Raw genomic sequence first — 228,786 nt, forward strand, 5'->3', positions numbered from 1 at the left:
CGGCGCCGCCGGCGAACAGCAGCGACGCCGCGCCGGCCGCGGCCGCGCGCAGCCACGGCCTGCGGGAACTCTTCGGTGGCGAGCTTTTCGGTACTCGTGTCATGCGGTTCGGCAACCTTTCGGGGGTGGTGGGGCGACTGAAAGGCGAGCCGGGCACCGAGGCCGTCCGTAGTGGGAGCCAAGCGGCCTCGGTGCTCCGGTCAGGAGCGGGCTCGACGGGCTTGGCCGGCTTGACCGGCCTGGCGGGCTTGGAGGGCTCGGAGGGTTTGGAGGGCTCGGAGGTGATCGCGCAGGCCCGCGCCGTACGCCGTGGGCGTGCCGTCGTACGAGCTGATGAGGGAGGGGCCGCTGGAGCAGTTCCAGGTGTTCCACGTCCAGCCGAGGTACGACGCGCCGTGCTGGTCGAGCCAGGCCATCAGCGTGTCGACGTAGGAGTGGCCGCAGGTGTTCTCGCCGATCTCACCCGCGACCAGCGGAACCTGGGCGGCGACAGGGGCGAGTTGCTGGTCCCAGCAGGCTGCGTCCTTGCAGTAGTTGAAGTTGTAGGAGTGCCAGGCCGCCGCCAGGTTTCCGGTGGGATCGGACGGCTTGTTGGCGAGCCACTGGCCAAGGTCGTTGGAGTAGCTCGTGCCGGGGACCATGACGACGTTGGCAGCGCCGGTGCTGCGTACGGCGTCCAGCAGGTCCTGCATACCGGCAGCCTCGTAGGTCAGGCCCGGGCAGGCGTCACCGCCGTCCCGCCAGCACTTCCAGGACTGGTTGTAGTCCATGACCTGGAGGTTGTTGGGATACGGCTCGTTGAAGACGTCGAAGACGACGGCCGTGTCGTTCTTGTAGGCGGTCGCGACCTGTTTCCAGAACTCGGGTGAGTAGCGCGCGTCGGGCATCGGCTTCTGGCACTCGGCGTTGGCCGTCGCGCAGTGGGTGTCGTAGCCGGTCCAGAGCCCGTTGCTCCAGTGCAGTTCGAGGATGGGCGTGATGCCGTTCTCCAGCAGCAGGCCGACGTAGCCCTTGACCGCGTTCTGGTACGCCGCGCCCCGATAGGCGGCGTTGACGTTGGGCAGCCCGAGCCAGCAGTCGGAGTTGAGCGGCACCCGCACGGCGTTGACGTGCCAGCTCTTGATGGCGGTCACGGAGGCGGCGTCCATCGGGCCGTCCCAGAAGCCGTTGTTCTGGACGCAGGCGAACTCGCCGCCCGAGCGGTTGACGCCACGGAGGACGACGGTCTTGCCGTTCGCGTCCACGAACTTGTTGCCGGAGACCTTGAGCTTGGGCGCGGGGCCGGTGGGCGGATCGGTCGGCGGATCGGTCGGGGGCGTGCCGCCGCAGGTGGTGCCGTTGACGCTGAACGTGGCCGGGTCGGCGTTGGCGCCGCTGTAGGTGAAGTTGGCACCGACCTCGATCTTCGCTCCGGCGGCCACCGTCGCGTTCCAGCCCTCGTTGGCGACGGTGACGGTCGCGCCGGACTGGGACCACCGGCCATTCCAGCCCTGGGAGAGCTTCTGGTTCCCGGCGTAGGAGTACGTCAGGGTCCATCCGTTCAGCGCCGCAGTGCCCTGGTTGGTGATGCCGATGGCGGCGGTGAAGCCCGAGCCCCAGTCGTTCTTGGTGTAGTCCACCTCGCAGGACACCGCGGCATGGGCCGCGACCGAACCGAGCGAGCCGACCCCGGTGACGAGCGATCCCGCCAGGCAGAGGGCCCCGGTCAGCGAGGCGGCCGCGGCGGTGCGGGCTGGGAACGATCTCATGGAGTCCTTCACCTTCGGTCGCGCTTCTTGGTGGGAGCGGTGGTGGGGTCGGTGGCGGGGAGGGAACCGAGGATCTGGGCCGCGGCGGGCTCCTGGACGTGCGGGCGCGCCCCGAAGTCCGACAGCTCCACGGTTCCGGTGATCTTCTTGGCGTCGCCGGCGGGCGTGAGGCGGACGCGGTTCGGGCGGCCGGCGTCGTCGGTCCACAGGTCGAAGCCCGTCGTGGCGGGGAACGTCCGCACGAACGCGCGCAACGCCGGGTCGGGAATCTCGCGCAGCGCGGCGGCCCGGTCGACCGTGCCGCGCACGTGCCAGGTCGCGCCGGCCTCGGCGGTCACCGACGGCCGTTCGGCGGTGCGCAGCAGCATGGCGACCCGGTGGACGTCGGGGAACTCGGTGAACGTGCGCGTGCCGCGAGTGGCCCGGAGCCATGTCCGGCCGGTCCGCCGGCGCACCTTCGGCGGCACCGAGACGTACTCGGTGCCGCTGATCGACAGGACGGTGGCATGCGCGTCCTTGAGCACGCCGTCCATCCGCCCGGCCTGGCTTCGCGCGTCCCAGACACCGGCCATGTCCAGCTTGTACGCCGGTCGCCCCTTCTCGGCGGGGACGGCGATCCGCATGGTCAGGCGGAACGACGCGGCGCCTTCGAGATTGCCGGTGCCCGCGGCGAGCAGGGTGGGCGCGTCGTGCGGGAAGCTCGTCGTGGCGGCCCGCCGCTGCGGATCGTCCGCGCCGCCGCAGCCGGACACCAGCAGCGGAACGGCCACGACCGCCGCCAGAGCCCTGAGCGCCAACGGCACTGGAGGTCGCCGCGGTCTTGACGGTTTCCGCCGTCTTGACAGTCCCGGCGGCACCGGCGGTCTCGGCAAGGCCTGCATCGAACCTCCTGATCCGTCGGGATCCATCGTGCTTGGGAGCGCTCCCACTCCTGATTGCGACGTGACCGTAGAACGGCTCGGCGCCCAGCGGAAAGGGTCGTTCCACGGCTTTTCACGAGACTTGTAAACGGCTCTTGACAGTCTCGGCTCGTCACCGGATTCTTGGGAGCGCTCCCACTACTCCCCTCCTCCGGCCGATCCCGACGGCCGGAGCACCCCGAAGGGAGTGCCAGTGTGACGATCCTCGAACCGTCCACCGACCCGGCCATCGCGATCCGCGGCAGCCAGCCGATGCACGAGAGCCGGCCGCTCCGCGACCGCAGGCCCCCCACGCTCGCGCACGTGGCCGAGCTCGCCGGTGTCTCGCCGGCGACCGCGTCCCGCGTCCTCACCGGCTCGGCCCGCGTCAGCCACCAGGCCCGCCTCCAGGTCGAGAGGGCGGTGGAACGGCTCGGCTACGTGCGGCGCCGCCAGCCCGCGCTCAGCCCGCTCCCGTCGGGGGCGATCGCGGCGGTGCTCTGCGAGGACAGCGCCCGGGTGTTCGCCGACCCGTTCTTCTCGCGCCTGCTGTGGGGCGTCCGGCGGGAGCTCGACGGCCGGGCCCCGCTGGCCGTCCTCATGGTGGGCAAGCCCGACGAGTGGCGGGTCACCACGGACTACCTCCGCGGCGGGCATGTGGCGGGCGTCCTGCTGATCGGCTCGCACCGCGACCATCCCGCCGCGCTGGTGCACGCGACCGCCGGGGCCCCGGTGGTGCTGGCCGGACGGCCGCTGAGCGACCCGGCACTCCCCTACGTCGACGTCGACAACTGCGGCGGCGCGCGCGCCGCCGTCCGGCACCTGCTCGCGACCGGCCGGTCCCGCATCGCCACCATCGCGGGCCCGGCCGACATGGGCGCGGGCGCCGACCGGCTGGCCGGGTACCGGCGGGCCGTCCGGGAGGCCGGGCTGGACGTGACCGGAATGATCTGGCACGGCGACTTCGGCCCGCTCTCCGGCGAGCACGCGATGGACCGCCTGCTCGACCGGCGGCCCGACCTGGACGCGGTGCTGGCCGCGTCCGACCTGATGGCCTCCGGGGCCCTCCGCGCGCTGCGCCGCGCCGGCCGCCGGGTCCCCGACGACGTCGCCGTCGTGGGCTTCGACGACGCCCCGATCGCCCAGCGCACCCACCCCCGCCTGACAACGGTGCGGCAACCGGTCGAGGAACTGGGCGCCCGGCTCGTCCGCGAACTGCGCGCGCACATCGCGGGACGGACCGCCGCCGACCGGGGCGTCGTCCTGAAGACCAAATTGATCATCCGAGACTCGGCCTGACCCACCCGCGCCCCGCGCACGCGTCCCCATCAGCCGATCGGCCCACCCGATCGGCCTGCTGACCCTGCCCGCACACCACTTCACGCCCTGGCCCATGGGCTTTGGGCATTGATGAAAGGAAGAATCTGGTGAGAAGACGGCATCGATGGCGCGCGTTCACGGCGGTGAGCGTGTTGCTGACCTTGCTCTGCGGCGGCCTGGTGGCCGCCGGCACCACGGCCGCGCAGGCGGCGGTGGCGTGCAAGGTCGTCTACAAGAAGAACGCGTGGAACACCGGCTTCACCACGAGCCTCGACATCACCAACCAGGGTGACGCGGTCGACGGCTGGAAGCTGTCCTACGCCTACTCGGGCAACCAGACCCTGGTGAGCGGCTGGAGCGGCAAGTGGTCGCAGACCGGCCAGCAGGTCACGGTCGAGAACGAGAGCTGGAACAAGACGCTCGCCTCCGGCGCCACCGTGAACGTGGGCGCGCAGTTCACCTACAGCGGGACCAACGACGATCCGGCGGCCTTCACGTTCAACGGCGTCCGCTGCAACCAGTCGTCGTCGCAGCCGACCGTCGCGCTGACCAGCCCGGCCGCCGGGGCCACCTACTCGGTGGGCGGCACGGTGCCGCTCGCCGCGACGGCCGCCGCCGGGTCGGGGGCGACGGTCGGCAAGGTGGAGTTCTACGACCAGAGCGGTCTGCTCGGCGCCGACACCACCGCTCCGTACACCCTGTCCTGGGCGCCTGCGGCGGCCGGGAACTACTCGCTCTACGCCAAGGTCACCGACAGCACGGGCGCGACCGCCGAGTCGGCGCCCGTCGGCATCACGGTGACGCAGGGCGCGAGCATCGTCGCGAGCCCGACCGCGCTGAGCCTCGCGTCGGGCGCCAAGGCGACCTACGGGATCAAGCTGTCCGAGGCGCCCGCGGGAAGTGTGACCGTGACGACGGCCCGTACGGCTGGAGTCACCAGTTTGTCGGTCACTGGCGGGGCGACGCTGACCTTCACGCCGCAGAACTGGTCCGCCGCGCAGAACGTGGAGATCACCGCGGCCGCGACCGGCAGCGGCGAGGCCACCTTCACCTCGACGGCCACCGGGTACGCGGCGGCCAAGGTGACCGTCCGGCAGATCGACGCGGCGGGCGGCGTCTACGACCAGCGTTTCCTCGACCAGTACAACAAGATCAAGGCCCCGGCGAGCGGCTACTTCAGCCCGGAGGGCATCCCGTACCACTCGGTCGAGACGTTCATGGTGGAGGCGCCCGACCATGGGCACGAGACGACCTCCGAGGCCTACAGCTATCTGATCTGGCTGGAAGCGATGTACGGCAGGGTCAGCAAGGACTGGGGTCCGTTCAACGCCTCCTGGGCGCTGATGGAGAAGTACATGATCCCCACTCACGCGGATCAGCCCACGAACGCCTCGTACCAGGCGAGCAAGCCCGCGACGTACGCGGCCGAGCACCCCGAGGTGAGCTCCTACCCCTCCCCCATCGACGGCACCGTCCCGGCGGGCCAGGACCCCATCGCGGGTGAGCTGAAGTCCGCGTACGGAACCGACGACATCTACGGCATGCACTGGCTGCAGGACGTCGACAACGTCTACGGGTATGGCAACACGCCTGGTGGCGGATGCGAGAACGGGCCGAGCGCCGACGGTCCCTCGTACATCAACACCTACCAGCGCGGTCCGCAGGAGTCGGTCTTCGAGACGATCCCGCAGCCGACGTGCGACGCGTTCAAGTACGGCGGGACGAACGGCTATCTGGACCTGTTCATCAAGGACTCCAGCTACGCCAAGCAGTGGAAGTTCACGAACGCGCCGGACGCCGACGCGCGCGCCGTCCAGGCCGCGTACTGGGCGAACGTCTGGGCCAAGGAGCAGGGCAAGGCGGGCGACGTCTCCGCCGTAGCCGCCAAGGCCGGGAAGATGGGCGACTACCTGCGGTACTCGTTCTTCGACAAGTACTTCAAGAAGATCGGCAACTGCTACCCCGCGACGTCCTGCCCCGGCGGGACGGGCAAGAACAGCGCGCACTACCTGCTGTCCTGGTACTACGCGTGGGGCGGGTCGCTGAGCACGAGCGGCGGCTGGTCGTGGCGCATCGGCGACGGCGCCTCGCACTTCGGCTACCAGAACCCGATGGCCGCGTACGCGCTGGTCAACGATGCCGCGCTCGCCCCCAAGGGCGCGAGCGCCAAGGCCGACTGGCAGGCCAGCCTGACCCGCCAGCTGCAGCTCTACAAGTGGCTGCAGTCGGCCGAGGGCGCCATCGCGGGCGGCGTGACCAACAGCTGGGACGGCAGCTACGCCGCGCCGCCCTCCGGCCTGACGAAGTTCTTCGGCATGGCGTACGACTGGCAGCCCGTCTACCACGACCCGCCCAGCAACCAGTGGTTCGGGTTCCAGGTGTGGTCGATGCAGCGGGTCGCCGAGTACTACCAGGTCACGGGCGACGCGAACGCCAAGACGATCCTCGACAAGTGGGTCGCCTGGGTGCTTCCGCAGGTCACCGCCGACCCGTCCACCGGCGCCTACCGGGTGCCCGCCACGCTGCGGTGGAGCGGGCAGCCGGACGCCGACTGGTCCGGTACGTCCGGCATGCCGCCCGCCAACGCGGGGCTGCACGTGACCATCGCCGACTACACGGACGACGTGGGCACCACGGCCGCCTTGGCCCGCACGCTCACTTCGTACGCGGCCAAGGCGAACCACGCCCAGGCCAAGCAGACCGCCAAGAACCTCCTCGACGCGCTCTGGAAGCACCAGGACACCAAGGGCGTCTCGGTCTCTGAGACGAAGGCCGACTACAGCCGGGTGAAGGACCCGGTCTACGTCCCCGCCGGCTGGACCGGCACGATGCCGAACGGCGACCCGATCAACTCCAGCTCGACGTTCATGTCGATCCGGTCGTTCCTGAAGAGCGACCCCGACTACGCCCGCGTCTGGGCGTACGCGAACGGCACCAGCTCCACGCCGCCCGCGTTCAACTACCACCGCTTCTGGGCGCAGGCAGACATAGCCCTGGCCATGGCCGACTACGGCCGTCTCTTCAACGAGTAACTCCGACGCGGCGGTGGCGAGGCCCAGATCGTGGTTCGTCCATGGTCTGGGTCTCGCCGCCGTTGGGTTGGGTTAGGGGCGGTCGGACAGGACCAGGGTGCCGTTCGCCGTGGCCTGGGAGAGTTCGCGGGAGACCGCCAGCGCCGCTGTGCGCACGGCCGGGGCCAGGCGGCCGAGATCTAGGCGGCACGCGTGGCCGGTGATGGAGATGGCCGCCAGGACGCGGCGGCGGTGGTCGAAGATGGGCGCGGCGACCGCCGAGACGCCGGTCTCCGACTCCTCCTGGTTGATGCCGTAGCCGCGTTCGAGCGTGCGCTCCAGCTCCCGGCGCAGCAGGCCGGGCATCGTGATGGTGTGCGGGGTGTGCCGGGGCAGCCCGGCCGACAGCACCTGCCGCAGGTTCTCCGGGGGGCCGAGGGCCAGGAAGACCTTGCCGGTCGCGGTGCAGTACGCCGGCAGACGTCCGCCCACGCGCGACACGATCGGCATCGAACGGCGGCCGCTGACCTTCTCCAGGAAAAGGGTGTCCACGCCGTCGAGGACGGCGAGGTGCACGTTCTCGTGCGTCGCCTCGTACAGGTCCTCCAGGTATGGGAGCGCCGCCTCGCGCAGGCCGCGCGGGCGCGGGACGCGTTGTCCCAGGATGAACAGCCGCATTCCCAGCCGGTAGCCGCCGGACGTGCGTTCCAGCCCGCCCCAGCGCACCAGTTCGGCGAGCAGACGGTGGGCCGTCGGCTTGGGCAGTCCGGTGCGCCGCGCCAGCTCGGCCAAGGTCAGCTCGGTGTCGGCGGCGCCGAACGCGTCCAGCAGCAGCAAGCCGCGCGCGAGCACCGACTTGGGCGGCTCCGTCACCGGAGCGGCCTCGCCGTCGGCGGACCGGCCGATCTCCTGGCGCATTTCCTGATCGTCCTCCGGAACGTGTTCTTGTCGCAAGGGTCCTCACCTCCCGGGGTGTGCCGTGATCGGGACTTCGGCCAGCAACGGGCCGGGAAGCCGTGGGGCCGCGGCGACGAGCTCGGCGAGCCCGGCGGCCGAGCCGACGCGGCGCCCCTCGACGCCGAAGAGCCGGGCGGCGGCGAGCCAGTCGAGCGCCGGCGGGCAGAGGTCGAGCCCCGCGTACGGGGGGCTGATATGCCCGCGTTCGTCGAGGGTGTCCTTGAGGGTGCGGTACTCGCCGTTGTTCATGACCAGGAAGAGCACCGGGAGCCCGTACCGCGCCGCCGTCCACAGGCCCTGCAGGCCGAACGTCGCGGAGCCGTCGCCGAGCACCGCGATCACCGGCCGCGACGGGACGGCCAGCCGGGTGCCGATGGCCGCGCCGATCCCCCAGCCGAGCCCGCCGCCGACCGTGTGCACGTACGATCCGGGCCGGTCGAGCCGCTGCGTCCCGCGCAGCAGGACCCCGACGGTGATCGCCTCCTCGATGAGGACGGCGCCGGGCGGCAGCGCGGCGGCGATCGCGTGGGCCGCCGCGAGCGGGGCGAGCGGGGCCGGGCCGTAGGCGGCGCGGGCCCGCCGGTCGAGTTCGGTGCGGCGGTCGGCGCTCTCGGCGGTCACGGCGCGAAGGCGCTCCTTGGCGGCGGGGACCTCATCGGGGAGCCGTTCGGCCAAGGCGCGGAGCGTGCCGCGCAGGTCCCCGGCGAGGCCGGCGTGGGCGGGGAAGTTGCGGCCGATCTCCGCCGGGTCGGCGTCGGCCTGCACGACGGTCAGGCCGTCCGGAATCGGGGATCCGGGGGTGTAGTGGTGCGGGGTGAAGGCACGGCAGCCGGTCAGCAGCAGGGTGTCGTACGCCTGGAGGGCCTCGCGGACGAGGGTGTTGCGGGGCGGCAGGGCACCCGCGTACAGGGCATGCCCGCAGGGGAACGACAGCGCGTCGAACATCGGCTGGTGGTAGACGGCCGCGCCCAGCCGTTCGGCGATCGCAACGAGATCGTCCATCGCTCCGGCCCGTCCGACGCCGTCTCCCGCGATGATGACGGGCCGGTGCGCGCGTTCCAGCAGCGCGGCGGCGCGCTCGATCTCGTCGGCGGGCGCTGAGCCTGGGACGGCGGCGGGGGTACGGGCGGGCACCGGCACGTCCTCGTCGCCCTCCAGCACGTCCATGGGCAGCGAGAGCAGCACCGGCCCGGCGGGCGGACGGACGGCGAGCGCGAACGCCCGGCGCAGCAGCACGGGCAGGTCGTACGCCTGGTGCACCTCGATCGCGTACTTCACGGCGGGCGACGCGAGAGCCGTCAGGTCCCCGGAGAGCATCGGGTCCTGGATCAGATGGCGCCGATCCTGCTGGCCCGCGACGGCCACCAGCGGCGTCCGCGACCGCGCGGCGTTCAGCAGGCCGATCAGCCCGTTGGCCACGCCCGCCGCCGCGTGCAGGCTCACGAACGCGGGGCGGCCGGTGGCCCGCGCGTACCCGTCGGCCATCGCCACGGCCGGCCCCTCGTGCAGCCCGAGCACGTACTCCAGCCCGGGCGCGGAGGCGAGGGCCTCCAGCAGCGGCAGTTCGGTGGTGCCGGGATTGCCGAAGACCCGCGTCACCCCCTCGTCGCGAAGGATCTCGAGCAGCGCGGCGGACGGGTTCATGCGGCGAACTCCTTCGCGTTCATGAGAGGAGCCGCTTCGCGCTCACGCGGCCGGCTCCTTGCGTCGGGGGGCGGGTCGTTCGCGCATCACGTCCTCCGGGGGTCAGTGCCGGGCCGAGCCACCGTCGACGTTGATGGTCTGGCCGGTGAGGAAGCCGCTGCCCTCGTCGCAGACGTACAGCAGCGTCGAGACCAGGTCGGCCGGGGTCTCGGTGACCGGGATCGCCTGCAGGGCCCGGACGCGGGCGAACCCTCCGTCCGCGCCCGTGCTGCCCGCCGCGGTCGCGGTCCGGGTGAGGCCCGGCGCGATCGCGTTGACGGTGATCCCGTCGACGCCCACCTCGCTGGCGAGCGCGCGCGTGAGACCCACCAGCCCGGCCTTCGACGCGGTGTAGGCCACCAGCTCTGGCGGTCCGAGGAACACCACGGCCGACACGATGTTGACGATGCGGCCCCAGCCCGCGGCGCGCAGGTGCGGCAGCGCCGCGCGGGTCACCAGGAACGGCCCCTCCAGGTTGAGCCGCATGATCCGGCGCCAGTCCTCCGGCGTGGTGTCCTCGAACGGGATCGGCGGATAGACGCCGGCGTTGTTGACCACGATGTGCAGGCCGCCGAAACGGGCGGCGGCCTTGCCGATCGCGGCGTTGACGGCGTCCGGGTCGGTGACGTCGGCCGTGAGGGGCACGAAGCGGTCCGTTCCCGCGCGCCGCGCCGTCTCGTCCTGATCGGCGACGTCCAGCCCCGCCACCGCGTACCCGTGCGCGACCAGCGCCAGGGCGAACTCCTGGCCGAGCCCCCGGGCGGCCCCGGTGACGACCGCGACCCGATCGATCCGCTCGCTCATGGGTCGGAGCCTGCGTGGCGCCGGAACACCCGGCAAGGACCGTGTTCCGTTCAGTGAAACGGCCCGCTTGTCCGGGTCCTGACCGCCATGGATGCTCACGGCACCCGAGCCCGCCGGACACGCCGCCGGGGCACGGGCTCGTCAGGACGCGAAGGAGCCGATCACCGACATGTCCGCGACACCCTGGACGCGAGCAGCCTGGACGCGGCCCGCCTGGCTGCGCGCCGTCCTCCGGGACGAGACCGGCGTCGTCGCGGTGCTGGTCGTGCTGGTGCTCGGCGTCGGCCTGGCCCATCCGGAGTTCCTGCGCACCGGCAACCTGCTGTCCACCGCGCAGAACACGGTCTATGTCGGGCTGATGGCCTGTGGCATGGTGTTCCCGCTGGCGATGCGGGAGGTCGACCTGTCGGTCGGCGGCCTGTACGCGATGAGCGTGGTGACCGGCGCGGTGCTCATCACGCACGGGGCCGGGCCGTGGCTGGCGGTGGCGGTGGTCCTGGCGCTGTCACTGACGCTCGGTGCGGTGAACGGCCTCGTCACGACCCTGATGCGGCTGCCGTCGTTCATCGTGACGCTGGCCACGGCGATGCTCTTCCGCGGCATCGGGCTGGCCCTCGCGGAGGGCAAGCAGATCGGCGGGATGCCGATGGACCACGCCCTGTTCCGGGTCGGCGGCGGGAACCTCGCCGGAGTGCCGACGGCCGTCTGGGTCTTCGCCGCCGCCGTCGCCGTGCTGACCGTGCTGCTGACCCGCAGCCGGTTCGGCTCGCAGGTGCGGGCCATCGGTTCCAACCCCGAGGCCGCCGAGTTCACCGGCCTGCCGATGACCCGCACCCGGGTCAAGGCGCTCGCGCTGTCCGGGCTGATGGCGGGCGTCGCCGCGGTGCTGGCGCTGGCGTTCTTCGGCGCGGGCGACCCGACGATCGGCCAGGGGTACGAGCTGACCGCGATCGCCGCCTGCATCATCGGCGGCACCCCGCGGGCGGGCGGGCGCGGCTCGGTCGCCGGCGCCGCGGTCGGCTGCCTGATCTTCAACGTGGTGGCCGCCGCGCTGGTGTTCTTCCAGATCCCGATCAACTGGACCACGTTCGCCACCGGCGCGGTGATCCTCGTCGCGGTGGCCGTGGACGCCGCCGTCCGCGGGCTGCCCTCTCCCGTCCGCGGCCGTCCGGGCTGATCCCCCTGTTCCCTGGAGGTTCCGATGCGTCCTCGTCCCCGTTCGCGTCCCTGTCTTCGTCGTCGTCCTCGCCGAGCGGGGCTTCTCGCCGTCGTCCTGGTGGTCGCCACCGCGGCGGGTTGCGGCGACTCCGGCTCAGGCTCGGAGAAGAAGCAGCTCAAGATGGCCATCGCCGTGGCCAACAACAGCCTCAACTTCGCGCGCTCGATGTATCTCGGCGCCACGTCCGCCGCGCAGCACGCCGGCGACGTCGACTTCAAGGTGGCCGGGCCTCCCAACACCGACGGCCCCGCCGAGGTCCAGCTCTTTCAGAACCTCACCGTCACGCACCCCGACGGGATCGTGCTGGAAAACCTCGCGCCGCCGCTGTTCACCCGTCCCGCCGCGCAAGCAAAGGCCAAGGGCATCCCAGTAGTGGCGCTAGACACCGCACCCACCAATGGCAGCGGGATGGAGTTCTACGTCGGCAACGACAACTATGCGCTCGGCGCGCTGCTCGCCCAGGAAACGGTGAAGAAGCTCGGTAAGGACGCCAAGGGTGAGGTAATCGTCGGCGTACCCAACCCTGGCACGCCCGTTCTGGACAGCCGCGCCAAAGGCGTCAAGGAGACCCTCAGCAAACTCGCCCCTGGCATCACCGTGCTCGGCCCGTACCAGACGTACAGCGACCCTGCCCAGAACTACAACGCCTGGCTCGCCCAGGTGCACGCCCACCCCAAGGCCCTGGCGTTCCTCGGCGTGGGCGACGCCGACAGCTACGACCTCGCCAAGATCAAGGAGCAGGAGAAGGGCACCTACCTCACCGCCGCCTTCGACGTGGACCCCAAATCCCTGGAGGCCATCAAGCGCGGCACCAACTTCATCGGCATCGACCCCGAGCACTTCCTCAAGGGCTACATCGCCACGGCCGTCCTCGTGGAGCGCGTGCGCGCGGGCAAGGATCTGCCCCAGGGCTGGTTCCCGATGCCCGGCTTCGTGGTGACCAAGGAGAACGTCAGCCAGATCATCCAGCGCGAGACCTCGCCGGACGCCTCGTACACCTGGTACAAGCCGCAGATCGACAGGCTCCTCGCGGGCATGGACGGCATGCTGAAGCCGCTCGGCCAGGCCCGCTGACATGCTCACCGCCACCGGCTTGACCAAGCACTTCGGCGGCGTGGTGGCCCTCGACGACGCCGGCATCGAACTCGTCTCCGGCCAGGTGCACGGCCTGGTCGGCGAGAACGGCGCGGGCAAGTCCACCCTCGTCAAGATCCTCTGCGGCGTCCTGCGCCCCGACGCGGGCACCATCACCATCGAAAATCACCCCGTCCGCCTGACCGACGCCCGGCGAGCGGCCGCGCACGGCGTGGCGGTCGTCTCCCAAGAATTGATGACCTTCGGCGACCTGATCGTGCTGGAGAACCTCTTCCCGCACAACCGCATGGCCGGCAAACGTGAACTGGCCCGCCGCGCGGCGCCCGTCCTAGCCGAACTGGGCCTCTCAGCCCCGCCCCACGCCCGCGTCGGCACGCTGCCCCTAGCCGACCGCCAACTCCTGGAGATCTGCCGGGCCCTACTGCAAGAGCCCCGCATCCTCGTCCTGGACGAGCCAACCTCAACCCTTCCCCGCGAAGCAGTGGCCAGGCTGGAACAAACCATCCGTGGCCTCGCCAAACGCGGCCTGGCGGTCCTCTACATCTCGCACTACCTGGAGGACGTCATGCGCATTGCCCAACGCGTGACGGTCCTACGCAACGGCCGCACGGTGCTCACCGGCAGAGAAACCACCAAAGTAAGCCTGGGATCCCTGGTCGAAGCCATGCTCGGCGAAGCCATACCCCCCACCACTCCCACCCGCCGACCAACATCCAACGGCCCCGCCCTCCACCTGACCGACGTCACCACCCCCCACCTCCACAAGGTCTCCCTCACCGCAACCGCAGGCGAAATAGTCGGCCTAGCAGGCCTACAGGGCGCAGGCCACCTGGCGGTCTTCGACGTGATCTGCGGCCGCAAGCACCCGACCTCAGGCCAAGTCACACTCCCCTCAGGAACGACCCCCCGCTCGTTCCGCCAGGCAGTGGCCGCAGGCGTCGCCTACATCTCCGGCGACCGCAAGGCACGCGGCCTCATGCTCGACCGCCCCGTCTGGGAGAACCTGACCGCCGTCCGAAGCCTGGGCCTAGGCCGTGACGGCGCCCTCCCCCCACGCCGCCCCCGCCAAGCCCGCGCGCAAACCCAGGCCACCAAGCTCCGCATCTCAAGCGACCTGACGCTCCCCGCAAGCGCCCTGTCAGGCGGCAACCAGCAGAAAACCGTCCTGGGCAAATGGCTCGACGCCGCTCCAACCCTGGCGCTCCTGGACGACCCCACCCGAGGCGTAGACGTCCGCGCCCGCCTGGAGGTCCACGACCTGATCCGCGACCTGGCCGAGTCAGGCCGCCCCGTCCTGATCGCCTCCAGCGACCTGACCGAACTCACCGAACTCTGCCACCGCGTCCTCATCTTCCAGCACGGCCAGATAACCGCAGAGCTCACCGACGCAACCGAGCAAGACCTGAGCCTGGCCATGAACGCCGGCTTCGCCCGCCCCACCAACACCAAACGAAATGCCCCCCGCCAGAGATAACCCCCAGCGTCGTGCGCCTCACTCGCAGAGTGACTCGTACGGGTCGCCGTCTTCGTTGAGGACCGCGTACTCGGGGCCGGCGCCTCTTGCTGTGGCCAGCAGTAGTGGGAGGGCGTCGCCTGGGGTGAGGTTGAGGGCGTCGAGAAGGCGGGTGCGGTGGAGGGAAAGGTCCGGTTCTTCGTCGAGGTACTCCTGTTCGAGGGCCGGGATCGAGGCGCGGATCTTCTCCAGATCGTCGGGACCCAGGCAGTCCCGCCAGAAGGGCAGCTGGATGATGATCGCCAGCGCGGCGGCCAGGGAGGGGGCCAGGAGGGCTGCTCCGCCTTCGGAATCGGCGTAGAGGACGGGGCGCTCGTCGCCGTCGCCGCAGAGGTAGTACGTGCCGCCCGCGCCGTCTCGGGCGATCGGGTCCAGGCGGCCGCCCCCGGCGAGGTGGAGGGGTTCGATGGGAGTGTGCGACGGGTCCGTCACGTCGAAGTCGAAGACCGCCGCGAGCATGTCGGCGATCCATGGGGTTTCTTCGATGGTTTTGATGGGGGTGGTCATCGCGCGAGCGTAGCGGGCGCCCGGAGGTGGCCGGACGCCCGCTTTGGGTTAGTGGAGGGGTTTGGGTTTTCTGTTCAGGCCGCCGCAGCCTATTTCGCTTGCTGTGGCTGGGCCTGGGGTTTCTAGGCGTAGGTAGCGGGCTGTTGTGGGGCGGAAGCGGGATTGTTTGAGGGTGTGGTCGGCGGGCCAGGTGCCTTGGGCTATGGGGCGGAATGTTTTGTTGTTGGTGCTGGCGGAGATTCGGTAGGACGTGATGTTGCCCGTTGTTATGAAGTCTTCCAGGACGAAGTCCTTGGCGGTGTCCTGGCGCGGGAGGTAGGTCAGGACGTCTATGCCTGTGAAGACTCGACCTAGGTCGATGGTGATTTGGCCCTTTTCAGATGTCCAGAGGGTCTGGTCAGCCTGGCCGTTCCAGCCGAAGTCGCTGTGGCCGTCGATGGCGTTCGCGGCGTTGCCGGTGGTGGCGGTTGCCGAGACGGGGGTCAGGGGGTGGCTCACTACGTCGGGTTGGGGTGGGAGGGGTGGGCGCCTGGCGGGGTGCCACTGGCGGCCTACCTCTTGGAGGGTCTCGACGACTGTGTCGTCCAGGAGGCCTTGCGGGTTGGGCGGGCAGTTGAGGATGAACGTGCAGTAGCGGGGTTCGAGTCTGGCGAGGTGGTCGACGATCTGGGTTGTAGTTAGCAGGTTGGTGGGGGTTGAGGGGTGCCAGAACCAGCCTGCGGGGGCGATCGTCTGGCCTTGGGACGCGGCGTAGGTATTGTCCGGCGGGCAGAAGACGCCGCCCTTGGTCTCTTCTATGAAGAGCAGGTCCGAGTGCCAGGGGACCGAGAGGCCGTTCAGGTCCAGGACCAGGCAGTTGGGCTGGAGGCGCGCGATGTGCTCGCGGATCTCGTGCCAGGGCAGGGTTTGGTGATTGAACGCCCAGTGCCAGGCCCAGCCGTCCAGGAAGAGCAGGGGGATCGGGCCGTAGTTGGTGAGCAGTTCGGTGAGCTGGGCCTTGACGAAGTCGATGGCCTTGCGGGTTATGGGTGGCCTGTCGTCGAAGCCCTTGGGACCGACGCCATTGGTGCGGTCCCAGATCGAGAAGTAGAGGCAGGGCGTGAGGCCTCGGCCCCGGAAGGCGTCGACGTATTCACGTACGATGTCGCGCTTGGAGTTGTAGGTGGTGTGGGCCGTCGGCCATAGGCAGAAGCCGTCGTGGTGTTTCGCCGTTAGCACGCCGAATTTCATGCCTGCGGATTTGGCTGTGTCTGCCCACTGGCCGCAGTCTAGTGCGGTCGGGTTGAACGAGTTCGGGTCCTGGTCGGGCTCCACCCATTCGGCGTCGTGGTAGGTGCCCATGTTGAAGTGCAGGAACATCCCGAAGCGCCAGTCGACGAAGCGCTTCTGGAGGCGGTAGCGGTTGCCCATGTGGCGGGATGCCGAGGCGGGGGTTGCCGTCAGGAGGGGTAGGGCCGCCGTTGCTCCTAGGAAGGTTCTGCGCGGAAGGCTCATCGTGCACCGCCTCGGTGATTGGCGACGGGGACGAGGGCGGGCTTTCCTATGGCGGCCTTTTCTTCGGCGATCACGGCAAGGGCCAGGGTGTTGCGGCCTTGTTCGCGGAGGATTCCGGCAGGCAGCGCGAAATCTCGTTGAGGGCCGGTGGAGAGGTACTGGCCCATGTTCCAGCCGTTCAGGAAGAGGAGGACGCGGTACTTTCCGCTGCCTTGCGGGAAGCGCAGGGTGAGGGGGACGTCTTGGCCCTTGGGCAGGTTCAGGTCGAACGTTGTGCGGTACCAGGTCGAGCCGGGGTTGGTGGTGGGTTGGGCTTGGCTCCAGGAACGGTCGGAGTAGCTGGGGAGGGTCCAGCCTCGGCGCTCGCCTATGAGACCGCCGTTGTTGAGGGGGCCACGGATCGGGTCCGTTGCCTGGGTTCCTTGGATTTTCCAGGTGATGGGTGTGTCTCCGACTGAGGCGCCTACCAGGCCGCGCGGTTGTTTCTGGCGCACGTCCTCGGCGGTCCAGTCGTCGTTGTGGCCCATGTTGCCGACCAGGACGGCGAGGGTCGCGGGCTCTCCGGTTTTGAGCGAACCGGATGGGATCGTGAAGTGGCCCGGTCCGGGGTCGGGGTTGGGCGGGGTGGACGCGTCGCCCGCGTCGGCCTGGACGCCTCCGGCGGCCGAGCCCAGGTACCGGCCGTTGAGCCAGACCTGGTAGATGCCCTTCCGGCCGGTGATGGCGTTGAGGTCGACGGTCTTCTCCTGGCCGGTGGACGTGAAGCGCCCGCGATACCAGACGTGGCCGTGGTGGTAGCCGTAGTCGTCGGCGTACAGGACGGGCAGCGTCTTCGGCTTGATCGGGCTCACCGTGGTCGTTTTGTCCGCCACGGTCCAGCGGGAGTCGTCGAAGGTGGGCTTCGCCTCGGGTGCTCCCTCAGCACTCCGCCAGCGGGTCAAGGCGGGCAGACGAACGGGCTTGGGGCTCGTGGTGCGGGCCAGGAGTGAGCCGCTTGAGGTGCGGCGAGCGGAGATTCGCTTGCCGTTGAGGGCAAGGCCCCTGGCTGAGGTGAATACCTCTACGTCGCCCGCCTTGGCCACATCGGCGCGTAGATGGACGGTCTCCTGCCCCTTAGCCGAGCGCACGAGGGACGTGCCGCGGACCAGGACGTCGTCGGCTCGCCAGAACTTCGCCGCTTCGGCGTCGGTACCAAGGAGCAGCAAGAGCGGGCGGCGGCCGCCGTCACTGATGAGCACGCGCGCCAGGCCTTGGTGGGCGTAGTCGAGCGTGAGGTTGCCGTTGGCATAGGACGAACGGACGGCGCCCGAGAGCACCTTCACCTTGGGCTGGGAGGCGTAGCGAAGGACGGTGTTGCCTTGCGTTCCTTCCTTGCCGTAGAGCACGGCTACGTCGCGTCCACCCGAAACCGTGTGGGTGAGCAGTTCGGACGTGCTCACCGCCAGCCGCTGGCCGCCCATGTCGTAGCCCGCGAGGAGCAGTTTCGCGTCGCGCCCCTTGACCCGGACCGGCACGGTGTACGAGCCGTCGGGCGCCGTCCACGTGAGGGTGGCGGACTCGTCGGCGTCGGTGGTGCGGTCGGCATGGCGGACGAGCACCACCTGCGTGCCGGTGTCGGGGTTGGTGCGAGCCTCGGTGTGCACGGCGGCGTTGCTGGACGCGGGGGCGGACGAGGGATCCGTCTTCGTCAGCGGCGCCACGGTGGTGAGGAAGAGCCCCTGCCGCTTGAACTCGTCGTACTTGGTCGTGAGCTGCCGGTTCTCAGTGATGGCGGCGCCGTAGTCATAGGAGGTGTAGACGTCGTTGGGCTGTGGCAGCCAGCCCCACGACGTGCCTCCGTACGCCATGTAGTAGCCGAACATGGTGGCGCCGCTGGTGACGAGGTTGGACTTGTAATAGACCTTCATGTAGTCCGGGCCGGTCAACTCGCGACACTTCTCATAGCCCGCGTCGTTCAGGTCGATGGCGCCCGCCTGATATTCGGCGGCGTAGACAGGTGCCTCTCTGCTCCTGCGTTCGGTGACGCCCGTCCCCCAGGTGCCCCATGTACGCGGGTCAGGGCAGTTGAACGCCTGCGGGTAGTCGTCCACGCCGAGGATGTCGACGGCACCCTGACCCGTGGACCAGTCGGTGGTCCACTCGGCGGCATCACAACATTGGTTGTGCGTGATGGGAACGTCGATCCCGGCCGCGCGCGCTCTGGCGGAGATGTCGGCCATGTAGGCGCGGTCGGTATTCACCGCGTATTCGTTCTCGGCGTTGTAGGCGATGACCGAGCCGCCGTGGCTCACCTGGTGCCGGGCGAGGATCGGGTTGATGTGGTCGAGCCACTCCCGGTAGGCCGCGGTGTAGCCGGGGTCGCTGGAGCGGGCGCGTCCCGGCACGTTCTTCAGCCAGGCGGGCAGGCCGCCGCCCGTCGTCTCGGCGTTGATGTACGGGCCGGGACGGGCGACGACGTAGAGGCCGAGCTCCTCGGTCATCCGCAGCAGCCGGTCGACGTCGCGGACGCCGGTGAAGTCGTACACGCCCTGCTTGGGCGAGTGGTAGCCCCAGTGGAAGTAGAGCGAGACCCCGTTGAAGCCCGCGGCCTTGACCTTCTCCAGGGTGTCGCGCCACAACCGCTGGCTGGGCAGCCGGAAGTAGTGGAACTCCCCTGACCACAGCAGCACCCGCTTGCCGTTGACCATCAGCGAGTGCTCGTCGTAGGTCACCTTGGACCCATAAGTGACCTTGGGCCCGGCCTCGGACTTCTCCGCCACCGCCGGAGAACCCGGCGCCCCGAACGTGGCGGCCACCATGAGCGTCGCGAACAGGAGCGCGAGCGCCCTGCGAAGACCCCTTCCGCGGAGGCCCCTTCTCGAGAGACCCCTTCCCCGGAGGTCCCCTGTTCGAATGCTGTCCTTTCCGGTACTGCCTCTTCCAAGGGTTGGTCGCATCGTTGGCGTCCTTCCGCAGATCGGATGGCGGTGATGGCGGAGACGATCGCGTCGCCGAGCCGGACGGGCGGACCAGGCTGGCGAACCGGACTGGAGGAACACCGGCGCCCCGCCTCCGCCGCTCGGCGGAGGCGAAGACGGGGCACCGGACCGTTATCTGGTGAAGTGGTCCCTTAGCTGGTGAAGGAGAAGGAGCTCAGCCGCACGTCACCGCCGAAGACGAGGTAGACGTCCTGGCGACCGGAGATCCGCGAGATCTGGCCCGTGATGTCCTGGTAGGTGTACTTGTTGCCGGTGGACGGCACGGTCAGCGTGCCGGCCAGCCGGCCGCGCGGCCCGCCCGCGCGGACCTGGATCGTCGTGGTGCCCGCGCTCGCCTTGGCCACCCGCGCCTTGATCCCGGACGGGCCGGAACGCAGGTCGGCGTCGGCGAACGAGATCCACGCGCCCTCCTTGCCGCCGACCGCCGTGCCGTTCACCTTCGACTCGTCGACGAGCTTCACGCCCGAGTAGTCGTCGAAGTTCGCCGCGGGGGTGGGCTTGCTCAGGTCGCGGGCCGGGACGCGCTCCCCGGTCACCTTGATCGAGGCACGCTGCCGGATGTCGCCCGCCGAGGCGCCGACCAGCAGGTCATAGGTGGACGACTCGACGATCTGCTTGCCGCGCGTCACGTCCCAGTGCGCGAGATCCGCCTTGGCGAACCGCAACCGCACGGTCGTGGTCTGGCCGGGGTTGAGCCGCACCTTCTGGAACGCGCGCAGCTGCTTGAGCGGCTGCTTGACGCGCGAGCTCCGCTGGTGCGTGTAGAGCTGGACGACGTCGGCGCCGGCGACCTTGCCGGTGTTGGTGACCGGAACGCTGACCGTCACCCCCGAGCCCGAGCCCGAGACCTGCGGGCGTCCGTACTTGAACGTGCTGTACGACAGGCCGTGCCCGAACGGGTAGAGCGGCTTGCCGCGGTAGTAGAGGTACGTCCGGTTCGACTTGATGATGTCGTAGTCGAAGATGCTCGGAAGCTCGCTGTCGGACCGGTACCACGTCTGCGTCAGGTGACCGGACGGGTCGACGTCGCCGAACAGCACGTCGGCCAGGGCGTTGCCGGTCTCGGCTCCGGCGTGCGACGTCCACACGATCGCCGGGACGTTCTTCTGCTCCCAGGTGATCGCGGTCGGGTAGCTGTTCTCCAGGACCAGGGTGGTCTTAGGGTTGGCCTTGAGGGCGGCCTTGATCAGCGCGCGCTGCCCGGCCGGCAGGTTCGTGGAGGGCCGGTCGTAGTTCTCGCGGCCGTTCACCGACGGGTTGCTGCCCGCCAGGAAGACGACCTGGTCGGCGTCCTTGGCCGCCTTGGCCACGGCGTCGGCGCCGTTGACGAGGGTCTCCTGGGCGAAGACCGCGGCGTCGTCCTTGGTGCCGAGCTTCAGTTTGCCGTCCTCGCCGATGCCGACGTAGTTGCCGGAGCTGAACCACGTCTCGTGGGTCTCGTAGCCCGCGTACCGCAGCTTGACGTTGCCGTCGGCCTGCTTCTCCAGCGCGAACTGCTGCTGGACGAACCACGCGTTCGGCTCGACCTGGTCGTTGACGAAGTTCGACCAGTTGTAGCCGACGTACTTGCCGTTGGCCGCGTTCCGCAGCGTGACGATGCCGTCGCCCCAGTCGGTGACGTCGAACTGCGAGGTCGCCGCGGGCGCGGCGTCGCTGACGGCCAGCGTGGCACCGGAAGCGCCCGAGCCGCCGGTGACGTACTTGCCGGTCTTGACGTCCTTGAGGGCGATCCGGTCGTCGCCGCGCACGCCGGTGACCGTGGCGCCGGCGCCGAGCTTGGCCCTGATGCCGTCCACCGGCGTGACCTTGTACGGCATCTGGCCGGAGTACCAGTCGGTGTAGACGACGTCGGCGAGCGGCCCGACGACGGCGACCTTCTTGGCGGTCGCCTTGGGCAGGGGCAGTGCCTTGCCGGAGTTCTTCAGCAGCACCATCGCGTCGGCGGCGGTGCGGCGGTTGAGCCGCTTGCTCGCGTCGGTGTTGAGCACCGAAGTGTTGATCTTCCCGTACGGGCCGCCGTCCGGGTCGAACTCGCCGAGCCGCACCCGGATCGACAGGGCGTGCCGGACGGCCGCGTCGATGTCGGAGACCTTCACCAGCCCCTTGGCCAGCGCGTCCTTGATCGCCGTGACGGTGATCGAGGCGTCCCGGTTGTTGGCGGTGAAGCTGTCGTTGCCCGCCTTGAGGATCGCCGCGTCGCCCTGGGTGAAGTCGGGGTAGTAGTTGGTGTTCCAGCGCGGGTCGGTGCCGGAACCGGCCAGGCTGTCGGGCAGCCCGGCGTCGGTCACGTTGAAGAGGTCCCTCTTCGTCCACGACCGCAGGGGCCCGCCGACGGCGAGGTCGGGGTTGACCGCGTTGGGCCGCCCGTTGACGAGGTTGTACGCCGACATCACGCCGGTCGCGCCGTCGGCGGCGATGATCGGCTTGAACGCCTGGCGGTCGTACTCGTTGAGCACGCGCTCGCGCAGCTGCACGTCCGTGGTCGAACGGAGGGTCTCGTTGTTGTTGGCGAGGTAGTGCTTGAGCGTGGGCGCGGTGAGCAGGTACTTGGGGTCGTCTCCCTGGGCGCCCTTGCCGTACGCGTTGGCGATCGCGGCGGTGAGCGTGGTGTCCTCGGAGTATCCCTCCTCGTTGCGGCCCCAGCGAGGGTCGCGCAGCAGGTTGGTCACCGGCGCCCACAGGTTGAGGCCCCAGTACATCCGCTCGTCGTTGGTGGAGTGGTAGCCGCGCGCCTCCACGCCGGTGGTCTTGCCGACCTGCCTGATCAGGGCGGGGTCCCAGGTGCTGGCGAGCCCGACGGCCTGCGGGAACACCGTGCCCTTGTCGGCGTCGATCTTCTGGTCGCCCCAGCTGGTCCAGGCGACGCCGTGCACCGCCTCGGTGCCGGTCTTGAACGCCTTGATGTCCAGCCGCGGGATGGCCGGCTGGTACTGGTGGAGCAGCGAGATCTTCTCGTCGAGCGTCAGCCGCCCGAGCAGGTCGGCGACCCGCGCGTCGAGCGAGAGCGCCGGGTTGCGGAAGGGAGGTGTCTCCCGCGCGGTGGCGGGGGTGGCCAGGCCGACCGAGGCCGCCAGGGCCACCGACAGGATGGGGATCAGCGGCCGCCGGAACCGGCCGGGTGAACGGGTGGATGCCACAACGATTCTCCTCTGAGCGTCGAAGCTGTGCACTGACGGAATGGCCCCCGCCCCCGAGGTGTTCGGTGTTCCGTATTCACCGATATTGCGTATTCAGTTGTTCCGGGCACTTCGAGTAGCGCCGCCCGCGCTAAATCGAAGCGCTTCGATCAGATACCGGACAAGACCCGTGGCGAATGTCTCCTCGTCAGTTCACGGACGCGGTGCCGGTGCCGGTTCGCGCCACGCCCTCGCTACCGGCGGACGCGGTACCGGTTCGCGCGGTGCTGGCCCGTGGCGTGAGCCGGGGCGGCAGGAGCGTGGCCGGCGGCACCTCCGCGCCGTCGAGCTTGGCCATGAGCAGCTCCACCGACCGCCGCCCCACCTCCTCGGCCGGGATGGCGACCGAGGTCAGCGGCAGTTCGGCGTGCTCGGCCAGATCGTCGGGGCAGATCGCGACCACCGACAGATCGGCGGGCACGCGCCGTCCCGCGTCCTGGAACGCCTTGACGAGCGGCGCCACGATCGGCTCGTTGTGGATCACCACCGCGGTCAGCTCCGGCTGCTCGGCGAGCAGCCGGTCGACCAGGGTGCGGGCCGCCTCGCCGGTGGCCTCGCACGGGTGCACGGTCGCCGCGACGCCGTGCCGGCCGGCCGCCGCGAGGAACCCGTCCGCGGTGCGCTGGGCGTAGCCGGTCTCCCGCTCGTACACCTCCGGCGGCGAGCCGATCAGGCCGACGGCGCGGTGGCCGAGTCCGGCCAGATGCTCCAGGCAGGCCTCGCCGGCCGCCCGGAAGTCGAGGTCGATGCAGGTCAGCCCCTCGGTCTCGGACGGGAAGCCGATGAGCACGGAGGGCCGGTCGAGCGAGCGCAGCATGGGCAGGCGCTCGTCGTGCAACTGCACGTCCATCACTATCACCGCGTCGACCAGGGCGCTGTCGGCCACCCGGCGCACGCCCTCCTCGCCCTCCTCCTGGGTGAGGAGCAGCACGTCGTGGTCGTGCCGCCGCGCGGTGGTGACGACCGAGACCGCGAACTGCATGACGACGGGCACGTGGATGCCCGTCCGCAGCGGGATCACCAGCGCGAGCACGTTGGACCGGCTGCTGGCCAGCGCGCGGGCCCCCGCGTGCGGCCGGTAGCCGAGCTCGCGGATGCTCGCGCGCACCCGGCGGACGGTCTCCGCGGAAATCGAGCGCTTGCCGCTCAGCACATAGGAGACCGTGCTCGGCGACACTCCCGCATGGCGCGCCACGTCAGTGATCTTGACCACGGACCGTCCCTATTTGAAGCGTTTCGATTACGTGAATGATAAGTGCGTGACATCCCGGGCACAATGCCGGTCGGCCAGAATATCCGGGCTATCTCGCGGGTAATTCCGGCCGCTCGGAACGCCCTGTCGAACGCCCTGCCGCACCTCCCCCGGCACGCCCGGCGAGCATGGGCTCACCGAGCACGATAGCGAGCGCGATCCCGGTCAGCACGGCACCCGCCAGAGCCGTGGTCCGGACGCCCGCGTCCGGCAGCAGGAGACCGCCGAGCAGCGCCCCGCCGCCGATGCCGAGGTTGAATCCGGCCGAGGTGCCCGCCGAGGCGACGTCGGTGCCGCCCGGCGCCGTCTCCAGCACGCGCGCCTGCATGGCGGTGGCCAGCGCGGGCAGCGCGAGCCCGAGCAGCACGAGGGCCGCGGCCGCGGCGAACAGGATCGTGCCCGCCGCGTACAGCACCGCCAGCGCCGCCGTCAGCATCGCGGCGGCGACGGCCAGCATCAGCCGCGGGCCGCGGTCGACCAGGGCTCCGGCGAACGCCAGCCCGATGATGTCCGCCACCCCGTTCACCAGCAGGAAGACGCTGATCGAGCGTTCCGATACCCCGCTGACATCGGTGAGAAAGGCGGTGATGTACGTGTAGCACGTGAAGGTGCCGGCGACCATGAGCACCGTGGACGCGACCACGAGCAGGTAGCGGCGGCGGTCCGGGCTGGTGGCGGTGTCGGCGTGGCTCTCCCCCGGCGGTACGGCCGGCAGCAGCGCGGCCGTCGCGGCCAGCGCGAGCATGCCGAGCACGCTGAGCGCGGCGAACGACCATCGCCAGCCCGCCTGCTGCCCCAGCCAGGTGCCCGCCGGGACGCCGAGCACGATCGCGAGCGAACCTCCGGTGAAGACGAACGCCCCCGCCCGTCCCCGGATCTCGGGGGCCAGCAGCCCGGCCGCCACCACCACGGCCACCGGCCAGAACACCGCGTGCGCGAGCGCCGTCGTGATGCGGGCGGCGAGCAGGACCCAGTAGGAGTTCGCGACGACCGTCACCCCGGTCGCCACGACGAACACCGCGAGCACGACCAGCAGGAGCCGGCGCCGGTCCACCCTGCCCACCACGAGGGTGAGCGGCACCGACACGACCGCGACCATCAGCCCGTAACCGGTCACCAGCATGCCCACGGCCGTCCGCGAGGTGTCCAGGTCATCGGCCACGAGTGGCAACAGGCCGATCGGAAGACTCTCGGTGGAGCCGTAGCAGAACGCCGCCACGGCCAGAGCACCCACGGCCGCAGCCCCAGAGAGACCCCGCCCGCCAGACATCTGGCCCGCAGGCTCCTGACCCGCGCGCTCCCGGCCCACGCGCTCGTGACCCGCGGGCTTGTGGTCTACCGGGTCCCGGGTCATCGGCTTTCGGCTTCCTCGCCGTCTGCCGCGATCAGGGCGCGGTACCAGTGCGCGCTGTCCTTCCAGGTGCGCGTTCCGGTCTCGTAGTCGATGTGGATGATGCCGAAACGCCTGGAGTAGCCGTAGGACCATTCGAAGTTGTCCATCAGCGACCAGGCGAAGTAGCCCCGCAGGTCCACTCCGGCATCGAGTGCGCGCTTGGCCGCCGCGACGTGGTCACGCAGGTAGGCGACGCGGCGGTCGTCTCTGACGCGGCCGTCGTCCACCTTGTCGTCGAACGCCGCGCCGTTCTCGGTGATCATCAGAGGGAGCCCGGGGTTCTCGCGGTGCAACCGGAGCAACATCTCGTCCAGGCCGGTCGCGTCGACGACCCAGCCCATCGCGGTGTGCTCTCCTTCTTGCGGCAGGAACGCGACGTCCTCGCAGCCGACGAACGGGGTGGCCTCGCTGACGGCGTGCCCGTCGGCGCCGGGCTCGGCGGCGGCGGGTCCCAGCGAGACCAGGGTCGGCTGGTAGTAGTTCACGCCGAGGACGTCGATCGGGGCGGCGCAGATCTCGTCGTCCCCGTCCCGGACGAACGACCAGTCCGTGATCGGCGCGGTGTCGGCCAGCAGGTCGGCGGGGTAGCCGGTGCCGAGCATCGGGCCGAGGAAGATCCGGTTGGCCACCGCGTCCACGCGCCGCACGGCCTCCGCCTCGCCGCGCAGGTGGTGCAGGTTGAGCGTGACCGAGTGCCGGGCGTCCGGCCGCACGACGCCGCGCAGCGCGCGCACCGCCAGGCCGTGCGCGAGGTTGAGGTGGTGGGCGGCGGCGAGCGCGGCGGCCGCGTCGGTACGGCCCGGCGCGTGCACTCCGGACGCGTAGCCGAGGAACGCCGAGCACCACGGCTCGTTCAGCGTCGTCCACAGCTGGACGCGGTCGCCGAACTCGCGGCCCATCCGCTCGGCGTATTCGGCGAAGCGCGACGCGGTGTCGCGCTCCGGCCAGCCGCCCGCGTCCTCCAGGTCCTGCGGCAGGTCCCAGTGGTAGAGCGTGGCGACGGGCGCGATGCCGCGCTCCAGCAGCCCGTCGATGAGCCGCGAGTAGAAGTCGGCGCCCTTGCGGTTGAGCGGCCCGTTCGTGCCGTCCGGCAGTACGCGCGACCACGAGATCGAGAAGCGGTACGCGTCGAGGCCGAGCTCTGCCATGGCATCGAGGTCCTCGCGCCATCGGCCGTAGTGGTCGGCCGCCACGTCGCCGGTGTCGCCGTTCAGGATCCGGCCCGGCGTGCGGCTGAACGTGTCCCAGATCGACGGCGCGCGTCCGTCCTGGTCGGCGGCGCCCTCGATCTGGTACGCGGCGGTGGCCGCGCCCCAGACAAAGCCGTCCGGGAAGCCCATCAGCCCTCCTCGGTCAGAGTGATCTCGACGGTTCCGCCGGTCGCCCGGACCAGCGTGCCCTGCTCGTGCGTCTCGGCCGTCCCCCCGGATACACCGGAGACGGACGGGACGCCGGCCAGCAGAACGTTCCAATCGGCCGTACCGGTCGCCGTGATCCGGACCGCCGCGCCGTTCCGGGAGGTGGTGAACGACGCGGCGGTAGTCCCGTCCGGCGCGGGGATCGCGGTGGTCACGGCGGCGCCGTCGGCCGGCTCGTACACCCGCAGCGTCACGCCCTCGGCGTGGTCGTAGTCGGGCCGGTCCGCGACGGCGCCCTCGGGGATCACCGCGCCGGGCCGGACCAGCAGCGGCACGCTCTCGAAGCCGTGCCGTTCCCGCAGCCACCGGCCGCCGCGCACGCGCTCGCCGGTGAGGTAATGCGTCCAGATTCCCTCGGGCACGTAGTACCGCACTTCGCCGCCCGCATCGAAGACGGGAGCCACGAGCAGGTCGTCGCCGAGCATGTACTGGCGTTCGAGATGGGTGCACGCCGGGTCGTCCGGGAAGTCGAGCACCATCGCGCGCATCATCGGCGTCCCGTCCTCGTACGCCTGCCGCGCGGCGCCGAGCAGGTAGGGCATCAGCCGCATCTTGAGCCGGGTGAACGTGCGCAGGACGTCCACCGACTCCTCGTCGAACGCCCAGGGCACCCGGTAGGAGTGGCTGCCGTGCAGGCGGCTGTGGGACGAGAGCAGGCCGAACGCGATCCACCGCTTGAAGAGCGCCGGGTCTGGCGTGCCTTCGAAGCCGCCGATGTCATGGCTCCAGTACCCGAAGCCCGACAGCCCCAGAGACAGCCCGCCGCGCAGGCTCTCCCCCATCGCCTCGAACGTCGACTCGCAGTCGCCGCCCCAGTGCACCGGGAAACGCTGGGATCCGACCGTGGCCGAGCGGGCGAAGACCACGGCCTCGCCCTCGCCGCGCCGCTTGCGCAGCAGTTCGAAGACCGCCTGGTTGAAGAGATAGGTGTAGTAGTTGTGCGCGCGTTCCGGGTCGGAGCCGTCGTAGTAGACGACGTCGGTCGGGATGCGTTCGCCGAAGTCCGTCTTGAAACTGTCGACGCCCATGTCGAGGAGCGCGTCCAGCTTGGCCACGTACCATTCGCGCGCCTCGGGATTGGTGAAGTCGACGACCGCGCATCCCGGCTGCCATTTGTCCCACTGCCACACGTCGCCGTTCGGCCGCTTCAGCAGGTAGCCGCGCGCCTTTCCTTCGGCGAAGAGCGGCGACCGCTGCCCGATGTAAGGGTTGATCCACAGGCAGATGCGCAGGCCGCGGTCCTTGAGACGGCGCAACATCCCCGGCGGATCGGGGAACACCCTCGGGTCCCACTCGAAGTCGCACCAGTTGTATTCGCGCATCCAGAAGCAGTCGAAATGGAAGACGCTCAGCGGAAGGTCGCGCTCGGCCATCCCGTCGATGAACGACGAGACCGTCTCCTCGTCATAGGACGTCGTGAACGAGGTGGACAGCCACAGCCCGTACGACCAATCGGGCAGGCGCGCCGGGCGGCCCGTCAGCGCCGTGTATTTGCGCAGGATCTCCTTGGGCGTCGGCCCGTAGATGAAGAAGTACCGGAGCGACTGCCCCTCGACGCTGAACTGCGTCCGCGTCACCACCTCCGAGGCCACCTCGAACGACACGCGCCCCGGATGGTCGACGAAGACGCCGTAACCGGCGTTGGTGAGGACGAACGGAACGTTCTTGTAGGCCTGCTCGCTGTTGGTACCGCCGTCGGCGTTCCAGATGTCGACGACCTGGCCGTTCTTGACCAGCGGCCCGAACCGTTCGCCCAGCCCGTACACGTGGTGGTCGACGCCCAGGTCGAGCTGCTCGCGGACGTAGTGCCCGCCGTCGTCGGTGTCGATGACGGCCATCGCCTTGAACCCGCTGCCGGTGAGCCGGCGGCCCTCGGCCAGGAAGTCGAGCCGCCATTCCTCACCGCGGTTGACCCGCACGGACAGCGCGCCCGAGGTCAGCGTCACCGCGTCGTCGCTGAGTTCGGCCGTCGCCTCGCTCGCCCCGTCGGATGTGTCGTCGGTGAGCAGTTCGAACTCCGGCCGGAGCTGCCGCTCGCCCGCGAAGTGCGTGATGGTGACGCCGATGACGTCCGGCATGGGGGACGCGCACGAGAGCGTGACGACCGGCCCCTTGAGCAGGTCACCGCGGTGGCGGATCCGCTCCCCCGGCGCGTGCACGGTGAACGAGCCGGGCCCGGTCACGCAGTCGTACGCCTCGGCCGGGTACACGGCGTGCACGCCCTCGCGCATCATCCAGTAGCCGTCGCTGAACTTCATTTACTTGATGGCTCCTGCCGTGAGGCCGCGGGACAACGTCCGCTGGAAGATCAGGAAGAACGCGACGGTCGGGATCAACCCGAGCAGCGACGCGGCGCTCGACATCGTCGCGTCCATCATCCGCTGGCCCTGGAGCACGCCCAAGGCCACCGAGACGGTCTGGTTGTCCTGCGAGATCAGGAAGACCAGCGGGATGAGGAACTCGTTCCACGTCCAGATGAAGAAGAAGACCAGCAGCACCGACATCGTCGGGCGGACGACCGGGAAGACGACGCGCCACAGGATCTGCCACCGGTTCGCGCCGTCGATGCGGGCCGCCTCCAGCAGCGGCCGCGGGAACGTGGCGAGCACCGAGGACAGCAGGTACGTGCCGAACGCGCTCTGGATGACCGTGAAGACGATGATCACGCTGATCCGGGTGTCGTACAGGTCCAGCTGCTTGGCCAGGTAGTACAGCGGATAGACCAGCGCCTCCTGCGGCAGCGTGTTGGCCAGCAGCAGCAACGCCAGCACCCACGTCCGGCCCTTGATCCGGCCGATGCCGATCGCGTAGGCGTTCAGCACCGACAGCAGCACGGCGAGCACCGCCACCGAGCCGCTGATCAGCGCGCTGTTGACGAGCACCTGGCCGAAGCCGACGCGTTCCCAGAAGTCGGTGATCCCGTCGAGGTTGACGCCGCCGGGCGGGGCCAGCGGCCCGTGCTCGGCGTACTCCTCGGACGTCTTCAGCGCGTTGAAGACGACCACGACGAACGGGATCAGCATGATCCCGGCGAACGCCGCGAGCGCGGCCAGCACCGCGTACGCGGACGGGCCCCGGCGGCGCCGCGGCCCGCGCGGCTTGCGCGACCGGGCCGCCGGGTCCGCCGCGGGCTCGGCGGTGAGCGTGGTCATCGGTCCTCCTCCCCCAGGTCACTGTGCTGGAAGCGCAGGAAGACGACCGTGAGCGCGATGATGATCAGGGTCAGCACGGTGGCGATCGCCGAGCCGTAGCCGACCTCGGTCTTGTCGAAGAAGTTCTGGTAGGAGTAGTAGGACGGCACGCTGGTGGCGCCGCCCGGCCCGCCCTTGGTGAGGACGTAGATCGGGCCGAAGACCTTGAGCGCCGCGATCGTGGTCCACAGCAGCACCACGAAGATCTCCGGCCGGATCTGCGGCAGCGTGACGTGCCAGAACCGCCGCGCCCACGAGGCCCCGTCGATCTCGGCCGCCTCGTACAGCGACGGCTCGACCCGCTGCAGGCCCGACATGAACACCACCAGCGGGAAGCCGATCTGGATCCAGACCATGACCACGAGCACGCTGGGCAGCGCCGTGTTCGGGTCGCCCAGCCAGTCGTGCGCCAGGGACTCCAGGCCGACCGCCTTCAGCAGCTCGTTCACCGCGCCGTTCTCCGGCGCCAGCAGCCAGCTCCAGACGATGCCGCCGATGACGATCGGCAGCACCTGCGGCAGGTAGAGGCACGCGCGCAGCACGCTGGCGACGCGCGCGCCGAAGTGCCGCTGGATCAGGTCGGTCAGCGCGGCGGCCAGCACCAGGCCGACCGCCGTCGGGACGATCGCCATGCCGACGATGACCAGCGCGTTGTGCCGGAACGACGCCCAGAAGTCGCCGTCCTTGGCGAGCTCGGCGTAGTTGTCGAGGCCGACCCACTTCGGCGTCCCCACGCCCGGCCATTCGGTGAAGCTCGTGTAGACGTTCATCAGGAAAGGGATCCCGATGACGCCGACGAAGAGCAGCAGGCCGGGCGCGAGGTACGGCAGGTAGGCGACCTTGCGATCAGTCTTCACTGGGGCAGCACCGTCACTTGGGCAGGCCGTCGTCGTAGAACTGCTGCAGCGAGCCGAGGACCTTGTCGGGAGAGCCACTGCCGTTCATGAGCTTCTGCGTCTCCGACACCCACTTGTCGTAGAAGCCGGTCACCGGCCAGTCGGAGTAGAACGCCAGTCCGTCGTTCTTGGCCAGGGTGTTGAAGTTGTCGATGAGCTTCTTGGTCTTGGCGTCGGTGATGGCCGAGGTGTCGGCCGCGACCGGGATGCCTCCGGCGTTGCCGAGCGCGTTCTGGATGCCCTTCTTCATCGTGATGTCGATGAAGTCGTACGCGAGCTGCTTGTTCTTCGAGCCCTTCGGCACGACCCAGAGGTTGCCGCTGGAGCCGGGCGACATCTTGGCCTCGGGCCAGGTCGAGATGTCCCAGTCGAACTTGGCGTCGGACTTGACGCGGCCGAACCACCAGCTGCCAGAGAACATGATGGGGAACTTGCCGGAGATGAACGACGTGCCCGCGTCCTCGACCTTGAGGCTGACGGAGTTCTTGGCGATGTAGCCCTTCTTCACCCAGTCGGCGAAGGTGGTCGCGCCGTACGTCCAGGCCGCGTCCTTCAGGTTCGCCTTGGCGGTGTAGCGCTCGAACGCGTCCACCCACGGCCGGTCGGCCTTGGTCAGCGCGAGCTGGTAGAGGTACTGGTGGGCCATGTACTCGGCGCCGGCGTTGGTGAGCGGGGTGACGCCCTTGGCGACGAACGCGTCCAGCGCGGCGGTGAACTCGGCGAACGTGGTCGGGACCTTGACGCCGTGCTTCTTGAAGAGGTCCTTGTTGTAGTACACGAGCAGGTATTCGGCGTAGTTGGGGACGCCGAACCACTTGTCGCCGCCCATCGTGCCCTTGGCGTCGTACTTCGCCGTGGTCTGCACTCCCGGGCTGAGCATCTTGTCCCAGCCGCGCTTGGTGACCTCCGAGCTGATGTCGGTGATCAGGCCCTGCTTGGAGAGCATCCCGGCGGTGGCGTTGCCCTTGTTGTACTCGAGGATGTCAGGGGCGTCCTTGGAGTTGAGCACCATCGGCGCCGTCTTCTGGATCTGCTCGAAGCCCTTCTCCTCGAACTTCACCTTCACGCCGGGGTGGGTGGATTCGAACTCCTTGATGGCCTGGTTCCAGGCGACGCCCATGGCGCTGTCCGGCGTCTCGTAGTGCCAGAGCCGCAGCTCCTTGGCGTCCGAGCCGCTGTCGCCGTCGTCGCCGCCGCACGCGGTCAGCGCCAGCGACGTCGCGGTGAGCGCCGCGAGCAGAGCCGTTCCCTTGCTGCGGAGCATGGGAGCGCGCCTGAACGTGGCAGTACGTCTGAACATGGGGTTCCTCCAGGGGGTGGGTCCGTGTCCCCGGTGTCGCGCTCCGCCACCCTCCCCGGCGGTTGTCGAAGCGCTTCGATTGCGGAGATGCTACGGCCGGAGTGACCCGGCACACAATAGGTCGGGCCAAGATCATCCATACTGATGCCGTCCGACCAGGCGTGACAGCGTGGGAACGCTCCCACTCGGTCTTCCGATCCGCCCGGCTTCGCGGGGCGGCGGCAACCTTTTCGAAACACCGGACGACTATCCGGCATGGCGAGCACGCGCACGACCGGCCGTCCAGGCCCGTCCTGGGAGAGCGCCGCCCGCTGTTACCCTCGTCCTCCGGCTGGCGACGGCGGCCCGGTCGAGCTCGGCGAAGGCGATCTCGGCGGAAGCTCTCTCGGCGAAGGCGGTGGCGGTGTCGGCGATGTCGGGATCGGCGCGGCAGGGACGGGAGCGCTCCCATTGAGCTCGCCGGACGAGGCCGCCCGCGCGGAGTTCCACCGGTTCTTCCAGCGGCACCACCGCGAGCTGGCCCGGCTCGCCTACCTGATGCTCGGCGACGCCGACGCGGCGGACGACGTGACCGCCGACGCCCTCGCCGCCGCCTGGCACCGATGGGACCGGGTGCGCGACGCCGACCAGCCGCTCGCCTACGTCCGCCGGATGGTGGTCAACCTCTCCAGCTCCCGGATCCGCACGCTCGTCCGCGAGCGCGCTAAGTTCGCGCTGTTCGGCGCCGGTCTGGAGGAGCACGCCGAAGGCCCCGACGTGCCCGCCGTGATCGACGTCCGGGCCGCGCTGCAACGGCTGCCCGAACGCAAGCGGGCCTGCGTGGTGCTGCGGCTGGCGTTCGACCTGTCCGAACAGGAGACCGCGCGCGTCCTCGGCGTCAGCGTGGGGACCGTGAAGAGCCAGACCTCGCGCGGCGTGGCCGAGCTGGAGAGGATGCTGCGAGGCAGGCACGGCCGCGCCGTCCGGGACGTCATAGCCGACGCCACCCAGGAGGACGGGCCGCGACCAGAGGAAACGCACGATGCCGGGGGCAAACGCGACGCCGAGCGGACGCGCGACCCTGGGCAGACTCGCGACACCGAGCGGACGCGCGACGCCGAGGGCACACTTGACGATGAGGGGACGCGTGACGCCGGGGGCACACGTGACGGCGTGGGAACGCGTGACGGCGCGGACGCACGTGATGGCGAGGGGGAACGCGTGATGCCGAAGGAGGACCCGTGACGAAGGGCCTTCACGGCGAGCCGGGCAAGCCGGAGCCGCCGGACGAGTCCTTCGACCGGTGGCGTGAGCTGCTGCGCGCCGAGGCGGAACGGCACGAGCCCGCCGAAGCCGACCTGTGGGCGCGGGTGGAGTCGGCCATGGACGACCCGGACGCACCCGTCACGGACGAGCGGGGCCCTGAGCACCGCCGGCGCCGCGTCGGCCTCCGGGTGGGCGCGGCGGTCCTGGCCACGGCGGCGGCGACGGTCGCCGGTTCGGTGATCGCCGTCAAGCTCGCTGAGCCGGACCATACCCCCGTCGCGCCCCTCGCGCAGAGCGACGGCCGGTTGTCCAGGCCCCCCGTGGCCGGGAGGACCGGGCCCGGCGGCCAGACGTCGCCGTCAGGGTCGCCCAGCCTCGCCCCCGGCAGCACGTCTGGCGCCACCCCCGGCGCCTCGGCGAGTTCTTCGCCCACGACGTCCAGCACGAGGGGCGGTGAGAAGAGCGGCCAGAAAGGCGGCGGGAACGATGACATCCTGGCCGTCACCGCCGCGGTCGACCCGCAGAGTTCGGCCTACTGGGCACAGCACAACGTGACGTTGCGCGTCCCGCAGAACCTGGAGCGGCTCACGGTAACGATCCGGATCGTCCGGACCGAGAAGGTCGCCGCGGCAGGCTCGTGGCTGTCCCTCCCGAACGACGACTTCGAGAGCTCCACGCAGGTCTCCGGAAACAGCCTCGTCTACCGGTGGACGTTGCGCGCGGGACGTTCGGTCCGTCCCGGCACGTACACCCTGGCCGCGCAGTACAACCGGGGAGCAGACCACAACCCGCGACAGGACACCTTCACCGTGTCCGCCACAGCGCCCGCCGCCACGGGCGACCGGAACCAGACGGTCACCGGCCACTTCTGATCACCCGGTGCCGCAACCGGCGCCGTTCAAGGCGAATCGATCCGGCCTGCCGCCCCGGTCCTCGCCATCGGCCTGGCCGAGGAAGCCGAACTGGGCCGTGCGGTTGGGCTCGAGTCTCCGATTCCAGTCGGCGGCGGTCACCGTCACATCGGCGCCGTTCTGGATCCGGGCGCCGTTCCAGAGTTGGGTGATCTTCTGGTCGCCGGGAAACGTCCAGGTGAGCTGCCATCCGTCGATCGCGGACGTGCCGGTGTTGGTGATCCGCACCTCGGCCTGGAAACCGCCCGGCCACTGCCCAGTGACCGAATACGCGACCGCACAGCTCGTCGTGGCAGCCGTCCCGGAAGGCGACACGGAGGAGGAAGGGGAAGGCTTCGCGGAACGGGACGCCGGAGGCGTACGGGTGGCGCCCGAACCTTCGGAGCCGGACTGGAGGAGCCCGATGACCAGCGCCGACAGGCCCAGCGCGGCGACGGCCCCGCAAGCGATCAGCACCGGCCGCCGCCCCCGCCCCCCATCGCCCGCCGATGCGCCTGCCGGAGCCGAGGATTCGGGCGCGGAGCCCAGAGCCGAGGCCGGCGCCGGAGTGGAGGCCGAGGTCGGCCCCTGTGGCGCGGGCGGGACGGGCTTGTCGAGGACTTTGGTTTGGCTTGAGTGCTCCGAGGGCGTGCCTGCCGTGTCCGGTGTGCCTGGCCGGTCCGGCGTGGCAGGGGTGTCGGGCACCGGTAGTCCTGCGGCGCGGCGCAGGGCTGTGCTCAGCGTCGCTGCAGCTGGACGCTCATGCGGGTCCTCGGCCACGCAGCTCGCGAGAAGGTCGGCCATCGGCGCGGGGACGTCAAGTGAGCCCAGGTCTTCCGTCGCGTTCCCGGCGGGTTCACCGGAGATCGCCTCCGCCAGCGTCACGCCGAGCGAGTAGATGTCGGCGCTCGGCTCGGGCTCGGCGCCGGAACGCAGCTCCGGGGCGACGTACGCGGGAGTGCCGAGCAGGGGGCCGTCATGCCGCGCCGACGCGGTGAAGGCGATGCCGAAGTCCAGGACCTTGACCCCGGTGGGCGTGAGGAAGACGTTCGCGGGTTTGACGTCGCGATGGACGACGCCGAGCGCGTGCGCCGCCGCCAGCGCGTCCGCGAGCTGGGCGCCGATGCCCGCCGCCTCCGTCCAGGACAGCGGCCCGTCCTCGAGCCGGGCCGCCAGGCTCTCCCCGTCGAGCAGCTCCATCACCACGTACGGCAGGTCACCCTCCTCGCCGTAGTCGTAGACGCCGGTGATGTTGGGGTGCGCGAGCCGGGCGGCGGCCTTGGCCTCCTGCTGGAGCCGCCGCGTGGACTCCTCAGGCCAGTCCGCCGGCCCGTTCTCGTGCGGCACCTTGACGGCGACGGCGCGTTCCAGGACGGTGTCGTGCGCGCGCCAGACGGTCGCCATCCCCCCGGATCCGAGGGGAACGACCAGCCGGTAGCGTCCGCCGAGGCTCTGGCCGGGGGTGAGCATAACGGGGAGCCTATGCCCCGGCCTCCTCGGATCAGTCCCGGATCAGGACGTCATGCAGTGCGGGCTGGGCTCGGCCGCGGCACCGGCCGACCGGGCGACGAAGCCGAACGTGGTGGAGGCGCCCGGTGCGAGGGCCCCGTTCCACGCCGCGTTCCTGACCTCGACGTCCGCACCCGTCTGCGTGTGCGTACCGCTCCAGAGGCTGTCGATCGTCTCGCCGTTGGCGAACGTCCAGTGCGCGCGCCATCCGGCCAGCGGGACGGTGCCGGAGTTGGTCACCTTCACCTCGCCCTGGTAGCCGCCGTTCCAGGAACTGATGTTCCGGTACGCGGCCGTGCACACCGCTCCCGGCTGCTGCGTGGGCGTCGGTTCGCCCGGGCCGGGTCCGCCGTTGCCGCCGACGCCGGTCACCTCGCCGTTGCCGCCGTCGAAGACGATGTCGGAGCAGCCGTAGAAGGTCTCCGCGCTGTCGGAGCGCTGCCAGACCGAGTAGATGAGGTGCCGGCCGCTCTTGCCCGACGGGAGCCGCGCGTTCCAGTAGTAGTAGGAGTCGGCGCTGCCGGGGTTGCCGACGCTGGGCGGGTCGGTGGCGCTGTCGAACGGCTGCGCCTCCAGGTCGTCCCAGGTCAGCGGTCGCGTGGCGCTCCAGCTGTCCTTGGTGATGTACGAACGGAACGTGCCGGGGTGCGCGGCCCACTTGTTGTACCGGAGCTGGATCTCCTTGCCGCTGGTGAGATGGGTCAGGGGCCAGTCGTCGCGGGCCAGGTCGTACCCGCTGAAGTCGTAGACCTGGGCGGCGCCGCTGCACAGCTTCCCGTCGGGGATGAAGCCGCGCATCCGGCCCGCGCCGTCCGAGCGCAGCACCGCGAACCAGTTGTAGAGCGAGGTCGTGCCGCTCTGCGCCACCGCCGCCTTGCAGGCGGGGTTGTTCGGCTTGATCTCGCCGGTCGGGCTCAGCCCGTCCTTCCAGCACAGGTACGTGCGGCTCCCCGCGACCATCATGGCGCCGTGCGCCGCCGCGGGCGTGGCGGTCACCATGGTCGCGAGGGCCGTCACGCCGAGGACGGCGCCGGTGAGCGGAGCGGTGCGCCGAGTTCTCACAATTCCTCCTGTAGCGGCCCCAGAGGGTTTCCGTTGATCCGGAAACTAACCGGGGCCGCCGCAGGAGAAGAACGGCCGTTTCACGCCTTTCACAAAATTCCGCTGGCGATCCGCTCCTCTCGTCCGCGGACGCACAGCAGACACCGTAGAGACGCCTGGCGAACGCCGTTGAGGCGCTTGTGGACGCTTGCGGACGCTGTGGAGACGCTTGCGGGCGCCGTGGGATGCCCTAGCGGACCCGGGGGATGCCTAGCGGACGCCGTACAGGTGTTCTAGGGCGAGTTGGTCCAGGCGTTCGAAGGCGGCGCCTCGGGCTGCTAGCGCGTCCACGTCCGGGGTGAAGTCGCGAACCGCCTGCCAGCTCTCCCCTTCGCCCAGGGTCGGCGTGGCCAGCTCGTCCACCCGCGCCGCGCGCAGCGCCTCGGCGACCTCGGGATCGGCGCGGAACGCGCGGACCTTCTCGCGCAGGATCAGCCAGTTGCGCATGCAGCCGCGGGCCGACTCCCAGACGCCCGCGTCGTCCTCGGTGCGCGGCGGCTTGAAGTCGAAGTGGATCGGCCCGTCGTAGTCGCTGCCGTCGATGAGGTCGACGACCCAGAACGCGCCCCGGGCGTTGCCCGCGCCGAAGCGCAGGTCCTGGTCGTAGCGCGGGCCGTTCTGGCCGTTGAGGTCGATGTGGAAGAGCTTGCCCTGCCACAGCGCCTGGGCGAGGCCGTGCGCGTAGTTGAGGCCCGCCATCTCCTCGTGCCCGACCTCGGGGTTGACGCCGACGAGGTCGGGGCGTTCGAGCCGTTCGATGAACGCCAGCGCGTGGCCGACCGTCGGCAGCAGGATGTCGCCGCGCGGCTCGTTCGGCTTGGGCTCGATGGCGAACCGCAGGGAGTAGCCCTGGTCGGTGACGTACTGCCCGAGCACGTCGAAGGCCTCTTTGTAACGGTCCAAGGCCACCTGGACGTCCTTGGACCCGCCGGACTCGGCCCCCTCGCGGCCGCCCCAGCACACGTAGATCTGAGCGCCCAGCTCGGCGGCCAGGTCGAGGTTGTCCATCACCTTGCGCAGCGCGAAGCGGCGGACGTCGCGGTCGTTGGAGGTGAACGCGCCGTCCTTGAAGATCGGGTGCGAGAAGAGGTTGGTGGTGGCGGTGGTGACGGCCAGGCCGGTCTCGTCCAGCGCCTTGCGGAAGGCCCCGATCCGCTCGTCGCGCTCGGCCGCCGACGCCTCGAAGGCGAACACGTCGTTGTCGTGGAAGTTGACGCCGTACGCGCCGAGCGCGGCCAGCTCGCGCACCGCCCGTTCGGCGGGCATCGGCGCCCGGGTGCCGGGACCGAACACGTCGACCCCCTGCCATCCCACCGTCCAGATGCCGAACGAGAACTTGTCCTCCGGCCGCGGGGTGTAGTCGTTCACGGCTCTTCTCCTTAGTTGGTGCGTGGGACGGATGTGTCGGGCGGATGCATCGGACGGATATGTCGGGCGGATTGGTCGGACGGATATGTCGGGTGGGTGCATCGGGCGGGTGTGCCGCTCGGCGTGTCAGGCGGGTGCGTCGCGCAGCGCGGCGTACCAGGCCCTGACGTCGGACGCGTCCGCCGGGTCGGCGATGTGATGGGTCGAGGGCGCCTCCGGCCAGTCCGGCGGCTCCGCCGTTCCGGCCAGCGCCCAGGCGGCCTGCCGGGCGGCGCCGAGCGCCACGTACTCGTCGGGTTCGGGGACGATGACGGGTGTGCCGAAGATCGCGGGGGCCAGCGTCCGGACCGCCTCCGAACGGGCGCCGCCGCCGATCAGCAACGTGCGCCGCGGCCGGACGCCCTGGGCCGCGAGATGGTCGACGGCGTCGGCCAGCGAGCACAGCAGCGCCTCGACCGCGGCCCGCGCGAGGTTCTCACGGGTGGCGTTCGCCGTGGTCAGCCCGGCCAGCACACCCGTCGCGCCGGGCCGATCAGGGGTTCGTTCGCCGTCCAGATAAGGGAGCATCGTCAGCCCGCCGGCCCCGGCCTCAGCCGCCAGCGCCGCGGCGGAAAGCCCGTCCAGATCCGCCCCGATCAGCTCGGCGGCCGCGGACAGCACCCTCGCGGCGTTGAGCGTGCACACCAGCGGCAGGTAGCGGCCGGTCGCGTCGGCGAAACCGGCGACGAAGCCGCCCGGGTCGGCGGCGGGCTTCTCGGCGACCGCGAAGGCCGTCCCGGAGGTCCCGATCGATACCACCACGTCCCCGTCCCGCAGGCCCAGCCCCAGCGCCGCTCCCATGTTGTCGCCGGTGCCGGGCGCGAGCAAGGCCCCCCACCCGGTCTCTCCCACCGCCTCGCCGGGCGCCGCGACGCGCGGCAGCCGGGGCTCGTGCCCCAGGGCCCCCCGGACGAGCTCAGGCAGATAACCCCCGGGCGACCAGTAGCCCGTCCCCGAGGCGTCACCTCGATCAGTCACGTACTCGGCCGCGCCGAGTCTCCAGGTCAGCCAGTCGTGCGGGAGCAGCACCGCGGCCGTGCGCCGCGCGTTGCCCGGCTCGTGCTCGGCCATCCAGCGCAGCTTGGTCACGGTGAACGAGGCGACCGGCACGCTGCCGACTCGTTCGGCCCAGGCCCGGGGCCCGCCGAACTCCTCCCTCAGGGCGAGGGCCTGCGGCGCCGACCGGGTGTCGTTCCACAGCAGCGCGGGCCGCACGACTTCCCCGTCCTCGTCCAGCGCGACCATCCCGTGCTGCTGGGCCGCGACGGCGACCGCGTCCGCGCGTTCGAGCACCTCCCGGACCTGGCCGAGCGCGTCCCACCAGTGCCGGGGGTCGCATTCGGTGCCGTCCGGATGCGGCGCCGACGCCCGCGCGACCACCGCGCCGTCCTCGGCCCGGCAGAGCACGACCTTCGTCGACTGCGTGGACGAGTCGACCCCGGCGACGAGCATGACGTTCTCCGATCTGTCGAAGCGCTTCGACTCTAGACCGCCCGTGACTCACGACACAACAGGTGGAGCTACCCCCACCACCGGTCCTGGACCCAGCCTCCTCCATCTGGCGGGCTGAGCCCAATGTCCGAGGCGGCTGATTGGATCAAGGTTGTGTTCATCGGCTGAACACGGAGGACGAGAGACATGGCGAACATGACGATCCGCATTCGATCCACGAGGGCCGTGCACCCCCTCCTGACCGAGGTGACGCTGCTGCTCGTGCTGTTCGCCGCCTACAAGTGGGGACGGACGCTGGTCGAGAGCGGCGTGGGCAAGGCCATGTCCAACGCCTCCTGGCTCTGGGACCTCGAACGCACTTTGCGGCTCCCGAGCGAACACTCCCTGCAAAAGCTCGTCCTCCAGTGGGAGCACACCGCCTTCCTGTCCAACCTCTACTACGTGGGCGTGCACTTCCCCGGCACCGCGGCCCTCCTCATCTGGCTGTGGACGCGCCACCGCGCCCACTACAAGCGGATCCGCACCGAGCTCGTCCTGCTCACCGCCGCGGGCATGGCCGTTCACATGCTGTTCCCGCTCGCCCCGCCCCGCCTCGCCGGGCTCGGCATGACCGACACCATGCTCACCGTCGGCCCCTCCGCCTACCCCGCCGCCGCCGACGGCATCGCCAACCAGTACGCCGCCATGCCGTCCCTGCACGTCGGCTGGGCCCTCCTCGTCGCCCTGGCCGTCCTGCGCGTCTCGTCCAGCCGCTGGCGCTGGGTCATCGCGATGCACGCCCCCGTCACCCTCTTCGTGGTCGTCGTCACCGCCAATCACTACTGGCTGGACGGCCTGGTGGCCGCCGCCCTGCTCGCCGTCGCGATGCTCACCACCGCCCTCATCCAGGCCCGCCGCCGCACCCGCGCCGCGGCGCAGCGCGAGACCTACACCCTCGCCGCCTAATGCCGGCACGTTCCTCCCGCGTCTCCGTCCCTCCCGCGCCCTCGTCCACCCGGCCCGCCCGGGCTGGCGGGGGCGTCCCCCTTTGACGTGGCCATTGTCGGCGGGGTTAGCCTGGCCGGCATGATCTCTGAGGTTGAGCTGGGGCATCTGCGACGGGCCGTGGAGCTGGCGGGCGAGGCTCTCGCCGCCGGGGACGAGCCGTTCGGTTCGGTGCTGGTGTCCGGGACGGGCGAGCGGCTGGCGGAGGACCGGAACCGGGTCGCGGACGGGGATCGTACGCGCCACCCCGAGTTCGAGCTGGCCCGGTGGGCGGCGGCGAACATGACTCCCGAGGAACGCGCGAAGGCGACGGTCTTCACGTCGGGCGAGCACTGCCCTATGTGCGCGGCGGCCCACGGGTGGGTCGGGCTCGGCCGGATCGTCTACGCGGCCTCGTCGGCGCAGCTGGTGGGATGGCTGACGGAGATGGGCCTGGGCGCGCCACCCGTCCGGCCACTGCCGGTACAGGAGGTCGCGCCGAACGTCGTGGTGGAGGGGCCTGTGGAGGAGTTCGCCGAGCAGCTGCGGGAGATGCACCGCAAATGCCACATGGGCTAGGTGTGGAAGCGGAGGCGCTGGCCGGGGCGGGTTTGGGCTGCGCGGCCGATGTCGGGAGTGGCCACGACCGCGATGACGGGGTAGCCGCCGGTCAGCGGGTGGTCGGCCAGGAAGAGCACGGGGGCTCCTGAGGACGGGACCTGGAGGGCGCCGGTGATCATGCCTTCGCTGGGGAGCTCGTCATGGCGGGCGCGGGTCAGGGGCGGGCCGGTCAGCCGCATGCCGACGCGGTCGATCTCGCTGGTCACCTCGTACGGGCTGGTGAGCAGGGTGCGCCGGGCGTCCTCGGTGAACCAGTCGGCGCGCGGCCCGGGCAGGACGCGAAGGTGGACGTCTCCGGAGGGCGGTGGCGCGACGGGCAGCACGTCAACGCCGATGGGTGCGATCGGGTGGGGCCCTATGGGGAGAAGCGTTCCGGCGGTTAGCGCGGCAGGGCCCAGCTTGGCGAAAGTGTCGGTGGAGCGGGATCCCAGGGTCGGTGTGATGTCGAGACCGCCGCGTATGGCCAGGTAGCTGCGGAGACCGGTGGGTGGCGTGGCCAGACGAAGTTCTGCGTCGGCGGGGATGAGGAACGGGGCGTAGGGCGCTTCGGAGCGGCCGTTCACTGTGATGGGGGCGGGTGCGCCGGTGACGATTGCGTAGACGGCCTTGTGGGAGCGGAGTGTCAGGCCACCGAGGGTGACTTCGATGGCGGCAGCGCCTTCGGGGTTGCCGAGGGCTCGGTTGGCCAGCCGCAGGGCGGCCGGGTCGGCGGCGCCCGCCGCGCCTACGCCCAGGGCGGCGTGGCCTGGGCGGCCCAGGTCTTGGACGGTCGAAAGCGGGCCCGGAGAGATGATTTCGAGGGTCATGCGGCGATGAAGTGGACGTGGATTCCGGGACGCAGGAGCGCGGGCGGGTCGCGTTCGAGGTCCCAGAGGGCGGTGTCGGTGTGGCCGATGATCTGCCAGCCGCCCGGCGAGTCCGCGGGGTAGATCCCGCTGAACTCTCCGGCCAGGCCCACCGATCCCGCGGGTACGCGAACGCGGGGCGTGGGGCGGCGCGGCACGTTCAAGCCCCCTCCCACCAGGTAGGCGAAACCCGGCGCGAAGCCCGTGAACGCCACCTGCCAGGTCGTGGCGGTGTGGGCCGAGATCAGCTCGGCCGGTGTGCGGCCGGTCAGCTCGGCGGCGCCGGCGAGGTCGGGGCCGTCGTAGGCGACCGGGATCTCCACGGTGCCCGAGGACGCCGCCCCCGCGGGACGTCCTCGGGCCGAACGCACCCGGGCCGCCACCGACGCGGGATCGGCGGCGGGCCCGAGCACGAGCATGAGCGTGCGCGCGGCCGGAACGAGATCCACGACACCGGGCGGCGGGTCGGCCGCCAGCGCGTCATGGAGGCCGAGCATCGCGTCCAGGTCCGGGAGCTCGACGAGCAGCGAGGCGTCGCCGTTCGGCAGGATGCGCACGTTCAGGCGGTCACTAGGGCGGCGGGCGCGATCGTGACGCCCGCCTTGTCGAGGGCGGAGCGAACGGCTTGTGCCAGTTCCACCGCGCCTTGGGTGTCGCCGTGCACGCAGATGGAGTCGGCGCGCACGGGGATGACGGTGCCGTCGATCGCGACGATCTCGCCCTCGGTGGCCATGCGCACGCAGCGTTCGGCCACTTCGACGGGATCGTGCAGCACCGCGTCCTGCTGCCGGCGGGAGACGAGCGTCCCCTCCGGCGTGTAGGCGCGGTCGGCGAACACCTCGTGCAGGACGGGAAGCCCCGCCTCTCCGGCAAGGCGGAGCCACGCCGAACCGGGCAGGCCGAGCGCGGGCAGGGTCGTGTCGAAGTCGAGCACCGCGTCCACGACCGCCGCCGCCTGCTCCTCGTGATGGACGATGGCGTTGTAGAGCGCGCCGTGCGGCTTGATGTACCTCACCTTCGTGCCCGCGACCTCGGCGAACTGCCGGAGGGCGCCGAGCTGGTAGAGCACGTCGTTGGTGAGCTCGGACGGCGGGACGTCCACGAAGCGCCGCCCGAAGCCCGCCAGATCGCGATAGCCGGTGTGAGCGCCGACCGCCACGCCCCGCCGCGCCGCGAGATGGCAGGTACGGCGGAGCACGGTCGGATCGCCGGCGTGAAACCCGCACGCCACGTTCGCGCTGCTCACCACGTCCAGCAGGGCCTCGTCATCGCCGAGCTCCCAGCGGCCGAAGCTCTCGCCGAGGTCGGCGTTCAGATCGATGCGCATGGTCAGCTCCAAGTGTCGGCTGGTCAGTTGCAAGGTGCGTCTGGCCGGATCCAAGAAGCTTTGGCCGGATCCAAGAAGCGTTTGGCCAGTCCAGAGGGCGTCTGGTCAGTCCAGAGGCTGGCTGGTCAGTCCAGAGGTTGCCTAGCCAACTCCAGAGACTTACCTGGTCAGCTCCAGAGGTCGTCGATTCCGGAGAGGGCCTCCCAGCCCACGTAGAGCGAGACGCACCAGGCGGCGACGCCGATGGCGAGCAGCCAAACCGGATACCGGTAGCCGTGCAGGAGGTCGCGGCGGCGGGCCGCCACCCACAGGATCACGCCCAGGCCGACGGGCAGGATGAGGCCGTTCAGCGCACCGGCGAGGATCAGCAGGTTGACGGGCGTCTTGCCGATGGCCAGGTAGATGGCGGTGGACACCACGATGAACGCGACCACCAGCCAGTTGCGGTTGCGTTCGATCCAGGACGAGAACGAGACGAGGAACGAGACCGAGGTGTAGGACGCGCCGATCACCGAGGTGATGGCGGCGGACCACATGATGAGGCCGAAGACGCGCAGCCCGGCCTCGCCGCCCGCGTGCTCGAACGCCGACGGCGCGGGGTTGGCCGCGGCCAGCTTCACGCCGCCCGCCACCACGCCGAGCACGGCCAGGAAGAGCAGCACGCGCATCAGCGCGGTGATCAGGATGCCGTTGATCGAGCTGCGGGTGATCTCCTTGACGTGCTCCTCGCCCTGGACGCCCGACTCGATCATCCGATGCGCGCCCGCGTAGACGATGTAACCCCCCACCGTCCCGCCGATGAGCGTGGTGATGACCAGGAAGTCGACCTCTTCGGGAGCGATCGTCTGGGTGAGCGCGTCACCGAGCGGAGGCCCGGACACGAACACGACGTAGAGCGTCATGACGATCATGAGGATGCCGAGCACGATCACGATCCGGTCCATGGCGACCCCGGCGCGCCGGATCAGGAACACCGCGATCGCGAACGCGGCCGAGATCGTGCCGCCGATCTTGAAGTCCAGCCCGAGCAGCGCGTTCAGCCCGAGCGCGCAGCCGGCCACGTTGCCGATGTTGAAGACGATGCCGCCGAAGACGTCGAGCGCGGCGAGCAGGTAGCCGGCCCCGGGCATCACGCTGTTGCCGAGGTCCTGGGCACGGCGGCCGGACACCCCGACCACCCGCCACACGTTCATCTGGATGGCGACGTCGACCAGCACCGACACCAGGATCGCGAACGCCATGGCGGCGCCCAGCTTGGCGGTGAAGACGGTGGTCTGAGTGATGAATCCCGGCCCGATGGCGCTGGTGGCCATCAGGAACATGGCCCCGAGCAGCGCACCGCGAGGCGCGACCGTCGATGGCTTGGCCCGTTCCGTCGTGGTTCCGTCCGTCATGGCTGCTCCTTGGTGGGGGTCGCGGCCTTTCGCCCAGCGTAGAGATTGTTCAACAATCCATCAATCCCCTTGTTGATACATTTCCAACCAAAGAGGACTACGCTGACGGGGCACCTTGCCGGACCGGGGGAAGGAAGGCCGATGACGTCGGCGGAGCCATGGCTCGACAGGATCGCGGCGGCCCGAGACGATCTCGACCGGTCGAGCACCGCGGCCCGGGTCGCCGATCTGCTCCGCGACCAGATCACCGCCGGACTCCTCGTTCCGGGCGCCCGCCTCCCCGAGGAGGAGCTGGGCAAAGCGGCCAAGGTGTCCCGTAACACCCTGCGCGAAGCGTTCCGCCTGCTCGTCAAGGAACGCCTGCTCGTCCACGAGTTCAACCGAGGCGTCTTCGTGCGCACCCTGACGCCCGAGGACGTCGCCGACATCTACCGCGCCCGCCGCATCCTGGAATGCGAAGGCCTGCGAAGCGTCACCATCGCTCCCCCGGAGGCACTCGCCCGCCTGGACGCAGCGGTCACCGCGGGCGAACAGGCCGCCGCGGCCGGCGACTGGCCAGAAGTCGGCACCGCCGACATCCAGTTCCACAAGGCGATCGCCGCGCTGTGCGGCAGCACCCGGGTGGACGAGATGGTGCGCCACCTGCTGGCCGAGCTGAGACTGGCGTTCCACCAGATGGACTCGCCCCGCGAATTCCACGAGCCGTACCTGGCCCGCAACCGCCAGCTGGTCACCCTGATCCAACGCGGCGACACGACCGCCGCCGAACGCGAACTACGCGCCTACCTGGACACAGCCGAATCCCAGCTAACCAAGGCTTACGGCGCATAGCCCCCAGCCCCCCACCACCCAACCACCCTCTCCAGACTCCCCCAAAGCACCACCTGCACAGGGCTCTGTCATGCCTCGGCACTCCGTCGAGCAGCGCTCCCTGCCGCGATCAACGAACCCGCAATCGCCACCGCTCCATGCCATACGTCGAAACGCACCACCCACCGCCCAACCATCCGCCGGACGCACAACCGCCACCGCCCACCCCCAGCCGCGCCAGGCCCATCCCGCATCCCCCACCCCGCACCGTCTACAGCACGCCGTCTACCCCGCACCGTCTGCCGCGCACCGCCCACCCCGCACCGTCTGCAGCACACCGCCCACCCCGCACCGTCTGCAGCACACCATCTGCCGCGCACGACCGGCGGTACACCGCCTGCCGGACACCACCTACTCGCACACCGCCTGCTCACATACCGCCCAACGCGCACCCACTCCGCCCCATCTGCCGTGCACCGCCCACCCCCCGCACCGCCTGCGCCACCCCGTCTGTGGCATTCCGCCTGCCACGCACCGTCTGCCTCCTGCTGTCTACCACCTGCCGCACATCACTTGCTGGCCGGTCCATCCCGTGTGGTCGCAAACGCTCGGCGGGAGACGGACGCGAGCGCGCACTGACGAAGATCGAGTTACGCGAGCTCCCCGCGATCGGCCGCTGCACGATGGACGCCCACCCCAGCCACGGCAGCCTGGCGAACGGCGACGAGCGGACGGCAGCCCACTTGCCGCGCATCGCCTGCCGGCACTGCCTGCCGCACACTGCCTGCCGCACACCACTGGCCGCACACCACTGGCCGCACAGCGCCCACCACCTACTGCACACCACCGCGTACCAGCTATCGCGCACCACTTGCCACGCACCATCCGCCTCGCACCACCTGCCGCACACGACCTGCCTCCCACTGCCCACCACTTGCCGCGCGCACCCCTGCCGCGCATCGCCTGCCGAGCACACCGCCTACTCTGCATGCCGCTTACCTCCCATAGCCCACCGCCGCCGACTGCCGCCCGCTACTTGTCACCTAGCCATGCCGCGCGTGCTATCTGGATCGCGCAACCCGGATGTGCAACAGGTGCATGTTCAGTTGGGTGCGAGCCCGACGCGGTCCGTTCGAATGCGCAGGTTGCATGGGGGCTGATGTTTGCTCCTTAACCGCGTGGGTGCGGGTTTGGCGCCATCCAGACGTCGACCCACCATGACGGTTGCGCCTGACCAGGCTGCTGCAAATCTCAATCAACGTGATCGCTCGGCAACGGTCACCCCTTTGGCGCAGAATTCCGCCCGGCAGCCGGATAGGTGGAGCTTAAGATCTAAGAGCAGCACCGACAAGAAGGAGTTGCAGAACTTGGGGAGTTGCGGCTTCTGCGGGTTGACGCATCCCCCGGTTAGAGATCTTTGCCGCTTCGCGGTTGGCGGCATCGGTCACCCCTCTGAAGCACCAATCCGCCCGACTGACAGGTGAAGCGGGGCTGAAGACCTAAAAGCGGCATCGACAAGAAAGGACGCGGCGGTCCGGGGCGCGTTCGGATGCGCGGCTTGGTCTGCTCGCTGAGGTTCGTACCTTGGCCGCGCGGAGCGCGGTTTTCCGGCACCACCTCAGGTAGCAGCCCACCTTCACCCCACCGCGCATGACTAGACTCCCGCAACCGCAACCAACGTGACCGCAACCCCCGAAAAGCCGCTGATGCGCGCAACGGGTCATTTCGGCTCCGCTCAACCGGCAGCATAGACCAGCCGACTTAGCCCCTGACTCACCCGCCCGCAACCACGCCACCACCGTTGGACGAAAACCAACATCAACCACGGAGAATCGGAGGCGAAAACGCAATATCGATCATGTAAACGGTTCGTCACTGACCGTGAAAAGCGATACAATAGAGCCATGAATTCGATCGTGGCAGACCGCAACCTGGAGGCCGCTTCCGACCAGCAACTGGTCGAAGCCGCCGCCACGATCATCACTGCACTCACCCACCGGCCCCGCACCCAAACCGGCGCCGAAGCCATGGAGTTGGCCGAAGCTCTGGCCGCTGTGCTCGATCAAGCTGAATTGCCATTGGCCGAACTGATCGGTGTAGTCGATCGGTCCGGGCAGATGAAGGACCGGGGCCTGGCCTCCACCCAAGCCTGGCTGCGGTGCCGGATGGGGATGCGCGGCGGCCGTATCCACGAACGCATCACCCTGGCCCGGCAACTACACCGCCTGCACCAGGTGCGCGAACGGCTGGCGGCCGGGACACTGTCGCACGGGTATGCCGCCACCATCGCTGACGCCCTCCAACGCCTGGACAACGACCAAGACTGCGCCGAAGGCGAACAGATCCTTTTGACCGCCGCCGACGGCGGCGTGTCACCGCTGCAGATCGCGCAACTCGGCACGACCCTCCACGACCGGGTCAACGAAGCCAACGGCACCGACAAGCCGCCCGAAGACATCCGACGCGGCTACCACCGGTCCTGGCTGACGGCCAACCGATCCATCGACGGCGGCTGCTACCTCAAAGGCTGGCTCAACCCCGAAGACACCGCCATCCTCGACGGCACACTCGCGCCACTGACCAAACCCGCCGGAACCGACGACCTACGCGACCGCGCCGAACGCACCGCCGCAGCGTTGACCACCCTGCTATCGCAGGGCCACAAAGACAGCCGCGTCACCGTCATCGCCCACCTGGACACCCTCACCGGCGACGACACCCCCGGACGGCTCCGCGACGGCACACCGATCCCCGCCGCGCAGGTTAGGCGGCTGGCGCTCAACGCCGGCATCTCCACCCTGATCCTGGGCGCCAAGGAGGTGCCGCTGTATCTGGGCCGCACCGCCCGCATCGCCAGCCCCGCCCAGCGCCAGGTGCTGGAAACCCTGTACGACACGTGTGCGGTCCGGGGTTGTGAAGTGCCCGGCTTGCTGTGCGAGATCGACCACGTCGATGGATGGGCGCTGGGACACAGCCCTACCGATATCGACAAGCTGGCGTTGTGCTGCGGGTGGCACAACCGGTGGAAACACGCCAACCCCGACCAGATACAGATCAGCCAGGGGCAGGACGGGCTCTTCGTCTACCGGACACTGCCACCTAAGGGGAAGGCCGCACGATCCAGACGAAGACTGGTCGATCAGGCCGACAACCCCTGGCGCAACGACCACCACGCGGCCTGACACCCGCTTGATCTGCCTCTGGCCCAGGACATTCCATCCCGGGTCCTGCAGGCATGTCCGGGATCAGGAGCGCCCGTCGCAGAAGGCCTTCGGCTCAGCGGCAGGGCGCCTCGTGCTTCTCGCGAAACCCACACAAGCGCAGGCCCCCGCCCTCTTGACTGCACCGGCGCGTTCTCCCGCTGCCCTGCCCAGGCCCCCCAGGGGGGCGTTCAGGCGTCGCCTTCACTGGCGCTGGCGTCGGCGGTGACGTCGGCGAGGGCGCGGATCAGGGGGTTGGTGTTGGGGGTGTGCCAGGCGAAGGCCCATCGGATGGGCGGGGCGTCGCGGACGGGGATGTACACCAGGTTGGGCCAAGGGTAGAACCGGGCCGCCTCAGCGGGGCAGGCGAGCACCGCCTGTCCGGAGCTGACCGCCTTGATCTGGTCGTCCCAGTTGGAGACCTTCGGGCCGCGGGCGATCAGCCGTCCCGAAGGGGTGCGGAACGGCTGGACCGCCTCCTCCATGGACGCCGGTACAGGATGCTCGGGCGCCACGAAGGTCAGGTCGCCGTAGTCCTCCAGGCAGAGCGAGGTGCGGTCGGCGTGGGGGTGGGTGGCGGCCATCATCAGGACGATCGGTGACGTGTGGGTGATCGGGCCGATGGTGATGTCCGGTTCGCGGAGCGGCAGCCATAGGTGGGCCACGTCGATCTCGCCCGAGCGCAACGGCGTGAGCGGGTCGGTGGGGTTGAGGTCGCGGTGGACGAACCGGACGGCAGGGTGGCGAGTCCGGAATCGTTCGACGAGGTCGCCGATCATCCAGGCCTGGGGGCCCATGCTGCCGAGTGTGAGCGTGCCGCCGGTGTCGCGGACGGCGGCGGAGACCTCTTCGATCCCATCGATGATCTGCCGGTAGGCGGGGTGGAGGGTCTGGTAGAGCCGCTCGCCGATGGAGGTCAGGCGGACCGTGCGGGAGGTGCGTTCGAACAGTGGCGCGCCGATGCGGCGCTCCTGCTTCTTGATGGCGTGGCTGACCCGGGACGCCGTGATGTGCAGGCGTTCGGCCGTCCGTCCGAAGTGCAGTTCCTCGGCCAGCGCCAAGAAGATCTCGATGTCTCGAAGCTCCATGAATCCCCTGATCGTGAACATAGCGGTCATCGCTGCGTTGCTACAACGCGCATCGATGATCTGCGGGCAACGCTGCCTTGCCGACATCGCCGTTGTTCGGGGGTGGTCGTCCAGCAGCCTGATGGCGGCGAGGCGCGAACTGCCTCCGGGAGTGGACATGAACGAGCGGGCGTCGATCGCCCGTCGCGCTGACGACGTCTGGTCCGAATCAGTGGTCGTTCAGATCGGCCGCGTGCCGCAGGTTCGGGCCTGGCATGCGGTGGTCGCCGCGTCCATGGCCTGGGAATCGCCCGGCATGGAGCCGCCGCCCCCTGCGCACCTGGCCACCGCGTCGATGATCGTGTGGACGGCCACACGCGCGGACGAGGTCGTGGGGCTGGCGATGCTGCCTATCGCTGCTGTCTCCGACCGCGCGCAGGTGCACGTCCACCCGTCATCGGCGACCGGCTGGTGAGCGCGCTGACCAGCGAGGTCGGCCGGCGTGGCCTGCACACGATCACCGTGGCCGTGGGCGGTACTGGCGACGCCTTTTGTGTGCGGCGCCGTCTGGTCCATCTGCGCACGCTGCATCATCTGCCGCTGGGTGAGAGGCATCCGGGCTGGCTGGACGAGATGGTCGCGGCCGAGCATCCGGGGTACCGCCTGATCGGGACGGAGCGGATCGCCCGCCAGGCCGCGACGACGCCGTGCCGGGCGATGTGCTGACCGTCGCCGCCGAACACGGCCGCAAGGTCGTCTGCTGCACCGACGTGCTGGTCCCGGCGGCATCGGGCCCCGCGCCGCCGCCCAGCACGACCATCGACCGGCTGCCCGACACCACGGCCTCGCGCTGGGCCTCTGGGGCAAGGCGGCGATGCTGCGCACCCTGTACGACCAGTATCCGCAGGTCACCCATGTCGCCACCGGCAATCCCGAGCACGTGAGCATGCTGCTGGCCGTCGACCATCACCTGGGCTTCCGCCCGCACCACCGAATACCGCCTCGAACTCGAAGGCACGACAGTGAAGGTTCCGTAGGCACCGAAGCGAGCGGTTTCCGTGGGACGCGGTCAACGGCCTTGTCCACGGCAGGAGTCGAATCGGCTGCTGCTGAAAAGCCGCAGGTCACAGGAGTATTGGTCTCGCCATTGGTCGCTCGAGTTCGAGAGTTCCCGAATTAAAGAAGATTGTCCGGATTCGGTCCCAGCTGCGGGCGGCGGGCGGCGGGACGCCTACGGTGATCTTGAAATTTGGTTCCCAAGAGGAAGAGAGCGCGCATGCGTTTGCCCCTCGGACCGGCTTTCGGACTGGTGGTGGCCGCGGTCCTGGTGCCCGCGCCCGCCTACGCCGACGAGCCGTCGGCGAAGGCGATCGAGGCCGCGACAGGAGTCAAGGGACTCGTACGGCCCTCCGGTGGTGGGGCAGGCGAGGTCGGGGCGACGACGACCCGCGACGAGGTGTGGGGCTCGACGACGGTGCGGATCGCGCGGGACGCACGCCGCGGCGTGTCCGTCGTCGACAGCGGCTCGGGCTCGGTGGCGCTGGGACTGCCGGGCGGGGGCCGTCCCGTCGTCAGCGCGAAGGGAACGGTCGTTTATCCCGGCACGAAGTTCCGGTCGGCGGTGCAGACCACGCTCGACGGAACCGTCCGAGGTCTGGTCGAGGCCGACGAGGCGGGCCCGCGCACGTTCGCGTTCCCGCTGACGGTTCCGCAAGGCGCCCGGATCGCGCGGAACGCGGACGGCAGCCTCGATGTCATGCGGGACGCCTCGCCCGTCGGGCACATCGACGCGCCTTGGGCCAAGAGCACCAAGGGCGAAACGGTCCCCGCCTCGTTCGACGTGGACGGCACCACGGTCGTGCTGCGCCTCGGGCAGGCGAACGCCTCCCGGGTCGTCGCGGGCCTGGCGTATCACGCGGCGCCCGGCAAGGGCGGCTACCGCGGCGCGGCGACCATCGACGCCACCAAGAGGACCAGGACGTGGAGCAGGCAGGAGATGCGGCAGGCCAAGCCGCTCGACGCCCCCAAGGTCGCCCCGGAGGGCACCCGTTCCGAGCCCGCCCGGACGGCGGCGGCGGCCGCCACTGATCCCGCCGTGGGCGCGATGTTCTTCAGCTTCCTGGGCGTGAAGAAGCGGTGCACGGCCACGATCGTCCACCGCAACCTGATCGCGACGGCGGCCCACTGCATCCAGCAGAGCGGCATCATCTTCAACCGCTGGACCTTCGCCCCGCAGTACGACAAGGGCGCCACCCCCTACGGCTCGTGGAAGATCAAGACGATCTACTACGACCAGCGGTGGGGCAAGCTGAACAACAACCCCGACTTCGACTACGCGTTCATCTCCCTGCAGCCGCAGAACGGCAAGTACGTCGGTGACGTGGTGCCCTGGGGCCAGGCCAAGCTCACCGACTTGTCGTGGCGAGGCCCCTGCTCCGGCGACGGCTGCCCGGAGATCCCGACGCACGTCACCGGCTATCCCAAAACCCTCGACACTCCCCTGGAGTGCTTCACCCAAAGCCGTCTGATCTACATCTCCGAGAACGGTGAGAAGGGAAGCTACTACTACACCTTCCCCTGCAAGGGCTACGCCGAGGGTGTCAGCGGCACGGCCCTGGTGGGCCAGTTCCCTGAACAGGGCCACCCCGGCTACGAGGTCATCTTCGGCGTGCTGGGCGGATACCAGGGAGGCGGCGACACCGACGACGTCTCGTACGCCTCCTACTGGGTCGACGGCAAGACCCTCTTCGACGACGCCGCGAGCAAGGCCATCTAGGCCACCGCCGCTTTCTCCCGCTGGGCCTCGTCTCCCTTGGGCGGGGCCCAGCCCCATACCCGGGCCCCCAGCGAAGTACGGGTCACCGGGTCCTAAAGGTCAAGCTCTCCGCGCTTGGCCAGCTCCACCAACGCGCCGAACGATCTGCTTTCCAGCTTCAGGTGACCACCCTCTGGAGCCTTGGAATCCCGTACCCCGATCGCACTGGCCAGCCGTGCCACTTCGACGCAGGCGTCATCATTGAGTCCGCCGCTACGAGAACCCTTGCGCCACACGATCACTTGTAGGCCCTTTCGCTTGCTCAACCATGCCCGACCTTCGTCAGCTGGGCATCCACCAGGACACTCACATGGTGCTTAGACTCCAAGGTCATTGGCTACCGGCGAGCAAGGAATTCGGGCATGGCAGAGGTCGTACTGTTCCATCACGTGCAGGGGCTGACGCCCGGAGTCGCCGCTTTCGCCGACGAACTCCGCGCGGTCGGCCACACCGTCCACACGCCCGACCTCTTCGACGGACGCATCTTCGGCTCCTTCGAGGAGGGCGTCGGCCACGTCGAGCAGGTCGGCTTCGGTGAGATCACCGAGCGCGGTGTCCGCGCGGCCGAACCGCTGCCGCGGGATGTCGTTTACATCGGCTTCTCGCTCGGTGTGCTGCCCGCCCAGAAGCTGGCGCAGACGCGGGCGGGCGCGCGAGGCGCGCTCTTGGTCCACGCCTGCATCCCCGTGTCGGAGTTCGGTGCGGCATGGCCTGACGGTGTGCCGGTGCAGGTGCATGCGAAGGAACACGATCCGTTCTTCGCCGAGGACATCGGCGCCGCCCGCGCCCTCGTCTCCGACTGCCCTGACGCGGAGATGTTCCTGTATCCCGGAGATCAGCACCTGTTCGCGGACGAGTCGCTGCCGTCCCACGACCCGGACGCCACCAAGCTCCTGACCCAGCGGGCGATCGAGTTCCTCGGCTCGCTGTAGGAGACGGCTCGCTGCCCTCTACAGGTCGAGTTCGCCGCGCTTGGCCAGCTCCACCAACGCGCCGAACGATCTGCTTTCCAGCTTCAGGTGACCGCCTTCAGGATCCTTGGAGTCCCTAACTCCAACGCCTTCGGCCAGCTGTGCCACCTCGACACACGCCTCATCACTGGCGCCGCCGCTGCGGGAACTCTTACGCCATCGCCTCATACAAAAGACCCCAGTGCTTGTTCGATCGCATCTCCGGACGCACCCCTGGACAGGGCGACATCACCGATCTGATCGAACCATATTCCCAAGGCCGCAGCCTCTTCACCAGCCTCTATCAGGCGTCCGCCCGTTCGCGCGTACCAGAGCAGGCGCTCGAAGTGCCCCCCGGTGTCCCAAGCCTGATCGAGGCGTTTCATGTGCCCATCGCCAGGACGCAGCCGTCCAGCCTCCCAGCTGGATCCAGTCCCCTGGGCTACCTTGACGATCATCGCCGCCTGGGCCAGCGAGAATCCTCGCTGGGATCGGTAAAACCACAGGTCGAAGGCGAGCCAGGCCCAGAGTGACGACTTCGGATCTATTGACTCTCTGACACTCATCGCTCACCTACAGGTGTATCGCGTGGATTTCAATCCACCGCACGCTAGCTCTTGAACACCGATCCTGAGGTCGAGTTCCCCCAACCTCAGGACGGCGGCGATGGACCATCACGCGAACGGCTCCGAGATCCGTATGACACTGCTCGCCGAGCCCTCGTCGGTGGTCCTGACTCGGGAGCTGGTCCGGTACGCGCTTGGCATGTGGGGCTTTCCTCAGCCGCTCATCGAGGACTCGATGCCGGTCATGAGCGAGATGGTGAACAACGCCGTCAACGCGGCTCGCGGGCACGAGATCCGAGCTCGGGTCGCCGTCTGCCAGGGCGCCCCGCTTCTTGAGTGTTGGGATCCTTCGCCTGAGCTTCCGCAGCGCCGTGATGCGTTGCCGGACGCGGAGGACGGGCGCGGGCTCACGATCATCGCCGCGTATGCCAAGGACACCGGCGTTCGGGCGGCGGTGGGACGAGGGAAGGTCGTCTGGGCTCTCATGCCTGCTTGAGCGGCTTGGTCATTGGCTGGCCAGGTTTCTCCTGTTCGTCGTTCACCTGGCGTTCGACCATGATCGACAAGCTGCCGGAGCAAGATCCACTTCGGTCGGCTCAGGAGACACATGGACGGCGCACCGCGAACTCTTCGCCGGAGACTCTCCGCCCTGGTGGCGGCTGCGGGGCTCGTTCTCGCGACGCCCTCGGCGGCCGACGCGTCGGCGGGGGCGGTGCCGGTGCAGTTGCTGTCGATCACAGATCTGCACGGTTACTTCGGCGAGTACACCACCACGGTGCCCGGGGCGCGGGCCGGGGAGCCCGCGCAGCAGGTCGGTGGCGGCGCGTACCTGACCACTCATTTGAAGCGGCTGCGGGCGGGCAAGCGGAACTCGATCTCGTTCTCCGTCGGAGACGACTTCACTGGCTGGCCGAATGAGACGGGCTGGTTCTGGAACGAGCCCACCATCGAGTATCTGAACTCGATCGGGCTGGACTTCTCGACGGCAGGCAACCACGAGATGGACCGGGGCTATGCCTTTTTGCGCCACATGATCGACGGCACCTGCGCGGGGCGGCCGGACAAGGATCTGTGTTTCAAGGATTCGAGCGGCCGGCGGTTCCGTGGCGCGGACTACCACTATTACTCCGGCAATCTGGTGCATGAGCGCAGCAAGAAGCCGGCGCTGCCTCCTTATCGCGTGGAGTACGTCGACGACGGGCGGGGCGGCAGGCTTCCGGTCGGCTTCGTGTTCGCCACCACCGCGCTGGCCTCGCAGGAGCAGATGTCCTACACGCCGAAGGGCTTCGACTTCCTGGACGAGGTCGAGACCGTCAACAGGTACGCGGCGCTCCTGCGCAAGCGGGGTGTGCGGGCCATCGTGGCGGTCATGCACGAGGGCTTCTCCCAGCAGTCCGGGGCGGGCTACGACGAGTGCGTCAATCCGTCCGGGCCCGCGGTGGGCTTCAACGCCCGGATCACCCCGGACGTCGACGCGATCGTCACCGGGCACTGGCACGCCCTGGTCAACTGCATGCTTCCCGATCCGGCCGGCGATCCCCGGCCCGTGGTCGAGGCGGCCAACCATGGGCGGCTGATCAACGAGATCAACCTCCGGCTCGACCGGCGCACCGGTGAGGTGCTGCGGGACCAGACCACTTCGGTCAACCACGCCAACACCAAGGACGTGACGCCTGACCCGGAGACGTTGCGAATCGCCGACTACTGGCGGCGGCAGGCGGTGCCCCGGGGCAACACTCCGGTGGCGACGGTCACCGCCGACCTGACGCGGGCGCCGGGCGACGGCGCCGAGTCGACCCTGTACAACGTGACCGCCGACGCCTTCCACTGGGCCGCCAACCGGGACGGGCGGGCGGATCTCGCGGTCGCGATGCCGGGCATCCTGCGGCGGGATCTACGGTACGCCGCCGACTCTGCCAACCCGGCCGACGCCCCGGGGCGGGTGCTCTTCTCCGAGGTCGCCCTGGGAACGGTGTACGACAGCGGCATCGGTGTCGGTCTGGTCCGGGGTGATATCACCGGCGCGCAGCTCGACGCTCTGCTGGAGAGCCAGTGGCAGCAGGCCGCCGATGGGTCTGTGAAGTATCGGCAGATGGCTGTCTCTGGCAACGTCCGCTATGGCTGGGATCCGTCGAAGCCTGTCGGGCAGCGGGTCGCTTCCGTGTGGATTGGAAAGCGGGCGGTCAAGCCGCACTCCATTTATCGGATCGCTACTTTGGCGAACAATTTCTTCGCCAAGAACGCCACTCCCGGCTTCACCGCCCTGTTCGAGGCGAAGAAGCAGGACCGCAGCCTCTACAACGGCGGCGACGCGCTCTGGCGCTACCTGGAGAAGAAGTCCCCGGTCAGCCCTCCGGCGCTGGGCCGGGCCACGGCTCAGGGGGCGTAGTTCATGACGTGGTCGTGGAGCATCTGGGGCGCGGCGGGGTCGCTGCGGCGGAACGCGTCGATGAGCTGGGCGTGCTCGGCCGACTTGGAGTAGATCTCGGTCCGGTGGATGCGCAGGGAGAGCGTCGTCCAGAGCTCGATGCCCAGGGATTCCCAGACGGAGCTGAGGAGGCGGTTGCCGGCGGCTTCGACGATCTCTCGATGGAAGTCGATCGACAGGCGCATCTGGGCTTGGAGGTCTTCGGTTTCGGCTGCTTCGGCCAGGCGCTGGTTCTGGGCTTCCAGGGCGTCCAGGCAGGTGGCGAGGCGGGGCAGGGCGAGCTCTACGGCGGTGCGCTCCAGGCCGGCGCGGACGGGGAAGATCTCGGCGAGGTCCTCTTCGGTGAACGCGCGGACGCGGGCCCCTCGGTTGGGCAGCGACTCGATCAGGCGGAGGGCTTCGAGCTGGCGGAGGGCCTCGCGGACCGGGCCCTGGCTGACGCCGAGTTCGGTGGCGATGCGGCGTTCGACGATGCGCTCGCCCGGTGCCCACCGGCCCGTGGAGATCCCGTCCACGATGAACTCGCGGATCTGGTGGGAGAGTCCTGCGCGCAGCAGCGGGGCATCGTCGGTCGGCGCGTTCACGGAGCCCATGGTAGAGCGCGGCGGGCAGGGGCAGCCGCGCACGGGGCGGGTCCGGACGTAAGTGACTCTTGACCTGCCTTGGTATCATCATATGATCGATCATTGATCAATGATGATCGATGAGTGGTCGGTGACCCCGCGCCACGCACCCTCGTACGGAAGAAGAAGCCGATGGCTGAGACCACCAAGGCCAAGCCGGCCCGGACCCGCGCGGCGCGCGGGACGGCGGCCAGGGCCCGCACCCGGGCCCAGCGCACGACTGCTGAGGGCGCCGAGCTCGTCGCCCATTACCGGCAGATGTTGCTGATCCGGCGGTTCGAGGAACGCGCCGCGCGTGCCTACACCGAGGCCAAGATCGGTGGCTATTGTCACCTGAACCTGGGCGAAGAGGCCACCGTGGTGGGGCTCATGTCGGCCCTGCGGCCTACGGATTATCTCTTCACGAATTACCGGGAGCACGGCTACGCCCTGTCCAAGGGCATCGAGCCGCGCCGGGTGATGGCCGAGCTGTACGGGCGTTCGACCGGGGTCTCCAAGGGCTGGGGCGGGTCGATGCACATGTTCGACGCCGAGGCCCGGTTGCTCGGTGGATACGGGATCGTCGGCGGGCAGTTGCCGCTGGCCACCGGCGCTGCCTTGGCCGTCTCCTACAAGGGCGGCGACGACGTCGTGATGTGCCACATGGGTGAGGGAACCGCCGCCATCGGCGCCTTCCACGAGTCGCTCAACATGGCCGCGCTCTGGGATCTGCCGGTTGTTTTCGTGATCATCAACAACGGGCTCGGCATGGGGACGACGGTGGAGAATTCCGCCGCGGAGCCTGAGCTGTGGCGGCGGGGCGCCGCCTACCGGATGGACAGCGCTCGGGTGGACGGCAACGACGTGGTCGCGGTGCACGAGGCCGCCAAGATCGCCGTGGAGCGGGCTCGCACGGAGAGCAAGCCCTACCTGCTGGAGGCGACCAGCCTGCGGCTCAAGGGGCACTCGGTCGTCGACCCCGCGCGTTACCGGTCCAAGGAGGAGAAGGAGGCCCTGAAGGCCGCCGACCCCCTCGCCCGGATGGCGCTGGAGCTGGAGGAGGCCGGGGTTCTCTCCCTTGAGGAGCGGGAGAAGATCGACGCCGAGGTGACCGCCGAGGTCGAGGACGCCGCCGCGTTCGCCGACCAGAGCCCGCACCCGGACGTGTCGACGCTCTTCGACTACACCTACGCGACGCCGGTGGAGGGCGAGCTGCGCCGCCTGCCCGCCGACCCGGTATTCCAGGCCTGAGGAGGGCGACTTATGGCAACGACGAGTTACCGCCAGGCACTCCGGGAGACCCTGCGCGCCGAGATGCTCCGGGACGAGAACGTCTTCCTCATGGGTGAGGAGATCGGCGTCTTCGAGGGCTCGTACAAGATCACCGAAGGGCTGCTCAAGGAGTTCGGGCCGCGCCGGGTGAAGGACACGCCGATCGCCGAGGAGGGCTTCGTGGGCGCCGCGATCGGCGCCGCCATGCTGGGGCTGCGCCCGGTCGTGGAGATCATGACGATCAACTTCTCGCTGCTGGCGCTCGACCAGATCGTCAACCACGCGGCGAAGATCTACGGGATGTTCGGCGGCCAGGCCAGCGTGCCCATGGTCATCCGCACGCCCGGCGGCGGCGGCCAGCAGCTGGGCGCCACGCACTCGCAGAACGTCGAGCTGTTCTACTCGTTCATCCCCGGGCTCAAGGTGCTGGCGCCCAGCACGCCCGCGGAGGCGTCGGCCATGCTCAAGGCCGCGATCCGCGACGACGACCCGGTGCTGTTCCTGGAGAACCTCGCGCTCTACAACACCAAGGGCGAGCTCCCGGCCGACATTCCCGACATCGAGCCCGCCGTGATCGGCAAGGCCGCTGTCACCCGTCCGGGGACGGACATCACGATCGTCGCGTACTCGCGGATGGCGCATGTGGCGACGGAGGTGGCCGAGACCCTGGCCGCCGACGGCATCTCCGCCGAGGTCGTCGACCTGCGCAGCCTGCGCCCGCTCGACCGGCAGACCGTCGTCGACTCCGTCCGCCGCACCGGCTGCGCCGTGGTCGCCGAGGACGACTGGCTGACGTACGGCATCGGCGCCGAGATCGCCGCCAGCATCCAGGAGGGCGCGTTCGACTGGCTCGACGCGCCCGTGCGCCGGGTCGCCATGGCCGAGGTGCCGCTCCCCTACTCCAAGCCGCTGGAGCTGGCCGCGCTGCCCTCCGCCGATTCCCTGATCACCGCCGTGCACGACACTCTCCGCGCGCGCGGCCGCCGTCTGCAGGAGACCGCCCGATGACCGAGATCCTCATGCCCCGCCTCTCCGACACGATGGAGGAGGGCGTCATCAGCTCCTGGCAGAAGCAGCCGGGTGACGAGGTCGCCGTGGGCGACGTCATCGTCGACATCGAGACCGACAAGGCCGTCATGGAGTACGAGGCGTACGAGGCCGGCGTGCTCGAAACGATCCTCGTCGGCGAGGGCGAGACCGCCGCGATCGGCGCCCCGATCGCCATCATCGCCCCCAAGGGCGCCAGTGTCGCGGCCCAGGCCGCGCCCAGCCCCGGTCCCGACTCGGCCTCCGCCGCCCCGGCTCCGGCTCCCGCCCAGGCTGCGACTCCCACGGCCGCCCCGACCGCCGGTTCTCCGGCTCCGGCCGCCGCTGCCCAGGCCGCCGAGGTCCCGGCTCCAGCCGCCGATGTCCCGGCTCCGGCCGCTGCACAGGCCCCCGCTCCTGAATCCGCCGCTGCTCCCGTTCCGGAGCTGGGCGCCGGTGCGTCCGTCTCGGGGCCCGCCGTTCCGGCTTCGAACGGCTCCGGCGAGGCCCCGCGCTCGCGTCCGCCGTCGTCGCCGCTCGCGCGCAGGCTGGCCCGCGACCACGGGCTCGACCTCACCACGATCACCGGTACCGGTCCGGGCGGACGCATCGTCCGCGCCGACATCGAGGCCGCCATCCGCGACGTCCCGGCCGCCGCGCCCACCGCCACCTCCACCGCGGCCCCCGCCCCGGCGGCTCCGGCCCCGGCGGCTCCGGCGAAGACGGCCACGCCGCGCGTGGACGAGGACACCGAGGCCGTCCCGCTCAACCGGTTCCGCAAGGTCGCCGCCCGCCGCCTCACCGAGAGCAAGCGGAACGCGCCGCACTTCTATCTGACCCGCGACGTGGACGCCGAGGCGCTGGTGGCGTTCCGGGCGACGATGAACGAGGCGCTCGCGCCCGCGAAGATCAGCGTGAACGACCTCATCGTCAAGGCGTGCGCCACCGCGCTGCGCGAGCACCCGGAGATCAACGTCTCGTTCACCGAGGACAACCTGCTCTTCCACAAGCGGGTGCACGTCGGCGTCGCGGTCGCCGTGGCGGACGGCCTGCTGGTCCCGGTCATCCGCGACACCGACCGCAAGGGCGTGGCGGAGATCGGCGCCGAGACCCGCGCGCTGGCCGCCACGGCCAGGGACGGCAAGCTGGGCGCGAACGAGATGAGCGGCGGCACGTTCAGCGTCAGCAACCTCGGGATGTTCGGCATCGACTCCTTCTCGGCGGTCATCAACCCGCCGGAGTCGGCCATCCTCGCCGTGGGCGCCGTCCGCGACGAGCCGGTCGTCCGCGACGGCCAGGTCGTCCCGGGCAAGCGCATGGCCGTGACCGCCTCGTTCGACCACCGCGCCATCGACGGCGCGACGGGCGCCAAGTTCCTGGCCCGCCTGGTCGAGCTCCTGGAGAAGCCCCTCCTCATCGTCGCCTGACGACACCGAAAAGAGCTGTGCCCGCCGCCCTTGTGCAGGACGGCGGGCACACTGCGTTTGACGCTGTTCTCGCTGGGGTGTGTCAGTGGGAGAAGGTCGCGCTGTGCAGGTCCACCGGGTTGGTGGTGTCGCCGGTGGCCGCGCCGTACACGGCCACGAAGGACGAGCCGGTCGAGACCAGGCCGGTGTAGTCGCCGACCATCCGGCCGGAGCTCGTCAACGGCACCGTCCGGGCGTCGAAGGAGCCCTCGAGGTGCTGTTCGCGCCACGATCCGGACGCCGTGCACTTCGCCGCGCAGGTCACGGCCCAGAAGTCGGTGGGCAGCGTGGCGGCGGAGGTGTTGTTGCGGAAGTCGTAGTAGGTGACCGCCACGGTGCCGGTGCGGGACACGGCGATCGACGGGACCGCGGCCGAGCCGGTGGGCGTCTTGTCCACGCGAATCGGGGTGGACCAGGTCTTCCCGGCGTCGGCGGACCGTGAGTACGCGACGTGGAAGGTGCCATCGGCGTCCTGGCTCTGCCAGACCGCGTTCACCACCTTGCTGTTCGGCTTGGCCGCCAGCAGCGGCAGCGACGCGTTGCGCACCGGGTCACCCGAGTTGTCCGGGTCCGGGATCTTGACGCCGACGGCGAACGGGGCCGCCACGTTCAGCGTCGGCGCCGACCAGGTGGCGCCGCCGTCGGTCGAGCGGATGACCTGGGTGGCGGCGGTGGTGTCGGTCTCGTGGTGCATGCCGATCAGCAGCGCGCCGTCGGCCATCGGCACCAGCTCGGTACCGATGACGCCGCCGTTGGCGGCGAAGTCGTACACCTTCTTGGTGGTCCAGGTGCGCCCGTCGTCGGTCGACTTCGCCAGGTAGACCGGCTGGGTCCAGGCGCCGCTCGCCTGGGTCTCGACCCGGTCCCACACCGCGTAGACCACGCCCGGGCGGTACGGGTCGGCGGTGACCGCCGGACGGTCGTTGAAGAGGTTCGGGTCGTTGTCGCGCGCCAGGGTCACCGGGTCGTCCCAGTGCTCGCCGCCGTCGCCGGACCGCGACACGAGGATCCCCGTCGTCTCCCCGGTGCGCGACAGCGAGAGCGACGCGGCCACCGCCGTGCCGGTCGGCGTGACCGTCACCCAGTGGTCCGTCGCGACGTCGTAGTCACCGCCGTTCGCCGCGGTCCCGCCGTCGCACCGGGAGAACGCGGGCTGCTCCGCCGACCGGCGCCAGGTCGCGCCGCCGTCGGTGGACACGGCGGTGCCGGTCCCGTTGCCGCCGTACCGGTTCCACCGGTCCTGCTGGTACACCGCGACCAGGCGTCCCGGCCGCTTCGGGTCGGACGCCAGCCACGGCTGGATTTCGGTATTCGGGTTCAGCACGTAGCCGTTGCCCTCGGGCAGCCCGCAACCCGCGGGCAGCGCGCTGGTACTCGTCACCCGCGCCACACCGGCGCGGTCGGCGCCGTCCGCCAAGGCGGGCTGGGCGGCAACGGTGCAGGCGAACACGGCGGCCGCCGCGACGGCCACTGACCTGGAACGTCGTTTCAACGGGGTTTCCTCATCATCGGGGGGTGTCTTCCACAGGGCACGCTGCCGCCGACCCCGGCAACGTGTTCCCAGCAGACGCCGAATGGCACGACCGACGCTACCGCCCCAAGATCAAATTCGCTCCCTAACGGACGATCTTGGGGAAGCGGACTACCCGGTCGTCCGCCGCCGTGGGGCTCCCCCGGCCGTCTCGGTTGCTGGTGGTGATCCAGAGGTGGCCGTCGGGACCTGCGGCTACTTCGCGGAGGCGGCCATAGGTGCCGGAGAGGGCGGACGTGGGATTGCCGGACGTGCCGCCCTCGCCGTTCAGGGGAACCTGCCACAGGCGGGTGCCGCGCAAGGCGGCGACGTAGAAGGTGTCGCCTGCCACGGTGGCGCCGCTAGGGGACGCTTCGGCGGTGGTCCAGGTGACGAGGGGGTCGCGGTAAGTGGGTTCGCCGCCCTTGCCCTCGACGTTGGGCCAGCCGTAGTTGGCTCCGGCCGTGATGTGGTTGACCTCGTCCCAGGTGTTCTGGCCCAGCTCGGAGGCGTACAGGTGACCGCCGCCCCAGCCGAAGCCTTGGACGTTGCGGTGGCCGAGCGTGTAGACGACGGAGGACGGGTCGGGGTTGTCGGGCGGCGGGGAGCCGTCGGGGCGCATCCGGAGGATCTTGCCGCCGAGGCTGGCGGGGTTCTGGGCGTTGGCGGTCTGCGCCGCGTCGCCCGTTCCGGCGTAGAGCATGCCGTCAGGGCCGAAGTGGATGCGGCCGCCGTTGTGGATGGACGCCTTCGGGATGCCCGAGCGGACGACTTCCTGGGTGGGCGTGGCCGCGAGCTTGAAGCGGACTATGCGGTTGTCGTTCGCGGCCGTGTAATAGGCGTAGACGTAGCCGTCCTGGGCGTAGGTCGGGCTGACGGCCAGGCCCAGGAGACCTCCTTCGCCCGCCGGCTGGACGCCTGTGAGGCGGGCGACTTCCGTGGGTGGAGAGCCTGGGGTCAGACGCAGGATGCGGGCGCTTGTGCGTTCGGACACCAGGGCGGCGCCGTCGGGGAGGAACGCCAAGCCCCAGGGGACGGTCAGGCCGGTGGCGACCACGTCGGGTTTGGTGAAGTCGAATTCCGGCTCGGCGGCCGAGGCGGTCGAGGCAGTTGGGACCTTCAAGGCGGCCGGGACGGCCGAGGCGGTCGGGGCGGCGGACAGGGGTGTCACGGTCAGGGCGATTCCGAGGATGAGCGCGCGAAGTCTCATGTCGGTCCTCTTCAGCGGGGGGCGGACTCCTGGGTCACCGGCCGGATCACGACGGAGTACGTGTATTCGCGGTCTGGCCGGACCTGATATTCGGGGCGTACGGGGTTGGGAGTGTCCCCGACACCGGTGACGGCGTGGTTCACGTGGAAGGTGTTCCAGCCTGGGTTGCGTACGCGGGCGAACGGATAGAGGGCGCGGTCCAGGTCGTCGTATGGCGTGACCGATGCTTCGAGGTCGCCGCCTACGAGAAGACCCGTGCCGCGTGCGTTCGTGAGGGTGGCCCAGCGAACGTCATCGTGGTTGCCGTAGTCCTGCGGCCGGTAGTACGAGACGTACTGGTCGTCCACGGAGGACGACCAGACGCCCATGCGGGTGCCGTCCTTGCGGTCGTTGTAGTTCTCGACGGGCCCGCGTCCGTACCAGGAGAAGCGCTTGAACGTGTCGGGCATCTTCAGCGTGAAGCCCACCCGGGCCAAGTAGGGAACGGCTCGGACACGTCCCTGCGGGCTGACTCGGTGGTTCAGCTCGATCTGCCCTGAGCCGTCCACCACGTACGTCGTGGTCTGGTCGAGCCAGGCGTCGGCGTAGCCCGGCGCCGAGACCCTGCTGGTGATCCCGATTGTGGCCTTGTCGCCTGGCGTGACCGTGATCGAGGTGGGAGTGGTGGCGAGGCGGTCCAGGCCCGCGAGGCGCCAGTCCTCGCCCTCGGCGCGGCCCCAGGTGTAGGTCTCGTTGCTGATCGGCGGGCGCCACACGTCGAGCTCGGGGCCCGTGCGGAGCAGTTCGACGCCCTTGTGGCGCATCGAGGTGAGCGTGCCCCGGGCCCGGTCGAACACGTACCGGAAGTCACGGCCGGACACGACGATCTCCTTGGCGTTCTGCGTCGTCTCCACCTTCCCGTTCGACGGCGTCGCAATCCCCGGCACCGCCGTGCCTCCGGCCGGGAACTGCCCGAAGCCGACCACGTGCCCTGCCGGGCCGTACCAGGTCCGCTTCGCGAGCACCGTCTCGACCGTGAGCCACCGTTCGTTGCCCGAGGGGTTCGCGGGAGGCGGCGGGATCGGTGCCGCGACCGAGCCGCCTGGCGCCAGGCTGAGCGGACCGCCGCCCGACCGCAGCGTGCGGCGGCCTTCGGTGTAGCGCCAGCGCAGCTTGAGGTCGGCGGTGCCGGCGAACGCGCGCTCGCTGGCGACGGAGACCTGATCGCCTGTACGGGTGACGCGGATCGGTGACTGCACCCAGGCGAGCTGGGCCAGTTCGGGCTGGAGGTAACGATCTGAGCCGACCAGGCCGTCATCGCCGGACAGGCTCTCCCCGTTCGACAGGAACGTCCCCTTCTTGCCGAAGTCGTCGAAGTCGAGCGCGAGCACCGCGTCCTTCGTCGGATCGGCGCCGGAGCCCAGCTCGGCGGGGGTCAGCGCCCGGCCGTAGATCCGCGCGTCGTCGATCGAGCCGTGCGCCATCCGGCCGTTGAGCTGGTCCTGCATGGTCTCGGAGTTGCGGCCCACGTTGACGTCGCCTGACGACCACGCGATGGTGCCGCTGTACGGGACGTTCGCGGCCTCCTTGCCGTCGACGTAGAGGCGCAGGGCGGTGCCGTCGTAGACCCCGGTGACCCGGTGCCAGTTGTCGTGCCAGCTGGCGGGCACAGGCGCGCGGACGGTCCGCCAGGTGCCGCCGCTGAAGATGAAGAACTCCAGCGTGGTCTCGTTCGACATCTTGAGGCCGTACTGGTGGTCGCCCTTGGTCATGATCGTGAAGTCGCCCGTCCACGGGTACGCGGGCTTCACCCACGAGTCCAGCGTCACCTTGTCGCCGATGAGGTCGAGGCGCCGGTCGCGGTAGACCTCCACGAAGTCGTCCAGCCCGGAGAAGTAGAGCGCCTTGCCGCGGTGGCCCTCGACGGTCTTCGGCAGGCCCTGCAACCAGCTCTTGATCTTGCTGGGCGAGGAGTCCGGGGTCGTGATGAGCGGATGCCGCAGGTTGGCCTCGGCCCAGTCCCAGATGAAGCCGCCCTGCACCTGCGGATACTTGCGGACCACCTCCCAGAACTCGCGGAAGTTGCCGAGGCTGTTGCCCATCGCGTGGGCGTACTCCCCCATGATGATCGGCTTGGACGTGACGAGCGCCTGCGCGGCGAGGCGTGCCGGGGTCGGGTAGCGCGGGCCCCAGACCTGGGCGAACGGGGCGTCGCCGTCGGGCGAGTTGGACTGGTGGTACAGCGGTCGCGCCGGGTCGGTGGCCTTGGCCCATTCGGCCATCCTGGTGTGCGCGGCACCGAGGCCCGCCTCGTTGCCGGTGTCCCACATGAAGACGCTGGGGTGGTTCTTGTCGCGCGCCACCATCGCCTGGAACCGTTCGAGGAACGCCTTCTGCCACTCGGGCCGGTCGGCGAGGCAGTCGCGCGGATGGCCCGCGGGCAGCCCGCAGTTCTCCACGTTGTGGGTCTCGATGTCGACCTCGTCGTCGATCCAGATCCCGCGGCGGTCGGCCAGCTCGTAGAGGTACGGGTCGGACGGGTAGTGCGAGGTGCGGATCGCGTTGACATTGAGCCGCTTCATCAGCGCGACGTCGGACTCCTGCCGCGCCCTGGTCTGGTGCCGTCCGGTGTCGGGATCGGTCTCGGCGCGGTTGACGCCCTTGATGAGGATGCGCTTCCCGTTGACGAGCAGCTGCCGGTCCCTGATCTCGATCTTGCGGAAGCCGAGGGTCTCGCTGGTGGTCTGGGTGACGCGGCCGCCGGGATCGACGAGTTCGAGGGCCAGCCGGTAGAGGTTCGGGGTCTCGTCCGACCACTTGGCCGGGTCGGCGACCGGCGTCGACAGCCGCAGGGGCGCGGTGCCGCCGGTGACCGCGACCTTGCCCGCGAAGCGCTTCACCGGCTTGCCGCGCGGGTCGAGCAGGGTCGCACGCACGGTGTGCTCGCCCTTCGCGCCCTGCGTGCTGGCGAGGGTCAGATCGGCGTTGAGGGTGGCGTCGCGGTACGAGGCGTCGAGATCCGTCGTGATGGACGCGTCGCGCACGAAGGTCTTGGGCGTCGAGTACGCCCACACCGAACGGAAGATTCCGCTGTATCGCCACTGGTCGTAATCTTCCATGTAGGAGCCGGCGCTCCAGCGGTGAACCTGCACGGCGACCGTGTTGGCGCCCTCGCGGACGTGGGCGCTCACGTCGAACTCGGCGGGCGTGTAGCCGCCCTGGTCATAGCCGACGTACTTCCCGTTCACCCAGACGAAGTAGGCGCTGGTCACGCCCTCGAAACGCAGGACCGTGCGCCGGTCACCCCAGCCGTCCGGCACGTCCAGGCGCTTGACGTACGCACCGGTCGGGTTGATGTCGCGCGGCGTCTTCGGCGGATTGTCCGGCCAGACCTCGGTGGGGATGTTGCGGAACACCGGATGGTCGATGCGGTCGCTCTGCCAGGTGTGCGGGACCTTCACCTTCGGCCAGCGGGACGTGTCGTATCCCTTGCGGTAGAAACCGGCGGGCACCTCACCGGGCCGCTCGGCCAGCTGGAGCCGCCACTCCCCGTCCAGCGACCGCGACCATCGCCGCTCGCTCGGCCGGAGCATGGCGTGCGCGGGCTCCTGCCCCTCCGCCACCATCTGCGGGTCGTCGAGATACGTGTACACATCGGACGGCGGTTCGGGTGCCGCAGCCGAAACCGCGCGCGGCCAGGCGAGCGAGGCCACCGCGATGAGGAGAGCCAGGCAGACGGTCAGGGAGCGGGGGGAACGTCGCGCCATTACTGCGCGCCTCCTAGGTGGGCAGGCCCCCTGACTGTGTTCATGGCTTTCGCGGCCTTGGCCCCTCGCCTGGCGGCTCAAGACCAAACCGCAAAGCGGCGAGCGCGACATCGCTTCGCGATCTTCGCCTGGAGCATGGCCTCCGGCTCGCTCCAGGCTCAGGTAGCGCGCTCGCGGTGCGGGGGGCGGTCCAGCGCTGGATTCACATATCAACAAGGACAAGTACGCCTGGGACGCTAGATCGGCAAGGCGCCGCCGTCAACGGCGCAGAGCCCTTGATCCTATTGGGCGGCGTCGATGCGGAAGAGACGTTCGTCGATGTGGTCCAGGGCGAGCCGCACGGCCCCGAGGCCGACCGCCTCGTCGCCCAGCGTCGACGCCTCGATCCGGGTGGGGCCCAGGCACAGCGGGCGGACGTGCCGCCGCAGTTCCTCGACGAGCCGGTCGCCCGCGTGGGTCAGCTCGCCACCGACGACGATCATCTCGGGATCCAGCGCGAGCGCCATGGCGGCGATGCCGCGCGCCATACGTGCGGCGAGCCGCTCGACCAGCGCGACGGCCTGAGGATCCCCCCGCATAGCCGCGTCCAACACCCGTTCGACGCCTGCGTCGCGCCCCTCACCGGCCCCCGCGCCGGACTCCTCGTCCTCGCCAGCGCCCACGTCGACACCCGCGCCGGGGCCTTCGTCCTGGACCTCGCTGGGGGTTGCGGGTGACGGGCTCATTGCGCCTGATAGCACTGCGGCGGTGTCGCGCAGGCCCAGTTCGGGGAGCATGCCGACCTCGCCGGCCGCGCCCCAGCGGCCGCGGTGCAGGCGGCCGTCGATGATCGCGCCCATGCCGGTGTGCAGCTGGGCCAGGACGTAGATGACGTCGTCGACGTCCTTGGCCACGCCGCGCCAGCGTTCGGCGACGGTGGCCAGGTTGGCGTCGTTCTCCACGTACACCGGGCAGGAGAACGACCGGCCGAGCTCGCGCGCGAGGTGCAGCCCCTGCCAGCCGGGCACGACCGTGCAGATCGCGACGGTGCCGTCCGGGGCGATCACGCCCGGGGTGCCGGCGGCCACCGCCCACAGGTCCGAGCGGTCGACCTTGGCCCGCGCCAGGCAGGTCTTCACCGCGGCGCGGACGGCCGCGAGCCGTTCGGGCGGCTCCCACGCCACGTCCAGGTCCACGCTGTGGCCGCCGACGACCTCGCCGTCCAGGTCGGCGACGAAGATCCGGGCCCGGTGCGACTCGATCTCCATGCCGAGGGCGTAGCCGGCCTCGGCGCGGAACCGGTAGCGCCGGGCGGGACGGCCCAGGCCGGCCCCGGCGCGCGGCGCGACCTCCTCGACCAGCCCGCGTTCCACCAGCTCGCCGAGCACGCCCTCGGTGGTGGGCCGCGACAGCCCGACCTGCTTGGCGAGCTCGGACAGCGTGGGCTCGCCGCCACCGCGCAGGGCGCGCAGCGTGGCGACGGAGTTGAGCCGCCGGAGCACCGACGGGTCGCCCCCATGGAGCGCGGAATCTGACACGGGACCTCTTGACACGGATCGGGGGTACGAGGACATTATTGCGCAACCTACTTACGAAATGAACTTTCGTAAATGCCGCCGAGGTGTGCCGGGTGCGCATCTCACCAGGTCAGGAGGCATATCGCGATGGAAGCATCGGGGGTCACGCTCGCCGTGGCGGGGGCGGGGATCCGCGGCTCCACCTATGCCCGGCGGGCGCCGGCGGCTCCGGGGGGCGTGGGGGGTCGTCCCCCCTCGGGCAGGCACGGCGCGAGGGTGGTCGCGGTGGCCGAGCCGGACCCGGTGCGGCGGGAGCGGTTCGCCGCCGAGCACGGCATCCCGCCCGAGCGGGTGTTCGCCGACTGGCGCGACCTCGCCGCCGCCGGGCGGCTGGCGGACGGTGTGATCATCGCGACGCCTGACGCCGAGCATGCCGAGCCGGCGGTCCGGTTCGCCGATCTCGGCTACCACATCCTGCTGGAGAAGCCGATGGCGACCACCGAGGCGGACGCGGTCGCGATCCTGGCGGCCGTCGAGCGGAACGGCTCCACCCTCGCGGTCTGTCACGTGCTCCGTTATACGCCCTACACGGCCGTGATCAGGGAATTGATCGCGGCGGGGCGGATCGGAACCCCGATCAGCATCCAGCATCTGGAGCCGGTCGGGTGGTGGCATCACGCCCATTCCTACGTCCGCGGCAACTGGCGGCGCGAGGACGAGTCCGGCCCGATGCTCATGACCAAGTCCTGCCATGACCTCGACTGGATCATCCACGTGATGGGCGAGGAACCCGCCCGGGTCTCCTCGTTCGGCAGGCTCTCGCACTTCCGGCCGGAGAACCGCCCGGCCGGCGCCGCGGACCGCTGCCTGGACTGCACGGTCGAGACCACGTGTCCTTATTCGGCCAAGCGGCTCTACCTGTCGTGCCTCGACGACCCCGACCTGCGGGCCTGGCCGCTGAGCGTGGTCACCACCGACCACACCGAGGCGGGCGTCCGCACCGCGCTCCGCGAGGGGCCGTACGGGCGGTGCGTGTACGGCAGCGACAACGACGTGGTCGATCACCAGGTCGTCAACCTGGAGTTCCCGTCCGGGGCGACGGCCGCGTTCACCATGACCGCGTTCTCCCCGTACGTGCAGCGCCAGACCCGGATCTTCGGCACGGCGGGCTTCATCGAGGGCGACGGCGCGCGGCTGACCCTGCGCGACTTCGTCACCGGCGAGGAGGAGGTCTTCGAGACGGCGGACGACCACCGGTCGCCCGACGGCCGTCACGACGACGCCGACGACGCCCTCGCCGACGCGTTCATCGCGGCGATCGCCACCGGCGATCCCTCCCTGCTCCCCTCCGACGCGCGGGAGAGCCTGGCCGCCCACCGGGTGGTCTGGGCGGCCGAACGCGCACGCCACACCGGCACGGTCGTGGACATCACCCCCTCCCTGACCCCCGCGAAATCCTCCGCATCCCCCGCACCCTCCGCATCCCCCGCGAAAGGCACGGCCTGATGAACACCAAGACCCTCACGGGCACCGCCACGACGGCGATCGCCCTGGCGCTGGCCCTCAGCGCGTGTGGATCCGGGAGCGACGACAAGGGCTCCTCGGCCACGAAGACGAACGCGGGCCGCGGGCCCATCACGTTCGCCACCGGCAAGGACCTGACCGGCACCATCCAGAAGCTCGTCGGCAAGTGGAACACCGCCCACCCGAACGAGAAGGTCCGGATCATCGAGCTGCCGGAGGACGGTGACCAGACCCGGCAGCAGCTGGTCCAGAACGCGCAGATCAAGTCGAACGCCTACGACGTGATCCGGCTGGACGCGGTCTGGACGGCCGAGTTCGCCGCGCGCCGCTGGGTGCTGCCGCTGGACGAGTCCAAGCTCGACCCGGCCACGTTCCTGCCGACCGCGCTGGAGACCGGCAAGTACCGTGGCAAGCTGTACGCGGCGCCGTGGCTGACCGGCACCGGCATCCTCTACTACCGCACGGACCTGCTGAAGGCCGCCGGGGTGAAGAACCCGCCGAAGACCTGGGCCGAGCTCACCGACGCCTGCGCCAAGGTGAAGAAGACGTCCGAAGGCAAGGGCGTCGACTGCTTCGCGGGCCAGTACGACAAGTACGAGGGCCTCACCGTCAACTACTCCGAGGCGGTCCAGTCGGCGGGCGGCCAGGTCTTCGACGACTCCGGCAAGCCGCAGGTGACGACGCCGCAGGCCAAGGCCGGGTTGCAGTTCCTGGCGGACGGCTTCAAGCAGGGCACCATCCCGTCCAAGGGCGTCACGCTCAAGGAGGAGGAGGGCCGCCGCGCGTTCCAGGACGGCAAGCTGGTCTTCCACCGCAACTGGGCCTACGTGTACGCGATGGCCTCGGCCAAGGACGGCACGTCCAAGGTGAACGGCAAGTTCGACGTCGTTCCGCTGCCCGGCAAGGACGGCCCTGGCTCGGGCACGCTCGGCGGCAACAACCTGTCGGTGTCGGCCTTCTCCAAGAACCAGGCCACCGCGCGTGACTTCATCACCTACATCGTGAGCCTGGAGATCCAGCGCGAGTACGGCAAGGAGCAGTCATTCCCGCTGTCACGCGCGGCGCTCTACGACGACCCCGAGATGGTCAAGCTCTACCCGTACCTGCCCGTCCTGAAGAAGAGCCTTGAGGCCGCCAAGCCGCGTCCGGTCGCGGTGAAGTACAGCGAGGTCAGCGCCGCGATCCAGGACAACGTCACCGCCGCCGTCACCGGCAAGAAGACCGTCGACCAGGCCTCCGCCGACCTGCAGACGGCGCTGTCCGGCCTGGCCGACTGAGCCCGCCTTGACCTCCGAGAACACCGGGTCGACCGCCACGAACACCGGGCCGGCCCATCCGAGCACCGGCCGCGGCCCCGGCACCACACCCGCCGGGCCGTCGCCGGTAACGTCCCCTGCCGGGCCGGCTCTCGCCGGCCAGCGGCCCGGCAGGGGACCATCTCGCCGGACCGGCCGCACGGGCTCCCGCGCGGGCGGCCGGGCCGACGGCCAGGGGCGGCTGGCCGCCGCCCTGCTGTCGCCCACCCTCGCGGTGCTCGGCGTCGTGATCGTCTTCCCGATCGCGGTGGCGGTCTGGGACTCGCTGCACACCACCAGCGAGGAGCTCGACGCCGACGGCCTGGTGGTCGAGGGCACCCGGTTCAGCGGGCTGCGCAACTACGCCGACCTGTTCCGGGGCGAGACCGGCGACCGGTTCCTGACCGCGCTCTGGAACACCTCGTTCTTCACCGTCACGACCGTCGTGCTCGAGACGATCCTCGGGCTCGGCATGGCGCTGCTGATGCACCGGGCGTTCCGGGGCAGGGCGCTGTTCCGGGCGAGCGTGCTGGTGCCGTGGGCGATCCCCACCGCCATCTCCGCGCTGCTGTGGCGGTGGATCTTCTCGGCGGACGGCGTGGCCAACGCGGTGCTCGGCCGGGAGGTGCTCTGGACCGCCGACGGCACGGCCGCCAAGTACGCGGTGATCCTGGCCGACACGTGGAAGACCGCGCCGTTCGTCGCGCTGCTCGTGCTGGCCGGGCTGCAGATCATCCCGGCCGAGGTGTACGAGGCGGCGCGGGTGGACGGGGCGAACGCGTGGCAGCGGTTCTGGAGCATCACGCTGCCGATGGTCAAACCGGCCCTCCTGGTCGCGGTGATGTTCCGGATGCTCGACTCGCTCCGCATGTTCGACGTGCCGCAGGTGCTCATCGGCACCCGCAAACCGTCGGTGGAGACGTTGTCGCAGCTCGCCTGGGACGAGGCGATGAACCTGCGGTTCGGCCCGGCGGCGGCCTGCGCGATCGCCCTGTTCCTCTACATCGTCTTCGCCGCGTACGTCTTCGTCCGGCTGCTGGGCGCCGACTTCGTCGGCCGAGGGGGGACGGCCTCCCCTGCCGCCCGGCGTACGGCCCGATTCGGAAGGGGCACCGCGCAATGAGCGGCAGCCGTGAGGGAGCGCGGGGGCTGAAGCGGCTCACCGATCCGCTGACGATGATCGCCGTGGTGGTGTTCTGCCTGGCGCCCTTCTACTGGATGATCGTCTCCAGCCTCCGCCGCACCAACGACATCCTCGACATGTCGCCGCTGCCGCGGCCGTGGTCGCTGGAGAACTACCGGGCGGTGTTCGACGCGGACAACGGCTTCGTCCGCGCGCTCGGCAACAGCCTCGTCGTGGCCGGGCTGACCACCGTGCTCACGCTGATCGTCGGGGTGTCGGCCGCGTACGCGCTGGCCCGGCTGGAGTTCCGGTTCAAGCGGCTGGTGCTGGCGCTGATCGTGTCCACGTCGATGTTCCCGGTCAGCCTGCTCATCGTCCCGCTGCTGCGGCTGTTCACCGACATCGGCTGGATCAACACCTACCAGGCGATGATCGTGCCGAACCTGTCGTTCGCGCTGCCGCTGGCGGTCTGGAACCTGACGGTCTTCTTCCGGCAGCTCCCGTTCGAGCTGGAGCAGGCGGCGATGGTGGACGGCTGCACGGCGGGCCAGGCGTTCCGGCGGGTCATCCTGCCGCTGGCCGCGCCGGGCGTCTTCACCACCGCGATCATCACGTTCGTGGTCGCGTGGAACGAGTACATGATCGCGCTGAGCATGGTCAACAAGCAGGAGACCAAGACCGCCAACGTGATCGTGGCCCAGTTCACCGGCCAGCACGGCTTCGACCAGCCGTTCGGCACCCAGATGGCGGCCGGGGTCATCGTGACCGTCCCGCTGGTGGCCGTGGTCCTCATCTTCCAGCGCCGCATCGTCGCCGGGCTGACCTCCGGCGGCCTCAAGTGATCATTCCTCGTTGAGTCCGGCTTCACCTCCCGTTCCGTCCTCCCCTCCAGTCTGCTCAGATTCGGGCCCAATCCCCTCTGGAGTACCGCGCATGAGATCACCCCTGCCCACCCGCAGTTCCGCCCGAGGGGGGACGACCCCCCACACCCCCCGGAGCGGCTTCGCCGTCCCCGGACGCCGATCGTTCCTGGCGATGACCGGCGTCAGCACCGCCGCGTTCGCCCTCGGCACCGGGCACGCCGCCGCCGAGGAGAACGTCGGCGGCAAGGTCCCGAGCGACCCGTTCGGCCTCGGCGTCGCGTCCGGCGACCCGTGGCCCGACGGCTTCGTCCTGTGGACGCGCCTGGCGCCCAAGCCCACCGAGGCCGACGGCCACGGCGGCATGCCCCGCCGCCCCTACACCGTGCGGTACGAGGTCGCCGAGGACGCCGCGTTCAAGAAGGTCGTCAAACGCGGGCAGGCGCTCGCCACCCCCGAACTGGCCCATTCCGTGCACGTCGAGGTGCGCGGGCTGCGGCCGGGCCGCGAGTACTTCTACCGGTTCCGGGCGGGCGACGAGGTGAGCCCGGTCGGCCGCACGCGCACCGCGCCCGACCCGCGTTCCATGCCCGCCGAGCTGCGCTTCGCCACGGCGTCGTGCGCGGCCTGGTACCACGGGCACTTCACGGCGTACAAGGACATGGCCGAGCAGGACCTCGACCTGATCTTCTTCCTCGGCGACTACATCTACGAGTACGGCATCACCAAGACCAACTGGTGGCGCGAGGAGCCGCTGCCGCTGGGCCCCGAGCACGGCGTCGAGGCCGTGACGCTGGAGCAGTACCGGCTGCGCTACTCGCTCTTCAAGAGCGACGCCGACCTCCAGGCCGCGCACGCCGTGGCGCCGTGGGTGTTCACCTCCGACGACCACGAGGTCCAGAACAACCACGCCGACGAGTGGTCGGAGACCGGCATCCCGCCCTCGGATTTCCTGCGCCGCCGAGCCGTCGCGTACCGCGCGCTCTACGAGAACCTGCCGCTGCGCAGCACGGTCAAGCCGCAGGGCCCCGACATCGCGCTCTATCAGCGGTTCACGTGGGGCCGCCTCGCCCAGATCGACATGCTCGACAACCGCCAGTACCGCGACACCTTCCCGGCGGGCGTCGTGACCGGCAACCCGCCCGAACGCCTCGACCCCCAGCGCTCGATCCTCGGGGCGAAGCAGGAGAAGTGGCTGTACGACGGCCTCGGGAAGTCGAACGCGACCTGGAACATCCTCGCCACCGGCGTCGTCATGGCCGAGATCGACCGCGACACCGGCCCGGGACAGACCTACAGCAACGACATCTGGGACGGCTTCCCCGCCAACCGCGACCGGCTCTGGAACGCCTTCCGCAAGCACAAGATCGCCAACCCGGTGGTGCTCTCCGGCGACATCCACCGCGCCGTCGCCGCCGAGCTCAAGGCCGACTGGAAGAACCCCGACTCCGCCACCATCGGCACCGAGCTGGTCTGCACCTCGGTCGGCTCCGACGGCAATGGCGGCGAGACCGACCAGTACGCCCAGATCTGGCTGGGCAACCCGCACGTGAAGTACTACAACGCCCGCCGCGGCTACGTGTCCGGCCGCATGACGCCGACGACGCTCACCTCGGACTTCCGCAGCGTCGAGTACGTCAGCCGTCCCGGGAGCCCGGTCACGACCGCGGCCCGCTTCGTCACCGAGGCCGGCAAGCCCGGCCTGACGCGAGAGGTGTGATATGACCGAGGAGAACATGACCGGGAGCACCGGGACGCCGGGAGGCGCCGAGATGACGGGAAGCGCCGGGAAAGACCGGCCGCTCGCCCGCCGTACCGCCCTCGGCCTCGCCGCCACCGCGGCCGCCGCGGCGCCTCTCGCCGTCCTGCCCGCCGAGGCCTCCGCCTCGGCCGGCCCCCGCCCCGTCCGGCGGCTCCGCGCCAAGAGCGAGATCGGCCGGATCCGGCTGAGCTGGGAGGGCGAGGCCTACAAGCCGCTGGTCGACCACTACGCGATCTACGGCTCGAAGACGGCGGGGTTCAAGGTCGGCCCCGACACGCTCGTCGCCAAGACGGTCTACGCCTCGTTCGCCCACGACCGCATGGGCGGCGGCCGCCAGGACTGGTACTACCGGATCGTGGTGGTGGACGCCGCGGGCAACCGCAGCCGCCCCTCCGCCGAGGTCGCCGGGCACAGCACCGAATCGGTCGCCGTCTCGGGCAAGGCGCTGGCGACGGTCGGCGCGTTCGACCACAAGAGCCTGGAGCTGGCCCTCTCCCCCAACAAGTCATCGCAGTACCGGACGAAGTTCCCGAACGGCGTGGACTACACGTTCGGGACGAGCAGACCGGAGAACGACTGGTCCTACATCCAGCCGGGCCCCTCCGACTCCTGGGGTGGCAGCAAGCCCAGCCGAGCGACCTTCCGCTTCGCGCTGGAGGCCGTCCCGGCGGGCGAGACCTGGCTGTCGATCTGGCTGCTGGACACGCACGCCTCCCTCGCCGGAACGATCGCGCTCGCCCTCAACGGCACGCAGATCAGCGAGGTCAAGCTCGAGAACGGCGCGACCCGGGGCTCGCTGGAGGGCGACGCCACCGTCCCCGGCACCACCCTCAAGCCGTCCTATGTGGAGCTCGCGCTTCCGGCCTCGGCTTTGAAGACCGGCGAGAACGTGCTGACCATCGACAAGACGCTCGGCTCCTGGCACGTCTACGACGCCCTGGGCATCTTCACCCGCTGAGCAGGTCCTGTTTCCGGTGGCCGTGGTCTCCGACCACGGCCACCACGCGATTTCGGTGACCGGTCATTCGGCCAGGCCGCGCTGGATCTCCGCATCCCCTGGTGCCAGCTTTCCGGCGCGTTCGAGGTCGGCGCGCGCCTCGTCCTCACGGCCGACGGCGCGCAGTGCCATGGCGCGGTTGAACAGCAGCGCCGGCGTCTCGGCCGCCGCCTCGTCGGTGAGCTCCAGCGCGCGGCTCAGATCGCGCACGGCGGCGGCGGGATCACCCGTCTCGAACGAGAGGACGCCCCGGCACGCCCACGCCGTGGCCATCGACGCGTCCTGGGCGAGGGCCCGGTCGAAGGCCTCGCGCGCCTTGAGATGGCGTCCCGCCGCGGCCTCGACCTGGCCGAGCGCGCAGCGCAGATAGGGGTCGTCGGGGGTGCCGGCCAGCCCCTCGTCGCAGGCGGCGCGCGCCTCGTCGTAGCGGTCGAGCGCGACCAGGATGCCGGCGCGGTTGGGGCGCGCCTCGGCGAAGCCGGGGTCGAGTTCGAGCGCGTGGTCGAGGTCGGCGAGCGCGCCGGTGAGGTCGCCCGCGGCGAACCGGGCCTGCGCGCGGTTGAAGTACGGTTCGGGAAAGGGGAGCCCGGTCTCGATGGCCGTCTCGTAGTCGGCGACCGCGTCGGCCACCCGGCCGAGCTTGTAGAGCAGGTTGCCCCGGTCGATGTAGTAGTCGGGGTACTCGGGGTCGGCGGCGATGACCGCGTCCCACTCGGCGAGGGCGTCGGCGGTGCGCCCGAGCAGGTCGTACAGCTGGGCCTTGTTGGCGCGCAGCACCATCTTGTGGACGAGCTGGGCGTCGTCGGGGAGGTCGCGTTCGGCGAGGTCGATCGCGTCCTGGACGAACCGGAGCGCCTCGTCGGGACGTCCTCGCCGGGTCTCGATGAGGGCCCTGCCGTTGAGGTCGAAGCCGAGCTTGACCGCGCGTTCGCCGGGCTCGGGCAGGAGGCCGCACAGCGCGATGCCGGTGTTGACCCAGCCGAGCGCGGCGTCGAGGTCGCGGCGCGCCGGATCGTGGTGCCGGGTGGCGTGCATCGCGAGCGTGTAGGCGATCGTGGAGTGCCACAACGGGGAGGTGGTCCGGCCCCGTGCCTCCATCAGGACCCGTTCGGCCTCGTCCTCACGGCCCAGCGCACCGAGCGCTATGGCGGTGTCGTGCACTAGGCCCCACCAGGTCTCCGGTGCGGCGTCGGGGTCGGCGAGGGAGAGGCCGCGGAGCCCGAGCTCGGCCACGGAGTGATGACAGCCTTGCTCCAGGCACCACTCAGTGGCGAAACGGTAAGCCTCGGCCGCGCGGCGTGGATCGGTCCCACGTTCGCGGTGCCACGGCACCGCGCCGAGCCGGGGCCCGATCAGGCCCTGCGCGATCAGTTCGTCCGCCCGCAGATCGTGCTCGCGCGGGGTCAGGGCTGAGGCGGCGCGGGCGCCGGCGCGCCGCAGCGTGTCGATCGTCAGCAGCTCGGGCGGGACGCGGCGGCGCAGCACGGCGACGAGCTCGCGATCGGCAGGGTCGGCCTCGGCGTGGTCCAGCAGTTCGACGGCCAGCGGGCCGGTCCGGGCCAGGAGGTCCCGGACGAACTCGGCGATGCCGTTGGCGAGGCGCAGCGTCCGGCGGGGCGCGGGCACGAGGATGCGTTCGGCCCGGGGCCGGTGCGCGGCGATCGGCCGCCGCCGGGCGCGGACACGGTCGCGCAGGTCGGGGGCCACCGCGCGGATCTCGATGTCGTGCTCGGCGACCAGCTCCGGCGCGGCGTCGAGGGCCTCGGGGACGAGGGTGTGCAGCAGGGCGCCGCCGGCCGTGTAGGGGCCCCGCAACCGGCGGTCGGCACCGACCCTGACGACACGATTCCTGACGACGCGATTCCTGACGACACGGTCGCGGTGCACGCGGGAGCCTCCCGGGATGAGGGGACGGAAAGGCCCCCGTGGCGCGGCTCGACCACGCGCCGCGGGAGCCGGTCTCGCTGGTCCGGTCAGCCGAAGTGCTTGGCGCTGGCCGCCCCCCTCATCGTGACGGTGCCCGTACGGTGCACGATGATTTTCTTCACGTCGCGAACCCTCCTTGGCGGTAACTTGCGAACGCAGACCATCATGCGTGACCAACCGCCACCTTCAGTAACCGGCGGGCGGCCTCATCCGGACACCTGACCACCCTTGACAAACCGCTTGACGATCACCTCGGCCGCGAGTGTTAAGCGCAGGTTAGATATGGCCGCCTGCGCTTGTGAGGGCCTCCTGACCTCGGTGAAGCTGCGGATACCTGTGGTGATGCAGGTCACTCCAGCCCACCCCGAGAACACCAGGAGGTGCCCGGTGACGACGACGCTCTCCGGTACCGCGAACGACCGTCCGAAACCGGCGCGCAGCCCATGGAAGGCGCTCGTCGGCGGCTCGATCGGCAACCTCGTCGAGTGGTACGACTGGTTCGTCTACTCCAGCTTCGCCGTCTACTTCGCCTCGGCGTTCTTCCCCAAGGGCAACGACACCGCGCAACTGCTCAACACGATGGGCATCTTCGCGGTCGGCTTCTTCATGCGGCCGGTGGGCGGCTGGCTGCTGGGCCGCCTCGGCGACCGCAAGGGCCGCAAGGCCGCGCTGACCGCGACGGTCACCCTGATGTCGGTCAGCGCTCTGCTCATCGCGATCGCGCCGACGTACGGGCAGGTCGGGTACTTCGGCGCCGCCGTCCTGCTGGTGGCGCGGCTGCTGCAGGGGCTCTCGGTCGGCGGCGAGTACGCGGCGAGCGCCACCTACCTCACCGAGGCGTCCGCCCCGGGCAAGCGCGGGTTCTCCTCCAGCTTCCAGTACGTGTCGATGACGGCGGGCCAGCTGTGCGGCCTCGGCCTGCAGATCATCCTCCAGCGGACGATGTCGGCGGACACCCTGCACTCGTGGGGCTGGCGCATCCCGTTCATCGTGGGCGCGCTCGGCGCGGCGGTGGTCTTCTACCTGCGCCGCAACCTGCTGGAGACCGAGGTGTTCGAGGAGGAGGAGACCGAGGGCACGGCGAACGAGGGCGGGGCGGCCGCCAAGGCCTCCGAGCGCGGCACGTTGCGCGGGCTGCTCGTCCACAAGCGTGAGTTCGCGCTGGTGATCGCCCTGACCATGGGCGGCACGGTGGCGTACTACACGTACACGACGTACCTGACCAAGTACCTGTCCAACACCGCGGGCATGAGCAAGAACGACGCCACGCTGGTGAGCTTCTGCGCGCTGACGATCTTCATGCTGCTGCAGCCGCTCGCCGGGGCGCTGTCGGACCGGATCGGCCGCCGCCCGCTGCTGATCACGTTCGGCATCGGCTCCATGCTCGGCACCGTCCCGATCATGTCGGCGCTGCAGGACGTGTCCGGTTTCCTCCCGGCGCTGCTGCTGATGCTGGCCGGGCTGGTGATCATCACGGGCTACACCTCGATCAACGCGGTGGTGAAGGCGGAGCTGTTCCCCACCCACGTGCGGGCGCTCGGCGTGGCGCTGCCGTACGCGATCGCGAACGCGATGTTCGGCGGCACGGCCGAGTACGTCGCGCTGTGGTTCAAGAAGGCGGGCGCCGAGTCGGGCTACTACTGGTACGTGTCGGCCTGCGCCGCCGTCTCGCTGATCGTCTACTTCACGATGCGCGAGACCCGGAACGCCGCCCTGTCGCGGGCCGAGCAGGCGCCGCCGGAGCCGAGCGAGGCCGCCGAGCCGTCCGAGGGCAAGCGGCTCTCACGCGCATGACCTGCCAGGATCTACCCTGGGCCCTACCCCTGAGCCGCTAGGGCCCAGGGTGGATCCAGCCGAGGAAAGGTCGCCATGCGGGTGCTCCTGGTCGAGGACGACGACCGCCTGGCCGACGCGCTCGGCACCGCCCTCGCCGAACGCGGCCACCGCGTCGACCGGGTGACCCGGGCGGACGACGGGCTCCGGCTCAAGGACGGCGCCGACTTCGTCCTCCTCGATCTCGGGCTCCCCGACATGGACGGGCTCGACATGCTCCGCCGGCTGCGCCGCGTGTCCGCCGTCCCGGTGATCGTGCTGACCGCGCGCACCGAGGAGCGCACCGTGCTCCAGGGCCTGCGGGCCGGCGCCGACGACTACCTCACCAAGCCGTTCCGGATCATGGAACTGCTGGCCCGGATGGACGCCGTGGCCCGCCGCCTCCCGCGCGGCGGGCCCGGCGCGCAGCCGGCGCCCGCCGCGGCGGTCGCGGTCGGCGACGTGCTGATCGACCTGCGGGCCAGGACGGTGGACGTGGACGGCACGGCGGTCACGCTCACCCGGCGGGAGTTCGACGTCCTCGCGTTGCTGGCGCGCGAGCCCGGCGTGGTCCGGAGCCGTGAGGAGATCCTGGACGCGGTCTGGGGCGACGCGTTCCTGGCGGCGTCCCGTTCACTGGACGTGCACATCCGCGGGATCCGGGCCAAGACCGGCCGCCCCGGGCTGGTGCGCACGCTGCGCGGGGCCGGTTACCGGCTCGGCATCGAGGGCTGATGCGCCGCCGGCTCCTGATCACCTACCTGGCGCTCATCGGCGGGCTGGTGCTGGCCCTGGCGCTGCCGCTCGGCCTGGCGTACGCGCAGAAGCGAACGAGCGAACTGCTGCTCGACCGGCGGGCCGACGCCACCCGCATGGCGGAGCTGACCGACCAGGCCGTACGCGCGGGCGACACCTCCGTCCTGGCCGCCGATGTCCGCCGCTATGCCGCGCTCTACGGGGCGACCGTGGAAGTGCGCGACAACACCCGGACCGTCCTCATCAGCGCGGGCACGGCGGCGCCGGGCGCGGACGCCGCGACCGCGACCCGCCGGGCGCTGACGGGCCGGACGACCGAGCAGCTCCCCCTGGTCACCCCGTTCGGCCCCCGCCGGGTCGTGGTGGCCGAGCCCGCGGGCAGGGACGCCCAGGTCGCGGGCACCGTCCTCCTCGCCGCCCCGACGTCCGCGGCCCGCCGGGACATCGCGGTGGTCTGGTGCGCGCTGGCGGCCGCCGCGGCCGTCGCGTTCACCGTCGCCGCCGTGGCCGCCCGGCGCCTGACCCGCTGGACGCTGCGTCCCGTCGCCGAGCTCGACGCGGCCACCGAGGCGATCGCCGCGGGACGGCTGACGGCCCGGACGACCGCCACCGGCCCCGGCCCCTCGGAACTGCGGCGGCTGGAGGTGCGCTTCAACGCGATGGCCGACGCCGTCGCCGCCGCGCTCGACCGGCAGCGGGCCTTCGTCGCCGACGCCTCCCACGAGCTGCGGACACCCCTGGCGGTGCTGTCCCTGCGCCTGGAAAACCTTCACCCGCACCTGGGTACGGCGGGCACAGGGGAGTACGAGCGCGCGATGGAGGAGATGGACCGGCTCGGCGCGCTGCTCGACGACCTGCTGGCGCTCGCCCGCATCGAGGCGGGCACGCCCGCCGTCGCCGAGCCGATCGACCTCGTCGCCGAACTCCACCCCCGGCTCGCAGCCTGGACGGAAGTGGCGCCCGCACGCGAAGTGACCCTGCGCACCGAACTCCCCTCGCGCCTCGTGGCCACCTGCCCGCCGGAAACCGCGGGCCGCATCGCCGACATCGCGATCGACAACGCGATCAAGTTCGCGCCCGCCGGCGGTACCGTCACCGTCGAACTGTCGGCCGTCGAAGGCTCAGCGGTGCTCCGCGTCACCGACGACGGCCCCGGCCTGGATCCCGAGGAGCTGGCCGCCGCCCGCAACCGCTTCTGGCGCTCGCCGCGGCACGGCAACGTAGAGGGAAGCGGCCTGGGCCTGGCCATCGCCGACGAACTGGCCCGCGCCGCAAACGGAACCCTGACCCTCCACCCCGCCGCCCCTCACGGCCTGACCGTGGAGCTCCGCCTCTCCCTGGCCGAACAGACATAAAGAGCGGTCGACCGTAGGCAGACAGGCAGGGTGGGCTGGCCGATCATTCTTAGGGGCAGGGCCGGGTCAGCCGTAGACGGAGCGGTAGTAGCGGGCGGCGCCGGGGTGGAGGGGCACCACGCCCGTGCCGATGGCGTAGCGCTCGTCGAGGTAGGCGCCGGGGCTCTCCGGGCCGGGCAGGTTGTCGCGCGACTCGAACATCGCTCGCGTCACCTCGTACGCCACCGTGCTCGACAGCCCTGGACGCGCCATCAGGTAGCTCGGCACGCCGACCGTGGGCACCTCCGCGCGCTGCCCGTACGTCCCGGCGGGCACCGAGACGCCGACGTAGGTCGGCCCGTGCGCGCGGCTGAGCTCGGCGGCGAGCCCGTCGAGCGGGACGAGCCGGATCGGCATGCGCTGCGCCAGCCCGGCGACCGCGCTCGTGGGGACGCCGCCGGACCAGAAGAACGCCTCGATCGTCCCGTTCGCGAGCGCCTTGACCGACTCGTCCAGCCCGAGGCGGCTCGGACGGACCGGTCTCGAGACGCGCGCGGCGGCCAGGATCCGTTCGCCGACGACGGCGGTGCCGGAGCCCTCCGCGCCGAGCGATACGCGGCGTCCGGCCAGGTCCGCCACCTTGCGCACCGGTGACCCGGAGGCCACGACGAGGTGGGTGTAGTTGAGGTAGACCCGCGCCAGCGCCGTCACCGGCTGCGGGGTGGGGAACGGGCCGAGCCCCACGACGGCGTCGGCGGCGCTGTCGCCCAGGCCCATGGCCAGGTCGGCCTGCCCGGACCCCAGCAGGCGCAGGTTCTCGACGCTCGCGGATGTGGTGCGGACCTGCAGGGTGATGCCGTCCCCGCGCCGCTCCAGCACGTCCGCCAGGCGTTTCCCGAAGATCGCGTACGGACCGTTCACCGGCCCGCTCGCCAGGGTGAGCCGGTGCCGCTGCGAGCCGTTCGAACAGCCGGGCAGGACGGCCAGGCTTGGCAGAGCGGCGGCCATGCCCAGGAACGCTCGGCGGCTGGTGGTGCTCCTTGGGCTGACGTTCATTCCAGGACGTCCTGGAGGGTGCTCACCGCGTGGGCGCGGTGGCGGTCGAGCCAGGCGACGGCGGCGTCGATGTCGCCGTCGCGGAGGGCGGCGAGCACGGCCCGGTGCTCGTGGACGACCCGTTCCCGGTTGGGCGTGCCGCCGTAGTAGAGCGACCGGTAGGCGTCGGTCGCGTCCCAGAGGGTCGTGATCAGGCGGACGAGGCGCGGCATGCCCGACCGCTCGAAGAGCATGAAGTGGAAGCGCCGGTTGGCGGCGGCCATGGCGGCGACGTCCCCGGCCTCCCCCGCCCGTTCGACCTCGTCCTGCGCGGCCGCCAGCTCGGTGAGGACGTCCGGCGTCAGGTGGGCGGCGGCGACGCGGACGGCCTCCGCCTCCAGGAGCTCGCGGATGCGATAGATCTCCCGCAGGTCCGCCATGGAGAGGACGGCGACGAAGTAGCCCCGGTGCGCCTCGTGGACGACCAGGCCCTCGCCTTCGAGGATCTTGAGCGCCTCGCGCAGCGGCACCCGGCTCACGTCCAGCCGTTCGGCCAGGGCGTCCTGGCGGATCGGCGCGCCCGGCCTCAGCTCGCCTGTGGTGATCGCGCGGCGCACCTCGGCCAGCACGAACTGCTGCGCGGTCGGTGGCCGCCGGGACCGCCGGGGCTGGCGGTCCACGCTGGTCAGGTCGGAGCTCATCGCGACCGCCCTTCGAGTTCGGCGAGCACGTCCCCGGTATCCTCGCCCAGCCGCGGCGGTGCCGTCCGGTAGACCGCCGGTGTGGCGCTCATCGTGATCGGATTGGCGACCTGGCCGACGGGCTCGGCGCGGCGGGGGTCGGCGAGCGCGACCGCGGCGTCCAGGCCGAGCCGGTCGGCCAGGTCGAACGCGGCGGCCAGGTCGTTGATCGGCCCGCACGGCACCCCGGCCTCGGTCAGCTCGCCGAACCACTCGTCCGCCGTCCGGGTCGCGAGGGGCCCGGACAGCGCGGCCACCAGCTCCTCGCGGTGGGTGACCCGCGCGGAGTTGGTGGCGAACCGTTCGTCGCCGGGCAGGGCGGGAAGGCCGAGCCGGTCGCACAGCACGCGGAACTGCCGGTCGTTGCCGACGGCCAGGACGAGCGGCCGGTCCTTGGCGGTGAACACCTCGTACGGCGCGACGCTCGGATGGCCGTTGCCCATCGCGCGCGGCACCGCCCCGGCCGCCACGTACGCCGACGCCTGGTTGGTCAGCGCGGACAGGAGCGAGGCGAGCAGCGAGACCTCGATCCGCTGGCCCTCCCCCGTCCGGTCACGGTGGCGGAGCGCGGCGAGGATGCCGAGGCCCGCGTGCAGGCCCGTGATCACGTCGACCAGCGCGACGCCCGCCTTGGTGCCGTCGCCGCCGGGCTCGCCGGTCACGCTCATCAGGCCGCCCATGGCCTGGACGAGCAGGTCGTATCCGGCGAGATGGGCGCCCTCGGCCGCACCGAAGCCGGTCACCGAGCAGTAGACGAGCCCGGGGTCGGCGGCCCGGAGGCGTTCGTAGCCGAAGCCGAGCCGGTCCATCGTGCCCGGCCGGAAGTTCTCGATCAGGACGTCGGCGCGGGCCACGATCGCGTGCGCGGTCTCGCGGTCGTGCTCGTCGCGCAGGTCGAGGGTGATCGACCGTTTGTTGCGGTTGACGGCCAGGAAATAGGTCGCCTCGCCGTCGGCGTAGGGCGGCCCCCAGGCGCGGGTGTCGTCGCCGCTCCCGGGCCGTTCGATCTTGATCACGTCGGCACCGAGGTCGGCGAGCAGCATGGTCGCGTACGGACCCGCGAGCACGCGGCTGAAGTCGGCGATGACGATGCCGTCCAGTGATCCCATCCGGTTCCTCTCCTCCGGCCGGCCCCTCGCGGGTCGACGTGCGGTCGCCTGCCATCCTAGTATCGGATATTGGATCCGAAATACGATGATGAGGAGAGGTCCGATGGCGTCGTCCGTCCACCCGTTCGAGCTGTTCGCCATCCCACAGCCCCCACCCAGCCGCCCTTTCAAAGGTCAAGCTTCGCTTGGCGGTCCGATGGACGGGCTGCTGTCCGCCGAGGAGCTGGAGATCCAGCGCACCGTGCGCACGATGGGCGAACGCGAGCTGCGCCCGCACGTCGCGGACTGGTTCGAGGAGGGCGAGATCCCGGCGCGGGACCTGGCCAAGCGGCTCGGCGAGATCGGCGTCCTCGGCATGCACCTGGAGGGCTACGGCTGCGCGGGCACCAACGCCGTCTCGTACGGGCTGGCCTGCCTCGAACTGGAGGCCGTCGACTCCGGGCTGCGCAGCCTGGTGTCGGTGCAGGGCTCCCTCGCCATGTACGCGATCTGGAAGTACGGGTCGGAGGAGCAGAAGCGGCGGTGGCTCCCCGGCATGGCGGCGGGCGACACGATCGGCTGCTTCGGGCTGACCGAGCCGGACGCGGGCTCCGACCCCGGCTCGATGCGGACGACCGCCAAGCGCCAGGGCGGCGACTGGGTGCTCAATGGCACCAAGATGTGGATCACCAACGGCTCGGTGGCCGACGTCGCGGTCGTCTGGGCGCGGACCGACGAGGGCGTGCGCGGCTTCCTGGTGCCCACGGACGCGCCGGGCTTCTCCGCCCCCGAGATCAAGAAGAAGCTGTCGCTGCGCGCGAGCGTGACGAGCGAGCTCGTGCTCGACGGCGTGCGGCTGCCCGCCGACGCGATGCTGCCCGAAGCACGCGGGCTGTCCGGCCCGCTCGGCTGCCTCAATGAGGCGCGCTTCGGCATCATCTTCGGCGCGCTCGGCGCGGCCCGCGACTGCCTGGAGACGGCCCTCTCGTACGCTGCCGAACGCGAGGTGTTCGCCCGTTCGCTCGCCTCGTACCAGCTCACCCAGCAGAAGCTGGCCGACATGACGCTGGAGCTCGGCAAGGGCATGCTGCTCGCGATCCACCTGGGACGGCTCAAGGACAGTGGCGACCTGGCGCCCGAACGGGTCAGCCTGGGCAAGCTCAACAACGTGCGCGAGGCGATCGACATCGCCCGCCAGTGCCGCACGATTCTGGGCGCGAACGGGATCACGCTCGAATACCCGGTGATCCGGCACGCCAACAACCTGGAGTCGGTGCTGACCTACGAGGGCACGAGCGAGGTGCACACGCTGGTCATCGGCCGTGCCCTGACAGGCGAAGCCGCCTTCCGCTGATGGGTTTCGGTGTCTGAGAAGGTCCCGCCGTGCCGTCTCAGACGGCACGGCGGGAGTCCTTCCTGGTGCCGGTGGTCAGGCCTAGCGGCGGTAGGTCAGGCCGTAGCCGAACGGGAACAGCGGGTCCTTGCCGTCGCCCCGGTTGATGGGCTGCTGGTCGGCGCTCTTCATCCAGGTCACCGGCAGCTTGCCGGTCGGCCGGGCGAGGCCGAAGAGCACGTCCGCGACGCCGCGTCCCTCGGTGCCGGGCAGCCAGGCCTCCAGCAGCGCGTTCCACTTGGGCAGCTCGGCGGCGATGTCCAGCGGCCGCCCCGACACCAGGACCACGATGACCGGCACGCCGGACGCCCGCAGCTTGGCGAGGGTCGCCAGGTCCGCCTCGTCGAGCCCCATCGCGCCGGGCCGGTCGCCCATGAACTCCGCGTACGGAAGCTCGCCGACGACCGCGATCGCCGCCTTGTAGGAACGGTCGACGCCGTCGCCTTCCTTGTCATAGGTGACCGTCGTGCCGCGGCCCGCGTTCTGGCGGATGCCCTGGAGGATCGTGGTCCCCGGCGTGATGGCGCCGGGCGAGCCCTGCCATGTGATCGTCCAGCCGCCGGTCTGGATGCCGATGTCGTCGGCGCTCTTGCCGGCCACGAAGATCTTGTTGTTGTTCCGCTTGAGCGGCAGTACGCCGCCCGCGTTCTTGAGGAGCGTCTGCGTCCTGGCCGCCGCGTGCCGCGCGAGCGCGCGATGCTCGGCGCTGCCGACGGTGGCGAGGTAGCGCCGGTCGGCGAACGGGCGCTCGAACAGCCCGAGCTCGAACTTCTTGGTCAGGATGCGCCGGTTGGCGTCGTCGATGCGGGCCATCGAGACCCGTCCGGCCTGCACCTCGGCGCGCAGCGTGTCGATGAACCGCTTCCAGTCGTTCGGCACCATGAACATGTCGAGGCCGGCGTTGACGGCCGTCGTGACCTCGGCCGGGGTGAATCCGGGCTGCCCGTCGATCTGGTCGATGCCGTTCCAGTCGGAGACCACGAAGCCCTTGAACCCGAGCTCCCGCTTGAGCACGTCGGTGATGAGGTAGCGGTGGCCGTGCAGCTTGACGCCGTTCCACGAGTTGAACGAGATCATCACCGATCCCACGCCCCGCCGCACCGCCGCGCGGAACGGCGGCAGGTGGATCCGCCGCAGTTCGGCCTCGGAGATCTGCGTGTCGCCCTGGTCGACGCCGCCGGTCGTGCCGCCGTCGCCTACGTAGTGCTTGGCGGTCGCCAGGATGGACGCTGGCCCGTCCAGCCGCCGCCCTTGGAAACCGTCCACGACGGTCGACATCGCCGAGGGCAGCTCGGGCACCTCGCCGAACGACTCGTACGTCCGTCCCCAGCGGTCGTTGCGCGCGACGCACAGGCAGGGCGCGAACGTCCAGTCGGGTCCCGTGCCGGTGACCTCTTCGGCCGTGGCGCGCCCGATCTTCCGGACGAGCCCCGGATCACGCGTCGCCCCGAGTCCGATGTTGTGCGGGAAGATCGTCGCCCCGACCACGTTGTTGTGCCCGTGCACCGCGTCCACGCCATAGATCAGCGGCACCTTCAGCGGCGTGGCGAGGGCCTGCCGCTGGAAGCCGTCGGTCATGTCGGCCCAGGCCTCCGGGGTGTTCGGGGTGGGCGTGGAGCCGCCGCCCGACAGCACCGAGCCGAGCCGGTAGCGGGTGATGTCGTCCCCGGTGATGCCGCCCCGTTCGGCCTGCGTCATCTGGCCGATCTTCTCGTCCAGGCTCATCCGCTTGAGCAGCGCCTCGACCCGTTCCCGCACCGGTTTCTTCGCGTTCGCGTAGGTGGCCGCGCTCGCCGCGGGAACCTCCGCGACGGCACCACCGCCCAGCAGCAACGTCGTCGCCAGGCCGATTGCGAGGGTTCGGGGTGGTCTGCGGTGCATCGTTCGCCTCCGCTAGGAGCTCGGGATCCGGAATACGTTGCCGCACTCAACAAAAGGAACGTAAGTCGATCGTCCGAGCCGCGCAACGACCGCATCCGGACACCGAACCCGTAACCCATGAGTTACGCTTTAGGGCATGGACGAGGTGATGAACGCGATCGCCGACCCCGTGCGCCGGGAGATCCTGACCCTGCTCCGGGGCGAGCCCCGCACGGTCGGCGACATCGCGTCGCGGTTCACGATCAGCCGCCCCGCGATCAGCCGTCACCTGCGGGTCCTGCGCGAGAGCGGCCTCGTCCACGACGAACTGATGGGCAGGCGGCGCCTGTACACCCTCGACCCCGCCCCTCTGACCGAACTGGCCGAGTGGATCACGTTCCTGCGCTCCCCCACCGGCTGGCAGCACCGTCTGGACGCGCTGGAGACCGAGGTCCGGCGCACCGCCCGGGAGCGCTCCACGCCTGACCCCACGCCGAAGGAGAACACCGCATGAAACCCACCGGCCGACTCTTGCGCACCGCCGACGGCAGTGACCTCGTGCTCACCCGCACGTTCAAGGCGCCCATCGACGACGTCTGGGCCAGCGTCACCGAACCGCACCGAACAGCCCGATGGTTCGGCCCCTGGAAAGGCGACGCCGCGCCCGGCCGCACCATCAAGGTGCAATTGTCCTTCGAAGAAGGAGAGCCCTGGAGCGAAATGCGCATCGAGGCGTGCGAACCACCCGAACGCCTACTACTGACCACCAACGACGAAGCGGGCCACTGGCGCCTGGAACTCCGGCTCACTCACCAGGACGGCCTCACAGAACTGAAACTGATCCACCATCTCACCACCGAAGAAGGAATCGGCGAAGTAGGACCAGGCTGGGAGTACTACCTCGACATGCTTGTGTCTTCCCGAGAAGACACTCCCAGGCCCAACTTCGACGACTACTACCCTTCTCAGAAGCCCTACTTCGAGCAACTCACCTAGGGCGATCGCCCGGTATCGAACCGGGACCTCCAGGGCCACAACCTGGCGTGCAGACCACCACACCACGAACGCCGCGCCTCCGGCAGGATACTGTGCTTGCCCTGGCCAACCAGATGCGACCTTCGAGTTCGCAACCCGACGCGCTATCCACTGCGCCACGGAGACGTACCGGATGCAGGAATCGAACCTGCCTGATGTGGTTTATGAGACCACCGGAGACAGACCAGTCTCCCTATCCGGCGCGGAGGGTGTGAGAATCGAACTCACGCAGGGGGTGACCCTGACGACGGCTTAGCAACCCGCTGCCTTACCACTCGGCCAACCCTCCGGGAAAAGAAAAACCGCCCGATGGACTCCAGGTCCACGGGCGGCGGGCACACCGGAACGTTACTTTCGGTGGCGGCCGCTCCTGAGACCGGAGAGACGATGACTGCTCTGCATTCGGCTTCGCATCGTGGGCTCCTCTCCAGGTCGGTATCACTGCGTTCGACGTTCACTGTGCCAAAGCGGTTCCCTCACCGCAACGCATTTATTTTGCGCCCATGGCGAGAAAGACTGTGGCCACGGCAAAGGGTGGGCCGCGCCGCGGGAGGAACTGCGGCGCAGCCCGTCCTTTCTGCTACTTCAGGGACCAGAGCTCGTACTGCGACCAGGGCGCGGAGCTGCCCTTGCAGTCCCAGGCCTCCCAGCCCTCGTTGCGGACGCCGGCCTTGCCGGCCTCGCGGCAGCTCTCGTACCAGTAGAACCGGGCGCCGGTGTCGCGCCACGTGCCGCGCTGCTCTGCCACGGCGGCGGGCACCAGGCAGGCCGTGAACGCCAGCGCGGCACCGCTGACACCGAGCACGGCCAGGTGGATACGTGACCTCATCGCATCGCCTCACTTCTGGGGGACGGCTACGTTTCGCGACAGAGTCTTACGTTCCGTAGTCAATATCGGGCCCAGGGAACGCCCACGATTGGGTAGATCTAAACCCCAACGTGCGCGGCGACGAGAGCGGTGTGCGACAACGGTGTAGAGAGGCCGCCCACGTCCCCGCGAGGTGACATCGATGATCACGGCTTCCGGATGCGCCGCCTCGATCGGCGTCCGCTTCCGCCGCCGGTTCTCCACCTGAATCGCCACGCCGAGATTTTGTCGGACACCCCCGACAGAGTCAGGGGTGGGTGGTCACGGCCAGGGCTTGGGTGGCGATCTCGCGTTCTTCGTTGGTGGGGATCACCAGGACCGGGACGTCGGCGCCGGGGGGTGAGATCGCTCGTTCGGCTCGGGACGGGGTTTCGTTGCGGGCGGGGTCGATGGTGATGCCCAGGCGGTCCAGGCCGGAGAGCGATTGCGAGCGGACGCGGGCGTCGTTCTCGCCTACGCCCGCGGTGAAGACGATCGCGTCCACTCGTCCCAGAACGGCGTAGTAGGCGCCGACGTATTTGCGGATGCGGTGGCAGTAGATGTCCAGGGCCTCGGTGGCCTGGGCGTCGCCGGCGTCGGCCCGGCGCCAGACCTCGCGGAGGTCGCCCGCGCCGGCCAGGGCGAGCATGCCGCTGTGCTGGTTGAGGGCGGCGTCGATCTCCATGAGGCTCAGCCCGGCGACACGGGCCAGGTAGGCGGGGAGGGCCGGATCGATGTCGCCGGAACGGGTGCCCATGACGAGGCCTTCGAGCGGGGTCAGGCCCATGGAGGTCTCGACGGAACGTCCTCCGGAGACGGCGGTCGCGCTGGCGCCGTTGCCCAGGTGCAGGACGATGGTGTTGGTCTCGGCGAGCGGCGTGCCGAGGAACCCGGCGGCGCGGCGGGAGACGTACGCGCAAGACGTCCCGTGGAAGCCGTACCGGCGAACGCCCAGGTCGGCCCACGAGCGGGGGACGGCGTAGGTGTGGGCGTGGGGCGGCAGCGTCTGGTGGAAGGCCGTGTCGAAGACCGCGACGTGCGGGAGGCCGGGGAACGCGGCGCGGGCCACCCGGATGCCCTGAAGGTTGGCGGGGTTGTGGAGCGGCGCGAGGGGGGTCAGCTCGTCGATGGCCTTCTCGACGCTGTCGTCGATCAGGACCGGGTCGCTGAAGCGGTCACCGCCGTGGACGACGCGGTGGCCGACCGCGACAACGTCTGTGAGGGACGGCCCGTGCCTTTCGAAGGCGTCCAGAACGGCGCGCAGGCCTTCTTTGTGGTCGGGATAGTGGTCGGTGTGCACCGACGTCCCGTGCGTGAGGGTGCCGGTCTCTTCGCCGATGCGTTCCAGCAGGCCGGTGACGAGGGTGCCGGTGGCGTCGAGCAGCTGGTACTTGATCGAGGACGAGCCGCAGTTGAGGACCAGAACGTTCATGGGCGTGCCTGGACTGCGGTGATCGCCACCGTGTTGACGATGTCCTGGACGGTCGCGCCGCGCGAGAGATCGTTGACGGGTTTTCTCAAGCCCTGGAGGACCGGCCCGACGGCGACGGCTCCGGCGCTTCTCTGCACGGCCTTGTAGAGGTTGTTGCCGGTATTCAGGTCGGGGACGACGAAGACCGTGGCACGGCCCGCGACCGGGTTGTCAGGCAGTTTGGTACGCGCGACACCGGGATCGATCGCCGCGTCGTACTGGATCGGGCCCTCGATCAGCAGCTCGGGCTTGCGGTCGCGGACGAGCGCGGTGGCGGCGCGGACCTTGTCGACGTCGCCGCCGTGGCCGGAATCGCCGGTGGAGTACGACAACATCGCGACGCGGGGCTCGACGCCGAACCGCGCGGCGGTCGCGGCGGCGGAGATGGCGATGGCGGCGAGATCCTCGGCGCCGGGGTCGGGGTTGACCGCGCAGTCGCCGTAGACGAGGACCCGATCGGGCAGGCACATGAAGAAGACGCTGGACACGAGCTCCGTTCCGGGCTCGGCCTTGATGATCTCGAAGGCGGGCCGGATCGTGTGCGCGGTGGTGTGCGCGGCGCCCGACACCATGCCGTCGGCGAGCCCGAGATGCACCATCAGCGTCCCAAAATAGGAGACATCAGTAACGGTGTCGCGGGCCAAATCCAGCGTGACCCCCTTGTGCGCCCGCACCCGTGCGTACTCCTCCGCGAAACGTTCGCGCAACGCCGGATCGAAAGGACTGACCACCCGGGCATCACCGACATCGAGGCCCAGCATCGCGGCCCGGCGTTCGATCTCGGCGGCGTCCCCCAGCAAGGTCAGCTCGGCGACGCCACGGCGCAGAAGAAGGTCGGTGGCGCGCAGGATGCGCTCGTCCTCGCCCTCAGGCAGAACGATATGGCGGGTGACGTCACGGGCCCGTTCGAGCAGGTCGTACTCGAACATCAGCGGCGTGACCGCGGTCTTGCTCACCTGCAGCCGGTCGAGCAACGCGTCGCCGTCCACATGTTCGTCGAACAACCCGAGCGCCGTCTCGATCTTCCCGTCCGCCTCCGGGGTGAACCTGCCCTCGACCTTGGACAACAACGTGGCGGTCTCGAACGTGTCCTCCTCGGTGATGACCACCGGAAGACGCGCCGACATGCCGTCCAGCAGTTGCGCGACCGGTTCGGGAAGCTCCATTCCCCCGCTCATCACAATCCCCGAAAGCGCGGGGAACGTCGGAGCGGTATGCGCGACGAGAAGCCCAGGCAGCAGCCCGGCCGCACGGTCGGACGGAATGATGATCGCAGCACCCTCGGTCAGCCGAGTGAGAATATTGGGCAGTGACATCGCGCCGACGAGGATGGCGCCGACCTCCCGGCCGAGCAGCCGCTCCTCCCCCAGCAAGAGCTGGCCGTCGCACGCCTCCATCAGATCCCGCACGGTCGGCGCGGACAGCCGGGGCACCTCGGGAAGCGCGAAAAGCAGCCGATCCGGCCGTGCGACAGCCGGCACATCAACAGGCTCAACACGGGTAACGACAGTGGCCAGCTCAGTAGCGTGCTCGGCCTTGATCTCAGTAAGCGCCAACTCCACAGCCACGCCGTTCTCGGCCGGGGTACGTCCGCGCCCGTTCACCACAAGAAGAAGCGGAGCGCCAAGATGAGCGGCCAGCTCGGCGTTGAACCCGAACTCAGTCGGCGCCCCCACATCGGTGTAATCAGTACCGACAATGACCACCGCGTCGACCTGATCGGCAAGACCCCTGTACCGAGCGACGATGTCGGCCGTGGCTCGCCGGTGGTCCTTGTGCACATCCTCGTACGTCACGCCGGTGGCGCTGTGGACGAGCCGGAAACGCGAGCGCAGCGTCTCCACCAGATGGTCCGGCCGCCCGGCGCGCACCACGGGCCGGAACACCCCCACCCGCCCGACCCGGCGCGAGAGCAGTTCGGTCATGCCCACCGCGATCGCGGCCTTCTTGGTAGCGGCGTCACTGGCCGCGATGTACACCGCGTGCGTCACTTGATCGATCGTACGGGACGCGTCGCGCCGGGCTCAGTCAAGGGCCGCTCTCAGCGCGCGCAGGGCCTGGTAGACGCGTACCTTGACCACGTCCACCGGAAGCCCCAGCGTCGCCGCGGCCTCGTTCACCGACCGCTCGCGGAACACCGTCTCGGTGAGGATCTCGCGGTGGACCGGGTCGAGCGTCCGGTACGCCCGCGCAACCACTGCGGGGCGGATGCCAGCGTCCGCCACGCCGCCGGGAACAAACGTCTGTGCGACGGTCTCGTCGATCGCGCTCTTGCCGTATCGCAGTGTCACGAGAATGAATCTGGCACCGCAACCAGCCCACCGCCGCCCCCTTAGGGCCCGCTTAAGGAAGGGCTCAGAAGACGTTATTCCGATCACGTCTGGCCGTGTCTGGCTGGGCTTCGTGGGGCGGTACCGGGGAGGGCTAGGCCCATGGGGGTTCGGCTGGACGTGGGGGGCGCTGGCCGCGGTTATGTTTCGGGGGTGTCCCAGCCTGAGACGAACCAGTGGGCTTCGCCGGTGTCGGGGTCGTAGGAGCGGCGTTTGATCGTGCCGATGTCGCCGCCGTAGACGTGGATTCCGATGGTGGGTTCGCTGCCGATGGCTTCGACGGCGTGGACGTCGTCGTCGGTGGTGCAGCAGACGGTCACCTGGCCTGGTGACCATTGGGCTTCGCCGGCCGGGGTCAGTGGTGTGGGCTCGGCGGACTCCGGTGGCTTGAGGTAGCGGAACTCGTGTTCGACTCCCGCGTAGATGCCGACGACGCCCCATGTGTCGTGCGAATGGACGTTGGTCCGCTGGCCCACGTCCCAGACGACGGACGCCATCGACCAGCTGTTGTCGGGCGCGATGTAGAGGGGATAGGTCACGTGGCGGCTGGACGAGGGTCGCGTGAGCTCTGGCGGAAGCCGGTAGCCGTTGGTTAGCAGGGCCGACATTCTCTTGGCGATCCGGGTCGTGAGTTCGTGCTCGTCGTTGGTGCTGCGCACTATGTCTGTTACGTCGTCGATGAAGGTTCGCAGGTCCATGGCGGTCACGGCACGATCCGGTATTTGAGGTGGGCGACGCCGGGCGCCTCGACGGCCCGGATCTGCTCGAGTCGCACGTTCGTGTTGTCGAGGAGGCGTGAACCGCCACCTAGCAAGATGGGAACGACGTGCAGTTCTAGCTCGTCCAGGAGGCCCGCGGCCAGGTATTGGCGAGCGATGTCGCCGCCGCCCCACAGCATCACGTCCTTGTCGCCGGCGGCCTTCTTCGCCTGGTCGAGCGCGGACTCGATGCCGTCGGTCACGAAGTGGTAGGTCGTTCCTCCTTTCATCTGCACTGATTCGCGCGGGTGATGGGTGACGATGAACACCGGGTAGTGGTACGGCGGCTCGTCGCCCCACCAGCCCTTCCACTGCTCGTCCCAGGCGCCGCCGCCGATGGGGCCGAACATGTTCCGGCCCATGATCGCGGCGCCGATGTTCGCGTTGGCCTCCTCGAACACCGATGTGCTCGGGTTCGCCTCGCCGCCCTCGCCGCCGTGGGCCTCGCGGAAGGCCGCCAGCGGAACCACCCAGTCGTGCAGACTCTCGCCGCCCTCGCCGAGCGGGTTCTCCTCGCTCTGGTTCGGGCCGGCGACGTAACCGTCCAGCGAGATCGAGATGTGACATCTGAGCTTGCTCATCGTGCCTCCAGTCGGTGTCCCGTCACTAGAGAGCATGGATGGAGTGAGAGATGACGTCTAATGCCAATACTTCCGGGTAATCATCGATATCTTCGAAGTGTGCTGAACCTGATCCATCTGAAGGTGCTGGCCGCGGTGGCGCGGCACGGGTCGGTGACCGAGGCCGCGAAAGATCTTCACTACTCGCAGTCGTCGGTGAGCCATCACCTGTCCCGCCTGGAAGCGGCCACCGGCGTCAAGCTCATCCAGCGGGTGGGGCGCGGGGTCCGGCTCACCCCCGAGGGCGCGCTGCTGGCCGGCCGCGCCACCGAGATCGTGGGACGGGTGGACGCGGCGACCAGCGAACTGGCCGCGCAGGTCGGGCTGCGGACGGGGCGGGTTCGCCTCGCCGCCAACGCGTCCGTCCTGGCCACGATCGTGCCGAAGGCGGCCGCCACGCTGGCCGAGGCGCACCCGGGCCTCAACCTGAGCGTGATCGACCGTCATCCGGTCGAGGCGCTGGAGATGCTGCGCCACGGCGAGGTCGAGGTCGCGCTCGTGTTCCGGCACGCGCACGCTCCGCTGGAGGCCGAGGGATTCCGCATGGTCCACGTCGCCGACGACCCGATCTACCTCGTGAGCCGGCGCCCCGACGACAGCGTCGCGAACCATCGCCATTCCGCCTGGATCGGCGGCTGCGAACGGTGCCAGCGCGAGCTCACCGCCGTCTGCCAGGAATACGGTTTCGCCCCGCGGGTCGATTCCATCTGCGACGACATGGTGGTCGTGCAGGCCCTCGTCGCCGCCGGCCTCGGTGTCACCACCTTGCCCGGGCTCTCCCTCCGCGCCCACCGCCTGCCCGCCGTCCACACCACCGAGATACCCGGCTTCACCCGCCAGATCCACGCCATCACCTACGGCGATCCGCCCGACCCGCCCGCCACCGTCGCGCTGATCCAAGCCCTCCAGGACACCGCCCGAACCGGCGAGTTCCTGGACGACGACTCCGAGTGAGCGGCCTTGGCCTCGGTTTGACCTGGAGTCGACTCCAGGTTCTACGGTCCTCGGCATGACCACCACGACGACGCACCGCACCGCGGACGAGGTTCTCGCCGGTATCGATCTGACGGGGAAGACCGCCCTGGTCACCGGCGGCTATTCGGGTCTCGGGCTCGAGATCACGTGCGCCCTCGACCGGGCCGGCGCGCGGGTGATCGTGCCTGCCCGCAGGCCCGCCACGGCGCGGGAGACGCTGCGCGGAATCCCGGGAGCGGAGGTCGGCGAGCTCGATCTGGCCGATCTCGGCAGTGTCCGCTCGTTCGCGGACGAGGTCCTGGACGCCGGCCGCGGCATCGACATCGTGATCACCAACGCGGGCATCATGGCCTGCCCGGAGACCCGTGTCGGCCCTGGCTGGGAGGCGCACTTCGCGGTCAACCATCTCGGCCACTTCGCACTGGTCAACCGTCTCCGGCCGGTGCTCGCCGAGGACGCCCGCGTCGTGTCGGTGGCCTCGTCCGGCCACTTCCTCTCCGACATCCGCTGGGACGATCTGCACTTCCGCGACGGTTACGACCGCTGGCTCGCCTACGCCCAGTCCAAGACCGCGAACGCGCTGTTCGCCCTGCGTCTCGCCGCGCTGGGCACGACCGCGTTCGCCGTCCACCCGGGCAGCATCCTCACGCCGCTTCAGCGCCACATCCCCCGCGAGGAGCAGATCAGCCAAGGCTGGGTCACCGCGGACGGCACGCCCGCGCCGGGCTTCAAGACCCCGGCCGAGGGCGCGGCCACCGCCGTGTGGGCCGCGACCTCGCCCGATCTGATCGGCCACGGCGGCGCGTACTGCCAGGACTGCCGGATCGCCCAGCCCGCCACCACCGATGACATGCTCATCGGCGGTGTGAAGCCCTGGGTCAGGGACGCCGACGCCGCCGCCCGCCTCTGGCGGATCTCCGCCGATCTGACCGGTGTGGACGCCTACTCCGTGAGCTGAACGGGGGTCACCGTCCACTCCGCGTCGGGCGGGCGAGGCGAACAGGAGCGGGCCAGTACCGGGAGAACGGTTTCAGGCGGGCAGCCGTAGAGGCCGGCACCCCAGGCGGCATTGGCCTCCACGACGGCCCAGCCTCGATCGCGGACGCGTCCGACGTCGATGACGACCGCGGGCGGGACGCGGACCAGAGGGTCGGCCAGGAGTTCGGCGGCGTAGTCACGGGCCGCTCGGACGTCTTCATCGGAGGCGTCCCAGCGGCCGTCGCCGGTCAGGGCGAGTTCGCCGTCGCGCAGGTACGGGGACATCGTCACCACCTCGCCCTCCAGGACGAAGCACCGGAACTCGATCTCCCAGGTCACCGGCTCGGCGACGAAGACCTCGGTGTCGGCCGGCAGAGCGCCGGGCAGATCGGCCGCCGAGTCGTACACCTTTCCCTCGAACGCCTTCCGCCCGTCCGCGGGCTTCACGAAGGCCGGGGCGCTGAACAAGCGGCGGGTCTCGGCGAGCGTCGACTCGTTCACCGCGCGGCGGCGGTGCCGTTCGGGCAGGTGCAGCAGCCAATCCTGTGGGGCGTCGATGAGCGCCAGGCCGAGCCGTGCGGCGATCACCTCGACGAACGTGGGCTCGCCGTAGAGGACGACGTCCTCGCCGCGCAGGTGCGCGGGGGCTCTCCAGCCGCCGAGCCGCTCGGTCTTCCATCCCGCTCGCCCGGCCGCCGCGCGCAGCGTCTTCGAGTCGTCGGTGTAGCGGGGCGACAGGACGAGGGTCGGCATCGAGCACCTCCGGGGCGATCACGGCTTCCGGCCGCTCTATGACGCATGACCTGCTTGCGAGGTTGCTCCAAAAACTTTTGGGACGGGTGTCGAGGAGGCGGGGGTCGCTCCGACCAAGGGGTGGAAAGGGCGCATGACGCGTCACGGAAGGGATGGAGAGCCACCGTGAAGTACATGATCATCATCTATGGCAACCAGGAGCTGTGGGCCTCGTACCCGGCCGACGAGATGCAGCGGGCCATCGCCGAGCAGGACGCGTTCAACCGCAAGTACAAGGACACCGGCGAACTGCTGGGCGCCTACGGCAACGCCGACGCGGTGCAGGCCAAGACGGTCCGCGTGCGCGAGGGGGCGCCGGTCGTGACGGACGGGCCCTACCTGGAGACCAAGGAATACCTGGCCAGCTGGTATCTCCTCGACGTCGAGGACGAGAAGCGCGCCCTCGACGTCGCGGCCGACATGCCGTTCGCCTCGCTGCGCGCGGTCGAGGTCTGGCCGGTGCTGCACGAGGCGCCCGGGAACGCGCTCTAGCGGTCAGATTTCGGTGCGGGCCAGCTTGGCGGCGTTCAGGAACGCGGTGCGGAGTTGATCGGCGCGTTCGCGGGAGGGCCGATCGGAGACACTGGCCAGGTTCACCTGGCTCAGCGTCTCGGTCACCTTGTCGGCTAGCTGGACGTAGGGCTCGTAGTGCTCGGGCACTTCCTGCGTCGCCCCGGCCGGCGCCGCCAGCGGGGTCGTTGGCTGCGCCGTGTGCTCCGACAGGTCGGGCAGGTCGCGTCGTGGCTCGGGCAGGGTGAGCAGCGTGTCGAACCGGGCGGCCGCCGCGTCCCGAGCGGTCAACGGCTCGGCTGCCGGAGCGAACAGCGCGCGCAACGTCGCGGGCACGCTCGCGTGGTCGCGGGTCTCGGTGCCGATCGAGCCCGGCGGGACGAACGGGGACACGACCACGGCGGGGACCCGGCCGCCGGTCATCGTGAAGTCGAACGCCTTGCCCTTGCGATGGAGGAGGAAGCGGACGAAGCCGGTCAGCGGGTTCGGGTCGGTCCCCGGGTTGGCCACGCCTCGTTCCGCGGGGACGTGGTCGTAGAAGCCGCCGTTCTCGTCGTACGTGATCAGCAGGACGGTCTTGTCGAAGACCTCCCGATGTGCGCGCAGCACCTCGTACACGTGGGCGAGGAGCGTCTCGGCCCGCGCGAAGTCGCCGGTCCCGTCGTCCTGGAACGCGTCGTACTCGCCGTCGGGCACCAGAGCGTTGCCCGGGTGCTGGCTGTTGCTCGGATGACCGGCCGCCAGCCGCACGGGAGGACGGTGATTCGGCTCGATGAAGGAGTACGCGGGCAGCGTCCCGTCCTCCACATGCCGCGCGAACTCGTCCATCGCGTACCAGTTGGCCAGGCGCTGGGGTCGCGTCCACAGTTCGATGAACGCCATCACCTGCGGAATGTCGTCGAAGTAGACGTGCCAGCCCGCCCCGGCCCGCTCCAGCACCTCGAAGATCGTCTTGTTGGTGTAGAAGCGCGGCTGGATCTCGGTGTCGCCGTCGGACGTGGCGGCGTGCAGGAAGTTGCGGTTGGGCCAGGTCTCGCCGGGCACCGAGCAGAACCATCTGCTGAACGTGCCGAACTGCGTGGCCAGCGTGCCGAGCACCGCCACGTGCTCGGGCGGCTGGCATCGCATGATGAGCGGCCCGCGGCCCTTGATCTTCTCGCCGCCGGGCCCACGTCCATGACGAAGACGGGCGATGAGGTTGACGACAGGTCCGAGCAGCCCGCTCCAGGCACCCGGCGGCTTCCCGCGTCCCCTCTTCTCGTAGGACCGGACGAATCCGGCGTTGCCGTCGAGCTGCTCCAGCATCGCCTGGTGGGAGTGGTCGGGGTCGATGGGCAGCACGCGCTTCGCGTCGGGCGTCGCCGGGACCGTCTCCCCGTTCCCGGCCGCCAGGTTGGTGTACGGGCCGCCGTCCAGCAGTCCGTCGAATCGCGGATCCGGATGTTCGACGAAGCCCAGCATGTGGTCGAACGAGCGGTTCTCCAGGGCGAGGACGACGACGTGCTCGATCTCCGCGACCATGGTCACTCCCTGCGACTGAGAATGTCCTCAACGTTAGGCCGCCGCGCGTCCGGCCGGGCGGCCCTCCGCTGGCCACATGCGGGCGGCCGCCTGCGTCGAGCACGGACGTTCGGCCGGACGCGGACGAACGGCCGCCTGGCTTGGCCGCGTCAGTTGATGGCTTCGGCGAAGGCCCGCAGGAGCGCGGTCTCGTCGTCCTTGCGCCAGACCAGGCCGAGGGAGGAGTCCGGGATACCGGTCACCGGAACGTAGGTGATGTCGGTGCGGGCCTGGGTACGGACGGTCGGCGCGCAAAAGATCATCGCTCCGGCGCCCGCGGCGATCAGGGTGAGCGCCTCTTGCAGGGTCGAGACTTCGGGGCCTCGCGGGATGGGGGTGCCGTCCGGCGTCGTGGTCGGGGTGGTGAGCTCGCGCCAGTAGGCCGGGGCGGGGTCGCGGATGTCGAGGAGCCGGCATTCGGCGAGTTCCTCGGCGTCCATCGAGGCACGGCCCGCGAACGGATGGCGGGTCGAGACGACGAGGGTCTGGGGCTCCTTGGAGAACGGCGGGCCGCTGGTCAGATCGGGCTCGCTGACCGGGAGCATGACGATGGCGACGTCGAGCTCGCCGCGGCGGAGGGCGCCGAACGGGTCGGACAGCGGGATCTCGGCAAGCACGATCTCACAGTCCGGGTGGTCCGCCTGGAACGCCCCGATCATGCCGATCACGCGTTCGTGCGTCGTCCCGGAGAGGAAGCCGACGCGCAGCGTGCCCTCGACACCGCGGGCTGCGGCCCGCGCTCCGTCGACGGCGCCGTGCAGGGAGTCGTACGCGGGGCGCAGGTCGGCCAGGAGCCGTTCGCCGAGCGGGGTCAGGCGGACGCGGCGGCTCGTGCGCTCGAACAGGCGCGCCCCGATCCGGCGTTCCAGCGATCGAACGAGCTGGCTGGCGCGGCCCTGGCTGACGTAAAGGCGCTCGGCGGTGCGGCCGAAGTGCAGTTCCTCGCTGAGGATCAGGAAACACTCCAGCTCACGCAGGTCGAGCACGGTCCCCCCTTGAGATCGATGAGCCTGGCTAATACAAGGATGGGGACTTCGCCCTTGTTCCCGGTCAGGTCTGATTCAAGGCTTGACTCATGTCTCTTCGTTCCTGGTCCGCCGTCGGCGCCGTCGCCCTCGGCACGTTCTCGATCGTCACCACCGAGATGCTCCCGGTCGGCCTGCTCACCCCGATGGGCGCCGAAATGGGGGTGTCCGGCGGCGCCGCGGGCCTCACGATGTCGCTGCCCGGGCTCGTCGCGGCCATCGCCGCCCCCGCGGTGGCCCTCGGCACGGGCCGGCTCGACCGGCGGCTGGTGCTGTGCGCGCTGATGGCACTGCTGGCCGCGGCGAACCTGCTCTCGGCGATCGCGCCAGGGTTCGAGGTGCTGCTGACCGCCCGGGTCCTGGTCGGGCTGAGCATCGGCGGCTTCTGGGCGATCGCGGCCGGGCTGGCCGTGCGCCTGGTGCCGGCACGCTCGGCCGGCGCCGCCACCTCGACGATCTTCAGCGGGGTGGCGGTCGCCTCGGTGCTCGGCGTGCCCGCCGGGGCGTTCGCCGGAGAACTGGCGGGCTGGCGGAGCGCCTTCGCGGCGATGGGCGTCCTCGCGCTCGCCGTGCTGGCCGGGCTCGCGCTGCTGCTGCCGCCGCTGCCGCCGGACGCGCCGTTCCGGGTGGGCGAGGTGTCCCGGCTCCTGCATAACAAGGCGGCCCGGACCGGGCTGGTCGTGACGTTGCTCCTGGTCACCGGGCACTTCGCCGCCTACACCTATGTGCGGCCCGCGCTGGAGCGAATCTCGGGCATCGGCACCGGGCTGATCGGCGGACTGCTGCTGGTGTACGGGGTCGCGGGAGTGATCGGCAACTTCGCGGCAGGCCTGGCGGCCGCGCGCGACCCGCGCCGGACCCTGTTCGTGATCGCCGCCCTGCTCGGCGCCGTGATCCTGCTGGTGCCGGTGGCCGGTACGGTGCCGCCGGGCGCGATCGTGCTGCTGGTGATCTGGGGGCTCGCCTATGGCGGGGTCTCGGTCACCACGCAGACCTGGCTCCTGAAGACCGGGGCCGCCGCACCGGAGGCGGCGTCGGCGGTGTTCGTGTCCGCGTTCAACGTGGCCATCGCGCTCGGCGCGCTGACCGGCGGCCGGATCGCCGACCTCGCCCTGCCCGGCGTCATGTGGTTCGGCGGCGCACTGGCCCTCCTCGCCGCCGCCACGATCCGAGCGACGGCACGGCACCGCATGTCAGCGAAGAATCACGCGCCCACCCCAAAGAACGAGCCGCTCAACGCACGAGGAGCCAAACGAACGCCGCAGGCCGGGTCGCCAGGTTGAGCGGCACGCGCAGGTTGGGCAACGCCGCGCAGGTTAGGCAACGCCGCGCAGGCTGAGCCGCGCCGGATGTTGAGTGGGGTTGGGGGTGGGGGGTTAGTTGACGGTGTCCAGGACCACGGTGAAGTGCGTGACGGTGTCGTCGAATCCGGTGAGCGCTTCGCGGGCCGCCGGCTCGACCACCGCCGTGTCGACGTCCTGGCCCGCGAAGGCGCGGATCGCCGCCATCGACTCCCACAGGGTGACGACCTCGATCTCGACGGCCCCCTCCGTGTCCCGTTCCATCAAATAGGCGCCGCGATGGCCGTTGAGACGCCGCAGGCTTGGCAGGACCTCGCCCTCGAAGTGGCTCCGGTAGGCGTCCGCGCCCTTCTCCGTGGCGATGGCACCCCAGACTCTCGCGATCATTACGGTTCCTTTCGTCCGCCTTGAGGATTCCATCACGATGGCTTGCGGGGGAATCGCCGGACCGGAAATCGTGTTGCCGGCGGCGTGCAGCGGGCAGGCCAGAGGTGGGGTGAGGCGCGATGACGACGTTCAGGATCAGGTACGCGGGCGGGCCGACGGCGGTGATCGAGCTCGGCGGGCTGCGGTTCGTGGTCGATCCGACGTTCGACGGGCCCGGCGAGTATCCGATCGGCGACCGCTCGCTGGTGAAGACCGCCGGGCCGGCGTTCGGGCCGGTCGAGATCGGGACCGTGGACGCCGTGCTGCTGTCGCACGACCAGCACCCCGACAACCTCGACACCCAGGGCCGCGCCTACCTGACGGCCGCTCCCCTCGTGCTCTCCACCGCTTCGGCGCGCGAACGCATCGGCGATCCCGTCCGTACGCTGCCCAACTGGGACGAGGTGGAGCTGCCCCGTCCCGACGGCAGGACGCTCCGCGTCATCGGCGTCCCCGCGCAGCACGGTCCCGACGGCACCGAGCAGTGGACCGGCGAGGTCACCGGGTTCGTCCTGGCCGGGGAGGGCCTGCCGACCGTCTACGTGAGCGGCGACAACGCCTCGCTGGACGTCGTCCAGCGCATCGCTGACCGGATCAGCGGCATCGAGATCGCGGTGCTCTTCGCGGGTGGCGCGCAGACCCCGCTGCTTGGGGACGCCTTTCTCACCCTGCCGAGCGAGGGCGCGGTCGAGGCCGCGAAAATTCTCGGCGTTCGCCATGTGGTTCCTCTGCATTTCGAGCAGTGGGAGCACTTCAGCCAAGGCGCCGACACCCTCGTCGCGGCCTTCCAGAAAGCCGGGCTCGCCGAACTCCTCCATCTGCCCAAGCCCGGGGAGCAGATCGATCTCTGAGGCGATGAGTTTCGGTCCGGCGCCTGGTCTACCGTCCCATGAGCATCGACATGCCTGAGATCAAGGAACGTGGCGAACAGCCCTATGTGGCGGTCAAGCGATGGATCTCGTGGACGGAGTTCCCGGTGATCGCCGACCGGCTGCCGGAGATCATCGGCTGGCTCGCCGCTCGCGGTGTCCAGCCGGCCGGCGCCCCGTTCTTCCGGTACGTCACGATCGGCGGCGAGCAGGACGGCGAGGTCGAGGCGGGCGTGCCGGTCGCGGCGCCGGTCGAGGGCGAGGGTGACATCTACGCCGGCGTCCTGCCCGCGGGACGGTACGCGTCGGTGACCCATATCGGCCATCCCGAGCAGCTCGTCAGCGTCACCACCGATCTGCTCGGCTGGGCGGCCAAGGAAGGCCTCACCTGGGACATGTCGGAGGACGACGAGGGCGAGCACTGGGCCTCCCGCCTGGAGCTCTACCACTCCGACCCCGCCGTCCAGCCCGACATGAACAGCTGGGAGACCGAGCTGGCCTTCAAACTCGCCGACTGAAATTCGCTGGCTTCCCGGACGGCCGTGCGCGACGCTGAGCGCAGTCACCCGGGGGAGACGAACACGTGGAACCGCACGAATACGCAGGCCAGGACGCCGTAGGCCTGCGGCGGCTGATCCGGTCGGGCGCGGTGAGCGCGGCCGAGACCGAGGCGGCGGCGCGGCGCGCGATCGAGCTGGTCGACACCGATCTCAACGCGCTGACGCTGCCGCTCTTCGAGCCCGCGCTCGCGTCCGATCCGGCGGGGCCGCTGGCGGGCGTGCCGTTCCTGATCAAGGACAGCCAGCCGTTCGCGCGGGGCGTCCCGTTCGCCATCGGCAGCCGTGCCATCCGCGGTGCCGTCGCCGGGGTCGACCATGAGCTGATGACCCGGTTCCGCGCCGCCGGGCTGGTCACGCTCGGGCAGACGACGACGCCGGAGATGGCGCTCAGCTTCGCGACCGAGTCCGTGCGGTACGGGTTCACGCGCAACCCCTGGGACCTGGAACGGGGCGTCGGCGGGTCGAGCGGCGGGGCCGCCGCGCTGGTCGCGGCCGGGGCCGTGCCGATCGCGCACGCCAACGACGGCGCCGGGTCGATCCGCGTCCCGGCGTCGGCGTGCGGGCTCGTCGGGCTGAAGCCGAGCCGCGGGCGCACGCCGTGCGGGCCGCTGATCGGCGAGGCCGCGTTCGGGCAGTCCGCCGAGTTCGCCGTCACGCGGACCGTGCGCGACGCCGCGCACCTGCTCGACGCCATCGGCGCGCCGCCCGTCGGTGAGAAGTACGCGGCGGCTCCCCCGTCCCGCCCGTACGCCGGTGAGCCGCACGCCGACCCCGGCCGGCTGCGCATCGCGCTCACCACCGTCGCGTGGTCGGGCGTGGCCGTCGACCCGCAGGTCACGGCCGTCACGGTGAACGCGGGCAAGGTCCTCGACTGGATCGGGCACACGGTGACCGAGGCGAGCCCCGCGGTCGATCCCGACCTGCTCGTGGAGGCGATGATGCTCGGCGCGATCGCGGCCGGCGCCGCGCTGCTGAGAGCGCCCAGGAGACCCGACCCGGCGCTGCTGGAGTCCGTCACGCGCCGGCTGATCGCCGAGACCGAGGCGTTCACCGCGCTCGACATGATGGCCGCGATCGACGCGCAGCACCAGGTCACCCGGCCCGTCGGACTGTTCTTCGACGACCACGACCTGCTGGTGACGCCGACGCTGGGACGGCTCCCGGCGCGGCACGGCACGCTCGACTACGACGACCCGCGGTACTCGATGCGCACCTGGCTGCGGCACATCTTCGAGTACGGGCCGTTCACCGCGCCGTTCAACGTCTCCGGCAATCCGGCGATCAGCCTGCCGCTCGGCCAGAGCCGCGAGGGCCTGCCGATCGGCGTGCAACTGGTCGCGGCCCACGGCAGGGAAGACCTGCTCCTACAGGTGGCCGCGCAGCTGGAACAAGCCGTGCCCTGGCACGACCGAAAGCCCGCCATCTACGCCGACGCTCGCTAAGCCGGCAGTTTCTTCGGCTCCGCCTCAGGAAGACGCTGTAGCCAGGCTTCTTCTTGGAGGTAGCCGCTGGCTGAGCGGAGCCAGGAGATGGATGACTTGGTCGAGAACGAATCGGGCAGCAGACCCATCAGCGGGCCTTGCCTGCTGGGGATCTCCCTGCCCGCCATCTTGGCGACCCTACGGACAATTTTGGTGCGGGCGCGCTCGTAGGCGCGCGGGTCGTCGGCGGAACGGCTCAGCGTCCAGGCGTCCTCCAGCGCCTGTCCGCTGCCCATCGCCATCGCCGGCGACATCGTGTGGGCCGCGTCGCCCACGAGCGTGGTCGGGCCCCGGCCCCAGACCGCCGGCACGCGATGGCCGTAGTGCGGGAAGCACTGGGCGGTCTGGGCTTGGGCGAGCACTGTGGGGAACGGCTCTGGCCAGTGTCCGAATCGTTGGCGGAGCAGGTCCATCGCATTGGGCGCGTCCACCCAGAGCGGGCTGCCCGGCTTGGCGCGCAGGTCGAACCACCACAGCGCCTTTCCGTGCCCCGCCGGAGCCATGCTGCCGAGCGCGCGCCCGTTGGAGATCATCACGGAGCGGCCGGTGTCGATGAACTCGGTGGGCAGCGTGGTGAACGCCTGCCAGGTGACCCAGCCGTTGAGCTTGGCCGGGCTCTCGCCCCACAGCGCCCGCCTGACGACCGAGTTGCGGCCGTCGGCGCCGATGAGCAGGTCGCCGCGCGCGGTGTTCCCATCGGTGAACGTGATCTCGGCTCGGTCGGGGTCGACCGCCTGGATCCGGTGGCCGTAGTTGACCGGCACGTCCTCGGCGAGACGCTCCACGAGCTCGCGCCTGGCGATGTGCAGGGCGTGCAGGCCGCCGAACCGGCGCTCGACCACGTTCATATCGATCTTGCCGAGCCTGCGTCCGCGTACCGACCAGGTCTCCAGCGTCTCCAGGCGGCAGCCCGCGCCGTCGAGGTCGACGCCGAGCTCGCGCAGGATGCCGGCCGACGACGGCCAGAGCGTGACGGACCCGCCTTCGGTGCGCAGTTCCGGCGCGCCCTCGTACACCTCGACGTCATGCCCCGCCGCGGTCAGCCCGCGTGCCGCCGCCAGTCCCGCGACGCCCCCGCCGACAATGAGTACCTTCATGTTCAGTCCCCTAATCTGAGACTCACAGTTTCTGATACTCGGAGTATCACAATGAAGGCACGCGGACGCAAGCCCGATCCGACCATCGATACGCGTATCAAGGAGGCCGCCGTGAGCTTGCTGGTGACCAAGGGGATGTCGTTCACCATGGACGAGGCGGCCGCCGCCGCCGGCGTCAGCAGGGCCAGCGTCTTCCGCCGCTACACCACCAAGCGCGACATGCTGCTGGACGCGCTCGCCCTCGCGCTGGACGCCCAGGTGCCCGAGACCCCCGACACCGGCTCGCTCGAAGGCGACCTGATGGTGATCGTCACCCAGACCCTCGCCGGCGTTCAGTCACCCGAGTTCGCGAAGATGACCGGTGAGATCTTCGGCGAGGCGGGCCGGGACCCGGGCGTCGCCGAGGTCATCCGCACCAGCATGCGCGACAAGAGGAAACGCGACTGGGCGATCTACGATCGCGCGATCGCCCGGGGTGAGCTGTCCCCCGACGCCGACCTGTGGCTGCTGTCGGACATGGTCGTCGGCCTGGTCGTCTACCGCGTCCTCATCGGCCTGCCGATGCCCGACCCGGCCCAGATGGTCAAAGCCCTCGTCCACGGCTTCACGCAATGACGGAAGGAGGCCCGTCGGCCGGCGTCACACCCCCACGGCCTCAAGCGTCCGCTTCATGGCCGCCAATCCCTGGCTCATCATGTCGCCGACGACTCCGGCCGCCTCGTGCGGCAGGCAATCAGTTATCCACACGAACCTGGACCGCTCCCCCTCGGCGAACACCTGCGCTGAGGCCATGTGCTGCGCGAACCCGATCGGCGACTCGATCACCGAGTAAGCGATCCGGCACGCCCCATCGTCGATGCCCACAAGACGTTCGCGAGCCACCACCCCGTTGAAGAACGTGATGACCCGGTCATCGCCCTCCACGCGCGCGTCGGTCACGAACCCGACCGCGAGCCTCGTGTGCAGCGCACCGTAGTCCTTCAGCGCCTCCCAGACCGTCTCGGGAGCCGCATCGACCAGGATCTCCTTGCGAATCGTCGCCATACGTGAATCATGCGTGAGCTGCGCTAGGCGGTATTGAACTTTCTTGTGCATCCAGGACGGCCGCACCACCTTGCCCAGCTCACCCTGGGCGGACAGAACGGTCAGCTCCTTCGTGCTGGTGAGACGCCTCGAACTCCTCCCGCTTCGAGCCCGAACACAACTGGTCACGGGGCATCGCCGCCACATGCTCGTGGCCGCTCGGCCGCTGGTTACCGGCCTGAACGCATTTTCTGGGCCGATCTTCAGCCCCGCTGAATGGGAGCACGAGATGAACTTCACGAGACGGCGCGTAACTGCCGTCTATAATGGCGCCATCGTTATTTAGCTCGCCCCGATCATGGCATCGAAGGCAGCGCCGATGACGATGTGATAATCGGAATCAGCGCCAAACCCGAGCGGGTATCTCGGTGATGGCGGCCGATTCTTTCCCCGCACATTCACAGGACGAGGGTCGCCGCCTGCGGGAGCCGTTCGTCGACGACGCCGCAGCCACCGCACCGCCAGGCTGACTCCGCACGCTCGAAGGCCAGGCGGGCCCACCGCCGTCCGAGCACCACAACACCAACAACTGGCGAGGTTCCGTGACGGAATACCGCCGCCGCCTCGACTACAGCGTCCTCTCTTTCCCGCCGCCCCCTTGACGATCATGGATAGTTCGGCTTAATTACTTACCCACATGTCGCTTGCGGGCAATGCGGGAGATGGGGCCGGATGTTCCCAAGGGGTCACTTGTTTGATTTGCGCGCGGGACGGCATCGTCGGCCGTCCGATCCCCACCGGCCGGCCCATCGGTACAGCCTTTGGGCCGGAATGACGTTGCTCGCCATCACGGTCGGCGTGTCCCTTCACGGAATCGCCAGGTCGCTTGATACAGGGGACGCCCGGCCGCTCCTGTCGCAGCCCGCCGCACAGGAACTTCGGACATATCCATCGAAAACGCCGCCCACGGCACCTGGCGGCACCGCTGCGAAGCCGACTCCCGGCCCGGCCAAGGCCCCCGAGCGCGCACCGACGAAGCCGATCGCCGTGAAGCCGCCCGGCAAGGCCCGTGAGCTCGAACTGTCGACTCAGAACAAGAAGTCGACGTCGCTGATCAAACCGCCCACCGCGCAGTCGAAGCCAAAGTCGAAGCCACAGCCGCGCCAGCCGGCCAAGCCTGCGCCGCCCGCGCCGACCCCTCCCGGGTACGGCTGGTCCCCGTGGTGGCAGCCGTGGCCGTACTCCCAGCAGCCGCCCTACTGGGGGCAGCAGCAGCCCTGGGGACAGCAGCCCTACTGGGGTCAGTGGCCGTACTGGGGGCCGCGGTAACCCTCAGGACCTCTTTCGCAGCGCCGTCACTCCGGTGCTTGCACGGACGTAGAGCATCCCGTCGGCGGGCAGCACCGCTGGCGGGATCTCGTCGTAGAGGGCCTCGTGGCAGAGCGAACGGGGCGTCAGCACACCTCGTCCTGCCACGGCTCAGCGGCGGCCGCCGGGCTCCCAGTTGTGCACCTCGATGTCGGCGTATCGCTCCGGGGTGAGAACGGCGCGCGCCGTGTCAGGGTCTGGTGCCTGGAGCAGTGCCGCCGTTCCCAGCCAGGTGGCGCCGTCGTCGGAGAGCAGTGGCCCGTACGCGATCAGCTCGTGGTCGGGCGGCGCGGTGAGGTCGGCGGCCTCTCCTGAGCCTAGGCCGAGCACGAGGTACCGGCTGCCGCCGGTACTGCCGCCGGGGAAGTCCCACATCGTGCGGCCCAGCGTGTTGCGCCACCGTCGTAGCAGGACGTCCCTGTACGCGCCGGCTTGGTAGTTGGGCTCGTCGAAGGCGAACGTGCGGGCGGCGGCGGGGTCCGGCAGGTCGACGATGTGCACGCTGCCGGTCGGCGTCTCGCCGTCGCCGGCCAGCGTCGGGCCGCGGGCGATCATGCCCTCCGCGTACCCGTCCATGTACGACCAGTGCTCCTCCAGCAGCTCGTAGCGCAGGGACAGCGAGCCGGGGCGATCACGGTGATAGCAGAGGAACTCCATGATCAGGATCCTGGCACGTCACCAGTCACGCCACTCCGCCGCCAGTAGTCGGTGGGTCGGACTGCCATGCCGGGACATTAGCGGCAACTGCGCAATACGCTTCGATCATGGGTGTGAAAGTGGCAGGGGTCTTCTGCGCATGAGCCGGTTGTTCACTCGCGTGCTGGACGGGAGCGTCTGCGTCTATGACGTGGCGTCCGAGGGTGTGCTCGAGCCGGTGGCGCGCTTGCGGGCGGGTGACAAGGTGACCGGCCACGCGGTCGCCACGGATCTGAGCCGCGTCGCGTATGCCACTTTGCACGAGGTGGTGTGCGTCCACCGGGACGAGGGCGAGTTGTGGCGGTACGAGCTGCTTCCCCGGTCGGACGAGAGGTACGGGCACTCGCCCGGCTGCGAGTTCTCCCTCGACGGCAAGACCGTGTGGGTCTACCGGCCCGATGGCGTGGCCAGGCGCGGCAACGCCGACAGGTGGGTCGTCCTCGACGCGCATTCGGGCGAGGTCGTCGCCCGGGCCGAGCTGGGCACGACGGGCCACATCGGCCGCCACCATCGGCATCCCGACGGGGCCGGCTTCCTGCTCGACGTGGGCGAGGGCCAGGACGGCGCTCTGATCTTCCGGGGCGCCCTCGCGGGTGACGGCCTGGAGCTGTTCGCCTATCCGTGGCTCGACCGCTGCCTCGTCGATCTCGCCCCCGACGGCCGCCACTTCATGACCGTCTGCCACGACCAGTCCGATGTCGCCTTTCACTCCTATCCTGATGGCGACGTGATCTTGAGGCTTCCCGTCCCTGCCTTCGGGCACGACCCCGACGACGCCTTCCTCGAATGGAGCGGCGGCTATCTGGATCCCGGCACCGCGGTGGTCACCGTCGCGGGCGAGACCGAGGACGAGCAGGAGTGGCACCGCCACTACCGGATCGATCTGGGGACGGGCGGGGTGCGGGAGCGCTTCGAGGCTCACTCGACGGGCCCCTACGACCTTGAGCTCCTGGGTGACGGATCCTGGCTGACCTCGGACTCCGACGGGCGTCCCGTCCGCTGGACTCGCTAGAGCCGTCCGTCTTCTTCGTGCAGCAGGAGGAGCGCGTACGCGGCCACCGTCGAGTCGTCGGTGATGAGGCCGTCCCGCACGAGGCGCTTGAACTCCTCGCGGGTGACGAAGCGCTGCCGCATGTCCTGCTCTTCGAGCTCCCGGTCGGTCTCGCCCTGCGTGAGGCCGGTGGCCAGGAAGACGTGAAAGCCCTGGTTGCTGCTGCCGTGCGAGCCGTGCAGGTAGCCGACCGGCGTCATGGACGCGGCGCGCAGCCCGGTCTCCTCGGCCAGCTCGTGCCGGGCGAGCTGCTCCGGATCGTCGGCCACCTTGCGGTCGGGGTAGGAGCCCTGCGGGAAGTTCCACGTCCGGCGGCCGATCGGGTAGCGGTACTCCTCGACCATGTGGAAGCCGTCGCCCTCGGCCGGGATCACGAGCGCGAAGTCGGCCTTGTCGACGATCCCGTAGATGCCGCGCGAGCCGTCGAGGCGTTCGACCTCGTCCTCGCGGACGACCATCCAGCGGTTTTCGTACACGACACGCGAGGACACCTGTTTGATCGTCTGATCATCGGCCATGCCGCAACCCTAGCGACACCCATCCATGGTTGAATCCACGGATATGTGGCCGTCGTCACAAGTCCCTCGTCCGTGGCTGCGCTGGTATGAGCCCGGTGTTCCGGCAGAGCTCGATATCCCGGACATCCCGGTCACCCGGCTGCTCGACGACGCCGCCAAACGGCGGCCACGCGGGACCGCGCTGTTCTTCTTCGGCCGCCGGATCCGCTACCGGCAGCTGCGGACGGCGGTGAACCGGTTCGCGGCGGGGCTGCACCGGCTCGGCGTCCAGCCCGGCGACCGGGTCGCGCTGATCCTGCCCAACTGCCCGCAGTTCGTGATCGCGTTCTTCGGCACGCTGCGGCGCGGCGCCATCCCGGTGCCGCACAACCCGCTCTACACCGAGGAGGAGATGCGCCACCAGCTCGCGGACTGCGAGGCCCGGGTCGCGGTGGTGCTGGATCGTTCCTACGCGACCCTCGACGCGATCGGCGACAAGGTCTCCGTCGAGCACGTCGTCGTCACGTCCCTCTCGGACTTCCTCCCGTGGTTCAAACGGCTCGCGCTCCGGCTGCCGCTCGTGCAGATGCAGCGGCGGCGGGCCAGGGTCACCGCCGCCGTGCCGTCCGACGCCGGGCTCCTGCGGTTCAGCGAGATGCAGCGGCCCTCGCAGCGCCGCGTCCGGCAGTACAGGCTCGACCCCGCCAAGCACCTCGCCGCCATCCAGTACACGGGCGGTACCGGCGGCGAGCACAAGGGCGCGATGCTCACCCACCGCAACCTCGTCGCGAACGCCGCCCAGCAGCAGGCCTGGGACAAGGACGGCAAGGACGGCGGCGAGGTGGTCCTCGCGGTCCTGCCTCTGTTCCACTCGTTCGGCCTGGTCAGCTGCATGATCGCGCCGGTGATGCGGGCCGGCGCGGTAGTCCTGCTGCCGCGTTTCCACAGCGACCACGTGGTGAAGGCGCTGCGCCGGCACCGGCCGACGGTCTTCCCGGGCGTGCCGACGCTGTACAGCCACGTCCTGGACAGCCCGCGGCTGGCCCCCGACGACCTCGACTCGGTGCGGATCTTCATCTCCGGCGGCGCCGAGCTGCCCCCGGCCACGGCCGACCGCCTGGAGATACTGGGCGGCGACCGGCTCATCCAGTGCTATGGGCTGACCGAGGGGTCGCCCGCCGTGACCGCCAACCCGCTGGGCGGCGGCGCCCGCAACACCACCATGGGTGTGCCGCTGCCGATGACGGACGCGCTCGTCGTCGACCCGGACGATCCGACCAGGGTGCTGCCGTACGGCGAGCCCGGCGAACTCGTCGTGCACGGGCCGCAGGTGTTCGCCGGCTACTGGAACGCGCCACTCGCCACGGCGCAGACGCTCTCCAAGGGCTGGCTCCGCACCGGCGACATCGCGGTCATGGACGAGATCGGCTTCGTCACGATCCTGGAACGCCGCCGCGACGTGATCAAGGTGAGCGGCTTCAGCGTCTTCCCGTCCGAGGTCGAGGAGGTGCTGCGCCGCCATCCCGCGGTCTTCGACTGCGCCGTCGTGAGCTCCCGTGACGAACGCCGCGGTGAACGGGTCGTCGCCTACGTCGTCGAGCACCCGGCGTACCCGTTCTCGGCCGACGAGCTGCGCCGCCACTGCGAACGTTTCCTCAGCCACTACAAGGTGCCGGGCGACTTCATCCCCTGCACCGACCTGCCGCGGACGCTGCTCGGCAAGGTGCTGCGCCACGAGCTGCGCGAAGAGGCGTCCCAGAGCTGAGCCACCGCCCTAACCTGGCCGGGTGGCCTCCGAAGAGCCCGGCTGGGCCGTCGCGCAGGGGCCCCGGCCGACCACCGGCAACAGGATCGAGTTCCTCGTCGACAACGAGGCCGCCTGGAGCCGGCTCACCCGGGAGGTCGAGGCGGCGCGCCGCTCCGTGCGGGCGATGTTGTTCATGCTGGACGTGCCGCACGTGCGCGTGAGATTCGGCGCCGACCCCATCGGCAATCCCGGCCCGGCGGGCGGCGTCCGGCTGGAGGAGGTGTTGCTGGACGCGGCCAGGCGCGGCGTCGCGGTGCACATGGTGCTGAACCACCCCACCCCCGCCGTGTCGCCCGCCAACACCACCCATCCCGTGGAACGGTTCCTCCGGCGTAACGACCCTGATGGCCTCGTGCAGACGCGCCGTCTGCCGACGCCGCAGACGTTGCCGATCCACGCGAAGGTCTGGGTGATCGATGACCGGGTGGCGTTTCTCATCGGCTCGGTGTTCGCGCAGGAGTACTTCGACGGGCGCGAGCATCTCATCGACGATCCACGGCGCGGCCATCTGCGCTGGCGCAGCTCGGTGCGGGCGCCGGTCCACGACGTCAGCGCCCGGATCGAGGGGCCCGCGGTGGCCGATGTGGACGCCGCCTTCCGCCTGCACTGGGACCACGCCCGGCCCTCTCCCCGGCGTGCTGAGGGTGCGGGTCCGGCCGCGTTCGAGCCGCCGCCCGGCGACGCCCCAGCCGCAGGCCCAGCCCCACCCGCGGCCCCAGCCCCAGCCTCAGGGACGGCGACGCTCCAGGTGACGCGCACGCTCACCGGCGCGGGCCGCTACGCGGGAATGGAGGCGGGCGAGACCGGGATCTACGAGTCCTATCTCCGGGCGCTGGAGTCCGCCGAACGATTCGTCTACCTGGAGAACCAGTACCTCACCTGCCCCGAGCTCGTGAACGCCCTCATCCGGGCCGTGCGACGGGCTCCCGCCCTGCAACTGGTCGTGCTCATCAACATCAAGCCGGACGTCCCGAACTACACCGCCTGGCAACGGCGCGCGCTGGAACGGCTTCTGGCAGGGGTGTCCGGGCCGGACGTGCCCGGTGACGTCAGCGAACGGCTGGGCGTCTTCACCCTCTGGAGCCATGAGAGGGACAACGAGAAGAGCCGTGCGAAGGGCGCGCGCCGCACCCGCATCCTGCGGACGCACGTGCATTCCAAAGTCGCGATCATCGACGACTCGTGGCTGACCGTCGGCTCGGCCAACCTCGACTCGCTCTCGCTCAGCCACAGCCAGCACGAGCTCCTCCGGCCACCGCTGGTGCGCCTCGCCCGGCTCGTCCGCGGATCCTCCGGCGGCGATCCCCGGCAGGGGCGGGCCAGCGAGGTGAACGTCACGTGCGTGGGCGAGGACGCCGTCCGGGCGCTCCGCCGTGATCTCTGGGCCGAGCACCTCGGGCTGGGCTCACCGAACGACGCCGCGCTGGACGAGCCGCCGGGCGGCGGCTGGCTGGAGCTGTGGCGACGGCGGGCGGAGCTGAAGCTCGACGGCCTGCGTACCGGCGAGCCCGTGGTCAGCGCTCCCCGCGTCCTGCCGTATCCGCACCAAGCGTGCCGCCTCCCCCGGCACGGCCATCGAGCCGCCGACCACCTGCGCGCCCTCGGCGTGAACGTGGAACTGCTCGATGTGCATGACACGTTCCGTTCGTTCTCGTTTCGTCACGGCCGCTGGCGCTGACGCCGAGGTCCGCGCTGGCGCTGAGCCAGTTCGTCCCGCAACCTCACGTGGCTGAACTCGTACGCCGCGCCGATCTGCCGGAGGACGCCCCGCTGGTGGGCGTACTCGAAGAACTGCATCAGCCGCCAGGGGCCCCGGCCGCGCACGACCAGCCACACCTGGACGAAGATCAGATGAACCCACGCGATGAGCCCGATGTTCATCACCTTGAGGGCCAGCGCCCAGAACAGCCCGTACAGCAGCGCTCCGGCCAGCCCCGCCGCGATGCCGAAGACGATCCCGAAGACGACGCCCGCGGGGACCCCGTCCCGGTGGCCGACGATGATCCCGCCGATGACCGCCTGCGGCACCCCGTAGACGAGCCCGAAGGCGAGCGCCACCACCCGGTCGCGGCGCAGCAGCAGGCCCGGCGTCACCACCTCGGAGATCTCCTTCTGCACCGAGAAGCCGTAGAGCACCGAGACCGGCAGCCCGAGGCTGAGGGAGACCGCGAGACCGACCACCCAGTTGCAGGCGACGAGCCCCGCCAGGAACGCGACCGCGCCGATGAACGACCCGCTGATCAGGGCGCGCCAGATCTGCCCGCTCACCTGGAACTGCAGCTCGGCGGGTGCGGGCACGGTCAGTGCGCACGGGACGCCCAGCGCGACCGCGCCGACGAGCCCGGCGATGAGTCCCGGGAGAGTCCCGAGCACCGCGTAGAAGCCGAGACCGGTGGCCGTCCCTGAGAGGACCGCGCCGAACACGCCCGCGAACACGGCGGTGGCGGGCCGCAGGTAGCGGGTGAGCTCCCACCAGCGGATCCTGGACGCGCCGTGCCGGTGCGTCTGTGCGGCAAGGTCGGCGAGCCACCGTTCGGCCTTTTCGAGCGGCCAGCGCGCGTCCCGGAACGCCTGGCGCACCAGACCCGAGAGCAACCTTCTCTCGATGGCCGCCCGATCGGGGTAAGCGCTCGGCTCCAGCAGCTCCTTCGGATCCTCGCCACGGCTTCGGTAGACCCTGCTCGCGAGCGACAACATCAGCGGGCTCGCGAGCACATCGGCCAGCAGGGACACGTGCGGCGACCGCCTCGCCGCCGGGGCCGCGAGCGTGGCGAACACCGGTTCCCACCTGTCCGGGCCGTCACCGGCGGGATCGGCCAGGAAGCGCCGGGCGTCGGCCAGGAGGACGGGCTCCAGCCGCACTCTCCACACGTCGTGGAGAACCTCCCTGCCTGGATCGTCCGCGGGCGCGATCTCCGGGTACTCCTTCTCGCGGCTGGTGAGCACGTAGCCCGGCAACCGCTCGGCCGCCTCGTTGATCCGCGGGACGACGCAGCCGTGCCGGGCCGCGGGGATCTCGTCGAGACCGTCCATGACCGGCAGGATCCGGCCGGTGTGGAGGAGCTGGTAGGCCAGCGTCCGCTCCGGCTTCCGGAGCGTTCCGTGCCGGTAGGCGGGCACGTGCTCGCGCAGCCGCTTCTTCGCGATCCGCTTGCCGAGCGGCGGCACGGCCTCGCTGAGGCGGCGCGCCATCCAGTCGATCAGAGGCTCGCCCGGATCCCAGGGCGCCATCGAGAAGAGCACCGGAACCGGGCCGCCCGGCACGCGGTCCTTGAGCAGGCCGAGGGTGATGAGCACCGCCAGCGCCGACTTCCCCGAGCCCTCGGCGCCCAGGATGGCGAGCCGCCGCCCGGTCACCCCGAGGTAGCCGGCCACGAGCCCGGCGACCGAGTCGGCACGGTGCACCCGTCCGCGCGGCGCCCCTCCAGCCCGAAAGCCCAAGGCCGAACCCAAGGCCGGGGCCGGGGCTGAAGTCGGGGCAGGGGCCGACGCCGGGGTCGAGGCCGACGCCGGGGCTGGCGCCGGGGCCGAGGCCGAGGCGGGGGTCAAAGCCTGGGCCGGGGCAGGGGCATGGGCGGGGGCCGGGGTGGGGGTCGGGGCTGACGTCGGGGGCGAAGCTGGGGCTGGGGTCACTCTGGACCAGCGGACTGGCAGGAGGTGGTTGAGTTCGGTCTCCCGCGTCTCGTCCCAGACCGGGCTGATGAGCCCGCGCACCTTCGCCTCGGAGACCCATTCGGCGCGGATCCGCGGCGCCAGCTCATCGGCGACGCCCGCGAGGTGCTCGTCCAGCGAGTACACGGACGGCTCCGAACGGCGGAACGCCCAGGCCAGGACGGCGGCGGGCACGGTGAGCAGGCTGATGACGGCCGCCGTCCAGCTCGCCTGCTCCAGCCCTCCGCGTACGCCCGTCGCCACGACCGCGACGGCCATCACGGCGATCGTGCCGAGGGCGAACGCGACGCGCCAGCGCCTCTCCATCAGCCGTCCGCCCCGTCCTGGAGTCTCCCCAAGTCAGTCACGGACAGCAATTTTCCGCATGCGGAACGTGCGCGACAGTGCTCTTGACTCGACGTGACCGCATCCGGCCACACCGAGGAAAGGGCTCCGTCGGACGGCCGCGTCGGTGCCGCGTCGCACGATCACGCTAATCGGTTGTCATGGTGACCGAATGTGGATGAACCCCTGGCCAAATGAGGTCCGGCAAGCCCGCCCACGGCGATGTTGATTCATCTTTTGTGCAGAGCGCCACATCGCTGGCCTCTGTACGGGGCACAGAAGGGGGCCGTCCGTGGGTGCACGCACTTCACCCGGATTCGTTCGAAACCACCATCCCTTTCTCGCGGGTCTGCTAACGGTGGCGCTGGCCGCCGCGCTGCTGGCCGCCATGGCCTGGCGGCGGCAACCCGTGAACGCGACCGCGCGGGCCGCGGCGCTGCCGGCCAACTTCCAGGAGAAGGAGCACTTCAAGGGGCTGGTGACCGCGCCCACCAACGTGGAGTTCTCGCCGGACGGGCGGGTGTTCGTGGCCGAGAAGAGCGGGATCATCAAGGTCTTCGACTCGCTCGCCGACACCACGGCCGAGATCTACGCCGACCTGCGCCCCCAGACGTTCAACGGCTGGGACCGCGGCATGCTCGGCATGGCGCTGCACCCGGACTTCCCGACCGATCCGCGCGTGTACGTGATGTACACCTACAACGGCGTCATGGGCGGGACCTCCCCCCGCTGGCCCTCCTCCGACGGCTCCAACGACAACTGCCCCGACCCGCCCGGCGCCAACAACGAGGGCTGCGTCGTGGCCGGGCGGATCTCGGTGCTGAGCCCGGCCGTCCAGGCGCGCGCCGCGCTGTCCAGCCGCGCCCAGGCCGGACCGGTCACCGAGCGGGTGCTGATCGAGGACTGGTGCCAGCAGTTCTCCAGCCACTCCATCGGCTCGCTGGCGTTCGGCAAGGACGGCATGCTCTACGCGGGCGGCGGCGACGGCGCCAGCTTCAACTACGCCGACTGGGGCCAGAAGAACAACGCCTGCGGCGACCCGCCCAAGCCCGCCGGCACCGCGCTGACCGCGCCGACCGGTGAAGGCGGCGCGCTGCGCTCGCAGGACCTGCGCACCACCGGCGATCCGGCCACGCTCGACGGCACGATCATCCGTGTCGACCCCGAGACCGGCGCGGGCGCGGCGGGCAACCCGCTGCCGACCGGCGGCCCGAACGTGCGGCGCATCATCGCCCACGGGGTCCGCAACCCGTTCCGCTTCACCATCCGGCCCGGCACCAACGAGGTCTGGCTCGGCGACGTCGGCTACACGACCTGGGAAGAGATCAACCGCCTGACCGAGCCGTTCGGCACCATGCGCAACTTCGGCTGGCCCTGCTACGAGAGCACGCCGCGCCAGCCCGCCTACGACGCCGCCAACCTCAACGTCTGCGAGAACCTCTACGGGGCGGGCACCGCGGCCGTGACGGCGCCGCACTTCGCCTACAATCACAGCGCCAAGGTCGTACCGAACGAGACGTGCGGCACCGGAAGCTCGTCGACGAGCGGGGTCGCGTTCTACGCGGGCAGCACCTATCCGGCCCAGTACAAGGGCGCTCTGTTCTTCACCGACTACGCGCGCAAGTGCGTGTGGGCGATGAAGCCCGGCACCGACGGGCTGCCCGACAAGACCAAGATCGAGACGTTCGCCACCGGCGCGGGCGGCATCGTCGAGCTCCAGGCGGGCCCGAACGGCGACATCTTCGGCGCCGACATCATGGGCGGCCGGATCGTCCGCTACGTCTACAACGGCGTCAACAACCCGCCGGTGGCGGCGATCAAGTCCAGCGTGACCAGCGGCGCCGTGCCGCTGACCGTCGCCTTCGACGGGACCACCTCCAGCGACGCCGACGGCGACCTGCCGCTGACGTACGCGTGGGACCTGGACGGCGACGGCGACTACGACGACTCCACCGCCCCCGGCCCGTCCCACACCTACGCGGCCGAGGGGACGTACACGGTCGGCCTGCGCGTCACCGACACGCGCGGCGCTTCCGACACCGCGACCCAGGCCATCGTGGCCGGGTCGACCCCGCCGACCGCCACGATCACCGCGCCGGGCGGCGGCCTGACCTGGAAGGTCGGCGACCGGATCGACTTCTCCGGCAGTGGCGCCGACGCCGAGGACGGCGCCCTCACCGGCGATTCGCTCGGCTGGAAAATGATCATGCTGCACTGCCCGAGCGACTGCCACGAGCACACCATCACCGGCCAGAACGGGGCGAGCGGGTCGTTCGTCGCGCCCGACCACGAGTATCCGTCCCGGATCGAGCTGCGGCTCACCGCGACCGACTCCAAGGGGCTGACCGACACCAAGAGCGTCATCCTGCAGCCCCAGACGACCCAGCTCACCCTCGCCTCCAACCCGGCCGGGATCCCGCTGACCATGCTGGGGACGACCAAGGCCGCGCCGTTCACCAGCACCGTGATCACCGGCTCCACGGTGTCGGTCTCGGCGCCGACCGCGACGCAGGTCATCGGCCGCAAGGGCTACGAGTTCGCCGGCTGGTCGGACGGCGGCGCGTCGGCCCACAACGTCGTCGCCCCAGGGGCCGCCACCACCCTCACGGCGAATTACCGGCTGAAGGCCAACCTCGCGCAGGGACGCCCGACCAAGACCTCCAGCGTCGAGAAGGCCGGTGTCGAAGGGCCCAAGGCCGTCGACGGCAACATGACGACCCGCTGGTCCAGCAAGCGGACCGACCCGCAGTGGATCGAGGTGGATCTCGGCACCGCCCGGCAGGTCGGCTTCGTCAACCTGAAGTGGGAGGCCGCCTACGCCACCGAATACCGGATCCAGACCTCCACCGGCGGCGGCGTGTGGACGACCGTGCACACCCGCACGGGGGCCAACGGCGCCGACGACTGGGTCCAGTTCACCCCGGTCAACGCCCGCTGGGTCCGCATGTACGGCGTCAAACGGGCGACCGCGTACGGCTACTCGCTCTGGGAGATGGAGGTCTACGACCGGTAGGGCGATGGTTAACTGAGCGCGTGCCCCCCACGACCGACCCGCCCGGTCTGCTCGCCTCGCTCGCCGACCTCGCCCGCACCACGGCCGGGTCGGCGGGCGGCGCGGCGACGGACGGCGCGGCCGAGGACGGTGCGGCGGCGAGCGAGGCCGAGGTGCTGTACGACCGGCATTCGGTGCTGGTCGTCCGGGTCGGGGACGTTGTCGTCAAGGCCCACCAGCCGGACCGCGACGGCGGCCCCCTCCTCCAGCAGCGGATGGATCTCGCCGCCGGCCTGCCCGAGCTGCTGCTTTCACCGCTGGGGCCCCGGCGGGAGATCGACGGCCGGGTGGTGACCGTCTGGCCGTACGGGACACCGGTGGATCCGGCGGGCCCACTGCCGTGGGAGGACGCCGGGCGCCTGCTGGCCGGGCTCCACGCGGCGCCGGTGCCCGCCGGCGCGCCGGGCTGGGGGCGGCCGGCCCGGGTCGCGCGGCTCGTCTCCCGGCTGGAGGACGGTCCGGCGGCGGCGGAGGTCCGTCGCGCGTTCGCCACACTTCCGTCGTGGATTCGCGGTGAATCAACGGAGCCCGCGGACGGAGCGCGATGCCTCATCCACGGCGACTGGCACCTTGGGCAGATGGTCCAGGTCCCCTCCGGAGCCTGGCGGCTCATCGACGTCGAAGATCTCGGAGCGGGCGATCCGGCGTGGGATCTGGCCCGGCCCGCCGCGCTCTACTCGGCGGGCGTGCTCCCGCCGCCGGACTGGGAACGCCTGCTCGGGGCCTACCGGGCGGCGGGCGGGCGCGCGGTGCCGGCGGACGCGGACCCGTGGGCCGTCCTGGACGTGCCCGCCCGAACTCTGGTGATCCAAATCGCCGCGACATGCGTCATATCCGCGCGGGCGGAAGACCGGCCGCTCGAAGAGCCGGAACTCGCGCTCGTCGATGCCTGCGGCAGAATCTCCGCCGCGGGTATCCCGGCATGACGTGACGTGGAGACTGCTCTAGATTTAGCCTCTACCTGGGGATTCCATACCGGAAGGACAAGAAGGCATGCACTGCCCTAAGTGTCGTGGCGTGATGCGGACGTACACCCGCAACGGCGTCCACATCGAGCAATGTGACAACTGCCGGGGCATCTTCCTCGACTACGGCGAGCTCGAGGCCCTCAGCAACATGGCCGCCAACTTCCAGGCGCCGCCGCCCGCCGCCCCCGCGGCCCCCGCCTGGGGCGCGCCCGCGGCGGTCCACCACCATCACCACGGTGCGCACCACCGCCCTCACCACGGGAGCGTCTTCCACATGCTCTTCACCACCTGACGGACGCGGGCGGTCGCTCCCTGCCGCCAGTGCGGAGAGCGACCGCCGCGACACACCCCGTCAGGCCGGCCACGAACGTGCTCGACCCGCGGTCGTGGCTACAGGCGCGGGTCCACGGGCTCGGATTCCAGGGCGAGGACGGCGAAGACCGCCTGGTGGACGCGCCACAGCGGCTCTCCCGCCGTGAGGCGGTCGAGCGCCGCCAGGCCGAGCGCGTGCTCGCGCATCGCGAGCGAGCGCTTGCGGCCCAGCGACCGGTTGCGGAGCCGGTCGAGGTGCTCCGGCTCGGCGTAGTCCGGCCCGTAGATGATCCGCAGATACTCGCGGCCGCGGCACTTGATGCCGGGCTGCACCTTCCGGTCCTCGGGTGGCGGGCCGAGCGGCTTGACGACCATGCCCTCGCCCCCGGCCTCGGTCCGCTCCGTCCACCAGACGGTGGCGGCGGCGACCGAGGGCTCGGAGCCCAGGTCGACCACCAGGGAGTCCGTGCCGGTGAGCAGGCCGGACGGGTCGGCCTCGGCCAGCCGGGCGGCGATCTCCATGTGCCAGTCGTGCTCGCGGGACGTGGCCCACGTGCACCGCTCCCCCGCCAGCACCTGGAACGGCGCGAGCTTCAGCCCGGCCAGGCCGTCCACCTGCCAGCAGTATCGGGCGTAGGCGTCGCGGAACAGCGTCGCGTTGGCGGCGCGGCGGTCGATGTGCTCGCGGAGGGCTCCGACGTCCAGGCCCCGGGCGGCGGCGCGGGCGAGCGCGCCGGACGCCACCGGCAGGGCGGCGCGGGCGGCCGCGCCGGTCGCCGCGTACTGGGTGCGGATCAGGTCCATGGCCTTGGCCGACCACGGCAGCAGCTCGCAGTCCAGGACGAGCCAGCCCGTGTCCAGCTCGTCCCAGAGCCCGGCGCCGGTGATCGCCGTCCGGACGCGGTCGAGGACCTCGGCCGTCCGGGCGGGGTCGCGGAAGAACGCGCGGCCCGTCCGGGTGAAGATCGCGCCCGTGGTGCCGTCGGTCACCCCGAAGCGGGCGGCCGCGACCTCGGCGTCGCGCGCCACGACCACGACGGCCCGCGACCCCATGTGCTTCTCCTCGCAGATCACGCGGTCGAGGCCCGCCTCGCGGTACGCGGCGAAAGCCTCGGCCGGGTGCTCCAGGTGGCCGGGCAGGGTCGAGGTCGCGGACGGCGCCATCGTCGGCGGCAGGTAGACCAGCCAGCGCGGGTCCACCGCGAACCGGCTCATCACCTCCAGCGCCGCGAGCGCGTTCTCGTGGCGGACCGAGACCCGGCCCATCAGCGCCGTCTCGACGCCCTCGTTCCCCAGCACGTCCTCGATCTTCAGAACGTCGGTCTCGCGGTGCCCGCCCGCCGTCATGGCCGGGGCGGGCACGAGCGGCCGCGTCGGCTCGTACCAGACCTGCTTCGCGGGCACGGCGGCCAGCTCGCGCTCGGGGTAGCGGAGGGCGGTCAGCTTGCCGCCGAACACCACGCCGGTGTCCAGGCAGATCGTGTTGTTGATCCACTCCGGCTCGGGGACGGGCGTGTGCCCGTACACGACCATCGCCTTGCCGCGGTAGTCGTTCGCCCACGGGTAGCGCACCGGCAGCCCGTACTCGTCGGTCTCCCCGGTCGTGTCGCCGTAGAGGGCGAACGAGCGGACGCGTCCCGAGGCGCGCCCGTGGTAGTCCTCCTTCAGCCCGGCGTGCGCGACGACCAGGCGTCCCTCGTCCAGGACGTAGTGGCTGATGAGGCCGTCCATGAACTCCAGGGCCCCGTCGCGGAAGTCGTCCGGCTCGGCGCCCAGCTGGTCGAGCGACTCGGCGAGACCGTGCGCGACACGCACCTTCCTGCCGCGCAGGGCCTTGACGAGCTTGTTCTCGTGGTTGCCGGAGACGCACAGCGCCTGGCCCGCCTCGACCATGCCCATGACCAGGCGCAGCACACCCGGCGTGTCCGGCCCGCGGTCGACGAGGTCGCCGACGAAGACGGCGGTGCGGCCGCCGGGGTGGTTGGCGCCCGCGGCGCGGCCGAGCGCGTCCCGCTCGATCTCGTAGCCGAGGTCGCCGAGCAGCTCCTCCAGCTCGGCACGGCATCCGTGGACGTCGCCGATGATGTCGAACGGGCCGGTGATCTCGCGCTTGTCCGTCCATGCCTTCTCGTACGTGATCGTCGCGGCGTCGATCTCGTCCACGCCGGTCAGCACGTACGACCGCTTGAACTCGCGGCCGCCCAGCGACCGCAGGCCGCGCCGCAGCTCGCGGCGCTGTCGCGGGATCACGTGGTCCGGCAGGTCGCGGTCGGGGCGGGCGGCGTTGCGTTCGGCGGCGACATGCTCGGGCACGTCCAGGACGATCGCCACGGACAGCACGTCGTGGTCCTTGGCGATCTGGACCAGCGACTGGCGCGCCTTCTGCTGCACGTTCGTGGCGTCCACGACGGTCAGCAGGCCGCGCCGCAGCCGCTTGCGGACGATGTAGTGCAGCAGGTCGAACGCGTCGCCGGTGGCGCTCTGGTCGTTCTCGTCGTCGGCCACCACGAGGCGGCAGTAGTCCGACGACACCACCTGGCTCGGCTTGAAGTGCCTGCGCGCGAAGTGCGACTTGCCGGAGCCGGAGACGCCGACGAGCACGACGAGCCCCATCTCGGGCACCCGGATCTCGGTCGCACGAGGCGCGGTGCTCGCCGTCTCGGTCATCGGGATCTCGGTCATCGGGTGAACACCCCCAGCTGGGTCGGGGCGCCGACGTCGGGATCGTCGTCGCCCACGGGCACGTAGCGGACCTGGTAGCCGTGGTCGGCGGCGACCCGCTCGGCCCACCGGCGGAACTCGGCGCGGGTCCATTCGAAGCGGTGGTCGGGGTGGCGCATCGCACCCGGCGCCAGCCCCTCGTACCGCACGTTGTACTCGGAGTTGGGCGTGGTGACGACCACCACGCGCGGCTTGGCGTCGCCGAAGACGACCCGTTCGACGGCGGGCAGGCGCGGCGGGTCGATGTGCTCGATGACCTCCATCAGCACGGCCGCGTCGTAGCCGCGGAACCGTTCGTCGGTGTACGTCAGCGCGCCCTGGAACACCTCCACCCGCGGCGTCCGGTCAGCCGGGAGGTCGTCGGCCTGCCCGCGGCGGCGGGCGCCCTGGAGAGCGCGGTCGGACACGTCGACGCCCACGATCCGCTGGAAGTAGGCGTCCTGCTTGAGGCGCGCGACCAGCTTGCCCGAGCCGCAGCCCAGGTCGATGACGCGCGGCGCCCGCTGGGCGTGCAGCGTCTCCAGCACGGCCTGGATACGCCGCTCGGCGAGCGGCAGCGGTGGCGCGGCGGCCGCGGTCTCCGCCTCCGGCGCGGCGCCCGGCTCGGCCGCCGTGAGGTCGACCGCGGGCGGCTCCTCCTCGATCGGGTCGCGGTCGAGCTCGTCCTCGGGCGCGCCGTCGGAGTCGGCGAGCCGGCCGAGCGCGGCCTGGACGAGCCGGCGCCGGTTGGCCAGGTAACGGCGGGTGATGTCGGCCCGGTCCGGATGGGAGGCCAGCCAGCCCTCGCCGGCCCGGATCAGCTTGTCGACCTCGTCGGGAGCCATCCAGTAGTGCTTGGCGTCGTCCAGCACCGGCAGCAGCACGTACAGCTGGTTGAGGGCGTCGGCGAGCTTGACCTCCCCCGTCAACGTGAGCGAGACGTACCGCGAGTCGCCCCAGTCCTCGAAGCCGGGGTCGAGGGGCACGCGCGTGGCCGTGACCTGCCAGCCGAGCGGCGCGAAGTAGCGTTCGGCGCGTTGCGGCCCGCCCCGGCAGGGCAGCGCCGGCAGCGTGATCTCCAGGGGCAGCGCCGTCTCCGCGAGCTCGGGACGCAGGTCGCAGCGGCCGCGCATCGCGGTACGGAAGACGCCCGCCATCGCGGACGCCAGCAGCGACGACGCGGCGTAGGGCCGGTCGTTCACGTACTGGCCGAGCGAGAAGTCGGGCGTGTTCTTGCCGCGCGTGCGCACCAGCCTGACCGGGTCGACGTCGAGGAGCAGCGCGACCGTGCAGCGATCGGCGTCCGCGTCGGGATAGAAGACGTGCGCGGTGCCGAAGGACTGGTCGAACGACTGCACCCGGTCGGGATGCTTGTGCAGCAGGAAACCCAGGTCGGTGGCAGGCGACAGCGTGGTGGTGATCGTCAGAAGCACGTCACCAGGATGGCGGACCGGGTGGCCGTCTTCCCAGCCGTTTAACGCTGGAACGATCTAGGGGACGGCCGGGCCGGTGACGAACCGGCCGCGGCGGTCGTACGGCCAGCCGTTGACGCGGCAGCCCTTCAGGCCGAAGATCTGCTGCTGCATGACGGGAGCGGGACGGCCCTTCTTCGGGCAGGTCATGTGGTTGAAGCCCAGCCGGTGGCCGACCTCGTGGTTGATGACGAGCGCGTGATAGTCGTCGGGCTGGCCCCGGTAGTACGTGGTGAGCAGGAGCCAGCGCCGGAGATTGACCACGACCTGCTTGCCGCCGCTGCAGTTGACCTGGCCCTTGGTCTCCAGGCCGTACGCGGCGCACAGCTTGTCGACCGTTCCCGGCGACGCGAGCCGGACCACGAAGTCGTACGGGCCGGAGTCCACGCGTTTGAAGCCCCACTTGCGCCCGGCCGTCCAGCCGCGCGGGTCTGCCAGGATCCGGTCCACGGTCTGCGCGAAGACCAGGGGCTGCTGGCGGATGCCGCCCTCCACCTCGACCATGTAGCGCATCACCTTGCCGCGCCCGTACACGCGTCCCGCCCCCGCCGCCGGGCGGTAGAACCGCCCGGTGCCGCGCGCCGGTATGTAGACCGGGCGGCGCGGCGTGACGACGGGCGGGGTTCCCGGAGCCGAGTCGGCCTGGCCCTTGGGGCTGGTCTTCGGGCCGGGGTCGTTGCGCGGCACGGCCGCGCCGCCCTTGCCGGGCGGCTTGAAGAACAGGAAGCCGAGGGCGGCGATCCCGGCGAGCAGGATCACCCCGACGACGATCACCACCATGATGCGGAACATCGTGCGGCTGCGCGAGGCGCCGACGAAGGCCCGGTCGAGGTCCTGTCCCATCCCGCTGGACCCCTGGTAGGGGTCGTGCCGGCGGGGGGAGTCGCCGCCGTACGAGTCGGGACCGTACGGGTCCGGCCCGTAGAGGCCGGGCCCGTACGGGTCGGGCGCGCTCTGCCGCTGCCGGCCGGGCCCGGGGGCGTTGTGCTCGTGCGGGCTCTGCTCGTAGGGGCCCTGCTCGTACGAGTCGACCGCCGGCGGCGGGGCTGCGGGGGGCCGCCGTGGGGGCTCAGGCCGGCGCCGGCGCCGGCCCTGGCGGGAACGTGGGGGCTGCATGTCGCAGGAAAGCATGCCAGAAAGACGCGCTCATTTGATCATTTCGCAACATGCGCCCGCCGTCCCGGTAGTGAAATCTGCCGTTATGGACGAGAAACCACGTTCAGTGGTCTGGTGATCGCCACCGGAACGTCGTACCTGTCGAAGTCCACGAACTGCTTTCCGCCCTTCTCCGCGATGCGCAACGGGTAGGGCTTGCCCGTGGCGGCGACGAAGAGCACCGAGCGGTCGCCCATGTCCATCAGCCGGATCACCCGCTGCCCGGCGAGCGTCGTGGGCTGGAGCTTGACCACCTTGCCGCTCGGCTTGATCGACTTCGCGAACCCGGCCAGGCTGAGATTGCCCCCGGCGGGCTGCTGCTTGCCGGGCACCACGATCCACTTGGAGCCCATGCGCCGGACGGCGGCCTGCCCGCCGGCGGCCATCCAGAGCTGGCGGCCGCGGAGATAGGCCTTGCCGTTGAGGACGATGGCCTCGACGGTGACGTTCTTGCCCCCGATCGGCCCGCGAACCTTCCCCTTGACGGCGCCCCGCTTGGTGAACGTCATGTCGAAGGCGAGCAGGTCACGCCCGTCCTTCATCGAACCCTTGGCGTGCAGGGACGTGGCGCCGCGCAGGGCGGCGGAGACCTGGGCGAGGATCACCCTGGGCGGCTTGTTCGCCAGGCCGTTGTCGCCCGCGACCGGCGCCGTGCCCGGCGGCGCGGCCGGTGGCGACGTCGTCTGCGTGGTCGTGATCCCGCCGGCCTTGGGTCTTTTCTTCTTCTTGCCCGCCTTGCAGGCACCGGCTCCGAGCGACGACACGGCGAGCACGACGGCGAGGCCCACGTACTGGGCGCGGCGTACGGAGGAGTATTCAGGCATTTCTCTGTCTTCTTCCAGGGAGCGAAGCAACACACCTACACCACCCGCCCCATCCGTGCAGCCAAATCCGGCATTCCGGACTGGCGTTGATATCGCGTTGTCACCGGACGCGGCCGGCCGGGAGACTCGGCGTGAGATGAACAGGAATGAGAAGAGCAGAGGTGAGATGAGCAGGCATCCCCGGCGGCAGACCGCCCAGGAGACCGTGGCCATCCTCGACCGCGGCGACTACCTCACCCCGTCCGGCCGTACGGTGTCGATCGCCGGGACCGTGGACGCCGCCGTGCGCGGCACCGTCCTGCACCGCCCGGACGAGCTCGACGCCCTGCTGGCCGGACTCCCGAAGTCGCCGGGCCTGGAGACGCGCATCGAGGTCACCGAAGAAACAACACTGGCCGCCGCGCGCCGCCTGGCCATGCTGACCGCCGGTGCGAGCGCCGGTCCAGGCGCGGGCGCTGGTCCGGGCGCTGGGTTGGGCGCTGGCGTGAACGCCGGTCTGGGTGCTGGCGCGGGCGCTGGTCTGGGTGCCAGTCCGGGCGGGGTGCCGCTGGCGCTCAACTTCGCGTCCGCGAAGAATCCGGGCGGCGGCTTCCTGAACGGCGCGCACGCGCAGGAAGAGGGGCTGGCCCGATCGTCGGCGCTGTACGCTTCGTTGCGCGCTGCCCGCGAGTTCTACGACTTCCATCGCGCGCAGGGCGACCTGCTCTACAGCGACCACATGATCTACTCCCCCGGCGTCCCGGTGTTCCGTGACGACGCGGGCCGGCTGCTGGACGAGCCGTACGAGGTGGCCTTCCTGACCTCGCCGGCCCCCAACCGCGGGGCCATCCGCGACGAGGGCCAGGCCGCGAGGATCTCCGACGTCTTGCGCCTGCGGGCCCGCAAGGTGCTCGCCGTGGCGCTCCGGCACGGCCACCGGCGGCTGGTGCTGGGCGCGTGGGGTTGCGGGGTCTTCCGCAACGACCCCGCCGAGGTCGCCCAGGCGTTCGCCGAGTCGCTGCGCGCCGATGGCGGCGAGTTCGCCGGGCGGTTCGAGCATGTCGTCTTCGCCGTCTGGGACACCGCCGCGGGCGCCCCGCGCCACGCCGCGTTCGCCCGCGCCTTCGGCTGACCGCCCGGCGGGTCAGCCCTCCCCGGTGGACTCCCGCACGTACGACTCCAGGCCGCGGACGAGCAGTTCCAGGCCGAACTCGAACCGCTCCTCCCCGTCACCGGACAGGAGCTCGGGGACGTGCCGCACGGTCATCGGGAAGCGGTCGGCGGGCAGGCCGCCGAAGTACTCGCGGGCCTGCCCGAGGAAGCCCGTGAGGTACTCCTCGGGCTCCAGGCCGCTGGCCCGCTGCCTGGCCAGGTGGATCGAGCCCTCGTAGGCGTCGGAGTTGATGTAGAGGAAGACGCGCTCCACCGCCCAGCCCGCGATCCGCGGCGGGACCCCGCCCTCCAGAAGGATGGTCAGCAGCCGCTCGTTGACGCGGAGGGCGTTGGGGCCGGTGGGGATCATCCCGAGCGGCACCCGGGCGATGTCGGCGTGCGCGCTCAGCACCCGGTGGATCTCGTAGGCGATCTCCTTGAGCTGCTCGCGCCAGCGCGCGGGATCGGGCTCGGGCAGGCTCATCTCGCCTGACACCCGGTCGATCAGGAGCTCCAGGAGTTCCTCCTTGTTGGACACGTGCGCGTAGAGCGAGGCGGGCCCGGTGTCGAGCTCCTGCGCGACCCGGCGCATGCTCACCGCGTCGAGCCCCTCGGCGTCCAGGACCCGGAGCGCGGTCTCGACGATCAGGTCCTGGCTGAGCGGCTGCCTGACCTTCGCCGGGGTGGGCCGGCGGCGCTTGCGCCACGGCGGCGCGGGGATGTCCGCGTCCTGCCCCTGATCGAGCGTTGCCATGCGTACCGCCCTTCCGGATTCCTCACGGCCTTGCGCACGAACATCGTACTTGACACGAACGCTGTTCTTTCGTAGAACAGTGTTCGTAACAACGAACGATGTTCTACCGCCCCCTTGGAGGCACCGATGACCACCGCACTCGACGCGGATCCCGGCTCCGGGACCGCACAGACGCTCTACCGCTGGCGCTGGGTCGCGCTCTTCGTGATCCTGGCCGGCGAGATCCTCGATCTGCTGGACTCGCTGATCACCACGATCGCCGCCCCGACCATCCGCGCCGACATCGGCGGATCGGCGGGCATGATCCAATGGCTCGCCGCCGGCTACACCCTGGCCATGGCGATCGGCCTCATCACCGGCGGACGGCTCGGCGACCTGTACGGGCGCAAGCGCATGTTCCTGATCGGCGCGGCGGGCTTCACGGCCGGCTCGCTGCTGTGCGGCCTGGCGGTGTCACCCGAGATGCTCGTCGGCTCGCGGGTGCTGCAGGGGCTGTTCGGCGCCGTGATGCTGCCGCAGGGCCTCGGCATGATCAAGGAGATGTTCCCGCCCAAGGAGATGGGCGCGGCGTTCGGCGCGTTCGGGCCGGTCATGGGCCTGTCGTCGGTCGGCGGCCCGGTCCTGGCCGGCTGGCTGATCGGCGCCGACCTCTTCGGCACCGGCTGGCGCATGATCTTCCTCATCAACCTGCCGGTGGGCGTCGCCGCCCTCGTGGCCGGGCTGAAGTTCCTGCCCGAGTCGAAGGCCCGGCACGCCAGCCGCCTCGACCTCGTCGGCGCCGTGCTGGCCGCGGTCGGCGCCGGGCTGATCGTCTATCCCCTCGTCCAGGGCCGCGAGCTCGGCTGGCCCGCCTGGACCTTCGCGATGATGGCCGGCTCGGCCGCGGTCTTCGCGGTCTTCGTCCGGTACGAGATCCGCAAGCAGCGCGCCGGGGGCGACCCGCTCGTGATGCCGAGCCTCTTCCGCAAGCGCGGCTTCAGCGGCGGCCTGATCCTCGGGATCGTGTTCTTCTCCGGGATGACCGGCTTCGCCATGGTGTTCGGCCTCTACACCCAGCTCGGCCTCCACTACTCGCCGTTCAAGGCGGGCATGGCGCAGATCCCCTGGTCCGCGGGCATGATCGTCGGTTTCGGCGTCGCCCAGGCGGTCGCCCGCTTCGGCCGCAAGGTCATCCACGGCGGCACCGTCATCATGACCGGCGGCGTCCTCGGCGTCGCCGCCACCCTCCAGGCGGCCGGGATGGGCGTGTCCCCGTGGCAGCTCGCCCCCGCGCTCGTCGTCACCGGGCTCGGCATGGGCCTGCTGATGGCCCCGTTCTTCGACACCGTCCTCGCCGGCGTCGAGCAGCACGAGACCGGCGCCGCCGGCGGCACGCTCACCGCCGTCCAGCAGCTCGGCTCCGCCCTCGGCGCCGCCGTGCTCGGCACGATCTTCTTCAACCTGCTCGGCGAGCACCTCGCGGCGTCCGGCGCGAACTTCGAGCACGCCATGAACGTGACGCTCTGGGTGGTGGTCGGCATGCTCGCGCTCAGCTTCGCCGTCACCTTCCTGCTGCCGAAGCACCCCCGCCCCGACCAGGAGCCCACCCACTGAAGCGCGCACTTCGAGGCCGACGAGCGGCGAGTCCCGCACCTGAGATTCCGGGTGCGGGACTCGTCCGTCCGCGCGAGTCGTACGGCTGCGGGGCCCGTTCGCCAGCGGGGGTCTCCGGTCAGAGGCGGGCGAGGACCTCGGTGCCCAGCAGCTCCAGATGGTCGAGATCGTCCAGGTCGAGCACCTGGAGGTAGAGGCACTCGGCGCCCAGCTCGCCGAACTTGCCGATCTTGTCGACCAGCTCGGCGGGCGTGCCGGCCAGGCCGTTCGCGCGCAGCTCGTCCACCTCGCGGCCGATCGCGTCGGCCCGGCGCTTGATCTCCGCCTCGTCGCGGCCGCAGCAGACCACCTGCGCGGCGGAGTAGACCATGGGCTTGGTGCGGCCGGCCTCCTCGCAGGCCTTCCGGACCCGCCCGAACGCCATCTCGGTGTCCTCGAACCGGTGGAACGGCAGGTTGTACTCGTCGGCGAAACGGGCGGCCAGGCGTGGGGTGCGCTTGGCGCCGAAGCCGCCGATGAGCACCGGCGGGCCGCCGTCCTGCGCGGGCTTGGGCAGCGCGGGCGAATTGGCGAGCCGGTAGTACGTGCCCTCGAAGTCGTACGTCTCGCCGTGCGGCGTTCCCCAGAGCCCGGTGAAGATCTCCAGCTGCTCCTCCAGCCGTTCGAACCGCTCGTTCAGGCTGGGGAACGGGATGCCGTACGCGGTGTGCTCCTCCTCGAACCAGCCGGTGCCGACGCCGAAGTCGACGCGGCCGCCGCTCATCTGGTCCACCTGTGCCACCGCGATGGCCAGCGGGCCGGGCAGCCGGAACGTGGCCGCCGTCATCAGCGTGCCGAGCCGGATGCGGCTGGTCTCGCGGGCGAGCGCGCCGAGGGTGATCCAGGCGTCCGTGGGGCCGGGATCGCCGGACATGTCGCCCATCTTGAGGTAGTGGTCGGACCTGAAGAAGGCATCGAACCCCAGGTCCTCTGTGGCCTTGGCCACCGACGACAATGTCTCGTAGCTCGCCCCTTGCTGGGGCTCGGTGAAGATCCGAAGACGCATGGTGCCCATCCTCGTACGCGCGGCCGGGTGACGCGACGACGGGGCCCGGAAACCGGCCGATCCGGTTTCCGGGCCCCGCGCGGGTGACGCGTCCGGTCAGGCGTCCTCGCGCTGGTCAGCGTTCTGACGGCGGCGCGGACGGCGGCCCAGCCCCGCCAGGATGAGGCCGGCGCCGGTCAGGCACAGTGCCGCGTCGAACACGATCGCTGAACGGATGCCGGTACGCGGCAGCGCGCGCACGCCCTTGGCCGGGGCACCACCGCCGTCGCCGTTGCCGCCGGTCGCGGTGCCGCCGTCCGGCAGGCCGTTCGGACCGCCGTGCACGGGGAGCCCCTCCCGGTCGCCGGGCACGCCGCGGTGCTCATCATTCCCGCCCTTGCGCGGCGCGTTCCCGGCCTTGTGCAGTTCGTTCGCGAGCTTGCGCGGTTCGTTCGCGAGCTTGCGCGGTGCCTGCGGCGCCCCGGGCTTGAACGCGCCGGGCTCGCGGACCTCGGTGCGGGTGCTGGCGGAGTTGTTGCCGAGGTTCAGCTCGATCGTCGAGGTGATCGCCTTGGACGGCCAGATGAGGGCCGTTCCGGGCTTGGCCTGCTTGACCATGCGGAGCTTCACGCGGAGCGTTTTCTCCTGGCCGGCCGCGAGTGCGCCGATGCCGCACACGTAGCTCATGCCGCGCCGCCGGCAGCCGGAGTCGCCCGAGATGATCTCGACCGGCACCCTGCCCCGGACCTCGCCCGACGCGCCTCCCTGGGAGCCGCAGGCGTGTCCACCCCTGGCGCCGCCCTCCGACGATGGCCTGCCGTCCGGGCCACTGCCACACCGCGGCCCACGTCCAGACCGCACTTCCCCCTGCCCCGAACCAGGAGCCGCGCCACAGCCGGCTCGACCGCTCTGAACGCTGGACGAGCCGCCCTCAATGCCGGGCGTCGTGCTCTGGTTGCGGGGCGAGCCATTCTGGTTACCGGCGCCAACGCCGTTCTGGTTGCCGGTACCACCGTTGTTGTGGCCAACGCCGCAGTGCTGCCCCTGTCCAGGCCGTCCGCGCCGGGCGTCCAGCGGAAGCGGCGACTCCACCACGACCGCGGTCGCGGCCGACGGCCCGGCGTTGCGGACCTTGATCTCGTACGGGATCGCCTCGCCGGGACGGATCGCCGGCGGCGCGGTCTTGGTCATCGAGACGTCGGCGGTGTCGGCCACGCGCACCCGCGGGAACGGCTTCGAGACCCGGGAACGCCCCCAGCTCACCGTGGCCGTGCCGGTGATCGTCTCGCGCGGCTTGGCCTGCGAGCCGATCTTCGCGGTGATGACCCCGGTCACGGCCCTGCGCGGCTTCAGCGCGCCGAGCGGGCAGACTGCGGCGCCACTCGCGAACGAGCACTTCCGTGTCGCGGAGACGAAGCCGAGGGAGGCGGGCAGCGACGCCCGGAAGACGGCCGGTCCGGTCTTCGCGGCGGACGTGTTCGTCACCGTGAACGGCCAGTTGTACGTCCGGCCGGGGACGATCGCCGACGCCGGACCGGAGGTGTCCACGACGAGCCCCCGGGACCCGTGCCCCTTGCCGTGCTTGTGCGCATGCTGCCGATCGTCCTGCCGCTTGCCATGCAGCTTGGCGTGCCGTTCGCGTTGCCGTTCGGCGTGCGGCTTGGCGTGCCGCTCGGCGGCGACCCGTACCGGGCCGTCGGCCTGGGCCACTTGGTCCGCGCCGGCGGCGTGGACGACGACCCCGAGAAGCGGCGCCGCCGTCAGCATGACGAGGCCGCGGGCGCCGGTGCGCCCCTTCGCCTTCTGGATCATCGTGGTCCCCCGTGACCTGGCCCTATAGCTTGATCAGCTCCGTTGTAGTCCCGGCCGGAACGATCTCCTAGCGCCGCGTCGGCGTGTCGTCACACCCGGTGACGTCAACGTTCGGTCAAGCGCGACCGCCCCAGCTCAGCCGCCCCGTGGACATGGAAGCGCGGCCATCGGGCAGATCATCCGGGTCACATGTCCCCTACGACCGGAAAGAACATCATCTGTGGCGATTCGGCTGCGCAGGAGCGGCCGCAAGTGTTGAATCGTCCAGACGAATGGAGCCGAGATGCCAGTTTTCGGTGTCGACTACGCGTGGGGGCGGCCGGGTCCGGCCGCCCTGAAGCGTGCCGGCGCGAAATTCGTGTGCCGCTATCTCTCGCACGACACCACCGGCAAGAACCTCACCAGGGACGAGGCCGACCAGCTCTCCGACGAAGGCCTGTGGCTGGTGGTCGTCTGGGAGACGACCGCGTCCCGCGCGCTGGCGGGCCGGGAGGCCGGGATCGCCGACGCCCGCGACGCCGACCGGCAGGCCCGCGCCGTCGGGATGCCCGCCGACCGGCCGATCTACTTCGCCGTCGACTTCGACGCCTCCGCCTCCCAGCAGGCCGCGATCAACGCCTACCTCGACGGCGCCGCGAGCGTCATCGGCCGCGACCGCGTGGGCGTCTACGCCGGATACGGCCCGCTCAAGCGGGCGTTCGACGCGAAGAAGATCACCTACGGCTGGCAGACGTACGCCTGGTCCAACGGCCAGTGGGACTCGCGAGCCCAGCTCCAGCAGTACTCCAACGACCATGAGATGAACGGCGTGATCGTCGACTACGACCGCGCCGTGAAAGCTGACTACGGGCAGTGGCGCGTCGGCGTCTCGCCCGTGGAGGACGATATGCCCGAATACGTTTCCGTCGGAGCCGGCGAGCAGAACCTCCCCGCCGGCATCTGGACCACCGTCGTGTGGAATGTCGAGTACTCCGACACCGAGCACCAGCACGCCGACGAGGGCGGCCCGAGCGTTCTGAACGGGCCCGCCTTCTACTCCCTCACCGCCAACATCAAGGTGCGCGGCGTCCCGTCCGGTACCCGCATCCAGGCCCGCGCCATCGAGGTCGAGAACGCCGACAACGCCAAGTTCGAGAGCGGCGCCGTCCAGGACTTCGCCTCCGTGGGCGACGAGACCAACCTGCTCTACGGCGTCTCGGCCGACTCGGTGGGCAAGGACCGCCGGGTCCGCTTCCAGCTCATCCAGCACGGGCCGGCTCCCGCCACCGTCGCCAGTGGCACCGCCAAGCTCCTCTACTGGAAGTAGCCGGGCGTGCCGGGGTTCGCCCATCCGCGCCGGCAAGACCGGGCGGCCCCGGCCCGCTCACCCCTCCTTGGACTCGTCCAGCCGCTCGGCGGCCAACCGAGCGGCGTTGTGAATGACGAGGGTCTGGACCTCCAGCTGCCGGATGATGCGCCGCTGCTGCTCGCGGATCTCCCGGCCGACCCGCACGATGACGAACCCGAAGCCCGCGACGACGAGGACCAGGACCGCGTCGACAGCGGGAGCTCCGGCGTACGCCACCCCGGCGGCCGCCACCACGCAGAGCAAGAGACAGGCCGCGCGTCGTACTGCGCGCATCTGCCGTCCCTCCTTCGCGAGCGCTCTTGACGTGGACGGGCACAACCAGTGTGCCCGCGAGTCAGTGCCCGCAACAACCGGTCAGAGCCGGAAATCTTCGAAACCTCAGCGCCCGTCGGGCTCGCCGTAGAGCGCGCGCAGGAAGGCCAGCGCCATCCGCCGCTTGTCGCCCGCGTCGGCCTGCAGGTCGGCGAAGTAGGCGTTGAGCTCCTCCAGCTCGCGCAGTATCACCGTCATGTCGGTCTCCTGCCGCGCGGGCTCCAGCCCCTCGCCGATGCGCACGAGATCTCCGGACCGCCACTCCAGAGCGCTCTCGATCGCGCTGCGCGTCCGGGCCTGCGGCCACCGCTCCCCCGCCTCCAGGTTGTAGATCGTCTTGACCGTGACCCCGGCGCGCTCGGCCAGCTGCTCCTGGGTCAGGCCGAGCGACCCACGGCGCGCCACGACGTACTTGGCGATCCGCTCCCTGTCCATGCGACCAGCATGACGGAAACATTAAGGAACATCCAGTAACCGCCAGTCGAATATTTCCTCCCGGACACTTACTTACTCTTACCGATAATGCCTTGAAGTATTACCGATAGATACCTATTGTGAAGGGTACACGAAAAGGAGTGGTACCCCGTGACCGAGGACGGAGCGTTCACCCTGGAGCTCGCCATCGCCGAGCTCCGCCGCGACACCGACGTCCGGCTGGCGAACCAGGAGGGACGCCTCGCCCTGCTCGCCCAGAGCGACGAGCTGCACGAACGCCGCGCGGACGACCAGGCCAGGCTCATCGAAGACCTCGACGCCCGCCTCAGCGCCGCCGAACGCGAGCAGGTCACCCGCGCGCACCTGGACAACCGCTTCCGCCACACCATCGCCCTCCTCTCCCTGATAGCCGCCATGGCCTCCGTAGCAGTAGCCGCCCTCATAGCCTTCCTAAGCCCTTGAAACCCGGCCCATCTCGTCCCATTTCAGGGACGATTGGGGCATGTCTTCGAGGCTCAGCTACGCCGACGCCGTCAAGCTGCTCGGCGGCGACAGCAAGGTCGTGACCGCGCTCGACAAGCTGACCGGAGGCCTCCTCCTCGCGGCCACCGGCGGCGGCAGCGAACTCGCGGTGAGCCTGTTCGACGCCAAAGCGGAACTCGTCCGGCACAGCCACGAACTCGTCAACGGTCTCGCCGGCCGCATGCGCGGCCTCAGCCGCTTCGACCGCACCGAACGGCTCGCCGCCGCCCACCTCGTCCTCGTCACCGCGTCGTTCTTCGAGGCCGTCCGCGAAGCGGAGCTCCCCTTCGACGAGAAGGAGCTGAAGCTCAGCAGATCCCAGGAGATCTCCCTCTCCGGAGCCCCCCTCACTCCCAACCGCCTGGCCGCTTTGGCCGAGTCCCTCCTGCGGTTGGGGACGATCCCCGTCCACTCCCCGCGCAAGAGCCACGAGCAGCTCCGCGACGATCTGCTCCACTACTACGAAGTGCTCGGCCGCAGCCTGATCCACTTCATCGAGGGCCTCGAGGTCTGGGACCGGCTCCACGAGACCGCTCGCACACGGTTGCGGCGCGCCCTGGTACGCGACGTGCCCGGCGCCGCCGTGCGCAGGTCGGCCGAGGACGAACGCCTGCTCGCGACCTCGCTGCTGCTCCGTCAGCTGGCCGCCGACGCCGACCGGCTCCCCCGCGAATGGCGCGCGTCCGTGCTGGTCAAGCTTCGAGACCGCATCATGGCGCAACCCGACGAGCTCCTCCCCTGGGCACGGCAGGCATTTCATGATCTCGATCTGGAAATCATCGGCGAATAGCAGGCTCGCCCGCCTCAAGCCGCCTGGGAGATCATCTAAAGATCCGCGACCGTCGCCGGCATCCCTCTGGCCAGCTGGTCCCACGACCGCACAGCGAAGTCGATGACCTGAGCCTTGCTGTAGCCACTCCGAACGGCCTCAGCTTCCAGAGCCCGCGCCGTGACCACAGCGAACGGCACGTGCGCAGTCACCTCATCCATGCCACACCACCCGCAATGTCAAGCGCTTACTCATCGATGCCCCAACCGAACTCGGCCCACATGGTCTGGCCCGGTCGATCCTGGCGGCGGAGGCGGAGCAGCTGGCCGAGCCGATCGGCTCGATCGTCATGGTGATCCGCCGCACCTACCGCACCGCGGACCGGCCGGTGGAGACGGCCGACATCGTGGTTCCCGTCGACCGGTACGAGCTCGCGTACGCCATTCCGGTGGACGGCTGATGAGCTCGGAACGGACGTCCGCTGGCGATCTAGCCCTTGATCAGGGTGGCTAGGCACTCTACGTGTTGGGTCATGGGGAAGGCGTCGAAGGCTCTGAGGGTTTCCAGGGTCCAGCCTCGTTCGCTGAAGTAGGCCAGGTCGCGGGCCAGGGTCGCGGGGTCGCAGGAGACGTAGGCGATCTTGCGGCCCGCGAGTTTGGCGATGCGGTCTACTACTTCTTTGCCTGCGCCCGCTCGGGGTGGGTCTAGGACGATGATGTCGGCGCTGCGGGCGCGGGCGCCGCCCTGGTGGGTGCCTCGCTTGTTCTGGGAGCGGTCGGAGCCGTCGGCGCGGCCGAACTCCAGGTCGCTCAGGATCTCTTCGACGGGGCCGCGCTCGATCGCGACGTTGGGCAAATCGCGGAGGTTGAACTTGGCGTCGCGGACGGCTTGGGCGTCGGACTCGATGCCTACGACGAGGCCCTCGCGGCCCACACGTTCGGCCAGGCCTGCGGCGAAGAGGCCTACGCCGCAGTAGAGGTCCAGGGCGATCTCGCCTGGCTTGGGCTCTAGGGCTTCTAGGACGGCGTTATAAAGAAGCTGGGCGGCGCCTGGGTGCACCTGCCAGAAGCCACTGCCGCTCACCTGGAACATGCGGTTTGAGACTTCTTCGCGGACGTACGGGAGGGACTTGCCCGGCTCCGGCTTGCCGCGGACGAGGCGGACGGGCACCTCGAGGCGGGGCACGCGGGCCCTTTTGCGGCCGCGTTCGCGGAGGCTGACGAGGCGGTCGCCGGTGGCGGCCGAGACGATGCCCTCGACCGAGGAGGCGCCGGGCCAGCGATGCCGCTCGATGCCCATCATCTCCACGCCCGGGTGGGCGATGAGGCATTCGTCGACCGGCTCGATGTCGTGGGAGCGGTGCTTGCGGAGGCCGACGACCCCGTCGGACACCGTGAACTGCACGCGGGTGCGCCAGCCCAGGCCAGGTCCGCGCACGTACGCCTCGTCCTCGACCGGCTGCGGGACTTCTTCGACGGTGATGGTGCGGGTGATCCCGGCGACGCGTTCTAGCTGCTCGGCCACCACGGCCGCCTTCAGGCGGCGCTGGGCGGGCAGGGAGGCGTGCTGCCAGTCGCAACCACCGCAGCGGCCGGGGCCGGCGAACGGGCAGGGCGCCTCTACGCGGTCGGGAGAGGCTTCGAGGATCTCGATGGCGTCGGCGCGCAGGAAGTTCTTGGTGCGGTCGGTGACGCGGGCACGGACCCGCTCGCCGGGCAGGGCGTGCCGGACGAACACCACCCGGCCCTCGTGTCTGGCCACGCAGAAGCCGCCGTTGGCGACGTTGCCGACCTCCAGGTCGAGGTATTCGTCTTCAGTCACGGTCCGAAACGATACCGCCACCTGCGCGTGCTCCCTCATCCTCGGGGGCCAGGCGCGGCGGGCGGCGGGACGAGCCGGGGCCGAGCGGCTCGGCGCGCCCCTTGAGGCGGTCGGACGAGTGCAGCTGCCAGGCGACGCTGGTCACCATCACGCCCTGCTGGAAGAGCAGCCGGCCCTTGAGCCGCAGGGCGCTCTGGTTGTGCAGCAGGTGCTCCCACCAGTGGCCCACCACGTACTCGGGGATGAACACGGTGACCACGTCGCGCGGGCTCTTGCGGCGGATGCTCTTGACGTAGTCCAGGACGGGGCGGGTGATCTCCCGGTACGGGGAGTCGAGGATCTTGAGCGGCACGGGCACGTCGAGGGCGTCCCACTCCTCCTGGAGGCGCTGGGACTCTTCGGCGTCCACGGCGACGGTGACCGCCTCCAGGGTGGACGGGCGGGTGGCGCGCGCGTAGGCCAGGGCCCGGAGCGTCGGCTTGTGGATCTTGGAGACGAGGACGATGCCGTGGTTGCGGGCGGGCAGCGCCACGTCCTCGCCGGACGGCACCAGCTCCTCGGCGACCCGGTCGTAGTGCCGCCGGATCCCCTTCATCAGCAGGAAGAGGATCGGCATGGCGATGCAGACGATGTACGCGCCGTGCGTGAACTTCGTGATCAGGACGACGATCAGGACCGTGCCGGTCATGAAGAGGCCGAACGCGTTGATCGCCCGGGCCCGGTGCATCTCACGCCGCGCCGCCGGGTCGGTCTCGGTCTTGAGCAGCCGGTTCCAGTGCCGGACCATGCCGGTCTGGCTGACGGTGAACGAGACGAACACGCCGACGATGTAGAGCTGGATCAGCTTGGAGACGTCCGCCCCGTAGGCGTAGATCAGCAGCCCGGCCGCCGCGGCGAGGATGATGATGCCGTTGCTGAACGCCAGCCGGTCGCCGCGCGTGTGGAGCTGGCGCGGCAGGTAGCGGTTCTGCGCCAGGACGGAGCCGAGCACCGGGAAACCGTTGTAGGCGGTGTTGGCGGCCAGCACCAGGATCAGGGCGGTCATCAGCGTCACGAAGCCGAACATCGGCGTGAAGTTGCTGAACACCGTGTGCGCGACCTGGGCCACCACCGGGTCCTGGTCCGAGACGTCCTGGCCGGTCTTCGGGTCGATCAGCGTGCTGCCGTGCGCGGGGTCGCCGAACTTGGCGTCGGTGATGTAGGCCATGGCGGTGACGCCGCCGAACATCGTCATGGCGATGACACCGAGCATGAGCAGCGTGGTCGCCGCGTTCTGCCCCTTGGGCTTCTTGAACGCGGGCACGCCGTTGCTGATCGCCTCGACGCCCGTCAGCGCCGCGCAGCCGGAGGCGAACGCGCGCATCAGCAGGAAGGCCAGCGCGATCCCGCCGACCCCCATCTCCTCGCCGCGCACCTCCAGGTCGGCCGTCTCGGCCCGGAGTTCGGTGCCGAAGGCCATCCGGGTGAAGCCCCAGATCAGCATGCTGAAGATGCCGAACATGAAGAGGTAGGTCGGGATGGCGAAGGCGGTGCCCGCCTCCTTCAGGCCACGCAGGTTGAGGACGGTCAGCACGACCACCATCGCGATGGCGGACGCGACCTTGTGCTCGCCCACGAAACCCACGAAGGCGCCCAGGTTGTCGGCCGCCGAGGAGATCGACACGGCCACGGTGAGGACGTAGTCGACCAGCAGGGCGCTGGCCACGACCACGCCCCAGTTGCCGCCCAGGTTCTCGGTGGCGACCTCGAAGTCGCCGCCGCCGCTCTGGTAGGCGCGGACGTTCTGCCGGTACGAGGCGACGACGGTCAGCAGGATCACCACGACGGCGGCCGCGACCCACGGCGTGTACTTGTAGGCGGCCAGCCCGGCGATGCCGAGCGTGATCAAGATCTCCTGCGGCGCGTACGCGACCGACGACAGGGCGTCGCTGGCGAAGACCGGGAGCGCGATCCGCTTGGGCAGAAGCTGCTCGTGCTGCTGGGCACTGCGCAGCGCACGGCCCAGGAGCAGCCGTTTCACAAGGTCCGAAGCCTTCGACACGGAACGAGACTCTAGCCCTTCGGCCCGGCGTCCCAGCGACGCCCCCGCCGTCCCGCGGGCCGCCTCCGCCCCGACCTGTCGATCTTCCGGCCGGAACGTTCCCGCCGATGTACCGGAAACCTCCCCGTGGCTGGACTCGTTGCCGCTTGGGTAGTACTTGCCTGGGCGGATGTGTAGTTTTGCAGCCCGGCAAGGATCATTCGCAGACAGACGATCCTCGGGCTGTGCCGGCGGGGTGTAGGGGGTCGTTCCCCTTGTCGAGAGAAGGATGGCCGTGCATATCGTGATCATGGGCTGTGGGCGCGTCGGGTCGACGCTCGCCCACATCCTTGAGGACAAGGGCCATTCGGTGGCCATCATCGACCAGAGCCCCGAGGCCTTCCGCCGGCTGCGCAGCGGGTTCAAGGGCCGGCGCATCACCGGGTTCGGGTTCGACCGCGACGTGATCGCCGAGGCGGGCATCGAGCAGGCGTCCGCCTTCGTGGCCGTGAGCAGCGGCGACAACTCCAACATCATCTCCGCCCGGGTGGCCCGCGAGACGTTCGGCGTCGACAACGTGGTCGCGCGGATCTACGACCCCCGCCGCGCCGAGGTCTACCAGCGCCTGGGCATCCCGACCGTGGCGACCGTCCGGTGGACGGCCGACCAGATCCTGCGCCGGCTGCTGCCGGAGGGCGCCGAGCCGCTGTGGCGCGACCCCACCGGCGAGGTCGTGCTCGCCGAGCTCGAGACCGGCTCGATCTGGGTGGGCCAGAAGGTCGCCCGCCTGGAGGAGGCCGCCAGCACCCGCGTGGCGTTCCTGTCGCGCATGGGCGAGGCCCTCGTGCCGCACGCCGACTCGGTCATCCAGGACGGCGACATCGTGCACATCATGGCCCGCTCCGACGACGTGGAGCGCATCAACGCCGCCGTGGCCACCAGGATCGAGGAGAACCACTGATGCGGGTCGCGATCGCCGGGGCCGGGGCCGTCGGCCGCTCCATCGCCCAGGAGCTGCTGGAGAACGGCCACGAGGTGCTCCTCATCGACAAGAGCCCCAAGGCCATCAAGGTCGAGATGGTCCCCCGCGCGGAGTGGCTGCTGGCCGACGCCTGCGAGATCGCCTCGCTCGACGACGCCGCGCTGGAACGGTGCCAGGTCGTCGTCGCCTCGTCCGGCGACGACAAGGTCAACCTGGTCGTCTCCCTGCTGGCCAAGACCGAGTACGGCGTGCCGCGCGTGGTGGCCCGCATCAACCACCCCAAGAACGAGTGGCTCTTCAACGAGTCGTGGGGCGTCGACGTGGCCGTGTCGACCCCGCGCCTGCTGTCCGCCCTGGTCGAGGAGGCCGTCAGCGTCGGTGATCTCGTCCGGCTGATGACGTTCCGGCAGGGCGAGGCCAACCTGGTCGAGCTCACCCTCCCCGAGGACGCCCCGCTGGGCGGCGAACGGGTGGCGTCGATCGACTGGCCCCGCGACACCGCCCTCGTGGCCATCCTGCGCGAGGGCCGCGTCCTCGTCCCGACCGGCGACGACACCCTGGAGCCCGGCGACGAGCTCATGTTCGTGGCCAGCCAGGACGTGGAGGACGAGCTGGCCGAGCTCCTCAGCGCCCGCTGATCGGCCCCGGCCGGACGCCGCGCTAGCGGTATTCGGCCAGGCGCGGGCGCACTCCCGCGTAGATCAGGCCGAGCACCAGCGCCGTCGCGGCGGCCGGGACGAGGGCCCCGCCGTCCAGCCCCCGTTCCCCCGCCGCGACGGACTGGTCGAGATGCTCCTGGTTCATCAGCAGGAACGCCTCCAGCGCCAGGATGTACCGGTCGAAGTCATCGTCCGCGTCGCGTGCCTCAGGGCCCGCGGCCAGCCGGGTCGCCTCCTGCTGCCGGCCGGCGGCCGGCAGCGGCATCTTCGCGTGCCCGCTCCCGAACTCGCGCAGCGCCGACAGTGTCTCCACGGCACGCTCGCGCTCGCCGGGGAGGGCGGTGTCGTCGAAGGAGAGGGCGAGGAGCCCGTCGAGCCGTTCGTACTTGGCCTGGAAGGCCTTCTCGTACTCGGCCCCGCGTGCCGGGTCGAGAAGGCCGCGGCTCTCGTCGGCGTTGGCGTCGTAGCTGATCCCGCGCGCCTCGGAGAGGACGACCACGGAGCCGGACGTGTCCTTCTCGGCCGTCCGCAGGTCCGCGGCCGCCGTCGTGAACACGCCCACGGTCACGGTGAGGAACGCGAGCGCGACCGCCGTCGCCGCGGCGAGCCCCGGGTTGAGGCGCCGGCGCACCCGCCGGGAGAGCTCGACCTGGAGGAAGATCAGTACCCCGCACAACACCGCGCCCACGGCCAGGGCAGCCCCCGTCATCGCACGCGCCGTGCCCCGGCCGGTTCCCTCGGCACGTCCGATCCGGTCGGTGTTGAGCTGAGCGAGCCGCTCGGCGGAGGCGAGGATCGAGCCTTTCATCAGATCGGCCGCCTCCCGGTAGCGGGCCAGCACGGCCGGGGGCGTCTCGCCGGCGGGACGCGGCCGTTGCCCGTCCAGGGTCATCGCCTCGGCGACCAGGGCCTGGTAACGGCCGAAGTCGTGGAGGACCCGGCGCAGGAGCGCGGCGGCCTCCGGCGCGCCGTCCGCCGCCGCGACCGCCTGGTACAGCTTGTCGGCCGCCTCGACGCGCCGCCGCTCGTAGGCCTCCAGGGCGGCCCGGTGCCGCCCGCTCGTGGCGGGCTCGGTGCCGGCCAGCAGGACGGCGGCGGCATGGGCGTCCAGGTCGGCGAGCACGGAGTACGTCTCGGAGGCGACGCTGAACTGCCGCCCGGACCGGTGGCCGATCTCCCGAAGATCGTCGCGGAGGGCGGCCGTGCCGGTCGCGGCGATGAGGCCCGACACGATCGCCAGCACCGTGGCCACGAAGGCCAGGCTCCGGATCCATGCGGGCGTGCTCGGGGCAGGGGGCCATCCCGTGGTGGGCGCCCACGCCGGTGCCCGTACCGGCAGGCCGACGGCGTCCGGGTCGGAGGCCGTGACGGCAGGCCCCTGGCTCGTCGAGCCCGCGGAGCTCGGCGGGCTCGTACTGCCGGTGGGGCTCGGCGGGCTCGTACTGCCGGTGGGAGTCATACCAGCGACCTCGGCCGTACGGCATTGGCACAGTCGACCAGCGAGCGCCGTTCGGCCGGACCGTCCGCCGCCCTGGCCAGCTCCCGGTAGATCCCCTCCAGAGCGAGCCGCAGGTCATGCTCCTCCAGCACGGCGCCGAGGGCCTCCTCACCCGCCGCCACCAGGGCGGCGAGTGAACCGCGGAGGCCGGACGACCAAGGCGGGCGCGTCACCGGCCGGGCGGCCAGCACCTGCCCGAGCGCCGCCTCCAGGACCAGCGCCGCCAGCCGGTCCCGGCGCTCGGCCGCCAGGTCGAGGAGTTCGAGACGTCCCGCCGCGGCCAGCAGCTCGACCAGCGGAAGGTCGTCGGGGTCTCGACCGCGCAGAGCGGCGAGGATGGCGCCGACCTGGGCGTCGACATGGCAGGCGAAGGTCCGGGGCACCGAGTCCAGGATCTCGACGGCTCCCGCCCGGTCTCCGCGACCAGGACCCGCGCCAGCCCGAACACGGCCCCCGCATGGGCGCGTTCGGTCCGCCAGACCCGCAGGTAGTAGCGCTTCGCGGTCTCCAGATCGTCCTTCAGCTCCGCGCAGTAGGCCAGCGCCAGCTTGGGCGCCGTCTCGCCCGGGAACCACCCGTACACCTGGTCGAACGCGCGGGACGCCGCCTCGAGGTCGTCCTCGGCCAGCTCGATGAGCCCGAAATACCAGGCCGTACGCCAGTCCACGCGACGCCAGGCCACCATGGACCGGGCCGTGGCGAGCTCACCCAGCTCGATGTTCGCGCGTGCGCGGCGGAGGGCGACCTCCGCCGACTCGGCCGGCAGGGCGGCCAGCTCCGCGAGGACCTCGGCCGGGCCGGTCTCGTCCAGCCCGGCGAGATGGTCGGCCGCCTGATCGCCGGGGTCGACGCGCGGCCACGGCAGCGCGACGGCCATCTCATGCGGCGCCGGGCGCAGCCCGCCGCGGGTGCCCGCGGCATGGGTCTCCTCCTCGAAGAGCGACGACCGGGCCGGCCGGGGACGGCCGTCCTCGGCGGCCAGCACCTCGCGCAGCACCCCGGCGACCTGCTCGGCCATCTCGGCCGCTGAGGCGAACCGCTCGCGCCGGTCCGCGTGGGTCGCCCTGCGCAGGAGCCGGTCGAACGACTCGTACCGCGCGAGCAGCGGCACCTTGTCCCTGTCCGGCAGGGAGTACCTGTACCGGCCCGTGTATCCCGTGAAATCGAAGCTCAGCACCGCCATGGTCCGGGCGACCGTGCAGAGGTCCGACCCGATGGACGGCCCGGACTCGGCGATCTCGGGCGCCTGGAATCCGATCGTCCCGTAGATCGGGCTGTGCTCGTCGTCGATGTGCCGGACGCCGCCGAGATCGATGAGCCGGAGCCGGTCCGCCGTCCGCAGCGCGTTGTCGGGCTTGAAGTCGCAGTAGAGCAGACCCTGCTCATGGAGGTGGCCGAGCGCGCGCAGGACGTCGAGGCCGTGGGCGAGCACCTGGGCCAGCGGGAGCGACTCTCCGGTGGTGGCACGGTGCTCCAGCACGAGGTCCCGCAGCGAGCGGCCGTCCACGTACTCCATGACGATGTAGCCGGCGCCGAAGTGCTCCACGAAGTTGTAGATCTCGACGATGTTGGGATGCTGGACGGCGGCCAGGAAGCCGCGTTCGGCGACGGCGGCGCGCATCGCCTCGGCGTCGCCGGCGTCCAGCAGCCCCTTGAGGACGACCCAGCGGTCGTTGACGCTCTTGTCCATGGCCAGGTAGATCCAGCCGAGCCCGCCGTGCGCCAGGCACCCGGCCACCTCGTACTGCGCGGCGACCATGTCACCGGGCCGCAGCTTGGGCGTGAACGAGTACGCCTTCCCGCAGCGGGGGCAGAAGCCCTCGGTCCGGCCGGGCCGGTCGGCCGAGCCCCGGCCCACCGGCAGGTCGCAGCGGCTGCATCGCCGCTTGCCCTCCGGCACCTCCGGATCGGTCATCACCACGGCCGCCGGGTCCCGGGAGGGGGCGTGCGGCAGCCCCGGCACCAGCTCGGGCCAGGCGGCGCCCTCCCGCTCGACGATCGGACCGGATCTCCCCGAGCCGCGCCATCCCCGGCGCCACGGGACGGAGACCCGGGAGGCGACCGGAGCCGGCGGCGCGGCCGACGCCGCCACGACGCCACAGACATCGCAGTAACCCTCGTCGATCGAGCCCCGGCACCCTGGACTCGCGCACCGCTCCAACGTGTTCACGACAAAACACCGACCTCTTCAGGGCAGCACGAAAAGCCCTCGAAAAATGCGTGGAAGAAATGAACCGCATGGTGATTCAACCGGTGCGAGAACAGGCATCGGCCAATGAAATGCGTCAGCGCGAGGAGGTGGGCGTGCGGCCAGGACGGCCGTCACGCCCGGCGATCGGGAGGCCCCCCGTGGCTGGGGAAGGAGGGGGGAGAACGAACGCGGCGATATGTCGCCGCGGCTCTCGTGTGGGGTCTCATCGGGCCTCCTGGTCGCAGGTTGAACACCTTGCCGACCAGACTTCCCGGCACACCTGAAGAGACTTTATCGCGCCATTGGCGCCGGCGAAAGCCGTTAACAACGGCCCGATACGGCCATTGATACGTTCACGTCGCGGAAACGCAGGCGGGAAGTCACGCCCGGCCCGGACCGCACGGACGATCTTCACGCGTACGTACGGGGTGGGTAGCGAATGGGTGGTGATATGGGGATTTACCCCCTCCCCCTCGGTGGACCCCCGGGGCAGGCTCCTGTGAACGCCGAGCTTCACCTGGCGTCACCGTCGAGCAGGGGGGATGAACGTTGCTGAACCGTGGAGACGTGCGGCTCCATAGGGGGCCGGTCGAGATGACGCTCGGCGCGGAGCGCTTTCCGCTCTGGGGCGGGTTCGCCACGCTGATGGTGACCGACCTCGACCGGCTCATCGTCGCCCGCCGCGCCGTCGACCAGGTCTTCGCCGACGTCGACGCCGCCTGCGGCGCGTACCGCGGCGACTCCGACCTCGCCCGGGTCCACGCGGGGGCCGGCCGGCCCGTCCCGGTCGGCACCACGTTCCACGCGCTGCTGTGGACGGCCCTGCACGCGGCGGAGGTGACCGGCGGGCTGGTCGATCCCGCCGCGAGCGGCCCGCCCGGAGCCCGGCGGTCGATCGTGGTGGACGACCCGCAGGGCACCGTGACGCTGCCTCCGGGCACGACGCTCGACCTCTGGCCCACGGCGACGGCGTTCGCCGCCGACCGCGCCGCGGAATTCGCCGCAGGCCAGGCGGACTGCGGGGTCTTCGTGTCCGTCGCCGGCAACATCGGCGTGGCAGGCCCCGTTCCCGCCGCGGGCTGGCACGCGCGGGTGAACAACGACCACGACAAGGTCGCGTTCAGCCAGAACGTCGTGCTCCGAACCCCAGGCGGCCTGGCCACCCGCAACCTGGCCGCGCCACCCCACAGCCCGGGCTCGCCATCCCACAGCCCGGGCTTGCCGCAGCACGGCCCGGGCTTGCCGCAGCACGGCGTGGGTGCGCTGCGGTACAGCCTGGGTGAGGGGCGGGACGTTCCGCATGTTGTCGACCCTCGCTCGGGCGGCCAGGTGCGAGGGCCGTGGCGCTCGGTCTCGGTCACGGCCGGAAGCTGCGTCGACGCCGGCACGGCCGGTGCCGCGGCGCTCGTCTCCGGGCATGACGCCGTCGACTGGCTGCGGTCCGCAGGGCTGCCCGGCCGCCTGGTGCACGCCGACGACTGGGTGCACACGGTCGGGAACTGGCCCGCGGACCCCGCCTCCCCCAGGTAAGAGCTCCGCGCGGTCGCCACGCGCTCGCCCCGGCTGGGCCGTCTCGTCAGCCCCTGCTCAGCCGGGTGACTCTCCCTCGTCCGCGAGCGCGTAGGCGACCGCGCGGTCCAGTTCGAGCCGCGCCCCGGCGCGCCGGGCCGTGGCGTACTCCGGGAGGCCCAGGTCCAGGCGCGCCGCGGCCTCGCAGGTCCGGTGCGAGGCCGCGAGGAACTGCAGTTCGACCGGAGGCGTGTCGAGGGTCTGCCACAGCCGGCCGGCCGCCCCCATCAGCCGGGCCGCCCGTTCGTGCCGCCCGTGCCGTCCGGCGGTCCAGGCGAGGGCCTCCAGGCACATGAGCAGCCCCCAGCGATCGCCGGCGATGCCGAGGATCCGGGCCGCCCGGCGCATCCTGGCCTCGCACGCGCCCGGATCGTTCTGCCTCCAGGCGGCGAACCCCAGCGCGAGCGACCCGTACGCCTGGAAGAGCGGGGCCTCGCGGGCCTCGCTCAGCGCGAGGAGCTCCTCGCCGAGGGCGGCGGACACCTCCGGGCTCTCGATCACGCCGACCGACGCCGAGTAGTACAGGTTGACCCCGACGGCGGGAAGATCACCGACGGCCTGGAGACGGGCGCGCGCCTCCCGCATCAGCTCGAACCCGCGCCGGCTGTCGCGCACCGCCAGCGCGATCATGCCGGACGTCTGGACGGCGAACGCGGCGGCCGCCGGGTCCCCCGTCCGTTCCGCGAGCGCCCGGCCCTCGTCCGCCCGCCGCATCGCCGCGGCGCGATCGTCCTGATGGAGGGCGAACAGGGCGCTCGCCCAGAGGGCCTTGGCACGGGTGGTCCCGGCCTGCGGCCCCAGCTCCAGGCCGCGCTCCACCCAGTGCCGTCCCTCGCTGATCGCGCCGCTGAGGAGGAAGTGCCCCCACAGCGCGAACGCGATCTCCAGCCCCGCCGAGGGATCGCCGCGTGTGAAGCACAGGTCGAGCGCCGCGCGCAGATTGGGAAGCTCCGCCCGCACCGTCGCGATGCGGCCGAGCTGGTCGGGCGCCAGCGCGTCGATCCGGTTGCCGGCGGCCAGGCGCAGGTAGTGATCGCGGTACCGCTCGTACAGTCGCTCGACGGACGGGGTGTGCGCCAGCTGCTCGCGGCCGTAGGCCCGGATGCTGTCCAGCATGCCGAAGCGGACCGCGCTCTCACGCCGTCCCGTGGCCAGGACGGACTTGTCGACCAGCCCGGCGAGCAGTTCGAACACCTCCTCGGCCGCGATCCCGTCGCCCGCGCACACCGCCTCGGCGGTGTCCAGGTCCACGCCGCCGGAGAAGATCGACAGCCGCGCCCACAGGAGCCGTTCCGCGGGCGAGCACAGGCCGTGGCTCCAGTCCATGGTCGCGCGCAGGGTCTCGTGGTGCGGCGGCGCCGAGCTTCCGGCCGGGGACGGGTCACGCGCGGCCAGCACGTCGAAGCGATCATCGAGCTTGCGTACGAGCTCGTCCAGGGGCATCGTGCGCAGCCGCGCCGCGGCCAGCTCGATGGCCAGCGGGAGGCCCTCCAGGCGCTGGGACAGCCGGGCGACGGCGGGGGCGTTCGCCGCGTCCACGACGAACCCCGGCCGCACCTCGGCGGCCCGCTCGGCGAACAGGCGCACCGCCTCGCTCCGCGCGATGTCGCCGGCGGCCGCGCCGGTCGGCGGGACGTGGAGCTCGGGCACGTCCAGCACGTGCTCGCCCGGCACGCCCAGCCGCTGCCGGCTGGTGACGAGGATCCGCAGCCGCGGGGCGCCCTTCAGCAGCCGGTCCACCAGGTCGGCGCACGCCTGCAGCAGATGCTCGCAGTTGTCCAGGACGAGCAGCATGCGCTTGTCGGCCAGGTGGTCGACCAGGACCGGCATGGCCTGCCGCCCGCTGTGCCGGAGCCGGAGGGCCGAGGCGACGGCCGACTCGAGGAGTGCGCCGTCGGCCAGGGCGGCCAGCTCCACGAACTCCACCCCGCCCGGGAACCGCCCCCGCAGCTTGTGCGCGGCCCGCCGGGCCAGCCGGGTCTTGCCGACCCCGCCCGCGCCGGTCAGCGTGAGCAGCCGCGCCCTGGGCAACATCCGGCGCAGCTCGGCCAGCTCCGGTCCGCGCCCGATGAACTCGGACAGGCCGGGCGGCCGGTCGTTCGCCATCATTTCGTCGTAACCAGACATCTCGGCTCATCACCCTCGGCTCGTCACCCGGCTCACCACCCGGCCCGTCGCCCGGCTCGTCATCCAGGCGGTGGCTCCTCCCCCGGCTGGGGCTGATCTCCCACCCAGGCGGCGATCTGGGCGCGGGAACGGAACCCGAGCTTGTTCATGATGTGTTCGATGTGGCCCTCGACGGTGCGCTGGGCGATCACCGCCGCCGCCGCGATCTCCCTGTTGCTCATGCCCTGCGCGACGAGGCCGGCGATCTCGGTCTCCCGCGGGGTCAGGGGCGAGGAGCCCGCGCCCCGCCCGGACGCGGCGCCCGGTGCGGCACCCGGCCCGGCCCCGGCGGCCGCCGCCGTCCGCTCCTCCAGGGCGTAGGCGAGCGCGTCGTCGTACGGCAGCCCCGCGCCCCGCTGGAAGGCCTTGCCGAACGCCGCCCGGCCGAGGGCCTCCCGCGTCCGGGCCTCGCACTCGTCGTGGAAATGCACCAGATGCCCGTACCCCGACAGCGGAGCACCGATCGCCTTCCAGACGGTGGCCACGATGCCCAGCAGCCGGGCCGCCCGCGGGTACCGCTCCTCGGTGGCCGCGATCCAGGCCAGCGCCTCCAGGTTCACCCCGATGCCGAGCGGGTCGCCGAGGACGCGGTTGAAGCGCAGGCTCTCCTGCTCCATCCCGGCCGCGCGCCGCGTGTCGCCCTGCCGCCAGATCTCGATGCCCAGGGCCATCTGGGCGTACGCCTTGTGCCAGCCCTCCCCGTGGGCCTCGCACACGGCGATGCCCTCCTCGCCGACGGCGATGGCGCGCGCCGAGTCGCCGAGGAAGGAGTGGGCGAGGGAGAGCCGGATGAGCGCCAGCGCCAGGCCCACCGGATCGCCGGTGGAGCGGTGGCGGGCCACGGCCTCCTCGTAGAGCGCGATCGCCTTCGCGGTGTCCTGCTCGTACATGGCGATCATCCCGGCGAAGACGGCCACGTAGCCGAGGACCGGCTCCAGCCCCAGCTCCTCGCCGATGGCCTTGCTCTCGGCCAGCATCGCGGCGGCCTCCGCGGGTTCGGCCTGGATGACGGCGAGCCAGCCGTTGGCCCACAGCGCCCGCGCCCGCACCTCGCCGCGTTCGGTAGAGGCCGCCAGACCACGGTCGAGCCAGCGGCGCCCCTCGGCCAGGTAGTAACTGGTGATCCAGTGGTAGAGCAGGTCAGCCGCCATTCCCAAGCCAGCCGACGCGTCCTCCGGGCCAGCCGACGCGTCCGCCTGGCTGGTGAGGGAGTTGGCCAGCGCGGTGCGCAGGTTGGCGTGTTCTAGCCGCAGCCGGGCGAGCCAGGCGACCTGGTCGGGCCCGAACAGCCGGCGGCGGGCCTCGGCCGCCAGCCGGCGATAGTGGTCGCGGTGCCGTCGCGCGAGCTCGGCCGCCTCGCCGGACTCGGCGAGGCGCTCACGGCCGTACTGCCGGATGGTCTCCAGCAGCCGGTACCGGACCGTGCCGGGCTGCTCCTCCCGGGTCAGGATCGACTTCTCCACCAGGCCGACGACCAGGTCGACGATCTCCTCCCGGGCGATCCCGTCACCGGCGCAGACCGCCTCGGCCGCCTCCAGGTCGAGGCCGCCGCTGAAGACCGAGGCGCGCGCCCACAGCAGGCGCTCCTGCTCGGTGCACAGGGCGTGGCTCCAGTCGATCAGCGCCCGCAGCGTCTGGTGCCGGGGCAGCACCGCCCGCGACCCGGTGGTGAGCAGCCGGAAACGATCGTCCAGCCGGTCCAGCAGCTGCCGGACCGACAGCACCCGCAGCCGGACGGCGGCCAGCTCGATGCCCAGCGGAAGGCCGTCGAGCCGCCGGCAGATCTGCTCAACGACCTCCCTGTTGTCGTCGGTGAGCGCGAACTCGGGCAGCACGGCCTGGGCCCGCTCGGTGAACAGCTGCACCGCGTCCGACGCCGCCGCGCCGTGCGGCTCCGGGTCGGGCAGGAGCAGCGGCGGGACGGGGAACGTCTGCTCGCCCGCGATCCCCAGCACGTGCCGGCTGGTGGCCAGGATCCGCAGGTCCGGGACCGCGCGCAGCAGCGTCTCGGCCAGGACGGCGCACTCGTGGAGCAGGTGCTCGCAGTTGTCGAGGACGAGCAGGATCCGCTGGTGCTCCAGATGCTCGATCAGGACGTCCATCGGCGGCCGGCTCGAGTGATCCCGGATCTCCAGGCTCTCCAGAACCGTCGGGACGAGCATCTCCGGCTTGTCGAGATCGGCCAGCTGGACGAGCCACACGCCGTCGGCGAAGGAGCGTTCCATGATCGTCGCCACCCGGACGGCCAGCCGGGTCTTCCCGACGCCGCCCGCGCCCATCAGCGTCACCGCCCGCGAGCCCGAGAGCATGCGCCTGACCTCGGCAACCTCGTGCCGGCGTCCCACGAAACTCGTCACCTCGGCCGGAAGCCTGGACACCTGCCGCCGTCTCGAGGCGCTCGATGTCGCTAAAGCCATCATCGCCTCGCGCCACGATCACCCACTGAGGCCACTCTATGCCCGGAGCACTCCCCGTGCACGGACGACTACCTACGTAGGCGGAATGGGTATCCATACGGGGGTTCTCCCCGTCCCACGGCCACCCCTCGCCGTCGCATGCTTCAGGTGTCCGAAGAACCACGCCCCCACCGGCGAGGATCGAGGTACGAGCCATGTGTCAGCACCAACCCCGTTGCCCGGCCGCACAAGCGCCCGACCATGACGCGGCCAGGCTCGTGATCTTCCACCCCGAACAGGGCTGGGGGCTGCTCTGCAACGGCATCGTGATCTTCGACGACGGTGGCGAGCTGCTGCCCGACGGACGCAGCGTCCCTGTCCAGCGCGCCGTCCAGGACCTGGCAAAGGCCTCGTGACCAGGCAAATCACGCGACACCAGGAGAATCACGCAATGCGAAGGATCCGGATCAGCAAGCCGCCCAAACGACCTGCCAAGGTCGATACCGACCGGCGGACCCCCTCCGGGCGGGTGCTGCCGTACTGAGCCCGCGCCGCCTCCGTCGTCACGCCTCGCCGCCGGGGGCGGCGCCGCCTTCCGCGGCCCGGTCCAGCTCACCGACCCAGACGGCGATCTGGGTCCGTGACTTGAAGCCCAGCTTGTTCATGATGTGCTCGATATGGCCCTCGGCGGTCCGTCTGGAGATCACCAGGGCCGCCGCGATCTCCTTGTTGGTCAGTCCCCGCGCGACGAGACGGGCCGTCTCGAGCTCCCGGGGGGTCAGCGGCGACTCCGTGCCGGCCGCCCCGGACGGCTCGTCCACCGGGGCCGTCTCGCCGAGGGCGACCGCGACCGCCTGCCGCAGGTCGAGCCCGGCGCCCCTGGCCATGATCGAGTCGAACCTCCTGGCGCCGAGGCGGTCCCGCGCCTTCCGCTCGCAGTTCTCGTGGAACGTCCGCAGGTAGTGGAACAGCGATCCGCCGACGGACCGCCACAGGGGGCCGAGCACCCCGAGCAGCAGGGCGGCGCGCTCGCAGTCGTCCTCGTCGGCGGCGATCCAGGCCAGGACCTCCACGCACAGCGCGATGCCCAGCCCGTCGTTGAACGGCTCCTTGAGCCGGATGCTCTCGTGCTCCAGCTCGATCGCCCGCGCCGGGTCGCCCTGCCGCCACACCTCCAGCCCGTAGCCGCACTTGGCGTACGAGGTGAACCAGTGCTCGCCCCGCGCCCCGCACCTGCGCAGGCATTCCTCGAACAGCGCGACGGCCCCGCCGGAATCGCCGAGGAACGAACGGGCGATGGCCAGGTACATCATCGAGTTGACCATGCCCATCTCGTCGCCGAGCTCGCCGTACCAGTCGTACGTCGCCTCGGTGAGCAGCGTCAGGGCGTCCGGCAGCTTCTCCTGGAACAGGGCGGCCAGGCCCGACACGTACCGGACCTGCGCGATGATCGCCCTGTCGCCGAGGCGCTCGGCCAGGGCGCGGCTCTCGTCCAGCACCGATTCCGCCGCGGCGAAGTCGTTCAGCAGGATCGCCAGCCTCGCCAGCATGCAGAGGGCCAGGGCACGGACGTCGTCCGGGGCGGCGTCCGAGGCGTCTAGCGCGTCCGACGCGCCCGGCGAGGCGCCCGGCGAGGCGAGGCCGCGCTCCACCCAGGTCCGTCCCTCACGCAGGAAGCCCGCGGCGATCCAGTAGTAGCGCAGCGCCGTCGTCATGATCAGGGCCTGCGCGTGCTCGCCCGGCGTGGCGAAGCAGAGGTCGAGGGCGGTGCGCAGGTTGCCGTGCTCGCTGCGCAGCCGCTCGAACCAGGTCACCTGGTCGGGACCGAACCACTCCCGCTGGGCATGGACCGCCAGATCCCGGTAGTAGTCGCGGTGCGCGCGCCGGAGCCTCGCCTCCTCGCCGGACTCCCGCAGCCGGTCGAGGCCGTACTGGCGGATGGTCTCCAGCAGCCGGTACCGGACGCGGGACGGCTGCTCCTCGCGGATGAGGACCGACTTGTCCACCAGCCCGGCCACCAGATCGATGATCTCGTCGCGGTCGATGCCGTCGCCGGCGCAGACCACCTCGGCCGCGTCCAGGTCGAGGCCGTCCGCGAACACCGACGCGCGCGCCCACAGCAGGCGCTCCTGCTCGGTGCACAGGGCGTGGCTCCAGTCGATCAGCGCCCGCAGCGTCTGGTGCCGGGGCATGACCGTCCGCGACCCGGCCGACAGCAGCCGGAACCGGTCGTCGAGCCGGTCATACAGCTGCCCGATGGACAGCACCCGCAGCCGGACGGCGGCCAGCTCGATGCCGAGCGGGATGCCGTCGAGCCTGCGGACGATCCGTTCGACCACGCCGCGGTTGTCGTCGGTCAGCGTGAAGCCGGGCAGCACCGCGACCGCCCGGTCGGTGAACAGCCGCACCGCGTCCGACCCGGCGAGCGCGTCGGCGGCCGGATCCTGCTGGCCGGAGCCCGGCAGCGGCATCGGCGGGACGCCCATCGTCTGCTCGCCCACGATGCCGAGCGCCTGCCTGCTGGTGGCGAGAATGCGCAGGTCGGGGGCGGCGCGTAGCAGCTCCCCGGCCAGCACGGCGGTCTCGCCGAGCAGGTGCTCGCAGTTGTCGAGGACGAGCAGCGCCCGCCGGTCGCGCAGATGGTCGATGAGCACCCGCATCGGCGACCGGGACGTCCGATCCTGGATCTCCAGGGTGTCGATCACGGTCTGGACGAGGAGCTCGGAGTTCTGCAGGGCGGCGAGCTCGACCAGCCACACCCCGTCCGGGAACGCGCGCCGCACGTCGGCCGCCACCCGCGAGGCCAGCCTGGTCTTGCCGACGCCACCCGGGCCGGTGAGCGTCACCACCCGGGATCTGGTCAGCAGCTGGCGGACGTCGGCGATCTCTCGCCGGCGTCCCACGAAACTCGTCACCTCGGCCGGCAGCCGTCCCGGCCGATGCGTGCTGGAAGTCGCCGCAGTCATTCGCGCCTCGCGCCGGCCGCGGGTCACCCTGCGCGAACGCGCCCGGCCGACAAAACCCAGGTTATGCTCCGCCGTTTCCCGTCGCACGCTTATCCGTGCGACACCCGGACCTCAGGAGGCGGGGGCGGACGAGCGCGCGGCGGCCATGGGCGTCCGGCCGCGGGCGAGAAGCCAGGCCATCGCGGCGAACGCGGCGACCTGGAGGGGCCAGCCCATGAAGATCTTGCTCGCGCCGAGCCAGCCGACCTGGCCGGCCGCGTAGAGGGGGTACTGGACGACCACGCGGACGATGCACGGCAGGACCAGCAGCCAGGTGAGGCGCGAGCAGAGCCGGACGATCCCGGGATCGTTGCGCCAGGCGGTCGGATCGCCGGTGACCGAGCCGATGATGAAGCCCACCACCGGCCAGCGGACCACGATCGAGAAGATCATGGCGACCGCGTAGCCCCCGTTGTAGAGGATGCCGGGCAGGAAGGCGTCCTCGGCCTTGCCGGAGCGCATCGCGAAGAACGCGGCGATCGCGATGCCGAACAGGCTGTTGATCACGAACTGGGGGTTGGACTTCTGCGCCACCCGGACGATCAGCAGCAGCACGGCCGCGCCGACCGCGACCATCAGCGAAGGCTTGAGCTCGTCGGTGAGCACGTACGACAGGGTGAAGCACGCCGTCGGCACGGCCGCCTCGATCACGCCGCGAACCCCGCCCAGCGCCTTGGAGAGCTGCGCCCGCACCGCCGCCTCGACCGTCTCATGCGCATCCGCAGCCTCGGTGTCCTCCACGCCCGCAGCAGCCGCATCCTCGGCGGCACTGTCCGCGCTGGGCGCGGCCACGCCGGGTGCGTCTGCGGTGGTGGCGGTCGCGCTGGGGGCGTTCCCGGTGGTGGCGTCCGCGCGGGTGGGGTCGGCGCCCTTGGCGTCGGCTGTCTTGGCTCCGGCGGGGCCCGGGAGGGCGTCGTCGGGGGGTGGGACGGCGTCGCCTGCCTTGACCATGGCGTCGCCGGTCCGGAGCGCGGCGTCGCCGGCCGCGGATCGGTTCGTCTCAGCGCCCACGCCGTTCGTCTCCAGTTCTCTCACCTGAGGCCTCTCGCCCGCGCGCATCGGCCCCCGCCCGCGAAGGCGCCCGTGTCAGGAGCCGCCGCGCAGCTCGTAGCGGGGGTTGAACATGACCTTGCGCCCGTCCTGCACGCTCACCAGGCCCTCCGCGCGCAACCGGCGGCCCGGGTCGATCCCGGCGATCTTGCGCCGGCCCAGCCAGACCAGGTTGATCACGTCGGTGCCGTCGGAGAGCTCGGCCTCCAGCGCGGGCGCGCCGCCCCGGGGCCGCAGGGTCACGGTACGTAGCGTACCCGCGACGCAGTGCCGCTTGCGAGCGGCGCAGGCGGTGATGGGGGTCGCGCCCTCCTCGCCGGAGGTCTTCTGGAGGTCCTCGGCCTCCAGTTCGGCCTTGCTCGACGCCATACGGCGCAGGAAACGCCGCAGGCCACCGCGCTCTCGATCGGGCTCGGAACCATCACCGGTCTCCGGCGACGGCCCGGCCTGCACCTCGTCCATGATTCGAAGACTAAGGCATCCCCAAGCGAAACGAACCGCCCGGCTCTGAACGAATCAGGCCAAGTGCCATCACCTCATCCGATCACGGGAGGTGAGGGCCGCCGGCCGCGCGGCGCACCCGCCGAAGCATCCCAATTTCCCCGGGCGGGCCCCAGGATCATGCGCTGACGTCTACTTTGCCAAGGAGCGTCACTGTCCGTATGCGAACGCATACGGATGGAATTTCTCTCGACGTTCTCGACATTACGGGCCCCGACACGATGGCAGAGGACAGCATGCGGCGCAGGCACAGGGAGCGGAACTCCGGACGACGACGGCGGCGCCTCGCCGCGGTCGCCGCGGCGGGCGCCGTGGCGCTCTCCGCCGCGGGCGCGTCACTGGTGGCCTGCGGAGCCGGCCGCGCGCGTCCCGGCGGCGTGCCCGCGCTCGCCCCCGAGGATCCGCCCAGTACCGAGCGGCGGCCGGACACGATCAGCATCGCGCCGGCCGACGGCTCGGCGCGGGCCCGGCCGGACCGGGGCGTCACCGTCACCGCCGTGCGCGGCAGGCTCGGCAAGGTCGTCGTCCGGGCGAAGGGCGCCGCGGCCGCCGAGCCCGGCAGGCTGTCCGCCGACCGGCGGACGTGGCGGACGCGCTGGGCGCTCCGTCCCGCCACCGCCTACACCGTCACCAGCACCGGGACGGACGACGCGGGCGAGCCCACGACGGCGGTCAGCCGGTTCCGCACGCTGTCCCCGGCGGCCACGTTCGCGATCTCCGACGTCACGCCCCGGTCCGGCGAGCTGGTCGGCGTCGGGATGCCGCTCATCGTCACGTTCGACCGGACGATCACCGACCGGGCCGCCGTCGAGCGGTCGCTCGAAGTGCGGATGAGCGAACGCGTGCGGGGAGCCTGGAACTGGACGGGCGGGCGGCAGGTCGTCTTCCGGCCGCGGCGCTACTGGCCCGCGGGCCAGCGGGTCACCCTGGTCGCCCACACTGCCGGGGTGCGGGCCGCTCCCGGGGTGTTCGGAGCCGCCGCGGGGACGGGCGGCGCGGGGACGGGCGGCGCGTACACCAGCGGCGCGTACACCAGCGGGTTCCGTGTGGGCGCGGCCCGCGTCAGCACCGTCGACGTCCGCCGCCACCGCATGTCCGTCCGTGTCAACGGCGCCCTCGTCCGCAGCGTGGGCATCAGCGCGGGCAAGGGCGGGCGGCGCGCCTACACCACCACCAGCGGGGTGCATCTGGCCATGGGCAAGGGCGACCCGGTGATCATGACGTCGGGCTGGATGGGCGTCACCGACCGCGACGACCCGCGCTTCTACAAGCTCAAGGTGCGCCACGCGGTGCAGATCTCCAGCAGCGGCGAGTACGTGCACTCGGCGCCGTGGTCGATCGGTTCACAGGGACGCGAGAACGTCAGCCACGGATGCGTGAACGCGCCGCCGCCGTTCGCCCGGTGGTTCTACACCCATTCGCTCCGCGGCGACGTCATCACCGTGAAAGGCACCGACCGGCCCTTGGAGTGGACCAATGGCTGGGGTTTCTGGCAACTTCCGTGGAGCCGGTGGGTGGCGGGCAGTGCCCTCAAGCGCCCGGCACACGTCCGCCCGGCACACGTCCGCCTGGCGCACTGACGCCTGGCGCACTGAGCCGGCCGGGCCGGTGTTTCAGACGATCGGACGGCCCTTGCGGATGCGGCGGCGCACATCCCAGCGGTAGACGTTCCAGGGAAACTCGCGCATCGGCCGCGGCAGCACCTTGTTGATCCGGGCGGACGTGCGGACGTACTGGTCGAAGCGTGCCTGCTGACGCCTCGTCCACGTCACGCCCAGCTCGTCCCGGAATTCCTGCGGCAGGAAGCCGAGGGTCAGGAACCGGTTGAACGGCCCGAGGGCCAGCCGCACCGGAGCCGGGAGGAAGGCCATGTCGGTGAGGTCGAGCAGGTATCTGCGCGTGACGTCGTCCATCCGCACCTGGGTGAGCCCGTCCCGCCAGTACTCCTCGAACGCGGCGCGGTCGGCCGGCCACATGTCGTCGGTGACCTGGAGCGTGGTCCCGAACCGTGCGCCGTGCCGGTAGAAGTCGTCCCTCATCTGAGGGGTCGGCTCCCCGTACAGCTTGATGTAGATGTCCTCGGTGCCCCAGAACAGGCACGCGGCGACCCACAGCTGGAGGTCGCGGCTGAACGCGTTGTAGCCGACGGGGGCGCCCGGCTCCGACCGCACCTGGCGATGGGCCCGGTCGACCTCCCGGCGCATCGCCTCGCGTTCGGCCTCGCTGCCCTGCATCGCGACCATGATGTAGCTGAGGGTCGTCCGGAGCCGCTTGATCGGGTGCTTGTCCACCCGGCCGCTGTCGACCGTGCTCTCGGCCACGCCGCGGCCGACCGGCAACCGTGACAGCTGCATGATCACATTGGCGTTGGCCGCCCCGAGCGCGAAGCCGTTGACGGTCGCGCGCGCGATCTCGGGGATCTCGGGGACCGCGTGGCGGCGGGACACCTCGCCGGTCGGCACCATCGGGCCCTCACTTCCGGGACGCACGGGACGGATGTGCCCACCCTGTCAAAGTAAGTACTTGCTTGCAAGAGGACGCGCCGTCCGGCCCTTCTCGCGCGGCGGCCGATGAGTTTCGCTGAAGCCCGAAGTCTTTCTCTCAACGGATCTCCCAACGGATCCCCAACGAATCTCTCACCGCATCCTTCGCCGAGGAGGGCGACATGAAACTGGGCCTCCACCTGCCGATCGCCGGGCACGACGCATCCCCCGAGGTCATCGCGCACACCGCCGAGGAAGCCGAGCGGATCGGGCTCGACTCGGTCTGGACCTGGGAACGCCTGCTGCGGCCGACCGTCCCGATCGCGATGGGCGGGCCGGGCGGCCCGGTGATGGATCCGCCCGAGATGTTCGGCAGCGTCTACGACCCCCTGGAGACGCTGGCGTACGTCGCGGCCCGCACCACCCGCCTCACGCTCGGCACCAGCGTGATCGACTCGCTCTTCCAGAACCCCGTCATGCTCGCCCGCCGGATCGCCACCCTCGACAGGCTCAGCGGCGGCCGCCTCATCACGGGCATCGGCCAGGGCTGGATGGAACAGGAGTTCGCCGCCGCCGGCGTGCCCATGAGCCGGCGCGGCGCGGGCTTCGAGGAGCACATCCTCGCCATGCGCGCCGTCTGGGGCCCGAACCCGGTGAGCTTCGACGGCCGCCGCTACCAGATCCCCGAGTGCGAGATCGGGCCCAAGCCGGTCCGGCCGGACGGCCCGGCCCTGCTGATCGGCGCCGCCGCGCCGGCCTCGGTCGACCGGGCCGCGCGGCTCGGCATCGGGCTGACTCTCGTGATCTTCGACCCGGAGGCCACCCGCGAGACGATCGCCACGTTCCGTCGCACCGCCGAGGCCGCCGGCCATGACCCCGCCACGCTGCCCATCGCGATCCAGGTGAACGGAAGCGTCACCGCCAAGCCCCTCGACGAGCGCGCGCCGCTCACCGGATCGCCCGAACAGGTCGCGGCCGACCTGGCGACGCTGGACGCCGATCACGTCTTCTGGAACGACCCCATGACGCCCACGGACGAACAACTCCACAATCTCGGCCAATTGGTATCAAAATAGACAGACAACGTCCGGCACGTACAAATCTCCCGCGAGTCCGGATAACCGTGTGCAGGTCGTAATAACGAAAGGCCCCAAGACGCCACAGGAATAGGTAGTCTCCCCCATCGATCGCCCGTGGTAGAGCGAGGCATAGAGGGGGAAACGCCACATGACGGCCGCCAGCCGAGCACAGTCCATCACGCGTTGGACAGCCATAGCGTTCATGGCCACCGCGGTCCTGACCGCGACCGCCGGAGGCTTCGCCCAGTCCTACGCGGGCCTCTACCACTGGGCCCTGGAGCACGGGCTGCGCGGCTGGAAGGCCGAGTCCTTCCCCCTGCTCGTCGACCTGTTCATCATCGTCGGCGAGCTGGGGCTGTTCCTGCTGGCCATCGACGCCTTCGTGCTCCAGCGCCGGCGGCTGCTGAGCTGGCTGGACTTCGGCCTGCCGCTGTCGATCGCCCTCGCGGGCTGGACGGCCAGCCTGATCTTCAACGTCGGCCATGTCGGCGAGCGCGCCTTCTCCTACCAGGCCACCGCCGCCGTCCCGCCCATCGTGTCGATGCTCGGCCTCTTCGTCCTGCTGCGGACGCTCCACCGCTACGTCCAGGACGAGCCCGAACCCGAGCCCAAGCGCGATGCCCCGGACATCCGCGCGGTGGCCCTGCACCAGGTCACCCTCACGCCGATCCGCAACACCGGCCCGCTGTTCCAGGTCCGCGCCCGTCCGGAGCCGGCCCTGGAGCCCGGCGCCCCGCTGCCGGGCCGTAAGGCCGCCGCCGACGTCGGTGCCCCGGCCAAGCCGGTCACCGTGACCGAGACGAGCGCCCCCCGCGCCGAGAGCACCGCGTCCGCCAACGGCACGGGCAGTGTCAACGGCACGGCCGGCGTCAATGGCACGAGCGCCGCCAATGGCGTGGGCGCGCGCAACGGCGTGAGCGCGTCCCACGGCGCGAACGGCAAGCCGCAGCCCGCTCCGGCCGCGTTCGAGGAGGCCGTCCTGGCCCCCTCGGTCGTCATGAGCGGCGCGAACGGCGCGCGCGACGTGGCCGTCCTGCCGGAGACGGTCATGCCGGAGCCGGTCGCGCCGGACACCATCGAGCACCAGGACGCCGCCGCCCCTCCGGTCGACCAGGACGCCCTGCGCGCCGTGGTGATCGAGGCGCTGGAGCGGCACCAGGGAGATGTCGCGGCCACGCTCGCCGAGGTCACGAGCGAGGGCTACCGCTGCGACGAGGACGAGGTCCGGCGGATCAGCGCGAACCACTGGTTCCCCTACGCCGTCTACCGGCTGCTCGCCCGGCACGGCGGCGACGGCGAGACGGTCGCCCGCGTGCTCGCCGAGCGGGGCATCGACTTCGATCAGGCCTCGCTCGACGAACTCGTCCGTTCCTGGCGGGTCTAACCCGGGATCGGCACGGCGGCGCCCGAGACGTGGACGCGGGGGTCGCCGTCGCGGAGTTCCACCGTGAGGACGCCGGGGCGGCCCATGTCGTCGCCCTGGTGGAGGGTGAGCGTGGCGGCGGAGGCGACCATGCCGAGCTCCCGCAGGTACGCGCCGAACGCGGCCGCGGCGGCGCCGGTGGCCGGGTCCTCCACCACGCCGCCGACCGGGAACGGGTCGCGCACGTGGAAGACGTGCTCGGACTCGCGCCACACCAGCTGGACCGTGGTCAGGTCGTGCCCGGTCATGTACGCGGCGAGGCGGTCGAAGTCATAGTCCAGGTCGGCCAGGCGTTCGCGCGTGGCGGCGGCCAGGACGAGGTGGCGCGCGCCCGCGTACGCGAAGCGGGGCGGGAAGGCGGGGTCCAGATCGTGCTTGCCCCAGCGCAGGATGTCGAGGGCCTCTGAGAGGTCGGGCACCTCGTCCAGATGCGGCTCGACGCTCGTCAGGGTCGCCTGGAGAACGCCGTCGGCCTCGACCACCTCGACGGGAACCGTACCGGCCCGGGTGGCGAACGTCAGCTCGCCCGCGCCGATCCGCTCGGCCAGGGCGACGGCGGTCGCGACGGTGGCGTGCCCGCAGAACGACACCTCCGCCTTGGGGCTGAAGAAGCGGATCGTGAAGGCCCTGCCCGGCTCACCGAGGCCCTCCGGCGGCGCGGTGAGGAACGCGCTCTCCGAATAATTCAGGTCCGCCGCGATCGCGAGCATGGCCGCGTCGTCCAGCTCAGAGGCGTCCAGGACGATCCCCGCCGGGTTTCCGCCGGCGGGATCGGTCGCGAAGGCCGTGTAACGCAGCACCTCGCTGCTCAAGTTGGTCATGCCGATATCGAACACCATGAATCCACCCGTGATTCCGCCCACGATTCCACCGCGACGGGCCGCGCGGAGAAGGCCGCCTAGCTCCGGCCGGGGAGGCGGGAGCGGACGAGGTCGTAGAAGTAGCCGAGCTCGACGATCTTCATCAGCCGGGCGGTGACGATGTAGAGGAGCCCGCCCCCGATCCCCCCGATGAGCAGGGCCAGGAACGCCGAGAGCTGCTCGCCCGGCACCTGGCTGACGGCGAGGACGGTGGCCGCGGCGAACACCAGGGCGGGCAGGGCCGCCAGGTGCAGCTGGATCAGGGTGCGCAGGATCCGGCGGCCGTCCATGCCGCCCAGCCTCCGGCGCAGGACCAGCGCCGCGCCCACGCCGCCGAGCAGGTAGAAGATGCCGTACGAGAGCGGCAGGCCGATCACCACCTGCCGGGCCGGGACGAAGACCAGAAGCGCGAAGGCGGTGACGGCCTGGGCGATGCCGGCCGGGATCGCGATCAACCCGGGCGTCCGGGTGTCGCCGAGCGCGTAGAAGACGCGCATCAGCAGCTGGTGGAACGTGAACGGCACCACCATCACGGCGAACACCATGAGGATCAGGCCGATCCGGCGGGCGCCGTCCGGGGTGGTGCTCCCATGAGAGAAGATCGCGACCGCGCCGGGGACCCCGAAGGCGAACATGCCGGCCGACAGGGGCACCAGCAGCGCGCAGGCCAGGCGGAACCCCCGGGAGAGGTCCGCGCGGACGAGGTCCCGGCGGCCGTCGGTGACGTGGGAGCTCATCCGGGGCAGGAGGGCCGTGATGACCGAGACCGCGATGACCGCGTACGGCAGTTGGAAGACGACCAGGGCGAACTTGTAGACCGCCAGGCCGCTGCCCTCCACCGGATGCCCGGCGGCCTCGGCGGCGCGGTCCCCGGCGCGGGTCGCCACGTTCGCCGTCACGAGGACCCCGGCCTGCACGACGACCACGTACACCATCATCCAGACGGCCGTGCGCACCGCCTCGCCGAAGCCCGACCCGCGCAGGTCGAACCGCGGCCGCCAGCGGAACCCGGCGGTCCAGAGCGTCCAGGCGAGGATCGCGCTCTGCACGATCGTGCCGAACGCCGAGCCCAGCGCGAGCGCGGTCAACTGGCCGTCGGTGACGGTCTCGGCGGTCCGGCCCGCCCCGGCGAGCCACAGGTAGAACAGGGCGGCGGCCATCGTGATGAGGTTGTTGGCGACCGGCGCCCACATCGCCGCGCCGAAACGGTGCCGCACGTTCAGCATCGTGCCGCTGACGCCGCTCACCCCGATGAAGAACACCTGGATCAGCAGCAGCCTGGTGAGCAGCACCGTGACGTCGCGCTGCCGCCCCTCGTACTCGCCCGCGTACAACGAGATCAGCCAGTCGGCGCACAGCACCGCGACCACCGTCAGGACGAGCAGCGCGAAGAAGACGGCCGTGAAGAGCCGCTGCTCGGTGGCGGTTCCGCCGTCCTCGTCGCGCTTGCGCCGTTTGACCAGGAACGGAACGAAGACGCTGGCGAGCATGCCGCCGAGCAGCAGCTCGTAGACCGTGTAGGGGATCATCTCGGCGGCCTGGTAGGCGTCGCCGAGCAGCGCCGTGCCGAGGGCCGCGCCGATCGTGACCGTGCGCAGGAAGCCGGTGGCACGGGAGAAGACCGTGCCGATCGCCATGACGGCGCTGGAGTGGGCGACGCCGGGCGGGGGCCGCTGCGCGGCGGTGCCGATCTCATCGCCCTCGGAACCGGGCCGGTCGGCGGTGCCCGGATCGTGGACGTCGGCGGGGTCGTGGACCGTGGTCAGGCCGAGCTCGGGATCGGTGGGCGGCTCGGCGCGCTCGACCGCGTCGAGGATCTCCGGCATGCGCTGCCGATCGCCGTTGGCGCCCCGCACCGGCATCACCCCATAAACCCCGTCATATGAAGTATGCCGGAACGTGCCGCGGACGGCCCGGGATCCGACCCTGTACTCCGCTGCTAAGAACGCCCCGGATTTTCTGTTCTGTCGCAGCTAGCGCACGCCGTTCGCGCCCGGCCACCATGACCTGCGCCCATGAGTACATTTCCGTACTTCTGAAAGGCATTTCATGAGAAGAGCGATTCCCCTGGCCGCCGCCGTGCTGGTCGTCACGGCGGGAGCGGCGCCCGTGACCGCCTCGGCCGGGGAGACCCGCGCCGCGGAACGGACCGAGACCCCGGTCGTCTCCAGCTCGCCGATCACCGAGGTCACCGAGTCGGCCGTCCGGGTGAAGATCCCGCTGCCCGACTCCGCCGGCCCCCACCCGGAGGCCTGCGACTGGCTGTCGTACCTGCGGTTCCGGCACAAGGACGGACCGGCCGCGTCCGCCCAGTCGGCCAAGATCCTGGTGGCCCAGCCGGGCGTCCTGGAGGGTGCCGGCGCGTTCAACAGCGTCGCGCGCAACACCGTCGCGGAGGCGGCGAGGAACGGGAAGTACGTCGAGTTCTGGGCCCTGGACCGGCGTTCCAACTGCCTGGAGGACAACACCGGCGTGCTGGCGGGTCTCGCCGCCGGTGACGCCCACCTCGCGGTCGACTACTACTACCGGAAGAAGGAGGTCGGTGGACGCGCCTTCGCCGGTTACCAGACCAACGACCAGGTGAAGTGGCTCCAGAACGTGGGCCTGGCGCAGACGATCCGCGACCAGTACGACCTCATGGCGGCCGAACTCCCCGACCAGGCGCAGCGCAAGAGCAAAATGTTGTGCGGCGGGCACTCGCTGGGCGGGGTGCTCACCGGCTTCTTCGCCAAATGGGACTTCGACGGCGACCGCTCCACCACCGCCGACGCCGGATACAACCAGTGCTCCGGCTACTTCGCCCTCGACACCCGCATCCAGACGGGCCTCCCCGGCCTCGAAGGCCAGATCCCGACGGACCTGATCCCGCTCATCAAGTTCGGGGCGGACGCGGTGAAGGCCGGGCTGGAGAACGGGATCGTCCCGCGCACGCTCTCGGCCCCGGCGGTCATCAACTCCGAGACGATGAACCTGCTGTCGATCGCGGGTCTGGCCGCCCGGCTCGCCCCCGGCGGCCGGTCCGACCTGGCGACCTACATCCCGGCGAGCTTCAACACCGACGCCACCTACCGGCTGCTGTTCTCCAAGGACCTGGCGACCTTCGTCAAGGGCTCGCCGACCGTGAAGGACTTCAAGTTCACCAACGCGGCGGCGCTCGGCGCCCTGATGGACGACGACTCCGAGCCTCTGGCGTTCCTGCAGACCAGCCTCGGCTTCTTCGACGGCGGCCGGATCGTCGACAAGGACTTCCCCGTGCCGAACGACCTGGCCAAGGCCGGGATGCCGTTCCTGCGCAACCTGCTCGGCACGGAGAACAAGGCCATCCCGGACGAGCCGGACGGCCCGCTCTACACCTGGCGCAACTACGACGACGTCGCCGGCCTCACGTACAAGTCCAAGGACGGCACCCTCTTCACCACGCCCGAGACGGAGGTCACCGACATCGGTGAGCTGGCCCGCAGCCTGGCCGAGCATCCGCTGGACTTCACCGAGGACTACTTCCCCACCAAGATGATCACCGATATCGCCCTGGCCTCGGCCCCCGGCATCGCCGATCCCGCCGTCCACGAGGGCGGCATCAAGGCCAACCCGACCATCAACCTGGAGGGCGGGGACGGCATCGGCTTCAGTGACCCGCAACCGGGCGACGTGATCGCGCCCGGCTACCAGCACCTCGACGTGCTGACCGCCGCCGCGGCGCAGAACGGCGGCAAGCCGGAGCTCATCTCGACGAGCCTGGCCCGCTTCGCCACCGGCTGACCCGGCCGGGCCGGGGGCCGATCGGGTGATCTTCATATTGTCGTGAAACTGGTGAACTTCATTGAGTTGATAGGGTTTCGTGACATCGCTCCACCCGATCGGCCTCCGGAGGCGCCGCGTGACGACGCCGTCAGACACCCAGCCGCCGGGCGCCCGGCCATCCGACGGCCGAACTTCTGACGCCCGGCCGGCAGACCCGTACGACGAGACACTGCTGCGGTTCGTCGAGCGCTTCGCGATCGTGCTGAACGAGAGCGGGATGCCGCGCATGCCCGCCCGTGTCTTCGCCTTCGTCCTGGCCGACGACGCCGAGACCTACACCGCCGCCGAACTGGCCGCCGGCCTGCGGGTCAGCCCGGCCGCGATCTCCAGCGCCGTCCGCCACCTCATGCAGACCGGGCTGCTCGGCCGCGAACGCCGCCGGGGCGAACGCGTCGACCACTACCGGGTCTACGACGACGACGTGTGGTCGGCGATACTCCGGCAGCGCGAGCCCATGCTCCGCCGCAACGAGGAGTTCCTGACCGAGGGCGCCGAGATGCTCGACCCGGCGCGGCCGGGCGGTCACCGGGTCCGCGAGACCCTGGAGTTCTACCGGTTCGCGCGAGCCGAGTCGCCGCGCATGATCGAGCGCTGGCAGGAGCACCGTCGCAAGCACCGGCTCGATCTCGAAGCCGGGGAAGACTCCGCCTGACCCGCACGGCGAACTGACCCGCACGGCGAAACGGGGCGGCCGCAGCCGCCCCGCTCCGTTTTCCCTGTGACCGGTGAGATGTGGCCGGTCAGACGCCCACCGCCGCCACCGCGGGGGTCCGGGTCACCCGGCGTGCCGCGCCGAGGGCCGTGCCCAGGGTGAGGAGCACCGACAGCACGATCACCCCCGTGTACACGGCCGGGCCGCCCTCGGGCAGGGCCGAGCCGAGCCGGACACTGGCGTACGGGAGGATCGTGAACAACGAGGCGACCGTTCCCAGCAGGACGCCGGTCACCGTCAGCACCGCGCCCTCCAGCGCCACCATGCCGAGCACCTGGCGGCGGGTGGAGCCCGCCAGCCGCTGCTGGCCGAACTCCCTGCCGCGGTACGTGGTCGCCGCGAGCAGCGTGTTGACCAGCATGATCGCGGCGAAGACCACGATCATCCCGATAACCACGAGGTTGAGCGTCTCGATGTTCTTCTGCTCCACGCTCTTGGCCAGCCCCGCCGCCTCCAGCGCCGCGTTCTCCGTGCTCTGCATGTAGAGCGTGCCCGTGGCGATGGCCGTGAACAGGACGATCGGGGTGAGCGCACCGGCCAGCTGACCCGTCCGCTGCCGCAGGTTGCACACCGCCAGGTGACCGGTCACGCCGCCCAGCCGTTCCACTGGCCCGGCCAGCAGGGCGACGACCCGGCGGAGGATGACCGGGCCGATCAGCGCCAGGCCGATGGCGACGCAGATGTCGGCCTGCCCCGCGGTGGACATCGCGTCACTGCCCTCGCCCCGCATCGCGGTCGCGGTGACGACCGCCAGATCGAGCCCGAGGAGCAGGAACAGGGCGGCCCCGGCGACGCGCTTCTTGCTCATCCGGCCCTGGTCGAGGGCCGCGTCCGCCAGCGCCTCGGTCACCCGCACCCGGGCGGCCCGCCGCACCGCGATCAGCGCCGCGCCGACGGACGCGACGAACGTGATGGCCAGCCCCATCGGGACCGCGAGCGGCCCGAAGACGTACGAGACGTCCCCGTCCACCTGCCCGGTCGAGATCAGCAGCTCCAGCAGGCCCCGGCCCGCCAGCGCCCCCGGCACGACCGCGAGCGCGACGGCCGCCACCGCCAGCATCGCCGCCTCACCGACGATCATCCGGCGCAGCTGCGCCGGCGTGGCACCGACGCTCTTCAGCAGGGCGATCTCCTCGGCCCGCTGCCGGACCGACAGGGTCAGCGTGGACGCCACGGCGAAGACCACCAGCAGCAGGCCCCAGCCGCCGACCACGCTCGCCACCGTGACCATGGTCTCCCGCCCGGTCCCCGACGCCCCGCCGAGCAGCGCGGTGTCGTACATGGAGCCGAACGTCATCAGGATCGACGCGCCGAGGAACATCGACAGGAACGCGGCGGCGAAACCGCCCGCACGGAACCGCAGGGTTCTGAAGGCGAGCCCGGCCATCACGCCACCGCCGGGATCATCGCGTCGGACAGGTGGGTCATGCGCTCGGCGACCGCCTCGGCCGTCGGCGCGGCCATCCGGCCGACGATCCGGCCGTCGGCGAGGAAGACCACCGAGTCGGCGTACGAGGCCGCCACCGGGTCGTGGGTCACCATGACCACCGTCTGGCCGTGCGCGCGCACCGCCTCCTGCAGGAGCGCCAGCACGTCCCGCGCGCTCCGCGTGTCGAGCGCCCCGGTCGGCTCGTCGCCGAAGAGCACGCTCGGCCGCGTGACCAGCGCCCGTGCGATCGCCACCCGCTGCTGCTGCCCGCCGGACAACTCCGACGGCCGGTGGTGCAGCCGCTCCCCGAGCCCGACGCGGGCCAGCACGGCGCGGGCCAGTTCGGGATCGGCCCTCCGGCCGGCGAGCTTCAGCGGCAACGTCACGTTCTGCATGACCGTCAGCGCCGGCAACAGGTTGAACTGCTGGAAGACGAACCCGATCCGCTCCCGCCGGAACCTCGTCAGCGCCGCCTCGTTCCGTCCGGCCAGTTCCTCGCCGTCCACGAACACCCGGCCGGCGGTCGGCTGGTCGAGCCCCGCCGCGCAGTGCAGGAACGTGCTCTTGCCCGAACCGGACGGGCCCATGACCGCGGTGAACGACCCTGTGGGCAGGGCGAGCGAGACGCCGTCCAACGCGTTCACCTGATTGCCCTCGACGCCGTAGACCCTGCTCACCGACTCCAGCCGGAGCGCCTCCGGCGAGCCGATGCGCTCCACTCCCTTTCGCCCGAACATCCCGTACCTCCGCGTAGTCCCGCGCGCCTCTCGCGCCGTCAGGTACGAAGCTATGAGCGCAGGAACACCGGGCACATGGACCCACCACGCCAACCGAGGTGGGCAAAACCCCACCCCGGCCGGAGGGGTCACGCTTCGTCGCGTTCGGCCTTCCAGCGTTCGATGAGGGCGGGGAGCTCCTGGAGCAGGTACGCGTAGAACTCCTGCATCTGGGTCAGCCGCCTGCCGGGGAGGCTGTCCGCACCGACCACGTCCAGGCCGTCGGCGGCAGCCCGCATGAAGGCGTCCAGGACCGCGTTCTGGCTGGTGTAGAGCGTCGTCCACGCGTTGTCGCGGAAGCGGTAGTGCTCGCGGCGGCTGCCCGGCGCCGGGACGCGCTCGATGAGCCCCGCCTGGGTGAGCATCTTGATCGCTCCGGACACGCCGCCCGAGCTGATCCCGAGCCGCTCGCTCAGCTCCCCCGCCGTGACGCTGTCCTCCTCCGCGAACAGGAACGCCGCCATCACCCGCGCCGCCGACTTCTGCATCCCCGCCTGCGCCACGACCAAGGCAAGCTGCTCCGCCGCCGCACTCGTGTCCGCCATGGTCACACCCCCCATCCCGATGTACGCAGAGAAGTTTAGCAGCTCAGAGTTTTCAGGAATCTCTGAAGTCTCTGATATCGTTCAGGCCATGAACGCGGCGATCGAGCTCCAGGAGCTCTCCAAGACCTACGGGTCCCGGCGTGGCCTCGCGGGGCTCTCCCTCCAGGTGGACGAGGGCGAGGTGTTCGGCTACCTCGGCCCGAACGGCGCCGGGAAGTCCACGACGATCCGCCTGCTGCTGGACCTGATCCGGCCCACGGGCGGCACCGTCCGGGTGCTCGGCCTCGACCCCCGGGCAGACGCCGTCGAGCTGCACCGACGGATCGGTTACCTGGCCGGTGACTTCGTGGTCGACGGCAGGCAGAAGGTCTCTGAGTGCCTGGCCTTCCTCGGCGACCTGCGCGGCGGCGTGCCGCAAACCCGGATCGACGAGCTGGCCGAACGCCTCCAGCTCGACACGCACGCACGGATCAAGAGCCTGTCCAAGGGCAACCGGCAGAAGGTCGGGCTCGTCCAGGCGTTCATGCACCGTCCCGAGCTGCTGATCCTGGACGAGCCGACCTCCGGGCTCGACCCGCTGGTGCAGCAGACGTTCCTCGACCTGGTCCGCGAGGCCAAGGCCGCCGGGCAGACGGTCTTCATGTCGTCGCACATCATGAGCGAGGTCGAGGCCGTCGCCGACCGCGTCGCGATCATCCGGGAGGGCCGGCTGGTCGCCCTCGACACCGTGGCCGAACTGCGGTCCCGCTCCTACCTCCGAGTCCGGATCACCTTCGCGGAGCAGGTCGACCCGCGGGAGTTCGAACTGCCCGGGGTCACCGGCCTGACGGTCGACGGAACGACCCTCGCCTGCCGCGTCGACGGCGACCCCGATCCCCTGATCAAGGCCGCCGCCCGGTACACCGTCCGCCGGCTCAGCGTCGAGGGCGCCGACCTCGAAGACCTCTTCTTCACCTACTACAACGGCGAGGAGCCCGGCCATGCCGCGTAACGCCTTCACCAAGACCCTCTGGGACAACCGCCGGGTGCTCGTCGCCTGGATCACGGCCACCACGCTGGTCGCGCTGATGTACTCCGGCTTCTATCCCCAGATCAGCGGCGGCTCCCTGGCGGACGCGGCCGACGGCATGCCCGCGTCGATGCGCGAGGCGTTCAACCTGGACGACCTCACCTCGGCGGCCGGCTACCTGCAGTCGAGCCCGTTCGGCATCCTCGTGCCGCTCCTCGTGATGTTCTACGGTGCGGCCACCGGCGCACGGATGATCTCGGCGGACGAGGAGAGCGGCTATCTGGACCTGCTGCTGGCCCACCCGCTGGGCCGCACCCGCCTCCTCCTCCAGCGCTTCGCCGCCCTCGCCACCGGCTCGGTCCTCATCGCGGGCGTGGTCCTGCTGTCCATGCTCGCCATCCGCGGCGGCGCCGAACTGGACGCCATCACCCCCGCGCAGTTCACCGCCCAATGCCTGAGCCTGGCGCTGCTCTCGATCACCTTCGGGGCACTCGCCATCGCCTTGGGCGCCGCTTTCAGCAGGGGCCGCGCCCTGGTCTTCGGGGTCACCGGCGGCGCGGGCGTCCTCGCCTACGCCGTCAACAGCTTCGCCCCGGTGATCAGCGCCGGCTGGCTGCGGAAGGTCTCGCCGTTCTACTACTACATCGGCGGCGAGCCGTTGAAGAACGGCTTCCAGTGGGGCCACTTGGCGATCCTCGCCGCCATCTCGCTGATCCTCGTCACGGCCGGAACCTGGACGTTCAACCGCCGGGACATCGCCGCCTGACCACGTGACCGGTCTTTCCCGAATGGTCGTAGACTCGCGTTCAGCCATGAGCACTCCCACCGAGACCTCCTTCAACGCCTCCGAGCAGCTGCTCGAGGCGTTCAAGGCGCTCGCCAACCCTGTGCGGCTCCAGCTGCTCCAGTGGTTGCGCGACCCCGAGGCCCACTTCCCCGTGCACGAGGGGATCGCCGACCCGCACGAGGTCGGCGTGTGCGTCAGCCACATCCAGGCCAAGACCGGGCTCGCGCAGTCGACCGTCTCCGCCTACATGGCCTCGTTGCAGCGCGCCGGGCTGGTGCGCTCCACCCGCGTCGGCAAGTGGACGCACTACAAGCGCGACGAGGAACGCATCGCCCAGCTCGTCGAGCTCATGGGCCGCTCGCTTTAGATGAGGTAGCGCAGCCACAGATAGGGCGTCGCCAGGGCCACCGACACCAGAGTGACGACCAGCCCGTACTTGGTGAACTGCCAGAAGCTGATGGGCGTCCCGTTGCGGGCGGCGATGCCGAGGACGACCACGTTGGCACTGGCACCGATGGCGGTGGCGTTGCCGCCCAGGTCGGCGCCCAGCGCGAGCGCCCACCACAGCACGTCCGCCTCACCGCCGCCGTGCTGCTGGGCGAGGTCGGCGACGATGGGGCTCATGGTGGCGACGTACGGGATGTTGTCCACGATCGCCGAGAGCCCGGCCGACCCCCACAGCATGACCATCGTGGCGAAGCCCAGCCGTCCCTCCGAGGCGTCGGCCGCGGCCCGGGAGACGTCACCGATCACACCGGCCTCGACCAGGCCGCCGACCATGACGAACAGGCCGGCGAAGAAGACCAGGGTGGGCCACTCCACCTCGTCCAGCGCCTGCTCGGTGGTGACCCTGGTGGTGGCGACCAGCAGCCCCGCGCCCAGCAGCGCGACGACGGACGGCTCGTAGTGCAGCACCGGATGCAGCACGAACGCGACGATCACCAGCCCCAGCACGGCCAGCCCGTGGACGAGCAGCCGCCCGTCCTTGATCGCCTCGCGTTCGTCCAGCGCCAGGACCTTCTCGGCGAGCTCGGGGTCGTACCGGAAGGCGGACCGGAAGAGCACCCGGCACAGCAGGCAGAAGACCACCGTCAGCACGACCACGAACGGGGTGAGGTGGACCAGGAAGTCGTTGAACGACAGGCCGGCACGGCTCGCGATGATGATGTTGGGCGGATCGCCGATGAGGGTGGCGGTGCCGCCGATGTTGGACGCCATCACCTCGGCGATGAGGTACGGCGCGGGGGGCAGGGCCAGCCGGTCGCACACGAGGAAGGTGACCGGCGCGACCAGGAGCACGGTCGTCACGTTGTCGAGCAGCGCCGACGCGGCCGCGGTGATGACGACGAGCCGCACCATGAGGCCGTACGGCCGGCCCCGCGCCGCCTTGGCCGTCCGGATCGCCAGGAACTCGAACAGGCCGGTCTGCCGCAGCACCGAAACGATCACCATCATGCCCAGCAGCAGGAAGATGACGTTCCAGTCGATCCCGGTCGCCTCGGTGAAGAACGCGGCCTCGGCGTCGGTGATGTGCAGCAGCAGCATCAGGGCCGCGCCGCCGAGGGCGACCGCGGTCCGGTGGATCCGTTCCGACGCGATCAGCACGTAGGCGATCACGAAGATCACGATTGCGGCGATCAAGGTTCCTCCTGGTCGGCGGCGGACGTGCCGACCAGACTTCCCGGCTCACCGGTCCCGACTTTAACGGGATTCCGACGCCGCATCCAGCGTCGCAGGCCCGCCTCCCGACATCCGCGTCAGGACAGGGCGGACAGCCGGGGAGAGGGCCGTTGGGCCACCCTGGCGGCGCGGAGACGATCCTCTGCGAAGTGAGCGGCGTTGAGCACCGACAACACGATGACCGTGGTGTTGCGGAGGGCGTCGCGAGTGGTGGTGCACGCCGCGTCGTCGCCGGTGCCCACGACGCCGTGCGCGGGGACGCAGGTCTTGCATCCCTCGGCCGCGTACTCGATGTTGAGTGCGAGCCTCAGGGCCATCTCGGCGAGGAGCTGCCTGCGCTCCCAGGCGATCGGGGCCGCCCCCGCGCTGTGCAGGATGACCCGCTGGGCTATCTCACGGCTCTCATGGGCGATCTCCAGCAGCTGATGCGTCGCGACCACACCCGTCGAGTGTCCGTCCAGGCAGGCGAGCAGTGCCTGGCCAAGATCAGCGAGTGCGAGTGCCTGGGCTTGCTCATTCATGGCGGCGTCTCCGAATCCCCCCGACCCGAGCAGCCTTCGAAAAGGCTCTCACACAACGCCGCACCGCGCCCGAATTCCGAACGGCTCGCTGGTCGTCCCGGCACCCGAGTCTATCCCCGGCGCCACGGAAAGGGTGCCGCGGACACTGTCCCCTCGCAGGGCGGCCGGGCGGCCGGGACGCAAGATCGGCGAGAATGGGGCCATGGACGTGGTACCGGAGGACTGGCAGCGGGCGCTGGCGATCGTGGCGCATCCCGACGATCTGGAGTACGGGGCGTCGGCGGCGGTCGCCAGGTGGACCGCGCAGGGCAAGACCGTGGTCCAGGTGCTCGCCACGCGCGGCGAGGCGGGGATCGACTCCATGGACCCGGACGACGTGCGGGCCGTCCGGACCCGGGAGCAGATCGAGGCGGCCCGGCGGGTCGGCGTCGACACGGTCGAGTTCCTCGACCTGGCGGACGGCGTGCTGGAGTACGGGTTGCCGCTGCGGCGCCTGCTCGCGGGGGCGATCCGGCGCCACCGGCCCGAGGTGGTCGTCTCGATCAACTTCCGCGAGACCTGGCCCGGCGGCGCCGGCTTCAACATGGCCGATCACCGGGTGCTGGGCCTGGCCGTGGCCGACGCCGTCCGGGACGCGGCCAACCGCTGGGTGTTCCGCGACCTCGAACTGGAGCCGTGGCAGGGCGTTCGGTTCGCGCTGTTCGGCGCGTCGCCGCAGGCCGCGCACTACGTGGACGTCACCGGCCAGCTGGACGCGGGCATCGCCTCGCTCCAGGCCCACAAGGTCTACTTCGAGAACCTGGGCGACGGGTTCGACCCCGCGGCCTTCCTCACCGAGATGGCCTCTGACCAGGTGGAGGGCGTGACCCACGCCGTCACGTTCGAGCTGATCGAGCTCTGACTCCGGCGGACGGCGGACGGACCTCAGTGCCTGGCGGTCGGCCGCCGGCCCTTGTTGGACTTGTTGCGCTTGCGGCCACGGCGTTTGCGGGTGCGCTTCGACATGGCTCGATTGAGCACCCGCCGGGGCCGTCCGGCAAGGCCCAAATGTGACTCAGGCCACTATCAGCCGCGCCAGTGCGGTGGCCACGGCGGCGGCGACCAGCACGACGATCATCGGGGCCTTGAGGGCGACCGCGGCGATTGCGGCGCCCACTCCGGCGAGCTTGGCGTCGACGTGGAAACCCTCGGTGCCGCCGAACGTGTCGTAGGCGACCAGGGCCGACAGCAGCACCGCGGGCAGCAGGACGATCACGGGGAGCGCCCAGGACGGCAGCTCGCGGCGTCCGAGGGCCGCGGGCCCGGCGCCCTTGATGACGAACGTGCCCACGGTCAGCAGCGCGATGGTCAGCCACACGGTCATTTGGCCACCTCTTCCTTCGTCGGCTCGCCGTCCCCCGGGTCGGGGGGCTCGTTCCGGTCGCGGCCGGGGATGAGTCCGATCAGGGCGACGGCGGACGCGGCGATCACCGGGACGCCCGGCGGCAGGAAGGACGCGCCCGCGAGGACGACCCCCACGGCCAGGAGGGCGGCGATCCGCGCCCGGGTGCCGCGCAGCTCGCCGCCGAGCAGCGCGATGTAGAACGCGGGGAAGATCCCATCGATCCCGAACGCGTCCGGATCGGGCAGCGTGTTGCCGACGAGGACGCCCAGCGCCGTGCCGCCGACCCAGCCGACGAACTGCACCGCGGTGGAGCCGAAGAGCAGGTTCCGGTCGTAGGCGCCGTCGTCCTTGCGGGCCAGGACGAGCCCCGCGTCCACGATCGCCTGCCCCTGTGCCGCCCGCCAGAGCCGGCCGCCCCGGAACGCGGGCGCGAAGCCGAAACCCATCGGCAGGAAGCGCGCGTTCATCAGCAGTCCCGCACCGGTCGCGGCGAACGCCCCGCCCCCGCCCGCCAGCACCCCCACCGCGGCGAACTGCGATCCGCCCGCGAACACGATCGCGGACATCACCACGGCGGCGGCCCCGCCGATGATGGGCGCGGCCAGCACGCCGAACGAGACCCCGAGCGTCAGGGTCGCGGGGAACACCGGGACGGCCCGGCGGGCCCCGGCTCGCAGCGTCGCGGACATGGGCGAGACCTCCGTAACCGTCTATCGCTGTTAGGTGGTTAGGTTCTCATCCTTCCCTCTCTGCCCGGAACATGCAAAAAGGCCGCCCACATTCTGTGGGCGGCCTCGTGCGAGACGTCGGGTCAGCGGACTTCAGTGATCTCCGGGCCGCGCTCGAAGGGGTTGAAGGTCTCGACGGCCTCCTCGTCCTCCTCCTCGCCCGCCTCGGAGAACTCCTTGGGGATCTCCAGCGGCAGCAGGTCGCGGGGCGGCATCGGCGACTCGTCGCGGACCACGACGATGTTGCGGAAGACGTCCTCGAGGACCTGCCACTGCTCCTCGTCCTCGATCGCGGCGCCCTGCACCACGGCCTGGAGGAACCAGCGCGGGCCGTCGACACCGATGAAGCGGATCAGCTGGGGGGCCCAGCCCTGCTCGATGAACTCGGCCGGGATCTGCTCCTTGACCTCGTCCGGCATCTCCGCGAGGACCTCTTCGGTCAGCGCCGCGGGGACCATCGCGATCAGCTCGGGACCGAACGGGCCCTCACCGTCCTGGGTCTGCCCCTGCGCCTCTTCCTCGATGTCCTTGGCGGTCTCGCGCCGGACGTCCTCCCAGATCCCGCTGCGCTTGGGAGCGGCGAACGCCTGCAGCTGCATGGCGCTCTCCTCGTACTGCACCAGGACCGCGACGGGCCGGCCGTCGAGGGGGTTGCCCTCCTCGTCGACCTCGGTGGCCTCGAAGTTGACCTGGAAACCAAGGCCGGGGGCGACCGGGACCTGCATGCACCCGAAGTCCAGACGCTGCAACTCGGGGTAGGACTCCTCGGAGTCCCACGGGCCGCCGTCACCCGGCGCGGCGCTCTCGGAAGCCCCGGCCTCGGCCCCGGCGGTCTCGTCCGCCTGCTCGTCGGTCAGCTCGGGCTCCGTAGCGGGCTCCTCAGCCTGCCGGCGACGTCCAAAAGCCACGACTCACGCTCCTTCTTCACTGTGCTCATTATCCGCGAATCCCCCCGTGGAGCCGAAACCATCGACTCCGCGGGCCGATCCGGGAAGCTCGGCGACCTCATGGAACACCGCCTGCTCCACACGCTGCACGACCATCTGCGCGATGCGATCGCCGCGCCGCAACCTGACCGTGGCACGGGGGTCGGTGTTCAGCAGGGTCACCATGATCTCACCCCGATAGCCGGCATCGACCGTACCGGGTGCATTGACAATGGTCACCCCAAACCTAGCGCCCAAACCGGACCGGGGGTGAATGAAAGCGGCATAGCCGTCCGGCAGCGCGATCGCGACCCCGGTCGGCACCACCGCGCGCTCTCCCGGCGGGAGTTCGACGTCGGCGGCGGCGACCAGATCGGCGCCCGCGTCACCGGCATGCGCGTACGACGGTACCGGCAGTTCCGGGTCGAGGCGCTTGATCAGCACATCCACCTTGCTCACACGCTCACCTCACGGGTCCGCCTCGGAAGAAGCCACCCGACCCTACCGAGACCCGGGTCCGTCGCCGGACCTGAAACGCCACCGTGGGAGAGTCCGGGCGCCCCTGGGGCACGTTCTTCTCGCCGCGACCTTACCCGCTCGGCGAAGGTGACCGGATGCGGCATGTTTAGCGGATCGGATGCACTGGAGCGCGTAGCGTCACTTCTGTCACTGCTCGTACATGCCGTACGAAAGGTCACGGCGATGCCAAGTCAGGTCACCCACCGGTCCCTCGACGGCATCCGGGTTCGATTGTCCGGTTTGCACGATCTATCCCATCCGTACACCTCGGTGGCCAGGATCGCCGCCGGCGACCGCCTGCACGAGATCTCCAGCGGCACCCGCGCGGACGCCCGCGCGTGGGCCGCCGACCTCGGGGTGGGCGCGTTCGGCCACGAGTTCAAGGTGCAGGGCGGCCACCTCCGGATCGGCCGCACGCGGATCACCGATCCGGACACCCGCGTCGCCGACCAGGTGCTCGCGGCCGTCTGGGAGGGCGACCGGCACGCGGTCTTCACGCACCTCTACCACGGCCGCCCCGCCGACGCGGTGGCGTTCTTCGCCGGGCTGCGCCTGGCCGAGCACGACGACGGCGTGGTCGCGGTGCCGCGCGGGCGCCGCGTGCGCCGGCCCGAGCCCGCCGAGCTGGTCAAGGAGGTCCCGGGCGTGGGCCTGCTGGAGATCACCGCGCTGACCGCGGCCACCCGCCGGCGGCTGCCGAAGTGGCGGGGCGCGAAGGTGGCGGGCGGCGAGCTCTTCCGCGACGACATCGACGGCCAGGGGCCCTACTTCCTGCTGGCCACACGTTCCCTGCTGGTCACCGTGCTGCCGGACGACGAGTACGTCGGCGCCGTGCCGGACCGGCTCGCCGGGCTGTCGGTCGAGGCGGTCCGCGGATGAGCGCCCTGCCGGCCGGGGTCGCCCTGGTGACCGTTCCGCTCGTGCTGCTCGGCTCCCTGGCCGGGCAGGTCGCGCGGCCGGGCCTGCTCGCCGCCGCGCTGCGCGCGCACCGCACGGTCCCCCGCGGCCTGGCGGTCGTGGTCGCGAGACTGGTGAGCGCGACGGAGGCCGTCCTGCTCGGCGCGGTGATCGTCGGCCTGGTCCGGTGGGAGCCGGTCCTCCTGCGCGTGGCGATGGCGTCCGCGGCGGCGCTGCTGACCCTCTACGCGCTGTATTCGGCGTACGTGACGCGGACGCGGCCGCACGGCGTGCCCTGCGGCTGCGCGGGCATCGAAACGCCGATGACGGGCTGGGTCGCAGCACGGGCGGGAATCCTCGGCCTCATCGCCCTGGCGGGGGCCGCCGTCGGCCCGCCACAGGAGTTGCGCCCCTCCGAGGTCTTCGTGTGCTGCGCCGCCGGCGTGGCGTTCACAGTGATCTCGTGGATCCTGCCGGAGTCCATGAGCTACGAAGGAGGCACGGCCCGGTGAGCTTCCAGACCAGCGCCCTGCTGCTCTCGTGGGCGGCGATCGTGCTGCTCGCCCTCGTCGTCGCCGGGCTCGTCCGGCAGGTGCACGCGCTGAACCAGGGCCCGCGAGCCGGGGAGAGCCCGCTCGGCCTCGCGCCGGGCACCCGCGCCCCCGGCTTCGACCGGCTCGGGCCCGGCCTGCTGCTCTTCCTGGACGTCGACTGCGGGGTCTGCGCGGAGGTGCTCGACGCGGCCGGGACGCTGGGCCGCCCCGTGCACGCGATCTTCGCGCATGCCGCCCCGGCGGCGCCCGGGGTCACCGTCCTCGCGAACGAGCGGGACGGGCTCTTCGACGACTACGCGGTCCCTGCCACACCGTTCGCCGTCCTCGTCGACGCGCGCGGCCGGGTGCGCGCCGCCGAGCCGGTGGGCTCCACCGAGGCGCTGCGCGAGCTGCTGGGTGACACGGGTTTGCTAGGTGACACGGAGGTGACCCGATGACCAGAACGTTGCGACTGGAAGACATCCCGCCGCTGCGCGGCCCGCGGCCGGAGGGTGCCGAACGGGTCCGCCGCCGCGCGCCGAGCGGATCGCACGACACCGGACCGGCCCGCCGCAACGTCCTGCGCGGTCTGGCCGCCACGGGCGCGTCGCTGGGGCTGACCATGCTCGGAGTCTTCCCGCAGGCACGGCAGGCGCTCGCCGCCGGATACAGCCTCGGCGGCGGCTACCAGATCTATGGCCGCTGCCCCTCCTACGCGGCCAACCACAACTGCTCTCCCGGCTGCGGCCCGAGCGTCGTGTGCCCGACGTGCTGCCGTACGTCCGGGAAGTACAAGGGCTACCACAAGTCCGGCAGATCTCACCCCGGCCAATACAGGCTCCGCCCCAACCAGTGCTACGGCGGAGGCTGGGACGGCTGGCTCTGGGCCTACTCGAAGCGCTGCGGCAACTGCCGTCGCGGGGTCACGTGGCGTTGTCACGACGGGTGGAAGAAGTCCAGCCGCGGCAGCTGGTACAAGACGATCTGCCGGAAGGCCACCCGGTGCCGCAACTGACGAGGGCGCGCTCCGCGTTCACCGAACCACTGCTTCCAGTCATCGGCCTGGCGCTGCTCGCGGTCGCGGCCGCCGCGCTGGAGGCGACGGTCCTGTGCTGGGCGTCGGTCGGCGCGCTGGCGGGTTTCGCGCTGTCGGGCTCGGTTTGAACGCGTAACTCGGAGGCCGTCCTCTTCTCGCCAGGTTGGCGAGCCCAGGTACGGCAGGGCGAGGTCCTTGCCGTCTTCTCCCTCGGGCTGCTGCTCGGGGGCAGTCTCAGCGCCCTGGTCGTCTGGCTGCTGTCCGGCCTGGCCGCGCCGCTGCCCCCCGCCGCCCGGACGGCCCTGATCATCGTGATCGCCGCCCTCGGCGCCGCCCGCGAACTCGGCCTGGTGACCATCCCGCTGCCGCAGAACGCCCGGCAGATCCCGCAGGAGGTGCTCCAACTCCGGCTGCGGCGCGGCTCGCTGCAATTCGGCTTCGAGCTGGGCACCGGCGTCCGCACCTACGTCTCGGCGAGCACCCCGTACGTTCTGGCCCTAGGTCTCCTGCTCAGCCACCAAGGTCTACTCCCGACGATCCTGGCAGGAACCGCGTTCGGCGCAGGCCGTGCCCTCAGCGCGGCGCTCACCCTCTGGTCACGCGACCCCGACCGCGCCGCCACGATCGCCGCCCGCATGACCTGGATCAAGAACACCACCGCCCTGACGACCGTCACCGCCCTGGCCGTCCTTTCGATCCCCTGACCGGGAACCTCCGGAGCACCTCGCCCGTCAACCTTCACGAGGAGGACCCGCGCTCTGGCCGCTGATGATCGCCGCGCTGCTGCGGCTCCTCGGCATGGCCGATCCCACCAGCGTCCTCGTCACCCTGGCGGCGGTCACCGTAGCGGCCCTGCTCCTCCTGGCCGCCGCACAGGTACTCGCGGCCCGCCACCAGGCACGCCCGTCCGCGATCCGGACGACACTCCGCGAACGCACCCTGCGCACGGCCTTCCTGCCGCAGCGCGACCCCGACGCGCCGGGCCGTCCCCGCCCCCGAGCCCCCGGCACGAAGATCACCCCCTGCTCCCGTTCGGCACCGTCGTGATGGCGGCGTTCGTCCTCCTCGCCGCCGGCGTCTACCTGCTCACCACCACGGCGTGGACGGCGGCCGAACGCGCCGTCCTCCACCGCCGCATCGTGACCGCCTAATCCGCCGGTGTCTTTCATACCGGCGATCCGGCGGATGGGGAGCGGGAGATCCTTGACGGCGGGGGTGGGGGCGGATTCTATGGAAACCGAATGGGATTCGGATCTTGCGAGGGTGGTGCGGTGTGGCGACCGGGATGCTCGAACCGACCGTCGATCTGTCGGACCTGCAGTTCTGGGGGCGGCCGCAGCGCGAGCGGCTGGCGGCCTTCGCGGCGCTGCGGGCCAAGGACGGGCCGACGTTCTTCCCCGAGCTCAAGCTGCCGTTCATCAGGCACGGGGCCGGTTACTACGCCCTCGTCCGGCACGCCGACGTGGTGGAGGCCAGCCGGCGGCCCGAGATCTTCAGCAGCGAGCCGTGCTCCAACAGCATCGCCGACCTGCCGAAGTACATGGCGCGCTACTTCGGCTCGATGATCAACATGGACGACCCGCGGCACGCCAAGATCCGGCGGATCGTGTCGCGGGCGTTCACACCTCGGGTGCTCGCCAAGCTGGAGGCCGATCTGCAAGCGACGGCGACGCGCATCGTCGATGAGCTGGACGGGCCGTGCGACTTCGTGACCGAGGTGGCGGCGCGGCTTCCGGTGCAGGTCATCTGCGACATGATGGGCATCCCCGAGCGTGAGCGCCCGATGGTGTACGACCGGACGAACATTGTTCTGGGGTTGGGGGATCCGGAGTACACCGGCGGACGGGAGTTCGTCAGCACGGGGATCACGCGCAGCGGCGTCCTCTATGGCCTGACCAGGGGCATGACGGCGGGGTACGAGCTCAACCACCTGGCCATGAAGCTGGCCCGCAAGCGGCGGCGGGAGCCGGGCGACGACCTGGTGTCGGCCCTGGTCACCGCCAATGTGGACGGCGAGTCACTGACCGACCAGGAGATCGGGTCGTTCTTCATCCTGCTCGTGGTGGCGGGCAACGAGACCACGCGCAACGCGATGTCGCACGGCCTCAAGCTGCTGACCGACAACCCCGAGCAGCGTGCTTTGCTGCTGGAGGACTTCGACGCGCACATCGGCGGCGCGGTCGAGGAGATCCTGCGGCTGGCGACGCCGGTCATCCAGTTCCGGCGGACGCTGACGCGCGACCACCTCATGAACGGGCAGCAGTACCTCACCGGCGACAAGGTCCTGCTCTTCTACAACTCGGCCAACCGCGACGAGGCCGTCTTCGCGAACCCCGACACGTTCGACATCACCCGCTCGCCGAACCCCCACGTCGCCTTCGGCGGCCCCGGCCCGCACTTCTGCATGGGCGCCAACCTGGCGCGGCGCGAGATCACCGTCATGTTCCGCGAGCTCTTCACCCGCGTGCAGGAGATCCGTGCCGCCGGCCGCCCCGACCGGCTCTTCTCCAACTTCATCAACGGGATCAAGCATCTCCCCTGCGCCTGGTGAGGCACCGTCAGGGTCTGTCGACCAGGTCGAGGACCGCTGAGAGGGACTCGATCTCGGGGCCCTCCCAGTTGACGGGCTCGAAGCGGTGGTGGACGGTGCCCTCGTCGAGGATGCGGACGGCGGTCATGCCCGCGGCGGTCGCGCCCGCGAGCTCGTCGCTGCCGCCGTCGCCGACGAAGAGGCAGTCGCCCGGGTCGACGCCGAGCCCCTCGCAGGCGAGCGCGAAGATGCGCGGGTCGGGCTTCTTGAGGCGGGCGGTGAAGCTGAAGACGGGCACCTGGATGTAGGGCGCGACCTCGACCGTGGACCACTCGTCGGGAAGCTCGTCCGTGCAGTCGCTGATGAGCGCGGTGCTGACGTCCCACTCGCGGAGCGTCCGCAGCGTGCTGACCGCGTCACGGCGGAGACCGCGGAACGCGCGTTCGCCGGTGCGGCGGATCTCGGTGGCGGCGGCCAGCTGCGCCTCGGAGGCGGGCACGCCCAGCCGGGTGGCGACGTCCGCCAGAGCGGTGGAGAAGTCGCCCATGGCGCCGACGCAGCGTTCGGACCAGGTCTGCCACCACAGCTCGCGGAATTCCTCCGCCGGGGCGCCGATCGCCTCGGCGACCGCCGAGATCGCCGCGACGCGTTCCTCGGGCGCGCTGGCCACGGTCAGGGTGCCGAAGAAGTCGAAGATGACAGCTTTGTAACGCACCACCGCAGCGTACCGGGGCTCACGCCACCGCGATGCCCTCGATCTCCAGGAGCCATTCCTCGCTGTAGATGCCGGTGATGATGATGGTGAGCGCGGGCCGGTGGTCGCCGAGCACCTCCGCGCGGATGCGGCTGTTGGCCTCCCGGTCGCGCCGGTCGGCCAGGAAGATCGTCACCTTCGCCAGGTCGCGCAACGTCAGGTCCGCCTCGGCGAGCACCCGTTCGACGTTGCGCCACGCCAGCCTGCACTGCCCCTCGAAGTCGTCCGGGAGGTCGCCGCCCCACGGTGGCTGGCCGCTGACGAACACCATCCGCCGGGCGCCGGTGACCACCGTGCCGTGGGTGTACGCGGCGGCCGGCTCGGGCAGTCCGGCGGGGTCAATGTTCTCGATCACGCGTGCTCACTTCCATGGCCATGAAGTAGACGCACTCTTCGGAGCCGTCGTTGGCGAAGGCGTGGACGGCGTCGCCCGCGTAGTACATGGCGTCGCCCGCGGTCAGCCGGTGCGGGACGCCGTCGATGGTGACGGTCAGCTCGCCGCGTTCGACCGCGACGTACTCCCGCGAGCCCGGCGCGTGGGCCGCGAACTCCCCCACGATCACCCGGGCGGGCACGGTGGTGCGGATGAACTCGAACTCCACGCCCGGCAACGTCGGCGACAGGATCCGCCGTTCCCAGCCCCCGTCCTGGCGCAGCGCGGGCTGGCCGGCGTGCCGCAGCACGATCACCCGGTCGGCGGCGGGCTCGTCGAGCAGCCGCGCGGCGGTGGTGCCCAGCGCGGTCGCCAGCCGGGCGAGCACCACCACCGTCGGCGCCTTCGCGCCGCGTTCCACGTCCGAGATCATGCTCCGGCTGACCCCGCTCGCCGCCGCGAGCGCGTCGAGGCTCACGCCGCGCGCCCGCCGCTCTCGCCGCAGCCGCCGGCCGAGATCGGCCAGCGAGAAGTCCGCCCCCTCCACGGACTCCACTATAGAGGAATATTTCCTCTATAGTCCGAGGCGCTCGGCCAGGCGGGCCCGGTGGTGGCGCGGCGGGCCCAGGAGGAGTTCGTTGCTCTTGGCGCGCTTGTAGTAGAGGTGCGCGTCGTGCTCCCAGGTGAAACCGATGCCGCCGTGCAGGAGCAGGTGGTCCTTGGCCACCTGGAAGTAGGCGCGGCCCAGGTAGGACTGTGCGAGGGCGGCGGCGACGGGCAGTTCGTCCGGGCTCTCGTCGGCGGTCCAGGCGGCGTAGCGGACGATCGATTCGGCTTGTTCGAGAGTGCAGTGCATGTCGGCGAGCTTGTGCTTCACGCCTTGGAACGAGCCGACGAAGCGGCCGAACTGCACCCGGAGCTTCGCGTACTCCACGATCACGTCGAGGCAGCGGCGGAGGCCGCCCAGTTGCTCGGCGGCGAGAGCGACGGAGACCAGGTCGAGGGCACGGGACACGACGCCGCTCGCGTCGGCGGGGCCGAACTGCCGCGCGGGCGTGCCGTCGAAGGCCAGCGTGGCCTGCGGGCGGGTGAGGTCGAGGGTGGTGAGGGGCGTGCGGGTGAGCCCGGAGGCGCCGGCGTCGACCGCGAAGAGCACGATGGGCCCGTCGCCGTCGAGAGCGGCGGCGAGGAGGACGAGATCGGCGTCCGCCCCGTTCAGGACGCGCGGGGCCGGGCCGGTGAGCTCGTAGCCGCCGGCGGCCTTGCGCGCGGCGGGCATCGGGTCGCCGGGCACGGGGATCGCGAACGTGGCGACGGTGCGGCCGGTGGCGACGGCAGGCAGCAGATCCTTGATCGCCGCGTCGTCGCCGGACTCCAGGAGGACGTTCGCGGCGAGGACGGCCGAGGCCAGGTAGGGGCTCGGGGTGAGCGCGGCGCCCAGCTCCTCCATGACGACCGCGACCTCGGCGTGCCCGGCTCCGGCGCCGCCGTGGGACTCGGGGACCACGAGCGCGGCGAGGTCGAGCTCGCCCGTCATGCGGCTCCAGACGTCCGCGTCGTAGGCGTCCGGCGACTCGGCGATCTCGCGGACCTTCGACATCGGGGCGGTGTCGGCGAGGAAGGCCCGGACGGACGCCGCCAGTTCCTGCTGGTCGTCGGTGCGGATCAGCTTCACTTGCCCGCCTCCTTCGCCTGGGTGCCGACCTTGAGATCGCGGAACGGGATCTCGCGATCGACCTGGGGCTCGCGCGGCAGCCCGAGGACGCGGTCACCGATGATGTTGCGCATGATCTCGTTGGTGCCGCCGCCGAGCGCCATGCCGGGGCCCCAGGCGAGCGCGCGGGAGATCCGGCCCTCGTCGTCGTAGGCGACCGTCCCCGGGCCGAGGATCTCGCTGGCGATGTCGGCACTGGACAACGTCAGGTCGGCGAGCAGCAGCTTGGCGATCGAGCCGCGCGCGCCCGGAAAGATCCCGGCCTTGACCTCCTGCGTGAGCCGGGCGTTGAAGAGGTCGAACGCCCGTTCCTGCAGGTAGAGGTCGATGAGCTGGTCGACCACGGCGGGATCGTCCAGCAGGCCCCGGTCGCGGGCGGCGCGCGACAGGGCCTCGAACGAGGCGGGGCGTTCGGTGCGGGCCGCGCCCATGCCGATCGACACGCGCTCGTGGAGCAGGGTGGTGACGGCGGCGGACCAGCCCTCGTTCACGGTGCCGACGACCTGGTCCGGCGCGACGCGGACGTCGTCGAAGAAGATCTCGTTGAAGTGCGACTCGCCGGTCATGTCGCGCAGCGGCCGGACGGTGACCCCGGGGTCGTGCATGTCGACGACGAACATCGTGATGCCCTTGTGCTTGGGCGCGTCCACGTCCGTCCGGGCGATGAGCAGGCCGTAGTCGGCCTGGCGCGCCACCGACGTCCACACCTTCTGCCCGTTGATCACCCAGGCGTCGCCGTCGAGGACGGCCCGCGTCTGCAGCGACGCCACGTCCGACCCGGCGCCCGGTTCGGAGAACATCTGGCACCAGATCTCCTCGCCGCGCAGCAGCGGCCGGATGTAGCGGGCCTTCTGCTCCTCGGTGCCGATCGACACCAGGGTCGGGCCGCACATGCCGAAGCCGATCCCGAAGACCCCGACCGGGAGGGTGACGTCGCGGGCGGCCTGCTGGAACGCCCGCTCCTCGGCGGCCGACAGGCCCTGCCCGCCGTACTCGGCGGGCCAGGTGATGCCGGAGTAGCCGGCGTCGTACAGCTTCGCCATGAACGCGCGGGCGGTGGCCAGGTCGGGCTCGCGGGGGAGATCGCCGGCGTTGGCGTCGAGCCAGGCTCGGGCGCGGCGGCCGTACTCGTCCAGATCCGTCACGGGGCGGCTCCTCGGCTCCTCGGGGAGAGGGATGTCAGCGAGTACTTACGCTAGTGCCTGCCCGGATAAAACGGAATGACGTTCGGTCAGGCCGGATCGAGGTCGGAGCCGCCGATCGCCGCGCCCGGCAGCGGTGTGCCGGGACGGGTGCGCAGGCCGTCCAGCATGAGCCCGGCGAGGCGTCCCGGGATCACCTCGGCCATCTCCGCGGGGATGTCGGCGGCCTGGTGGATGTGCACGCTGACCAGCATCCCGATGTCACCGGGACCGACGTCCTCGCGCATCACGCCGTCGGCCTGCGCCCCTTCGACCATGCGGGTGAGCAGCTCGGCGAACTCGCGGCGCGCCTCCGACACCGCCGGGTCCCGGCGGATCCTGGTGTGCAGTTCCGGATCGACCGTCGAGCTCAGCACGCCCATCCGCAGCTCGATACAGCGGTGGACGAACGAGCTCAGCGCGCTCCAGGCGTCGGGCCCCTCGTCCCACGCGCCCCGGGCCACCTCGACCACGCGCCGCAACGTGTGCGCGGAGATCCCGATCATGAGGTCGTCGCGCTCGGGAAAGCGCCGGTAGAGCGTGCCGATCCCCACCCCGGCCCGCTGCGCGATGTCCTCCAGCGGGGGCAGGGCGCCACGTTCGACGATCAGCTGCCGGCCGGCTTCGAGGATGCGATCCCGATTGCGCCGCGCGTCCGCTCGCAGTCCCGTCTCGCCCACATCGTCCACCTTCCAGACGGAGGATTTCCCTCCGCTTAAGTGGAGGATTTGCCTCCACCTAGGCTACAGTGGCGCCAAACGGAGGAAATTCCTCCACTTATCTCCCCAGGAGTTCCCATGCGCATCGGCCTGTTCGCCAACGAGCTGGGTGTCCCGCTGAACGACGTCGTGGCGGAGGTCGGCCAAGCCGCCGAGGCGGGCTTCGCCGGAGCCTGGATGGGCCAGCGGCCCGGCTGGGACGCCCTCACCACCCTCGCCGTGGCGGGACGCACGGCACCCGGGATCGAGCTCGGGACGGCCATCGTGCCGACCTACCCCCGCCATCCATTGGCCCTCGCGGCCCAGGCCCTGACCGTTCAGGCGGCCACGGGCAACCGGCTCACGCTCGGGCTCGGCGTGAGCCACCGCCCGATCATCGAGGGCCAGCTCGGCCTGCCGTTCGACCGGCCGCTCCGCCACCTGCGCGAGTACCTGTCCGCGCTGGCGCCGCTCCTGCGCGGCGAGAGCGTGGCGTACGAGGGCGAGACCCTGAAGGCGGCCGGAGCCGTCCAGGCACCGGGCGCAGAGCCGCCTTCCGTGCTGATCTCCGCCCTCGGTCCGGCCATGCTGCGGCTCGCCGGCGAGCTGACCGACGGCACCGTCACGGTCTGGACCGGCCCCGCGGTCCTCGACGCGCACATCGTCCCGACGATCACCAAGGCCGCGGCCGCCGCCGGACGGCCGGACCCGCGCGTGGTGACCTGCACGTTCGTCGGCGTCACCGCCGACCCGGACGGGCGCCGCGGCTGGGTCGCCGAGAACTTCGGCCACGCCGCGACCCTGCCCAGCTATCGCGCGATCATGGAGCGCGGCAACGCCGCCGGGCCGGCGGACACCGTGATCGTGGGCGACGAGGCGACCGTCGAGCGCGAGATCGCGCGGCTGGCCGAGGCCGGCGCCACCGATCTGGTCGCCATGCCACTACCCGGCGGCCCGCCAGGTGAGGTCCGCCACACCACCGAGTTCCTCGCCGCCCTCGCCCGTGCCTGACCAGCGCGGATAGTGCCCCGGGTCCAATCTCCGGCGGCGGCGCGGGAGCCCGCTTGGACCCGTGGTTCCTGTCGCCGCACCACCCGGCTCGCGAGCATGGACGACGGCCGGTGATCTTCCGGCCGCCCCATCCCGGACGACACGGAGGGACACCCCCATGCGTAGAACGGCCATCAGCTTCGCCGCCGCCGCGATCGCGGTGAGCGCCCTGGCGCCCGCCGCCCAGGCCGCGGAGACCGCCGTCGCGAAGCCGCTGCCCGCGAACTGGAACCTGAACAAGTACAAGCCCACGCAGGCCAAGGCCCAGGGCCGCACGGTCACCAAGGGCCGGATCATCACGGTGACCGGCATCCTGCGCGACACCACGCCGGGCGACATCGCCGTGGCGAAGCTGGACCTCTTCACCAACCCCAGGGGCATCGGACGGCCGGTCAAGACGTTCTCCGTCGACACCGCCAAGGGCAAGTCCTTCACGTGGAAGGTGCCCGGCACCGCCGTTACCAAGCTCTACGCGGTCAAGAGCCTGCGCTACACCGACAACAAGGTCGTGAAGACCAAGCCCATCCGCATCAAGTGACCCGACGGCGTGGGGCCGGGCGAGCAACCGGCCCCACGTCGTTGTTTCAGCGGGGTTGTCTTCAGCGAGGTCGTCTTCAGCGGGGCGGAGTCAGCCGGCGGGCGCGAGGGTGACGTCGACGACGAGGTCGACGGCTTCCTCGTCGAGCGCCAGGTCGGCGATGCGGCCGGCCGCGATCAGATCGCCCCGCGCGATCCGGCCCGCCTCGGCGCCCCGGACGACCGCCCGCGAGACGTCGGCGCGCATCGAGGCCCTGGCCTCCGACTTGGCCTTGCGCACCTGGCGCAGCGCCTCGGCGGTGGCGGCCAGCACGGCCGGTTCGCCGCCGGACGGCAGCTCGGCGACCTCGGGCCAGGAGGCGCGGTGGACCGAACCCTCGCGCCACCACGACCAGACCTCTTCGGTGACGTAGGGCAGGGCGGGCGCGAAGAGCCGCAGCATCACCGAGAGCGCCGTACGGAGGGCCACGCGGGCCGACTGGGCCTCAGGACCGTCGCCGTAGGCGCGGGTCTTGACCAGCTCCAGGTAGTCGTCGCAGAACTCCCAGAAGAACCGTTCCGTACGCTCCAGCGCCCGGGTGTAGTCGTACCCCTCGAACGCCTTGGTGGCCTCGTCGACGACGCCGGAGAGCGTGGCGAGCATCGCCAGGTCGAGCTGCTCGGTGACGGCGGCGCCGGGACCGATCTCGCCGAAGCCGAGGACGAACTTCGACGCGTTGAGGATCTTGATGGCGAGCCGGCGGCCGACCTTGATCTGGCCGGTGTCGAACGCGGTGTCGGTGCCGGGCCTGCCGTTGACGGCCCAGTAGCGGACCGCGTCCGAGCCGAACTCCTCCAGCAGCGCGATCGGCGTGACGACGTTGCCCTTGGACTTGGACATCTTCTTGCGGTCCGGGTCGAGGATCCAGCCCGACAGCGCGGTGTCGGTCCACGGCAGCGACCCGTGCTCCAGGTGCGCGCGGACGACGGTCGAGAACAGCCAGGTGCGGATGATGTCGTGCGCCTGCGCGCGCAGGTCGAACGGGAAGACCCGGGAGAAGAGATCGGGGTCGCGTTCCCAGCCGCCCGCGATCTGCGGGGTGAGCGAGGACGTGGCCCAGGTGTCCATCACGTCGGGATCGGCCGTGAAGCCGCCCGCCTTGCCACGCTGGTCCTCGCCGTAACCGGGCGGGACGTCGGACGTCGGGTCGACCGGCAGGCTCTCCTCGGCGGGGACGATCGGGTCGTCGTAGATCGGCTCGCCCGCGTCGTCCAGCCGGTACCAGACCGGGATCGGCACCCCGTAGAACCGCTGCCGCGAGATCAGCCAGTCGCCCGCCAGTCCCTCGACCCAGTTCTCGTAGCGGGCCTTCATGTAGGGCGGGTGCCAGACCAGCTCGCGTCCCCGCGCGAGGAGCTCCGCGCGTGTCCCGGCGTCGCGGCCGCCGTTGCGGATGTACCACTGGCGGGTGGTGACGATCTCGAGGGGCTTGCTGCCCTTCTCGTAGAACTTGACCGGCCGGGTGACCTTGCGCGGCTCGCCGTCCAGGTCGCCGGACTCGCGCAGCAGCTCGACGACGCGTTCCTTGGCGGAGAAGACCGTCTTGCCCGCCAGCTCGTCGTACGGGTGCGCCGGAACGCCCTGCGGCGGCTCGTTCACCAGCCGCCCGTCCCAGTCGATGATCGCGCGCGTCGGCAGGTCGAGCTCGCGCCACCACGTGACGTCGTTGATGTCGCCGAACGTGCAGATCATCGCGATGCCGGAGCCCTTGCCGGGCTCGGCCAGCCGGTGCGCGAGGACCGGGACCTCGACACCGAACAGCGGCGTCCGGACGGTGGTCCCGAACAGCTCCTGGTAGCGCTCGTCGTCGGGATGCGCGACCAGCGCGACGCACGCGGGCAGCAACTCCGGCCGCGTGGTCTCGATGTGGACCGGCCGCTCTTCCCCGTGGCCCTGCTTACCCGGGGACGACCCCAGACCCCGGAAACGCAATCGGTAGAACGCGCCGGGGTGGTCGCGGTCCTCCAGCTCGGCCTGGGCGACCGCCGTCCGGAACGTGACGTCCCAGAGCGTCGGCGCCTCCGAGAGGTACGCCTCGCCGCGCGCCAGGTTGCGCAGGAACGCCCGCTGCGACGCGGTCCGCGACTCGTCGCCGATGGTCGTGTAGAGGTGGTTCCAGTCGACCGAGAGGCCGACGCGGCGCCACATCTCCTCGAAGGCCTTCTCGTCGATCTCCGTCAGCCGCTCGCACAGCTCGATGAAGTTGCGGCGGCTGACCGGCAGCTGGCGCTTGGGATCGGGCTTCTCGGGCGGTTCGAACGAGGGATCGTACGCAAGCGACGGGTCGCAGCGGACACCGAAGTAGTTCTGGACGCGGCGTTCTGTCGGAAGTCCGTTGTCATCCCACCCCATCGGGTAGAAGACCTCCCGGCCGCGCATCCGCTGGAATCGCGCCACCGCATCGGTGTGGGTGTAGGAGAAGACATGACCGACGTGCAGGGAGCCGCTGACCGTGGGGGGCGGCGTGTCGATCGAGTAGACCTCGGCGCGCGCCTTCGTCCGGTCGAAGCGGTACGTGCCGGCGGTCTCCCAGGCGCGTACCCACTTCTCCTCCAAGCCGTCCAGAGAGGGCTTGGCGGGGACGTTCGGCGTACGCGGCTGTTCTGTCATGGGGCAATGGTATTGACACCGGAGCGTTCCGCATGCCAATTAACCGCGGGCACGGCGGTCCGGTAGCGTCGGCAACAGATTCGAACAGTGGAGGACACGATGGCGGACAAGGGTGACATCGGCTGGCGCGTGATGGCGGGCGCGGCGGCCTTCGCCGGCGGCTTCGTCGCCAAGAAGGCGATCACCATGGGCTGGAAGAAGGCCACCGGCAAGGAGCCGCCGACCAACCCCGAGTCCCCCGATGTCGCGCTGAGCGAGGCGATCGGCTGGGCCGTGATCATGGGTGTGGGCATGGAGGTGGCGCGGCTCCTGGCCACCCGGGCGGCCGCCCGGCAGTGGGCCAAGGGCACCGGCAAGTCCCCCTACGAGCTCAAGGCCGAGGTCTGAGCGCGCCGCTCCGGTCGGCCGGGGGCCCGGCGCCCGGCCCGTAGGCGCCTGCGTATCGTGGTCGATCCCGGCGAAGGGATCGACCACGATGCCAACCCTCCCGTACGAGGACGAACTGCGCGCCGAGCGTTTCCGCCTGATCGAGACCGTCGAGGGTCTCTCGGACGACGACTTCGACGCCGGCACCACCCTGTGCACCGAATGGGCCCCGCGCGACGTCCTGGGCCACGTGATCGGCCTGGACTACTTCCTGAAGTCCTATCTCCCGTACGGCATCCGCATCAACGCCGCCAACCAGGCGCAGGCCGACCGCGCCCGCGCGGTCTCCCGCGAACGCCTCATGGAATGGGCCCGGCACTGGGCCGCCAACCCGAGTACCACCAGCCGCCTCGGCGCCACCGTCCTCCTCGGCGACCTGGGCGTGCATCACCAGGACATCGTCCGCGGGCTCGGCCTCAAGCGCGACGTCCCCGACACCGTCGCCACGGCCATCTTCCGCGAGGGGCTCCAGCTGAGCCTCTGGCTCAACCGCCGCGTCCTGCGCTACCGGCTGGTGCCCACGGACGGCCACCGTCCGGTCGGGCTGCCCACCAGGCAGGAGGTGCGAGGCACCCGGGAAGCCCTGGGTCTCTGGCTGACCGGCCGCAACTCGGTGAAGCCCGAGCTCGAATTCGCCGGCTAGCCGGGGGGCAGGTGGGGCGGCTCACCGGGAAGGGGGCTCGGGGTGGTGCCGCGGAGGTCTTTGCGGATCTCTTCGGACAGGCGCTTGGTCGCGCCGCGGTTGAGGGCCGCGCCGGCGGCGGCGCCGGTCAGGAAGGGGCCCATCGTGCTGAGGCTGCGGCCCATGGTGCGCAGCAGGCGCTTGCGGAGGGCGATCTTGGCCGCCGAGCCGAGCGCGTTGGTGAACGAGCCGGTCTCGAGCGGGTTGATGCCGCGGCGTTTGGCCCAGGACGTGAGGAACGCGGCGCCGCGCGCGGTGCCCGACCCCTCGACGCGGACCCCGTACACCTCGTGCAGCTCAGCGATCATCTTGACCTCGATGGCCGCCACCACGAGGGATTCGGCGGCGAGCTGAGCCGGAGCCGTGAGCAGCAGCGGCGGCGCGGCGAACTCCACCGCCGCCAGCGCGCCACCGGCCGCGCCCACGGCCGTCGTGCCGTTGGTCGCCACCCGGACCACGCTGTCGGCGAGATCCTCGCCGGTCAGGTCGTGATGGTGGCGGCGCAGGGTCTCCAGATCGCGGATCGGGATGTGCGGCGCGGCCGCGATCATCAGATCCGCCAGCAGGCGGCCCCGCGCGTAGCCCGCGGCGCCCGCCCTGCGCGCGCTGTGGCCGAGCAGCCGGGCGAGTCGCCCGAGCAGGCGGCCGCGGGTCTCGCGGTCCATGTCGTCGTCGCCGGAGAGCCTGCCGATCAGCTCGCCGATCTCGGCGCTCTCCGGCACGGCGACCGTGGTGTGCTCCTCTTCGTCGCGTTTCTTCGCTGCCACCGGGCGCCTCCCGTTAGGCGGCGCATTCGCGGCAGATGGGCTGGCCGTTCTTCTCGGTGGCCAGCTGGCTGCGGTGGTGCACCAGGAAGCACCGGGTGCAGGTGAACTCGTCGGCCTGGCGGGGAACCACCCGGAAGGTGAGCTCCTCGTTGGACAGGTCGGCGCCCGGAAGCTCGGCGACCTCGCCGGCGTCCAGGTCCTCGTCGATGATGCTCGCGGCCTTGTCGGCCCGCCGAGCCTGGAGCTCCTGGAGGCTGTCCTCGTTGAGGTCGTCGTCTGTCTTACGTGGGCTGTCGTAGTCGGTCGCCATCTTCTATCTCCATCCCCCTCAGTCCTTTATGCGCCCCGTCGCGCGGATCTAACGCTCGGGGGACCGTTCTTGTGCCCGATCCGGGCGGGAAATTCTGTCACGGGCCGTGGCCTGCGACACACAAGGCGCGACTGATCCCACCGGTGACACCGATCAACCCAGATCACTCCCCCGATATGTGTCATACATCACATACCCGATCGGGTATCCCGGGCTGAATCAGGGCCGGGACGCCCCACCGGGGCATCCCGCGGCGGCGGGATCATATCGGTCCCGGCGGCGTTGCGCGCGCCGACCGGCGGGACGGCCCCCGCCGGCCCCGAAGAGAGGAGATCCTCGGTGCGGAGCCGGGCTGAACCAGATGCTCCGGTGAAACGTCTGAACTAACGCGATATCGTGCCCGCCTAGGTTGGGGCGGGTCCCCGACAGGGGCGTCCCCGCATCGTCATGGTCCGGGGTGTCCTGCGACGGGGGCCGGCGACCGATCACGCGGCACACCACTGACGGGTCACTGGAGGGTCAGAATGCCGGATGCCGCTCCCCTGGAGCCAGGCGATCCCCGCGCATTGGGGCAGTACGAGGTCGTCGGGCGGCTCGGCGCGGGCGGGCAGGGCGCGGTCTTTCTCGGCAAGGCGCCCGGGGGCGAGTACGTCGCCGTCAAGCTGCTGCACGCCCAGATGGCGAGCGACCCGGCCGCGCGCGCCAGGTTCACCCGTGAGGTGGCCGCGGCGCAGAAGGTCGAGCCGTTCTGCACCGCCCGGGTGATCGAGGCCGACGTCCACGGCGACCAGCCGTACGTGGTCAGCGAGTTCATCGACGGGCCGTCCCTGCACGACGTCGTCGCGCACAACGGACCGCGCGGCGCGGCCGAGCTCGAACGGCTGGCGATCGGCACCGTGACGGCCCTCGCGGCCATCCACGAGGCCGGGATCGTGCACCGCGACTTCAAGCCCAACAACGTCATGCTGGCGTCCGACGGCCCGCGCGTGGTCGACTTCGGCATCGCCCGCACGGTCAACTCCCAGGAGAGCGCGGTCACCGCCACCGGCATGGTGGTCGGCACCCCCGGCTACCTGGCGCCGGAGCAGCTCACCGGGGCGCCGCTCACCCCCGCGGTCGACATCTTCGCGTGGGCCGCGACCATGGTGTTCGCCGCCACGGGCCAGTCGCCGTTCGAGGCCGACACGCTCCCGGTGATCATCAACAGGATCCTGAACGAGGACCCCGACCTGTCGGCGCTGCCCGCCGGGCCGCTCCGCGATCTGGTCGGGCGCTGCCTGTCCAAGGACGCCGGGCTGCGGCCACCTGCGGCCACGCTGCTGCTGCAACTGCTCGGCCACGTCGGCGCGGCGCCGTCCAACCCCGGCGCGGGCCAGGAGGACCTGCTCAACCAGGGCACCCGGATCGCCGCGCAGATGCAGGCGCCGCCGCCCGTCCCGCAGGCGCGCCACACGCAGGCGCCGCAGCCCCTCACGCCGCCCCCGATGCCCATGCACCAGGGCGGGATGGGCCCCAGCACGCCGCCCCCGCAGTCGATCACCCCGCCGCCCATGCCCATGTACCAGGGCCAGGGCATGCCGCAGGGGCCGCCCACGCCGCCGCCCATGCACATGCAGCAGGGCCCCGGCCTCCCGCCGCGGCCCCCGATGTACGGCCCGCCGCCGCGCCAGGGCGGCTCCAACGCACCCGCCATCATCGGCATCGGCTGCGGCGCGCTGCTGGTCGTCGGCATCATCATCGTGGTCGTGCTGGCCGCGATCGGCAGCGACGACGACCCGCCGTCGTTCCGTTCGACCTACTCGCCCACCTACAGCCTGCCCACGCGCACGCCGACGTACGGCACCGGCGACAGCGAGCTGACGGGCACCTGGGAGGGGCTGGCCAGCCAGCCCAACTCCTCGAAGGCCGACACCAGGAGTTTCACGGCGCGGTTCACGATCTTCCGGAGCGCCGGCATCGCGCGGTACACCTACAGCAACGCCGCCGACAACTGCACCACCAGGCTGTCCTACATCGGCGGCGACAGCACCAAGGCGACGTATCGCGAGACGCCCATCACCACCACCAACAAGAACTGCGCCGACGGCTACCTCACGTTCTTCACGAGCACCAGCTCGACGTCGATGCGCTGGGAGTGGCGCCAGTACCAGACCACGACCAGAGCCGACGCGTTTGGTGTGGCCCGCAAGCAATAAACCGGGAGGCCCCCGCACATGGACGTTCTCCCGCTGCGCTCCGGTGACCCCGACCGGCTGAGCGGCTACCGCCTGACCGGCCTGATCGGCGAGGGCGGTCAGGGTTCGGTCTTCCTGGGCGAGGGCGACGACGGCGTCAAGGTGGCGGTGAAGCTGCTGCACGCGCGCCTCAGCGCCCACCCCAAGGCCCGGTCCCGCTTCGCCGCCGAGCTCGAGGTGGCGCAGCGGGTGGCGCCGTTCTGCACGGCCCGCATTCTGGACGCCGACGTCGACGGCGACCGCCCGTACATCGTCAGCGAGTACATCGACGGCCCGTCCCTGGCGCAGGTGCTCGCCACCGAGGGTCCCCGCGCCGGGGCCGTCCTCGACCGGATCGCGATCGGCACGATCACCGCGCTCGCCGCGATCCACGAGGCCGGGGTGGTGCACCGCGACTTCAAGCCGGGCAACGTGCTGCTGCCGCCGGACGGGCCGCGGGTGATCGACTTCGGTATCGCGCGGGCGCTGGACGCCACCGGCACCATGTCCAGCACCACCGTGGGCACGCCCTCCTACATGGCGCCCGAGCAGATCTCCGGTGCCCAGGTCGGGCCCGAAGCCGACGTGTTCGCGTGGGGCACCACGATGGTCTACGCGGCCACGGGGCGGCCCCCGTTCGGCCAGGACTCGATCCCGGCGGTCATGCACCGCATCCTCAACCTGCCGCCCGACCTGGGCGCGCTGACCGAACCGCTGCGCGACCTCGTCCTCAACTGCCTGAGCAAGGACCCGGCGCTCCGGCCGTCCTCCCAGCAGGTTCTCGTACGCCTCCTCGACCTGGCGGGCAGCCTCCCGCAGGCCGGCTCCGGCCCCCAGGCCCAGCCCGCCGCCGTCCTCACGCAGGGCGCCGCGGCGGCGGCCGAGGCCACCGAGGTCCGCCTCCTGCCCTCGCCCTCCACCCCGTCCCCGTCCACCCCGTCGCCGTCCACACCGTCGCCGTCCACACCGTCGTCCTCCACACCGTCGCCCTCGCCTTCCCTACCGTCGTCCTCCACACCGCCGCCCTTCGCCCCGTCGGACACTCCCCCGGCCGCCGCTCCGCCGGCCCTGCCACCCGGCTTCGCCCAGCCGAACCTGTATCCGCCCCACAATCCGTACGCCGCGCCGGGCCACCCCTATGCCCAGCCCGCGCCTGGCGGCAACGGAGGGGGCGCTCCATGGCCGTACGACCCCAACTCGCCCGGCGCGCAGATCACCTCACCGGCGGGCGGCCTCGGCATGCCGGGCGGGCCCGCCGGCCCAAGCGGACCGCGCGGGCGGATGAACATCGGTGTGCTCGCCGGTGTCGGCGGTGCCGTGCTCGTGGCGCTCGTCCTGGCCGGCTCGGTGATCGCCGTGAACGTCCTCGGAAAGGAGGACGAGCAGCAGCCCAGAACCGGCGGCCAGTTCAACATGATCCTCGGCAAGTTCCTGTCGGGCGAGGAGCTCAACCCGTCGCAGGCGGGCTACGGCACCAGCTCCCGATTCGCGGTCAAGCAGCTGTTCACCGGGCTGACCGAGATCACCGACACCGGCACCGTGCGCAACCGCCTGGCCACCCGCATCGCGCCCGACACCACCTGCACCACCTGGCAGATCGACGTCAAGAGCGGCACCACGTTCAGCAACGGCGAACCGGTGACCGCCGAGGCGTTCGTGCGCGGCTGGAACCGTGCCGCGCAGAACAGGACCGGCTCCGCGGCCCTGCTGATGACCAACATCAAGGGATACGCCGAGGCCGGCGGCAGCAGCGCGGCCACCCTGTCGGGCGTCCAGGCCGTCACCGGGCAGAACAGGTTCGACGTCACCCTCACCAAGCCCGACTGCGAGTTCGACCAGCGGCTGGCCGACCCCGTCTTCTTCCCGGTGCCCGCGGGAGCCGGCAAGACCGACAACGAGTCCTACAACATCAGGCCGATCGGCAACGGCCCGTTCAAGATCGACTCCTATGCCCGCGACAAGGACCTCAGCCTGGTCCGCAACGAGTCGTGGGGGTTCGGCAAGGCCAATCTCGACCGGGTCACCGTCAGGTTCAGCGACGACTACCTCACCGCCGGCCGCACCGGCTTCACCGCCGGCGACTACCAGTGGGCGGAGATCGGGACGGACTCGATGGCGTCCGCCAGGTCGCAGTCCGGCCTGCTGACCCGGCCGTCGATGAGCATGAACTACCTCGTACCGATCACCTCGCGCGGGCCGATGAAGTCCAAGGAGGCCCGGCTCGCCGTCTCGTACGCGATCGACCGCCGGGCGATGAGCAACGGAGTGTTCGGCGGCCTGTACAAGACCGCGACCGGACTGGTCTCCCCCGCGGTCCCCGGGTTCGGCCGGTCCGGGGTGTGCCCGTCCTGCGAGACGTCCGACCCGGTCAAGGCCAAGCAGCTCGCCGACCAGGCCGGGCTCAAGGCGGGCACCAAGCTGACGATCTACGCCCGCGACCTGACCACGTACCGGCGCTGGGCGGAGATCGTGCGCCAGCAGCTCCAGCAGAACCTCGGCTGGTCCGTCGAGGTCAAGACGGTGAAGCTCGACGACAAGGAGATGCGGCGCACCCTGCTCGGCAAGGACGCCCCGGGCGGCCTCCTGACCTACGGCTGGGTGCCCGACTACCCGTCCGCGTACGGCGTCCTCCAGCCGCTGCTGAGCAGCGACCAGGTCGCCACGGAGACCAACGGCACGCTCAACTACAGCGGCTGGCGCAACCAGCAGTTCGACGAGGCGCTCGCCAACGCGACGAAGGACCCCCAGGCCGCCACACGCCTCAACGGCCTGCAGCAGGCGGAGAAGCTGGCCCTCGACGACATGGCCCTGATCCCGCTGTGGAGCTACGCCAAGGCGGCGCTGGCGAGCGACAAGTTCACCGGCTTGAAGCTCGACCACGACGGGGACCCCACCTTGGCGACGGCCGCCCTCAAGTAACCGCCCTTAGTAACCGGCCTCAGGTGACCAGCCCTCCCAGAAGGCCGGATCGGCAAGGTCAGGTCAGACGAGGGGGAGGCGGACGGTGACGACGAGGCCGCCGCCGGCCCGGGGCGTCGCGTAGACCGTGCCACGGTGCGCCAGCACCACCGAACGCACGATGGACAATCCCAGGCCGGCGCCCTTGGCGGACTCGATGCGGTCGGAGTTCAGGCGGCGGAACGGTTCGAAGAGCCGGTCGACCTCATAGTGGGGCACGACGGGGCCCGTGTTCTCCACCTGGACGGCCGCGAAGCCGTCCAGGACGCCCGTCCGGATCCAGACGTCGCCGCCGTCGTCGTTGTGCTTGATCGCGTTGTCGACCAGGTTGGACACCAGGTGCTCCAGCAGCACCGGGTCGCCGACGGCGGTGCCGGGCGTCAGCTCGCGGTGGACGGCGACGTCGTTGTCGTGCTCGCGGCGGGCGACCAGGTCAAGGACGGCCTCGGCCACCTCGCCCAGGTCGACCGTGCTGCGCGCCGTCAGCTCCCGTTCGCTGCGGGCGAGCAGCAGCAGGCCCTCGATGAGCCGCTCGTGCCGGGCGTTGGTGGCCAGCAGGGTCTTGCCGACGGTCTTGAGGTCGGCGGACACGTCCGGGTCGCCGAGCGCCACCTCCAGCAGCGTCCGGTTGATCGCCAGCGGGGTGCGCAGCTCGTGCGAGGCGTTGGCGACGAAACGGCGCTGGGAGTCGAAGGCCTGCCCGAGCCGTTCGAGCATGGCGTCGAACGTGTCGGCCAGCTCCTTGATCTCGTCGTCCGGGCCCTCGAGCGCGATGCGTTCGTGCAGGGTGCTCTCCGACAGGCGGCGCGCGGTGGCCGTCACCCGCTGCAGCGGGCTGAGCGCGCGGTCGGCGACGAAGTAGCCCAGCACCAGCGCGATGATCCCGACGCCGACCAGCGCGAGCAGCGACCGCCCCACGAGCTGCTGCATCGTCTCCTCGACGAACTCGTGCCGCAGCGCCTCGAGCCGCTCGGGGCTGAGCATCGGGTCGATGATGCGGATGCTGCCGAGGATGTTGGCCATCAGGACGGACATCACCAGGAGCAGCAACCCCCCGGCCATGAAGAACAGCAGCCCGTAGAGCAGGGTGAGCCGCAGCCGTACGCTCACCCGCCCGGGCAGCGCCTTGAGGTCCTCGAACAGGGACGAGCCGTCGCGCCGGCCGCCCTTGCGGCCCCCGCCGTTGGGCTCGATGACCGGCTGCGAGCCCGGCGCCCGGAACAGCCCGCGGCGCTGTGCGCCCTGCGGTTCGGCCTGCGGCTCGATCCGCGGCTCGGTGCGCGCGCCCAGCACCTCGGTCTCGCCGAACTCGCCGGACGGCCCGGCGTGGTCGGCGTGGGCGGACATCGCCGGCCCGTTCCCGCGATCGGGGCCGGATTCGCGCCCGGATCCGCGCCCGGCGTCGGGCGCGGGACCGGGGGTCGAGGAAGTGCTCATAGCCGGTACCCCACGCCCGGCACGGTCTCGATCACCGGTGGGTCGCCGAGCTTCTTGCGCAACGTCATCATCGTGACCCGCACCACGTTCGTGAACGGGTCGATGTGCTCGTCCCACGCCTTCTCCAGGAGCTGCTCGGAGCTGACCACGGCGCCCTCCGCGCCCAGCAGGACCTCCAGCACCGCGAACTCCTTGCGGGTGAGGTCGACCGGCCGGCCGTCGCGCAGCACCTCGCGGCGCGACGGGTCGAGGACGATGCCCGCGCGTTCGAGCACCGGCGGCAGCGGCGCCGAGGCGCGGCGGCCCAGGGCGCGCACCCGGGCGATGAGCTCGGCGAACGCGAACGGCTTGGCCAGGTAGTCGTCGGCCCCGATGGACAGGCCCTCGACCTTGTCGTCCAGCTCGCCCGCCGCCGTCAGCATGATGATCCGCGCGGGGTAGCGCTGGGCGACCAGCTGCTTGCAGACGTCGTCGCCGTGGATCCGCGGCAGGTCGCGGTCGAGCACGATCACGTCGTAGTCGTTGACCCCGGCCCGTTCCAGGGCGCCGGCCCCGTCGTAGGCGACGTCCACGGCCAGCGCCTCCCGGCGCAGCCCGGTGGCGATCGCGTCGGCGAGCACCCGCTCGTCCTCGACGACTAGAACACGCACTCCACGTCCCCCTCGGTCATGCTGCTCGCGCGCCTGGACGGTATGTCTCCAGGTATGACACGGGCCTCGTAAGACGCCCGTAAGGCCCCGTTCAGGATGCCGCCTCGCACCCTCCGGAAGCCCCTGCGAATTGCCGCTTTGGAACAGGTTTACCGTCAGCCCGGGTGTGGGTAGAAGCCGCCTGATCCGGAAGGAGGCCCATGGGCGAGCTGTCACAAATGATCAGACGGCGACTCGATGACGCGTATGAGTCGCTGCGCCACGCCCACGCCGACGGCGACACCTACCTGGCGGACATCCGTCAGGAGGAGATCAAAGAACTGCGCCGGATCGCAGCGAACCACGACATCGGCGTCGAACCACCCCGCTGCGACTGAGGACGCCTCTGCGATACCCACGGGGAGACCGGGACCCATCGTCCCGGTCTCCCCGCGGTATCGAGCCTCCATGCCCCTGAGACGCCGCCATGGCCTCCTGGAGCGCGGCCGGGTCAGTCGCGGGCGGGGTCCAGCGGGAGCAGCAGATCGTGGAGGGCCTCGAAGGTGGCGGGGCCCGCGGCGATGGTCAGTTCCGGGCCCGCGGGGGCGCCGGACAGGCCGCCGACGAGACCGCCCGCCTCCTGGACGATCAACGATCCGGCGGCGATGTCCCAGGCTTGGACGCCGCGTTCGTAGTAGGCGTCCACCCGGCCCGCGGCCAGGGCGCACATGTCCGCGCAGCACGACCCGCCGCGCCGGATGTCGCGGACGTTGGGCAGCACGCCGGTGAGCACCTCCGCCTGGTGCGCGCGCCGCTCCGCCGAGTACCCGAAGCCGGTGGCGACGAGGGCCCGGTCGAGCGGCACACCGGCGTTGACCTGGAGGTCGCGGGCGCCGGACGGGGTGCGCAGCAGCGCGCCGCCGCCCTGGACGGCGGTGTAGGTCTCGCCGCGCCGCGGCATGTCGATCACCCCGGCCACCGTGACGCCGTGCACCTCGGCCGCGATGCTGACGGCCCAGTCGGGCAGGTCGTACAGGTAGTTGACCGTCCCGTCGATCGGGTCGATCACCCACCGCACGTCGCTGCCGCCGTCGTGGGTGCCGCCCTCCTCGCCCAGGAAGCCGTCGTCGGGCCGGGCGGCCCGGATGCGCTCGACGATCAGGCGTTCCGCGGCCTGGTCCATCTGGGTGACCACGTCGGTCGGGCTCGACTTGGTCTGGACGACGTCCGGCCCGTCGGCGGGCCGCTGGTCGACCAGCATGCGGGCCGCCTCGCGGGCGGTCTCCACGGCCAGTTCCAGCAGCTCTTCGGCCTTGCTCACGGTCGTCCCCCCGGTGTCTGTGCCTCGGTCACCAGCTCGCGGGCGAGCGCCGCGAACCGCGGATCGGTGCCCGGCGTGGTGACCCGTACGAATCGCATCCCGAGCTTCTCGGCCCTGGCGGCGGCCTCGACGTCGAGGTCGTACTTGACCTCCATGTGGTCGGAGACGAATCCGACCGGGACCGTCACCACCGACCGGACGCCCGCGCCGTGCAGCGTCTCCAGGTGATCGCCCACGTCCGGCTCCAGCCACGGCTGGCTCGGCGCGCCGCTCCGGCTCTGGTAGACCAGCGCCCAGGGAGTGCCGGGCGCCGCCTCGTTCGCCACGGTGGCCGAGACCTCCTCCAGCTCCGCCACGTACAACTCGCGGCCCGGCTGCGCCAGCGGCACGCTGTGCGCGGTGAAGACGAGGCGGGTGCCCGGCGGCGCGGCGGCGACGGCCGACCGGGTGGCGTCGACGAACGGGGCGACGAAGCCGTCGCGGCGGCAGTAGACGGGCAGCTTGTCGATCTCCGGCGCGCCGGGCACCTCGTCCCGGGCGCGCGCGATGTCCTGCACGTACTGCTCGCTGGTCGAGTAGCCGTTGTAGGCGGACGTGACGAACGCGGCGGCCCGCCGGACGCCGTCGTCCCTCATCTGCCGGACGGTGTCGGCGAGGTACGGCGTCCAGTTGCGGTTGCCCCAGTAGACGGGCAGATCGATCGAGTGCTCTTCGAAGTCGGCCTCGATGGCCGCCTTGAGGTCCCGGCACTGCTGGTTGATCGGGCTGACGCCGCCGAAGAGGAAGTAGTGCTCGCCGACGGCCGCCAGGCGCTCGCGCGGGACGCCGCGGCCCCGGGTGACGTTCTCCAGGAACGGGATCACGTCCTCGGGCCCCTCCGGCCCCCCGAAGGACAGCAGAAGCAGCGCGTCGTACTCCGTCGTCATACCTCCAGCCGTCATACCTCCAGCCGTCACGCCTCCAGTCGTCATGCTTCCATCCAACCAGCCGCCCGCGAGTGACAGACCTCACCCCCGGGCCTCACCCGCGCCGCGCCCGGGTCAGCGGAAACGAGCGGCGTACGCCCTGGCGAGGGCCAGCACCTTCTGGACGTACCAGTCGGCGTGGTTGTAGTGCCAGATCGCACGGTAGAGCTGCTTGCCGCCCTTGCCCGCGCCGTTGGCGCACAGGTATTTGGCGGCCCCGGGAACAGCGTCGTAGGGGTTCATGATGTCGGCCTTGCCGTCGCGGTCGCCGTCGACGCCGTACGCCCTCCACGTGGCGGGCATGAACTGCATCGGGCCGAGGGCCCCCGCGCTGGAACGGCCCGCGTTCCGGCCGTGGTCGCTCTCCACCTGCCCGATCGCGGCGAGGACCGTCCACGACAGGCCGGGGCAGGTGGTGGCGGCCTGCCGGTAGAGATCCATGTAGCTGCCAGGACGGCCGCCGTCGGCGGGAGCCTGGTACTTCCGCTCGTGCAGGTTGACCACGTTCGCGCCAGCCCCGAGCACCTTGCCGACCCCCTTGACGACCTTGGCGGGGTTGGCGCCCGGCGCGTTCACCATCACCGCCACGTTCGGCACCAGGCCCAGGTCGGTTCCCGTCTTGCGGCTGACGAGCATGTCGATGCCGGGCAGGCCGAGCGTGCCGGCGCCGCCCATCGTGAGGCTGGGCATCGTGCGGGCCACGATCGGATACTGGAAGCCCCGGGCGAGCTGCAACTGCTCGGCCGCCGTGGCTGACACCACGAACTGGTCGGCGGCGAGCGCGGTCCACAGGTCGGTCTTCTTGGCGGTGCCGGGCGGGGTCCACGAGCGGAATGAGGACGGGTCGACGGCGAACGTGTTGATCGAGCGCCCCTGGAGCTGGACGGCGCCGCCCGAGACCGCCACCACGTCCCGGACCTTGGCCAGCTTCGCGATCTTGGCGATCTGCGCCCGGGTGATCGAGCCGCCGCCACCGCGCACCGCGAGCACGTCGGGCGGTACGACGCGGCGGAGCGGAGCGACCTGCCCGGCGTCCGCCACGTTCGTCACCGGGCCCGAGGGCGGTGCGGTCGGCGGCACCTCGGACGTGTCGCCCGCGGCGGTGCGGCGCGGGTCGTTCCGGGTGTCGATCACCTCGTACACGCCGCCGGCGAGGCTGCCCGCGACCAGCAGCGCGATCCCTGCCGCGGCCAGCGGCGCCGGCCGGCGCCTGGCCTTGGACGTGGGCCGCTTCTGTTTCCCGGCCTGCGGAGGAGCCACAACCAATCCCAACGAGAGTCACTACGGGGGGTTACTTGCCTTTGCTGTTGTTTCGCCCAGGTAACGTGATCTTGCGTCCGCGGGGCGGGACGGGACCGGGGGCCGCCTCCGGGGGTGAGGAGGCAGAAGTGGCCAATCCGTACCGGGAGCTGCTGGCCGTTCCCGGGGCCCGGACCTTCGTCGCCGCGGGCTTCGTCGGGCGCATGTCGATGTCCATGGTGGGGATCGCCATCGTTCTGCTCGTGTCCGCGGTTACCGGATCGTACGGTATCGCCGGGGCGGTGTCGGCGACACTCTCCCTGGCGTACGCGGCCGGAGCCCCGCTCAGCGCGCGCTTCGCCGACCGGTACGGGCAGCGGCGGGTCCTCGTCCCGCTGGCGCTGGCGAACGCGGCGAGCTTCGCCACGCTGATCGTCTTCGCGCTGCTGGGGCTGCCGACCTGGACGCTGTTCCCGATGGCGGCGATGGCGGGGCTGACGCAGCCGTCCCTGGGCGCCTGGGTGCGGGCGCGCTGGAAGTACGCGCTGCGCGAGGGGCCCGCGCGGCTGCACACCGCGTTCTCCTTCGAGTCGGTGGTGGACGAGACGATCTTCGTCTGCGGCCCGATGATCGTCACGGCGGTGGCCACCGGCGTGCATCCGGCCGCGGGCCTGGGCGCCGCCGCCGCGTTCACCCTGGCCGGCTGCCTGGCCCTGGCCGCGCAGCACGGCACCGAACCGCCGCCCGTGCCGAAGGCGGCGGGCGGGTCGGCGAGCGTGCTCCGCAACCCGGCGGTGCTGGTCATGGCGCCGGTCTTCCTGATGCTGGGCGCGGTCTTCGGCGCGATCGACGTCAGCGGCATCGCGTTCGCCGAGGAGAAGGGCCACACGGCGTTCGCCGGGCTGCTCCTCGGCTGCTACGCCCTGGGCAGCGGAAGCGCCGCCCTCTGGTACGGGGCGCGGCACTGGCGCAGCCCCCTCGGCCGGCGGTTCCGGATCGGGCTGCTCCTGCTCGCCGCCGGGCTCGTGCCGCCGCTGCTGATCACCAACCTCTATCTGATGATGTTCGTGGTCTTCTTCTCCGGCCTGGCGATCTCGCCCACGATCATCCCGGGCTACGGGCTGGTCGAGCAGGCCGTGCCGGGACACCAGCTGACGGAGGGCCTCGCGCTGGTCTCGACCACGGTCGGCCTGGGCGTGGCGCTCGGCGCCTCCACCGCCGGACGGATCGTCGACGCCTACGGAGCGCACGCCGCTTTCCTGCTCCCGCTGGGCGCCGCTCTGGTCTCGGCAGCGATCGGCCTGGCCGGGACACGAAAAATTAGTAAACATGAACTTTCTTCACTTCCACCGTCCGGGTAGAGTCGCCCGCATGTCCCCCGCGAGTGCCCAAAAGTGGCAGAACTGGGCCGGAAACCAGCAGGCCACGCCGCGGCGCGCCGTCATGCCCCGGACCACCGAGGACGTGGCCGGCGCGGTGCGCTCGGCGGCCGCCGACGGCCTCACGGTCCGCATGGTCGGGACCGGTCACTCGTTCACCGGGGCCGCCGTCGCCGAGGGCACGCTGCTGCGTCCCGCCGGGCTGACCGCGGTCCGTTCGGTCGACACCGCCAGCGGCCTGGTCACGGTCGAGGCGGGGCTGCCGCTGCACGAGTTCAACCGCGTCCTGGACGAGCACGGTCTCGCGCTCGCCAACATGGGGGACATCCAGGAGCAGACGGTCGCGGGCGCGCTCCAGACGGCGACGCACGGCACCGGCCGTGACGCCGCCGGCCTCGTGTCCCAGGTCGCCGCGCTCGAACTCGTCCTCGCCGACGGCAGCGTCGTCACCTGCTCGCGCGACGAGCGGCCGGAGCTGTTCGACGCGGCCCGCGCCGGCCTCGGCACCCTCGGGATCGTCACCGCGATCACCTGGCAGGCGGTGCCCGGCTTCGTCCTGGAGGCCCGCGAGGAGCCGATGACCTGGGACGAGGTGCTCTCCCGGATCGACGAGTTCGAGGCGGCCAACGAGCACTTCGAGTTCTACTGGTTCCCGCACACCGAGGGTTGTCTCACCAAGCGGAACAACCGCGTCGAAGGCCCTGCCAAGCCGCTCTCCGCAGTGAAGGGCTGGGTGGACGACAAGTTCCTGTCCAACACCGTCTTCGGCCTCCTGCAGCACGTCACCCACCGCGCTCCAGGCGCCGCGCCGTTCCTCAACGGCGTCTCGGCCAAGGCTCTCGGCGCCCGCACGTTCAGCGACACCTCGTACAAGGTCTTCACCAGCCCGCGCACGGTCCGCTTCAAGGAGCAGGAATACGCGATCCCGCGCGAGCAACTCGTGCCCACGCTGCGCGACCTGCGGGCGCTCTTCGACAAGCGCGACTGGCGGATCAGCTTCCCGATCGAGGTGCGCCTGCTGCCCGCCGAGGACGCCTGGCTGTCGATGGCGTACGGCCGCCCGACCGCCTTCATCGCGATCCACGTCTACCACCGCGATCCGCACGAGGAGTACTTCCAGGGCGTCGAGGAGCTCATGACCGCCGTCGGCGGCCGCCCCCACTGGGGCAAGCTCCACACGCGCGACGCCGCGTACCTCGAAACGGTCTATCCGCGCTTCGGCGACTTCCTGGCCCTACGCGACCAACTGGATCCCGACCGTCGTTTCCTCAACCCGTACACCCGCCAGGTCTTCGGCGACTGACCAAAACAGTGGAGCTTCCCTGACTCTTGAGACACAGTGTGCAAAGGATCCACAAGAATCAGGCAGGGCGTCCCCAGCCGCACTTCGGCACGGGCAAGCTTGGTCAGGTGCCCTCTTCACCCTTGTGAGGAGGGCTTCGAGAGCGGCGATGTTCGGACATGCCGGGTACGGTGCTGGCAGCAAGGCGTGTCCGGAAGAGAGACTCGGGAGTCCGGGGGAAGGGCACGCATGCGCCCTCGGTGGGCCTCGAACGACCGTTCGTCACGAGCACGAGTGAGGCGGGCTCGCGACCGGACGTGTTGATCGGGATCCTCCGGTGCCGTCAGGAAGGGCAGGAAGGACACGCATGCAGGAGCTGCGCCTCGTCGCGGTCAGCGAGGACGGTACGTACCTCGTCCTGGCGACCGCGGGCCGGGGCACCCGGTTCACCCTGCCCGTCGACGACCGGCTGCGCGCAGCTGTACGTGGGCACTTCTCCCGCCTCGGCCAGTTCGAGATCGAAGTGGAGAGTCCCTTGCGTCCCAAGGAGATCCAGGCTCGCATCCGGTCCGGCGAGACGGCGGAGGAGATCGCCGAATCGGCCGGCATCCCGGTCGAGCGCGTCCGCTGGTTCGAGGGCCCGGTCCTGCAGGAGCGCGAGTACATGGCGCAGCAGGCGCAGCGCGTCGCCGTCCGCCGGCCCGGCGAGTCGGCGCCCGGCCCCCCGCTCGGCGAGACGGTCGAAGAACGCCTCGGACGCGGCGGCGTCGATCTCGAAGAGGTCGAGTGGGACTCCTGGAAGTGCGAGGACAGCACCTGGCGGGTACGGCTGTCGTTCTTCGACAACGGCCGCCCGCACGCCGCGGAGTGGGTCTTCGACCCCCGCCGCCGCCAGGTGTCCCCCCTGGACGAGGTTGCCGCCCGCCTCACCTCCGTGGAGTGGGACGACTCGCTGAGCGACACGGTCACGCCGCTGGTGCCCCGCCGTCCCGCCATGAAGGTCGTCTCCGACCGCGAGCAGCAGCGCCCCGAGGCACTTCGCGAGCCAGGGGCCCGCCGCGAGCACGACGCCCGCCGCGAGTACATCGTCGAACGCGGCCGCATGGTCGACCCGCGCCCGCAGGTGGGCGCCCAGCCCGAGACGCCGCGCGAGCCAGCCGCCACGGCGCGCCTGGAGCCGCCGCCCGCCGTCCGCGTGGCCGCCCCTGCCACCGACGCCTGGGACGACGACCGCCCCGCCGTCCACGAGGCCACGCGCGAGGAGCGTCCCGCTCCCCTCCGGCCGGGCGCCGAGCGTCCCGCGCCCGCCGCGGTCCCCGATGAGCGCGCCGCGCGGACCGGCTCGCGTGACGAGCGGCCCGAGACCACCGCCGCGCGCGACGAGCGCCCAGCGGCACGAGAAGAAGAACGCCCTGCCGCCGGAGAAGACGAGCTGGCCGCTGCCCGTGACGAGCAGGCGAGCGCCGCCCAAGAGGAACGCGCCACGATGTTCGCTCGGCAGGAGAAGCCTGCCGAGCCCACGCCAGTGGAGGACGTCTCCGCCAAGGACGAAGAGCCTTCCATGGACGAGGCCGCCTCTGTTCACGAAGAGGCGTCCGCTCCCACGCAGGACGAAGGCGACGCACGGCCGGTGCTGGCCGCCGCAGAGGCCGTGGAGCAGGAGTCTGCCACGTCAGCCGCGCCCGACGAAGACCCGGTCGTCAAGGCTGCGGACGTTCCGGCTGCCGACATCGAGCCTGCGGCAGAGGTTTCGGACACGTCCGAAGAGGACGCACAGGAGGCCGCCGCCTCCGACACGTCCGCGCGGCCTGCGGCAGACTCCGCTCCCGTTTCCCTTCCGGAGGTCGCGGACGAGGTCGCGCCGAAGCCGGAGGTTCCCGAGCCGACGGCTCAGCAGGACGAGCCAGAGGCAGCCGCTGAGGCCGATGACGAGGCCGCTGCGACACCGGAGCCGGTGGCACGGCAGTCCGAACAGCAGCCGGCCGAGCAGCAGGAACCCCAACAGCAGGCGCCCAAGCCGCAGCCGCCGCGCCATCGCGAGGCCGCGCGTACGCCCGCCAAGAAGAAGCCCGCAGGCCGTCCGGCGATGCCGGGCCCCGACAAGCCGGTCACCGAGCCCGCCGCCGCGGCCGGTGCCGAGCCGGCGCCGGCACCCCAGCGCCCGGCGGCCCGCAACCGCCGCAAGGCCAAGGGCAAGCGCGCCTCCGTCCCGTCCTGGGACGAGATCATGTTCGGTGCCCGCCGCCCCGAATAGCGCGCCGTCCCGGAGACCCTGCTAGCGGATCACGAAGGGATCCAGCCAGGCGGGCGTGATGCCCGCGGCGAAGGCGGTGGCGTCCTCCGCCGCCATGTCGACGGCGGGGTAGCCCCCGTCACCGGCGCCCACGGCGACGATGAGGGTGGCCAGGCCGAGGCGACGCTGGAAGAGCGTCTGGCGCATGCGCCAGCCCACGACCGCACTGTGCTCGACCACGGCTTGGCGGCGGCGAAGCGATCCGGAGCGTACGGTCAGGCGTTCGCCGTCGGAGGCATGGCCCAGCTGGCGGTAACGGTCGACGCCGAGCGGGACGGCGAGCACGGCGGCCACGGCGCATCCGTACGCCACCCAGGGCTGACCGGCCAGGACGGCCAGCGCCCCCACACCGATCGGCGGCGCGACGGCGCGCGTGATGCGGCGGCTGCGCGCGGCTCGCGGATGCATGATGAGCGGTGCGGGCAGCGGGCCGAGGACCTTTCGTGCCAGGCCCTCCGCGGCGGCGCGGGGCGCGGCGGGCAGCAGCCGGCCCCGGTGGGCGGCGTCCCCCAGGCCGGTGACGAGGGCGCCGAGGCGGACGACGCCGGCGAGCCGTTCGAACGGGTTGTCCGCGATCTCCACGCCGCGGATGCGGCGGCGTTCGAGCGACACGCTGCGCCGGGTCATCAGGCCCCGCTCGGCCACCACCGAGCCGTCCCGCTCGTACACGGTGAAGGCCCAGTTGAAGAGCGTGAACGCGATCACCGACATCACCGGCATGGCGACCAGGAACAGGATCGCCAGGATGATCACCACGAGGGTCGGGAGGCCGACCACCTCGTGCCCGAGGGTCTCCAGCCGCTCCTGGGTGATCAGGCCGAGGTCGTCGCTCAGGTTGTAGAGCGTGCCGAGCAGGCTTCCGGCGAGTGCGAACGGGGTGAGGAGATAGGCCCCGCTGAGCGGTGCGTACACGTACCAGCGGGACTCCATCCGGCCAAGGACGCGCAGCCGGGGGCCGGACTCGGCCCGGCCGGATTCTTCGGCGCTTTCGACTGGAGCGCGGGCGAGGAGCACCTTGCGCAGCCGTTCGGCTTCCTGCCGCGAGACGGCGTTGAGCGCGCCCTCTCCCCCATCGGCGCCCGCGTCAATGTGAACGATCGCCAGCCTCAGCAGACGATGAGCCAGCGTCGCGCTGATGTCCACGCCACGGATGCGGTCACGCGGGATGGTCTTCACCGATCGCCCGATCAGCGCTCGGCGAAGCTCGATGCGGTCTTCGTGGACCGTGTAGGTGAACGTCGCCCAGGTCGCCATGTGGAAGACGAAGCCGATGCTTATCCCGACGAAGGTGAAGTAGAACGCCGTGGACAGGCCACCGACCGCCAGGCCCGCCGCGCCGGCGGCGAGGAGCGCGACCAGTTCCCGCGCCGCGCCCACGACGAACGTCAGCGGATGCAACCGCAGCCCGCCCCGCGCCGCCCCACCCCGCGCCACGCCACCCAGTCCTGCGCGCTCCTCTGCCGCGCCATCTTGAGCCACGCCGCCTTGAGCCGCGCTGGCGCCTGGCGTGGCGCCATCTGAGCCTGGCTGCGCGGCCTTCTCCTCGACCGGGTGTTCTCCCGGGTCGTTCGAGGACAGCGAGCTCTGTCCTTCTTGTACGTTCACGTCGCGTCGTCTCGGAGGTCGTGGGCGCGGTGGGCGAGGTCTCCGGCCAGGCGGGTCGCCACCGCCACCGGAAGGCCGGCCACCTCCGACGATCCGGCGTGCGAGGCGGTGTTGACCTCGATGGTCGCCAGCCCCAGCGCGCGTTCGATCCAGCCCTGCTCGGTGTCGACGGTCTGGATGCGGCTCACCGGGATCAGCAGCCATTCACGGCTGAACCACCCCGTGCGCGTGTAGACGACGTCCGAGCTGACCTCCCAGCGATGCACCCGGTAGCGCCACACCGGCGCCACCGTGACCATGAGCACCCCGGCGGCGCCGACGAGGAACGGCAGCCACCAGACCCGGTCGATCATCCAGCCGGGCAGGCCGTCCCAGCCGGCGTCGTCGACCCAGGCGGCCACGCCCCAGGACAGGCCGAAGCCGAGGCCCCAGAGCAGGAGGTATTCGATCGCCCAGTGGGCGATGGCGCGCGGAGACACCCGATGGGCGGGCGGCCGCAGGCGCGGGCCTTCGCCGTCGGGCTGATGGGCGCGCCGCACCGACGTCACGCGCACGAGTCTAGATCCCCGGGCGCCGCCGCCAGCGGACCCGCCTCGGCAAGCCATCCCGCGGCCGCGGCCCGATGGCGGGTTCCCGCCAGCATTTGGCCCCGGCTTGGCGGGACGATGCGCTCCCCATGCCCGTCGCGGCGCAGGATGAAGAAGGCGGAAAATGCCTCTCCGAACCGCGGCCGACCAGGCGTCACAGCGTTTTGTCAGACCCTGGTGCGAGAGTCGGTCCGGACATCGGCGGGCTGCCAGCGATCTGCCAGGACCGTCGGAAAAACTGGATGCGTTCCCCACCGGACAGATGTAACTTTGCACGCCGCCGCATCCGGGGCCGTGAGATGTCCGGCGAACACAGTACCTAGGAGATCACATGTCACACGCCATCCAGGCGGACGGCCTGGTGAAGCACTTCGGTGAGACCAAGGCGTTGTGCGGAGTGTCGCTGCAGGTCGACGCCGGTACGGTGCTCGGCGTCCTCGGCCCGAACGGAGCGGGCAAGACGACGCTCACCCGGATCCTCGCCACGCTCCTCCAGCCCACCGCGGGCACGGCACAGGTCGGCGGCTACGACATCGTCAAGGACGCCCACCGCGTCCGCCAGCTGATCGGCCTGACCGGGCAGTACGCGGGCGTCGACGAGATGCTCACCGGCACCGAGAACCTCATTCTCATCGGCCGCCTGCTGGGCCTGTCGCGCAGCTCGGCCAAGACCCGGGCCGCCGAGCTCCTCGACCGCTTCGACCTGACCGAGGCCGCCGAGCGCGCCGCCAAGACCTACTCGGGCGGCATGCGCCGCCGCCTCGACCTCGCCGCCAGCCTGGTCGGCCGTCCCGAGATCCTGTTCCTGGACGAACCCACCACCGGCCTCGACCCCCGCAGCCGCAACGCCCTGTGGGACATCGTCCGCGGCCTCACCGGCGAGGGCGTCACCGTCCTCCTCACCACCCAGTACCTCGAAGAGGCCGACAACCTGGCCGACGACATCATCGTCATCGACCACGGCAGCCTCATCGCGCACGGCACCTCCGACGCGCTCAAGGCCCAGGCCGGCGGCCAGATCCTGGAGGTCCGCCCGGTCAACGCCGCCGACCAGGTGACGGTCTCCCGCGTCGTCGCCGACCTGCTCGACGCCACGCCCGAAGAGCGCGGCGGCCTGATCTCGGCGCCGGTGACCGACCCGACCGTGATGCCCGCCGTCGTGCGCAAGCTGGACGACGCGGGCGTCGTCCTCAGCGAGCTCAGCCTGCGCAAGTCGACCCTCGACGAGGTCTTCTTCGCGCTCACCGGACACCACACCGACGACTTCGAGGCCGAGGCCGAGGAGCTCATGTCCCAAGAAGGGGCCAAGGCATGACCACCGCCACCGTCACGCGCGAACTGCCCCGCCAGGTCGGGCTGCCCACCGGGCTGCGCAACACCATGACGCTGACCTGGCGCAACCTGGTGCAGATCAAGCACAACCCGATGGAACTGGTCGACCTGAGCGTCCAGCCCATCATGTTCGTGCTGCTCTTCGCCTTCGTGTTCGGCCCCGCGATGGCCGGCAGCGTCGAGGACTACCTGCCGATCCTCATTCCGGGCATCATCGTCCAGAACGCCCTGTTCGCCTCGATGACCACCGGCGTCGGGCTCAACAACGACGTCACCAAGGGCGTCTTCGACCGGTTCCGGAGCCTGCCGATCGCACGGTCCGCGCCGCTCGCCGGACGGATCATCGCCGACACGGTCAAGCAGGCCTGGTCGATGTTCATCGTCATGGTCGTCGGGCTGATCATCGGCTTCCGGATCGAGACCAGCTGGATCAAGCTGCTTCCCGCGTTCGGGCTGCTCCTCGCGTTCTCCCTGCTGTTCGCGTGGGTCTCGGTCTTCGTCGGCCTGGCGGTGGACGAGCCGGAGAAGGTGCAGATCTTCGGGTTCACGATCATCTTCCCGATCTCGTTCCTCAGCAACGCCTTCATCCCGGTCTCCGACAAGTACCCGGGCTGGATCCGCGCGATCATGGAGCACAACCCGGTCTCGCTGCTGGGCGACGCGATCCGCGGCCTGCTGATCGGCCACAAGGTGACCGATCCGAGCGTGGTCCAGCCGGTCCTCGCCCCGGCGATACAGTCCCTGCTCTGGGGCGTCGGCATCGCGGCCGTCTTCATCCCCCTGTCCATGCGGGCCTTCAAGCGCAAGGTCTGACCGGCGCGAACGAGCCGCAACGCACGAACCAGCACGCACGACACGGCGGCGGTGTCCTCTCGGAGGGCACCGCCGCCGTCGTTTCCCTGGCTCGCGCTGTCAGGGCCCGAGTTGTCAGAGCCCGAGTTGTCAGGGCCCTCGGGCTGTCATTGCGGCGGCCAGGGCGAAGGCCGCCACGGCCAAGAGCGCCGTGGTCGCGCCCGCGGGGCCCTGGTCGAAGAGGCGGCCGATCGTCAGGTCGCCCACGCAGGCGAACATGCCCGAGCAGAAGGCCAGGACGCCGTAGTACGAGCCGAAGCGGCCGGCCGGGGCGTGGCGGGTGGCGCGCTGGAAGATCGATGGCTGGATCAGGCCGTTCGCGAGCCCGTTGAGCACGGCCGCGAGCATCAGCAGGTGGGTCTCGGTTCCGTCGAGGAGTGCGAGCACCAGGAAGGTGCCGGCCGCGCACAGCAGCCCGGCACGCAGCACCCATGGTCGCTCGCCACGGTGCTTCACGGCCACGAACGGCTGGACGGCCGCGGCCACGGCGGCCAGTACGCAGAAGCAGAGGGTCGCCGTACCGGCGCTGAAGCCGAGGAGCGGCACGGCGGTCATGATGTGGTTGGCGAGCAGGGTCGTCGGGGCGGTCGCCAGGGCGAAGAGCAGGAAGGTGCGGTCGCGGACGGCCGCTCGGATTCCTGCGACGAGGTTGGGCGCCGACCTCTGCTCGTGGCGGGGCAAGAACAGGAAGAGGGCGCCGCCGATCGCCCAGAGGACGGTGGCCGTCGCCGCGAGGAGGCCGAATCCGTAGCTCAGGAGGGCGAGGCCCACGGGCGGGCCCACGATCGTTCCGATGTGCTGGGTCGCCACATAGGCGGCGAAGCCCGCGGAGCGGCGGGCGGGGGCGACGCCGGCCAGCATCGTCTGGGCGGCGGGCTGCAGGAGCGCGCCGCCCGCTCCCATGAGCACGGCCGCGCAGAGCAGGGTGCCCACTCCTTCGGCGGTGCCGAGCAGGGCGAAGCTCAGGGCGCGGAGGGTACAGGCGATCACTCCGGTCCGGCGCGCGCCGAGCGTGTCGGTGATCGCGCCGACCGGCAGCAGGAGCGCGTACTGCACGCCGAGCCGGACGCCGAGGATCAGCCCGATCGTGCCGGCCAGCAGGCCGAGGTCGTGCCGGAGGTGGGCGACCAGGTGCGCCATCACCGAGAAGTAGCCCAGGCAGGCGGCGAACTGGAGCGCGACGACCGTCACGATCACCCGGCGGTCGGATGAGGGGGCGGTCATGAGCACGGGACAGAGCACACCAGAGGGACATCCGGCCGGTCCAATATGGAGAGGGATGCCGGCCGATAGGCGAACTCATATCGGTAGGCGGTCCAGGACGAGCCAGGCGCCGATCGCGACCATGGCGGCGCCGGAGAGGCGGCTGGCCAGGCGGGCGGCCGCGGGCCGGGTGTGGAGCGTCGTGCGGGTGAGCGTGCCCAGACCGAGGTAGAAGACACCGCAGGTGATCATGAACGCGAGGCCGAGGACGCCGATCTGGCCGGCGATCGGCCAGGCGCCGCGCGGATCGGTGAACTGCGGCAGGAGGGCCAGGAAGATCAGGAGGCCCTTGGGGTTGAGGCCGCTGACGCCGACGCCGCGGCGGAACGTCCGCCAGTCGGTCCCCGCCGACTCGCCGGCGTGGGGCATGGACGGCCGGGCGAACGTCGTCACGCCGTGCCACATCAGATAGAGACCGCCGACGAGGGTGAGAGCGGTCAGGAGCGCCGGTGATCCCGCCACCAGGACCCCGACGCCGGCCGCGACGACGAGGGTGACCGCCGCGTAACCGGCCACCAGGCCGCTCACCGCCGGGATCACGGAGCGGCCGTTCAGACCCGCGCTGATCGTGAACGCCCAGTCCGCGCCCGGAACCACGATGAGCAGAAGGGCGACCGTCCAGAACGCGAGCACGGAACTGAGGGACACGACAGAAATCCTCCCCGTTGCGGCCATTGCAGGGAGAATACGTTTCAATACTCCAAAAGTGCTTTTAAATTTCAGCTCAAAACCAGTATTTCGTGGAAGGATTTTCTCATGGATTCGATTGACCGGAAAATCCTTGCGATCCTCCAGGAGGAGGGGCGCCTGACCATCACGGAACTGGCGGCGCGGGTGGGGTTGAGCGTGTCGCCCTGCCATCGCCGGCTCCGGGAGCTGGAACGCGGAAAGACGATCCGCGGGTACCGGGCGATCGTGGATCCCGCCGCAGTCGGCCTGACGTTCCAGGCGCTGGTGTTCGTCACCATGCGGCAGGAGGACCGGGAGACGCTGCTCGGTTTCGAGGAGTCCGTCGCGCGGGTGCCGGAGGTCGTGCAGGCCCAGCGGCTCTTCGGCGATCCGGACTACCTGCTGCGCATCGTCACGGCCGATCTGACCGCCTACCAGGAGCTGGAGGACGACGTGCTGTCCGCTTTGCCCGGCGTGCAGCGCCTCAATTCCACCCTGGTCATGAAGCACGTGGTGAACGACCGTCCCCTCCCCACCTGAGCCGGGAGAAGTGCGGCCACGCCGAGAATCAGCGGTTCACGGCATCAAAGGATCAGCCGGGGCGGGCGTTCCAGGCCGAACTCGTCCAAGAGGTCGTCGAGGGTCGTGGCGAGGCCGCGTTCGTAGGCGGTGGTGAACGCCGTCTCGCCGAGGATCTCGCGGGTGGCCTCCTCGACCGGCAGGGCGTCGCGGAGAGAGTGGTCCCGGCCGCCGCGCAGGCCGTCGGCGGAGCCCAGGCGGAAGGCGGAACGTTCCGCGTCGCCCTCGCTCAGGGCGAGGGCGGCATGGCCCACCAGGACGTACGCGATGATCGGGTAGTCCAGGGTGTGCACGGCTGCCTCCAGCGCCGCGAGCAGCCGCGTCCGGCCCGCCTCGATCTCACCGGAGGCGAGACTGAGATGGCCCTGCGAGCACAGGAGCATGGCGCGAAAGTGCGGTGGGCCGGCGATGTCCGCGATCAGCTCGTAGGCGCGATCGAGGCGCCGGCCGGCCCCGGCGAGGTCGCCGTCGTGGCGCGCGATCTCGCCGAGCTGGTAGTGCAGGGTCGCCGTCCCCTCGACGCTGCCGACCCGTTCGGCCTCGCGGAGCGCGACGTCGAGCAGCTTGACGGCGCGGTCCTTCTCGCCGAGCAGGGCCAGCTCGTTCGCCAGCCTGGTGTGGCCGTGCGTGATCGGGGCCGAACCGCCGCCGAGCGCCTCGTTGAGCCGGATCGCCTCCTCGTACAGCGCGACGGCCTCGCCGTGGTCGCCGCGGCGCCCGGCGAGTTCGGCCTGCGCGCTGAGGGTGAACGACAGGCCCCAGCGGTCGCCGATGCCGCGGAAGTCCTCCAGCGCGCGGTCGAAGTCCTCGGCGCCCGCGTCGCCGCGTCCGAAGTTGAGCGCGAACTGGCCGCGGAGGAAGCGGCCCACGCCGCGCACCCACGGATCGGGATCGTCCAGGAGCGGGTCGATGAGCACGATCGCGCTCTCCTCCCAGCCCCTCTCGTACATCTTCAGCGCGACGTTCGTGACGCGCAGCGCCGGCAGCAGCGGCCCGTCGCCGACGGCGTCGCAGATCCGGCGCACGCGCGCCAGCAGGGCGTTGGTCCGCTCCTTCTCGTAGTGGTTGTCGATCATCGTGATCGCGCCGTACGACAGGGCCACCGCGGTCGTCTGCTCGTCGGGGAGGTCGGGGAGCCCGAGCACCCCCATGACGCTGTCGGCGCTCTCCTTGAGCTGCCCGCGCAGGAACCAGTACCAGCCGAGGCCGGCGCAGAACCGCACGGCCAGCCGCGCGTCGCCGGCCGAGATCGCCCACCGCAGCGCGGCGTGCAGGTTGTCGTGCTCGGCGGCGAGCCTGCCCAGCCAGTACACCTGCTCGTCGCGGTAGAGGTGGGGCTCGGCGGTCTCGGCCAGCTCGACGTAGTACGTGGCGTACGCGCGCCTGATCCGCTCCTCCTCCCCCGCCTCGGCCAGCCGTTCCAGCCCGTACGCGCGGATCGTCTCCAGCATCCGGTAGCGGGGCCCCTCCTGGTCGCCGCCGGTGACCGTCACGAGGGACTTGTCGACCAGGGCGGTCAGCACCTCGAAGACCTGGTGGGACGGGAGTTCCGGCCCGGCGCACACCCGTTCGGCGCTCGCCGCGGTGACGCCGCCGGTGAAGACCGAGAGCCGCCGCCACAGCGCGCGTTCGGCCGGGTCGAGCAGGTCCCAGCTCCATTCGACGACGGCGCGCAGGGTCTGGTGGCGCGGCAGCGCGGTCCGGCTGCCCGCGGCGAGGAGGCCGAAGCGGTCGTTGAGCCGGGCCGCGACCTGGGCCGGCGTCATCGCGCGCAGGCGCGCGGCCGCCAGTTCGATGGCCAGCGGCATCCCGTCCAGGGCCCGGCAGATGCGGGCGATGTCGGCGACGTTGCCGTCGGTCACCGCGAATCCCCGGGACACCGCCGCCGCGCGGTCCGCGAGCAGCCGGACCGCGGGATAGTCCGGCGCCTCGGCGGCCCGCACGTCCGGCGGGGGCGGCTGGAGCGGGTCGACGGGCCAGAGCGACTCGCCCGTGATGCCGAGCGGCTCGCGGCTCGTCACCAGGACGCGCACGCCCGGGCAGTCCGCCAGAAGGCGGTCCGCCAGGTGGGCGGTGGCGTCGAGGAGGTGCTCGCAGTTGTCCAGGACGAGCAGCAGCCGCTTGCGTGCGAGGGCGGCGGCGAGCCGGTCCATCGGGTCGGTGCTCTCGCGTTTCACGCGCGCCGCGCCCGCCGACTGCCAGACCGTCTCCCGCAGCGCCAGGGCCGTGAGGACGGCCTGCGGCACCTCGGCGGGGTCGGTGATCGGCGCGAGCTCCACCACCCACACGCCGTCCGGCGCCCGGTCCAGCCAGCGTTCGCCGGTCTCCAGCGACAGCCGGGTCTTCCCCGCGCCGCCGGGTCCGGTCAACGTGACGAGCCGGTGTCCCGCGAGCAGCTCGCCCACCTGGGAGAGATCGTCGTCGCGTCCCACGAAGCTCGTGATCCGTGCCCGGAGGTTCCCGGCCGGCCGGTCCGCGTCCGGCTCGGCTCCGGTCCGCCGGTCTCCGGTCGGCTGCGCTTCGTCTGGTCCGGCGCCGTTGAGGCTTTCAGTCGTGGCCGCGTGCTTCGCGGTGCCCCCGGGAGTCTCTCGACCGGTTCGCAGCAGAGCCGGGTCTTGGCGGAGGACCGCCAGGTAGACGTTCTCCAGATCGGGAGAAGGATCCACGCCCAGGGTTTCGGCGAGAACGCGCTTGGCCGATTCGTACTCGGCCAGGGCGTCGGCCTGGTGACCCGCCGCGTACAGGGCGCGCATCAGCTTGCCGCGCAGCGGCTCGCGGAGGGGATCGGCGGCGGTCAGGGCCTGGAGCTCGGGGATCAGCGAGGCATGGCGGCCGAGCGCGAGATCGGCTTCGACGCGCTCCTCCAGGGCGGTACGCCGCAGGCTTTCGAGGCGGGCCGACGGCCCTTCGGCGAACGGCCTGCCCGCCACGTCCTCCAGCGCGGGGCCACGCCAGAGCGCGAGCGCGTCCCGCAGGCCCGCCGCCCGTTCGGCGACGTCGCCGGTACGGAGCGCACGGGCGACCCGGGCCTCGAAGTCGTGCGCGTCCACCTCCGCAGGCGGAACGAGGAGCCGGTAGGTGCCCGGCCCCGACTCCAGCCGATCGCGGCCGATCAGGGGCCGCAGCCGCGACACCAGCGACTGGAGGGCGTTGGCCGCGGCGACCGGCGGCTGGTCCTCCCAGAGCTCGTCGATCAGCCGGTCGGCCGACACCGGACGGTCGGCGTTGAGCGCGAGCAGGATCAGCAGGGCGCGCAGCCGTGCGCCGCCGACCTCGACGCAGTGGCCGTTGGCCGCCACCTCCAGGGGGCCGAGGATCGCGATGCGCACCCGTCGATTCTCTCCCAAGCCGGGCCTGCTCCGCCTATGCGGGGGATCGTGCGCGATATCAGTCCTGCCGAACGAGAACGCCCCGCCGATCCGGGCACGGATCGGCGGGGCGTCATCGGGTGTCGTCAGGCGACCCGGCCCGAGGTCTCCTTGGGTGCCTCGATCTGCTTCGGCTTGACGTCGTCGGTCGCGGCCAGCTCGAAGTCGGCCCGCGGCTGCTCGATCGTGCCGAGCGAGATGGTCTCGCGCTTGAAGAACAGCGCGAGGGTCCAGTCGGCGAGCACCCGCATCTTGCGGTTGAACGTCGGCACCATCATCCCGTGGTAGGTGCGATGGAACCACCAGGCCGGCAGGCCCTTGAGCTTGAAGCCCATCGGGTTGGCCACGCCCTTGTGCAGGCCGAGGCCCGCCACCGCGCCCAGGTTGTTGTGCGCGTACGGCTTGAGCGACTTGCCGCGCAGGGCGCGGACGATGTTGTCGCCGAGGAGCTTCGACTGCCGCAGCGCGTGCTGGGCGTTCGGCGGGCAGAACATGCCGTCCTGGGTGAGGTCGGGCACCGCGGCGTTGTCGCCCGCGGTCCAGGCGCCCACCACGCCCTCGATGGTGAGGTACTCGGTGGCCTTGATCCGGCCGCGGTCGTCGAGCGGGAGGTCGCTCGCCCTGACCACCGGCGAGGGCTTGACGCCCGCGTTCCAGACCAGCGTCCCCGCCGGGAAGGCACTGCCGTCCGACAGCTCGATGTCGCCGCCGACCGCCGACTTCAGGAGCGTCTTCATCTTGACGTCGATGCCGCGGCCGCGCAGCTGCTCGGCCGTCCACTTGCCCATGTCCGGCCCGACCTCGGGCAGGATCCGGTCGGCGGCCTCGACCAGGTAGAAGCGCAGGTCGCTCGGGGTGACCTTGCGCATGTACTTGGTGGCGTCGCGCGTCATGTCCTCGATCTCGGCGACCGCCTCGACGCCCGCGAAGCCGCCGCCGACGAAGACGAAGGTGAGGGCCTTGCGGCGGATCTCCTCGTCGTCGGTCGACTCGGCGATCTCGAGCTGCGCGAGGACGTGGTTGCGGAGGTGGATGGCCTCGCCCACGGTCTTGAGGCTGATGCCGTTCTCGGCCAGGCCCGGGATCGGCAGGATCCGCGGGACCGCGCCGGCGGCCATGACGATGTAGTCGTAGGTGATCCGCTCCGGGGGTCCGGCGAGCGGCTGCACGATGGCCCAGCGGTCGTCGTGGTTGATCTCGGTGACCCGCGCGTTGCGCACGTTGCACAGGGGCAGCGTGCGGCGCAGCGGCACCACCACGTGGCGGGGGGAGATGTTCCCGGCGGCGGCTTCGGGGAGGAACGGCTGGTACGTCATGTACGCGTTCGGGTCAACGACGGTGACCTTGACCTCGCCCCGCTTGAGCTCGCCCTTGAGCTTCTTCTGCAGACGCAGTGCGGTGTACATGCCCACATAGCCGCCACCCACGATCAGGATGTGGGGAGCGCCCTCGGCGGTCCTGGCCATAGCGGCCTCCAATGTTCGCGGTCGGCTTGTGAAGACATTCACAAGCTACCGGATAGACCATGCCAAGTGCCAACCATGAGGCCGGAAAGATCTTCGAAACTTTCCATGGCGGCAAACTGGACCGTTACGAGCATGTGAACTTCTGCACTCCTTCGCGGAAAATCGGACTTCCATGGACAGAGGTCACATGATGAACGTCACAGTGGACTTCTCCCGCGGCGCCGTCTCCCCGCGAGCGAAAGGGCCCGCTCCACCCCCGCGGACCGCCTATGGTTGTGGCGGACGGAGAAGGGGGCGCCATCGGCCCGGTGCGCCCGACGCCGAGATGAACGCAATCCGGCGGGGCGCCGCGTACGATCTCGCCCAGGAGTCCGGTCAGGCGCGGCCTTGCCCCTCGCGGGCCAGGTGATGACCGTCACCCAGGAGTCCCGTCACGTTCGGCCCGCCCTCGCGGGCCGGCTGGGGTGGGTTGTCGGAAGTGGGCTGCGGGAAGGCAGTTTCGATGGTGAGCAGAGAGCGGCGTACGGTCCTTGCCTCGCGGCGGCGGCCGGTTTCGGCCGCGGCCGGGGTCGTGCTGCTCGGCGGGGCGCTGAGCGGGTGCGGGCTGATCGGACTGCCCCAGAACAAGGCCGCCGAGCTCTCCGAGTGGTTCCCCGTGAGCAGTCTGGCCTTCCGCGATGGGCAGGACTTGCCCACACGCTACGGCTGCTCGTCGTACCCTGGCGGGCAGAGCAAGACGCCGCCGCTGCACTGGACCGGCAAGCCCACCGGCACACGCTCGTACGCGATCGTGGTGGACGACCCGGACGCCGACAACGGCGCGTACGTGCACTGGGTGATCGCGGGCATCGGCGAGAACACGCAGGACCTCGTCGAGGGCACGAAGATCGACAAGACCTGGGTCCAGGGTCGGAACACCGGCAAGAAGGTGGGCTATGAGCCGCCCTGCCCGCCACGGGGCGAGGAGCACCGGTACCGGTTCACCATCTACGCACTCAACGACCAGGCGCCGTTCAAACCGGGCGCGACGCTGAAGGACTCCCTCGGAGCCATCGCCAAGCACACGGTGGGCCGGGGCAGGATCACCGGGAACTTCGGGACCGAGTAGGGGCGTTCAACCCTGAGGTCGTGGGGCAAGAGGGACAGAACAGGTCCCCGAGGTACAAAACTGACGGGGGTGAACGGGTCGGCCGAATTGGCCGATCGGGGCACGCCGTGTGAGGGTAGATGTGCGCGAAGGGTGTGACAACGGTCATAGCGGTCGGTCAGAATCGGTTTAGGCCCCCATCGGGGACCCGGCCGCTAGCGATAATCAGGACGAACCCGCGGGCCGCAGGGCCAAGGCATTGGGTGGTGGCATGACTTCTTACATCGTGGTCTTCGGCCTCATAGTGGTCGTGGTCCTGGTGGTCGTCCTGGTGGCCTTGGGCATGCGGGCCAGCAGGGCGGCCCGCGACGACGACGACTGGATGGCCGACGAGCAGCAGCAGCCGTCCCGGGGCTACCGGTCCGCTCCGGCGGAGGAGCCCGCCGAGGACGGCTACGGCACCGGCTACGACGGCGCGTCCTACGGGCCGGGCCAGGCCGAGCCGGGCCTCGACCGCCGCGTGGCGGGCGGCGCGGGCCAGCCCCCCGCCGGCCAGCACGCCGGTGGCTCGCTCGCCGCCGCTCCCCTCGCCGCGCCCACGCCCGCCCCCGCGCAGGCGGCCCCCGCGCCGCCCCCGCCCAGCGGCCAGGCCAGCGACGAGATGGCCGACGACGACTACTGGGCGACCATCACCTTCGACAAGCCGAAGTTCCCCTGGCAGCACGACGCGCCGCCGGAGAAGACCGAGGCCGAACTCGCCGCCGACCCGCTGGGCGCGCAGGGCGGTCCGCAGGGCCCCGACCCGCAGGCTCCCGCCGAGCGTCCCGCCGCCGGTCTCACCCAGCCGGTCGCCATGGACGACGGCCCCGCATACAACCCCGCCGCCCCGGCGACCGGCGCCGTCGGCGGCCTGCTCGGCTCCCGCAACGGCACCGGCCCGCAGGCGGTGCCCGCGCCGCCGGCGTCCTTCACCCCGGCCGCCGCGCACTACGCCGGCGACCCGAGCGCGACCGCCGCCGACCTCCACGCGCTCGGCTCCGGCACCGGCCCGCAGTCCCCGTTCGGCACGGGCGACCCGTCGTTCGGCGGCGCGGGCTCCGACCAGCAGCCCTACGGCGCCCCGGACCCCTCGCCGTACGGCGGGGGCGACCAGGCCCCGTACGGCGGTCCCGAGCAGCCCGGGTACGGCGGCGAGCAGGCCCCGTACGGCTCTCCCGACCAGCCCGCGTACGGCTCCCAGGATCAGGCTCCCTACGGCTCCCCCGAGCAGCAACAGCCCTACGGCTCCGGGCCCGAGCAGTCCCCTTACGGCGGGGGCGACCAGGCCCCGTACGGCTCCCCTGAGCAGCAGCCGGCCTATGGCAACGGCTCCCAGAGTCCCTACGGCGCCAACGACCCGCTGGGCACCTCGCTCCCGGCCGCCTCGGCGGGCCCCGCGCGCCAGGAGTCCTCCTACGATCTGCCGATGTCCACGGGCCCGCTCTCGGGCGACCCGCGCGCCTCGGACCCGCTCGGCCTGCCGCTCGGCCGCGCCGACGAGCAGACCGTGCGCTACAGCAAGCCCTCCCCCGCGGCCCCGGCGGCTCCCGCCGAGCCAGCGGCGCAGGGCGGCTGGGACGGCGGCGGTTCCGCCGGCGACACCGACAGCAACAAGCTCCCCACCGTGGACGAGCTGCTCCAGCGCATCCAGACCGACCGGGCGCGGTCCGCCGGCGGTGCGGGCTCGCGTCCGGCCGAGCCGGAGGCCCCCGCGTACGGCGGCGGCCTGAACGATCCGCTCGGCGACCCGCTCAACACGGGCGGCGGCTCGTCCTCCTACGGCTCCACCGGCCCCTGGTCGGCGCCCTCGGCGGGTTCCGCGGGAGGCGCGGGCGGCGGCACCGCGGGCGGCGGCTACGGCCAGAACGAGGGTTACCCGTCGGCTCCCGCCTATGGCGACTCCTCCCGCTACGACGACCCGCTCGGCGGTGGCAGTGGCGGCGGCGGGTCGTACGGCTCGTACGGCTCCGGCTCGGGTTCCGGCGCGAGCGGCGGCGCGGGCGACAACGGAGAGGCGGGCCGCTACGGCGACTTCAGCGGCAGCAGCTACAACGGCGCGTCCGACCCGCTGTCGGCCCCGATTCCCCCAGACTCCGGTTCCCAGGGCGGCGGCTATGGCGAGCCGGGTGCGACCCAGCAGTTCAGCGGCGACTACTTCGGCTCGCAGCAGGGCTACGGCAACTCCGGCCAGCAGGGCGGCTCGGGCGGCGGCGAGCCGGGCGGCCAGTACGGCGGCTCCTCGTACGGCAGCGGTGGCAACCCGCGCCAGCAGCAGCCCGACGACTGGGAGAGCCACCGCGACTACCGGCGCTGATCACCCACGCGTCGGCGAAACGGAGGGCGGCCCTCGGGGCCACCTCCGTTTCGCGTTTTTCTAGGAGCGAATCCCCCGAGATCCACCGAACCCGGAGATCGCGTTGGTGTCATCCCGGGCGAACATGATCCGGCCCGTGATTGCATACGTCGCGTGACGTTCAAGACACTCAACGTATCCATTCCGCGACGGGACCTTCCCGCCTCGTTCGTCGTCTTCCTCGTCGCGATCCCGCTGTCGCTGGGCATCGCGGTGGCCTCCGGCGCACCGATCGCCGCCGGGCTGATCGCCGCGATCGTCGGCGGCGTCGTGGCCGGGCTGCTGGGCGGTTCACCGCTGCAGGTCAGCGGGCCCGCGGCCGGGCTCACGGTCATCGTGGCCTCACTCGTGCAGACCTACGGCTGGCGCGCGACCTGCACCATCACGGCGTTCGCGGGGCTGCTCCAGCTGGCCCTGGGCGCCGCCAGGGTGGCCCGTACGGCCCTCGCCGTCTCCCCGGCCGTCGTGCACGGCATGCTCGCCGGAGTCGGCGTCGTGCTCGTTCTGGCGCAGGCACACGTGGTCCTGGGCGGCCGGCCGCAGCACTCGCCGCTGAGCAACGTACGGGAGCTTCCGGGACAGCTGGTCTCGTCCCACTCCCAGACGGTCATGCTCGGCCTTCTCACGATCGCCGTCCTGCTCACCTGGGAACGGCTGCCGAAAGGCGTGAACGGCGGCCTCTCCCAGGTGAGCGGCACCGCGCTGCGCTGGATCCCCGCGCCTCTCCCCGCCGTCGCCCTCGCCACGCTGACCGCGTGGCTGCTCGGCTGGGACACGCCGCGCGTCGACCTGCCCGGCACGCTGCTGGGCGACTGGCACGCCCCGGCGATGCCCGAGGGGCCGCTTCCCGAGATCGTCGGAGCGGTCGTCTCGGTCGCCGTGGTCGCGGCCGTCGAGTCGCTGCTGTGCAGTGTCGCCATCGACCGCAAGCGGCCCCCCGGCGTGCCGCGGGCCGACCTCGACCGCGAACTCCTCGGGCAGGGCGCGGCGAACGCGGTGTCGGGCCTGCTGGGCGGCCTGCCCATCGCCGGCGTGATCGTCCGGAGCTCGGCGAACGTGGCGGCCGGGGCCGGGTCCCGCGCCTCCACCGTGATGCACGGGTTCTGGGTGCTCGTCCTGGCCCTGTCGTGCGGGCCGGTGATCGAGCAGGTGCCGCTGGCGGCGCTGGCCGCCCTGCTGGTCGTGCTCGGCGTGAAGATGATCGACACAGCCCGGGTCCGTGACCTTCGTCACCATCGCGAGGCGCCCGCCTACTTCGCGACCCTGGTCGGCGTCGTGCTGCTGGGCCTCGGCGAGGGCGTGCTGCTCGGCATCGGGGTCTCGGCCGTGATGGCGCTGCGGCGGCTCACCAGCCTGTCGGTCCGGGTCGAGCAGGCGGCCCCCGTCCCGGCCCAGGCATCGGCCGAAACCGCAGGCGCGCAGGCGCCTGCGGACCGCTGGCACGTGATCGTCGAGGGCACGCTCACGTTCCTCGGAGTGCCCAAGGTGACCAAGGTCCTGCAGCAGGTGCCGGCCGGATCGAGCGTCGATCTGGACCTGAACGTGGACTTCATGGACCACGCCGCGTTCGAGGCGATCCACGAGTGGCGGGTCGCCCACGAACGTCAGGGCGGCAGGGTCGACATAGATGAAGTTCATGAGGGTTGGTATGAAAGAGCTGTGACTGGGGATATGTCGCCGCCGCGCAAGTCGTCCCCCAGTGCCCGCTGGTGGGCACCATGGGCGAATCGACGGCGCCGCCACGAAGCACCGGATCTCGACGCACCGGACGTGTCGCCGAGCGCCCTGCTACTCGCGGGAGTCCGCGAGTACCACGGCCGCACGGCCCGGCTCGTCCGCCCGATCATGGCCGAGCTGGCGTTCGAGCAGAAGCCCGAACACCTGTTCATCACCTGCGTGGACTCGCGCGTGGTGCCCAACATCATCACCGCGAGCGGTCCCGGCGACCTGTTCATCAACCGGAACGTCGGCAACCTCGTCCCGCGGTTCGGCTCCCGGACCCATGACGACTCGGTGGCCGCGACGGTCGAGTACGCCACCAACGTGCTCGACATCAAGACCATCACGGTCTGCGGCCACTCCAACTGCGGCGCCATGGCGGCGCTGCTGGCTGGCGGCACCGAGGTCGACCACCTGCCCGCGCTGTCGCGGTGGCTGAAGCACGGCAACCACAGCCTGGCCAGGTTCCTGGCGACCGAGCCCGAGGACGGCGTGCCGCCGCTCACCCGGCTCTGCCAGATCAACGTGATGCAGCAGCTCGACAACCTGCTGACCTATCCCTGGCTGCGCAACCGCGTGGAGGCCGGGAAGCTCGAACTGGTCGGCCTGTACCTCGACCTGGAGTCGGCCGAGGTCAACATCCTCGACCGCTCCGCCCAGACCTTCGTCCCCGTCCCGGACGAGGCCCCCGACGACGACACCACCGACACCGCCTGGGCGCTGAGCTGAGATGACGGTCATGGGTCGTCCCCCGACAGGACGACCCATGACCTACCCGGCCCACGGCACCCGCCACCGTGGGGCCGCGCCACCCTCGTTCTGGTCTCAGCGGCCGACGAGCTCGTCCTCGCCGGACCGGTCCCCATGCTCGATCATCCGGGTGTGGTGGCCGGTGTACTCGTCCTCGCGGGCGGTGTAGTCGTCGCGGATGTACATGCCCGCGACCCGGCGCGCCCACCGCGCCTGGACGCCGGACGCGGGAGCGTAGAGGGCGTCCCGGCGGCTGGACCGCGAGAACGCGGCCACCAGGATCATTGGCACCAGCAACCCGACGAGCGCGGCCACCGCGATCACGATGAACATCGGCGCTCCTCTCCGCGGGGCGGTCTCCGGGCCCCGCCGCCACCGCCGATCTCCCCCAAGGCGATCAGCTGTACCTTGGACGTTAGAGGTGCTCTTTCCGATCCTTTGTGTCGTGTGACCCGAAGCGGCCGAGATGAGGCCCACTTTCCGTTTTTGTGTGAGCAACGCGAGAAAGGGGAAGCGAGGGACGCGGCACGCCGGCACCGGGGCCAGAGGTGCGGGGGCGGACGAGCCGGCCTGTAAGCCGGGTTCTGTGTCCCGCCGCGCCTCGCGGCGGGCGGGCGACGGCCATCCATCTCGGACCGCCGTTGCCGGCGGTCTCCAGCGGCCTACCCGCAGGCTCGGGCGGGCAGCCCTCGAACGCCTGCGCGGAGCACCTGCCGGCGCTCCTTCTTGACCTTGCTCCAGGTGGGGTTTACCGAGCCGCCCACGTCACCGTGGGCGCTGGTGAGCTCTTACCTCACCGTTTCACCCTTACCACCGGCGAACCGGTGGCGGTCTGCTTTCTGTGGCACTGTCCCGCGGGTCACCCCGGGTCGGCGTTACCGACCACCTTGCCCTGTGGAGCCCGGACTTTCCTCGGCGGGAGATCCGTGACCATGGCCAGTGGATCTCCCGACGCGGCCGTCCGGCCGGCTCGTCCGCCGTGCCAGAAAGGTTACCGCCTCGAGGGAGGTCGCCGACGACCCGAGCGCCACACGCCGTAAGCGCCGCGGGCGCGGCCGGAACCGGTCAATCCAGGAGGTGGTGGGTGTCGTTGAACGAGCGGAGGCTGGCGGGCCCGTCGTCGTACCAGTGGATCGACGACAGCGACGCCACGTCGAGCTGCATGCGGTAGAGCGCCGCCATCGGGGCGCCCAGCGCCTCCTTGACCAGG

194 protein-coding genes, 4 tRNA genes, 1 other RNA gene and 1 pseudogene (2 of these 200 running past the window's edge) are annotated in these 228,786 nt (G+C 70.9%); 88 read left to right on the forward strand and 112 right to left on the reverse strand.

Features of this window, described 5'->3' with window-relative positions; genetic code table 11:
• The 3 genes from ACGFNU_RS27100 to ACGFNU_RS27110 all read right to left on the reverse strand — a co-directional run.
• On the reverse strand, positions 1-103 hold the 5' portion of the coding sequence (locus ACGFNU_RS27100; protein ID WP_392597951.1) for a glycoside hydrolase family 6 protein. The gene continues 1,634 nt to the left of window position 1, outside the view; the window shows 103 of its 1,737 coding nt (coding positions 1-103); it begins with the start codon at positions 101-103; the stop codon falls past the left edge of the window.
• Positions 104-200: 97 nt separating this feature from the next.
• Positions 201-1,748 carry a cellulase family glycosylhydrolase gene (locus ACGFNU_RS27105; RefSeq protein ID WP_392597952.1) on the reverse strand — a complete coding sequence of 516 codons (1,548 nt, stop codon included), beginning with the start codon at positions 1,746-1,748 and terminating at the stop codon, positions 201-203.
• Between the two features lie 8 nt (positions 1,749-1,756).
• Positions 1,757-2,545 (reverse strand): hypothetical protein, encoded by a 789-nt coding sequence (locus ACGFNU_RS27110; protein ID WP_392597954.1) that lies wholly within the window; start codon positions 2,543-2,545, stop codon positions 1,757-1,759.
• Positions 2,546-2,863: 318 nt separating this feature from the next.
• Here ACGFNU_RS27110 and ACGFNU_RS27115 point away from each other — a divergent pair, with 318 nt between their 5' ends.
• On the forward strand, positions 2,864-3,946 hold the full coding sequence (locus tag ACGFNU_RS27115) for a LacI family DNA-binding transcriptional regulator (RefSeq protein WP_392597956.1): 1,083 nt from the start codon (positions 2,864-2,866) through the stop codon (positions 3,944-3,946).
• Positions 3,947-4,074: 128 nt separating this feature from the next.
• Positions 4,075-6,999 (forward strand): glycoside hydrolase family 48 protein, encoded by a 2,925-nt coding sequence (locus tag ACGFNU_RS27120; protein WP_392597958.1) that lies wholly within the window; start codon positions 4,075-4,077, stop codon positions 6,997-6,999.
• 72 nt (positions 7,000-7,071) lie between these two features.
• Here ACGFNU_RS27120 and ACGFNU_RS27125 read toward each other — a convergent pair whose 3' ends face one another.
• From ACGFNU_RS27125 to ACGFNU_RS27135, 3 genes are all read right to left on the reverse strand, one after another.
• Positions 7,072-7,896 carry an IclR family transcriptional regulator gene (locus ACGFNU_RS27125; RefSeq protein WP_392597960.1) on the reverse strand — a complete coding sequence of 275 codons (825 nt, stop codon included), beginning with the start codon at positions 7,894-7,896 and terminating at the stop codon, positions 7,072-7,074.
• A gap of 42 nt (positions 7,897-7,938) precedes the next feature.
• The gene (locus ACGFNU_RS27130; RefSeq protein ID WP_392597962.1) at positions 7,939-9,579 is read right to left on the reverse strand and encodes a thiamine pyrophosphate-binding protein; all 1,641 of its coding nucleotides are present in this window, start codon (positions 9,577-9,579) and stop codon (positions 7,939-7,941) included.
• A 102-nt stretch (positions 9,580-9,681) separates the two neighbouring features.
• Positions 9,682-10,422 (reverse strand): SDR family NAD(P)-dependent oxidoreductase, encoded by a 741-nt coding sequence (locus tag ACGFNU_RS27135; RefSeq protein ID WP_392597964.1) that lies wholly within the window; start codon positions 10,420-10,422, stop codon positions 9,682-9,684.
• Positions 10,423-10,591: 169 nt separating this feature from the next.
• Between ACGFNU_RS27135 and ACGFNU_RS27140 the strand changes: the two genes are divergently transcribed.
• The 3 genes from ACGFNU_RS27140 to ACGFNU_RS27150 all read left to right on the forward strand — a co-directional run bounded on the left by ACGFNU_RS27140 (position 10,592) and on the right by ACGFNU_RS27150 (position 14,210).
• Positions 10,592-11,599 carry an ABC transporter permease gene (locus ACGFNU_RS27140; protein ID WP_392597966.1) on the forward strand — a complete coding sequence of 336 codons (1,008 nt, stop codon included), beginning with the start codon at positions 10,592-10,594 and terminating at the stop codon, positions 11,597-11,599.
• 99 nt (positions 11,600-11,698) lie between these two features.
• The gene (locus ACGFNU_RS27145; protein WP_392597968.1) at positions 11,699-12,715 is read left to right on the forward strand and encodes a sugar ABC transporter substrate-binding protein; all 1,017 of its coding nucleotides are present in this window, start codon (positions 11,699-11,701) and stop codon (positions 12,713-12,715) included.
• Between the two features lies 1 nt (position 12,716).
• Positions 12,717-14,210 (forward strand): sugar ABC transporter ATP-binding protein, encoded by a 1,494-nt coding sequence (locus ACGFNU_RS27150; protein WP_392597970.1) that lies wholly within the window; start codon positions 12,717-12,719, stop codon positions 14,208-14,210.
• A gap of 18 nt (positions 14,211-14,228) precedes the next feature.
• Here the strand turns inward: ACGFNU_RS27150 and ACGFNU_RS27155 are convergent, their stop codons facing one another.
• From ACGFNU_RS27155 to ACGFNU_RS27205, 11 genes are all read right to left on the reverse strand, one after another.
• Positions 14,229-14,756: a hypothetical protein gene (locus ACGFNU_RS27155; RefSeq protein ID WP_392597972.1), complete on the reverse strand. Its 528-nt coding sequence runs from the start codon at positions 14,754-14,756 to the stop codon at positions 14,229-14,231.
• A gap of 48 nt (positions 14,757-14,804) precedes the next feature.
• The gene (locus ACGFNU_RS27160) at positions 14,805-16,166 is read right to left on the reverse strand and encodes an alpha-L-fucosidase (RefSeq protein WP_392597974.1); all 1,362 of its coding nucleotides are present in this window, start codon (positions 16,164-16,166) and stop codon (positions 14,805-14,807) included.
• 80 nt (positions 16,167-16,246) lie between these two features.
• A complete protein-coding gene (locus ACGFNU_RS27165) occupies positions 16,247-19,009 on the reverse strand; it encodes a beta-galactosidase (RefSeq protein WP_392597976.1) in 2,763 nt (920 codons plus the stop codon).
• A gap of 350 nt (positions 19,010-19,359) precedes the next feature.
• Positions 19,360-22,365, reverse strand: a complete 3,006-nt coding sequence (locus ACGFNU_RS27170) for a glycoside hydrolase family 3 C-terminal domain-containing protein (RefSeq protein ID WP_392597978.1) — start codon at positions 22,363-22,365, stop codon at positions 19,360-19,362.
• Between the two features lie 187 nt (positions 22,366-22,552).
• Positions 22,553-23,617 carry a LacI family DNA-binding transcriptional regulator gene (locus tag ACGFNU_RS27175; RefSeq protein ID WP_392597980.1) on the reverse strand — a complete coding sequence of 355 codons (1,065 nt, stop codon included), beginning with the start codon at positions 23,615-23,617 and terminating at the stop codon, positions 22,553-22,555.
• An 88-nt stretch (positions 23,618-23,705) separates the two neighbouring features.
• A complete protein-coding gene (locus ACGFNU_RS27180) occupies positions 23,706-24,890 on the reverse strand; it encodes an MFS transporter (protein ID WP_392597982.1) in 1,185 nt (394 codons plus the stop codon).
• A 116-nt stretch (positions 24,891-25,006) separates the two neighbouring features.
• Complete coding sequence (locus ACGFNU_RS27185; RefSeq protein ID WP_392597983.1) at positions 25,007-26,389, reverse strand: GH1 family beta-glucosidase; 1,383 nt, start codon at positions 26,387-26,389, stop codon at positions 25,007-25,009.
• On the reverse strand, positions 26,389-28,725 hold the full coding sequence (gene yicI / locus ACGFNU_RS27190; RefSeq protein ID WP_392597985.1) for an alpha-xylosidase: 2,337 nt from the start codon (positions 28,723-28,725) through the stop codon (positions 26,389-26,391). The genes ACGFNU_RS27185 and yicI overlap by 1 nt, the downstream gene beginning before the upstream one ends.
• Positions 28,726-29,619 (reverse strand): carbohydrate ABC transporter permease, encoded by an 894-nt coding sequence (locus tag ACGFNU_RS27195; RefSeq protein WP_392597987.1) that lies wholly within the window; start codon positions 29,617-29,619, stop codon positions 28,726-28,728.
• The gene (locus ACGFNU_RS27200; protein WP_392597989.1) at positions 29,616-30,515 is read right to left on the reverse strand and encodes a carbohydrate ABC transporter permease; all 900 of its coding nucleotides are present in this window, start codon (positions 30,513-30,515) and stop codon (positions 29,616-29,618) included. Before ACGFNU_RS27200 ends, ACGFNU_RS27195 begins: the two co-directional genes overlap by 4 nt.
• 13 nt (positions 30,516-30,528) lie before the next feature.
• Positions 30,529-31,854 (reverse strand): extracellular solute-binding protein, encoded by a 1,326-nt coding sequence (locus ACGFNU_RS27205; RefSeq protein ID WP_392597991.1) that lies wholly within the window; start codon positions 31,852-31,854, stop codon positions 30,529-30,531.
• Positions 31,855-32,109: 255 nt separating this feature from the next.
• Here ACGFNU_RS27205 and ACGFNU_RS27210 point away from each other — a divergent pair, with 255 nt between their 5' ends.
• Positions 32,110-33,078, forward strand: a complete 969-nt coding sequence (locus ACGFNU_RS27210) for a SigE family RNA polymerase sigma factor (protein ID WP_392597993.1) — start codon at positions 32,110-32,112, stop codon at positions 33,076-33,078.
• Entirely contained in the window at positions 33,075-33,971 is an 897-nt protein-coding gene (locus ACGFNU_RS27215) for a hypothetical protein (RefSeq protein ID WP_392597995.1), read from the forward strand. Before ACGFNU_RS27210 ends, ACGFNU_RS27215 begins: the two co-directional genes overlap by 4 nt.
• On the opposite strand, the gene ACGFNU_RS27220 is transcribed toward ACGFNU_RS27215, so the two are convergent.
• The 4 genes from ACGFNU_RS27220 to xylB all read right to left on the reverse strand — a co-directional run bounded on the left by ACGFNU_RS27220 (position 33,972) and on the right by xylB (position 39,458).
• Complete coding sequence (locus ACGFNU_RS27220) at positions 33,972-35,459, reverse strand: cellulose binding domain-containing protein (protein ID WP_392597997.1); 1,488 nt, start codon at positions 35,457-35,459, stop codon at positions 33,972-33,974.
• Between the two features lie 42 nt (positions 35,460-35,501).
• Positions 35,502-36,560 (reverse strand): lytic polysaccharide monooxygenase, encoded by a 1,059-nt coding sequence (locus ACGFNU_RS27225; RefSeq protein ID WP_392597999.1) that lies wholly within the window; start codon positions 36,558-36,560, stop codon positions 35,502-35,504.
• A gap of 249 nt (positions 36,561-36,809) precedes the next feature.
• The gene (xylA, locus tag ACGFNU_RS27230) at positions 36,810-37,967 is read right to left on the reverse strand and encodes a xylose isomerase (RefSeq protein WP_392598001.1); all 1,158 of its coding nucleotides are present in this window, start codon (positions 37,965-37,967) and stop codon (positions 36,810-36,812) included.
• Positions 37,968-38,093: 126 nt separating this feature from the next.
• The gene (gene xylB / locus ACGFNU_RS27235; RefSeq protein WP_392598003.1) at positions 38,094-39,458 is read right to left on the reverse strand and encodes a xylulokinase; all 1,365 of its coding nucleotides are present in this window, start codon (positions 39,456-39,458) and stop codon (positions 38,094-38,096) included.
• Positions 39,459-39,644: 186 nt separating this feature from the next.
• Between xylB and ACGFNU_RS27240 the strand changes: the two genes are divergently transcribed.
• A complete protein-coding gene (locus ACGFNU_RS27240) occupies positions 39,645-40,403 on the forward strand; it encodes a phosphatase PAP2 family protein (RefSeq protein WP_392598005.1) in 759 nt (252 codons plus the stop codon).
• A 120-nt stretch (positions 40,404-40,523) separates the two neighbouring features.
• The gene (locus ACGFNU_RS27245) at positions 40,524-41,000 is read left to right on the forward strand and encodes a nucleoside deaminase (RefSeq protein ID WP_392598006.1); all 477 of its coding nucleotides are present in this window, start codon (positions 40,524-40,526) and stop codon (positions 40,998-41,000) included.
• On the opposite strand, the gene ACGFNU_RS27250 is transcribed toward ACGFNU_RS27245, so the two are convergent.
• From ACGFNU_RS27250 to ACGFNU_RS27265, 4 genes are all read right to left on the reverse strand, one after another.
• A complete protein-coding gene (locus tag ACGFNU_RS27250) occupies positions 40,997-41,848 on the reverse strand; it encodes a biotin-dependent carboxyltransferase family protein (RefSeq protein WP_392598008.1) in 852 nt (283 codons plus the stop codon). The two genes, ACGFNU_RS27245 and ACGFNU_RS27250, sit on opposite strands and share 4 nt — an antisense overlap.
• Complete coding sequence (locus ACGFNU_RS27255) at positions 41,845-42,444, reverse strand: allophanate hydrolase subunit 1 (protein WP_392598009.1); 600 nt, start codon at positions 42,442-42,444, stop codon at positions 41,845-41,847. The genes ACGFNU_RS27250 and ACGFNU_RS27255 overlap by 4 nt, the downstream gene beginning before the upstream one ends.
• Positions 42,445-42,446: 2 nt before the next feature.
• Positions 42,447-43,214 (reverse strand): LamB/YcsF family protein, encoded by a 768-nt coding sequence (locus tag ACGFNU_RS27260; RefSeq protein WP_392598011.1) that lies wholly within the window; start codon positions 43,212-43,214, stop codon positions 42,447-42,449.
• 167 nt (positions 43,215-43,381) lie between these two features.
• Positions 43,382-44,608: an NRAMP family divalent metal transporter gene (locus tag ACGFNU_RS27265; RefSeq protein ID WP_392598013.1), complete on the reverse strand. Its 1,227-nt coding sequence runs from the start codon at positions 44,606-44,608 to the stop codon at positions 43,382-43,384.
• A 141-nt stretch (positions 44,609-44,749) separates the two neighbouring features.
• Between ACGFNU_RS27265 and ACGFNU_RS27270 the strand changes: the two genes are divergently transcribed.
• Both ACGFNU_RS27270 and ACGFNU_RS27275 read left to right on the forward strand, forming a co-directional pair.
• Positions 44,750-45,439, forward strand: coding sequence for a GntR family transcriptional regulator (locus tag ACGFNU_RS27270; protein WP_392598015.1), 690 nt, complete (start codon positions 44,750-44,752; stop codon positions 45,437-45,439).
• A 1,883-nt stretch (positions 45,440-47,322) separates the two neighbouring features.
• Entirely contained in the window at positions 47,323-48,600 is a 1,278-nt protein-coding gene (locus ACGFNU_RS27275) for a DUF222 domain-containing protein (protein ID WP_392598017.1), read from the forward strand.
• A gap of 209 nt (positions 48,601-48,809) precedes the next feature.
• Here ACGFNU_RS27275 and ACGFNU_RS27280 read toward each other — a convergent pair whose 3' ends face one another.
• Positions 48,810-49,706 carry a LysR family transcriptional regulator gene (locus tag ACGFNU_RS27280; protein ID WP_392598018.1) on the reverse strand — a complete coding sequence of 299 codons (897 nt, stop codon included), beginning with the start codon at positions 49,704-49,706 and terminating at the stop codon, positions 48,810-48,812.
• On the opposite strand from ACGFNU_RS27280, the gene ACGFNU_RS27285 reads away from it, so the two are divergent.
• The 3 genes from ACGFNU_RS27285 to ACGFNU_RS27295 all read left to right on the forward strand — a co-directional run bounded on the left by ACGFNU_RS27285 (position 49,705) and on the right by ACGFNU_RS27295 (position 52,461).
• Positions 49,705-50,160, forward strand: coding sequence for a hypothetical protein (locus ACGFNU_RS27285; RefSeq protein ID WP_392598020.1), 456 nt, complete (start codon positions 49,705-49,707; stop codon positions 50,158-50,160). The genes ACGFNU_RS27280 and ACGFNU_RS27285 overlap by 2 nt on opposite strands.
• Complete coding sequence (locus ACGFNU_RS27290) at positions 50,157-50,411, forward strand: hypothetical protein (protein WP_392598022.1); 255 nt, start codon at positions 50,157-50,159, stop codon at positions 50,409-50,411. Before ACGFNU_RS27285 ends, ACGFNU_RS27290 begins: the two co-directional genes overlap by 4 nt.
• 550 nt (positions 50,412-50,961) lie before the next feature.
• Complete coding sequence (locus tag ACGFNU_RS27295; protein WP_392598024.1) at positions 50,962-52,461, forward strand: trypsin-like serine peptidase; 1,500 nt, start codon at positions 50,962-50,964, stop codon at positions 52,459-52,461.
• Positions 52,462-52,553: 92 nt separating this feature from the next.
• Here the strand turns inward: ACGFNU_RS27295 and ACGFNU_RS27300 are convergent, their stop codons facing one another.
• Positions 52,554-52,766, reverse strand: coding sequence for a DUF397 domain-containing protein (locus ACGFNU_RS27300; RefSeq protein ID WP_392598026.1), 213 nt, complete (start codon positions 52,764-52,766; stop codon positions 52,554-52,556).
• Positions 52,767-52,862: 96 nt separating this feature from the next.
• On the opposite strand from ACGFNU_RS27300, the gene ACGFNU_RS27305 reads away from it, so the two are divergent.
• Positions 52,863-53,432 carry a dienelactone hydrolase family protein gene (locus ACGFNU_RS27305; protein ID WP_392598028.1) on the forward strand — a complete coding sequence of 190 codons (570 nt, stop codon included), beginning with the start codon at positions 52,863-52,865 and terminating at the stop codon, positions 53,430-53,432.
• 18 nt (positions 53,433-53,450) lie between these two features.
• On the opposite strand, the gene ACGFNU_RS27310 is transcribed toward ACGFNU_RS27305, so the two are convergent.
• On the reverse strand, positions 53,451-53,639 hold the full coding sequence (locus ACGFNU_RS27310) for a DUF397 domain-containing protein (RefSeq protein ID WP_392598030.1): 189 nt from the start codon (positions 53,637-53,639) through the stop codon (positions 53,451-53,453).
• On the reverse strand, positions 53,636-54,016 hold the full coding sequence (locus tag ACGFNU_RS27315) for a hypothetical protein (RefSeq protein WP_392598032.1): 381 nt from the start codon (positions 54,014-54,016) through the stop codon (positions 53,636-53,638). Before ACGFNU_RS27315 ends, ACGFNU_RS27310 begins: the two co-directional genes overlap by 4 nt.
• 100 nt (positions 54,017-54,116) lie before the next feature.
• Between ACGFNU_RS27315 and ACGFNU_RS27320 the strand changes: the two genes are divergently transcribed.
• Together ACGFNU_RS27320 and ACGFNU_RS27325 are read left to right on the forward strand one after the other, a co-directional pair.
• Positions 54,117-54,512: an ATP-binding protein gene (locus ACGFNU_RS27320; RefSeq protein ID WP_392598034.1), complete on the forward strand. Its 396-nt coding sequence runs from the start codon at positions 54,117-54,119 to the stop codon at positions 54,510-54,512.
• A gap of 111 nt (positions 54,513-54,623) precedes the next feature.
• Positions 54,624-56,405 (forward strand): bifunctional metallophosphatase/5'-nucleotidase, encoded by a 1,782-nt coding sequence (locus ACGFNU_RS27325; protein ID WP_392598036.1) that lies wholly within the window; start codon positions 54,624-54,626, stop codon positions 56,403-56,405.
• Here ACGFNU_RS27325 and ACGFNU_RS27330 read toward each other — a convergent pair.
• Entirely contained in the window at positions 56,393-57,028 is a 636-nt protein-coding gene (locus ACGFNU_RS27330) for a GntR family transcriptional regulator (protein ID WP_392598038.1), read from the reverse strand. The two genes, ACGFNU_RS27325 and ACGFNU_RS27330, sit on opposite strands and share 13 nt — an antisense overlap.
• A gap of 171 nt (positions 57,029-57,199) precedes the next feature.
• Between ACGFNU_RS27330 and pdhA the strand changes: the two genes are divergently transcribed.
• The 3 genes from pdhA to ACGFNU_RS27345 are packed head-to-tail and all read left to right on the forward strand — an operon-like array spanning position 57,200 to position 60,771.
• On the forward strand, positions 57,200-58,297 hold the full coding sequence (gene pdhA / locus ACGFNU_RS27335; RefSeq protein WP_392598040.1) for a pyruvate dehydrogenase (acetyl-transferring) E1 component subunit alpha: 1,098 nt from the start codon (positions 57,200-57,202) through the stop codon (positions 58,295-58,297).
• A 12-nt stretch (positions 58,298-58,309) separates the two neighbouring features.
• A complete protein-coding gene (locus tag ACGFNU_RS27340; RefSeq protein WP_392598041.1) occupies positions 58,310-59,326 on the forward strand; it encodes an alpha-ketoacid dehydrogenase subunit beta in 1,017 nt (338 codons plus the stop codon).
• Entirely contained in the window at positions 59,323-60,771 is a 1,449-nt protein-coding gene (locus ACGFNU_RS27345) for a dihydrolipoamide acetyltransferase family protein (RefSeq protein WP_392598043.1), read from the forward strand. Before ACGFNU_RS27340 ends, ACGFNU_RS27345 begins: the two co-directional genes overlap by 4 nt.
• Positions 60,772-60,853: 82 nt before the next feature.
• Here ACGFNU_RS27345 and ACGFNU_RS27350 read toward each other — a convergent pair whose 3' ends face one another.
• The 4 genes from ACGFNU_RS27350 to ACGFNU_RS27365 all read right to left on the reverse strand — a co-directional run bounded on the left by ACGFNU_RS27350 (position 60,854) and on the right by ACGFNU_RS27365 (position 68,793).
• Positions 60,854-62,302, reverse strand: a complete 1,449-nt coding sequence (locus tag ACGFNU_RS27350; RefSeq protein WP_392598045.1) for a sialidase family protein — start codon at positions 62,300-62,302, stop codon at positions 60,854-60,856.
• Positions 62,303-62,426: 124 nt separating this feature from the next.
• Positions 62,427-63,530 carry a PQQ-dependent sugar dehydrogenase gene (locus tag ACGFNU_RS27355; protein WP_392598047.1) on the reverse strand — a complete coding sequence of 368 codons (1,104 nt, stop codon included), beginning with the start codon at positions 63,528-63,530 and terminating at the stop codon, positions 62,427-62,429.
• Positions 63,531-63,541: 11 nt separating this feature from the next.
• Entirely contained in the window at positions 63,542-67,276 is a 3,735-nt protein-coding gene (locus tag ACGFNU_RS27360) for a glycoside hydrolase family 2 TIM barrel-domain containing protein (protein ID WP_392598049.1), read from the reverse strand.
• A gap of 281 nt (positions 67,277-67,557) precedes the next feature.
• Entirely contained in the window at positions 67,558-68,793 is a 1,236-nt protein-coding gene (locus tag ACGFNU_RS27365) for an ROK family protein (RefSeq protein WP_392598051.1), read from the reverse strand.
• 126 nt (positions 68,794-68,919) lie between these two features.
• Here ACGFNU_RS27365 and ACGFNU_RS27370 point away from each other — a divergent pair, with 126 nt between their 5' ends.
• The 6 genes from ACGFNU_RS27370 (at position 68,920) to ACGFNU_RS27395 (ending at position 76,294) form a co-directional block, all read left to right on the forward strand.
• Complete coding sequence (locus ACGFNU_RS27370; protein ID WP_392598053.1) at positions 68,920-70,278, forward strand: Gfo/Idh/MocA family protein; 1,359 nt, start codon at positions 68,920-68,922, stop codon at positions 70,276-70,278.
• The gene (locus ACGFNU_RS27375) at positions 70,278-71,573 is read left to right on the forward strand and encodes an ABC transporter substrate-binding protein (RefSeq protein WP_392598055.1); all 1,296 of its coding nucleotides are present in this window, start codon (positions 70,278-70,280) and stop codon (positions 71,571-71,573) included. Before ACGFNU_RS27370 ends, ACGFNU_RS27375 begins: the two co-directional genes overlap by 1 nt.
• Positions 71,574-71,580: 7 nt before the next feature.
• Positions 71,581-72,714, forward strand: a complete 1,134-nt coding sequence (locus ACGFNU_RS27380; protein WP_392598057.1) for a carbohydrate ABC transporter permease — start codon at positions 71,581-71,583, stop codon at positions 72,712-72,714.
• Positions 72,711-73,556, forward strand: a complete 846-nt coding sequence (locus ACGFNU_RS27385; RefSeq protein ID WP_392598059.1) for a carbohydrate ABC transporter permease — start codon at positions 72,711-72,713, stop codon at positions 73,554-73,556. The genes ACGFNU_RS27380 and ACGFNU_RS27385 overlap by 4 nt, the downstream gene beginning before the upstream one ends.
• A gap of 193 nt (positions 73,557-73,749) precedes the next feature.
• Complete coding sequence (locus ACGFNU_RS27390) at positions 73,750-75,294, forward strand: alkaline phosphatase D family protein (RefSeq protein WP_392598061.1); 1,545 nt, start codon at positions 73,750-73,752, stop codon at positions 75,292-75,294.
• A 1-nt stretch (position 75,295) separates the two neighbouring features.
• Positions 75,296-76,294, forward strand: a complete 999-nt coding sequence (locus tag ACGFNU_RS27395) for a polysaccharide lyase family protein (RefSeq protein WP_392598063.1) — start codon at positions 75,296-75,298, stop codon at positions 76,292-76,294.
• 63 nt (positions 76,295-76,357) lie between these two features.
• Here the strand turns inward: ACGFNU_RS27395 and ACGFNU_RS27400 are convergent, their stop codons facing one another.
• A complete protein-coding gene (locus ACGFNU_RS27400) occupies positions 76,358-78,220 on the reverse strand; it encodes a tetratricopeptide repeat protein (protein WP_392598065.1) in 1,863 nt (620 codons plus the stop codon).
• Between the two features lie 426 nt (positions 78,221-78,646).
• On the opposite strand from ACGFNU_RS27400, the gene ACGFNU_RS27405 reads away from it, so the two are divergent.
• The 3 genes from ACGFNU_RS27405 to ACGFNU_RS27415 all read left to right on the forward strand — a co-directional run bounded on the left by ACGFNU_RS27405 (position 78,647) and on the right by ACGFNU_RS27415 (position 82,182).
• A complete protein-coding gene (locus ACGFNU_RS27405; RefSeq protein WP_392598067.1) occupies positions 78,647-80,053 on the forward strand; it encodes an MFS transporter in 1,407 nt (468 codons plus the stop codon).
• A gap of 75 nt (positions 80,054-80,128) precedes the next feature.
• The gene (locus ACGFNU_RS27410) at positions 80,129-80,806 is read left to right on the forward strand and encodes a response regulator transcription factor (RefSeq protein WP_392598069.1); all 678 of its coding nucleotides are present in this window, start codon (positions 80,129-80,131) and stop codon (positions 80,804-80,806) included.
• Entirely contained in the window at positions 80,806-82,182 is a 1,377-nt protein-coding gene (locus tag ACGFNU_RS27415) for a sensor histidine kinase (protein ID WP_392598071.1), read from the forward strand. The genes ACGFNU_RS27410 and ACGFNU_RS27415 overlap by 1 nt, the downstream gene beginning before the upstream one ends.
• A gap of 66 nt (positions 82,183-82,248) precedes the next feature.
• Here the strand turns inward: ACGFNU_RS27415 and ACGFNU_RS27420 are convergent, their stop codons facing one another.
• The 3 genes from ACGFNU_RS27420 to ACGFNU_RS27430 are packed head-to-tail and all read right to left on the reverse strand — an operon-like array spanning position 82,249 to position 85,045.
• Positions 82,249-83,217: a TAXI family TRAP transporter solute-binding subunit gene (locus tag ACGFNU_RS27420; RefSeq protein ID WP_392598073.1), complete on the reverse strand. Its 969-nt coding sequence runs from the start codon at positions 83,215-83,217 to the stop codon at positions 82,249-82,251.
• Positions 83,214-83,897, reverse strand: a complete 684-nt coding sequence (locus ACGFNU_RS27425; protein ID WP_392598075.1) for a GntR family transcriptional regulator — start codon at positions 83,895-83,897, stop codon at positions 83,214-83,216. The genes ACGFNU_RS27420 and ACGFNU_RS27425 overlap by 4 nt, the downstream gene beginning before the upstream one ends.
• The gene (locus tag ACGFNU_RS27430) at positions 83,894-85,045 is read right to left on the reverse strand and encodes a CaiB/BaiF CoA transferase family protein (RefSeq protein WP_392598077.1); all 1,152 of its coding nucleotides are present in this window, start codon (positions 85,043-85,045) and stop codon (positions 83,894-83,896) included. Before ACGFNU_RS27430 ends, ACGFNU_RS27425 begins: the two co-directional genes overlap by 4 nt.
• A 196-nt stretch (positions 85,046-85,241) precedes the next feature.
• Here ACGFNU_RS27430 and ACGFNU_RS27435 point away from each other — a divergent pair, with 196 nt between their 5' ends.
• On the forward strand, positions 85,242-86,378 hold the full coding sequence (locus ACGFNU_RS27435) for an acyl-CoA dehydrogenase family protein (RefSeq protein WP_392598079.1): 1,137 nt from the start codon (positions 85,242-85,244) through the stop codon (positions 86,376-86,378).
• 81 nt (positions 86,379-86,459) lie between these two features.
• Here ACGFNU_RS27435 and ACGFNU_RS27440 read toward each other — a convergent pair whose 3' ends face one another.
• Positions 86,460-88,298 carry a glycoside hydrolase family 3 protein gene (locus ACGFNU_RS27440; protein ID WP_392598081.1) on the reverse strand — a complete coding sequence of 613 codons (1,839 nt, stop codon included), beginning with the start codon at positions 88,296-88,298 and terminating at the stop codon, positions 86,460-86,462.
• Between the two features lie 136 nt (positions 88,299-88,434).
• Here ACGFNU_RS27440 and ACGFNU_RS27445 point away from each other — a divergent pair, with 136 nt between their 5' ends.
• Complete coding sequence (locus tag ACGFNU_RS27445; RefSeq protein WP_392598083.1) at positions 88,435-88,791, forward strand: ArsR/SmtB family transcription factor; 357 nt, start codon at positions 88,435-88,437, stop codon at positions 88,789-88,791.
• Positions 88,788-89,273, forward strand: a complete 486-nt coding sequence (locus ACGFNU_RS27450; protein WP_392598085.1) for an SRPBCC family protein — start codon at positions 88,788-88,790, stop codon at positions 89,271-89,273. The genes ACGFNU_RS27445 and ACGFNU_RS27450 overlap by 4 nt, the downstream gene beginning before the upstream one ends.
• On the opposite strand, the gene ACGFNU_RS27455 is transcribed toward ACGFNU_RS27450, so the two are convergent.
• From ACGFNU_RS27455 to ACGFNU_RS27500, 10 genes are all read right to left on the reverse strand, one after another.
• Positions 89,273-89,346: transfer RNA gene (locus ACGFNU_RS27455), tRNA-His, on the reverse strand. The genes ACGFNU_RS27450 and ACGFNU_RS27455 overlap by 1 nt on opposite strands.
• Position 89,347: 1 nt before the next feature.
• A tRNA-Arg gene (locus ACGFNU_RS27460) sits at positions 89,348-89,438 on the reverse strand.
• Between the two features lies 1 nt (position 89,439).
• A tRNA-Ile gene (locus ACGFNU_RS27465) sits at positions 89,440-89,514 on the reverse strand.
• Position 89,515: 1 nt separating this feature from the next.
• Positions 89,516-89,601, reverse strand: a tRNA-Ser gene (locus ACGFNU_RS27470).
• 291 nt (positions 89,602-89,892) lie between these two features.
• Positions 89,893-90,141 carry a hypothetical protein gene (locus tag ACGFNU_RS27475; protein ID WP_392598087.1) on the reverse strand — a complete coding sequence of 83 codons (249 nt, stop codon included), beginning with the start codon at positions 90,139-90,141 and terminating at the stop codon, positions 89,893-89,895.
• Between the two features lie 286 nt (positions 90,142-90,427).
• A complete protein-coding gene (locus ACGFNU_RS27480; RefSeq protein ID WP_392598088.1) occupies positions 90,428-91,591 on the reverse strand; it encodes an acetate/propionate family kinase in 1,164 nt (387 codons plus the stop codon).
• Entirely contained in the window at positions 91,588-93,609 is a 2,022-nt protein-coding gene (pta, locus tag ACGFNU_RS27485) for a phosphate acetyltransferase (RefSeq protein WP_392598090.1), read from the reverse strand. The genes ACGFNU_RS27480 and pta overlap by 4 nt, the downstream gene beginning before the upstream one ends.
• Before the next feature lie 45 nt (positions 93,610-93,654).
• A complete protein-coding gene (locus ACGFNU_RS27490) occupies positions 93,655-93,921 on the reverse strand; it encodes a sigma factor-like helix-turn-helix DNA-binding protein (RefSeq protein ID WP_392598092.1) in 267 nt (88 codons plus the stop codon).
• 179 nt (positions 93,922-94,100) lie between these two features.
• Entirely contained in the window at positions 94,101-94,658 is a 558-nt protein-coding gene (locus ACGFNU_RS27495; protein WP_392598094.1) for a hypothetical protein, read from the reverse strand.
• Positions 94,659-94,663: 5 nt separating this feature from the next.
• On the reverse strand, positions 94,664-95,299 hold the full coding sequence (locus ACGFNU_RS27500) for a dihydrofolate reductase family protein (RefSeq protein WP_392598096.1): 636 nt from the start codon (positions 95,297-95,299) through the stop codon (positions 94,664-94,666).
• Between the two features lie 99 nt (positions 95,300-95,398).
• Here ACGFNU_RS27500 and ACGFNU_RS27505 point away from each other — a divergent pair, with 99 nt between their 5' ends.
• Positions 95,399-96,292 carry a LysR family transcriptional regulator gene (locus tag ACGFNU_RS27505; protein ID WP_392598098.1) on the forward strand — a complete coding sequence of 298 codons (894 nt, stop codon included), beginning with the start codon at positions 95,399-95,401 and terminating at the stop codon, positions 96,290-96,292.
• A 55-nt stretch (positions 96,293-96,347) separates the two neighbouring features.
• On the forward strand, positions 96,348-97,271 hold the full coding sequence (locus ACGFNU_RS27510; RefSeq protein WP_392598100.1) for an oxidoreductase: 924 nt from the start codon (positions 96,348-96,350) through the stop codon (positions 97,269-97,271).
• Here the strand turns inward: ACGFNU_RS27510 and ACGFNU_RS27515 are convergent.
• A complete protein-coding gene (locus ACGFNU_RS27515) occupies positions 97,256-98,044 on the reverse strand; it encodes an ATP-grasp domain-containing protein (RefSeq protein WP_392598102.1) in 789 nt (262 codons plus the stop codon). The two genes, ACGFNU_RS27510 and ACGFNU_RS27515, sit on opposite strands and share 16 nt — an antisense overlap.
• 174 nt (positions 98,045-98,218) lie before the next feature.
• Between ACGFNU_RS27515 and ACGFNU_RS27520 the strand changes: the two genes are divergently transcribed.
• Positions 98,219-98,575 (forward strand): YciI family protein, encoded by a 357-nt coding sequence (locus tag ACGFNU_RS27520; RefSeq protein ID WP_392598807.1) that lies wholly within the window; start codon positions 98,219-98,221, stop codon positions 98,573-98,575.
• A gap of 3 nt (positions 98,576-98,578) precedes the next feature.
• Here ACGFNU_RS27520 and ACGFNU_RS27525 read toward each other — a convergent pair whose 3' ends face one another.
• Both ACGFNU_RS27525 and ACGFNU_RS27530 read right to left on the reverse strand, forming a co-directional pair.
• The gene (locus ACGFNU_RS27525) at positions 98,579-100,114 is read right to left on the reverse strand and encodes an alkaline phosphatase family protein (protein ID WP_392598104.1); all 1,536 of its coding nucleotides are present in this window, start codon (positions 100,112-100,114) and stop codon (positions 98,579-98,581) included.
• Positions 100,115-100,263: 149 nt separating this feature from the next.
• Positions 100,264-101,139 (reverse strand): LysR family transcriptional regulator, encoded by an 876-nt coding sequence (locus ACGFNU_RS27530; protein ID WP_392598106.1) that lies wholly within the window; start codon positions 101,137-101,139, stop codon positions 100,264-100,266.
• An 89-nt stretch (positions 101,140-101,228) separates the two neighbouring features.
• On the opposite strand from ACGFNU_RS27530, the gene ACGFNU_RS27535 reads away from it, so the two are divergent.
• Positions 101,229-102,461 (forward strand): MFS transporter, encoded by a 1,233-nt coding sequence (locus tag ACGFNU_RS27535; RefSeq protein WP_392598108.1) that lies wholly within the window; start codon positions 101,229-101,231, stop codon positions 102,459-102,461.
• Between the two features lie 93 nt (positions 102,462-102,554).
• Here ACGFNU_RS27535 and ACGFNU_RS27540 read toward each other — a convergent pair whose 3' ends face one another.
• A complete protein-coding gene (locus ACGFNU_RS27540; protein WP_392598109.1) occupies positions 102,555-102,866 on the reverse strand; it encodes an antibiotic biosynthesis monooxygenase in 312 nt (103 codons plus the stop codon).
• Positions 102,867-102,985: 119 nt separating this feature from the next.
• Between ACGFNU_RS27540 and ACGFNU_RS27545 the strand changes: the two genes are divergently transcribed.
• From ACGFNU_RS27545 to ACGFNU_RS27555, 3 genes are all read left to right on the forward strand, one after another.
• Complete coding sequence (locus ACGFNU_RS27545; protein WP_392598111.1) at positions 102,986-103,756, forward strand: MBL fold metallo-hydrolase; 771 nt, start codon at positions 102,986-102,988, stop codon at positions 103,754-103,756.
• Positions 103,757-103,806: 50 nt separating this feature from the next.
• On the forward strand, positions 103,807-104,292 hold the full coding sequence (locus tag ACGFNU_RS27550) for a GyrI-like domain-containing protein (protein ID WP_392598113.1): 486 nt from the start codon (positions 103,807-103,809) through the stop codon (positions 104,290-104,292).
• Between the two features lie 65 nt (positions 104,293-104,357).
• Positions 104,358-105,776, forward strand: coding sequence for an amidase (locus tag ACGFNU_RS27555; protein WP_392598114.1), 1,419 nt, complete (start codon positions 104,358-104,360; stop codon positions 105,774-105,776).
• Here ACGFNU_RS27555 and ACGFNU_RS27560 read toward each other — a convergent pair.
• Entirely contained in the window at positions 105,773-106,912 is a 1,140-nt protein-coding gene (locus ACGFNU_RS27560; protein WP_392598115.1) for an FAD-dependent oxidoreductase, read from the reverse strand. The genes ACGFNU_RS27555 and ACGFNU_RS27560 overlap by 4 nt on opposite strands.
• Positions 106,913-107,023: 111 nt before the next feature.
• On the opposite strand from ACGFNU_RS27560, the gene ACGFNU_RS27565 reads away from it, so the two are divergent.
• Complete coding sequence (locus ACGFNU_RS27565; RefSeq protein ID WP_392598116.1) at positions 107,024-107,527, forward strand: TetR-like C-terminal domain-containing protein; 504 nt, start codon at positions 107,024-107,026, stop codon at positions 107,525-107,527.
• A gap of 24 nt (positions 107,528-107,551) precedes the next feature.
• On the opposite strand, the gene ACGFNU_RS27570 is transcribed toward ACGFNU_RS27565, so the two are convergent.
• The 3 genes from ACGFNU_RS27570 to ACGFNU_RS27580 all read right to left on the reverse strand — a co-directional run bounded on the left by ACGFNU_RS27570 (position 107,552) and on the right by ACGFNU_RS27580 (position 109,960).
• A complete protein-coding gene (locus ACGFNU_RS27570) occupies positions 107,552-108,007 on the reverse strand; it encodes an SRPBCC family protein (protein WP_392598118.1) in 456 nt (151 codons plus the stop codon).
• A gap of 1,260 nt (positions 108,008-109,267) precedes the next feature.
• Positions 109,268-109,396: a hypothetical protein gene (locus ACGFNU_RS27575; protein ID WP_392598119.1), complete on the reverse strand. Its 129-nt coding sequence runs from the start codon at positions 109,394-109,396 to the stop codon at positions 109,268-109,270.
• An 18-nt stretch (positions 109,397-109,414) separates the two neighbouring features.
• Positions 109,415-109,960 carry a YciI family protein gene (locus ACGFNU_RS27580; RefSeq protein ID WP_392598120.1) on the reverse strand — a complete coding sequence of 182 codons (546 nt, stop codon included), beginning with the start codon at positions 109,958-109,960 and terminating at the stop codon, positions 109,415-109,417.
• A 139-nt stretch (positions 109,961-110,099) separates the two neighbouring features.
• Between ACGFNU_RS27580 and ACGFNU_RS27585 the strand changes: the two genes are divergently transcribed.
• Positions 110,100-111,011 (forward strand): hypothetical protein, encoded by a 912-nt coding sequence (locus ACGFNU_RS27585; protein ID WP_392598121.1) that lies wholly within the window; start codon positions 110,100-110,102, stop codon positions 111,009-111,011.
• Here ACGFNU_RS27585 and ACGFNU_RS27590 read toward each other — a convergent pair.
• Entirely contained in the window at positions 111,008-111,568 is a 561-nt protein-coding gene (locus ACGFNU_RS27590; protein ID WP_392598123.1) for an NUDIX domain-containing protein, read from the reverse strand. The two genes, ACGFNU_RS27585 and ACGFNU_RS27590, sit on opposite strands and share 4 nt — an antisense overlap.
• A gap of 43 nt (positions 111,569-111,611) precedes the next feature.
• On the opposite strand from ACGFNU_RS27590, the gene ACGFNU_RS27595 reads away from it, so the two are divergent.
• Entirely contained in the window at positions 111,612-113,312 is a 1,701-nt protein-coding gene (locus ACGFNU_RS27595; protein WP_392598125.1) for an AMP-binding protein, read from the forward strand.
• A gap of 22 nt (positions 113,313-113,334) precedes the next feature.
• Positions 113,335-115,032: a phosphatidylserine/phosphatidylglycerophosphate/cardiolipin synthase family protein gene (locus tag ACGFNU_RS27600; protein ID WP_392598126.1), complete on the forward strand. Its 1,698-nt coding sequence runs from the start codon at positions 113,335-113,337 to the stop codon at positions 115,030-115,032.
• On the opposite strand, the gene ACGFNU_RS27605 is transcribed toward ACGFNU_RS27600, so the two are convergent.
• Positions 115,014-117,332: an NACHT domain-containing protein gene (locus tag ACGFNU_RS27605; RefSeq protein WP_392598128.1), complete on the reverse strand. Its 2,319-nt coding sequence runs from the start codon at positions 117,330-117,332 to the stop codon at positions 115,014-115,016. The genes ACGFNU_RS27600 and ACGFNU_RS27605 overlap by 19 nt on opposite strands.
• 376 nt (positions 117,333-117,708) lie before the next feature.
• On the opposite strand from ACGFNU_RS27605, the gene ACGFNU_RS27610 reads away from it, so the two are divergent.
• From ACGFNU_RS27610 to ACGFNU_RS27620, 3 genes are all read left to right on the forward strand, one after another.
• A complete protein-coding gene (locus ACGFNU_RS27610; RefSeq protein WP_392598130.1) occupies positions 117,709-120,363 on the forward strand; it encodes a PQQ-dependent sugar dehydrogenase in 2,655 nt (884 codons plus the stop codon).
• Positions 120,364-120,383: 20 nt separating this feature from the next.
• A complete protein-coding gene (locus tag ACGFNU_RS27615; RefSeq protein ID WP_392598131.1) occupies positions 120,384-121,328 on the forward strand; it encodes a phosphotransferase family protein in 945 nt (314 codons plus the stop codon).
• A 67-nt stretch (positions 121,329-121,395) separates the two neighbouring features.
• Positions 121,396-121,662, forward strand: a complete 267-nt coding sequence (locus ACGFNU_RS27620) for a zf-TFIIB domain-containing protein (protein ID WP_392598132.1) — start codon at positions 121,396-121,398, stop codon at positions 121,660-121,662.
• A 98-nt stretch (positions 121,663-121,760) separates the two neighbouring features.
• Here ACGFNU_RS27620 and ACGFNU_RS27625 read toward each other — a convergent pair whose 3' ends face one another.
• The 4 genes from ACGFNU_RS27625 to ACGFNU_RS27640 form a co-directional block, all read right to left on the reverse strand.
• Positions 121,761-124,364: a polynucleotide kinase-phosphatase gene (locus tag ACGFNU_RS27625; protein WP_392598134.1), complete on the reverse strand. Its 2,604-nt coding sequence runs from the start codon at positions 124,362-124,364 to the stop codon at positions 121,761-121,763.
• The gene (locus ACGFNU_RS27630) at positions 124,361-125,815 is read right to left on the reverse strand and encodes a 3' terminal RNA ribose 2'-O-methyltransferase Hen1 (RefSeq protein WP_392598136.1); all 1,455 of its coding nucleotides are present in this window, start codon (positions 125,813-125,815) and stop codon (positions 124,361-124,363) included. The genes ACGFNU_RS27625 and ACGFNU_RS27630 overlap by 4 nt, the downstream gene beginning before the upstream one ends.
• A gap of 57 nt (positions 125,816-125,872) precedes the next feature.
• On the reverse strand, positions 125,873-126,970 hold the full coding sequence (locus ACGFNU_RS27635) for a DUF3152 domain-containing protein (protein ID WP_392598138.1): 1,098 nt from the start codon (positions 126,968-126,970) through the stop codon (positions 125,873-125,875).
• A gap of 83 nt (positions 126,971-127,053) precedes the next feature.
• Positions 127,054-127,833, reverse strand: coding sequence for a hypothetical protein (locus tag ACGFNU_RS27640; RefSeq protein WP_392598140.1), 780 nt, complete (start codon positions 127,831-127,833; stop codon positions 127,054-127,056).
• Positions 127,834-127,999: 166 nt separating this feature from the next.
• On the opposite strand from ACGFNU_RS27640, the gene ACGFNU_RS27645 reads away from it, so the two are divergent.
• Complete coding sequence (locus ACGFNU_RS27645) at positions 128,000-128,944, forward strand: TIGR02452 family protein (protein ID WP_392598141.1); 945 nt, start codon at positions 128,000-128,002, stop codon at positions 128,942-128,944.
• A gap of 12 nt (positions 128,945-128,956) precedes the next feature.
• On the opposite strand, the gene ACGFNU_RS27650 is transcribed toward ACGFNU_RS27645, so the two are convergent.
• A complete protein-coding gene (locus tag ACGFNU_RS27650) occupies positions 128,957-129,718 on the reverse strand; it encodes a TetR/AcrR family transcriptional regulator (RefSeq protein WP_392598143.1) in 762 nt (253 codons plus the stop codon).
• 126 nt (positions 129,719-129,844) lie between these two features.
• On the opposite strand from ACGFNU_RS27650, the gene ACGFNU_RS27655 reads away from it, so the two are divergent.
• Positions 129,845-131,311 carry an MFS transporter gene (locus ACGFNU_RS27655; protein WP_392598144.1) on the forward strand — a complete coding sequence of 489 codons (1,467 nt, stop codon included), beginning with the start codon at positions 129,845-129,847 and terminating at the stop codon, positions 131,309-131,311.
• Positions 131,312-131,429: 118 nt separating this feature from the next.
• On the opposite strand, the gene ACGFNU_RS27660 is transcribed toward ACGFNU_RS27655, so the two are convergent.
• Together ACGFNU_RS27660 and ACGFNU_RS27665 are read right to left on the reverse strand one after the other, a co-directional pair.
• Entirely contained in the window at positions 131,430-132,356 is a 927-nt protein-coding gene (locus ACGFNU_RS27660) for an LLM class F420-dependent oxidoreductase (protein WP_392598145.1), read from the reverse strand.
• Between the two features lie 96 nt (positions 132,357-132,452).
• Positions 132,453-134,147, reverse strand: a complete 1,695-nt coding sequence (locus tag ACGFNU_RS27665; RefSeq protein WP_392598147.1) for a hypothetical protein — start codon at positions 134,145-134,147, stop codon at positions 132,453-132,455.
• 283 nt (positions 134,148-134,430) lie between these two features.
• On the opposite strand from ACGFNU_RS27665, the gene ACGFNU_RS27670 reads away from it, so the two are divergent.
• Positions 134,431-135,453: a DUF1906 domain-containing protein gene (locus ACGFNU_RS27670; protein WP_392598148.1), complete on the forward strand. Its 1,023-nt coding sequence runs from the start codon at positions 134,431-134,433 to the stop codon at positions 135,451-135,453.
• 57 nt (positions 135,454-135,510) lie between these two features.
• Here the strand turns inward: ACGFNU_RS27670 and ACGFNU_RS27675 are convergent, their stop codons facing one another.
• Together ACGFNU_RS27675 and ACGFNU_RS27680 are read right to left on the reverse strand one after the other, a co-directional pair.
• Positions 135,511-135,768 carry a hypothetical protein gene (locus ACGFNU_RS27675; RefSeq protein ID WP_392598149.1) on the reverse strand — a complete coding sequence of 86 codons (258 nt, stop codon included), beginning with the start codon at positions 135,766-135,768 and terminating at the stop codon, positions 135,511-135,513.
• A gap of 105 nt (positions 135,769-135,873) precedes the next feature.
• A complete protein-coding gene (locus tag ACGFNU_RS27680; RefSeq protein WP_392598150.1) occupies positions 135,874-136,242 on the reverse strand; it encodes a helix-turn-helix domain-containing protein in 369 nt (122 codons plus the stop codon).
• 150 nt (positions 136,243-136,392) lie between these two features.
• On the opposite strand from ACGFNU_RS27680, the gene ACGFNU_RS27685 reads away from it, so the two are divergent.
• Complete coding sequence (locus tag ACGFNU_RS27685; RefSeq protein ID WP_392598151.1) at positions 136,393-136,704, forward strand: hypothetical protein; 312 nt, start codon at positions 136,393-136,395, stop codon at positions 136,702-136,704.
• A gap of 40 nt (positions 136,705-136,744) precedes the next feature.
• The gene (locus ACGFNU_RS27690; protein WP_392598153.1) at positions 136,745-137,554 is read left to right on the forward strand and encodes a hypothetical protein; all 810 of its coding nucleotides are present in this window, start codon (positions 136,745-136,747) and stop codon (positions 137,552-137,554) included.
• 468 nt (positions 137,555-138,022) lie between these two features.
• On the opposite strand, the gene ACGFNU_RS27695 is transcribed toward ACGFNU_RS27690, so the two are convergent.
• On the reverse strand, positions 138,023-139,354 hold the full coding sequence (locus tag ACGFNU_RS27695) for a class I SAM-dependent RNA methyltransferase (protein ID WP_392598154.1): 1,332 nt from the start codon (positions 139,352-139,354) through the stop codon (positions 138,023-138,025).
• Positions 139,347-141,395: an APC family permease gene (locus ACGFNU_RS27700; RefSeq protein WP_392598156.1), complete on the reverse strand. Its 2,049-nt coding sequence runs from the start codon at positions 141,393-141,395 to the stop codon at positions 139,347-139,349. The genes ACGFNU_RS27695 and ACGFNU_RS27700 overlap by 8 nt, the downstream gene beginning before the upstream one ends.
• 274 nt (positions 141,396-141,669) lie before the next feature.
• On the opposite strand from ACGFNU_RS27700, the gene ACGFNU_RS27705 reads away from it, so the two are divergent.
• Positions 141,670-142,335 carry a potassium channel family protein gene (locus tag ACGFNU_RS27705; protein WP_392598158.1) on the forward strand — a complete coding sequence of 222 codons (666 nt, stop codon included), beginning with the start codon at positions 141,670-141,672 and terminating at the stop codon, positions 142,333-142,335.
• Complete coding sequence (locus ACGFNU_RS27710) at positions 142,335-142,994, forward strand: TrkA family potassium uptake protein (protein WP_151560196.1); 660 nt, start codon at positions 142,335-142,337, stop codon at positions 142,992-142,994. Before ACGFNU_RS27705 ends, ACGFNU_RS27710 begins: the two co-directional genes overlap by 1 nt.
• A gap of 22 nt (positions 142,995-143,016) precedes the next feature.
• Here the strand turns inward: ACGFNU_RS27710 and ACGFNU_RS27715 are convergent, their stop codons facing one another.
• On the reverse strand, positions 143,017-144,474 hold the full coding sequence (locus ACGFNU_RS27715) for a hypothetical protein (RefSeq protein WP_392598160.1): 1,458 nt from the start codon (positions 144,472-144,474) through the stop codon (positions 143,017-143,019).
• Positions 144,471-146,428: pseudogene (locus ACGFNU_RS27720) on the reverse strand (tetratricopeptide repeat protein). Before ACGFNU_RS27720 ends, ACGFNU_RS27715 begins: the two are co-directional and overlap by 4 nt.
• Positions 146,429-147,271: 843 nt before the next feature.
• On the opposite strand from ACGFNU_RS27720, the gene ACGFNU_RS27725 reads away from it, so the two are divergent.
• Entirely contained in the window at positions 147,272-148,234 is a 963-nt protein-coding gene (locus ACGFNU_RS27725; RefSeq protein WP_392598162.1) for a hypothetical protein, read from the forward strand.
• Positions 148,235-148,291: 57 nt separating this feature from the next.
• On the opposite strand, the gene ACGFNU_RS27730 is transcribed toward ACGFNU_RS27725, so the two are convergent.
• A complete protein-coding gene (locus ACGFNU_RS27730) occupies positions 148,292-150,400 on the reverse strand; it encodes an ATP-binding protein (protein WP_392598164.1) in 2,109 nt (702 codons plus the stop codon).
• A 59-nt stretch (positions 150,401-150,459) separates the two neighbouring features.
• A complete protein-coding gene (locus ACGFNU_RS27735; RefSeq protein WP_392598166.1) occupies positions 150,460-152,796 on the reverse strand; it encodes an ATP-binding protein in 2,337 nt (778 codons plus the stop codon).
• Positions 152,797-153,050: 254 nt separating this feature from the next.
• Between ACGFNU_RS27735 and ACGFNU_RS27740 the strand changes: the two genes are divergently transcribed.
• Positions 153,051-153,251 carry a DUF5999 family protein gene (locus ACGFNU_RS27740; protein WP_392598167.1) on the forward strand — a complete coding sequence of 67 codons (201 nt, stop codon included), beginning with the start codon at positions 153,051-153,053 and terminating at the stop codon, positions 153,249-153,251.
• A 147-nt stretch (positions 153,252-153,398) separates the two neighbouring features.
• On the opposite strand, the gene ACGFNU_RS27745 is transcribed toward ACGFNU_RS27740, so the two are convergent.
• The 3 genes from ACGFNU_RS27745 to ACGFNU_RS27755 all read right to left on the reverse strand — a co-directional run bounded on the left by ACGFNU_RS27745 (position 153,399) and on the right by ACGFNU_RS27755 (position 157,352).
• Positions 153,399-155,738 (reverse strand): ATP-binding protein, encoded by a 2,340-nt coding sequence (locus ACGFNU_RS27745; RefSeq protein WP_392598168.1) that lies wholly within the window; start codon positions 155,736-155,738, stop codon positions 153,399-153,401.
• A gap of 174 nt (positions 155,739-155,912) precedes the next feature.
• Positions 155,913-156,581 (reverse strand): DUF3159 domain-containing protein, encoded by a 669-nt coding sequence (locus ACGFNU_RS27750; RefSeq protein ID WP_392598808.1) that lies wholly within the window; start codon positions 156,579-156,581, stop codon positions 155,913-155,915.
• Positions 156,582-156,926: 345 nt separating this feature from the next.
• Entirely contained in the window at positions 156,927-157,352 is a 426-nt protein-coding gene (locus ACGFNU_RS27755) for an OB-fold nucleic acid binding domain-containing protein (RefSeq protein ID WP_392598170.1), read from the reverse strand.
• A gap of 260 nt (positions 157,353-157,612) precedes the next feature.
• On the opposite strand from ACGFNU_RS27755, the gene ACGFNU_RS27760 reads away from it, so the two are divergent.
• A complete protein-coding gene (locus ACGFNU_RS27760) occupies positions 157,613-158,971 on the forward strand; it encodes an Ig-like domain-containing protein (RefSeq protein WP_392598171.1) in 1,359 nt (452 codons plus the stop codon).
• A gap of 33 nt (positions 158,972-159,004) precedes the next feature.
• Here ACGFNU_RS27760 and ACGFNU_RS27765 read toward each other — a convergent pair whose 3' ends face one another.
• A complete protein-coding gene (locus tag ACGFNU_RS27765; RefSeq protein ID WP_392598173.1) occupies positions 159,005-159,856 on the reverse strand; it encodes an oxygenase MpaB family protein in 852 nt (283 codons plus the stop codon).
• A 200-nt stretch (positions 159,857-160,056) separates the two neighbouring features.
• Here ACGFNU_RS27765 and ACGFNU_RS27770 point away from each other — a divergent pair, with 200 nt between their 5' ends.
• Both ACGFNU_RS27770 and ACGFNU_RS27775 read left to right on the forward strand, forming a co-directional pair.
• Positions 160,057-160,950, forward strand: a complete 894-nt coding sequence (locus ACGFNU_RS27770; protein WP_392598175.1) for an LLM class flavin-dependent oxidoreductase — start codon at positions 160,057-160,059, stop codon at positions 160,948-160,950.
• Between the two features lie 205 nt (positions 160,951-161,155).
• Positions 161,156-162,337, forward strand: a complete 1,182-nt coding sequence (locus ACGFNU_RS27775) for a DUF2637 domain-containing protein (RefSeq protein ID WP_392598176.1) — start codon at positions 161,156-161,158, stop codon at positions 162,335-162,337.
• On the opposite strand, the gene ACGFNU_RS27780 is transcribed toward ACGFNU_RS27775, so the two are convergent.
• Together ACGFNU_RS27780 and murJ are read right to left on the reverse strand one after the other, a co-directional pair.
• Entirely contained in the window at positions 162,334-163,197 is an 864-nt protein-coding gene (locus ACGFNU_RS27780; RefSeq protein ID WP_392598177.1) for a PhzF family phenazine biosynthesis protein, read from the reverse strand. The two genes, ACGFNU_RS27775 and ACGFNU_RS27780, sit on opposite strands and share 4 nt — an antisense overlap.
• A 77-nt stretch (positions 163,198-163,274) precedes the next feature.
• Complete coding sequence (murJ, locus tag ACGFNU_RS27785) at positions 163,275-165,092, reverse strand: murein biosynthesis integral membrane protein MurJ (protein WP_392598178.1); 1,818 nt, start codon at positions 165,090-165,092, stop codon at positions 163,275-163,277.
• 193 nt (positions 165,093-165,285) lie between these two features.
• On the opposite strand from murJ, the gene ACGFNU_RS27790 reads away from it, so the two are divergent.
• Together ACGFNU_RS27790 and ACGFNU_RS27795 are read left to right on the forward strand one after the other, a co-directional pair.
• Positions 165,286-166,995, forward strand: a complete 1,710-nt coding sequence (locus ACGFNU_RS27790) for a hypothetical protein (protein WP_392598180.1) — start codon at positions 165,286-165,288, stop codon at positions 166,993-166,995.
• A gap of 118 nt (positions 166,996-167,113) precedes the next feature.
• Complete coding sequence (locus ACGFNU_RS27795; protein ID WP_392598182.1) at positions 167,114-167,689, forward strand: GbsR/MarR family transcriptional regulator; 576 nt, start codon at positions 167,114-167,116, stop codon at positions 167,687-167,689.
• Positions 167,690-167,777: 88 nt separating this feature from the next.
• Here ACGFNU_RS27795 and ACGFNU_RS27800 read toward each other — a convergent pair whose 3' ends face one another.
• The 3 genes from ACGFNU_RS27800 to ACGFNU_RS27810 all read right to left on the reverse strand — a co-directional run bounded on the left by ACGFNU_RS27800 (position 167,778) and on the right by ACGFNU_RS27810 (position 170,499).
• On the reverse strand, positions 167,778-169,136 hold the full coding sequence (locus ACGFNU_RS27800) for an FtsX-like permease family protein (protein ID WP_392598184.1): 1,359 nt from the start codon (positions 169,134-169,136) through the stop codon (positions 167,778-167,780).
• Entirely contained in the window at positions 169,136-169,915 is a 780-nt protein-coding gene (locus ACGFNU_RS27805) for an ABC transporter ATP-binding protein (RefSeq protein ID WP_392598185.1), read from the reverse strand. The genes ACGFNU_RS27800 and ACGFNU_RS27805 overlap by 1 nt, the downstream gene beginning before the upstream one ends.
• 128 nt (positions 169,916-170,043) lie before the next feature.
• Positions 170,044-170,499 carry a GbsR/MarR family transcriptional regulator gene (locus tag ACGFNU_RS27810; protein ID WP_392598187.1) on the reverse strand — a complete coding sequence of 152 codons (456 nt, stop codon included), beginning with the start codon at positions 170,497-170,499 and terminating at the stop codon, positions 170,044-170,046.
• Positions 170,500-170,587: 88 nt separating this feature from the next.
• On the opposite strand from ACGFNU_RS27810, the gene ACGFNU_RS27815 reads away from it, so the two are divergent.
• Genes ACGFNU_RS27815 through ACGFNU_RS27825 form a run of 3 tightly spaced genes read left to right on the forward strand, consistent with a single transcriptional unit; the run spans position 170,588 to position 172,662 of the window.
• The gene (locus ACGFNU_RS27815; protein ID WP_392598189.1) at positions 170,588-171,490 is read left to right on the forward strand and encodes an ABC transporter ATP-binding protein; all 903 of its coding nucleotides are present in this window, start codon (positions 170,588-170,590) and stop codon (positions 171,488-171,490) included.
• Positions 171,480-172,274, forward strand: coding sequence for an ABC transporter permease subunit (locus tag ACGFNU_RS27820; RefSeq protein WP_392598190.1), 795 nt, complete (start codon positions 171,480-171,482; stop codon positions 172,272-172,274). The genes ACGFNU_RS27815 and ACGFNU_RS27820 overlap by 11 nt, the downstream gene beginning before the upstream one ends.
• Before the next feature lie 46 nt (positions 172,275-172,320).
• Positions 172,321-172,662, forward strand: coding sequence for an ArsR/SmtB family transcription factor (locus ACGFNU_RS27825; protein WP_392598191.1), 342 nt, complete (start codon positions 172,321-172,323; stop codon positions 172,660-172,662).
• Here ACGFNU_RS27825 and ACGFNU_RS27830 read toward each other — a convergent pair.
• Both ACGFNU_RS27830 and ACGFNU_RS27835 read right to left on the reverse strand, forming a co-directional pair.
• Positions 172,659-173,936, reverse strand: a complete 1,278-nt coding sequence (locus ACGFNU_RS27830) for an ArsB/NhaD family transporter (RefSeq protein WP_392598192.1) — start codon at positions 173,934-173,936, stop codon at positions 172,659-172,661. The two genes, ACGFNU_RS27825 and ACGFNU_RS27830, sit on opposite strands and share 4 nt — an antisense overlap.
• A gap of 116 nt (positions 173,937-174,052) precedes the next feature.
• Positions 174,053-174,496, reverse strand: coding sequence for a hypothetical protein (locus ACGFNU_RS27835; protein ID WP_392598194.1), 444 nt, complete (start codon positions 174,494-174,496; stop codon positions 174,053-174,055).
• A gap of 202 nt (positions 174,497-174,698) precedes the next feature.
• On the opposite strand from ACGFNU_RS27835, the gene ACGFNU_RS27840 reads away from it, so the two are divergent.
• Complete coding sequence (locus tag ACGFNU_RS27840) at positions 174,699-175,397, forward strand: PIG-L deacetylase family protein (protein ID WP_392598196.1); 699 nt, start codon at positions 174,699-174,701, stop codon at positions 175,395-175,397.
• 153 nt (positions 175,398-175,550) lie between these two features.
• Here ACGFNU_RS27840 and ACGFNU_RS27845 read toward each other — a convergent pair whose 3' ends face one another.
• From ACGFNU_RS27845 to dut, 4 genes are all read right to left on the reverse strand, one after another.
• Positions 175,551-175,859: an AzlD domain-containing protein gene (locus ACGFNU_RS27845; protein WP_392598198.1), complete on the reverse strand. Its 309-nt coding sequence runs from the start codon at positions 175,857-175,859 to the stop codon at positions 175,551-175,553.
• Positions 175,856-176,569, reverse strand: coding sequence for an AzlC family ABC transporter permease (locus ACGFNU_RS27850; RefSeq protein ID WP_392598200.1), 714 nt, complete (start codon positions 176,567-176,569; stop codon positions 175,856-175,858). Before ACGFNU_RS27850 ends, ACGFNU_RS27845 begins: the two co-directional genes overlap by 4 nt.
• 122 nt (positions 176,570-176,691) lie before the next feature.
• A complete protein-coding gene (locus ACGFNU_RS27855) occupies positions 176,692-177,516 on the reverse strand; it encodes a DUF3710 domain-containing protein (protein WP_392598202.1) in 825 nt (274 codons plus the stop codon).
• A 3-nt stretch (positions 177,517-177,519) separates the two neighbouring features.
• Positions 177,520-177,993 carry a dUTP diphosphatase gene (gene dut, locus ACGFNU_RS27860; protein WP_392598203.1) on the reverse strand — a complete coding sequence of 158 codons (474 nt, stop codon included), beginning with the start codon at positions 177,991-177,993 and terminating at the stop codon, positions 177,520-177,522.
• A 243-nt stretch (positions 177,994-178,236) separates the two neighbouring features.
• Here dut and ACGFNU_RS27865 point away from each other — a divergent pair, with 243 nt between their 5' ends.
• From ACGFNU_RS27865 to ACGFNU_RS27900, 8 genes are all read left to right on the forward strand, one after another.
• Complete coding sequence (locus tag ACGFNU_RS27865; RefSeq protein WP_392598206.1) at positions 178,237-178,932, forward strand: hypothetical protein; 696 nt, start codon at positions 178,237-178,239, stop codon at positions 178,930-178,932.
• Positions 178,929-179,462, forward strand: a complete 534-nt coding sequence (locus tag ACGFNU_RS27870; RefSeq protein WP_392598208.1) for a MauE/DoxX family redox-associated membrane protein — start codon at positions 178,929-178,931, stop codon at positions 179,460-179,462. Before ACGFNU_RS27865 ends, ACGFNU_RS27870 begins: the two co-directional genes overlap by 4 nt.
• Positions 179,459-179,941, forward strand: a complete 483-nt coding sequence (locus ACGFNU_RS27875) for a hypothetical protein (RefSeq protein ID WP_392598210.1) — start codon at positions 179,459-179,461, stop codon at positions 179,939-179,941. The genes ACGFNU_RS27870 and ACGFNU_RS27875 overlap by 4 nt, the downstream gene beginning before the upstream one ends.
• Positions 179,938-180,498, forward strand: a complete 561-nt coding sequence (locus ACGFNU_RS27880) for a hypothetical protein (protein ID WP_392598211.1) — start codon at positions 179,938-179,940, stop codon at positions 180,496-180,498. Before ACGFNU_RS27875 ends, ACGFNU_RS27880 begins: the two co-directional genes overlap by 4 nt.
• Complete coding sequence (locus tag ACGFNU_RS27885; protein ID WP_392598212.1) at positions 180,486-180,647, forward strand: hypothetical protein; 162 nt, start codon at positions 180,486-180,488, stop codon at positions 180,645-180,647. Before ACGFNU_RS27880 ends, ACGFNU_RS27885 begins: the two co-directional genes overlap by 13 nt.
• Before the next feature lie 183 nt (positions 180,648-180,830).
• Entirely contained in the window at positions 180,831-181,223 is a 393-nt protein-coding gene (locus ACGFNU_RS27890; RefSeq protein WP_392598214.1) for a hypothetical protein, read from the forward strand.
• Positions 181,224-181,287: 64 nt separating this feature from the next.
• Complete coding sequence (locus ACGFNU_RS27895) at positions 181,288-181,566, forward strand: DUF6412 domain-containing protein (RefSeq protein WP_392598216.1); 279 nt, start codon at positions 181,288-181,290, stop codon at positions 181,564-181,566.
• A 238-nt stretch (positions 181,567-181,804) separates the two neighbouring features.
• Positions 181,805-183,070: a cytochrome P450 gene (locus ACGFNU_RS27900; RefSeq protein WP_392598810.1), complete on the forward strand. Its 1,266-nt coding sequence runs from the start codon at positions 181,805-181,807 to the stop codon at positions 183,068-183,070.
• A gap of 7 nt (positions 183,071-183,077) precedes the next feature.
• On the opposite strand, the gene ACGFNU_RS27905 is transcribed toward ACGFNU_RS27900, so the two are convergent.
• The 6 genes from ACGFNU_RS27905 to ACGFNU_RS27930 all read right to left on the reverse strand — a co-directional run bounded on the left by ACGFNU_RS27905 (position 183,078) and on the right by ACGFNU_RS27930 (position 187,751).
• Complete coding sequence (locus ACGFNU_RS27905; protein ID WP_392598218.1) at positions 183,078-183,764, reverse strand: HAD family hydrolase; 687 nt, start codon at positions 183,762-183,764, stop codon at positions 183,078-183,080.
• A 19-nt stretch (positions 183,765-183,783) separates the two neighbouring features.
• The gene (locus tag ACGFNU_RS27910; protein WP_392598220.1) at positions 183,784-184,158 is read right to left on the reverse strand and encodes a RidA family protein; all 375 of its coding nucleotides are present in this window, start codon (positions 184,156-184,158) and stop codon (positions 183,784-183,786) included.
• A complete protein-coding gene (locus tag ACGFNU_RS27915) occupies positions 184,142-184,723 on the reverse strand; it encodes a helix-turn-helix domain-containing protein (RefSeq protein WP_392598222.1) in 582 nt (193 codons plus the stop codon). The genes ACGFNU_RS27910 and ACGFNU_RS27915 overlap by 17 nt, the downstream gene beginning before the upstream one ends.
• Positions 184,724-184,750: 27 nt before the next feature.
• A complete protein-coding gene (locus ACGFNU_RS27920; protein WP_392598224.1) occupies positions 184,751-185,851 on the reverse strand; it encodes an acyl-CoA dehydrogenase family protein in 1,101 nt (366 codons plus the stop codon).
• On the reverse strand, positions 185,848-187,035 hold the full coding sequence (locus ACGFNU_RS27925; RefSeq protein ID WP_392598225.1) for an acyl-CoA dehydrogenase family protein: 1,188 nt from the start codon (positions 187,033-187,035) through the stop codon (positions 185,848-185,850). The genes ACGFNU_RS27920 and ACGFNU_RS27925 overlap by 4 nt, the downstream gene beginning before the upstream one ends.
• 86 nt (positions 187,036-187,121) lie before the next feature.
• Entirely contained in the window at positions 187,122-187,751 is a 630-nt protein-coding gene (locus ACGFNU_RS27930; RefSeq protein WP_392598227.1) for a TetR/AcrR family transcriptional regulator, read from the reverse strand.
• Between the two features lie 117 nt (positions 187,752-187,868).
• On the opposite strand from ACGFNU_RS27930, the gene ACGFNU_RS27935 reads away from it, so the two are divergent.
• Together ACGFNU_RS27935 and ACGFNU_RS27940 are read left to right on the forward strand one after the other, a co-directional pair.
• A complete protein-coding gene (locus ACGFNU_RS27935; RefSeq protein WP_392598228.1) occupies positions 187,869-188,780 on the forward strand; it encodes a TIGR03564 family F420-dependent LLM class oxidoreductase in 912 nt (303 codons plus the stop codon).
• A gap of 157 nt (positions 188,781-188,937) precedes the next feature.
• Complete coding sequence (locus tag ACGFNU_RS27940) at positions 188,938-189,357, forward strand: hypothetical protein (RefSeq protein WP_392598230.1); 420 nt, start codon at positions 188,938-188,940, stop codon at positions 189,355-189,357.
• A 90-nt stretch (positions 189,358-189,447) separates the two neighbouring features.
• On the opposite strand, the gene valS is transcribed toward ACGFNU_RS27940, so the two are convergent.
• The gene (gene valS / locus ACGFNU_RS27945) at positions 189,448-192,006 is read right to left on the reverse strand and encodes a valine--tRNA ligase (RefSeq protein WP_392598231.1); all 2,559 of its coding nucleotides are present in this window, start codon (positions 192,004-192,006) and stop codon (positions 189,448-189,450) included.
• A 99-nt stretch (positions 192,007-192,105) separates the two neighbouring features.
• On the opposite strand from valS, the gene ACGFNU_RS27950 reads away from it, so the two are divergent.
• Complete coding sequence (locus tag ACGFNU_RS27950; protein ID WP_392598233.1) at positions 192,106-192,393, forward strand: DUF4235 domain-containing protein; 288 nt, start codon at positions 192,106-192,108, stop codon at positions 192,391-192,393.
• Between the two features lie 88 nt (positions 192,394-192,481).
• Complete coding sequence (locus tag ACGFNU_RS27955; protein ID WP_392598235.1) at positions 192,482-193,075, forward strand: maleylpyruvate isomerase family mycothiol-dependent enzyme; 594 nt, start codon at positions 192,482-192,484, stop codon at positions 193,073-193,075.
• Here ACGFNU_RS27955 and ACGFNU_RS27960 read toward each other — a convergent pair.
• Together ACGFNU_RS27960 and ACGFNU_RS27965 are read right to left on the reverse strand one after the other, a co-directional pair.
• A complete protein-coding gene (locus tag ACGFNU_RS27960) occupies positions 193,072-193,881 on the reverse strand; it encodes a hypothetical protein (protein ID WP_392598236.1) in 810 nt (269 codons plus the stop codon). The genes ACGFNU_RS27955 and ACGFNU_RS27960 overlap by 4 nt on opposite strands.
• Before the next feature lie 13 nt (positions 193,882-193,894).
• Positions 193,895-194,191 carry a DUF4193 domain-containing protein gene (locus ACGFNU_RS27965; protein ID WP_131740700.1) on the reverse strand — a complete coding sequence of 99 codons (297 nt, stop codon included), beginning with the start codon at positions 194,189-194,191 and terminating at the stop codon, positions 193,895-193,897.
• Positions 194,192-194,715: 524 nt separating this feature from the next.
• Here ACGFNU_RS27965 and ACGFNU_RS27970 point away from each other — a divergent pair.
• Complete coding sequence (locus ACGFNU_RS27970) at positions 194,716-196,386, forward strand: serine/threonine-protein kinase (protein WP_392598237.1); 1,671 nt, start codon at positions 194,716-194,718, stop codon at positions 196,384-196,386.
• An 18-nt stretch (positions 196,387-196,404) separates the two neighbouring features.
• Positions 196,405-199,323, forward strand: coding sequence for an ABC transporter substrate-binding protein (locus ACGFNU_RS27975; RefSeq protein WP_392598239.1), 2,919 nt, complete (start codon positions 196,405-196,407; stop codon positions 199,321-199,323).
• Positions 199,324-199,386: 63 nt separating this feature from the next.
• On the opposite strand, the gene ACGFNU_RS27980 is transcribed toward ACGFNU_RS27975, so the two are convergent.
• The gene (locus ACGFNU_RS27980) at positions 199,387-200,799 is read right to left on the reverse strand and encodes a sensor histidine kinase (RefSeq protein ID WP_392598241.1); all 1,413 of its coding nucleotides are present in this window, start codon (positions 200,797-200,799) and stop codon (positions 199,387-199,389) included.
• Positions 200,796-201,449 (reverse strand): response regulator transcription factor, encoded by a 654-nt coding sequence (locus ACGFNU_RS27985; protein WP_392598243.1) that lies wholly within the window; start codon positions 201,447-201,449, stop codon positions 200,796-200,798. The genes ACGFNU_RS27980 and ACGFNU_RS27985 overlap by 4 nt, the downstream gene beginning before the upstream one ends.
• A gap of 200 nt (positions 201,450-201,649) precedes the next feature.
• Here ACGFNU_RS27985 and ACGFNU_RS27990 point away from each other — a divergent pair, with 200 nt between their 5' ends.
• Positions 201,650-201,826: a hypothetical protein gene (locus ACGFNU_RS27990; RefSeq protein ID WP_392598245.1), complete on the forward strand. Its 177-nt coding sequence runs from the start codon at positions 201,650-201,652 to the stop codon at positions 201,824-201,826.
• Positions 201,827-201,939: 113 nt separating this feature from the next.
• Here the strand turns inward: ACGFNU_RS27990 and ACGFNU_RS27995 are convergent, their stop codons facing one another.
• The 3 genes from ACGFNU_RS27995 to ACGFNU_RS28005 form a co-directional block, all read right to left on the reverse strand.
• A complete protein-coding gene (locus ACGFNU_RS27995; protein WP_392598246.1) occupies positions 201,940-202,749 on the reverse strand; it encodes an inositol monophosphatase family protein in 810 nt (269 codons plus the stop codon).
• Complete coding sequence (locus ACGFNU_RS28000) at positions 202,746-203,675, reverse strand: ferrochelatase (protein WP_392598247.1); 930 nt, start codon at positions 203,673-203,675, stop codon at positions 202,746-202,748. Before ACGFNU_RS28000 ends, ACGFNU_RS27995 begins: the two co-directional genes overlap by 4 nt.
• Positions 203,676-203,789: 114 nt before the next feature.
• The gene (locus ACGFNU_RS28005) at positions 203,790-204,974 is read right to left on the reverse strand and encodes a lytic transglycosylase domain-containing protein (protein WP_392598249.1); all 1,185 of its coding nucleotides are present in this window, start codon (positions 204,972-204,974) and stop codon (positions 203,790-203,792) included.
• Positions 204,975-205,102: 128 nt separating this feature from the next.
• Here ACGFNU_RS28005 and ACGFNU_RS28010 point away from each other — a divergent pair, with 128 nt between their 5' ends.
• The 3 genes from ACGFNU_RS28010 (at position 205,103) to sepH (ending at position 209,868) form a co-directional block, all read left to right on the forward strand.
• Positions 205,103-206,314: an MFS transporter gene (locus tag ACGFNU_RS28010; protein ID WP_392598251.1), complete on the forward strand. Its 1,212-nt coding sequence runs from the start codon at positions 205,103-205,105 to the stop codon at positions 206,312-206,314.
• Positions 206,315-206,324: 10 nt separating this feature from the next.
• A complete protein-coding gene (locus tag ACGFNU_RS28015; protein WP_392598253.1) occupies positions 206,325-207,635 on the forward strand; it encodes a D-arabinono-1,4-lactone oxidase in 1,311 nt (436 codons plus the stop codon).
• A 346-nt stretch (positions 207,636-207,981) separates the two neighbouring features.
• The gene (gene sepH, locus ACGFNU_RS28020) at positions 207,982-209,868 is read left to right on the forward strand and encodes a septation protein SepH (RefSeq protein ID WP_392598254.1); all 1,887 of its coding nucleotides are present in this window, start codon (positions 207,982-207,984) and stop codon (positions 209,866-209,868) included.
• 21 nt (positions 209,869-209,889) lie between these two features.
• Here the strand turns inward: sepH and ACGFNU_RS28025 are convergent, their stop codons facing one another.
• Both ACGFNU_RS28025 and ACGFNU_RS28030 read right to left on the reverse strand, forming a co-directional pair.
• A complete protein-coding gene (locus ACGFNU_RS28025; RefSeq protein WP_392598256.1) occupies positions 209,890-211,341 on the reverse strand; it encodes a PH domain-containing protein in 1,452 nt (483 codons plus the stop codon).
• 167 nt (positions 211,342-211,508) lie between these two features.
• Positions 211,509-212,060 (reverse strand): PH domain-containing protein, encoded by a 552-nt coding sequence (locus ACGFNU_RS28030; protein ID WP_392598258.1) that lies wholly within the window; start codon positions 212,058-212,060, stop codon positions 211,509-211,511.
• 370 nt (positions 212,061-212,430) lie between these two features.
• Here ACGFNU_RS28030 and ACGFNU_RS28035 point away from each other — a divergent pair, with 370 nt between their 5' ends.
• Complete coding sequence (locus ACGFNU_RS28035) at positions 212,431-213,414, forward strand: ATP-binding cassette domain-containing protein (protein ID WP_392598259.1); 984 nt, start codon at positions 212,431-212,433, stop codon at positions 213,412-213,414.
• Positions 213,411-214,244: an ABC transporter permease gene (locus ACGFNU_RS28040; RefSeq protein ID WP_392598260.1), complete on the forward strand. Its 834-nt coding sequence runs from the start codon at positions 213,411-213,413 to the stop codon at positions 214,242-214,244. The genes ACGFNU_RS28035 and ACGFNU_RS28040 overlap by 4 nt, the downstream gene beginning before the upstream one ends.
• Positions 214,245-214,373: 129 nt before the next feature.
• On the opposite strand, the gene ACGFNU_RS28045 is transcribed toward ACGFNU_RS28040, so the two are convergent.
• Entirely contained in the window at positions 214,374-215,507 is a 1,134-nt protein-coding gene (locus ACGFNU_RS28045) for an MFS transporter (protein ID WP_392598262.1), read from the reverse strand.
• Positions 215,508-215,582: 75 nt separating this feature from the next.
• Positions 215,583-216,194 carry a LysE family translocator gene (locus ACGFNU_RS28050; RefSeq protein ID WP_392598264.1) on the reverse strand — a complete coding sequence of 204 codons (612 nt, stop codon included), beginning with the start codon at positions 216,192-216,194 and terminating at the stop codon, positions 215,583-215,585.
• 108 nt (positions 216,195-216,302) lie between these two features.
• Between ACGFNU_RS28050 and ACGFNU_RS28055 the strand changes: the two genes are divergently transcribed.
• The gene (locus tag ACGFNU_RS28055; protein ID WP_392598266.1) at positions 216,303-216,755 is read left to right on the forward strand and encodes an Lrp/AsnC family transcriptional regulator; all 453 of its coding nucleotides are present in this window, start codon (positions 216,303-216,305) and stop codon (positions 216,753-216,755) included.
• Positions 216,756-216,799: 44 nt separating this feature from the next.
• Here ACGFNU_RS28055 and ACGFNU_RS28060 read toward each other — a convergent pair whose 3' ends face one another.
• Together ACGFNU_RS28060 and ACGFNU_RS28065 are read right to left on the reverse strand one after the other, a co-directional pair.
• A complete protein-coding gene (locus ACGFNU_RS28060) occupies positions 216,800-220,123 on the reverse strand; it encodes a BTAD domain-containing putative transcriptional regulator (RefSeq protein ID WP_392598268.1) in 3,324 nt (1,107 codons plus the stop codon).
• A gap of 125 nt (positions 220,124-220,248) precedes the next feature.
• Positions 220,249-221,628: an NAD(P)/FAD-dependent oxidoreductase gene (locus tag ACGFNU_RS28065; RefSeq protein WP_392598270.1), complete on the reverse strand. Its 1,380-nt coding sequence runs from the start codon at positions 221,626-221,628 to the stop codon at positions 220,249-220,251.
• A 502-nt stretch (positions 221,629-222,130) separates the two neighbouring features.
• Between ACGFNU_RS28065 and ACGFNU_RS28070 the strand changes: the two genes are divergently transcribed.
• The 3 genes from ACGFNU_RS28070 to ACGFNU_RS28080 all read left to right on the forward strand — a co-directional run bounded on the left by ACGFNU_RS28070 (position 222,131) and on the right by ACGFNU_RS28080 (position 227,555).
• Positions 222,131-222,736, forward strand: coding sequence for a YbhB/YbcL family Raf kinase inhibitor-like protein (locus tag ACGFNU_RS28070; RefSeq protein ID WP_392598272.1), 606 nt, complete (start codon positions 222,131-222,133; stop codon positions 222,734-222,736).
• A gap of 250 nt (positions 222,737-222,986) precedes the next feature.
• Positions 222,987-225,068, forward strand: coding sequence for a hypothetical protein (locus tag ACGFNU_RS28075; protein ID WP_392598274.1), 2,082 nt, complete (start codon positions 222,987-222,989; stop codon positions 225,066-225,068).
• Positions 225,069-225,221: 153 nt separating this feature from the next.
• Positions 225,222-227,555 carry a SulP family inorganic anion transporter gene (locus ACGFNU_RS28080; RefSeq protein WP_392598276.1) on the forward strand — a complete coding sequence of 778 codons (2,334 nt, stop codon included), beginning with the start codon at positions 225,222-225,224 and terminating at the stop codon, positions 227,553-227,555.
• Positions 227,556-227,651: 96 nt separating this feature from the next.
• Here ACGFNU_RS28080 and ACGFNU_RS28085 read toward each other — a convergent pair whose 3' ends face one another.
• The 3 genes from ACGFNU_RS28085 to ACGFNU_RS28095 all read right to left on the reverse strand — a co-directional run.
• A complete protein-coding gene (locus ACGFNU_RS28085; protein ID WP_392598278.1) occupies positions 227,652-227,909 on the reverse strand; it encodes a hypothetical protein in 258 nt (85 codons plus the stop codon).
• Positions 227,910-228,133: 224 nt separating this feature from the next.
• An RNA gene (gene rnpB, locus ACGFNU_RS28090) (RNase P RNA component class A) lies at positions 228,134-228,549 on the reverse strand.
• Between the two features lie 92 nt (positions 228,550-228,641).
• A protein-coding gene (locus ACGFNU_RS28095) for a bifunctional RNase H/acid phosphatase (RefSeq protein WP_392598280.1) crosses the window boundary here: on the reverse strand, positions 228,642-228,786 show its final stretch. Its footprint extends 974 nt past the window's final position; the window shows 145 of its 1,119 coding nt (coding positions 975-1,119); the start codon falls outside the window, past its right edge — the gene reads right to left on this strand; the stop codon is at positions 228,642-228,644.

Origin of the sequence: Spirillospora sp. NPDC048911 (assembly GCF_043198015.1) — a bacterium.
In the GTDB taxonomy this organism is placed as follows: Bacteria; Actinomycetota; Actinomycetes; order Streptosporangiales; family Streptosporangiaceae; genus Spirillospora.

What these genes read in the sequence shown, in the direction of transcription:
- ACGFNU_RS27105 (WP_392597952.1), bottom strand. Translation starts at nt 1,748, where the DNA reads ATGAGATCGTTCCCAGCCCGCACCGCCGCGGCCGCCTCGCTGACCGGG.
- ACGFNU_RS27125 (WP_392597960.1), bottom strand. Translation starts at nt 7,896, where the DNA reads ATGCGCCAGGAGATCGGCCGGTCCGCCGACGGCGAGGCCGCTCCGGTG.
- ACGFNU_RS27130 (WP_392597962.1), bottom strand. Translation starts at nt 9,579, where the DNA reads ATGAACCCGTCCGCCGCGCTGCTCGAGATCCTTCGCGACGAGGGGGTG.
- ACGFNU_RS27135 (WP_392597964.1), bottom strand. Translation starts at nt 10,422, where the DNA reads ATGAGCGAGCGGATCGATCGGGTCGCGGTCGTCACCGGGGCCGCCCGG.
- ACGFNU_RS27140 (WP_392597966.1), top strand. Translation starts at nt 10,592, where the DNA reads ATGTCCGCGACACCCTGGACGCGAGCAGCCTGGACGCGGCCCGCCTGG.
- ACGFNU_RS27150 (WP_392597970.1), top strand. Translation starts at nt 12,717, where the DNA reads ATGCTCACCGCCACCGGCTTGACCAAGCACTTCGGCGGCGTGGTGGCC.
- ACGFNU_RS27155 (WP_392597972.1), bottom strand. Translation starts at nt 14,756, where the DNA reads ATGACCACCCCCATCAAAACCATCGAAGAAACCCCATGGATCGCCGAC.
- ACGFNU_RS27160 (WP_392597974.1), bottom strand. Translation starts at nt 16,166, where the DNA reads ATGGGCAACCGCTACCGCCTCCAGAAGCGCTTCGTCGACTGGCGCTTC.
- ACGFNU_RS27185 (WP_392597983.1), bottom strand. Translation starts at nt 26,389, where the DNA reads ATGGGCTTCCCGGACGGCTTTGTCTGGGGCGCGGCCACCGCCGCGTAC.
- yicI (WP_392597985.1), bottom strand. Translation starts at nt 28,725, where the DNA reads ATGAAGTTCAGCGACGGCTACTGGATGATGCGCGAGGGCGTGCACGCC.
- ACGFNU_RS27195 (WP_392597987.1), bottom strand. Translation starts at nt 29,619, where the DNA reads ATGACCACGCTCACCGCCGAGCCCGCGGCGGACCCGGCGGCCCGGTCG.
- ACGFNU_RS27205 (WP_392597991.1), bottom strand. Translation starts at nt 31,854, where the DNA reads ATGTTCAGACGTACTGCCACGTTCAGGCGCGCTCCCATGCTCCGCAGC.
- ACGFNU_RS27210 (WP_392597993.1), top strand. Translation starts at nt 32,110, where the DNA reads ATGGCGAGCACGCGCACGACCGGCCGTCCAGGCCCGTCCTGGGAGAGC.
- ACGFNU_RS27220 (WP_392597997.1), bottom strand. Translation starts at nt 35,459, where the DNA reads ATGCTCACCCCCGGCCAGAGCCTCGGCGGACGCTACCGGCTGGTCGTT.
- xylB (WP_392598003.1), bottom strand. Translation starts at nt 39,458, where the DNA reads ATGCTCGTCGCCGGGGTCGACTCGTCCACGCAGTCGACGAAGGTCGTG.
- ACGFNU_RS27240 (WP_392598005.1), top strand. Translation starts at nt 39,645, where the DNA reads ATGGCGAACATGACGATCCGCATTCGATCCACGAGGGCCGTGCACCCC.
- ACGFNU_RS27245 (WP_392598006.1), top strand. Translation starts at nt 40,524, where the DNA reads ATGATCTCTGAGGTTGAGCTGGGGCATCTGCGACGGGCCGTGGAGCTG.
- ACGFNU_RS27250 (WP_392598008.1), bottom strand. Translation starts at nt 41,848, where the DNA reads ATGACCCTCGAAATCATCTCTCCGGGCCCGCTTTCGACCGTCCAAGAC.
- ACGFNU_RS27260 (WP_392598011.1), bottom strand. Translation starts at nt 43,214, where the DNA reads ATGCGCATCGATCTGAACGCCGACCTCGGCGAGAGCTTCGGCCGCTGG.
- ACGFNU_RS27265 (WP_392598013.1), bottom strand. Translation starts at nt 44,608, where the DNA reads ATGACGGACGGAACCACGACGGAACGGGCCAAGCCATCGACGGTCGCG.
- ACGFNU_RS27270 (WP_392598015.1), top strand. Translation starts at nt 44,750, where the DNA reads ATGACGTCGGCGGAGCCATGGCTCGACAGGATCGCGGCGGCCCGAGAC.
- ACGFNU_RS27275 (WP_392598017.1), top strand. Translation starts at nt 47,323, where the DNA reads ATGAATTCGATCGTGGCAGACCGCAACCTGGAGGCCGCTTCCGACCAG.
- ACGFNU_RS27285 (WP_392598020.1), top strand. Translation starts at nt 49,705, where the DNA reads ATGAATCCCCTGATCGTGAACATAGCGGTCATCGCTGCGTTGCTACAA.
- ACGFNU_RS27280 (WP_392598018.1), bottom strand. Translation starts at nt 49,706, where the DNA reads ATGGAGCTTCGAGACATCGAGATCTTCTTGGCGCTGGCCGAGGAACTG.
- ACGFNU_RS27295 (WP_392598024.1), top strand. Translation starts at nt 50,962, where the DNA reads ATGCGTTTGCCCCTCGGACCGGCTTTCGGACTGGTGGTGGCCGCGGTC.
- ACGFNU_RS27305 (WP_392598028.1), top strand. Translation starts at nt 52,863, where the DNA reads ATGGCAGAGGTCGTACTGTTCCATCACGTGCAGGGGCTGACGCCCGGA.
- ACGFNU_RS27310 (WP_392598030.1), bottom strand. Translation starts at nt 53,639, where the DNA reads ATGAGGCGATGGCGTAAGAGTTCCCGCAGCGGCGGCGCCAGTGATGAG.
- ACGFNU_RS27315 (WP_392598032.1), bottom strand. Translation starts at nt 54,016, where the DNA reads ATGAGTGTCAGAGAGTCAATAGATCCGAAGTCGTCACTCTGGGCCTGG.
- ACGFNU_RS27320 (WP_392598034.1), top strand. Translation starts at nt 54,117, where the DNA reads ATGGACCATCACGCGAACGGCTCCGAGATCCGTATGACACTGCTCGCC.
- ACGFNU_RS27325 (WP_392598036.1), top strand. Translation starts at nt 54,624, where the DNA reads ATGGACGGCGCACCGCGAACTCTTCGCCGGAGACTCTCCGCCCTGGTG.
- pdhA (WP_392598040.1), top strand. Translation starts at nt 57,200, where the DNA reads ATGGCTGAGACCACCAAGGCCAAGCCGGCCCGGACCCGCGCGGCGCGC.
- ACGFNU_RS27340 (WP_392598041.1), top strand. Translation starts at nt 58,310, where the DNA reads ATGGCAACGACGAGTTACCGCCAGGCACTCCGGGAGACCCTGCGCGCC.
- ACGFNU_RS27345 (WP_392598043.1), top strand. Translation starts at nt 59,323, where the DNA reads ATGACCGAGATCCTCATGCCCCGCCTCTCCGACACGATGGAGGAGGGC.
- ACGFNU_RS27355 (WP_392598047.1), bottom strand. Translation starts at nt 63,530, where the DNA reads ATGAGACTTCGCGCGCTCATCCTCGGAATCGCCCTGACCGTGACACCC.
- ACGFNU_RS27360 (WP_392598049.1), bottom strand. Translation starts at nt 67,276, where the DNA reads ATGGCGCGACGTTCCCCCCGCTCCCTGACCGTCTGCCTGGCTCTCCTC.
- ACGFNU_RS27370 (WP_392598053.1), top strand. Translation starts at nt 68,920, where the DNA reads ATGGAAGCATCGGGGGTCACGCTCGCCGTGGCGGGGGCGGGGATCCGC.
- ACGFNU_RS27375 (WP_392598055.1), top strand. Translation starts at nt 70,278, where the DNA reads ATGAACACCAAGACCCTCACGGGCACCGCCACGACGGCGATCGCCCTG.
- ACGFNU_RS27385 (WP_392598059.1), top strand. Translation starts at nt 72,711, where the DNA reads ATGAGCGGCAGCCGTGAGGGAGCGCGGGGGCTGAAGCGGCTCACCGAT.
- ACGFNU_RS27390 (WP_392598061.1), top strand. Translation starts at nt 73,750, where the DNA reads ATGACCGGCGTCAGCACCGCCGCGTTCGCCCTCGGCACCGGGCACGCC.
- ACGFNU_RS27395 (WP_392598063.1), top strand. Translation starts at nt 75,296, where the DNA reads ATGACCGAGGAGAACATGACCGGGAGCACCGGGACGCCGGGAGGCGCC.
- ACGFNU_RS27410 (WP_392598069.1), top strand. Translation starts at nt 80,129, where the DNA reads ATGCGGGTGCTCCTGGTCGAGGACGACGACCGCCTGGCCGACGCGCTC.
- ACGFNU_RS27415 (WP_392598071.1), top strand. Translation starts at nt 80,806, where the DNA reads ATGCGCCGCCGGCTCCTGATCACCTACCTGGCGCTCATCGGCGGGCTG.
- ACGFNU_RS27420 (WP_392598073.1), bottom strand. Translation starts at nt 83,217, where the DNA reads ATGAACGTCAGCCCAAGGAGCACCACCAGCCGCCGAGCGTTCCTGGGC.
- ACGFNU_RS27425 (WP_392598075.1), bottom strand. Translation starts at nt 83,897, where the DNA reads ATGAGCTCCGACCTGACCAGCGTGGACCGCCAGCCCCGGCGGTCCCGG.
- ACGFNU_RS27430 (WP_392598077.1), bottom strand. Translation starts at nt 85,045, where the DNA reads ATGGGATCACTGGACGGCATCGTCATCGCCGACTTCAGCCGCGTGCTC.
- ACGFNU_RS27435 (WP_392598079.1), top strand. Translation starts at nt 85,242, where the DNA reads ATGGACGGGCTGCTGTCCGCCGAGGAGCTGGAGATCCAGCGCACCGTG.
- ACGFNU_RS27440 (WP_392598081.1), bottom strand. Translation starts at nt 88,298, where the DNA reads ATGCACCGCAGACCACCCCGAACCCTCGCAATCGGCCTGGCGACGACG.
- ACGFNU_RS27445 (WP_392598083.1), top strand. Translation starts at nt 88,435, where the DNA reads ATGGACGAGGTGATGAACGCGATCGCCGACCCCGTGCGCCGGGAGATC.
- ACGFNU_RS27450 (WP_392598085.1), top strand. Translation starts at nt 88,788, where the DNA reads ATGAAACCCACCGGCCGACTCTTGCGCACCGCCGACGGCAGTGACCTC.
- ACGFNU_RS27475 (WP_392598087.1), bottom strand. Translation starts at nt 90,141, where the DNA reads ATGAGGTCACGTATCCACCTGGCCGTGCTCGGTGTCAGCGGTGCCGCG.
- ACGFNU_RS27480 (WP_392598088.1), bottom strand. Translation starts at nt 91,591, where the DNA reads ATGAACGTTCTGGTCCTCAACTGCGGCTCGTCCTCGATCAAGTACCAG.
- ACGFNU_RS27495 (WP_392598094.1), bottom strand. Translation starts at nt 94,658, where the DNA reads ATGGACCTGCGAACCTTCATCGACGACGTAACAGACATAGTGCGCAGC.
- ACGFNU_RS27500 (WP_392598096.1), bottom strand. Translation starts at nt 95,299, where the DNA reads ATGAGCAAGCTCAGATGTCACATCTCGATCTCGCTGGACGGTTACGTC.
- ACGFNU_RS27510 (WP_392598100.1), top strand. Translation starts at nt 96,348, where the DNA reads ATGACCACCACGACGACGCACCGCACCGCGGACGAGGTTCTCGCCGGT.
- ACGFNU_RS27515 (WP_392598102.1), bottom strand. Translation starts at nt 98,044, where the DNA reads ATGCCGACCCTCGTCCTGTCGCCCCGCTACACCGACGACTCGAAGACG.
- ACGFNU_RS27520 (WP_392598807.1), top strand. Translation starts at nt 98,219, where the DNA reads ATGATCATCATCTATGGCAACCAGGAGCTGTGGGCCTCGTACCCGGCC.
- ACGFNU_RS27525 (WP_392598104.1), bottom strand. Translation starts at nt 100,114, where the DNA reads ATGGTCGCGGAGATCGAGCACGTCGTCGTCCTCGCCCTGGAGAACCGC.
- ACGFNU_RS27535 (WP_392598108.1), top strand. Translation starts at nt 101,229, where the DNA reads ATGTCTCTTCGTTCCTGGTCCGCCGTCGGCGCCGTCGCCCTCGGCACG.
- ACGFNU_RS27540 (WP_392598109.1), bottom strand. Translation starts at nt 102,866, where the DNA reads ATGATCGCGAGAGTCTGGGGTGCCATCGCCACGGAGAAGGGCGCGGAC.
- ACGFNU_RS27545 (WP_392598111.1), top strand. Translation starts at nt 102,986, where the DNA reads ATGACGACGTTCAGGATCAGGTACGCGGGCGGGCCGACGGCGGTGATC.
- ACGFNU_RS27550 (WP_392598113.1), top strand. Translation starts at nt 103,807, where the DNA reads ATGCCTGAGATCAAGGAACGTGGCGAACAGCCCTATGTGGCGGTCAAG.
- ACGFNU_RS27560 (WP_392598115.1), bottom strand. Translation starts at nt 106,912, where the DNA reads ATGAAGGTACTCATTGTCGGCGGGGGCGTCGCGGGACTGGCGGCGGCA.
- ACGFNU_RS27570 (WP_392598118.1), bottom strand. Translation starts at nt 108,007, where the DNA reads ATGCACAAGAAAGTTCAATACCGCCTAGCGCAGCTCACGCATGATTCA.
- ACGFNU_RS27580 (WP_392598120.1), bottom strand. Translation starts at nt 109,960, where the DNA reads ATGGAGTTCCTCTGCTATCACCGTGATCGCCCCGGCTCGCTGTCCCTG.
- ACGFNU_RS27585 (WP_392598121.1), top strand. Translation starts at nt 110,100, where the DNA reads ATGAGCCGGTTGTTCACTCGCGTGCTGGACGGGAGCGTCTGCGTCTAT.
- ACGFNU_RS27590 (WP_392598123.1), bottom strand. Translation starts at nt 111,568, where the DNA reads ATGGCCGATGATCAGACGATCAAACAGGTGTCCTCGCGTGTCGTGTAC.
- ACGFNU_RS27595 (WP_392598125.1), top strand. Translation starts at nt 111,612, where the DNA reads ATGTGGCCGTCGTCACAAGTCCCTCGTCCGTGGCTGCGCTGGTATGAG.
- ACGFNU_RS27605 (WP_392598128.1), bottom strand. Translation starts at nt 117,332, where the DNA reads ATGGAGAGGCGCTGGCGCGTCGCGTTCGCCCTCGGCACGATCGCCGTG.
- ACGFNU_RS27620 (WP_392598132.1), top strand. Translation starts at nt 121,396, where the DNA reads ATGCACTGCCCTAAGTGTCGTGGCGTGATGCGGACGTACACCCGCAAC.
- ACGFNU_RS27625 (WP_392598134.1), bottom strand. Translation starts at nt 124,364, where the DNA reads ATGACCGAGATCCCGATGACCGAGACGGCGAGCACCGCGCCTCGTGCG.
- ACGFNU_RS27635 (WP_392598138.1), bottom strand. Translation starts at nt 126,970, where the DNA reads ATGCAGCCCCCACGTTCCCGCCAGGGCCGGCGCCGGCGCCGGCCTGAG.
- ACGFNU_RS27640 (WP_392598140.1), bottom strand. Translation starts at nt 127,833, where the DNA reads ATGCCTGAATACTCCTCCGTACGCCGCGCCCAGTACGTGGGCCTCGCC.
- ACGFNU_RS27645 (WP_392598141.1), top strand. Translation starts at nt 128,000, where the DNA reads ATGAGCAGGCATCCCCGGCGGCAGACCGCCCAGGAGACCGTGGCCATC.
- ACGFNU_RS27650 (WP_392598143.1), bottom strand. Translation starts at nt 129,718, where the DNA reads ATGGCAACGCTCGATCAGGGGCAGGACGCGGACATCCCCGCGCCGCCG.
- ACGFNU_RS27655 (WP_392598144.1), top strand. Translation starts at nt 129,845, where the DNA reads ATGACCACCGCACTCGACGCGGATCCCGGCTCCGGGACCGCACAGACG.
- ACGFNU_RS27660 (WP_392598145.1), bottom strand. Translation starts at nt 132,356, where the DNA reads ATGCGTCTTCGGATCTTCACCGAGCCCCAGCAAGGGGCGAGCTACGAG.
- ACGFNU_RS27665 (WP_392598147.1), bottom strand. Translation starts at nt 134,147, where the DNA reads ATGATCCAGAAGGCGAAGGGGCGCACCGGCGCCCGCGGCCTCGTCATG.
- ACGFNU_RS27670 (WP_392598148.1), top strand. Translation starts at nt 134,431, where the DNA reads ATGCCAGTTTTCGGTGTCGACTACGCGTGGGGGCGGCCGGGTCCGGCC.
- ACGFNU_RS27675 (WP_392598149.1), bottom strand. Translation starts at nt 135,768, where the DNA reads ATGCGCGCAGTACGACGCGCGGCCTGTCTCTTGCTCTGCGTGGTGGCG.
- ACGFNU_RS27680 (WP_392598150.1), bottom strand. Translation starts at nt 136,242, where the DNA reads ATGGACAGGGAGCGGATCGCCAAGTACGTCGTGGCGCGCCGTGGGTCG.
- ACGFNU_RS27690 (WP_392598153.1), top strand. Translation starts at nt 136,745, where the DNA reads ATGTCTTCGAGGCTCAGCTACGCCGACGCCGTCAAGCTGCTCGGCGGC.
- ACGFNU_RS27710 (WP_151560196.1), top strand. Translation starts at nt 142,335, where the DNA reads ATGCGGGTCGCGATCGCCGGGGCCGGGGCCGTCGGCCGCTCCATCGCC.
- ACGFNU_RS27715 (WP_392598160.1), bottom strand. Translation starts at nt 144,474, where the DNA reads ATGACTCCCACCGGCAGTACGAGCCCGCCGAGCCCCACCGGCAGTACG.
- ACGFNU_RS27730 (WP_392598164.1), bottom strand. Translation starts at nt 150,400, where the DNA reads ATGTCTGGTTACGACGAAATGATGGCGAACGACCGGCCGCCCGGCCTG.
- ACGFNU_RS27740 (WP_392598167.1), top strand. Translation starts at nt 153,051, where the DNA reads ATGTGTCAGCACCAACCCCGTTGCCCGGCCGCACAAGCGCCCGACCAT.
- ACGFNU_RS27755 (WP_392598170.1), bottom strand. Translation starts at nt 157,352, where the DNA reads ATGGACGAGGTGCAGGCCGGGCCGTCGCCGGAGACCGGTGATGGTTCC.
- ACGFNU_RS27760 (WP_392598171.1), top strand. Translation starts at nt 157,613, where the DNA reads ATGGCAGAGGACAGCATGCGGCGCAGGCACAGGGAGCGGAACTCCGGA.
- ACGFNU_RS27765 (WP_392598173.1), bottom strand. Translation starts at nt 159,856, where the DNA reads ATGGTGCCGACCGGCGAGGTGTCCCGCCGCCACGCGGTCCCCGAGATC.
- ACGFNU_RS27770 (WP_392598175.1), top strand. Translation starts at nt 160,057, where the DNA reads ATGAAACTGGGCCTCCACCTGCCGATCGCCGGGCACGACGCATCCCCC.
- ACGFNU_RS27775 (WP_392598176.1), top strand. Translation starts at nt 161,156, where the DNA reads ATGGCCACCGCGGTCCTGACCGCGACCGCCGGAGGCTTCGCCCAGTCC.
- ACGFNU_RS27780 (WP_392598177.1), bottom strand. Translation starts at nt 163,197, where the DNA reads ATGACCAACTTGAGCAGCGAGGTGCTGCGTTACACGGCCTTCGCGACC.
- ACGFNU_RS27790 (WP_392598180.1), top strand. Translation starts at nt 165,286, where the DNA reads ATGAGAAGAGCGATTCCCCTGGCCGCCGCCGTGCTGGTCGTCACGGCG.
- ACGFNU_RS27800 (WP_392598184.1), bottom strand. Translation starts at nt 169,136, where the DNA reads ATGGCCGGGCTCGCCTTCAGAACCCTGCGGTTCCGTGCGGGCGGTTTC.
- ACGFNU_RS27805 (WP_392598185.1), bottom strand. Translation starts at nt 169,915, where the DNA reads ATGTTCGGGCGAAAGGGAGTGGAGCGCATCGGCTCGCCGGAGGCGCTC.
- ACGFNU_RS27810 (WP_392598187.1), bottom strand. Translation starts at nt 170,499, where the DNA reads ATGGCGGACACGAGTGCGGCGGCGGAGCAGCTTGCCTTGGTCGTGGCG.
- ACGFNU_RS27815 (WP_392598189.1), top strand. Translation starts at nt 170,588, where the DNA reads ATGAACGCGGCGATCGAGCTCCAGGAGCTCTCCAAGACCTACGGGTCC.
- ACGFNU_RS27820 (WP_392598190.1), top strand. Translation starts at nt 171,480, where the DNA reads ATGCCGCGTAACGCCTTCACCAAGACCCTCTGGGACAACCGCCGGGTG.
- ACGFNU_RS27825 (WP_392598191.1), top strand. Translation starts at nt 172,321, where the DNA reads ATGAGCACTCCCACCGAGACCTCCTTCAACGCCTCCGAGCAGCTGCTC.
- ACGFNU_RS27835 (WP_392598194.1), bottom strand. Translation starts at nt 174,496, where the DNA reads ATGAATGAGCAAGCCCAGGCACTCGCACTCGCTGATCTTGGCCAGGCA.
- ACGFNU_RS27840 (WP_392598196.1), top strand. Translation starts at nt 174,699, where the DNA reads ATGGACGTGGTACCGGAGGACTGGCAGCGGGCGCTGGCGATCGTGGCG.
- ACGFNU_RS27845 (WP_392598198.1), bottom strand. Translation starts at nt 175,859, where the DNA reads ATGACCGTGTGGCTGACCATCGCGCTGCTGACCGTGGGCACGTTCGTC.
- ACGFNU_RS27850 (WP_392598200.1), bottom strand. Translation starts at nt 176,569, where the DNA reads ATGTCCGCGACGCTGCGAGCCGGGGCCCGCCGGGCCGTCCCGGTGTTC.
- ACGFNU_RS27865 (WP_392598206.1), top strand. Translation starts at nt 178,237, where the DNA reads ATGCCAAGTCAGGTCACCCACCGGTCCCTCGACGGCATCCGGGTTCGA.
- ACGFNU_RS27870 (WP_392598208.1), top strand. Translation starts at nt 178,929, where the DNA reads ATGAGCGCCCTGCCGGCCGGGGTCGCCCTGGTGACCGTTCCGCTCGTG.
- ACGFNU_RS27880 (WP_392598211.1), top strand. Translation starts at nt 179,938, where the DNA reads ATGACCAGAACGTTGCGACTGGAAGACATCCCGCCGCTGCGCGGCCCG.
- ACGFNU_RS27895 (WP_392598216.1), top strand. Translation starts at nt 181,288, where the DNA reads ATGATCGCCGCGCTGCTGCGGCTCCTCGGCATGGCCGATCCCACCAGC.
- ACGFNU_RS27900 (WP_392598810.1), top strand. Translation starts at nt 181,805, where the DNA reads ATGCTCGAACCGACCGTCGATCTGTCGGACCTGCAGTTCTGGGGGCGG.
- ACGFNU_RS27935 (WP_392598228.1), top strand. Translation starts at nt 187,869, where the DNA reads ATGCGCATCGGCCTGTTCGCCAACGAGCTGGGTGTCCCGCTGAACGAC.
- ACGFNU_RS27940 (WP_392598230.1), top strand. Translation starts at nt 188,938, where the DNA reads ATGCGTAGAACGGCCATCAGCTTCGCCGCCGCCGCGATCGCGGTGAGC.
- valS (WP_392598231.1), bottom strand. Translation starts at nt 192,006, where the DNA reads ATGACAGAACAGCCGCGTACGCCGAACGTCCCCGCCAAGCCCTCTCTG.
- ACGFNU_RS27950 (WP_392598233.1), top strand. Translation starts at nt 192,106, where the DNA reads ATGGCGGACAAGGGTGACATCGGCTGGCGCGTGATGGCGGGCGCGGCG.
- ACGFNU_RS27955 (WP_392598235.1), top strand. Translation starts at nt 192,482, where the DNA reads ATGCCAACCCTCCCGTACGAGGACGAACTGCGCGCCGAGCGTTTCCGC.
- ACGFNU_RS27965 (WP_131740700.1), bottom strand. Translation starts at nt 194,191, where the DNA reads ATGGCGACCGACTACGACAGCCCACGTAAGACAGACGACGACCTCAAC.
- ACGFNU_RS27970 (WP_392598237.1), top strand. Translation starts at nt 194,716, where the DNA reads ATGCCGGATGCCGCTCCCCTGGAGCCAGGCGATCCCCGCGCATTGGGG.
- ACGFNU_RS27975 (WP_392598239.1), top strand. Translation starts at nt 196,405, where the DNA reads ATGGACGTTCTCCCGCTGCGCTCCGGTGACCCCGACCGGCTGAGCGGC.
- ACGFNU_RS27980 (WP_392598241.1), bottom strand. Translation starts at nt 200,799, where the DNA reads ATGAGCACTTCCTCGACCCCCGGTCCCGCGCCCGACGCCGGGCGCGGA.
- ACGFNU_RS27990 (WP_392598245.1), top strand. Translation starts at nt 201,650, where the DNA reads ATGGGCGAGCTGTCACAAATGATCAGACGGCGACTCGATGACGCGTAT.
- ACGFNU_RS28000 (WP_392598247.1), bottom strand. Translation starts at nt 203,675, where the DNA reads ATGACGACGGAGTACGACGCGCTGCTTCTGCTGTCCTTCGGGGGGCCG.
- ACGFNU_RS28015 (WP_392598253.1), top strand. Translation starts at nt 206,325, where the DNA reads ATGTCCCCCGCGAGTGCCCAAAAGTGGCAGAACTGGGCCGGAAACCAG.
- sepH (WP_392598254.1), top strand. Translation starts at nt 207,982, where the DNA reads ATGCAGGAGCTGCGCCTCGTCGCGGTCAGCGAGGACGGTACGTACCTC.
- ACGFNU_RS28035 (WP_392598259.1), top strand. Translation starts at nt 212,431, where the DNA reads ATGTCACACGCCATCCAGGCGGACGGCCTGGTGAAGCACTTCGGTGAG.
- ACGFNU_RS28040 (WP_392598260.1), top strand. Translation starts at nt 213,411, where the DNA reads ATGACCACCGCCACCGTCACGCGCGAACTGCCCCGCCAGGTCGGGCTG.
- ACGFNU_RS28045 (WP_392598262.1), bottom strand. Translation starts at nt 215,507, where the DNA reads ATGACCGCCCCCTCATCCGACCGCCGGGTGATCGTGACGGTCGTCGCG.
- ACGFNU_RS28055 (WP_392598266.1), top strand. Translation starts at nt 216,303, where the DNA reads ATGGATTCGATTGACCGGAAAATCCTTGCGATCCTCCAGGAGGAGGGG.
- ACGFNU_RS28065 (WP_392598270.1), bottom strand. Translation starts at nt 221,628, where the DNA reads ATGGCCAGGACCGCCGAGGGCGCTCCCCACATCCTGATCGTGGGTGGC.
- ACGFNU_RS28070 (WP_392598272.1), top strand. Translation starts at nt 222,131, where the DNA reads ATGGTGAGCAGAGAGCGGCGTACGGTCCTTGCCTCGCGGCGGCGGCCG.
- ACGFNU_RS28075 (WP_392598274.1), top strand. Translation starts at nt 222,987, where the DNA reads ATGACTTCTTACATCGTGGTCTTCGGCCTCATAGTGGTCGTGGTCCTG.
- ACGFNU_RS28085 (WP_392598278.1), bottom strand. Translation starts at nt 227,909, where the DNA reads ATGTTCATCGTGATCGCGGTGGCCGCGCTCGTCGGGTTGCTGGTGCCA.